Annotated in this window: 216 protein-coding genes, 3 tRNA genes, 3 pseudogenes and 1 CRISPR repeat array (2 of these 223 running past the window's edge); of the genes and pseudogenes, 84 read left to right on the top strand and 138 right to left on the bottom strand. The window is 68.9% G+C overall.

Features of this window, described 5'->3' with window-relative positions; all coding sequences use genetic code 11:
- The 3 genes and pseudogenes from B0A89_RS09770 to B0A89_RS09760 form a co-directional block, all read right to left on the bottom strand.
- Window positions 1–127: pseudogene (locus B0A89_RS09770) on the bottom strand (PTS sugar transporter subunit IIA); its annotated part reaches 242 nt to the left of the window's first position; the annotation flags it as partial.
- Between the two features lie 24 nt (window positions 128–151).
- Window positions 152–1,117, bottom strand: coding sequence for an RNase adapter RapZ (rapZ, locus tag B0A89_RS09765; protein ID WP_085377985.1), 966 nt, complete (start codon window positions 1,115–1,117; stop codon window positions 152–154).
- A 13-nt stretch (window positions 1,118–1,130) separates the two neighbouring features.
- Window positions 1,131–1,544, bottom strand: coding sequence for an HPr kinase/phosphorylase (locus B0A89_RS09760; protein WP_085377984.1), 414 nt, complete (start codon window positions 1,542–1,544; stop codon window positions 1,131–1,133).
- Window positions 1,545–1,679: 135 nt separating this feature from the next.
- Here B0A89_RS09760 and B0A89_RS09755 point away from each other — a divergent pair, with 135 nt between their 5' ends.
- Complete coding sequence (locus B0A89_RS09755) at window positions 1,680–3,275, top strand: phosphoenolpyruvate carboxykinase (protein WP_085377983.1); 1,596 nt, start codon at window positions 1,680–1,682, stop codon at window positions 3,273–3,275.
- Between the two features lie 63 nt (window positions 3,276–3,338).
- Here B0A89_RS09755 and lysM read toward each other — a convergent pair whose 3' ends face one another.
- The 11 genes from lysM to purC all read right to left on the bottom strand — a co-directional run bounded on the left by lysM (window position 3,339) and on the right by purC (window position 14,444).
- The gene (gene lysM, locus B0A89_RS09750) at window positions 3,339–3,887 is read right to left on the bottom strand and encodes a peptidoglycan-binding protein LysM (protein ID WP_085377982.1); all 549 of its coding nucleotides are present in this window, start codon (window positions 3,885–3,887) and stop codon (window positions 3,339–3,341) included.
- Window positions 3,888–3,950: 63 nt separating this feature from the next.
- A complete protein-coding gene (gene rnr, locus B0A89_RS09745) occupies window positions 3,951–6,224 on the bottom strand; it encodes a ribonuclease R (RefSeq protein ID WP_085377981.1) in 2,274 nt (757 codons plus the stop codon).
- Window positions 6,225–6,318: 94 nt separating this feature from the next.
- Window positions 6,319–6,618, bottom strand: a complete 300-nt coding sequence (locus B0A89_RS09740; protein WP_085377980.1) for a formate dehydrogenase subunit delta — start codon at window positions 6,616–6,618, stop codon at window positions 6,319–6,321.
- A gap of 3 nt (window positions 6,619–6,621) precedes the next feature.
- On the bottom strand, window positions 6,622–7,113 hold the full coding sequence (locus B0A89_RS09735) for a formate dehydrogenase accessory sulfurtransferase FdhD (protein WP_276207417.1): 492 nt from the start codon (window positions 7,111–7,113) through the stop codon (window positions 6,622–6,624).
- Complete coding sequence (locus tag B0A89_RS15330; RefSeq protein WP_276207452.1) at window positions 7,038–7,307, bottom strand: hypothetical protein; 270 nt, start codon at window positions 7,305–7,307, stop codon at window positions 7,038–7,040. Before B0A89_RS15330 ends, B0A89_RS09735 begins: the two co-directional genes overlap by 76 nt.
- Window positions 7,308–7,456: 149 nt before the next feature.
- A complete protein-coding gene (gene fdhF, locus B0A89_RS09730) occupies window positions 7,457–10,345 on the bottom strand; it encodes a formate dehydrogenase subunit alpha (RefSeq protein ID WP_085377979.1) in 2,889 nt (962 codons plus the stop codon).
- Window positions 10,342–11,853, bottom strand: coding sequence for an NADH-ubiquinone oxidoreductase-F iron-sulfur binding region domain-containing protein (locus B0A89_RS09725; RefSeq protein WP_085377978.1), 1,512 nt, complete (start codon window positions 11,851–11,853; stop codon window positions 10,342–10,344). Before B0A89_RS09725 ends, fdhF begins: the two co-directional genes overlap by 4 nt.
- A complete protein-coding gene (locus B0A89_RS09720; protein WP_085377977.1) occupies window positions 11,853–12,374 on the bottom strand; it encodes a formate dehydrogenase subunit gamma in 522 nt (173 codons plus the stop codon). The genes B0A89_RS09725 and B0A89_RS09720 overlap by 1 nt, the downstream gene beginning before the upstream one ends.
- Before the next feature lie 96 nt (window positions 12,375–12,470).
- Window positions 12,471–13,337, bottom strand: coding sequence for a LysR family transcriptional regulator (locus tag B0A89_RS09715; protein WP_085377976.1), 867 nt, complete (start codon window positions 13,335–13,337; stop codon window positions 12,471–12,473).
- A 97-nt stretch (window positions 13,338–13,434) separates the two neighbouring features.
- Window positions 13,435–13,674 carry a phosphoribosylformylglycinamidine synthase subunit PurS gene (purS, locus tag B0A89_RS09710; protein WP_085377975.1) on the bottom strand — a complete coding sequence of 80 codons (240 nt, stop codon included), beginning with the start codon at window positions 13,672–13,674 and terminating at the stop codon, window positions 13,435–13,437.
- 11 nt (window positions 13,675–13,685) lie between these two features.
- Window positions 13,686–14,444, bottom strand: coding sequence for a phosphoribosylaminoimidazolesuccinocarboxamide synthase (purC, locus tag B0A89_RS09705; protein ID WP_085377974.1), 759 nt, complete (start codon window positions 14,442–14,444; stop codon window positions 13,686–13,688).
- A gap of 155 nt (window positions 14,445–14,599) precedes the next feature.
- Here purC and B0A89_RS09700 point away from each other — a divergent pair, with 155 nt between their 5' ends.
- Window positions 14,600–14,914, top strand: coding sequence for a DUF1476 domain-containing protein (locus B0A89_RS09700; RefSeq protein ID WP_085377973.1), 315 nt, complete (start codon window positions 14,600–14,602; stop codon window positions 14,912–14,914).
- 96 nt (window positions 14,915–15,010) lie between these two features.
- Here B0A89_RS09700 and B0A89_RS09695 read toward each other — a convergent pair whose 3' ends face one another.
- From B0A89_RS09695 to B0A89_RS09685, 3 genes are read right to left on the bottom strand one after another with little or no spacing between them, the layout of a single operon-like run.
- Window positions 15,011–16,321 carry an MATE family efflux transporter gene (locus tag B0A89_RS09695; RefSeq protein ID WP_240558502.1) on the bottom strand — a complete coding sequence of 437 codons (1,311 nt, stop codon included), beginning with the start codon at window positions 16,319–16,321 and terminating at the stop codon, window positions 15,011–15,013.
- On the bottom strand, window positions 16,318–16,857 hold the full coding sequence (locus B0A89_RS09690) for a PaaI family thioesterase (RefSeq protein ID WP_085378876.1): 540 nt from the start codon (window positions 16,855–16,857) through the stop codon (window positions 16,318–16,320). The genes B0A89_RS09695 and B0A89_RS09690 overlap by 4 nt, the downstream gene beginning before the upstream one ends.
- On the bottom strand, window positions 16,854–17,294 hold the full coding sequence (locus B0A89_RS09685) for a PaaI family thioesterase (protein WP_157115309.1): 441 nt from the start codon (window positions 17,292–17,294) through the stop codon (window positions 16,854–16,856). The genes B0A89_RS09690 and B0A89_RS09685 overlap by 4 nt, the downstream gene beginning before the upstream one ends.
- Before the next feature lie 166 nt (window positions 17,295–17,460).
- Here B0A89_RS09685 and B0A89_RS09680 point away from each other — a divergent pair, with 166 nt between their 5' ends.
- From B0A89_RS09680 to B0A89_RS09660, 5 genes are all read left to right on the top strand, one after another.
- Window positions 17,461–17,907 (top strand): MerR family transcriptional regulator, encoded by a 447-nt coding sequence (locus B0A89_RS09680; RefSeq protein WP_085377970.1) that lies wholly within the window; start codon window positions 17,461–17,463, stop codon window positions 17,905–17,907.
- 275 nt (window positions 17,908–18,182) lie between these two features.
- Entirely contained in the window at window positions 18,183–19,958 is a 1,776-nt protein-coding gene (locus B0A89_RS09675; protein WP_085377969.1) for an acyl-CoA dehydrogenase C-terminal domain-containing protein, read from the top strand.
- A gap of 322 nt (window positions 19,959–20,280) precedes the next feature.
- Complete coding sequence (locus tag B0A89_RS09670; protein ID WP_085377968.1) at window positions 20,281–21,492, top strand: acetyl-CoA C-acetyltransferase; 1,212 nt, start codon at window positions 20,281–20,283, stop codon at window positions 21,490–21,492.
- Entirely contained in the window at window positions 21,492–21,989 is a 498-nt protein-coding gene (locus tag B0A89_RS09665; RefSeq protein ID WP_085377967.1) for a cupin domain-containing protein, read from the top strand. The genes B0A89_RS09670 and B0A89_RS09665 overlap by 1 nt, the downstream gene beginning before the upstream one ends.
- On the top strand, window positions 21,986–24,169 hold the full coding sequence (locus B0A89_RS09660) for a 3-hydroxyacyl-CoA dehydrogenase NAD-binding domain-containing protein (RefSeq protein ID WP_085377966.1): 2,184 nt from the start codon (window positions 21,986–21,988) through the stop codon (window positions 24,167–24,169). The genes B0A89_RS09665 and B0A89_RS09660 overlap by 4 nt, the downstream gene beginning before the upstream one ends.
- Before the next feature lie 470 nt (window positions 24,170–24,639).
- Here the strand turns inward: B0A89_RS09660 and B0A89_RS09655 are convergent, their stop codons facing one another.
- Window positions 24,640–25,638: an adenosine kinase gene (locus B0A89_RS09655; RefSeq protein WP_085377965.1), complete on the bottom strand. Its 999-nt coding sequence runs from the start codon at window positions 25,636–25,638 to the stop codon at window positions 24,640–24,642.
- A gap of 75 nt (window positions 25,639–25,713) precedes the next feature.
- The gene (gene nth / locus B0A89_RS09650; RefSeq protein WP_420814438.1) at window positions 25,714–26,364 is read right to left on the bottom strand and encodes an endonuclease III; all 651 of its coding nucleotides are present in this window, start codon (window positions 26,362–26,364) and stop codon (window positions 25,714–25,716) included.
- 260 nt (window positions 26,365–26,624) lie between these two features.
- On the opposite strand from nth, the gene B0A89_RS09645 reads away from it, so the two are divergent.
- Window positions 26,625–27,284: a YiaD family glycine zipper/OmpA-like lipoprotein gene (locus B0A89_RS09645; protein ID WP_085377964.1), complete on the top strand. Its 660-nt coding sequence runs from the start codon at window positions 26,625–26,627 to the stop codon at window positions 27,282–27,284.
- Window positions 27,285–27,343: 59 nt separating this feature from the next.
- On the opposite strand, the gene B0A89_RS09640 is transcribed toward B0A89_RS09645, so the two are convergent.
- From B0A89_RS09640 to B0A89_RS09620, 5 genes are all read right to left on the bottom strand, one after another.
- Entirely contained in the window at window positions 27,344–27,904 is a 561-nt protein-coding gene (locus B0A89_RS09640) for a F0F1 ATP synthase subunit B (RefSeq protein ID WP_085377963.1), read from the bottom strand.
- The gene (locus B0A89_RS15460) at window positions 27,901–28,854 is read right to left on the bottom strand and encodes a F0F1 ATP synthase subunit B' (RefSeq protein ID WP_420814383.1); all 954 of its coding nucleotides are present in this window, start codon (window positions 28,852–28,854) and stop codon (window positions 27,901–27,903) included. Before B0A89_RS15460 ends, B0A89_RS09640 begins: the two co-directional genes overlap by 4 nt.
- A 74-nt stretch (window positions 28,855–28,928) precedes the next feature.
- On the bottom strand, window positions 28,929–29,171 hold the full coding sequence (locus B0A89_RS09630) for a F0F1 ATP synthase subunit C (RefSeq protein WP_085377962.1): 243 nt from the start codon (window positions 29,169–29,171) through the stop codon (window positions 28,929–28,931).
- Between the two features lie 44 nt (window positions 29,172–29,215).
- Complete coding sequence (locus tag B0A89_RS09625; protein ID WP_085377961.1) at window positions 29,216–29,971, bottom strand: F0F1 ATP synthase subunit A; 756 nt, start codon at window positions 29,969–29,971, stop codon at window positions 29,216–29,218.
- Window positions 29,972–29,973: 2 nt separating this feature from the next.
- On the bottom strand, window positions 29,974–30,354 hold the full coding sequence (locus B0A89_RS09620; RefSeq protein WP_085377960.1) for an AtpZ/AtpI family protein: 381 nt from the start codon (window positions 30,352–30,354) through the stop codon (window positions 29,974–29,976).
- A 162-nt stretch (window positions 30,355–30,516) separates the two neighbouring features.
- On the opposite strand from B0A89_RS09620, the gene B0A89_RS09615 reads away from it, so the two are divergent.
- The gene (locus B0A89_RS09615) at window positions 30,517–30,861 is read left to right on the top strand and encodes an ArsR/SmtB family transcription factor (RefSeq protein WP_085377959.1); all 345 of its coding nucleotides are present in this window, start codon (window positions 30,517–30,519) and stop codon (window positions 30,859–30,861) included.
- 107 nt (window positions 30,862–30,968) lie between these two features.
- Here B0A89_RS09615 and B0A89_RS14670 read toward each other — a convergent pair whose 3' ends face one another.
- The 11 genes from B0A89_RS14670 to B0A89_RS09565 all read right to left on the bottom strand — a co-directional run bounded on the left by B0A89_RS14670 (window position 30,969) and on the right by B0A89_RS09565 (window position 38,557).
- On the bottom strand, window positions 30,969–31,130 hold the full coding sequence (locus tag B0A89_RS14670; RefSeq protein ID WP_157115308.1) for a hypothetical protein: 162 nt from the start codon (window positions 31,128–31,130) through the stop codon (window positions 30,969–30,971).
- 132 nt (window positions 31,131–31,262) lie between these two features.
- On the bottom strand, window positions 31,263–32,042 hold the full coding sequence (locus B0A89_RS09610; protein ID WP_085377958.1) for a succinate dehydrogenase iron-sulfur subunit: 780 nt from the start codon (window positions 32,040–32,042) through the stop codon (window positions 31,263–31,265).
- Window positions 32,043–32,045: 3 nt separating this feature from the next.
- Window positions 32,046–32,843: a hypothetical protein gene (locus tag B0A89_RS09605; RefSeq protein WP_169712155.1), complete on the bottom strand. Its 798-nt coding sequence runs from the start codon at window positions 32,841–32,843 to the stop codon at window positions 32,046–32,048.
- Window positions 32,843–33,160 (bottom strand): hypothetical protein, encoded by a 318-nt coding sequence (locus B0A89_RS09600; protein WP_085377956.1) that lies wholly within the window; start codon window positions 33,158–33,160, stop codon window positions 32,843–32,845. The genes B0A89_RS09605 and B0A89_RS09600 overlap by 1 nt, the downstream gene beginning before the upstream one ends.
- Window positions 33,160–33,552, bottom strand: a complete 393-nt coding sequence (locus B0A89_RS09595) for a hypothetical protein (protein WP_085377955.1) — start codon at window positions 33,550–33,552, stop codon at window positions 33,160–33,162. The genes B0A89_RS09600 and B0A89_RS09595 overlap by 1 nt, the downstream gene beginning before the upstream one ends.
- On the bottom strand, window positions 33,552–35,354 hold the full coding sequence (gene sdhA / locus B0A89_RS09590) for a succinate dehydrogenase flavoprotein subunit (protein WP_085377954.1): 1,803 nt from the start codon (window positions 35,352–35,354) through the stop codon (window positions 33,552–33,554). Before sdhA ends, B0A89_RS09595 begins: the two co-directional genes overlap by 1 nt.
- 13 nt (window positions 35,355–35,367) lie before the next feature.
- Complete coding sequence (locus B0A89_RS09585; protein WP_085377953.1) at window positions 35,368–35,796, bottom strand: succinate dehydrogenase, hydrophobic membrane anchor protein; 429 nt, start codon at window positions 35,794–35,796, stop codon at window positions 35,368–35,370.
- Window positions 35,797–35,808: 12 nt separating this feature from the next.
- Window positions 35,809–36,198, bottom strand: coding sequence for a succinate dehydrogenase, cytochrome b556 subunit (sdhC, locus tag B0A89_RS09580; RefSeq protein ID WP_085377952.1), 390 nt, complete (start codon window positions 36,196–36,198; stop codon window positions 35,809–35,811).
- A 176-nt stretch (window positions 36,199–36,374) separates the two neighbouring features.
- Window positions 36,375–37,409, bottom strand: coding sequence for a MaoC family dehydratase (locus B0A89_RS09575; protein ID WP_085377951.1), 1,035 nt, complete (start codon window positions 37,407–37,409; stop codon window positions 36,375–36,377).
- Entirely contained in the window at window positions 37,406–37,612 is a 207-nt protein-coding gene (locus tag B0A89_RS09570; protein WP_085377950.1) for a DUF1737 domain-containing protein, read from the bottom strand. Before B0A89_RS09570 ends, B0A89_RS09575 begins: the two co-directional genes overlap by 4 nt.
- A 90-nt stretch (window positions 37,613–37,702) precedes the next feature.
- Window positions 37,703–38,557, bottom strand: coding sequence for an HpcH/HpaI aldolase/citrate lyase family protein (locus B0A89_RS09565; RefSeq protein ID WP_085377949.1), 855 nt, complete (start codon window positions 38,555–38,557; stop codon window positions 37,703–37,705).
- A gap of 180 nt (window positions 38,558–38,737) precedes the next feature.
- Between B0A89_RS09565 and B0A89_RS09560 the strand changes: the two genes are divergently transcribed.
- Both B0A89_RS09560 and mdh read left to right on the top strand, forming a co-directional pair.
- Window positions 38,738–39,277 carry a YciE/YciF ferroxidase family protein gene (locus B0A89_RS09560; RefSeq protein WP_085377948.1) on the top strand — a complete coding sequence of 180 codons (540 nt, stop codon included), beginning with the start codon at window positions 38,738–38,740 and terminating at the stop codon, window positions 39,275–39,277.
- Window positions 39,278–39,647: 370 nt separating this feature from the next.
- Entirely contained in the window at window positions 39,648–40,610 is a 963-nt protein-coding gene (mdh, locus tag B0A89_RS09555; protein WP_085377947.1) for a malate dehydrogenase, read from the top strand.
- A gap of 474 nt (window positions 40,611–41,084) precedes the next feature.
- Here the strand turns inward: mdh and B0A89_RS09550 are convergent, their stop codons facing one another.
- The 6 genes from B0A89_RS09550 to B0A89_RS09525 all read right to left on the bottom strand — a co-directional run bounded on the left by B0A89_RS09550 (window position 41,085) and on the right by B0A89_RS09525 (window position 44,432).
- Entirely contained in the window at window positions 41,085–41,861 is a 777-nt protein-coding gene (locus B0A89_RS09550) for a DUF1217 domain-containing protein (protein ID WP_085377946.1), read from the bottom strand.
- Window positions 41,858–42,259, bottom strand: a complete 402-nt coding sequence (gene flbT, locus B0A89_RS09545; RefSeq protein ID WP_085377945.1) for a flagellar biosynthesis repressor FlbT — start codon at window positions 42,257–42,259, stop codon at window positions 41,858–41,860. The genes B0A89_RS09550 and flbT overlap by 4 nt, the downstream gene beginning before the upstream one ends.
- Before the next feature lie 60 nt (window positions 42,260–42,319).
- Window positions 42,320–42,688, bottom strand: coding sequence for a flagellar biosynthesis regulator FlaF (flaF, locus tag B0A89_RS09540; RefSeq protein ID WP_085377944.1), 369 nt, complete (start codon window positions 42,686–42,688; stop codon window positions 42,320–42,322).
- Between the two features lie 78 nt (window positions 42,689–42,766).
- The gene (locus B0A89_RS09535) at window positions 42,767–43,708 is read right to left on the bottom strand and encodes a flagellin N-terminal helical domain-containing protein (RefSeq protein WP_085377943.1); all 942 of its coding nucleotides are present in this window, start codon (window positions 43,706–43,708) and stop codon (window positions 42,767–42,769) included.
- 168 nt (window positions 43,709–43,876) lie between these two features.
- The gene (locus tag B0A89_RS09530; RefSeq protein WP_157115307.1) at window positions 43,877–44,149 is read right to left on the bottom strand and encodes a hypothetical protein; all 273 of its coding nucleotides are present in this window, start codon (window positions 44,147–44,149) and stop codon (window positions 43,877–43,879) included.
- 34 nt (window positions 44,150–44,183) lie between these two features.
- Entirely contained in the window at window positions 44,184–44,432 is a 249-nt protein-coding gene (locus tag B0A89_RS09525) for a rod-binding protein (RefSeq protein WP_085377941.1), read from the bottom strand.
- A gap of 213 nt (window positions 44,433–44,645) precedes the next feature.
- On the opposite strand from B0A89_RS09525, the gene B0A89_RS09520 reads away from it, so the two are divergent.
- The 4 genes from B0A89_RS09520 (at window position 44,646) to B0A89_RS14665 (ending at window position 51,311) form a co-directional block, all read left to right on the top strand.
- Window positions 44,646–45,866 (top strand): flagellar hook-length control protein FliK, encoded by a 1,221-nt coding sequence (locus tag B0A89_RS09520; protein WP_169712154.1) that lies wholly within the window; start codon window positions 44,646–44,648, stop codon window positions 45,864–45,866.
- Between the two features lie 10 nt (window positions 45,867–45,876).
- Window positions 45,877–46,581, top strand: coding sequence for a flagellar hook capping FlgD N-terminal domain-containing protein (locus B0A89_RS09515; RefSeq protein WP_085377939.1), 705 nt, complete (start codon window positions 45,877–45,879; stop codon window positions 46,579–46,581).
- 740 nt (window positions 46,582–47,321) lie between these two features.
- Complete coding sequence (gene carB, locus B0A89_RS09510; protein ID WP_085377938.1) at window positions 47,322–50,657, top strand: carbamoyl-phosphate synthase large subunit; 3,336 nt, start codon at window positions 47,322–47,324, stop codon at window positions 50,655–50,657.
- 261 nt (window positions 50,658–50,918) lie between these two features.
- Complete coding sequence (locus B0A89_RS14665; protein ID WP_157115305.1) at window positions 50,919–51,311, top strand: hypothetical protein; 393 nt, start codon at window positions 50,919–50,921, stop codon at window positions 51,309–51,311.
- 959 nt (window positions 51,312–52,270) lie between these two features.
- Here B0A89_RS14665 and B0A89_RS09505 read toward each other — a convergent pair.
- Window positions 52,271–52,798: a BrnA antitoxin family protein gene (locus B0A89_RS09505; RefSeq protein WP_085377937.1), complete on the bottom strand. Its 528-nt coding sequence runs from the start codon at window positions 52,796–52,798 to the stop codon at window positions 52,271–52,273.
- Window positions 52,799–53,020: 222 nt separating this feature from the next.
- Between B0A89_RS09505 and aroC the strand changes: the two genes are divergently transcribed.
- On the top strand, window positions 53,021–54,148 hold the full coding sequence (gene aroC / locus B0A89_RS09500) for a chorismate synthase (protein ID WP_085377936.1): 1,128 nt from the start codon (window positions 53,021–53,023) through the stop codon (window positions 54,146–54,148).
- Here aroC and B0A89_RS09495 read toward each other — a convergent pair.
- The 5 genes from B0A89_RS09495 to recA form a co-directional block, all read right to left on the bottom strand.
- Window positions 54,119–55,189: an NAD(P)/FAD-dependent oxidoreductase gene (locus B0A89_RS09495; protein WP_085378873.1), complete on the bottom strand. Its 1,071-nt coding sequence runs from the start codon at window positions 55,187–55,189 to the stop codon at window positions 54,119–54,121. The genes aroC and B0A89_RS09495 overlap by 30 nt on opposite strands.
- A gap of 20 nt (window positions 55,190–55,209) precedes the next feature.
- The gene (locus B0A89_RS09490; protein ID WP_085377935.1) at window positions 55,210–56,004 is read right to left on the bottom strand and encodes a class II glutamine amidotransferase; all 795 of its coding nucleotides are present in this window, start codon (window positions 56,002–56,004) and stop codon (window positions 55,210–55,212) included.
- Between the two features lie 129 nt (window positions 56,005–56,133).
- Entirely contained in the window at window positions 56,134–58,791 is a 2,658-nt protein-coding gene (gene alaS, locus B0A89_RS09485) for an alanine--tRNA ligase (RefSeq protein WP_085377934.1), read from the bottom strand.
- An 84-nt stretch (window positions 58,792–58,875) separates the two neighbouring features.
- The gene (locus B0A89_RS09480) at window positions 58,876–60,096 is read right to left on the bottom strand and encodes a serine hydrolase domain-containing protein (protein WP_085377933.1); all 1,221 of its coding nucleotides are present in this window, start codon (window positions 60,094–60,096) and stop codon (window positions 58,876–58,878) included.
- Window positions 60,097–60,193: 97 nt separating this feature from the next.
- A complete protein-coding gene (gene recA, locus B0A89_RS09475) occupies window positions 60,194–61,264 on the bottom strand; it encodes a recombinase RecA (protein WP_085377932.1) in 1,071 nt (356 codons plus the stop codon).
- A 217-nt stretch (window positions 61,265–61,481) separates the two neighbouring features.
- Here recA and B0A89_RS09470 point away from each other — a divergent pair, with 217 nt between their 5' ends.
- From B0A89_RS09470 to B0A89_RS09460, 3 genes are all read left to right on the top strand, one after another.
- A complete protein-coding gene (locus B0A89_RS09470) occupies window positions 61,482–62,642 on the top strand; it encodes an RsmB/NOP family class I SAM-dependent RNA methyltransferase (protein WP_085377931.1) in 1,161 nt (386 codons plus the stop codon).
- Window positions 62,643–62,687: 45 nt separating this feature from the next.
- Entirely contained in the window at window positions 62,688–64,862 is a 2,175-nt protein-coding gene (locus B0A89_RS09465; RefSeq protein ID WP_085377930.1) for an ATP-binding protein, read from the top strand.
- Window positions 64,863–65,089: 227 nt separating this feature from the next.
- A complete protein-coding gene (locus B0A89_RS09460; protein ID WP_085377929.1) occupies window positions 65,090–66,727 on the top strand; it encodes a CHASE domain-containing protein in 1,638 nt (545 codons plus the stop codon).
- On the opposite strand, the gene B0A89_RS09455 is transcribed toward B0A89_RS09460, so the two are convergent.
- The 11 genes from B0A89_RS09455 to B0A89_RS09405 all read right to left on the bottom strand — a co-directional run bounded on the left by B0A89_RS09455 (window position 66,728) and on the right by B0A89_RS09405 (window position 77,274).
- Complete coding sequence (locus tag B0A89_RS09455) at window positions 66,728–67,588, bottom strand: lysozyme family protein (protein WP_085377928.1); 861 nt, start codon at window positions 67,586–67,588, stop codon at window positions 66,728–66,730. It abuts the gene before it with no gap.
- A gap of 61 nt (window positions 67,589–67,649) precedes the next feature.
- Window positions 67,650–68,861: a cysteine desulfurase gene (locus B0A89_RS09450; RefSeq protein ID WP_085377927.1), complete on the bottom strand. Its 1,212-nt coding sequence runs from the start codon at window positions 68,859–68,861 to the stop codon at window positions 67,650–67,652.
- Window positions 68,858–69,436 (bottom strand): Yip1 family protein, encoded by a 579-nt coding sequence (locus B0A89_RS09445; RefSeq protein WP_085377926.1) that lies wholly within the window; start codon window positions 69,434–69,436, stop codon window positions 68,858–68,860. Before B0A89_RS09445 ends, B0A89_RS09450 begins: the two co-directional genes overlap by 4 nt.
- Window positions 69,433–69,942 (bottom strand): hypothetical protein, encoded by a 510-nt coding sequence (locus B0A89_RS09440; RefSeq protein WP_085377925.1) that lies wholly within the window; start codon window positions 69,940–69,942, stop codon window positions 69,433–69,435. Before B0A89_RS09440 ends, B0A89_RS09445 begins: the two co-directional genes overlap by 4 nt.
- A complete protein-coding gene (locus B0A89_RS09435; RefSeq protein ID WP_085377924.1) occupies window positions 69,932–71,266 on the bottom strand; it encodes a SufB/SufD family protein in 1,335 nt (444 codons plus the stop codon). Before B0A89_RS09435 ends, B0A89_RS09440 begins: the two co-directional genes overlap by 11 nt.
- Complete coding sequence (gene sufC, locus B0A89_RS09430) at window positions 71,259–72,020, bottom strand: Fe-S cluster assembly ATPase SufC (protein ID WP_085377923.1); 762 nt, start codon at window positions 72,018–72,020, stop codon at window positions 71,259–71,261. Before sufC ends, B0A89_RS09435 begins: the two co-directional genes overlap by 8 nt.
- Before the next feature lies 1 nt (window position 72,021).
- Window positions 72,022–72,306 carry a hypothetical protein gene (locus B0A89_RS09425; protein WP_085377922.1) on the bottom strand — a complete coding sequence of 95 codons (285 nt, stop codon included), beginning with the start codon at window positions 72,304–72,306 and terminating at the stop codon, window positions 72,022–72,024.
- Between the two features lie 45 nt (window positions 72,307–72,351).
- Window positions 72,352–73,890, bottom strand: a complete 1,539-nt coding sequence (sufB, locus tag B0A89_RS09420; protein ID WP_085377921.1) for a Fe-S cluster assembly protein SufB — start codon at window positions 73,888–73,890, stop codon at window positions 72,352–72,354.
- A gap of 3 nt (window positions 73,891–73,893) precedes the next feature.
- Window positions 73,894–74,940, bottom strand: a complete 1,047-nt coding sequence (locus tag B0A89_RS09415) for a cysteine desulfurase family protein (protein ID WP_085377920.1) — start codon at window positions 74,938–74,940, stop codon at window positions 73,894–73,896.
- A complete protein-coding gene (locus B0A89_RS09410) occupies window positions 74,937–76,220 on the bottom strand; it encodes a bifunctional phosphopantothenoylcysteine decarboxylase/phosphopantothenate synthase (RefSeq protein WP_085377919.1) in 1,284 nt (427 codons plus the stop codon). Before B0A89_RS09410 ends, B0A89_RS09415 begins: the two co-directional genes overlap by 4 nt.
- Window positions 76,221–76,371: 151 nt before the next feature.
- On the bottom strand, window positions 76,372–77,274 hold the full coding sequence (locus B0A89_RS09405; RefSeq protein WP_240558500.1) for a LysR substrate-binding domain-containing protein: 903 nt from the start codon (window positions 77,272–77,274) through the stop codon (window positions 76,372–76,374).
- Window positions 77,275–77,447: 173 nt separating this feature from the next.
- Here B0A89_RS09405 and B0A89_RS09400 point away from each other — a divergent pair, with 173 nt between their 5' ends.
- Window positions 77,448–78,656 carry an acyl-CoA dehydrogenase gene (locus tag B0A89_RS09400; protein WP_085377917.1) on the top strand — a complete coding sequence of 403 codons (1,209 nt, stop codon included), beginning with the start codon at window positions 77,448–77,450 and terminating at the stop codon, window positions 78,654–78,656.
- Complete coding sequence (locus B0A89_RS09395) at window positions 78,653–79,819, top strand: CaiB/BaiF CoA transferase family protein (RefSeq protein ID WP_085377916.1); 1,167 nt, start codon at window positions 78,653–78,655, stop codon at window positions 79,817–79,819. The genes B0A89_RS09400 and B0A89_RS09395 overlap by 4 nt, the downstream gene beginning before the upstream one ends.
- On the opposite strand, the gene B0A89_RS09390 is transcribed toward B0A89_RS09395, so the two are convergent.
- From B0A89_RS09390 to cysQ, 8 genes are all read right to left on the bottom strand, one after another.
- Entirely contained in the window at window positions 79,786–81,165 is a 1,380-nt protein-coding gene (locus B0A89_RS09390; protein WP_085377915.1) for a hypothetical protein, read from the bottom strand. The two genes, B0A89_RS09395 and B0A89_RS09390, sit on opposite strands and share 34 nt — an antisense overlap.
- Window positions 81,166–81,225: 60 nt before the next feature.
- A complete protein-coding gene (locus tag B0A89_RS09385; protein ID WP_085377914.1) occupies window positions 81,226–82,992 on the bottom strand; it encodes a DUF5927 domain-containing protein in 1,767 nt (588 codons plus the stop codon).
- Window positions 82,989–83,990: a glycosyltransferase family 2 protein gene (locus B0A89_RS09380; protein ID WP_240558498.1), complete on the bottom strand. Its 1,002-nt coding sequence runs from the start codon at window positions 83,988–83,990 to the stop codon at window positions 82,989–82,991. The genes B0A89_RS09385 and B0A89_RS09380 overlap by 4 nt, the downstream gene beginning before the upstream one ends.
- 147 nt (window positions 83,991–84,137) lie before the next feature.
- The gene (locus B0A89_RS09375; RefSeq protein ID WP_240558496.1) at window positions 84,138–85,196 is read right to left on the bottom strand and encodes a glycosyltransferase family 2 protein; all 1,059 of its coding nucleotides are present in this window, start codon (window positions 85,194–85,196) and stop codon (window positions 84,138–84,140) included.
- An 18-nt stretch (window positions 85,197–85,214) separates the two neighbouring features.
- Window positions 85,215–86,216 (bottom strand): UDP-glucose 4-epimerase GalE, encoded by a 1,002-nt coding sequence (gene galE / locus B0A89_RS09370; protein ID WP_085377913.1) that lies wholly within the window; start codon window positions 86,214–86,216, stop codon window positions 85,215–85,217.
- A 2-nt stretch (window positions 86,217–86,218) separates the two neighbouring features.
- Complete coding sequence (locus tag B0A89_RS09365; RefSeq protein WP_085377912.1) at window positions 86,219–87,109, bottom strand: UTP--glucose-1-phosphate uridylyltransferase; 891 nt, start codon at window positions 87,107–87,109, stop codon at window positions 86,219–86,221.
- A 139-nt stretch (window positions 87,110–87,248) separates the two neighbouring features.
- A complete protein-coding gene (locus B0A89_RS09360) occupies window positions 87,249–88,049 on the bottom strand; it encodes a 3-deoxy-manno-octulosonate cytidylyltransferase family protein (RefSeq protein WP_085378870.1) in 801 nt (266 codons plus the stop codon).
- Window positions 88,050–88,053: 4 nt separating this feature from the next.
- A complete protein-coding gene (gene cysQ / locus B0A89_RS09355) occupies window positions 88,054–88,854 on the bottom strand; it encodes a 3'(2'),5'-bisphosphate nucleotidase CysQ (protein WP_085377911.1) in 801 nt (266 codons plus the stop codon).
- Window positions 88,855–89,028: 174 nt separating this feature from the next.
- On the opposite strand from cysQ, the gene B0A89_RS09350 reads away from it, so the two are divergent.
- A complete protein-coding gene (locus tag B0A89_RS09350; RefSeq protein WP_085377910.1) occupies window positions 89,029–89,850 on the top strand; it encodes an ABC transporter permease in 822 nt (273 codons plus the stop codon).
- 6 nt (window positions 89,851–89,856) lie between these two features.
- Here B0A89_RS09350 and B0A89_RS09345 read toward each other — a convergent pair whose 3' ends face one another.
- The gene (locus B0A89_RS09345; protein ID WP_240558494.1) at window positions 89,857–90,522 is read right to left on the bottom strand and encodes an alpha-ketoglutarate-dependent dioxygenase AlkB family protein; all 666 of its coding nucleotides are present in this window, start codon (window positions 90,520–90,522) and stop codon (window positions 89,857–89,859) included.
- A gap of 177 nt (window positions 90,523–90,699) precedes the next feature.
- On the opposite strand from B0A89_RS09345, the gene dnaK reads away from it, so the two are divergent.
- The 4 genes from dnaK (at window position 90,700) to B0A89_RS09325 (ending at window position 95,997) form a co-directional block, all read left to right on the top strand.
- The gene (gene dnaK / locus B0A89_RS09340) at window positions 90,700–92,610 is read left to right on the top strand and encodes a molecular chaperone DnaK (protein ID WP_085377908.1); all 1,911 of its coding nucleotides are present in this window, start codon (window positions 90,700–90,702) and stop codon (window positions 92,608–92,610) included.
- Window positions 92,611–92,704: 94 nt separating this feature from the next.
- Window positions 92,705–93,862, top strand: a complete 1,158-nt coding sequence (gene dnaJ, locus B0A89_RS09335) for a molecular chaperone DnaJ (RefSeq protein ID WP_085377907.1) — start codon at window positions 92,705–92,707, stop codon at window positions 93,860–93,862.
- A gap of 57 nt (window positions 93,863–93,919) precedes the next feature.
- Entirely contained in the window at window positions 93,920–94,726 is an 807-nt protein-coding gene (gene radC, locus B0A89_RS09330; RefSeq protein WP_085377906.1) for a RadC family protein, read from the top strand.
- A 257-nt stretch (window positions 94,727–94,983) separates the two neighbouring features.
- Window positions 94,984–95,997 (top strand): NAD(P)H-dependent flavin oxidoreductase, encoded by a 1,014-nt coding sequence (locus tag B0A89_RS09325; protein WP_085377905.1) that lies wholly within the window; start codon window positions 94,984–94,986, stop codon window positions 95,995–95,997.
- Between the two features lie 99 nt (window positions 95,998–96,096).
- On the opposite strand, the gene serB is transcribed toward B0A89_RS09325, so the two are convergent.
- Both serB and B0A89_RS09315 read right to left on the bottom strand, forming a co-directional pair.
- Window positions 96,097–96,975, bottom strand: a complete 879-nt coding sequence (gene serB, locus B0A89_RS09320; protein ID WP_085377904.1) for a phosphoserine phosphatase SerB — start codon at window positions 96,973–96,975, stop codon at window positions 96,097–96,099.
- A gap of 261 nt (window positions 96,976–97,236) precedes the next feature.
- Window positions 97,237–97,313: transfer RNA gene (locus B0A89_RS09315), tRNA-Arg, on the bottom strand.
- A gap of 129 nt (window positions 97,314–97,442) precedes the next feature.
- Here B0A89_RS09315 and B0A89_RS09310 point away from each other — a divergent pair.
- Entirely contained in the window at window positions 97,443–98,465 is a 1,023-nt protein-coding gene (locus B0A89_RS09310) for a LacI family DNA-binding transcriptional regulator (protein WP_085377903.1), read from the top strand.
- Here B0A89_RS09310 and B0A89_RS09305 read toward each other — a convergent pair.
- Complete coding sequence (locus tag B0A89_RS09305) at window positions 98,462–99,154, bottom strand: metal-dependent hydrolase (RefSeq protein WP_085377902.1); 693 nt, start codon at window positions 99,152–99,154, stop codon at window positions 98,462–98,464. The two genes, B0A89_RS09310 and B0A89_RS09305, sit on opposite strands and share 4 nt — an antisense overlap.
- Before the next feature lie 94 nt (window positions 99,155–99,248).
- Here B0A89_RS09305 and gatC point away from each other — a divergent pair, with 94 nt between their 5' ends.
- The 6 genes from gatC to B0A89_RS09275 all read left to right on the top strand — a co-directional run bounded on the left by gatC (window position 99,249) and on the right by B0A89_RS09275 (window position 103,872).
- A complete protein-coding gene (gene gatC / locus B0A89_RS09300) occupies window positions 99,249–99,536 on the top strand; it encodes an Asp-tRNA(Asn)/Glu-tRNA(Gln) amidotransferase subunit GatC (RefSeq protein ID WP_085377901.1) in 288 nt (95 codons plus the stop codon).
- Window positions 99,533–101,011, top strand: coding sequence for an Asp-tRNA(Asn)/Glu-tRNA(Gln) amidotransferase subunit GatA (gene gatA / locus B0A89_RS09295; protein WP_085377900.1), 1,479 nt, complete (start codon window positions 99,533–99,535; stop codon window positions 101,009–101,011). The genes gatC and gatA overlap by 4 nt, the downstream gene beginning before the upstream one ends.
- Window positions 101,012–101,041: 30 nt before the next feature.
- Window positions 101,042–101,671 carry a hypothetical protein gene (locus tag B0A89_RS09290; RefSeq protein WP_085377899.1) on the top strand — a complete coding sequence of 210 codons (630 nt, stop codon included), beginning with the start codon at window positions 101,042–101,044 and terminating at the stop codon, window positions 101,669–101,671.
- Between the two features lie 148 nt (window positions 101,672–101,819).
- Window positions 101,820–102,485: an N-acetylmuramoyl-L-alanine amidase gene (locus B0A89_RS09285; protein WP_085377898.1), complete on the top strand. Its 666-nt coding sequence runs from the start codon at window positions 101,820–101,822 to the stop codon at window positions 102,483–102,485.
- Entirely contained in the window at window positions 102,482–102,811 is a 330-nt protein-coding gene (locus B0A89_RS09280; protein ID WP_085377897.1) for a DUF952 domain-containing protein, read from the top strand. The genes B0A89_RS09285 and B0A89_RS09280 overlap by 4 nt, the downstream gene beginning before the upstream one ends.
- Window positions 102,811–103,872: a quinone-dependent dihydroorotate dehydrogenase gene (locus tag B0A89_RS09275; protein WP_085378869.1), complete on the top strand. Its 1,062-nt coding sequence runs from the start codon at window positions 102,811–102,813 to the stop codon at window positions 103,870–103,872. Before B0A89_RS09280 ends, B0A89_RS09275 begins: the two co-directional genes overlap by 1 nt.
- Here B0A89_RS09275 and cysE read toward each other — a convergent pair.
- The 21 genes from cysE to fabF form a co-directional block, all read right to left on the bottom strand.
- The gene (gene cysE, locus B0A89_RS09270) at window positions 103,869–104,702 is read right to left on the bottom strand and encodes a serine O-acetyltransferase (protein WP_085377896.1); all 834 of its coding nucleotides are present in this window, start codon (window positions 104,700–104,702) and stop codon (window positions 103,869–103,871) included. The genes B0A89_RS09275 and cysE overlap by 4 nt on opposite strands.
- An 87-nt stretch (window positions 104,703–104,789) precedes the next feature.
- Window positions 104,790–105,530 carry a DUF2793 domain-containing protein gene (locus tag B0A89_RS09265; RefSeq protein WP_085377895.1) on the bottom strand — a complete coding sequence of 247 codons (741 nt, stop codon included), beginning with the start codon at window positions 105,528–105,530 and terminating at the stop codon, window positions 104,790–104,792.
- A complete protein-coding gene (locus B0A89_RS09260) occupies window positions 105,523–109,392 on the bottom strand; it encodes a baseplate multidomain protein megatron (RefSeq protein WP_085377894.1) in 3,870 nt (1,289 codons plus the stop codon). Before B0A89_RS09260 ends, B0A89_RS09265 begins: the two co-directional genes overlap by 8 nt.
- Window positions 109,393–109,483: 91 nt before the next feature.
- A complete protein-coding gene (locus B0A89_RS09255; protein WP_085377893.1) occupies window positions 109,484–109,921 on the bottom strand; it encodes a C40 family peptidase in 438 nt (145 codons plus the stop codon).
- Window positions 109,918–110,805, bottom strand: a complete 888-nt coding sequence (locus B0A89_RS09250) for a DUF2163 domain-containing protein (protein WP_085377892.1) — start codon at window positions 110,803–110,805, stop codon at window positions 109,918–109,920. Before B0A89_RS09250 ends, B0A89_RS09255 begins: the two co-directional genes overlap by 4 nt.
- Complete coding sequence (locus B0A89_RS09245; protein ID WP_085377891.1) at window positions 110,802–111,434, bottom strand: DUF2460 domain-containing protein; 633 nt, start codon at window positions 111,432–111,434, stop codon at window positions 110,802–110,804. The genes B0A89_RS09250 and B0A89_RS09245 overlap by 4 nt, the downstream gene beginning before the upstream one ends.
- Window positions 111,434–112,105 (bottom strand): phage tail tape measure protein, encoded by a 672-nt coding sequence (locus tag B0A89_RS09240; RefSeq protein WP_085377890.1) that lies wholly within the window; start codon window positions 112,103–112,105, stop codon window positions 111,434–111,436. The genes B0A89_RS09245 and B0A89_RS09240 overlap by 1 nt, the downstream gene beginning before the upstream one ends.
- The gene (locus tag B0A89_RS09235; protein ID WP_240558691.1) at window positions 112,095–112,337 is read right to left on the bottom strand and encodes a phage tail assembly chaperone; all 243 of its coding nucleotides are present in this window, start codon (window positions 112,335–112,337) and stop codon (window positions 112,095–112,097) included. The genes B0A89_RS09240 and B0A89_RS09235 overlap by 11 nt, the downstream gene beginning before the upstream one ends.
- Before the next feature lie 172 nt (window positions 112,338–112,509).
- A complete protein-coding gene (locus tag B0A89_RS09230) occupies window positions 112,510–112,824 on the bottom strand; it encodes a gene transfer agent family protein (RefSeq protein WP_085377889.1) in 315 nt (104 codons plus the stop codon).
- Complete coding sequence (locus tag B0A89_RS09225; RefSeq protein WP_085377888.1) at window positions 112,824–113,240, bottom strand: phage major tail protein, TP901-1 family; 417 nt, start codon at window positions 113,238–113,240, stop codon at window positions 112,824–112,826. The genes B0A89_RS09230 and B0A89_RS09225 overlap by 1 nt, the downstream gene beginning before the upstream one ends.
- Before the next feature lie 16 nt (window positions 113,241–113,256).
- Entirely contained in the window at window positions 113,257–113,688 is a 432-nt protein-coding gene (locus tag B0A89_RS09220; RefSeq protein ID WP_085377887.1) for a DUF3168 domain-containing protein, read from the bottom strand.
- Complete coding sequence (locus B0A89_RS09215; RefSeq protein ID WP_085377886.1) at window positions 113,685–114,023, bottom strand: head-tail adaptor protein; 339 nt, start codon at window positions 114,021–114,023, stop codon at window positions 113,685–113,687. The genes B0A89_RS09220 and B0A89_RS09215 overlap by 4 nt, the downstream gene beginning before the upstream one ends.
- Complete coding sequence (locus B0A89_RS09210) at window positions 114,020–114,631, bottom strand: head-tail connector protein (protein WP_085377885.1); 612 nt, start codon at window positions 114,629–114,631, stop codon at window positions 114,020–114,022. The genes B0A89_RS09215 and B0A89_RS09210 overlap by 4 nt, the downstream gene beginning before the upstream one ends.
- 137 nt (window positions 114,632–114,768) lie before the next feature.
- Window positions 114,769–115,950 carry a phage major capsid protein gene (locus tag B0A89_RS09205; protein WP_085377884.1) on the bottom strand — a complete coding sequence of 394 codons (1,182 nt, stop codon included), beginning with the start codon at window positions 115,948–115,950 and terminating at the stop codon, window positions 114,769–114,771.
- Window positions 115,951–116,087: 137 nt separating this feature from the next.
- Window positions 116,088–116,639, bottom strand: a complete 552-nt coding sequence (locus B0A89_RS09200; protein ID WP_157115304.1) for an HK97 family phage prohead protease — start codon at window positions 116,637–116,639, stop codon at window positions 116,088–116,090.
- Window positions 116,640–116,642: 3 nt separating this feature from the next.
- Window positions 116,643–116,879 carry a GTA head formation protein, RCAP_rcc01685 family gene (locus B0A89_RS09195; RefSeq protein ID WP_085377883.1) on the bottom strand — a complete coding sequence of 79 codons (237 nt, stop codon included), beginning with the start codon at window positions 116,877–116,879 and terminating at the stop codon, window positions 116,643–116,645.
- A 1-nt stretch (window position 116,880) separates the two neighbouring features.
- A complete protein-coding gene (locus B0A89_RS09190) occupies window positions 116,881–118,146 on the bottom strand; it encodes a phage portal protein (protein ID WP_240558491.1) in 1,266 nt (421 codons plus the stop codon).
- A 118-nt stretch (window positions 118,147–118,264) separates the two neighbouring features.
- The gene (locus B0A89_RS09185) at window positions 118,265–119,629 is read right to left on the bottom strand and encodes a DNA-packaging protein (protein WP_476704025.1); all 1,365 of its coding nucleotides are present in this window, start codon (window positions 119,627–119,629) and stop codon (window positions 118,265–118,267) included.
- Window positions 119,562–119,936, bottom strand: coding sequence for a permease (locus tag B0A89_RS09180; RefSeq protein WP_240558489.1), 375 nt, complete (start codon window positions 119,934–119,936; stop codon window positions 119,562–119,564). The genes B0A89_RS09185 and B0A89_RS09180 overlap by 68 nt, the downstream gene beginning before the upstream one ends.
- A 322-nt stretch (window positions 119,937–120,258) precedes the next feature.
- Entirely contained in the window at window positions 120,259–121,437 is a 1,179-nt protein-coding gene (gene mltG, locus B0A89_RS09175; protein WP_157115303.1) for an endolytic transglycosylase MltG, read from the bottom strand.
- Window positions 121,437–122,699, bottom strand: a complete 1,263-nt coding sequence (gene fabF / locus B0A89_RS09170; protein WP_085377881.1) for a beta-ketoacyl-ACP synthase II — start codon at window positions 122,697–122,699, stop codon at window positions 121,437–121,439. The genes mltG and fabF overlap by 1 nt, the downstream gene beginning before the upstream one ends.
- 201 nt (window positions 122,700–122,900) lie before the next feature.
- Here fabF and B0A89_RS09165 point away from each other — a divergent pair, with 201 nt between their 5' ends.
- From B0A89_RS09165 to B0A89_RS09145, 5 genes are all read left to right on the top strand, one after another.
- A complete protein-coding gene (locus B0A89_RS09165) occupies window positions 122,901–124,100 on the top strand; it encodes a toxic anion resistance protein (protein WP_085377880.1) in 1,200 nt (399 codons plus the stop codon).
- An 88-nt stretch (window positions 124,101–124,188) separates the two neighbouring features.
- Window positions 124,189–125,160, top strand: coding sequence for a DUF2927 domain-containing protein (locus B0A89_RS09160; protein WP_085378863.1), 972 nt, complete (start codon window positions 124,189–124,191; stop codon window positions 125,158–125,160).
- A gap of 62 nt (window positions 125,161–125,222) precedes the next feature.
- Window positions 125,223–126,347, top strand: a complete 1,125-nt coding sequence (locus B0A89_RS09155; protein WP_085377879.1) for an SPFH domain-containing protein — start codon at window positions 125,223–125,225, stop codon at window positions 126,345–126,347.
- A gap of 84 nt (window positions 126,348–126,431) precedes the next feature.
- Window positions 126,432–127,751: a TFIIB-type zinc ribbon-containing protein gene (locus B0A89_RS09150; RefSeq protein ID WP_240558486.1), complete on the top strand. Its 1,320-nt coding sequence runs from the start codon at window positions 126,432–126,434 to the stop codon at window positions 127,749–127,751.
- 530 nt (window positions 127,752–128,281) lie between these two features.
- Complete coding sequence (locus tag B0A89_RS09145; RefSeq protein WP_085377878.1) at window positions 128,282–129,190, top strand: carbohydrate kinase family protein; 909 nt, start codon at window positions 128,282–128,284, stop codon at window positions 129,188–129,190.
- A 25-nt stretch (window positions 129,191–129,215) separates the two neighbouring features.
- On the opposite strand, the gene B0A89_RS09140 is transcribed toward B0A89_RS09145, so the two are convergent.
- On the bottom strand, window positions 129,216–130,031 hold the full coding sequence (locus tag B0A89_RS09140; protein WP_085377877.1) for an EcsC family protein: 816 nt from the start codon (window positions 130,029–130,031) through the stop codon (window positions 129,216–129,218).
- A gap of 140 nt (window positions 130,032–130,171) precedes the next feature.
- Window positions 130,172–130,648, bottom strand: a pseudogene (locus tag B0A89_RS09135) (GNAT family N-acetyltransferase); the annotation flags it as partial.
- A gap of 149 nt (window positions 130,649–130,797) precedes the next feature.
- Here B0A89_RS09135 and B0A89_RS09130 point away from each other — a divergent pair.
- Both B0A89_RS09130 and B0A89_RS09125 read left to right on the top strand, forming a co-directional pair.
- Window positions 130,798–131,394 (top strand): flavin reductase family protein, encoded by a 597-nt coding sequence (locus B0A89_RS09130; protein ID WP_085377875.1) that lies wholly within the window; start codon window positions 130,798–130,800, stop codon window positions 131,392–131,394.
- Window positions 131,391–131,944 (top strand): annotated as a pseudogene (locus B0A89_RS09125) (adenine phosphoribosyltransferase). The gene B0A89_RS09130 and the pseudogene B0A89_RS09125 overlap by 4 nt, the downstream one beginning before the upstream one ends.
- Here B0A89_RS09125 and B0A89_RS09120 read toward each other — a convergent pair.
- The 11 genes from B0A89_RS09120 to coxB all read right to left on the bottom strand — a co-directional run bounded on the left by B0A89_RS09120 (window position 131,941) and on the right by coxB (window position 141,577).
- Window positions 131,941–132,372, bottom strand: a complete 432-nt coding sequence (locus tag B0A89_RS09120) for a PACE efflux transporter (RefSeq protein WP_085377874.1) — start codon at window positions 132,370–132,372, stop codon at window positions 131,941–131,943. The pseudogene B0A89_RS09125 and the gene B0A89_RS09120 overlap by 4 nt on opposite strands.
- Window positions 132,373–132,469: 97 nt before the next feature.
- The gene (locus B0A89_RS09115) at window positions 132,470–133,867 is read right to left on the bottom strand and encodes an FAD-binding oxidoreductase (RefSeq protein WP_085377873.1); all 1,398 of its coding nucleotides are present in this window, start codon (window positions 133,865–133,867) and stop codon (window positions 132,470–132,472) included.
- Between the two features lie 45 nt (window positions 133,868–133,912).
- Entirely contained in the window at window positions 133,913–134,497 is a 585-nt protein-coding gene (locus tag B0A89_RS09110) for a GNAT family N-acetyltransferase (RefSeq protein ID WP_085377872.1), read from the bottom strand.
- Window positions 134,497–135,705: a M16 family metallopeptidase gene (locus tag B0A89_RS09105; RefSeq protein ID WP_085378862.1), complete on the bottom strand. Its 1,209-nt coding sequence runs from the start codon at window positions 135,703–135,705 to the stop codon at window positions 134,497–134,499. The genes B0A89_RS09110 and B0A89_RS09105 overlap by 1 nt, the downstream gene beginning before the upstream one ends.
- Window positions 135,706–135,758: 53 nt before the next feature.
- Complete coding sequence (thrC, locus tag B0A89_RS09100; RefSeq protein WP_085377871.1) at window positions 135,759–137,147, bottom strand: threonine synthase; 1,389 nt, start codon at window positions 137,145–137,147, stop codon at window positions 135,759–135,761.
- Window positions 137,148–137,155: 8 nt separating this feature from the next.
- The gene (locus B0A89_RS09095) at window positions 137,156–137,827 is read right to left on the bottom strand and encodes an SURF1 family protein (RefSeq protein ID WP_157115302.1); all 672 of its coding nucleotides are present in this window, start codon (window positions 137,825–137,827) and stop codon (window positions 137,156–137,158) included.
- Between the two features lie 142 nt (window positions 137,828–137,969).
- Window positions 137,970–138,788 (bottom strand): cytochrome c oxidase subunit 3, encoded by an 819-nt coding sequence (locus tag B0A89_RS09090; RefSeq protein WP_085377870.1) that lies wholly within the window; start codon window positions 138,786–138,788, stop codon window positions 137,970–137,972.
- 29 nt (window positions 138,789–138,817) lie between these two features.
- On the bottom strand, window positions 138,818–139,417 hold the full coding sequence (locus B0A89_RS09085; RefSeq protein ID WP_085377869.1) for a cytochrome c oxidase assembly protein: 600 nt from the start codon (window positions 139,415–139,417) through the stop codon (window positions 138,818–138,820).
- Complete coding sequence (locus B0A89_RS09080; protein WP_085377868.1) at window positions 139,414–139,710, bottom strand: hypothetical protein; 297 nt, start codon at window positions 139,708–139,710, stop codon at window positions 139,414–139,416. The genes B0A89_RS09085 and B0A89_RS09080 overlap by 4 nt, the downstream gene beginning before the upstream one ends.
- Window positions 139,710–140,657 carry a heme o synthase gene (gene cyoE, locus B0A89_RS09075; RefSeq protein WP_085377867.1) on the bottom strand — a complete coding sequence of 316 codons (948 nt, stop codon included), beginning with the start codon at window positions 140,655–140,657 and terminating at the stop codon, window positions 139,710–139,712. The genes B0A89_RS09080 and cyoE overlap by 1 nt, the downstream gene beginning before the upstream one ends.
- Window positions 140,658–140,677: 20 nt before the next feature.
- Window positions 140,678–141,577 carry a cytochrome c oxidase subunit II gene (gene coxB / locus B0A89_RS09070; protein WP_420814379.1) on the bottom strand — a complete coding sequence of 300 codons (900 nt, stop codon included), beginning with the start codon at window positions 141,575–141,577 and terminating at the stop codon, window positions 140,678–140,680.
- A 151-nt stretch (window positions 141,578–141,728) separates the two neighbouring features.
- On the opposite strand from coxB, the gene tldD reads away from it, so the two are divergent.
- From tldD to B0A89_RS15455, 13 genes are all read left to right on the top strand, one after another.
- Window positions 141,729–143,147 (top strand): metalloprotease TldD, encoded by a 1,419-nt coding sequence (gene tldD / locus B0A89_RS09065; RefSeq protein WP_085377866.1) that lies wholly within the window; start codon window positions 141,729–141,731, stop codon window positions 143,145–143,147.
- A gap of 87 nt (window positions 143,148–143,234) precedes the next feature.
- On the top strand, window positions 143,235–144,635 hold the full coding sequence (dprA, locus tag B0A89_RS15390; RefSeq protein WP_338045725.1) for a DNA-processing protein DprA: 1,401 nt from the start codon (window positions 143,235–143,237) through the stop codon (window positions 144,633–144,635).
- 412 nt (window positions 144,636–145,047) lie between these two features.
- Window positions 145,048–145,124: transfer RNA gene (locus B0A89_RS09050), tRNA-Pro, on the top strand.
- A 972-nt stretch (window positions 145,125–146,096) separates the two neighbouring features.
- Complete coding sequence (locus B0A89_RS09045) at window positions 146,097–148,331, top strand: CRISPR-associated endonuclease Cas3'' (protein WP_240558484.1); 2,235 nt, start codon at window positions 146,097–146,099, stop codon at window positions 148,329–148,331.
- A gap of 361 nt (window positions 148,332–148,692) precedes the next feature.
- Window positions 148,693–149,331, top strand: coding sequence for a type I-C CRISPR-associated protein Cas5c (gene cas5c / locus B0A89_RS09040; RefSeq protein ID WP_240558482.1), 639 nt, complete (start codon window positions 148,693–148,695; stop codon window positions 149,329–149,331).
- Entirely contained in the window at window positions 149,328–151,196 is a 1,869-nt protein-coding gene (gene cas8c / locus B0A89_RS09035; RefSeq protein WP_085377863.1) for a type I-C CRISPR-associated protein Cas8c/Csd1, read from the top strand. The genes cas5c and cas8c overlap by 4 nt, the downstream gene beginning before the upstream one ends.
- Window positions 151,193–152,104: a type I-C CRISPR-associated protein Cas7/Csd2 gene (gene cas7c / locus B0A89_RS09030; protein WP_085377862.1), complete on the top strand. Its 912-nt coding sequence runs from the start codon at window positions 151,193–151,195 to the stop codon at window positions 152,102–152,104. The genes cas8c and cas7c overlap by 4 nt, the downstream gene beginning before the upstream one ends.
- Before the next feature lie 263 nt (window positions 152,105–152,367).
- The gene (locus B0A89_RS09025; protein ID WP_085377861.1) at window positions 152,368–152,535 is read left to right on the top strand and encodes a YegP family protein; all 168 of its coding nucleotides are present in this window, start codon (window positions 152,368–152,370) and stop codon (window positions 152,533–152,535) included.
- 106 nt (window positions 152,536–152,641) lie between these two features.
- Window positions 152,642–153,568 (top strand): type I-C CRISPR-associated endonuclease Cas1c, encoded by a 927-nt coding sequence (gene cas1c / locus B0A89_RS09020; RefSeq protein ID WP_085377860.1) that lies wholly within the window; start codon window positions 152,642–152,644, stop codon window positions 153,566–153,568.
- Between the two features lies 1 nt (window position 153,569).
- Window positions 153,570–153,860: a CRISPR-associated endonuclease Cas2 gene (gene cas2, locus B0A89_RS09015; protein WP_085377859.1), complete on the top strand. Its 291-nt coding sequence runs from the start codon at window positions 153,570–153,572 to the stop codon at window positions 153,858–153,860.
- Window positions 153,861–154,042: 182 nt separating this feature from the next.
- Window positions 154,043–154,748: direct repeats of the CRISPR family, unit length 32 nt; unit sequence GTCGCCTCCCGCAGGGGGGCGTGGATCGAAAC.
- Between the two features lie 456 nt (window positions 154,749–155,204).
- On the top strand, window positions 155,205–155,480 hold the full coding sequence (locus B0A89_RS09010; protein WP_085377858.1) for a hypothetical protein: 276 nt from the start codon (window positions 155,205–155,207) through the stop codon (window positions 155,478–155,480).
- Window positions 155,481–155,831: 351 nt separating this feature from the next.
- Window positions 155,832–155,972 (top strand): hypothetical protein, encoded by a 141-nt coding sequence (locus B0A89_RS14660; RefSeq protein ID WP_157115301.1) that lies wholly within the window; start codon window positions 155,832–155,834, stop codon window positions 155,970–155,972.
- 29 nt (window positions 155,973–156,001) lie between these two features.
- Complete coding sequence (locus B0A89_RS15455; protein WP_085377857.1) at window positions 156,002–156,262, top strand: hypothetical protein; 261 nt, start codon at window positions 156,002–156,004, stop codon at window positions 156,260–156,262.
- Between the two features lie 49 nt (window positions 156,263–156,311).
- Here B0A89_RS15455 and B0A89_RS09000 read toward each other — a convergent pair whose 3' ends face one another.
- A complete protein-coding gene (locus tag B0A89_RS09000; protein ID WP_169712153.1) occupies window positions 156,312–158,327 on the bottom strand; it encodes a LysM peptidoglycan-binding domain-containing protein in 2,016 nt (671 codons plus the stop codon).
- 654 nt (window positions 158,328–158,981) lie between these two features.
- Between B0A89_RS09000 and B0A89_RS08995 the strand changes: the two genes are divergently transcribed.
- On the top strand, window positions 158,982–160,607 hold the full coding sequence (locus B0A89_RS08995) for an alpha/beta hydrolase (protein WP_240558480.1): 1,626 nt from the start codon (window positions 158,982–158,984) through the stop codon (window positions 160,605–160,607).
- Window positions 160,604–161,443, top strand: coding sequence for a dienelactone hydrolase family protein (locus B0A89_RS08990; RefSeq protein WP_085377854.1), 840 nt, complete (start codon window positions 160,604–160,606; stop codon window positions 161,441–161,443). Before B0A89_RS08995 ends, B0A89_RS08990 begins: the two co-directional genes overlap by 4 nt.
- A gap of 565 nt (window positions 161,444–162,008) precedes the next feature.
- Here the strand turns inward: B0A89_RS08990 and B0A89_RS08985 are convergent.
- Window positions 162,009–162,791: an IclR family transcriptional regulator gene (locus B0A89_RS08985; protein ID WP_085377853.1), complete on the bottom strand. Its 783-nt coding sequence runs from the start codon at window positions 162,789–162,791 to the stop codon at window positions 162,009–162,011.
- 114 nt (window positions 162,792–162,905) lie between these two features.
- Here B0A89_RS08985 and B0A89_RS08980 point away from each other — a divergent pair, with 114 nt between their 5' ends.
- The 9 genes from B0A89_RS08980 to B0A89_RS08940 all read left to right on the top strand — a co-directional run bounded on the left by B0A89_RS08980 (window position 162,906) and on the right by B0A89_RS08940 (window position 171,388).
- Complete coding sequence (locus B0A89_RS08980; RefSeq protein ID WP_085377852.1) at window positions 162,906–163,649, top strand: SDR family oxidoreductase; 744 nt, start codon at window positions 162,906–162,908, stop codon at window positions 163,647–163,649.
- 31 nt (window positions 163,650–163,680) lie between these two features.
- The gene (locus B0A89_RS08975; protein WP_085377851.1) at window positions 163,681–164,502 is read left to right on the top strand and encodes an amidohydrolase family protein; all 822 of its coding nucleotides are present in this window, start codon (window positions 163,681–163,683) and stop codon (window positions 164,500–164,502) included.
- Window positions 164,499–166,004: a sugar ABC transporter ATP-binding protein gene (locus B0A89_RS08970; RefSeq protein ID WP_085377850.1), complete on the top strand. Its 1,506-nt coding sequence runs from the start codon at window positions 164,499–164,501 to the stop codon at window positions 166,002–166,004. The genes B0A89_RS08975 and B0A89_RS08970 overlap by 4 nt, the downstream gene beginning before the upstream one ends.
- Complete coding sequence (locus B0A89_RS08965; RefSeq protein ID WP_085377849.1) at window positions 166,001–167,002, top strand: ABC transporter permease; 1,002 nt, start codon at window positions 166,001–166,003, stop codon at window positions 167,000–167,002. The genes B0A89_RS08970 and B0A89_RS08965 overlap by 4 nt, the downstream gene beginning before the upstream one ends.
- 34 nt (window positions 167,003–167,036) lie before the next feature.
- Window positions 167,037–167,984 carry an ABC transporter substrate-binding protein gene (locus B0A89_RS08960; RefSeq protein WP_085377848.1) on the top strand — a complete coding sequence of 316 codons (948 nt, stop codon included), beginning with the start codon at window positions 167,037–167,039 and terminating at the stop codon, window positions 167,982–167,984.
- Window positions 167,985–168,053: 69 nt separating this feature from the next.
- Window positions 168,054–168,896 carry a fumarylacetoacetate hydrolase family protein gene (locus B0A89_RS08955; RefSeq protein ID WP_085377847.1) on the top strand — a complete coding sequence of 281 codons (843 nt, stop codon included), beginning with the start codon at window positions 168,054–168,056 and terminating at the stop codon, window positions 168,894–168,896.
- A complete protein-coding gene (locus tag B0A89_RS08950) occupies window positions 168,893–170,164 on the top strand; it encodes an L-fuconate dehydratase (protein ID WP_085377846.1) in 1,272 nt (423 codons plus the stop codon). The genes B0A89_RS08955 and B0A89_RS08950 overlap by 4 nt, the downstream gene beginning before the upstream one ends.
- Window positions 170,164–170,937 carry an L-fucose dehydrogenase gene (locus B0A89_RS08945; protein WP_085377845.1) on the top strand — a complete coding sequence of 258 codons (774 nt, stop codon included), beginning with the start codon at window positions 170,164–170,166 and terminating at the stop codon, window positions 170,935–170,937. The genes B0A89_RS08950 and B0A89_RS08945 overlap by 1 nt, the downstream gene beginning before the upstream one ends.
- A gap of 1 nt (window position 170,938) precedes the next feature.
- Window positions 170,939–171,388 carry an RbsD/FucU family protein gene (locus B0A89_RS08940; protein ID WP_085377844.1) on the top strand — a complete coding sequence of 150 codons (450 nt, stop codon included), beginning with the start codon at window positions 170,939–170,941 and terminating at the stop codon, window positions 171,386–171,388.
- Window positions 171,389–171,770: 382 nt separating this feature from the next.
- On the opposite strand, the gene B0A89_RS08935 is transcribed toward B0A89_RS08940, so the two are convergent.
- Both B0A89_RS08935 and B0A89_RS08930 read right to left on the bottom strand, forming a co-directional pair.
- Window positions 171,771–173,201, bottom strand: a complete 1,431-nt coding sequence (locus B0A89_RS08935) for an ATP-binding protein (protein WP_085377843.1) — start codon at window positions 173,199–173,201, stop codon at window positions 171,771–171,773.
- Window positions 173,198–173,857 (bottom strand): response regulator transcription factor, encoded by a 660-nt coding sequence (locus B0A89_RS08930; protein ID WP_085377842.1) that lies wholly within the window; start codon window positions 173,855–173,857, stop codon window positions 173,198–173,200. Before B0A89_RS08930 ends, B0A89_RS08935 begins: the two co-directional genes overlap by 4 nt.
- 144 nt (window positions 173,858–174,001) lie before the next feature.
- Here B0A89_RS08930 and B0A89_RS08925 point away from each other — a divergent pair, with 144 nt between their 5' ends.
- Genes B0A89_RS08925 through B0A89_RS08910 form a run of 4 tightly spaced genes read left to right on the top strand, consistent with a single transcriptional unit; the run spans window position 174,002 to window position 177,928 of the window.
- Window positions 174,002–174,394 carry a hypothetical protein gene (locus B0A89_RS08925; RefSeq protein WP_085377841.1) on the top strand — a complete coding sequence of 131 codons (393 nt, stop codon included), beginning with the start codon at window positions 174,002–174,004 and terminating at the stop codon, window positions 174,392–174,394.
- An 11-nt stretch (window positions 174,395–174,405) separates the two neighbouring features.
- Window positions 174,406–174,870 (top strand): DUF2271 domain-containing protein, encoded by a 465-nt coding sequence (locus tag B0A89_RS08920; protein WP_085377840.1) that lies wholly within the window; start codon window positions 174,406–174,408, stop codon window positions 174,868–174,870.
- 60 nt (window positions 174,871–174,930) lie between these two features.
- On the top strand, window positions 174,931–177,072 hold the full coding sequence (locus B0A89_RS08915; RefSeq protein WP_085377839.1) for a PepSY domain-containing protein: 2,142 nt from the start codon (window positions 174,931–174,933) through the stop codon (window positions 177,070–177,072).
- A complete protein-coding gene (locus B0A89_RS08910; RefSeq protein WP_085377838.1) occupies window positions 177,053–177,928 on the top strand; it encodes an FAD:protein FMN transferase in 876 nt (291 codons plus the stop codon). Before B0A89_RS08915 ends, B0A89_RS08910 begins: the two co-directional genes overlap by 20 nt.
- Before the next feature lie 204 nt (window positions 177,929–178,132).
- Here B0A89_RS08910 and B0A89_RS08905 read toward each other — a convergent pair whose 3' ends face one another.
- The 6 genes from B0A89_RS08905 to B0A89_RS08880 form a co-directional block, all read right to left on the bottom strand.
- Window positions 178,133–178,993: a shikimate dehydrogenase family protein gene (locus B0A89_RS08905; RefSeq protein WP_085377837.1), complete on the bottom strand. Its 861-nt coding sequence runs from the start codon at window positions 178,991–178,993 to the stop codon at window positions 178,133–178,135.
- Window positions 178,990–179,745 (bottom strand): amino acid ABC transporter ATP-binding protein, encoded by a 756-nt coding sequence (locus tag B0A89_RS08900; RefSeq protein ID WP_157115300.1) that lies wholly within the window; start codon window positions 179,743–179,745, stop codon window positions 178,990–178,992. The genes B0A89_RS08905 and B0A89_RS08900 overlap by 4 nt, the downstream gene beginning before the upstream one ends.
- Window positions 179,746–179,813: 68 nt before the next feature.
- Window positions 179,814–180,623, bottom strand: coding sequence for a transporter substrate-binding domain-containing protein (locus B0A89_RS08895; RefSeq protein ID WP_085377835.1), 810 nt, complete (start codon window positions 180,621–180,623; stop codon window positions 179,814–179,816).
- Window positions 180,624–180,646: 23 nt separating this feature from the next.
- Window positions 180,647–181,474: a transporter substrate-binding domain-containing protein gene (locus tag B0A89_RS08890; RefSeq protein ID WP_085377834.1), complete on the bottom strand. Its 828-nt coding sequence runs from the start codon at window positions 181,472–181,474 to the stop codon at window positions 180,647–180,649.
- A gap of 43 nt (window positions 181,475–181,517) precedes the next feature.
- On the bottom strand, window positions 181,518–182,165 hold the full coding sequence (locus tag B0A89_RS08885; protein WP_085377833.1) for an amino acid ABC transporter permease: 648 nt from the start codon (window positions 182,163–182,165) through the stop codon (window positions 181,518–181,520).
- Between the two features lie 10 nt (window positions 182,166–182,175).
- Window positions 182,176–182,844 (bottom strand): amino acid ABC transporter permease, encoded by a 669-nt coding sequence (locus B0A89_RS08880; protein WP_085377832.1) that lies wholly within the window; start codon window positions 182,842–182,844, stop codon window positions 182,176–182,178.
- A gap of 152 nt (window positions 182,845–182,996) precedes the next feature.
- Between B0A89_RS08880 and B0A89_RS08875 the strand changes: the two genes are divergently transcribed.
- Both B0A89_RS08875 and B0A89_RS08870 read left to right on the top strand, forming a co-directional pair.
- Window positions 182,997–183,920: a LysR family transcriptional regulator gene (locus B0A89_RS08875; protein ID WP_085377831.1), complete on the top strand. Its 924-nt coding sequence runs from the start codon at window positions 182,997–182,999 to the stop codon at window positions 183,918–183,920.
- 94 nt (window positions 183,921–184,014) lie between these two features.
- Window positions 184,015–185,898 (top strand): bifunctional sugar phosphate isomerase/epimerase/4-hydroxyphenylpyruvate dioxygenase family protein, encoded by a 1,884-nt coding sequence (locus tag B0A89_RS08870; RefSeq protein ID WP_085378859.1) that lies wholly within the window; start codon window positions 184,015–184,017, stop codon window positions 185,896–185,898.
- 141 nt (window positions 185,899–186,039) lie between these two features.
- On the opposite strand, the gene B0A89_RS08865 is transcribed toward B0A89_RS08870, so the two are convergent.
- The 4 genes from B0A89_RS08865 to B0A89_RS08850 are packed head-to-tail and all read right to left on the bottom strand — an operon-like array spanning window position 186,040 to window position 189,509.
- The gene (locus B0A89_RS08865) at window positions 186,040–187,149 is read right to left on the bottom strand and encodes an ATP-binding protein (protein WP_085377830.1); all 1,110 of its coding nucleotides are present in this window, start codon (window positions 187,147–187,149) and stop codon (window positions 186,040–186,042) included.
- The gene (locus tag B0A89_RS08860; RefSeq protein ID WP_085377829.1) at window positions 187,146–187,829 is read right to left on the bottom strand and encodes a response regulator transcription factor; all 684 of its coding nucleotides are present in this window, start codon (window positions 187,827–187,829) and stop codon (window positions 187,146–187,148) included. The genes B0A89_RS08865 and B0A89_RS08860 overlap by 4 nt, the downstream gene beginning before the upstream one ends.
- A 7-nt stretch (window positions 187,830–187,836) precedes the next feature.
- On the bottom strand, window positions 187,837–189,201 hold the full coding sequence (locus B0A89_RS08855) for an outer membrane factor lipoprotein domain-containing protein (RefSeq protein ID WP_085377828.1): 1,365 nt from the start codon (window positions 189,199–189,201) through the stop codon (window positions 187,837–187,839).
- Window positions 189,198–189,509, bottom strand: a complete 312-nt coding sequence (locus B0A89_RS08850) for a hypothetical protein (protein ID WP_169712113.1) — start codon at window positions 189,507–189,509, stop codon at window positions 189,198–189,200. The genes B0A89_RS08855 and B0A89_RS08850 overlap by 4 nt, the downstream gene beginning before the upstream one ends.
- Before the next feature lies 1 nt (window position 189,510).
- Here B0A89_RS08850 and B0A89_RS15480 point away from each other — a divergent pair, with 1 nt between their 5' ends.
- Window positions 189,511–190,164 carry a hypothetical protein gene (locus tag B0A89_RS15480; protein WP_240558479.1) on the top strand — a complete coding sequence of 218 codons (654 nt, stop codon included), beginning with the start codon at window positions 189,511–189,513 and terminating at the stop codon, window positions 190,162–190,164.
- Here the strand turns inward: B0A89_RS15480 and B0A89_RS08840 are convergent.
- Window positions 190,113–190,820 (bottom strand): ABC transporter ATP-binding protein, encoded by a 708-nt coding sequence (locus tag B0A89_RS08840; protein WP_085378858.1) that lies wholly within the window; start codon window positions 190,818–190,820, stop codon window positions 190,113–190,115. The two genes, B0A89_RS15480 and B0A89_RS08840, sit on opposite strands and share 52 nt — an antisense overlap.
- Window positions 190,821–190,826: 6 nt before the next feature.
- On the bottom strand, window positions 190,827–191,384 hold the full coding sequence (locus B0A89_RS08835) for an FtsX-like permease family protein (RefSeq protein ID WP_085377825.1): 558 nt from the start codon (window positions 191,382–191,384) through the stop codon (window positions 190,827–190,829).
- Window positions 191,385–191,497: 113 nt separating this feature from the next.
- Here B0A89_RS08835 and B0A89_RS14650 point away from each other — a divergent pair, with 113 nt between their 5' ends.
- A complete protein-coding gene (locus tag B0A89_RS14650) occupies window positions 191,498–191,677 on the top strand; it encodes a hypothetical protein (protein WP_157115298.1) in 180 nt (59 codons plus the stop codon).
- Between the two features lie 66 nt (window positions 191,678–191,743).
- A complete protein-coding gene (locus B0A89_RS14645) occupies window positions 191,744–191,917 on the top strand; it encodes a hypothetical protein (RefSeq protein WP_157115297.1) in 174 nt (57 codons plus the stop codon).
- A 340-nt stretch (window positions 191,918–192,257) separates the two neighbouring features.
- Here the strand turns inward: B0A89_RS14645 and B0A89_RS08830 are convergent, their stop codons facing one another.
- From B0A89_RS08830 to infA, 8 genes are all read right to left on the bottom strand, one after another.
- Complete coding sequence (locus B0A89_RS08830) at window positions 192,258–194,855, bottom strand: penicillin acylase family protein (RefSeq protein WP_085378857.1); 2,598 nt, start codon at window positions 194,853–194,855, stop codon at window positions 192,258–192,260.
- A gap of 42 nt (window positions 194,856–194,897) precedes the next feature.
- Window positions 194,898–195,119, bottom strand: a complete 222-nt coding sequence (locus B0A89_RS08825) for a hypothetical protein (protein ID WP_085377824.1) — start codon at window positions 195,117–195,119, stop codon at window positions 194,898–194,900.
- 11 nt (window positions 195,120–195,130) lie between these two features.
- Window positions 195,131–195,802 carry a hypothetical protein gene (locus B0A89_RS14640; protein ID WP_157115295.1) on the bottom strand — a complete coding sequence of 224 codons (672 nt, stop codon included), beginning with the start codon at window positions 195,800–195,802 and terminating at the stop codon, window positions 195,131–195,133.
- 399 nt (window positions 195,803–196,201) lie between these two features.
- A tRNA-Phe gene (locus B0A89_RS08815) sits at window positions 196,202–196,277 on the bottom strand.
- A 71-nt stretch (window positions 196,278–196,348) separates the two neighbouring features.
- On the bottom strand, window positions 196,349–196,528 hold the full coding sequence (locus B0A89_RS08810; protein WP_085377822.1) for a DNA gyrase inhibitor YacG: 180 nt from the start codon (window positions 196,526–196,528) through the stop codon (window positions 196,349–196,351).
- A complete protein-coding gene (locus B0A89_RS08805) occupies window positions 196,528–197,595 on the bottom strand; it encodes a ribonuclease E/G (protein WP_085377821.1) in 1,068 nt (355 codons plus the stop codon). The genes B0A89_RS08810 and B0A89_RS08805 overlap by 1 nt, the downstream gene beginning before the upstream one ends.
- Window positions 197,592–198,191, bottom strand: a complete 600-nt coding sequence (locus B0A89_RS08800; protein ID WP_085377820.1) for a Maf family protein — start codon at window positions 198,189–198,191, stop codon at window positions 197,592–197,594. Before B0A89_RS08800 ends, B0A89_RS08805 begins: the two co-directional genes overlap by 4 nt.
- A gap of 10 nt (window positions 198,192–198,201) precedes the next feature.
- The gene (gene infA / locus B0A89_RS08795) at window positions 198,202–198,420 is read right to left on the bottom strand and encodes a translation initiation factor IF-1 (protein WP_085377819.1); all 219 of its coding nucleotides are present in this window, start codon (window positions 198,418–198,420) and stop codon (window positions 198,202–198,204) included.
- A 280-nt stretch (window positions 198,421–198,700) separates the two neighbouring features.
- Here infA and B0A89_RS08790 point away from each other — a divergent pair, with 280 nt between their 5' ends.
- Complete coding sequence (locus B0A89_RS08790) at window positions 198,701–201,292, top strand: OmpA family protein (protein WP_085377818.1); 2,592 nt, start codon at window positions 198,701–198,703, stop codon at window positions 201,290–201,292.
- A 280-nt stretch (window positions 201,293–201,572) separates the two neighbouring features.
- Here B0A89_RS08790 and B0A89_RS08785 read toward each other — a convergent pair whose 3' ends face one another.
- Genes B0A89_RS08785 through B0A89_RS08775 form a run of 3 tightly spaced genes read right to left on the bottom strand, consistent with a single transcriptional unit; the run spans window position 201,573 to window position 203,901 of the window.
- Window positions 201,573–201,995, bottom strand: a complete 423-nt coding sequence (locus tag B0A89_RS08785) for a GNAT family N-acetyltransferase (protein ID WP_085377817.1) — start codon at window positions 201,993–201,995, stop codon at window positions 201,573–201,575.
- A complete protein-coding gene (gene dapE / locus B0A89_RS08780) occupies window positions 201,992–203,137 on the bottom strand; it encodes a succinyl-diaminopimelate desuccinylase (RefSeq protein ID WP_085378856.1) in 1,146 nt (381 codons plus the stop codon). Before dapE ends, B0A89_RS08785 begins: the two co-directional genes overlap by 4 nt.
- Window positions 203,138–203,139: 2 nt before the next feature.
- The gene (locus B0A89_RS08775) at window positions 203,140–203,901 is read right to left on the bottom strand and encodes a sulfite exporter TauE/SafE family protein (RefSeq protein ID WP_085378855.1); all 762 of its coding nucleotides are present in this window, start codon (window positions 203,899–203,901) and stop codon (window positions 203,140–203,142) included.
- Between the two features lie 176 nt (window positions 203,902–204,077).
- Here B0A89_RS08775 and B0A89_RS08770 point away from each other — a divergent pair, with 176 nt between their 5' ends.
- Both B0A89_RS08770 and B0A89_RS08765 read left to right on the top strand, forming a co-directional pair.
- Window positions 204,078–205,706, top strand: coding sequence for an acyl-CoA dehydrogenase family protein (locus B0A89_RS08770; RefSeq protein ID WP_085377816.1), 1,629 nt, complete (start codon window positions 204,078–204,080; stop codon window positions 205,704–205,706).
- Window positions 205,707–205,835: 129 nt separating this feature from the next.
- Entirely contained in the window at window positions 205,836–206,261 is a 426-nt protein-coding gene (locus B0A89_RS08765) for an META domain-containing protein (protein WP_169712152.1), read from the top strand.
- A 47-nt stretch (window positions 206,262–206,308) separates the two neighbouring features.
- Here B0A89_RS08765 and recO read toward each other — a convergent pair whose 3' ends face one another.
- Window positions 206,309–207,070, bottom strand: coding sequence for a DNA repair protein RecO (gene recO, locus B0A89_RS08760; protein WP_085377814.1), 762 nt, complete (start codon window positions 207,068–207,070; stop codon window positions 206,309–206,311).
- A gap of 59 nt (window positions 207,071–207,129) precedes the next feature.
- On the opposite strand from recO, the gene B0A89_RS08755 reads away from it, so the two are divergent.
- Window positions 207,130–208,908 carry an adenine deaminase gene (locus B0A89_RS08755; RefSeq protein WP_085377813.1) on the top strand — a complete coding sequence of 593 codons (1,779 nt, stop codon included), beginning with the start codon at window positions 207,130–207,132 and terminating at the stop codon, window positions 208,906–208,908.
- Window positions 208,909–209,031: 123 nt separating this feature from the next.
- Here B0A89_RS08755 and recF read toward each other — a convergent pair whose 3' ends face one another.
- The 6 genes from recF to mutM form a co-directional block, all read right to left on the bottom strand.
- Window positions 209,032–210,114, bottom strand: a complete 1,083-nt coding sequence (gene recF, locus B0A89_RS08750) for a DNA replication/repair protein RecF (RefSeq protein ID WP_085377812.1) — start codon at window positions 210,112–210,114, stop codon at window positions 209,032–209,034.
- A 10-nt stretch (window positions 210,115–210,124) separates the two neighbouring features.
- Complete coding sequence (gene dnaN / locus B0A89_RS08745; protein WP_085377811.1) at window positions 210,125–211,243, bottom strand: DNA polymerase III subunit beta; 1,119 nt, start codon at window positions 211,241–211,243, stop codon at window positions 210,125–210,127.
- Between the two features lie 92 nt (window positions 211,244–211,335).
- Window positions 211,336–212,703 (bottom strand): chromosomal replication initiator protein DnaA, encoded by a 1,368-nt coding sequence (dnaA, locus tag B0A89_RS08740; protein WP_085377810.1) that lies wholly within the window; start codon window positions 212,701–212,703, stop codon window positions 211,336–211,338.
- Window positions 212,704–213,207: 504 nt separating this feature from the next.
- A complete protein-coding gene (rpsT, locus tag B0A89_RS08735; protein ID WP_085377809.1) occupies window positions 213,208–213,477 on the bottom strand; it encodes a 30S ribosomal protein S20 in 270 nt (89 codons plus the stop codon).
- Between the two features lie 171 nt (window positions 213,478–213,648).
- Entirely contained in the window at window positions 213,649–214,425 is a 777-nt protein-coding gene (locus tag B0A89_RS08730) for an enoyl-CoA hydratase (RefSeq protein ID WP_085377808.1), read from the bottom strand.
- Between the two features lie 67 nt (window positions 214,426–214,492).
- The gene (mutM, locus tag B0A89_RS08725) at window positions 214,493–215,338 is read right to left on the bottom strand and encodes a bifunctional DNA-formamidopyrimidine glycosylase/DNA-(apurinic or apyrimidinic site) lyase (protein WP_085377807.1); all 846 of its coding nucleotides are present in this window, start codon (window positions 215,336–215,338) and stop codon (window positions 214,493–214,495) included.
- A gap of 56 nt (window positions 215,339–215,394) precedes the next feature.
- Here mutM and ubiE point away from each other — a divergent pair, with 56 nt between their 5' ends.
- From ubiE to odhB, 7 genes are all read left to right on the top strand, one after another.
- Entirely contained in the window at window positions 215,395–216,147 is a 753-nt protein-coding gene (gene ubiE / locus B0A89_RS08720; RefSeq protein ID WP_085377806.1) for a bifunctional demethylmenaquinone methyltransferase/2-methoxy-6-polyprenyl-1,4-benzoquinol methylase UbiE, read from the top strand.
- An 82-nt stretch (window positions 216,148–216,229) separates the two neighbouring features.
- Window positions 216,230–217,759: a 2-polyprenylphenol 6-hydroxylase gene (gene ubiB, locus B0A89_RS08715; protein WP_085377805.1), complete on the top strand. Its 1,530-nt coding sequence runs from the start codon at window positions 216,230–216,232 to the stop codon at window positions 217,757–217,759.
- Window positions 217,760–218,109: 350 nt separating this feature from the next.
- The gene (gene sucC, locus B0A89_RS08710) at window positions 218,110–219,303 is read left to right on the top strand and encodes an ADP-forming succinate--CoA ligase subunit beta (protein WP_085377804.1); all 1,194 of its coding nucleotides are present in this window, start codon (window positions 218,110–218,112) and stop codon (window positions 219,301–219,303) included.
- Entirely contained in the window at window positions 219,300–219,683 is a 384-nt protein-coding gene (locus B0A89_RS14635; RefSeq protein WP_157115293.1) for a hypothetical protein, read from the top strand. Before sucC ends, B0A89_RS14635 begins: the two co-directional genes overlap by 4 nt.
- Before the next feature lie 2 nt (window positions 219,684–219,685).
- Entirely contained in the window at window positions 219,686–220,570 is an 885-nt protein-coding gene (gene sucD / locus B0A89_RS08705) for a succinate--CoA ligase subunit alpha (protein ID WP_085377803.1), read from the top strand.
- A 110-nt stretch (window positions 220,571–220,680) separates the two neighbouring features.
- Window positions 220,681–223,647, top strand: coding sequence for a 2-oxoglutarate dehydrogenase E1 component (locus B0A89_RS08700; RefSeq protein ID WP_085377802.1), 2,967 nt, complete (start codon window positions 220,681–220,683; stop codon window positions 223,645–223,647).
- A 1-nt stretch (window position 223,648) separates the two neighbouring features.
- Window positions 223,649–224,623, top strand: the 5' portion of a protein-coding gene (odhB, locus tag B0A89_RS08695; RefSeq protein WP_085377801.1) for a 2-oxoglutarate dehydrogenase complex dihydrolipoyllysine-residue succinyltransferase. 702 nt of this gene lie beyond the right edge of the window; only the first 975 of its 1,677 coding nucleotides appear in the window; it begins with the start codon at window positions 223,649–223,651; the stop codon falls past the right edge of the window.

Here is a 224,623-nt window from a genome sequence, read left to right as displayed (position 1 = left end):
CGGCGCGGTCGTGATCTTCCTCGATGGTGACGGCGAGAATGCCCTGCTGCGGACCCACGACGTGTTCAACCGCAGCGAGGTATTCGCGTGCGAGCCCGCCATGTCCGACGATAACGATACCGATCAACTCAGCTCCATCATGAGGGGCACGTCACGCCACCTTTTCGGTCTGCGCCGCGGCCGGGCCCGGCCCGGCCTGTCCCGGCCCTGCGTGATGACGTTCCAGTTCCCTGTGCCGTTTTGACACCTGCCAGCCCTCTTGCGCAAGCGAGTCGGCCATCATTTCCGCCAGCGTGACCGAACGATGCTGCCCGCCGGTGCAGCCGAACCCGATTGCCAGATGGGCCTTGCCCTCATCGACCTGCGCGGGCAGCAGGAACAGGATCAGATCGCGCACCCGCTCGAAGAAGGCGGCAAAGCGGGGGTCTGCGGTCACATGCGCCCGCACGGCCCCATCGCGCCCGTCCAGCGCGCGCAGCCCCGCGACCCAGTGCGGATTGGCCAGAAAGCGGCAGTCGAACATCATGTCCAGCCCCCGCGGCACCCCGCGCTTGTAGCTGAAGCTCTGCACCGATACCGACATCGCCTTGCCTGACCGCAGGTCAAAGACCCGCGCCAGTTCCGCCCGCAGGTCATGAGGGCTGAGATCGGTCGTGTCCACCAGAACCTCGGCCCGCGCCCGGATCGGCACCAGCAGATCACGCTCGGCCCGGATCGCATCGCTGGGCGATCCGTCCTCGGCCAGCGGATGGCGGCGGCGGGTTTCCGCATAGCGGCGCACCAGCGTGTCGGACGCGCAGTCGAGAAACAGCACCTCGGGCGCAAAGCGCGGATCGCGCGTCAGCGCATCGATCAGCTCGATCACATTGGCGGCCGAAAAATCGCGGTTGCGCACGTCCAGCCCCAGGGCCAGGGGCGCCGGCCGCGCGGGCCCGTCCAGCAGGCGCGGGACAAGCGACAGGGGCAGGTTGTCGATCGCCTCGAAGCCCAGATCCTCGAGCACATGAATCGCCGTCGACCGGCCCGCCCCCGACGGGCCGGTGACCAGAACCAGCCGCTGGGCGTCCGGCTCGCGGCAGGGTTCTGGCGCTTGGCTGGCAGAACGGTCGGCGTTCACCCCGGTCCCTCACTCAGGCAGCGCGGCCCGACAGCAGCATCTGGCGCAGCGCCTCACCAAGATGCGGACGCAGCGGCCCCAGCACAAGGGGCACGGGGATGCCATAAAGGACAGTGTTGCGAAACGGCGGCAGGCGGTCAGGCTCTGCCCGGCCCAGATCGACGGCAAGGGCGACGGGCGCGGGCCCGGCGGGATCGGCGCGCAGGATGCCGACGCCCCGCGCCTCGATCAGCCCTACCAGCGGCGGGGGACAGGCGGCGACCAGATGCCCCCCGGCGCGGCGCACGAGAACACGGTCATCGGCAATCAGCCCGGCCCCCAGCGCCATCATGCGCAGCGCCAGCGCCGACTTGCCGGCGCCCGGCGGGCCGAGGATCAGCAAGGCGCGCCCCCCAAGACAGACCGCGCTGGCGTGAAGGCTGCTCACCTGAGGGGCACACAAAGGCGTTTGGTAACGCTAAAGGCCGGTGGTTGCGCTAACCTGTCCTTTTCATCGTCTTTCGTCATCGCGCCGTCATGCGTATAGCACCCCAAGACGACCCGCCCATGATGGAGTTCCGGCATGTCACAGACCCGCGTCAACCCTAATTGCAAGCTTGAGAACCAGGGTATCACGGGGCTGGGCGAGGTCCATTACAACCTGCTGGAACCTGCCCTGATCGAGGCGGCGATCCGGCGCGGCGAAGGGCATCTGGGCAAGGGCGGCGCCTTTCTCGTGACCACCGGCGCCAAGACCGGCCGCTCGCCCAAGGACAAGCACATCGTGCGCACCCCGTCCGTGGATGCGAAGATCTGGTGGGACAACAACGCCGCGATGGAGCCGGAGGCCTTCGACCGCCTGCATGCCGACATGCTGGACCACATGAAGGGCCGCGACTATTTCGTGCAGGATCTGTATGCCGGCGCCGATCCCGACCAGCGCCTTGACGTGCGCGTGGTCAGCGAACTGGCCTGGCACAACCTGTTCATCCGCCACCTGCTGCGCCGCCCCGAGGCGGACGAGCTGGCGGCCTTTACCCCCCAGTGGACGGTCATCAACTGCCCCTCCTTCAAGGCCGATCCCCAGCGCCACGGCTGCCGCACCGACACGGTGATCGCCTTTCACTTCGACAAGAAGCTGATCCTGATCGCCAACACCGAATATTCGGGCGAGAACAAGAAGGGCGTCTTCACCCTGCTGAACTATATCCTGCCCGAACGCGGGGTCATGCCGATGCACTGCTCGGCCAACCATGCGATCGGCAACCCCGATGACGTGGCGGTGTTCTTCGGCCTGTCGGGGACCGGCAAGACCACGCTGTCGCAGGACCCCTCGCGCACGCTGATCGGGGATGACGAACACGGCTGGTCGGACAAGGGCACCTTCAACTTCGAAGGCGGCTGCTATGCCAAGACGATCAACCTGTCGCCCGAGGCAGAGCCCGAGATCTTCGCGACCACCACCCGCTTCGGCACGGTGATCGAGAACATGGTCTATCACCCCGACACGCTTGAGCTGGACTTCACCGACAGCTCGATCACCGAGAACATGCGCTGCGCCTATCCGTTGGAGGCGATCTCGAACGCCTCGCCCACCGGGCTGGCCGGACAGCCGCGCAACGTCATCATGCTGACCTCGGACGCCTATGGCGTCATGCCGCCGATCAGCCGCCTGACGCCGGAACAGGCGATGTATCACTTCCTGTCGGGCTTCACCTCCAAGACGCCGGGAACCGAGGTCGGCGTCACCGAGCCGCAGCCGACCTTCTCGACCTGCTTCGGCGCGCCCTTCATGCCCCGCCGGCCAGAGGAATACGGCAAGCTGCTGGCCGAACGGATCGAGGCATCGGGCGCGACCTGCTGGCTGGTCAACACCGGCTGGACCGGCGGGCCGTTCGGCACGGGCAAGCGCATGCCCATCAAGGCCACCCGCGCGCTGCTGACAGCGGCGCTGGACGGATCGCTGAACGATGTCTCGTTCAGGCGCGACCCGAATTTCGGCTTTGAGGTGCCGGTCTCGGTTCCGGGGGTGGACAGCACGCTGCTCGACCCGCGGCAGACCTGGACGGACGGGGCGGCCTATGACGCGCAGGCCGAAAAGCTCAAGGGCATGTTCCGCGACAACTTCCGCAAGTTCGAAGGCAAGGTGGATCAAGCGGTACGCGACGCGGCGATCTGACCGCTGCCCTGCACGAGAAAAGGCCCGCCCATCCGGCGGGCCTTTGTCGTTCCGGCCCTTCCCTTACTTCACGGGGATGCGCAGGGATTGGCCGGGATAGATCTTGTCGGGGTCCGACAGCATCGGGCGGTTCGCCTCGAAGATCTCGCGGTAACGGTTTGCATCGCCCAGATGGTGCTTGGCGATGGCCGACAGTGTCTCGCCCTTCTGGACGGTATGGAACACGGGCTGCGCAGCAGCGCCGGCGGGCGCGGGCGGCAGGTCGGCCTCGACCTTGGCGATGCCCTTGATGTTGCCGACCGCCAGGATCAGCTTTTCCATCGTCTCGCGGTCGGCGCCCTTGTTCTCGATGCGCACCATGTCGCCCGTCAGATAGAGGCGGACCTTGCTGGCATCCAGGCCGATGGCCTTCACCTCGGCATTCAGGGCGTCCAGCTTGCGCTGGGTGTCGGCGTCATGCGCAGGGGCCTGGGGCGCAGCTTGGGGCGCAGCTTGGGGCGCAGGGGCAGGCGCGGCCCCGGCAGTCGGCGCCGGCTGCATCTTGGGTTCTGCTGCCTCGGCCTCGCCGAACACCGACTTGCCGGCCTCTTTCACGAAATCCCACAAACCCATTGCCTGATCCTTTCGATTGCTTTCCCCTTAGCAACCCCTTGATCGAAAAAGGGTTCCGCCCCCTTATTTGCGGATGCGCCGCAGCTTGCGGGCGCGTGCTTCGCCGGCCTTGGCCGACTGGGCGTCGCGCCGCCGCGGGGCCTTGCCGCGCCGCGGGCGCGCGCCCTGCGCCATGCTGCGCCCGTCCAGCTCGACCAGCTCCAGCACCAGCCCGCCCGTGGTCGGGATCGCCTCGGCCAGGCGCACCGTCACCCGCTGGCCGATGCCAATCGTCGTCCCCGTATCGGCGCCCACCAGCGTCTGGGCATCGCGGTCGAAATGGAAATATTCGCGCCCGATCTCGCGGATCGGCAGCAGCCCGTCCGCGCCCGTCTCGTCCAGCCTGACAAAGGCGCCAAATCGCTGGACGCCCGAGACGCGGCCCGTGAATTCGGACCCGACCCGGTCGGCCAGATAGGCAGCAAGATAACGATCGGTGGTGTCCCGTTCGGCCGCCATGCTGCGCCGTTCGGTGTCGCTGATCTTCTGGGCTGTTTCATCGAGCATCTCGATGTCCTGCGCCGAGAGCCCGTCGGTCTTTCCGGCCTTTCCGCCGCCCCAGCCATGGGCCGCGATCAGCGCCCGGTGCACGATCAGGTCGGAATAGCGGCGGATGGGCGAGGTGAAATGGGCATAGTTCTTCAGCGCCAGACCGAAATGGCCGAAGTTCTGCGCATTGTAATAGGCCTGCGTCATCGAGCGCAGGGTGCTGACGTTGATAAGCTCGTCGAAATCGGTGCCCTGCGCCTGCGCCAGCAGGCGGTTCAGCTGCGCCGGTTGCAGCACCTGCCCCTTGGCCAGGGCAAAGCCCGAGGCCTCGGCCACGTCGCGCAGCGCGTTCAGCTTTTCGGGGCTTGGCTCCTCATGCACGCGGAACAGCAGCGGGCGGCGCAGGCGGATCAGTTCCTCGGCGGCCGCGACATTGGCCAGGACCATGAACTCCTCGATCAGCCGATGCGCGTCGAAGCGGTCGCGGAAGGCGACGGATTTCACCCGCCCCTCGGGGGTCAGCTCGATGCGCCGCTCGGGCAGGTCCAGCTCCAGCGGCTGCCGCCGCGCCCGTGCCGCCCTGAGCAGGTCATAGGCGGCAAACAGTGGGCCGATCACGCTGTCCATCAGCGGCCCGGTCACCTCGTCAGGCGCCCCGTCCTGCGCAGCCTGCGCCTGTTCATAGGACAGCGAGGCGAGGCTGTTCATCATCCCGCGGTGGAAATCATGGCCGATCTTGTTGCCCTGCGCGTCCAGCCGCATCCGCACCGCGATAACCGGGCGGTCCACGCCCTCGTGCAGCGAACACAGATCGCCCGACAGCACGTCGGGCAGCATCGGCACCACGCGGTCGGGGAAATAGGTCGAGTTGCCCCGATGGCGCGCCTCGCGGTCCAGCGCAGACTGGGGGCGGACGTAATGGGCGACATCGGCGATGGCGACCCAGATGACCATGCCGCCGGGATTGCGCGGATCGTCGTCGGGCATCGCCGCCACGGCGTCGTCGTGATCGCGGGCATCGGCCGGGTCGATGGTGACCAGCGGCAGGCGGCGCAGATCCTCGCGCCCATCCATGGGGGCGGGGCGCTGGGCGTCCGCCTCGGCGATCACCGCGTCGGGGAAATCGTCGGGGATGCCGTGCTGGTGGATCGCGATCAGGCTGACCGCGCGCGGGGCCGACGGATCGCCCAGCCGTTCGATGATGCGGGCCTGCGCAAGACCCGGCCGGTTGCGCGAGCCGACCTGCTCGGCCTCGACCAGCTCGCCGTCCTGCGCATCGAGCGTGGCGTCGGCGCGAACCTGCCATTGCCGGTCGGCGCCCTTGTCGATGGGCAGGATGCGCCCGCCCTCGGCCGCCTTGCGGAAGATGCCGACGACACGGTGAACGGCAATCCCGATCCGCCGCATCAGACGCGCCTGATAGTGGTGATCCTCGCCCTCGGCCGGGACGAGGCGAACCAGCACCCGTTCGCCCGGCGCAACGGCCGGATCGGCCTTGCGCGGCGCGAACAGGATGCGCGGCATCGGCGCGGTGCCCTGCCATTCCAGCGGGCGCGCGAACAGATCGCCATCGGCGTCCGGCGGCAGGATCTCGACCACGGTCACGGGCGGCAGCCGCTCGGGGCCCTGATAGCTGCGGCGGCGGCGCTCGACCGCGCCCTCGGCCTCCAGTTCCTTGAGCAGGCGCTTCAGCTCGATCCGGGCGCTGCCCTTGATGTTGAAGGCCTTGGCGATGTCGCGTTTGGCGGTCGCGTCGGGGTTTTCGGCGATCCAGTCGAGGATCTGCTGGCGGGTGGGGAAAGGTGTCATGATCCCAGGCTATCACGCCCGGCGCACGGACGGCAGAGTGAACGGACGACAGGCGCGGCGTCCTTCCCGCGGTGCGCAGCCGCGGCGGCCGGGGTCAGCTTTCCGCCTCGGCCTCGTTCATGTGGGTAAAGGGATCGTTGGGCGCAACCCCTTCGGTCGGCTCGCCCGGCAGGCGGATCAGCGGCGCGGCGGCCCGCAGGACCGGATCGGTGACTATGCCCGCCTGGACGAGCGCCAGATAGTCGATGCGCATCCGATAGCCCCAGAAATCGTTGATGTGCCCTGCCAGCGCCACCTCGGGCGGCTCGCCGGGCTGGCTGCGGAAGAAGGCCGCGATCTGCGCGGCCATGCGCAGCAGCTTTTCGTCCGGGGTGTGTTCCGAGATTTCCGACATGGCTCAGCCCTCGATCCGCTGCGGATGGGTGAAAAGGTCAAAGCCGTCGCCCCGTGCGCGGCCGATCAGGGTGATCCCGGCCGCATCCGCCCAGGCGATCGCCAGCCCCGTCGGCACGCCCGCGCCGATCAGCACCGGCGCACCCAGCCGGGCCGTCTTCTGCACCAGATCGACCGACAGGCGCGAGGTCATGACCACCGCGGCCATGCCGGGATCGGGGGCAGGCACCGAACGGGCCACGGCCCCGGCCAGCTTGTCCAGCGCGTTGTGCCGGCCCACATCCTCGCGCACCAGTGCGCCGGCGGGGGTCCACAGGCCGGCGGCATGGATGGCCGGCGTCTCGCGCCAGCGCAGCTGGCCCTGCGCCAGCGCCGCCATCGCCGCCCCGACATCGCCGGGCGTCAGGCGCAGGCCGGATGTCACCTGCACCACGGGCGGCAGCGCCGCGGCGATGCTGTCCACCCCGCACAGGCCGCAGCCGACCGGCCCCAGCATGCTGCGCCGCCGCTCGGCCAGCGGGGCGGCCAGGCCGGGTCGCAGCCACAGCCGCGCCTCGATCGCGGCAAGGCCGGGCAGCGGGGCCGCGACCGGGACGATCTCGACCGCCGAGACATCGGCGCCCCCCCGATCAGCCCTTCGGTCAGGGCAAAGCCGACGGCGAAATCATCCAGCTCATGCGGGGTCGCCATCAGGACGGCCTGGCTGCTGCCGTCGATGACGATGGCGACCGCCGCCTCCGCCGGGGGGGCGGCTGGCGCGTCGGACCAGCCGCCGCCCTGCCAGCGGCGGACCGCGCCCGCGCCTGCGGCGGACTGCGCGGCGGGCGGGGACGGGCCGCTCACTCGGCCGCGGGCAGGATGCGGCGCGCCAGCTCGGCATGGGCGCGGTACTGCTCCTGCCATTCGCTGGGGCCGTTGGACGGGCTGACCTGCACGGCGGTCACCTTGAATTCGGGGCAGTTGGTCGCCCAGTCGGAATTGTCGGTCGTGACCACGTTGGCCTGCGTATTGGGGTGGTGGAAGGTGGTATAGACCACGCCCGGCGCCACCCGCTCGGTGATCCGCGCGCGCAGCGTCGTGTCCCCTGCCCGGCTGGCCACGCGCACCATGTCGCCCTCGCGCACACCCCGGTTTTCGGCGTCATGGGGATGGATCTCGAGCAGGTCTTCCTCGTGCCACAAGGTGTTGTCGGTGCGGCGGGTCTGCGCGCCGACATTGTATTGCGTCAGCGTCCGCCCCGTCGTCAGCAGCAGCGGATAGCGCCCGCCGGTGCGTTCCTCGGAGGCGACATATTCGGTATGGATGAACCTGCCGCGCCCGCGCACGAAGCCGTCCACATGCATCAGCGGCGTGCCCAGGGGCGCCTGGGCGTTGCAGGGCCACTGCACCGATCCCTCGCGGTCCAGCAGGTCATAGCTGACGCCGGCAAAGCTGGGCGTGGTCATTGCGATCTCGTCCATGATCTGCGCGGGATGGCCGTATTGCCAGCCCGCGCCCATGGCATTGGCCAGCATCACCGTGATCTCCCAGTCGGCATGGCCGTTCAGCGGCGACATGGCGCGGCGCACCATGTTGATCCGCCGCTCGGCATTGGTGAAGGTGCCGTCCTTTTCCAGGAAGGTCGAGCCGGGCAGGAAGACATGGGCGTAGTTCGACGTCTCGTTCAGGAACAGGTCATGGACGATCAGGATGTCGAGGCTCGCCAGCGCCGATTGCACATGGCTGGTGTCGGGGTCGGATTGCAGGACATCCTCGCCCTGGCAATACAGCCCCTTGAAGGTGCCCTGCGTCGCGGCGTCGAACATGTTGGGGATGCGCAGCCCAGGCTCGTCCGACAGGGGCACGCCCCAGACCCGCTCGTAAAGCGCGCGCGTCTGGGTGTCGGTGACGTGGCGATAGCCCGGAAACTCGTGCGGGAACGATCCCATGTCGCATGAGCCCTGGACGTTGTTCTGCCCGCGCAGCGGGTTCACCCCCGTGCCCGGCCTGCCGATATTGCCGGTCAGCATCGCCAGGTTGGCGATCGCCATAACGGTGGTTGACCCTTGGGAATGTTCGGTCACGCCCAGGCCGTAATAGATGCTGGCGCGGGGGGCGCCGGCATAGGCGCGCGCGGCCTGCCGGATCTGCTCGGCCGGAACATGGCTGACGCGCTCGACCTCCTCGGGCGAATGGCGCGGGTCCAGCAGAAAGGCGCGATAGGCCAGGAACTCGTCCCAGTCGCAGCGCGCGCGGATGAAGGCCTCATTCTCCAGCCCCTCGGCCACGATCACATGCGCCATGGCCGTCAGCACCGCGACATTGGTGCCCGGCAGCAACGGCAGGTGCCACGAGCGGTTCAGGTGCACCGTGTCCAGCAGGTCGATGCGGCGGGGATCGACGACGATCAGCCCCGCCCCCTCGCGCAGGCGGCGGCGCAGGCGCGAGCCAAAGACGGGATGCCCGTCGGTCGGGTTGGCGCCGATCACCAGGGCCAGGTCGGTTTCCTCGACGGAATCGAAATCATGCGTGCCCGCCGAGGTGCCGAAGGTCGCCTTCAGCCCATAGCCGGTGGGCGAATGGCAGACGCGCGCGCAGGTATCGGTGTTGTTGTTGCCAAAGACCGCGCGGGCGAGCTTCTGCACCAGATAGGTTTCCTCGTTCGTGCAGCGCGACGAGGTGATGACGCCGACCGATTCGCGCCCGTGGCTGGCCTGCGTCTCGCGCAGGCGGCGTGCGGCAAAGCCGATCGCCTCGTCCCAGCTAACCACGCGCCAGGGGTCGCGGAAATCCTCGCGGATCATCGGGTTCAGGATGCGTTCGGCATGGGTGGCATAGCCCCAGGCAAAGCGGCCCTTGACGCAGGAATGGCCGCGATTGGCCTTGCCGTCCTTGCTGGGCACCATCTTGACGACCGTCTCGCCGCGCATGTGCGCGTCGAAGGAACAGCCCACCCCGCAATAGGCGCAGGTTGTTTTCACGATGCGCTCGGGGGTGCCGATCTCGATCTGGCGGTTTTCCTGCAGTGTCGCGGTCGGGCAGACCTGCACGCAGGCGCCGCAGCTGACGCAGTCGGATGACAGGAAGCTGTCGGATGCGATCCCGGCGCTGACGCGGCTGTCAAAGCCGCGCCCCTCAATCGTCAGGGCAAAGGTGCCCTGCACCTCCTCGCAGGCCCGCACGCAGCGCGAGCAGACGATGCATTTCGCCGGATCAAAGGTGAAATAAGGGTTGGTCTGATCCTTGGGGCGCCATTCCGGGTTCGGCTCGCCATGCTCGCGGCGCAGGAAATGGTTCTTGCCCGGCTCATAGCGGACCTCGCGCAGGCCCACGGCGCCGGCCATGTCCTGCAGCTCGCAATCGCCATTGGCCGCGCAGGTCAGGCAGTCGAGCGGATGGTCACTGATATACAGCTCCATCACGCCGCGGCGGATGCGCGCGACATCCTCGGTCTGGGTGTGGACGATCATCCCTTCGGCCACGGGCGTGGTGCAGGACGCGGGCGTGCCGCGCATCCCGTCGATCTGCATCACGCACAGCCGGCACGAGCCGAAGGCGCTGACATGATCGGTCGCGCACAGCTTGGGAACAGTGATCCCGGCCTCGGCCGCGGCGCGCATGACGCTGGTGCCGGCGGGGACGGTGACGGGGATGCCGTCCACCGTCAGCGTTACCGCCACGTCCGCACGGGATGCGGGCGTGCCCATGTCGCGGGTCCAGTCCTTCGGGGGGATGACGAAGTCCTTCATTCCGCAGCCTCCATCCGGGGTTTGCCGGTGAAATCCTCGGGGAAATGGGTCAGGGCCGACATGACCGGATAGGGCGCAAAGCCGCCCAGCGCGCAGAGGCTGCCCCATTTCATCGTGTTGCACAGATCGGCCAGGATCGGGATGGCATCCCTGTCGCCCGCCGCGATGCGGTCGATGGTTTCGACGCCGCGGGTCGAGCCGATGCGGCAGGGGGTGCATTTGCCGCAGGATTCGATGGCGCAGAACTCCATCGCAAAGCGGGCCAGCGGCAGCATGTCGGCGCTGTCGTCGAACAGGACGATCCCGGCATGGCCGACAAGGCCGCCCTGGCCGGCGAACTCCTCATAGCCGAATGGGGTGTCGAACAGGCTGCGCGGGAAATAGGCGCCCAGCGGGCCGCCCACCTGCACCGCCTTGACGGGGCGGCCGCTGGCCGTGCCGCCGGCGATCTCGTCGACGATCTGCCCCAGCGTCAGGCCGAAGGGCACCTCGCACAGCCCCCCATGCCGGACATTGCCCGCGATCTGGAGCGGCATCGTCCCGCGCGAGCGGCCCATGCCATGCGCGGCATAGGCCGCCGCCCCGTTCGCCATGATCCAGGGCACGGTGGCCAGCGACAGCACGTTGTTGACGACCGTGGGCCTGCCGAACAGCCCTTCGAGCGCCGGGATCGGCGGCTTGGCCCGCACGATGCCGCGCTTGCCCTCAAGGCTGTTGAGCAGGCTGGTTTCCTCGCCGCAGACATAGGCGCCGGCGCCGACCCGCAGTTCCATGTCGAAGGCATGCGCGCTGCCGAGGACCGATCCGCCCAGCACGCCCGCGCCGCGGGCGGCGGTGATGGCGCGCTCCATCGCCCGGATCGCGTGGGGATATTCGCTGCGCACATAGACATAGCCCTGCGCGGCGCCCACGGCGATGGCGGCGATGGCCATGCCCTCGATCAGGGCGAAGGGGTCGCCCTCCATCAGCATGCGGTCGGCAAAGGTGCCGCTGTCGCCCTCGTCGGCATTGCAGACGATGTATTTGCGATCGGCAGGCGCGCGCGCGACGGTCGCCCATTTGAGACCGGTCGGAAAGCCCGCCCCGCCGCGGCCGCGCAGCCCCGCATCGGTGACGGTCTGCACCACGGCCGCCGGATCGGCCAGCGCCGCGCGCAGCCCCGCCAGCCCCCCATGCGCCTGGTAATCGTCCAGCGACAGCGGGTCGATCACGCCCACGCGGGCAAAGGTCAGCCGCGTCTGCGCCCGCATCCAGGGCAGATCATCCACCGGACCGAGCGCGAGCGGATGGCCCTCCGGCGCGGCGAGGATCGAGGGCACATCCGCCGCCGCCACCGGGCCAAAGCCGTGGCGCCTGCCCCCGATCTCGATCTCGAGCAGCGGCTCGAGCCAGATCATCCCGCGCGAGCCGTTGCGGATCGGGCGGATGCCCGCGGCATTGACCGCCGCGGCAACCTCGTCGGCGCCCAGGGCGCGGGCGGCGGCGTCGGCGGGAACCCAGATCCGCATCAGCGCGCCTCGCCCGCCAGGGTGACCAGCCGCTCGGGCGTGGCGCGGCCGACCAGCCGATCCCCCATCTGCGCGGCCGGCGCGCAGGCGCACAGCCCCAGGCAGAACACCGGCTCCAGCGTCAGCCGCCCGTCCGGCGTCGTTGCGTGCCAATCCAGCCCCAACGCCGCCTGCACCCGGGCGGCCAGCGCATCGGCCCCCATCGCCTGGCATGCCTCTGCCCGGCAGATGCGCAGCACATGGCGCCCCGCCGGCGCCTCGCGGAAATCGTGATAGAAGCTGACGACGCCATGCACCTCGGCACGGGCAAGGCCGAGGGCGCGGGCGATCACCGGCTGGGCCGCCTCGGGGATCATGCCCCATTCGGCCTGCACCTCATGCAGGATCGGCAGCAGCGGCCCTTCCTGCCCGGCATGGCGGGCGATGATGTCATCCAGCCGCTCGGCACGGGCCGGATCAAGCGGGGGGACGGGCGGCGCATTCGGGCGCAGCGGCACTGGATCGGGGGGCGCAGGCTTCATGGCTGGGACAAATCCGGGCTGTCTGGCCTTCAGCATTGGCACGGGCGCAATAGCCCGATCAATCCCAAAGCCTCGTCAGTCGATAGGCCCTGTCTATCACGAACGCCGATGCGCCGCCTCGATCAGGGCGGCTATGGGCGGGGGATGCGGCTCGCGCGCGGGGACGACCAGCCCGACCATCGGCCCTTCCAGGCCCGCGATGGGCCGCCAGCCGACCCCGTCGGGCAGCGGCACGCCCTGGGCCAGCGCCTGCGGCAGGATCGCGGCCCATTCGCCCGTCGCCACATGCGACAGGATCGCCAGCATCGAGGTCGATTCCACCCGCGGGGCATGTCCCAGGCCCGCCTCGGCCAGATGGCGCGCGATGATGCGGCGGTTCTGCATGTCGGGGGTCAGCAGGCACAGCGGGCGCGCGCCCGCCTCGGCCCAGGGCACCGGGCCAGAGCCGGACGCGCCGCGATCGACCAGGCAATAGGTTTCGCGGTAGAGCGCCAGCGCCTGCACGCGGCCCAGCGGCTCGGCATCCAGATAGGTTACGCCTGCATCCAGTTCCAGCGCCGCGATCTGGTCGCGGATCTCGTCGGACGAGCGCGACAGGATCGCGACCGAGGTTGCCGGGTGGCGGGCCAGGAACGGCGCGGTCAGTTCGGCGATGCGCGGCATCGCGGTGGGGATCACCCCGATCCGCAGCCGGCCCGTGACGCCCTGCCGCAAGGCGCGCATCTCGGCCTGCATGGCGCGCGCATCGCCCACGATCCGCCGCGCCCAGTCAAGCACCCGTTCACCCTCGGGTGTCAGCCCGCCAAAGCGCGAGCCGCGCCGGACAAGCTGGACGCCCAGCTGATCCTCGAGCGCGCGAAGCGACGAGGACAGCGACGGCTGCGTGATCCCCAGCGCCGCGGCGGCGCGCCCGAAATGCTGCTCTCGCGCCAGGACCATGAAGGCGTTGAGCCGGTCGATCATCGCCCCCGCCCCGCCGGCCCGCCTGTCAGGCAAGGCCCGCCCGTTGCCGCATGCGGGGGCGGCGGCCCGGCCCGGCCGGGGCGGCGGCCCCGCGCGGTCAGAGGATCTCGACCCGCCAGCTTTCGATGACCGTGTTGGCCAGAAGCTGCTCGCACATGCGCCCGACCTCGGCCTCGGCAGCGGCGCGGTCGGCGGCGGCCAGGTCGAGTTCGATCACCTTGCCCTGCCGCACCCCGTTCACCCCCGAAAACCCCAGGCCGCCCAGCGCATGGCGGATCGCCTCGCCCTGGGGGTCGAGAACGCCGTTCTTCAGCATGACGGTGACGCGGGCTTTCATGGATCGGCCTTTCAGTTGATGAGCGTCGGCTTGACGGGCGCGGCCGCAGGCATGACGCCCAGCCGGCGCGCCACCTCGGTATAGGCGTCGGTCAGGTTGCCCAGGTCGCGGCGGAACACGTCCTTGTCCAGCTTCTGCCCGGTCTTGGTGTCCCACAGCCGGCAGCTGTCGGGGCTGATCTCGTCGGCGACCACCAGGCGCATGAAATCCCCGTCCCAGATCCGGCCGATCTCGATCTTGAAATCGACCAGCTTGATCCCGACGCCGTAGAACACGCCCGACAGGAAGTCGTTGACGCGCAGCGCCAGGCTGACGATGTCGTCCATGTCCTGCTGGGACGCCCAGCCGAAGGCGATGATGTATTCCTCGGACACCATCGGATCGCCCAGCTCGTCATTCTTGAAGCTGTATTCGACGATCGGCCGGGGCAGCTGGGTGCCTTCCTCCATCCCCAGGCGCTTGGACAGCGAACCGGCGGCAAAGTTGCGCACGATCACCTCGAGCGGGATGATCTCGACCTGGCGGATCAGCTGCTCGCGCATGTTGATGCGGCGGATGAAATGGGTGGGCACGCCGATATTGCCCAGGCCCTGCATGAAATATTCCGACAGGCGGTTGTTCAGCACGCCCTTGCCCTCGATCACCGCCTTCTTCTGGGCGTTAAAGGCGGTGGCGTCATCCTTGAAATACTGGATCAGGGTGCCCGGCTCGGTTCCCTCGTACAGGATCTTGGCCTTGCCTTCATAGATCTTCTTGCGCCTGGGGGCCATGGTCGCGCCTTTCGTCTGGGCAAGGTCAGGGGAATCGCGTCCCCTTTATCCCCGAACCCGCCAGAGGGGCAATACGGCGCCCGCGCCGACACGGGGCTTGCGGGACGGGTGCGGGGCGGGCATACCACCGCCAACGATCCAAGCCGGAGCCTGTGATGACCACTTTCGACGACCGCGAACGGTCCTACGAGACGAAGTTCGCACATGACGCCGATCTGCGCTTCAAGGCCGAGGCGCGGCGCAACCGCCTGCTGGGCGAATGGGCCGCGGCGCTGCTGGGCAAGACGGGCGACGAGGCGCGCACCTATGCGCTGACCGTCGTGACCTCGGATTTCGAGGAGCCGGGCGAGGACGACGTGTTCCGCAAGATCAGCGGCGATCTGGCCGGCAAGGCCGACGAGGCCACGATCCGCGCCAAGATGGCCGAGCTGCGCGCCGAGGCCCGCCGGCAGGTCGCCGACGAGGGCTGAGGCAGGCCGGCGGCCGGCAGGGTGGGCTGGGCGCACCGGCCCCTGCTGCGCAGGCTGCCCCCCCTTCCCTGCTGGCCTTCTGCCGGGCGGCGCCCGTCAGGCGGCGGCGCGTTCGACGCGGGGATAAAGCGCCGCCATCGCCGCCCCCCGCGCCGCGTTCAGCACCATCAGCGCGGCCCATAGCCCGTCATTGCCGAAAAGCCGAGGCAGCACCGCCAAGGCCCCGGCGTAAAGCGCGACCGACAGGGCCATGGCCCGGCGCATCTCGCGCGTGCGGGTGGCGCCGATGAAGATGCCGTCGAGCATCCAGGCCGCGACCCCGACCAGCGGCGCAAGGACCAGCCAGGGCAGGTGCAGCCGCGCGGCCTGCCGCACGGCCTCGGCGCTGGTCAGCAGGTCGATGATGGCGCCCCCTGCCGCGGCAAAGACGCCCGCCAGCAGCACGGCCCCCGCCGCGCCCCAAAGGCCCGTCAGCACCGCCGCCCGCCGCACGGCGTCTGGCCGCTGCGCGCCCACCGCCTGCCCGACCAGCGATTCGGCGGCAAAGGCAAAGCCGTCCAGCGCATAGGCCGTGATTTGCAGGAACTGCATCAGCACCTGATTGGCGGCCAGCGTCACGTCGCCCTGCCCCGCGCCCAGGAAAACAAAGGTGGTAAAGCTGCCCTGCAGCAGGACCGACCGGATCATGATGTCGGCATTGACCCCCGCCATCCGCCCCAACGCGCCCCGCGCCCACAGCCCGCCCGCCGCCGCCCCCTCGCGCAGCGCGCCGCGCGCGAGCCACAGCGCCAGGGCAAAGCCGCAGGTTTCGGCCGCAAGGGTGGCGGCCGCAACGCCCCGCACGCCCAGCCCCAGGCCCAGCACCAGCCACAGGTCAAGCGCGATGTTCACGACATTGACGAGCAGTTGCACGGCCAGGATGGCGCGGGTGCGCTCGGCCGCGATCATCCATCCGGTCAGGGCATACATTCCGATCGTCAGCGGCGCGCCCCAGATGCGCAGGCCCAGATACTGCCGCGCCAGCGCCTCGACCTCGGCCGATGCGGGGGCAAGGCGGAAGGCCGCCGCAAGCAGCGGCCCCTGCAGGGCGACCAGCACCGCCCCCGCCCCCAGGCCCAGCGCCAGGGCGCGGACAAGATGCGCGCCCGCCTGCGCCTGCTCGCCCGCGCCGCGGCTTTGCGCCACCAGCCCCGATGTGCCCATCCGCAGAAAGCCGAAGATCCAGTAAAGCGCGCTCAGGATCACGGCGCCGACACCGACCGCCCCGATGGGCGCGGCCGCGCCCATCCGGCCGATCACCCCGGTATCGACGGCCCCCAGCAGGGGAATGGTCGCGTTCGACAGCACGATCGGCCCGGCGATCGCCAGCACCCGCCTGCTGGACAGCGCCGGCCCCTTGCCCGTCACCGGGCCGGCCCGGGCATCAGGAAATGGCCCGTCGCCTGCGCGAAGGGCCGGGCGCGGTTGTCCTGCCATGCCTCGACATGGACGCTGGCATAGCGCCGCCCCTGGCGCACCACACTGGCACGGGCATAGGCGTCGCGCGCCAGGCCCGCGCGCAGGAAATCCACGGAAAAGTCGATGGTCTTGGGCAGCCGCGGCAAGGCCGCTGCCCCCTCATCCATCTTGGCCCCCGCCTCGGCCCGTGTCTCTGCCGCGCCGGATGCAGGCAGGGTTTCCATCTGCGCCCACAGCCCCGCCCAGGTCAGTTCGATGATCGCGGTGGTTTCAAGAAAGGCGGCGATCGCGCCCCCATGCAGCGCAGGCAAGGCCGGATTGCCGATCAGGCGGTGGTCATAGCGCATGATCGCCGTCAGCTCGTCGCCCCGCCGGTCAAGGCCGATCCCCAGCCAGGCGGCATAGGGAATGGCAGCGACAAGGCCGGCAAGCGCATCATCGCGCCGCGCCTGGATGCCCTGGGCCGGCGCGTCAGCAGGCGTCATGGCCGCTCCTCGATGGTGAAGGCGCCGGTGGCGATCGCCACGGGCGGCCCGCTCTCCTCGGCGCTGTCGCGGGCCACGGCCCTGACAAAGGCGACCGAGCGGGTGACGTGAAAACATTCCGCCCGTGCCCGGACAGCCTGCCCCGGCACGGCCGAGCGCAGATAGTCGATCCGCAGATCGAGCGTCGCCGTGGTCCGCGATCCCTTGGGATGGACGATCACCGCAGCCCCGCAGCAGGTATCCATCAGCGCCGACACCACGCCGCCATGCAGGACACCGCTGCGTGGATCGCCGACCAGATCGGCCCGCCAGGGCATCTCGATCTCGACCGCGCCGGCGGCGACATCGACCAGCCTCATCCCCAAGGCCCGCGCATGGGGCAGCGCATCCAGCATGTGCCGGACCAGCGCCCGATCCTCGCCCTGCTCGCCGGCCATGCCGTCCTCCATCGCTGGTCTGCCCTGCCTGCGGGCGGCGCCGCACAGCCGCCCTGCCCGATCAGTGCAACGCCCCGCCCGCCCGCGCAAGCGCCCGCGCCTGGCAGTTGAGATCGCCCGCCCCCCTCGTTAGGCTTTGCCTCGGGGCACAAGCAGGAGGACGAGGATGCAGGAGGGTTCCTACATCAGCTTCAAGGCGATGTGCGCCCGCTTTCAGGTCACGCCCCGCACGCTGCGCTATTACGAATACATCGAGCTGCTCAGCCCGCGGCGCGAGGGGCGGGCGCGCTGGTATGGCCCGCGCGAGATTGCCCGCATGACGCTGATCATGCGCGGGCGGCGCTTTGGCTTTTCGCTTGAGGATATCCGCCAGTGGCTGCTGATCTATCAGCAGCAGGGCACCCGCGCCCAGTATGAGGTCTGGGTCGACAACGCCACGCGCCAGCTTGATGTACTGGCCGCCCAGCGCGACGAGATCGAGGCGGCGATGAACGAGCTGAGGGCGTTGCGCGACGAAACGCTGGGGCTGATCGCGGCCATGCCCGGCACCGATGCCCCCGCCACCCCGCAGCCCGCGGCGGGGCCGGACATCCCGCCCGGCCGGGCGCCCTGACAGATCGCCCCGGCCGCTAGCGCCGGGGCGGGCCGGCCGACCAGGGCAGCGGCGGCCTTGCCCTGCCCCATGACGCAGCGTTCCACGTGCCGTGCGCGGGCGGCAGCCTATAATCCCCGTCGATGACCGCAGCAGGCAGGGGGCGAGGCGGGCAGCCAGGGCGGCGCGGATGCTGCGCGCCGGGCCTGACGCGATGCTGCCGCGGCCCCTGCCGGTGACAGCCGGTCCCTCATTTGCGATCCGGCCGCCCGGAAACTTCAGCCGCAAGGACGATCATGACCCAGTATCACGCCCCCACCCGCGACATGCAGTTCCTGCTGCACGATGTGCTGCGCCTTTCGGATGCTGACCTGCCCGGCCATGCCGATCTGGATCGCGCGTTCACACAGGCCATCCTTGACGCCGCCGGGGCGCTGGCGCGCGACGTGCTGGCCCCGCTGAACGCGGTGGGCGACCGCGAGGGCTGCGTGCTGGAAAACGGCATCGTGCGCACCCCTTCGGGATTCTGGGCCGCCTTTCAGGCGATGAAGGATGGCGGCTGGACGGGCCTTGACTGCGATCCCGATTATGGCGGCCAGGGGATGCCCTATGTGCTGGGCCTTGCCACGGGCGAGATGTTCGTGGCCGCCAACATGGCCTTCAACATGTATCAGGGCCTGACCCATGGCGCCTATTCGGCGATCCACGCCCATGGCACCGACGAGCAGAAGCGGACCTATCTGCCCAAGATGGTCGCCTGCGAATGGACCGGCACCATGAACCTGACCGAGCCGCATTGCGGCACCGACCTAGGCATGCTGCGCACCCGCGCCGAGCCGCAGGAGGATGGCAGCTATCTGCTGTCGGGGCAGAAGATCTTCATCTCGGCGGGCGATCACGACCTGTCGGACAACGTCATCCACCTGGTCCTTGCCAAGGCGCCGGGCGGGGGCGAGGGCACGCGCGGCATCAGCCTGTTCATCGTCCCCAAGTTCCTGGTGAACCCCGATGGCAGCCTTGGCGCGCGCAACAGCGTGTCGGTGGGCGCGCTGGAACACAAGATGGGCATCCATGGCAACGCGACCTGCGTGATGAATTTCGACGGGGCGCGCGGCTGGCTGCTGGGCGATCTGCACAAGGGCATGCGCGCCATGTTCACCATGATGAACGAGGCGCGGCTGGGTGTCGGCCTGCAGGGCTATGCGGTGGCCGAGGCGGCCTATCAGAACGCCGTCCTCTATGCGAAAGAGCGCCTGCAGGGCCGCGCCGTGACCGGGGCACAGAACCCTGCCGGCCCGGCCGACCCGCTGATCGTGCATCCCGACATCCGGCGGGCGCTGATGGATCAGAAATCCTTCCTTGAAGGGGCGCGCGCCCTGGCCTTCTGGGCCGCGCATCTGATCGACCGCGCCCGCCATGGCGACGAGGCGGCCGAGGGGCTGGTGTCGCTGCTGACCCCGGTCATCAAGGGCTTCCTGACCGACAAGGGCTTCGAGGGCACCGTGCAGGCCCAGCAGGTGTTCGGCGGCCACGGCTATATCGAGGAATACGGGATGTCGCAGTTTGTCCGCGACGCCCGCATCGCGATGATCTACGAGGGCGCGAACGGCGTGCAGGCGCTTGATCTGGTGGGCCGCAAGCTGGCGCAGGACGGGGGCCGGCATGTCATGGCCTTCTTCGACATGGTCAAGTCGTTCATCAGGGAAAACGAAGGCAATGCCGCGCTGAAGGGCGACTTTCTCGACCCGCTCAAGGCTGCGTCGAAGGATCTGCAGGCGGCGGCGATGTTCTTCATGGAACGGGCCATGAAGAACCCCGACGACGCGCTGGCGGGTTCCTTTGACTTCATGCACCTGTTCGGCCATGCGGCGCTGGGGTTCATGTGGGCGCGGATGGCGGCGGCAGCGCAGGCGGCGCTGGACGGCGGCACGGGCGAGCGCGATTTCCTGGAAACCAAGCTGGCGACGGGGCGTTATTACATGCAGCGGCAGTTGCCGATGACGGGCACGCATCTGGCCCGCATCCGGTCGGGCGCGGACCCGGTGATGGCGCTGGCCGCGGACCGGTTCTGAGGCGAGCCATGCGGCTGACAGGGCCGCGGCGCGGCGCCGCCGTCACCGCTCCGGCGCCTCCGGCGGGGATATTTTCGTGCAGAAGAAATGCCTGGCGCGGTGCGCCGGGCGGCCCCGGACAGGCGCGCGGCCATCGGCATCAATGGCGCCGTCCGGGGCTTTCTCCTGCAGCGGCCATCGGCTTCCCAGCCTGTTCCGCGTGGTCATCATGGACAAGGGGCGGTTACCGAATCGTAAACTGCATCCATTCTTCTGCATGCAAATATCCCGCGGGGGTCCGGGGGCGCGAAGCCCCCGGTGGCCGCGGGACCAAGGAGGACACATGACCGAGGCCTATATCTATGACGCCGCCCGCACGCCGCGCGGCAAGGGGCGCAGTGACGGCAGCCTGCACGAGGTCACCGCGCTGGCGCTGTCCGCGCGGCTGCTGAACGCCCTCAAGGACCGCAACGGGCTGGACGACCATGCGGTCGAGGACGTGATCTGGGGCAATGTCACGCAGGTCATGGAACAGGGCGGCTGCCTGGCCCGCTCGGCGGTGCTGGCATCCGATCTCGACCAGTCGATTCCGGGGCTGTCGATCAACCGCTTTTGCGCCAGCGGCATGGAGGCGGTGAACCTTGCCGCCAGCCAGGTCAGGGCCGGCGCGGGCGCTGCCTATATCGCCGGCGGGGTCGAGATGATGAGCCGCGTTCCCATGGGCAGCGACGGCGCCGCCATCGCTGCCGATCCCAGCCTGGCCATGAAAAGCCATTTCGTCCCGCAGGGCATCAGCGCCGACATCATCGCCACCGAATACGGCTTTACCCGCCAGCAGGCCGACGCGCTGGCCGCCGAATCGCAGCGCCGTGCCGCCGAGGCCTGGGCCGAGGGGCGCTTTGCCCGATCCATCGTCCCGGTGCTGGACCAGAACGGGCTGACGATCCTGGACCGCGACGAACACATGCGCCCCGGCACCACCGCCGAAAGCCTTGCCGCGCTCAAGCCCGCCTTCAAGGACATGGGCGAGGTGATGCCGGGCTTCGACAAGGTGGCGATGCTGAAATACCCGCATCTTGGCCATATCGAGCACATCCACCACGCCGGAAACTCGTCGGGGATCGTGGACGGGGCCGGGGCGGTGCTGATCGGCAGCCGCGAATGGGGCGAGGCGCGCGGCCTTGAACCGCGCGCCCGCATCCGCGCCACCGCCAAGATCGGCACCGATCCGACGATCATGCTGACCGGCCCGGTCCCGGTGACGGAAAAGATCCTGCGCGAAAGCGGCCTCGCGATCGGCGACATCGACCTGTTCGAGGTGAACGAGGCGTTCTCGGCCGTCGTGCTGCGCTTCATGCAGGCCTTCGATGTCTCGCCGCAGATCGTGAACGTCAATGGCGGCGCCATCGCCATGGGCCATCCGCTGGGCGCGACGGGCGCCATCATCATCGGCACGCTGCTGGACGAGCTCGAGCGGCAGGACAAGCAGATCGGCCTTGCCACGCTGTGCGTCGCATCGGGCATGGGCGCGGCGACGATCATCGAGAGGGTGTGATGCCGAAGCTCGATCCGAACGCCGCGCCGGTCAGGACCGGCTCGATCTATCCCGAGCCCTATGCCAGCCAGATGGCCGGGCGCTCGTCCCTGCGGCTGGGCGAGCTGGCGGGGCTGACGCAGTTCGGCGTCAACATCGTCACGCTGCAGCCCGGCGCCCCGGCCAGCCTGCGCCATTGGCATCTGAGCGAGGACGAGTTCGCCATGGTGCTCGAAGGCGATCTGGTCCTGGTCGAGAACGAGGGCGAAACCCCGATGCGCCCCGGCGATTGTGCCGCGTGGAAGGCGGGCGTGCCAAACGGGCATTGTTTCGTCAACCGCTCCGGCCGCCCGGCGCGCTTTCTGATCGTCGGCACGAAGGCGGCGCGCGAGGTTGCGACCTATGCCGACGTGGACATGGTTCTTCATACCGATGACGGCCAGCGCCGCCTGACTTACCGCGACGGGAGCGAATGGACAGGCCCCCGCGATCTTGACCCGAAGGAAGCAGCCCGATGACCGACTTCACCATGCAGAGGGACGCCGAGGGCGTCGCCACGATCACCTGGGATGTGCCGGGCAAGTCGATGAACGTGCTGTCGCTGGACGGCGCGGCCGAACTAGACGGGCTGCTGGACGACGCGCTGGCCGATCCGGCCGTCAAGGCCATCGTCATCACCAGCGGCAAGGCGGATTTCGCCGCCGGGATGGACCTGAACGTGCTGGCCCGGATGAAGGAGGGCGGCGCACAGGCGGTCCTTGACGGGGTGATGTCGCTGCACCGCCTGCTGCGCAAGATCGAACGCGCGGGGATGGACCCCAGGACGCTCAAGGGCGGCAAGCCGATCGCCGCCGCCCTGCCCGGCACGGCGCTGGGCATCGGGCTGGAGCTGCCGCTGGCCTGCCACCGCATCTTTGCGGCCGACAACCCCAAGGCCAGGATCGGCCTGCCCGAGATCATGGTCGGCATCTTTCCGGGCGCGGGCGGCACCACGCGCCTGGTGCGCAAGATGGGCGCGATGGCCGCCGCGCCCCTGCTGCTGGAAGGCAAGCTGAACGAGCCGGCCAAGGCCAAGGCAGCGGGGGTCATCGACGAGGTCGTGGCCGACCCCCTCGCCGCTGCGCGCGAATGGGTGCTGCAGGCGAGCGACGCCGATCTGGTGAAGCCATGGGATGCCAGGGGCTACAAGATGCCGGGCGGCGCGCCCTATCACCCGGCGGGCTTCATGACCTTCGTGGGCGCCAGCGCCATGGTCATGGGCAGGACGATGGGTGTCTATCCCGCCGCCCGTGCCCTGCTGTCGGCAGTCTATGAAGGCGCGCAGGTCGATTTCGACACGGCGCTGCGGATCGAGGCGCGCTGGTTCACGAATGTCCTGATGAATCCGTCCTCGGGCAACATGATCCGGTCGCTGTTCATCAGCAAGGAGGCGCTGGAGAAGGGCGCCAACCGCCCGGACGTGCCGGATGAAAAGGTCCGCAAGGTGGGCATCCTGGGCGCCGGGATGATGGGCGCGGGCATCGCCCATGTGTCGGCCCAGGCAGGCATCGAGGTGGTGCTGATCGATGCGACGCAAGAGGCGGCGGATCGGGGCAAGGCGCATTCGGCCGGGCTGCTGGACAAGGGCATCGCCCGCCGGAAGCTGACCGAGGAGAAGAAGGCCGAGGTTCTGGCCCGCATCCATGCCACCACCGATTATGCCGCGCTGGAGGGCTGCGACCTGATCGTCGAGGCGGTGTTCGAGGATCCCGGCGTCAAGGCCGAGGTGACGGCCAGGGCCGAGGCGGTGATCCCGGCAGAGGCGATCTTTGCCACCAACACCTCGACCCTGCCGATCAGCGATCTGGCACGGGCCAGCGCGCGGCCCGGACAGTTCATCGGCATCCACTTCTTCAGCCCCGTGGACAGGATGAACCTGGTCGAGATCATCCGCGGCAAGCAGACGGGCGAGCGGGCGGTGGCCAAGGCGCTGGATTTCGTGCGCCAGATCCGCAAGACGCCCATCGTCGTCAACGATGCCCGCTTCTTCTACGCCAACCGCTGCATCATCCCCTATATCAACGAAGGCATCCGCATGGTCGGCGAAGGGGTGAACCCGACGCTGATCGAGAATGCGGCCAAGATGATGGGCATGCCGCTTGGCCCGCTGCAGCTGGTGGATGAAACCTCGATCGACCTTGCGGTCAAGATCGCCAAGGCGACGCGCGCCGCGATGGGCGACGCCTATCCCGACACCGCGGTTGACGCGGTGATCTTCGGGCTGGCCGATCAGGGCCGCATGGGGCGCAAGGCCAAGGCGGGCTTTTACGACTATGACGAGGCCGGCAAGCGTGGGGCCCTGTGGTCCGGGATCGGCCAGCAATGGCCGCGCGCAGACGACCAGCCGGAACTGACCGAGGTTCAGCACCGGCTGATGTTCGTGCAGGCGCTCGAGGCGGTGCGCGCGCTGGAACAGGGCGTTCTGACCGACATCCGCGAAGGCGATGTCGGCGCGATCCTCGGCTGGGGCTTTGCGCCCTGGACGGGGGGGCCTTTCGGCTGGCTGGACATGCTGGGCGCCGAACAGGCGGTGCGGATCGCCGAGGGGCTGGCCGCGCGCCATGGCGAGCGTTTTGCCCCGCCCGCGCTGCTGCGCCAGATGGCGGATCGGGGGGACAGCTTCTATGGCCGCTTCGGCGGCGCGCAGAAGGCGGCCTGAGCAGCGCGCGGATCCGAAAGGGCGGAGGGCGGCGACGGGCCGGCCTTCGCCGCGCGGCAGGGGGGCGGACCTCGCCATGCCGCCGGGGAACGGGCGCCGCCGCGTCGTCCGGGGCGGGAACCCGTGGAGGGGGGCGACGGGCCGGCCTCTGCGTCACTGCCGGGGGTTGGGCGCCGCCGTGCCGCCTCAGGACGGGCGTCACCGCATCACCGGCGGCGGGGGGCCGCCGGCGCACTGGCTCAAGTCTGCGGGGCGGGGGCTGGGGCTGCGTTCTGACGGGCCGGCGGCCTGACAGGAACGCATGGCCCGGCCCGCGCCACAGGGACGGACCATCATGCGGCCCCTGCGCGCACCGGCCTGCCCGCGGGCGCGGCCCGCGCGCCGCCGGACGCACCTGCCTGCCCCCGGCGGCGCGATAAGACAGGCTGTCTGCGCCCTGCAATCCTGCCCCCTTGCCGCGGCAGGCCGCCTCAGTCCAGCCCCTCGGCGCGGAACAGCGCCATCACATCCGCCTCTGGCCGGGCGCCGACATGGCCGATCACCTCGGCCGCCGCGATGCAGCCCATCCGCCCCGCCACCGCCAGCGGCCGCCCGGTGACAAGGCCATGGATCAGCCCGGCGGCGAACTGATCGCCCGCGCCCGTGGCATCGACCGGGGTGATGCGCCGCACCGGCACCACCGCCCGTTCCGTCCCCCGGATCAGGATCGCGTCCTCGCCCGACCGGGTGCAGATCACCGTCCCGCACAGGGCAGAGGCGCGTTGCAGCGCCTCTGCCAGGTCCTCGGTCTGGAACAGCGACTGCCATTCATGTTCGTTGCCGATCACGTAATCCATCGGCCCTGACAGCAGGCGCCGGAAATCGCCGCGGTGGCGATCGACGCAGAAGGGATCGGACAGCGCGATGCCCGCCTGCCCCCCCGCCGCGTGACAGGCCTGCGCCGCCTTGAGAAAGGCGGCCTTGCCCTGATCCTTGTCGAACAGATATCCTTCGAGGAACAGCCAGGTGCCGCCTGAAAACAGCGACGGGTCCACCTCCGCCGGGCCAAGCTCGGCCGAGATGCCCAGATAGGTGTTCATCGACCGTTCGCCATCGGGCGTGACATGGATGATCGAGCGCGAGGTCGGCAGGCTGCCCCCCGGCACCGGCGGGTTCACAAAGTCTGTCCCGTCCGCCGCCATGCCCTGTGCATAGCTGCGGCCCAGATCGTCGTCGGCCACCCGGCCGATGAAGGCGGTGGTCAGGCCCAGCCGCCCCAGCCCGGCCAGCGTGTTGGCCACCGATCCGCCGGGCACGAGGCGCGGCCCCTGCCCCGATGCCCCGGCCGCCGCGGTCAGCGCATCCGAGCGTTCGCGGTCGATCAGCTGCATGATCCCCTTGCGCACGCCAAGCCGTTCAAGCGCGTCATCCGTGACGCTGGCGATCACGTCCATGATCGCATTGCCGATGCCGATCACCTGATGGGCCATGCTGTTCCTTTCTCGCGCGGCGCATCATGGCGCCCTGCGGGTTAATTTCCGGTTGATCGCCGGGGGGCAAGCCCTTCACGGGTCCACGGTCTTGGGCTCATGGGGGCAAAGCTCGCGGATCGGGCAGATCGGACAGCGCGGCCGGCGCGCTTGGCAGATGTGGCGGCCATGCAGGATCAGCCAGTTATGCGCCTCCTGCTGGAAAGCGGCGGGGACATTGTCCTCGATGGCGCGCTCGACCTCGGCCTCGTCACGGCCGGGCGCGATGCGCGTCCGGTTGCCGACGCGAAAGATGTGGGTGTCCACTGCCTGGGCGGGGATGCGCCAGACATTGTTCAGCACCACATTCGCCGTCTTGCGCCCCACCCCCGGCAAGGTCATCAGCGCCGCGCGCGAGGATGGCACCGCCCCCCCGAACACATCGATCAGCCGCTGCGACAGCGCCAGCACGTTCCTGGCCTTCTGCCGGTAAAGGCCGATGCTGCGGATATGGGCGGTGATCCCCTCTAGCCCCAGCGCGACCATCGCCGCGGGCGTGGGCGCCGCCGCGAACAGCGCCGGGGTAGCCTTGTTCACGCTGGCATCGGTCGCCTGCGCCGACAGCGCCACCGCCACCAGCAGCGTGAAGGCGTCGCGATACTGCAGTTCCGTCGCGGGATGGGGATTGGCCTCGCGCAGGCGCGAAAAGACGGCAAGCTGCGCGTCAAAGGGCAATGGGGGCGGCAGCCGGGCGGGGCGCCTTGCGGGGCCCTTGGCGGGCAGCGGCCGTGCGGGATCAAGCGGGGCTGGCATGACAGGGTGATGCCGCGCATCGGGCCGCGTCGCAAGCCCGCCAAGGCGATCCCGCGTTTGTGACGAATCGTGCCCCGAGGAGAGGGGCACGCGGGGGAACCGCCCCGTGCCGCTGCCGTTGGTCAGGCAGTGCGGCAGCACCGCCCCAAGGGCGGCGCTGGATTTCGCCATGACAAAAGGAAAGGGACAGTTCCATGAAACGATCCGCCTCACTCGCCGCAGCCCTGGCCGGTATCGCCACGCTCGGCGCCTGCGTCAGCCCGACCGGAGAGCCGGTGCAGCTCAGCCGTGCGCAGCAGGGCGTCATCGGCGGCGCGGCCATCGGCGCGCTGTATGGCGCAACCCGCGACAGCGACGGGCGCGCCAAGGGGCGCGATGCGATCAAGGGCGCGATCGTGGGGGGCGCAGCCGGCGGGCTGATCGGATCGGCGCTGGATGCGCAGGCGCGGGCATTGCAATCGCAGATGACCACGCCCGGCGTGCAGGTCGTCAACACCGGACAGACGCTGAACGTGACGCTGCCCGAAGGTGTCCTGTTCGCCACCGACAGCGCCACCGTATCCGGCCCGGCCCAGAACGACCTTTACGCGCTGGCGCGGAACCTGCAGCAATATCCCGACTCGACCGTCCAGGTGACCGGATACACCGATTCGACCGGCCGGGCCGAATACAACCTCGATCTGTCGCAGCGCAGGGCCCGTTCCGTGGCGGCGATCCTCACGGCAGGCGGCGTCGCGGCCAACCGCGTGGCGACGCTGGGCCGGGGCGAAGCCGAACCCGTCGCATCGAACGATACGCTCGCGGGCCGGGCGCAGAACCGCCGGGTCGAGATCGTGATCCGCCCCAACCGCTAGGCAGGAACGACAAAGCCCCCGGACAGACCGGGGGCCTTTTCATGACGGGCCAGGGCTCGTCAGTTCAGATGGCGGGCAACATCGTCGATGGCGCGGTCGATGCCGGCACTACGCTCCTGCGGGCCAAGCTGCCGGGCCAGCACCTCGGACGCGGCGGCAATGGCCACCTGCACCGCACGGTCGCGGACCACGCGAACAGCCTCGCTCTCGGCCGATGCGATCTGGTCCTGCGCGGCGGCAAGCCGCCGTTCGATGGATTTTTCCAGGTCAAGCTTGGCCTTGTCGGCCTGGGCCATAGCCTCCTTGCGGGCATTTGCCACGATCTCGTCTGCCTGCGTGCGCACCTCGCGCTGGCGGCGTTCATAGCTGGCATAGATGTCCTGCGCCTCGTCGCGCAGGCGGCGCGCCTCGGCCACATCGGCCTTGATGCCCTCGGCGCGCTTGTCCAGCAGCTTGCCGACCGCCGCCGGGACGCGGAAATACAGCAGGATGCCGACGAACAGCAGGAATGCCAGCGTCACGACAAAATCGGTGTTCCGCAGCGAGAAGAACGGACCCGAAGCGGCCAGCGCGGGGGTTGCCCCCAGCATGGCCAGGGCGGCGATCAGACGGGCGATCATTGCACGGCTCCCTTCAGGCGGGCATCGACAGCAGCGTCGATGGCGGCGGCGTCAGGCGTGGCGCCGAAGGCGCGAACCAGCTCGGCCGCGACATCCTGCGCGACGGTACGCGCGTCGGTGACGGCAGATTCGCGAATCTCGCCGATGCGGCGCTCGGATTCGACCGAGCGGGCGGAAATCTCGGCGTCAGCCCGGGCCATCGCGGCTTTCAGGTCGGCGTCGATCTCGGCCTTCTGGGACGCGACGATCTTGTTCGCCTCGGCGCGGGCATCCGCAAGCGCCTTGTCATAGGCCGACTCGGCGTCACGCGCCTTGCGCTTGAAATCCTCGGCGGCGGCCAGATCGGCGGTCATCAGCCCCTGACGATCGCCCAGGATGCGCCCGATCCGCGGGATCGCGACGCGCGACAGGATCAGATAGATCAGCGCCAGCGCGACCAGCAGCCAGAAGATCTGGTTGCCGAAGGTGGAGAAATCGAGCTGCGGCATCCCTGCCGAGGCGGCAGCGTCGTGCCCGCCCGCGCCGACGGCATGAACGGCATCGGTGCCGGGCGCGCTGTGGGCGGCGACGGCGGCGTGGCCATCGGCGGTGGTCATCACCTCGGCCGGGGCGACGGGCGCATGGCCAACGCCGCTCTGCGCAACGGGCGCGGCGTGCTCGGCGCCTGCGGCATGCGGCACGATCATGGAATCAGTGGCATGGGTCTGGGCCGCGGCGCTGTGGCCGGCGTCAGCTCCATGCGGGGCGGCAGGCGTGACGGTCACGGCCGGGGCGCTGACCGGCGCGGGCGCAGATACGGCGGGGGCCGGCGCCACGTTGACGGCCGCGGGGGCCGCATTCGATACAGTCGCCGCCGAAGCCGCGGGCGCGGCGTCGGTGATCGGAACGGTGATCGTCCGGGTAGTCGTTTCGACCGCGGCTGGGGCGGTCTGCTGCAAAAGGCTGAACATGTCCTATCCCTGGCCGAGCGGTTGGCAATCGGGAGGGGGAAGCCCCCTCCCAAAAGCAAGGAGTCGTGCCGGGATCAGGCTGCGAACAGCAGCAGCAGGGCGACCAGGAACGAGAAGATGCCGAGGGCTTCGGCGAAGGCCATGCCGATGAACAGCGTGGCGGTCTGCGACGCGGCGGCCGAAGGGTTGCGCAGCGCGCCCGACAGGTAGTTGCCGGCGACGTTGCCGACGGCCATGGCCGCACCGGCCATGCCGAAGCAGGCGAGGCCCGCGCCGATGTATTTGCCCAGTTCGGCGTAGTTGGCGACGTTTTCCATGGTCTTGCTCCTTGGGGTTGGAAACGTGATGAGGCTGACGGGCCTTAGTGGGCCGGGTGCAGCGCGTCCTTGAGGTACACGCAGGTCAGGATGGTAAAGACATAGGCCTGGATCACCGCGACCAGCAGCTCTAGTCCGTACATCGCGGCGATGGCGATGATCGACACGGGGGCGATGGCGGCGACTGCGGCAAAGGCGGCGAACACCTTCAGCACGGCGTGGCCGGCCATGATGTTGCCCGCCAGTCGGATGCTGTGGGTCAGCGGGCGCACGAAATACGAGATGAGCTCGATCACGGCCAGGATCGGGCGCATGGCCAGCGGCGCGGATTTTACCCAGAAAAGGCCCAGGAATTCGGTCCCGTTCTTGACAAAACCCAGAACGGTGACGCCCACGAACACGCACACGGCCAGCACCGCCGTCACCGCGATATGCGACGTCGTCGAGAACGACTTGGGCAGCAGGCCCAGCAGGTTCGCGAACAGGATGAAGCAGAACAGCGTGAAGACATAGGGGAAATATTTCAGCCCGTCCTTGCCGGTCACGTCCTCGACCATCTTGTGGATCATGCCATAGGTCAGCTCGGCCACCGACTGCACGCGCGAGGGGATCAGCGCACGCCCCGAGGTGCCGGCGACGAACAGAACCCATACGACCGCCACCGCCAGCATCAGCCACAGCGTCACATTGGTGGGCGTGTACCAGTGGATCGGGCCGTCGCCGAACAGCGGCCTGACGATGAACTGGTCCATCGGGTGAAACACCAGGCCCGTGCCTTCGCCATGCGCTTCAGTTGCCACGCTCAGTCCCTTTCGTCCTCGTCCGGCCCGTCGTCCGGCCCCTGCCTGCCCGCATCCGCCGCCGGCGGGGCCTTGCCCATCTCGGCCGCGGTTCTCAGCATTGTCCGCACCCCTGCGGCAAAGCCGAGGAAGATGAAGATGACCAGCATGATGGGCGTGGTGCCCAACAGCCGGTCCAGCCCGTAACCGACGCCAAAGCCGATCGCGAGCCCCGCCACCAGTTCCACGACCATCCGCCATGCCTGGTTGGCGTTGTAGAACTTGTCGGCGCCGGGGGTTGCGGGACGCCTGTCGCGGGCCATCGTGACCAGCCGCGATTCAAGCGCCTGCAAGCGTTCCGCGTCGCGGCTCCTCTGGGCATCGTCGCCCCGGTGATCCGCCATCGACCCGCCCCCTGCAAGTTGCGGTGCTGATAGGCAAGGGTCAGGCCCGAGTCAACCGGCACGCCTGACAGGGCAAGTCATTGAAAAACATGGATCGGCAAGGATGGTTGCAGGCCGGCCGCCGCCAAGGCATCATTCAACCGCACCGTTGAATGTCAGTCGATGTCCGTTTCCCCCGATCTCGATGCGATCTTTGCCGCGCTGGCCGACCCCACGCGGCGGGCGATCCTGTCGATGCTGCTTGAAGATGACATGGCGGTGACCGATGTCGCGGCCCCATTCGGCATCAGCCTCGCGGCGATCTCGCGCCATTTGGCGACGCTGGCGGCCGCGGGGCTGATCCGGCAGGAACGCCGCGGGCGGATCATCTGGTGCAAGCTTGACCCTGCGGGGATGCGCCCGGCGGCTGTCTGGATGTGCGGCCTCGGCCAGTTCGATCCGCTCGACCTTGACGCCTTCGAGCGTTTCCTTGCCCTTGAACTCGACGGCGCGGCAGACGCGCCCTGAGTGGGGCCGCGCCAGGCCCGATATGCTTGCACCCGGAACAGCGAAGCTGCGCCGGGTGCAATGGAGAGGGAAGAGACAGGCGGAACCGCCCGCCCGGCGCGCCGCCTTCAGGCGGCTGTATCGTAGCTGAGATCGACAGCCTTCACGCCGGTCTGCTGGTCGTAATAGTCGAACATCTGGCCAAGCGCCGCCATCGCGTTGCAGTCGGCGCGGCGGGGCGCAGGAGGGGTGACGGTCGGCTGGCGGCTGGTGTCGGGGGTGCGAGTCATTTCGGGTTTTCCAAATCGTGCTGGTTGCGTCACTTCTCCCCGACGCAGCACTTAATGGCTCTTGCAGGAATGGCCAGTGACCTGACGCCGCGTCAAGACGCAGCATCTGTCACCGGCCTCTCCGTGCCCCCCTCAGACCAGGCGATCAACCATCAGGTGCTTGATCTCGGCGATCGCCTTGGCCGGGTTCAGCCCCTTGGGGCAGGTGTTGGTGCAGTTCATGATCGTGTGGCAGCGATAGACCTTGAAGGGGTCTTCAAGCTCGTCCAGCCGCTCGCCCGTGGCCTCGTCGCGGGAATCGGTGATCCAGCGATAGGCGTGCAGCAAAGCCGCCGGCCCCATGAACCTGTCGGCATTCCACCAGTAGGAGGGGCAGGATGTCGAACAGGCCGCGCACAGGATGCATTCGTAAAGCCCGTCCAGCTTCTTGCGATCCTCGATCGACTGGCGCCATTCCTTGCCGGGCGCGGGCGTTTCCGTGATCAGGTAAGGGTGCACGGCTGCATGCTGGGCATAGAAATGCGTCAGGTCCGGGATCAGATCCTTGACCACCGGCATATGCGGCAGCGGATAGATGTTCACGTCGCCCTTCACCTCGTTGATGCCGTAGATGCAGGCGAGATGGTTGCCCCCGTCGATGTTCATCGTGCAGGATCCGCAGATGCCTTCGCGGCAGGACCGGCGGAAGGTCAGCGTCGGGTCGATCTCGTTCTTGATCTTGATCAGCGCGTCCAGCACCATCGGCCCGCATTTGTCCAGGTCGATCCAGTAGGTGTCGAGCCGCGGATTCTCGCCGGTCTCGGGATCCCAGCGATAGATGTTGAACCGCCGCAGGTTGGTCGCGCCCTCGGGCCGGGGCCATGTCTTGCCCACCCGGATGCGGCTGTTCTTGGGAAGGGTCAGCTGGACCATGGCTCAGGCTCCTCTGGCTCGACCGGCAGCAGCGGCGCCGGTCCTGGCGTATTTCTCGTATGGCACATCGACATGCCCCATGGGCGCGTCAATCAGTTCGCGCAGCCCGGCGACGACGGCCAGCCCGGGCGACTGGCGTTCGGCGGCGAACAGCGCCGGATCGCGCTGATCGCGGGCGATCCTGTCCTTCAGCCAGCCCGACTGGCGCGGCAAGGCCCAGGCAAGCCGGCCGCGGCGCAAGCCATGCAGGGCAAAGCCCACATCGCCATGGCCGATATAGTTGAGCATGAAGCCCATGGGCGGGATGGCATCCCCCCGCGCCAGCGCCGTGCCGGTCCCCAGCATGCGCACGCCGCGCGCCTTGGTCAGGCGGCCGTTGAACGGCAGCATTTCCCACCCCTGCGGCTGATCGTCCCCGCCCTCATGGTGCACAAAGCCCAGATAGCCGAAGACATTGCCGTCCCAGCCGATCCGCGAGGCCTCGGCGATCGAGCGTTCGACATAGTCGGGCGGATAGCCGATGTCATCTTCGAGCAGGAACACGATGTCATCGGGGGCAGGCGGGGAAAAGAACTTGCCGGTATCCTTGGTGTCCAGGTCGGTGGTGATCGCCTCGATGGCGGGGTGATCGGCCAGGTCGGCAGGCGCCTCGGCATAGCCGTTGAACAGGATCACCAGCCGGTCCACCTGCGGCAGCAGGGCCTGAACCACCTCGCGCAGCATCGGCTCGCGCGCGGGAAAGGTGGCAAGCTGCGCGCGGATCATGCCGGCGGGCGCATCTGCGGGACGGGGCTGCATCATCACCTCCTCCAGCCGGGCTGCCGCGGCAGGGGTTGCGTCGGCGCCCGCCCAGATCGCTGCCGCACGCAGCGGTCAAAAACCTCGGACGGGTCGCGCCCCATGATATAATCGGCCGAAACCGACATTTCCAGCCGGCCTGCCGGCCGCAGCCCATGGCCGTCCGAGCCGAGCCCCAGAGCGATCTCGCCCTGCGGAGCGGTGGCGGCGTGCGCATCGGCAAGGCAGCTGCGCTCGGCCTGATCGACGGGGACCGGCCCGCAGCCGGACAGCCCCGCCCCCAGGCACAGCGCGGCCGCCAGGGGCGCGCGCCCTCTCATCAGGCCAGGTTGGCGCGGGCGATGCACTGCGAGGTCGCGGGCCGCTTGACGATCGCCGCGACCGCGCCGGCTGCCGCGGGCTTGCCCTGCTGCGCCGAGATGTCGGCCAGTTCGGCCTGCGAGGCGTTCGAGATCACGCAGTCGGTGACAGGGCCGACATTGCGGCCCGGCAGGCGGCGCGCCATCTCGGCGTTGACGACGGTGCGCGCCGTCGCGGTATCGGGCACCTGGACGGTGGCCTTGGGCGTCACCACGACCGCCGCGCCCGGCGTGGGCGGGGTCACGACGATGGGTGCCCTGCCCGGTGCCGGGGTCACGGTGGTCATCGGCGACATGGTGCAGCCGGCCACGGCCGCAGCGGCGGCAAAAGCCGCAATCAGATGGAGACGCATCAGTAAACCCTTGCTTTAGGTGCGATCTTCTTGGGGTCGATCCCGCCATCCTCGAACCGGGTCAAGGGTTCGAGGTGAACGGGCCGATAGGCCAGCCTGACATCATTTCCATCGACCCAGGCAAGGGAATGTTTGCGCCAGTTGGCGTCATCGCGCTCGGGATGATCCTCATGCGCATGGGCGCCGCGCGATTCCTTGCGGGCCTCGGCCGCGACGATGGTCGCCAGGGCATTGGGCATCAGGTTGGTCAGCTCCAGCGTCTCCATCAGGTCGCTGTTCCAGATCAGGCTGCGGTCGGTGACGCGCAGATCGTCCAGCTGGGCGGCGATGGCGCGCATCTTGTCCACGCCCTCGGCCAGCGTCGCGTCGGTGCGGAACACGGCCGCGTCCGCCTGCATGGTGCGCTGCATCCGGTCGCGCAGTTCCGCCGTCGAGGTGCCCCCCTTGGCGTGGCGCAGCGCGTCGAAGCGGTCCAGCGCGCGGTCGATCTCGGCCCGGTTGGTGGGCGGGATCGCCGCATTGCGGTCGATCACCTCGGCCGCGCGATGCGCCGCGGCCCGGCCGAACACCACCAGGTCGATCAGCGAGTTCGACCCCAGCCGGTTCGCCCCATGGACGGATGCGCAGCCCGCCTCGCCCACCGCCATCAGACCGGGGAAGATGCGGTCGGGATCGCCCTGTTCGGGGGCCAGCACCTCGCCCCAATAGTTCGTCGGGATGCCGCCCATGTTGTAATGGACCGTCGGCAGCACCGGGATCGGCTCGCGCGTGACATCGACGCCGGCAAAGATCTTGGCCGATTCGCTGATCCCCGGCAGGCGCTCATGCAGCGTTTCGGGCGGCAGATGCATGAGGTTCAGGAAAATGTGGTCCTTGTGTTCGCCCACGCCCCTGCCCTCGCGGATCTCCAGCGTCATGCAGCGCGAGACCACGTCGCGGCTGGCCAGATCCTTGTAGGTCGGGGCATAGCGTTCCATGAACCGCTCGCCCTCGGCATTGGTCAGATAGCCGCCCTCGCCCCGCGCGCCCTCGGTGATGAGGCAGCCCGAGCCGTAGATGCCGGTCGGGTGGAACTGGACGAACTCCATGTCCTGCAGCGGCAGGCCGGCGCGCGCCACCATCCCGCCGCCGTCGCCGGTGCAGGTATGGGCGCTGGTCGCGCTGAAATAGGCGCGGCCATAGCCGCCCGTGGCCAGCACCACCATCTTGGCGTTGAAGACATGGATCGTGCCGTCATCCAGCTTCCAGCAGACGACGCCGGTGCAGCGCCCGTCAGTGATGACCAGATCGAGCGCGAAATACTCGATGAAGAACTCGGCCTTTTCCTTGAGGCTCTGCCCATACAGCGTGTGCAGGATCGCGTGCCCTGTTCGGTCGGCCGCGGCGCAGGTGCGCTGCACGGGGGGGCCTTCGCCGAACTCGGTCGTGTGGCCGCCGAAGGGGCGCTGATAGATCTTGCCTTCCTCGGTGCGGCTGAAGGGCACGCCGTAATGCTCGAGCTCATAGACGGCGGCCGGGGCGCTGCGGGCGAGGTATTCCATCGCATCCGTGTCGCCCAGCCAGTCCGAACCCTTCACCGTGTCGTAAAGGTGCCATTGCCAGTTGTCCGGCCCCATGTTCGACAGCGAGGCGGCGATGCCGCCCTGCGCCGCGACGGTGTGCGAACGGGTAGGAAACACCTTGGTCACGCAGGCGGTGCGGAACCCCTGCTCGGCCATGCCGAGCGTGGCGCGCAGGCCCGCGCCGCCCGCGCCGACGACGACCACGTCGTAATCATGCGTCTGATACTGATAGGCGGACATGTCCGGCGCCCCCTTACTGAACGACAACGGCGGTGACGGGCGCCAACACCGGCGCCACCGCGGGCGAAAGCGCCATGCGCACCAGCGCATAGACGGCGGCGGCGATCACGGCCCAGCCCAGCAGCTGCGCCGCGATGACGGCGACCTTGCGTTCGGTGTGGCCCAGATAGTCGTCGATCATGATCTGGGTGCCGTTGATATAGTGCAGCAGCCCCACGATCAGGAACAGCGCCGTCACGATGGCCGGATAGGGGCGCGAGAAATAGGCCACGACGCCTTCATGCGGCAGGCCGATGGCATTCGCGATCACGAAGATGAAGGCCGGCGTCAGGATCATCAGGGCGACCGAGCTGACGGTCATCGACCAGTGATGCGCCGTGGCCGAGCCGGGACCGGCGGCGCCGAGGCCCTTGGCGGCCTTGCGGGGGGTCAGGTAACGCATGGCGGATTCCCCTCAGAACACGAACAGCAGCAGCGTCAGCAGCGTCAGCACCACCGAGGCGATGATGATGAACCAGCTTGCCCCCTTGGCCTCGTTGATTTCCAGCAATTGGCGGGCGTCATAGAACAGGTGGCGGATGCCGGCGAGGAAGTGATACCACAGCGACCACATCGACCCCAGCAGCACCAGCGCGCCCAGCCAGGACCGCAGCACCCAGTCGGCGGTCGCAAAAGCCCGCGGGCCTGTCGCCGCGGCGACCAGCCACCACACGACCAGCAGCAGCCCCGCCATCATCGCCTGCCCCGTGATCCGCGTCATGATCGAGGTGATCGCGGGCATCGGAAGGCGATAGACGCTCAGATGCGGGGAAAGCGGGCGATTGCCCCGAGGGATGTCACCCATTGGCGCTCCTTTTCAGAAGGCGGCGCGACCGGGGCGGATGCCTGGCGCGCGGCTGGCTAGTGTTGACGCTTGTCTAGCTGTCCTGTGGCATGAGTCACCCGTCGATGCCAGTCCCCCGCGGCAGAAGGACCGATTTCCCCCGCCCCGTGATCACGCCGCTGCCATGCGTGATCACGCTATAGCGGCACCAGCGCCCAGTAGTCGAGGTCGAGCAGCACATGGGGCGCATGCTTGCCCCCCTCGGCCCGCAGGGTCAGATCGCCGGCGGCGCCCTTGTGGGCGACCAGCCGCAGGCGCAGCGCGCCCACGCCGGGGCTGGCAGTCTCGCATTTGTCCAGCACCTCGCTCCATGCCCGGACGGTATCGCCGGCAAAGCAGGGATTGGCATGCGCCCCCCCGTTCAGGGCCACGATCATCTGCGCATTCGCCAGCCCGTTGAAGGACAGCGCCCGCGCCAGGCTGATGACATGCCCGCCATAGATCAGCCGCCGCCCGTCCTCGCGGAAGGTGGCGTCGAAATGCACCTTGGCCGTGTTCTGCCACAGCCGGGTGGCCAGCATGTGCTCGGCTTCCTCGATGGTCACGGCATCGACATGGTCGATGACCTCGCCGATCGCATAATCGCCCCAGCGATGCGGCTCGCCCGCCAAGGCGAAATCATAGCCGGCAAAGCTCAGCCCCTGCGGGACGACCAGCGCATCGGCCGCCACGGCGGGGGCAAGCTGGGGCACCACCGGGTCGGGCGCGGGCGCGCCCGGATCGCGCTTGCGCACCATCACCCAGCGCACATATTCCAGCACCGGCTCGTCCGACTGGTTCAGCCCGGTGGTGCGGACCCAGACCACCCCCGATGTGCCGTTCGAGTTCTCGCGCAAACCGATCACCCGCGATTCGGCCCGCAGCGTGTCGCCCGGCCAGACCGGGCGCAGCCAGCGTCCCTCGGCATAGCCCAGATTGGCGACGGCGTTCAGGCTGATGTCAGGAACCGACTTGCCGAAGACCACATGAAAGGCCAGCAGATCGTCCAGCGGACTGCCCGCCAGCCCGCAGTCGGCGGCAAAGGCATCCGAGGAATAAAGCGCCCCGCGCGCCGGATAGAGGGCGTGATACAGCGCCCGCTCGCCCGCCGTGACGGTGCGCGGCACGGCATGGCGGATCACCGCGCCGATGCGGTAATCCTCGAAGAAGCGGCCGGGATTGGTCTTGCTCATTGCTCGCCCAGCTTCATGTCGGGCGCATAGGGCGCCTCGATCTGCTTGGTGACGGCCTGCCCGCAGCGCATGACCCCGCGCACCGGATCGAAGGTCATGGTGGGCGCGCCATGCAGCGACCAGCCCTGTGACAGCGCCAGGCTGATCTTGTGGCAGAAGGCGCTGGTGTCATCCTCGGTCAGCAGGCGATAGATCATGCTCATGCGGCAGCCTCCGGCGCCAGGGGGTTGGAACAACGGCCCGGCCGCCGGCGCGCGCGGCCCGTGGCATGGGAAAACGCCCCGCGCCCATGGCTAGCCATGGGCCGGCTGCCCCGAGGCCGCGCCGATCGCATCGGCCAAGGCCAGCATGCGGCGCGCCGTCTCGACATGCAGGTTCTCGACGATGCGGCCATCGACGACGGCGACGGCCCTGCCTTCGGCGATGGCGGCATCAAAGGCCTCGATCTGGCGGCGGGCCAGGTCGATCTCGGCCTGCGACGGGGCAAAGACGGCATTGGCGGTGCCAAGCTGCGCGGGGTGGATCAGCGTCTTGCCGTCAAAGCCCATGTCGCGGCCCTGCTGGCATTCCGCGCGCAGGCCGTCCTCGTCCATATAGGCGTTGAACACGCCGTCCACGATCACCCGCCCATGCGCCCGCGCCGCCAGCAGGCACAGCCCCAGCCCTGCCTGCATGGGCAGGCGGTCGGGGCGGGCGCGGCTGCCCAGTTCCTTGGCCAGATCGTTCGTGCCCATCACCATCCCCTCAAGCCGGGGATGGGCGGCGATGGCGGCGGCGTTCAGCATGCCCGCGGCGGTTTCCATCATCGCCCATAGCGGTCCGTCGGGCACCAGGGCCGCGGCCGCGTCCAGATCGGCGGGGCTGGAAACCTTGGGCACCAGGATCGCATCGGCCGCGCCGGCCAAGGCGGCCGCATCCGCATGCCCCCATTCGGTATCCAGCCCGTTGATGCGCACGATCCGCGCGCGCGTGCCGTAATCCTGCGCCAGCGCCGCCCGCAGCGTCTCGCGCGCGCCCGCCTTTTCGGCGGGCGCGACCGCATCCTCGAGATCGAAGATGATCGCGTCGGCCGCCAGCCCCCGCGCCTTTTCCAGCGCCCGCGCATTCGAGGCGGGAATGTAAAGAACCGAACGATAGGGACGTGTCATGAGCGGCCTTGCCTTGGTGAACGGAACCCTGCGGCCGCAAGCCTGGGCGTTTTGCGCCCGGCCGGCAAGCCCCCGTCGAGGGCGCCGTTTTTTGCGCCGTGCTGCAACCGGCCCAGCCCTCTGCGCGTCTTGTGCGTGGACGGGCGCAATGCTGTGACCCGGAATTCGAAAGGACAGGAAATGGCTACCGAACAAAAGGGTCTTCAGGATCTGCTCAAGCACGGGCTCAAGGACATCTACTATGCCGAGGGCAAGATCCAGAAGTCGCTGCCCAAGATGATCGAGGCGGCCCAGGACGACGAGCTCAAGAGCGGCCTTGAAAAGCACCTCGAGGAGACGGCCGAGCAGATCAGCAAGCTGGAGCAGGTGTTCGAGCTGCTGGGCGAGAAGGCCAAGGGCGAGAAATGCGATGCCATCGAGGGCATCCTGAAGGAAGGCGATTCGCTGCTGTCCGACTTCGGCGGCACCGCGGCGGGCGATGCGGCGATCATCTTTTCCTGCCAAGCGGTCGAGCATTACGAGATCACCCGCTATGGCAGCCTGCGGACCTATGCCGAACTGCTGGGCCATGACGAGGTCGCCTCGCTGCTGGACGAGATCCTCGACCAGGAGGAAGCCGCCGACGACCTGCTGACCGAAGTCGCCGAAGAGCGTGTCAACCCGATGGCCGCCGAGGGCGACAGCAGCGAGGACGACGACAGCGAAGACGAGGAAGCCTGATCCCCTTGCCGCGGCAGGCTTTTCCGCCGCGGCTCCGGGCTGGCCGGGCGCGTTGCCCCTGACGAGATAACGCCGCGGCCCGCCCTTGCGGTGCCGCGGCCGGTCCTGCGCCGCCCCTGATCGGGGCGGCGTTCTTTCATATCGGCCGGGCACCTGCGCCCTGTGCCTGCCGCCGGCCGTTCCCCCCGCCGGCGCGGCGCATGGGTTGCGCCATGATCGGGGGGCGCCCTGCCCTTGGCAGCGGCCCAGCGCAGGGATGGCATCTGCGCGGCGCGCGGGCCGGCGCCGGCGTTCTTGCCCCCGCTCTGCCTTGCGCGGTGGGGGGCAAGGGGCTATCGCGGCGGCGATCAATCAGCCAACGGAGGTTCCCATGGCCCGTCCCAAGATCGCTCTCATCGGTGCCGGCCAGATCGGCGGCACGCTTGCCCATCTTGCCGCGATCAAGGAACTGGGCGATGTCGTCCTGTTCGACATCGCCGAAGGCACGCCCCAGGGCAAGGCGCTGGACATTGCCGAATCCGGCCCGTCCGAGGGCTTTGACGGCTCGTTCAAGGGCACCAACGACTATGCCGACATCGCCGGCGCCGATGTCTGCATCGTCACTGCCGGGGTGCCGCGCAAACCGGGGATGAGCCGGGACGACCTGCTGGGCATCAATCTCAAGGTCATGAAGTCGGTGGGCGAGGGCATCAAGGCCCATGCCCCCAACGCCTTCGTCATCTGCATCACCAACCCGCTCGACGCGATGGTCTGGGCGCTGCGCGAGTTCAGCGGCCTGCCCCATGAAAAGGTCGTCGGCATGGCGGGCGTGCTCGATTCGGCGCGCTTCCGCCATTTCCTCGCGCTCGAATTCGGGGTTTCGATGCGCGATGTGACCGCCTTCGTGCTGGGCGGGCATGGCGATACCATGGTGCCGCTGGTGCGTTATTCGACGGTGGGCGGCATTCCGCTGCCCGACCTGGTCAAGATGGGCTGGACCACGCAGGACAGGCTGGACCAGATCGTCCAGCGCACCCGCGACGGCGGGGCCGAGATCGTCGGCCTGCTCAAGACCGGCTCGGCCTTCTATGCGCCGGCGACCAGCGCCATCGAGATGGCGGAAGCCTATCTCAAGGATCAAAAGCGCGTCCTGCCCTGCGCGGCCTGGGTCAAGGGCGCCTATGGGCTGGACGGGATGTATGTCGGCGTGCCGACCGTGATCGGCGCAAAGGGCATCGAGAAGGTCATCGACATCGCGCTGGACGACGCCGAGCAGGCGATGATGCAGAAGTCGGTGGATGCGGTGAAGGGCCTCGTCGAGGCCTGCAAGGGCATCGACAGCACCCTGGCCTGATCGCGGCCAAACTGCGCGGCGGGCACTCGCCTGCCGCGCATCGGCTTGGCCTGCAAAGCCAGCAGCGGCCAGGACATCATGGGCCGGCCCTGCCCGCAGCGGCGGCGCTGTTCATCGGTGATGCGGTGATGCGGTGATGCGGTGATGCGGTGATGCGGTGATGCGGTGCGGAACAACCGCGGCGCTGTGCGCAAGGCCATGAGGCGTTTCTGCTTCGCCCGCCGCTGCCTATCACTGCAACGGCATCCCGCGCAGAGCCCGTGGCAAGTCATCATCTCGACGATCTCATCCTCGCTCAGGCTGTGTCAGCCGATCCCCGGATGGGAGCGAGGTGGGTAAGGGGACGGCCCTTGCGCCAAGGCCGGCGCATCGACGCGCGATCCGGTCCCTTGGAGGGCAGAGCAGGCCCGGCAGAACCGCACCTCGGACAGTCAGCCGCTTGGCCCCGGATGCGGGATCCGTGCCGCCCAAGGGTCAGTTTCTCAGAAGAATCAGCGCCGCATTATAATTAGACTGGGCGCCGGTCACGGCATCGGCACGGATAAGGAACCGGCTGATCAGCTTTTCGACATTCGCCCCATCCGCGAAAACCGAGGGAGAGTCGGAGCCGAGCAGCTTTCTGGTGCGCAGGGCCATCTCCTCCACCTGACGGTCGATCGGCAGTTTCCCAAAGCTTGTTCCCAACCCCAAGGCCCCCTGCACGACCTTGAGAAGGGGCGTGCTGCCAAGAATGCTGTACCAGCGCGTCTTGTCCGACGCCGACGAACTGCCCAGCGCCGCAAGCTCGCGCTTGGCATTCATGGCAAGGCGCAGATTCCCGTCCTGCGTCCCGACCCTGCTTTCCAGTTCGGCCTCGACATGGCGGCGGGTGACCATGTCCGCCAGATCGGCGGCACGGGTTCCGTTCTTTCCGAAACCGAAGGCCTCGGCAAAGGCGCGGTACCGCTTGTCGCCCAGGCGATTGGCCAGGCTGGATGAATCATTCAGATCGGATTCAAGCACCTTGCGAAGGAAGGCGCGGTTATTCTGGTCCGCCTCAAGCCCGAACGCACTCAGCGCGGTGCGCAGCAGGCGATAATCCGAAATGAGGTCGTCTGCTGTCTCGACCCCGTTGATTTCCTGTCGGAAATGATCGTTGTCGCGCATGATCACGGGATCGCGCGCCACCATCGCCGTCTGCATGCCGCTGGTTCGCGACAAAAGCTTCCAGCCGGCATAACCCCCCTGGCCGATGATCGGTTGAAAGCTCATGCGAGCTGCGCGAACAGGCGCGCTTCTCTGGGCAGAAGGCTGCGCAGCCGGCGCAGGGCCTGATAGATGTTTCCCGACGCGACATCAGCGGTGGCGCCGTCCAGGGCGATGCGGCTGTCGCGGTCGTCGAACACCTGAGACAACTGCTCGATGCCCTTCATCAGGTCGCGCCTGCCCCTTTCAGGCTCGGCATCCCCCGACAAGACCAGTTGCGCGGCATAGCACAGCCGGGACACGGGCGTGCCCACATCATCGGGATGAATGGCATCCCTCAGCCTCAGGATTCTGGCATTAGGTGTCTTGATCGAGATCCTGGACCGGCGATCGCCATTCTCGATAACAGCCCCGTTGATCAGCACGCGCTCGCCCGGTGCGAGCTTGAGGATCAGTCCGCTCATGGTATTGTTCCTTGATCTGGTCGCCCCATGCCCGCCCCGCCAACAGGGCGCATGCCAGGATTAGGTTACGGGTTGGTCGAAAAGCCCGCGCGCAACGGCCCGGTTGATTTCGATCAGGGCGTCGGCAGGACGGCGGCCGGCAAGAACATGCGCCGTCTCCCGCTCGACAAACATCGCCAGCGACAGCAGTTGCGCCCGCAGCCCGGCCGGCAGCCCGTTTTCCGGGCTGGCCAGATCCTCGGCTGCGATCTGCCAGAATTTCCGGTTCTCATGGGCGGCGGCAACAAGCGCCGGAAAACCCGCCGCGCCCACCTCGCCCGCCCTGATCATGCGGGCGGCAAGATTGGACAGGATCGCAGCCTCGGCACGCCGGGGATCGGCCTCGACGGATGTGGTGGCGGCATAGCCGCGCGGCGCGAAAGCGTTCACGAAAGCTCCTGCAGGAAAGAATGTTGCTCAAGTCTCGGCGGGTATCCGGGGCCCCTGAAGGGCCCCGGACCTGCTTCATCAGCCGCGGAACAGCGACAGAAGCTGCTGGGGCGCCGAGTTCGCGATCGACAGCGACTGCGTGCCCAGCTGCTGCTGGACCTGCAGGGCCTGCAGACGCGCGGACACTTCCTCCATGTTGGCATCGACAAGCGAGCCGACACCCGATTGGAGCGAGTCGGCCAGATCGCCCATGAAGTTGCGCTGGATCTCGATCCTGGACTGCGCGGTACCGAACGCAGAGGCGGCATCCACCGCGACCTTGATCAGCGAGTCCATCTTCTTGAGGGCGACGGATGCGCCGGAGTCGTTGGCGCTGTCCCCATCCATGTCCACGCCGCTGTCCGCCTTGGTGACGTCCAGATAGTCGAGATAGGCCAGGCTGGTATCGTCCTTGAAGGCCGCGTCCGCATCGGCCTTCAGCGGATCACCGTTCTTGTCCTTGGTGGACAGGTTGAAGGTCGTCACGTCGATGGTGCTGGCCGAAACTTTCCCGTCCGCAGCCCGGTCAAGCGACGAGGTGACCTTCATCGGGGTGGCTTCGGTGCCGTTGATCAGGTTCTTGCCGTTGAACTGGGCAGCGCCCACCACCGACTTGATCTGGTCCTTCAGCGCGGTGATCTGGGTCTGATACTTGGCCCGATCCTCTTCCGACGTGCCCGCGACCTGCGCCGCGATGACGTTGGTCTTGATCTTGCCGAGCAGGTCAGTCACCGATTCCGCGGCCGAGCGGGCCACGGCGACGGTCGACTGGCCGATCGACAGGGTCTTGTCGATTGCCTTGAACGACGCGACATCGGCCTCCATCGTCTTGGCGACAGCCCAGACAGCGGCGTTGTCCTTGGCCGTCGCCACCGACTTGCCGGTCGAGATCTCGTCCTGGGTCTTGGCCATGGACGAGTTGATGCCCTTCAGGGTCTGCAGCGCGACCATCGCGCCATTGTTGGTCAGAATGCTGGACATTGTGTCCTCCTGCAAAGAAGGGGCTGTTTTTACCCCTGATGAAAGAAAGGCCATTCTGACCGACGGGAAATCCCGGCACCGTTCGATGCATCGCCTGTCTAGCGGGCGACAGCTAACGGATAATGAATCCGGCCGATTCCCTCAAAACCCATATGCACGGGTTTTTAATCAAAAGCGCCGATCCTTGCCGCTCAGTTCGGTCGGAACGCGCTGTCTGCCGCCCCGGTCATAGATGTCCAGCCCGCCGGTGATCTCGGTCAGCGTCGTCAGCCAGGCGCGGGCCGATTCAATGCCCTTGCAGGCCGATTGCGCCAGAATGCGCAGGCGCTCGAGCTGAGCGGCGCAGGCCGAACACTCGGCCTCGCTCAAGGCGCGGCGCCGGGCCGAGGCGCTGAAGCGTTCCAGCACCGCAGCGCAGCGCAGCGGATCCCCGGCGATCATGGCAGCGCAGGCATCTTCAAGCAGGGCGCTGCGATCACGCATTCGCATGCCCCATCCTGGCGGCCAGTCCGAGGTCGAGCCGCTCGGCCAAGGCATCCGCATACTGCTCGGTCAGGAACGAGGCGAACTGCGATTCGCCCGCGCCCCCGCCGAATGCCCCCGCAGAGCCGTCCGGCATCACCAGCTTGAGCATTTCGCCCAGAAACGCCGCCTCAAGCCTTTCGCCACCCTTTGACAAAGGCACATTTCTGGTTCCGATTTCCGGCCGATGGTCGATCTTCATGCTGCCTCCGTCAGATTGAATACAGAAATCCTATGGGGCGGCGGTAAATAATCGGTAACTTATCGAGGCTAGAAAAGGATGAAGGCGATTCCTTCGGACAGGATAATGCAGGTTTCATCCCTATTCTCGACGGCGGTCGGCAACAGCACGGGCAGCGCGCATCAGGCGCCGGCCGGAACGGGGGCCGAGTTTGCAAGGACAATGGCGGGGCGCATGCCCCGCCCCCCGGCCCCCGCGCCCCGCCAGGCGACTGTGCCGCCCCAGCCCCCGAGCAAGGCGCCCGAGCCCGCCTCCCGCCCTTCGGCCAGGGACGTCGTCGCGCCCGACGATGCGGGCGAGCGCGAGGAGAAGCAGGCCGATCGCCGGGATGCCTGCCCTGCGGACAGCCCGCTTGCGCCGCTGCCCTGGCCAGCCCCCTGCCAGGCCGCGCCGGATGCGGCCCGGCCCGCGGGGGCGGCGCAGGATGGCCTGGATGAGCCTGCCCCTGCGCCCGATGGCCGGCCCGCATCGGCCGGGGCGGATGGCGCAACCCCCGATGGCCCATCGGGCGAGGCGATGCTGCCCGAGCAAACAGGCGGTGATGACCCCTTCATGCCCGGAACCGAGGATGCCGCCCCGATGGCGTCCACCCCTGAAGGGGCAGGCGCCGAAACGCCCCCGGCCACCCAGCGCCCCGACTCGCCGCCGCAGCAGGCAGGCACCCTTCTCGGCGAACCGCCGGGAACTGACGGGGAACAAGGGCCTGGCGAAGATGAGGCCGCAAAGGCGCAGCGCCGGCCTGACGATGCGGACGGGGCGCCGGGGCGCGCTGGGCTGGATGAGGGGGCGGGGCCTGCCGAACCCGATGGCGGCACGCAGCCCCGCCCACCGCTGCCCGGTTCAGGCGCGCAGGCCGCCCTCCTGCCCGCCGGACAGCTGGGGGTGACGATCCATGCCGCGGGCGGCGGCGAATTGCCCGCCGCAGGGCCCGCCGCGCCGCAGCACGGCACGCCGCCCGAGGCATCCCCAGCGTCCTTTCAGGCGCAGGCCCCGGCCCCCCATCGGCAGCTGGCCGACGCCATCGTGCGCACGCGGGATGACGGCATCATCGAGATCCGGCTTGATCCCGTCGAGCTTGGCCGCGTGACCGTTCTGCTTGGAACCGATCACCGAAGCGGCCTCGGCATCCTTGCCGAACGGCTTGAAACGCTCGACCTGATCCGCCGTCACAGCGACCAGTTGCTGCAGGATCTGCACGAGAACGGCATGCCCGATGCCCGGCTCGACTTCATGCGGCAGGACAGCCGGTCCGGCGGCGGACAGGCGCGGGACGGGCGCGCCCGTCAGGCCGGGGCGGATGCCGACCTGACGCAGATGCCGGCCATGCCCCCAGCCCCGGCGCCCGTTCCCCCTGTCCCCATCCTTGCGCCCTCCCGAATCGATATCCGCCTTTAGGAAAGCCCCCATGCCCATGATCACCACGGCCCCGACGGGCAGCCCTGCCCCAGTCCAGCCCGCTGCCCCGGGCAGCGCCAGCGCGCCCGCAGCAAGCGCGGCGAACAACGCCGAGGCGTCCGGTTTCACCGGCAGCGACTTTCAGACCTTCCTGAGGATGCTGACCACGCAGATCCAGAACCAGGATCCCCTCAACCCCATCGAAAGCTCCGATTTTGCCGTCCAGCTTGCGACCTTCTCGGGGGTCGAACAGCAGGTGCGCACCAACCAGCTGCTCGAATCGCTCAATGCCCAGCGCGCGGGCGGCCTGGACAGCGCGGCAGGCTGGATCGGCAAGGAGGTCCGCACCACCGCCCCTGTCGCCTATGACGGCCGCCCGATCAGCCTGTCGATCGAGCCTGCAAGCGGCGCCACCTCTGTCCAGCTTGTCACGCTGGACGCCTTGGGAAAGGAGGTCCAGCGGCAGACCCTGCCCGCCCGCGCCGGCGAGGTGGCGTGGGACAGCCGCAACGGGGCCGGAACGGCGCTGCCGAACGGTCTTTACAGCTTCAAGCTGGTCAGCCTGAAGGGCGAGGACATCCTGCATACCGGCGCGGTCGGCGCCTATGCCCGCGTGACCGGGGCCGAACTGACCAGCAAGGGGGTCAGCCTGATCCTGCCGGGCGGCGCCAGCACGCTGGAAAGCGAGGTGACGGCCCTGCGCAGCCCGGCATGACGCGCCGCGGCCTCAGCCCGACCGGCCATGCTGGCGCAGCGCGCGGCATGCTTACGGCACTGGAATCGCCCCGGCATTCCTGCCGGCACGAAATCCGGAAGGCTTGAGGGGGCACAGGGCATCGCCCCCTCGCCGTCAAGGAACGGTCCAGACGCGCCCGGCTGGGGGCGGGATGGGCTGAGCCAGAAAGCAGGCGGATGAGATCGCGCGCCCTCATCGGGCCTGTGGTCAACCCTCGCGCCTGCGCGGGGCACAGGCCGGACAGCCGGCCATATTCGGCCCGCCTGTCCGGCAGACGGCACCGGCCGGGCCGCATCCAGGAGCAAGGATAACCACCACCCTGCGGCGCGCCAGCCGGCAATCCGACGGATGCCGGCCTAAGCGCGGGCGGTGACGGGGATCGGACCGCTCCTCTGCTATCGCCGCCCAAATTGCCACGCCGTCCGGACGGATGAGCGCCAGCAGGCGCCGCCAGGATGTCAGGACGGCACCGCCCTGCTGCCCGTGACGGGGATCGGACCGCCGCCCTGCTATCGCCCGCCAAATGCCCCGCCGTCCGGGCGGATGAGCGCCACCAGGCGCTGCCACGATGGCAGGAGGGCACCGCCCTGCTGCGCCAAGTCTTTCATCGGCTGCTGCCCCGGCCGGCCCCCCTTGATCCGGGCTGCCCTTGCGCAACCCTGCCGGCCCTCTATAACCCCGGACGATTTGCAAGCCGTTGACCGCCGAGGGGACCCACAATGCCGAAAAGAACCGATATCTCCTCGATCCTCATCATCGGCGCCGGACCCATCGTCATCGGGCAGGCCTGCGAGTTCGACTATTCGGGCGCCCAGGCCTGCAAGGCCCTGCGCGAGGAAGGCTACCGCGTCATCCTGGTCAACTCGAACCCCGCCACGATCATGACCGACCCCGGCATGGCCGACGCCACCTATATCGAGCCGATCACCCCCGAGGTCGTGGAAAAGATCATCGCCGCCGAACGTCCCGATGCCCTGCTGCCGACCATGGGCGGTCAGACGGCGCTGAACACCGCGCTGGCGCTGGCTGATATGGGCGTTCTGCACAAATACGGGGTCGAGCTGATCGGCGCCCAGCGCGCGGCCATCGAGATGGCCGAGGACCGCAAGCTGTTCCGCGAGGCGATGGACCGCATCGGCCTCGAAAACCCGCGCGCCACCATCGTCAGCGCGCCCAAGCTGCCCAATGGCCGCTTCGATATCGCAGCCGGGATCGCCGAGGCGATGAAGGCGCTGGAGGGCATCGGCCTGCCCGCCATCATCCGCCCCGCCTTCACGCTGGGCGGCACCGGCGGCGGCGTCGCCTATAACCGCGAGGATTACGAGGCGATCGTGCGCTCGGGCCTCGACGCCAGTCCCGTCGCGCAGGTGCTGATCGACGAAAGCCTGCTTGGCTGGAAGGAATATGAATTCGAGGTCGTGCGCGACAAGGCCGACAACGCCATCATCGTCTGCTCGATCGAGAACGTCGATCCGATGGGCGTGCACACGGGCGATTCGATCACCGTCGCCCCCGCGCTGACCCTGACCGACCGCGAATACCAGCGCATGCGCAACGGCTCGATCGCCGTCCTGCGCGAGATCGGGGTCGAGACCGGCGGCAGCAACGTCCAGTGGGCGGTCAACCCCGCCGATGGCCGCATGGTCGTGATCGAGATGAACCCGCGCGTCAGCCGCTCCTCGGCCCTCGCCTCCAAGGCCACGGGCTTTCCCATCGCCAAGGTCGCCGCAAAGCTGGCCGTCGGCTATACGCTCGACGAGTTGGACAACGACATCACCAAGGTCACGCCTGCCAGCTTCGAGCCGTCGATCGACTATGTCGTGACCAAGATCCCGCGCTTTGCCTTCGAGAAGTTTCCCGGCGCCAAGCCCGAGCTGACCACCGCGATGAAATCGGTGGGCGAGGTCATGGCCATCGGGCGCACCTTCCACGAGAGCCTGCAGAAGGCCCTCGCCAGCATGGAAAATGGTCTCACCGGCCTCGACGAGATCGCGATCCCCGGCGCGGTAGAGGAGGGCAAGCCCGCCTTCATTCGCGCCCTGTCCCAGCAGACCCCCGACCGGATCCGCGTCATTGCCGAATCGATGCGCGCCGGCCTGACGGATGACGAGATCAACCGCGTCACCCGCTTCGACCCCTGGTTTCTGGCCCGCATCCGCGAGATCGTGGATGCCGAGCACCGGGTCCGCCACGAGGGCCTGCCCGACGCCGCCGGCCTGCGCCGCCTGAAGATGCTCGGCTTCACCGATGCCCGCCTCGCCCACCTGACCGGCCGCAGCGAGGCCGACATCCGCCGCACCCGCCGCGGCGCCGGCATCACCCCGGTCTTCAAGCGCATCGACACCTGCGCGGCCGAGTTCGAGGCCCAGACCCCCTACATGTATTCGACCTATGAGGCCCCCGCGATGGGCGATGTCGAATGCGAGGCGCGCCCTTCGGACCGCAAGAAGGTCGTCATCCTCGGCGGCGGCCCCAACCGCATCGGCCAGGGGATCGAGTTCGACTATTGCTGCTGCCACGCCTGCTTTGCGCTGACCGACGCGGGCTATGAGACGATCATGGTCAACTGCAACCCTGAAACGGTCAGCACCGACTACGACACCTCGGACCGCCTTTACTTCGAGCCGCTCACCCTCGAACACGTTCTCGAAATCCTGCGGACCGAGCAGGAGAACGGCACCCTCCACGGCGTCATCGTCCAGTTCGGCGGCCAGACCCCGCTGAAACTCGCCAACGCGCTCGAGGCCGAGGGCATCCCGATTCTCGGCACCACCCCCGACGCCATCGACCTGGCCGAGGACCGCGAGCGCTTCCAGCGCCTGCTGTCCGACCTCGGCCTGAAACAGCCCGTCAACGGCATCGCCCGCTCGCCCGATCAGGCGCGCGCCATCGCGGCCGAGGTCGGCTTCCCCCTCGTCATCCGCCCCTCCTACGTCCTCGGCGGCCGCGCGATGGAGATCGTGCGCGACGACGCCCAACTCGACCGCTACATCACCACCGCCGTGCAGGTCTCGGGCGACAGCCCGGTCCTCCTCGACAGCTACCTCTCCGGCGCGATCGAGGTTGACGTGGACGCCCTCAGCGACGGCGCCGCCGTCCATGTCTGCGGCATCATGGAGCATATCGAGGAAGCCGGCGTCCATTCCGGCGACAGCGCCTGCTCGCTGCCCCCCCACACCTTGGGCGCCGCCACCATCGACGAGCTGAAACGCCAGACCGTCCTCATGGCTCGCGCGCTGAAGGTTGTCGGCCTGATGAACGTCCAGTTCGCGATCAAGGACGGCGAGATCTTCGTGCTCGAGGTGAACCCCCGCGCCAGCCGCACCGTCCCCTTCGTCGCCAAGGCCACCGACAGCGCCATCGCCAGCATCGCCGCGCGCCTGATGGCGGGCGAGCCGCTGTCGGCCTTCCCGATGCGCCCCCCCTACCCCGCCGGCATCGGCCCCGACACGCCCCTGCCCTATGCCGACCCGCTGACGCTGGCCGACCCGATCACCCCGTGGTTCTCGGTCAAGGAGGTCGTGCTGCCCTTCGCCCGCTTCCCCGGCGTCGACACGCTGCTCGGCCCCGAGATGCGCTCAACCGGCGAGGTGATGGGCTGGGACCGCGACTTCGCCAGCGCCTTCTACAAGGCGCAACTCGGCGCCGGCACCCTGCTGCCCGCCGCGGGGCGCGTCTTCGTGTCGGTCCGCGAATCCGACAAGACCCCGGCGATGGCGCAGGCGATGCAGGCCCTGACCGCGATGGGCTTTACCCTGACCGCCACCAGCGGCACCGCCGATTTCCTGCGCGCGGCGGGGGTTGAGGCGCAGCCGGTGAACAAGGTCTATGAGGGCCGCCCGAACATCGTGGACCGCCTCAAGGACGGAGAGATCGCGATGGTCCTGAACACCACCGAGGGCGGCCAGGCGATCAGCGATTCGCGCGAGATCCGGTCCGTCGCGCTGTATGACAAGATCCCGTATTATACGACGGCGGCGGGGGCGATCGCCGCCGTGGCGGCGATTCGGTCACGGGCCGAGGGGGATGTGGGGGTCAGGACGTTGCAGGGGTGAGGCGTTGACGAGCCTCTTGATTGCTGCCTCATTCGAGGCTACTTGAGTTAAGCCCGATGCAAGAGGCATCGGTGGAATGTGTTAAGGACCGCAAGCACAATCTTCGCGATGCGGGCCCAGGTCGGGATCGGCAGGTTTGCCATCGTCTCGTCTCCACAGCACGATGTGGTCATAACGTACCACACCAGGTTTCTCTCGTACGGCCTCGTCGAGGTTGGAGTTAGGTAACATAAGCCCGGACATGCGACGAACGGTGTCATTGTGTCCGGGCTAGACCTCCTCTCCGAGCAAGATGTTGACCCTCAAACCGGCGACTTGGTGAGTCCTTTCCTCGCCAAAGAGCGCAATTACATGCACTTTGACGACAAGTTGAATGCAGCATCGAGGGTTATTAGTGTTAATTTTGAATTAGAGACCAAGCGCCACCAGTTTTATCCGTTCCTGGCCTACAGCGAGGTCAAGCGACGCGTCAAGAAAAACGCAGATGGCGTAGCCTTTACAGAATCGAAGGAAAGACCAATAAAATTTTCCGCGCACAAGGATGCAGCCTATCTCGAGGCGTACGCTTCCTTTTTGTCGCTAGCTTATGAAGTTGAGCTTCGGCGCCGCAACCTGTCGAAGTATGTGCTTGCGTATCGAAAGGGCGGACGCTAAAATATTCATCACGCGAAAGACTTATTCGACGAAATCCGTTTACGTTCCGACTGCAAGTTGCTAGCCGTCGATATTTCGGGTTTTTTCGATAACTTGCTGCATGCGCACCTGAAAAATGAACTATTGCAGTTGCTTGGGAGCACCCAGCTCTTGGGACACCACTGGACAATATTCAGAGCGATGACCCGCTACGCCTCCGTGGACATAGATTCGCTTGACGCTGTTCTTGGCAAAAGACGTCGTCGATGCGGGCGTGTGTGTACTCCAGATGAATACAAGAAGCACGTGCGAAAGACAACGGGCTTGGTGAAGGTGCACGCTGACCCATTCGGGATTCCTCAAGGTACGCCCTTATCCGGAATGTATGCAAATCTATATATGTTGACGTTTGATGAGCGCATGTCCACCTATGCAGAGCGGATAGGCGCTAGTTACAGAAGATATTCGGACGATATTGCCTAGTGTTGCCCCCAGGCGAAAACGTAGACTCGGCTTTAACACATATCTCGGATGCTCTAAGTGCTTACGGTTTAGCCCTCTCCGCGACAAAGACCGTGATATCAGAATTTTCCGGTGGTGTTTGCCTGACTCCGAACAAACCAGCCCAGTATCTAGGGTTCACGTTCGATGGTCGCCATGTTCAGGTGAGGGAATCATCAATGGCGAACTATCGGAAAAAAATGCGCCGCGGAATCCATGCTAAATTGGTTGCCGCAAAATCCAAAGGCATTCCATCAAATCAGGTGTATAGACGCCAGTTACTGAGCCGATATACTCACCTGGGGCGTGGAAGAAACTTCGTTAAGTAGGTTTACAGAGCAGCCAAAATTTTTAACGACGACGCGCTGAAACGACAGATTAAGAGACACCACAAGTGGTTCAAAAGCTGCTGGAACCGAGAAGTCCGACGCGTTTACGGCGGGCTAATCGATGCAACGTAGATTAATTTACTGGCGTCTCTACTCCTCCCTCCCCCGCAACCACGCCATCTTGTCCGCCCGCCGGCTCGCCTTCTCCTCCCCCAGCGGCACCCCCGGCTCGTCGCTCATCAGCTCCGCCCCCTCGTGGCCCAGCACCTCGTACATCTTCTGCGACTCGCCCCAGCCCGGCTTCATCCCGTCCAGACCCTCGCGATCGCGGCGGGCCAGATAGTCCATCGTCTCGCCGCCCTCCAGCAGCCCTGCCAGCCGCGCGTGCATGAAGCCGGCCAGCACCCGGTTCATCCGCGGCCCGTACCCCTCGCCCATCGACTTGAAGAAGCGCAGCACCTCCTCCTCGACCAGGATCGTCACCCGCACCTTCTTGCCCGCCCCCCGCTCGCGGGCCAGCGCGTGCCAGGCCTCCGGCACCCGCCCCTCGGTCAGGATGCGCTGGTGCAGATCCCATTCCAGCCGCCGCATCACGTCGGCCATGTAGTGGTAATTGACCCGCCGCGCCGCCTCGGCCTTCGCCGCCGCGCCGCCGCGCGGATTGCCCGTCTGCGCCATCCCGCCCCCCTTGCAACACCGCCGCCATCCTCGCCCGCCCGCGTTAACGCCCCGTTAACCCCCCGCCCGGCGCCATTCGCATGAACCGTGCATGAACGCCGCACGAACATCCCCCGAACACCGAAGGACAGTCACACCCCTTGTGGGGGGAGTTCCAAATCTGCGCCCCGGCGCTTCCCCTCGCCAGCCCGCGGCCCTATTCATCGCGCAAAAGGGGGGCGCATGAGCTTCAACACCTTCGGCCGCATCTTCACCGTCACCACCTGGGGCGAAAGCCACGGCCCCGCCCTCGGCGCCACCGTCGACGGCTGCCCGCCGGGAATTTCCCTAACGGAATCAGACATTCAGCCCTGGCTCGACCGCCGCCGCCCGGGCCAGAGCAAGCTGACCACCCAGCGGCAGGAACCCGATCAGGTCCGCATCCTGTCCGGCGTGTTCGAGGGCCGCACCACCGGCACCCCGATCCAGCTGATGATCGAGAACACCGATCAGCGCAGCCGCGACTATGGCGACATCGCGGCCGCCTTCCGCCCCGGCCACGCCGACATAACCTATTGGCAGAAATACGCAATCCGAGACTATCGCGGCGGTGGCCGATCCTCCGCCCGCGAAACCGCCGCACGCGTCGCCGCCGGCGGCGTCGCCCGCGCGGTCCTGCGCCAGCTTGCGCAACAGCTGACCATCACGGGTTATATGGTCCAGATGGGCGATCTGGTCGCCGACCGCGCCCGCTTCGACTTTGCGGAAATCGACCGCAACGACCTGTTTTTGCCCGACGCCGCCGCCGTCCCCGAATGGACCGCGTATCTGAACGAGATCCGCAAGGCCCAGGACAGCATCGGCGCCGTGATCGAGGTCACCATCCGCGGCTGCCCCCCCGGCCTCGGCGCCCCTGTCTATGCCAAGCTCGACACCGACCTTGCCGCGGCGATGATGTCGATCAACGCCGTCAAGGGCGTCGAGATCGGCGAGGGCATGACCGCCGCCCGCCTGAAAGGCACTGAAAATGCTGATGAAATCCGCATGGGGCCGGATGGCCCGGTCTTTGGCACGAACCACGCCGGCGGCATCCTTGGCGGGATCACGACCGGGCAGGACATCGTCATGCGCTTCGCCGTCAAGCCGACCAGCTCGATCCTGACCGCGCGCCGCACCATCAACCAGGCCGGCGAGGAGATCGACCTGATCACCAAGGGTCGCCACGACCCCTGCGTGGGCATCCGCGCCGTCCCGGTGGCCGAGGCGATGGCGGCCTGCGTGATCCTCGACCATCTGCTGCTGGACCGCGCGCAGACCGGCGGCGTCCGGGGACGGATCGGCTCAGCGGGCGAAGCGGGCGGGCGAGAGTAGCGCCCCCAGCGCCCGATCCACGCCCCGCCCCAAGGCGATGTCGGCAATGAACCGCGCGGCGGCGGGCGCCGATTGAAAGCCATAGCCGCCCTGCCCCGCGAACCACAGGAATGACGGCTCGGCAGCGTCGCGCCCATAGATGGGGGTTCCGTCCGGGGAAAAGGTGCGCAGGCCGGCCCAGCTGGCAAGCAGCCGTTCGACCTGAAAGCGGCTGAGCGCCTCGTAACGCGCAAGGCCCTCGGCCAGAACCATGTCGTCGGCCCAGGCGTCATGCGGCTCGACCGCATCGGCGTCCGCGGGCGAGACGATCAGCGCGCCCGCGTCAGGCTTGGCATACCATTTCTCGCCTGCACCAATGACCATCGGCCAGGCGGCCGGGTCCAGTCCGCCAGGCGCGGCGATGCGGGCCATCGAACGGCGATGCGGCACCAGCCCTATCGGGGCAAGGCCGGCCATCCGGCCGATGGCATCGGCCCAGGCCCCGGCGGCATTGATGACCATGCGGGCCGCTATCGGCCCCTCGCGCGTAATCGCCTGCCACGCGCTGCCCTGCCGCCGCAGGCCCGTCAGCCCGGCCCGCGTGATGATCGTTGCGCCATGGCTGCGGGCCTTGCGCGCGAACGACTGGACCAGCTGGTCGGTGTCGATGTCCCAGGCATGATCGCCATGCCCGGCCAGCGCGATCCGTCCCGGGTCCAGCGCCGGGAACAGCGCCGCCGCCTCATCGGGCGTGATGTCGCGCAGATGCATCGCCGCCATGTCGGCCGCAAAGGCCGCCTGCTCTCCGGCAGAGGCCACGACCATCATTCCGCGCGCCGAAAGCACCCCTGCATTCTCGAGCGATGCGCGCGAGGCAAGCGACAGCTCGGTGATCGCGGGCGGGCCGTAATATGGCTCATACAGCGCGGCCGAGCGGGCAGAGGCATGATAGGCCAGGCTATCCTCGGCTTCGACAAGGATCACGCTGGCCGAGGGGGCGATCTCGGCCGCAGCCGAAAGACCTGCAACACCCCCGCCGATGATGAGAATGTCACATTCCATGATGCCGCCGGGGTTTTTCATCAGGCCGCGACGCGCGCCGCGGCGGGAACAAAGCGCGTGACGGAGGCCGTCTCGCCCTCGAACACGCAAAAGCTGCCCGGTGCGATTTCCAGCCAGTCCGTCTCATCCGCCTCCAGCGGCTCGGACACGACGGCGCGGCCGCCGCGGCTGGGGGACCAGCGGTGAAACAGCGTGGGCGCCTGATCATCGGACGAATAGCGCAGCGCGTAAAGCCGCCGCCCGTCCGAAAAGGCGCAGGTCAGCCGCACGAAGGGCGCCGTGCCGCGGTCGCGCGCCAGCGCCTCAAAGCGCGCGGTCGCACGCGCCATCGCGCCCATCGGGTCGTTGTCCAGCCCCTCGCCCAGGGCGCACAGGAAAAACGCCTCGCTGTCGGTCGCGCCCTTGCGCTGGGGATAAAGCTCATCCGGGATCAGGGCATCGGCGCAGCGCCGCCAGTCGTTATAGCCGCCGAACTGGCCATTATGCATGAAGCTCCAGCGCCCCACGGTGAAGGGATGGCAGTTGTTGCGGCTGGTCGAGGTGCCGGTCGAGGCGCGGACATGGGCCATGAACAGATGCGACCGGACCGTCGCGGTCAGGCTGTGCAGATTCGGATCGGACCATGCGGGCATGACATCGCGGTACAGTCCGGGCTGTTCGCGGTCACCATACCAGGCGATGCCGAAACCATCGGCATTGACCGGCGTGTGGCAGCGCTTTGCCCCATGGCTTTGCCGGACCAGGGAATGGCCGGGCCGGCTGACAATGTCTTCCAGATAGATCGGCCTGCCGACATAGGCCGCCCAACGGCACATTCACGCCCCCCAGCTTGTTCTTGTCTTTCCCGAAGCCTAGCAGGCGCGAAAAGCCGGTGCATCCGCTTTGCCGGGCCGGTCCGCCGCGCGCCCATCACAAGATCGCGCGGCGTTCGGTCTGCCCAAGGATCAGGCGCCGGACAGCAGCTCCTCGACCGCCTCGATCGCTGCCTCGGCCTTGTCCAGCGACGGCGCGCCGCCCTGCGCGCGGTCGGGCCGCCCCCCGCCGCCCTTGCCGCCAAGCGCGGCAACCGCCGCCTGGACCAGCGCCACCGCCGAAACGCGCGCCGCCAGGTCAGGGGTGACGCTGGCCGCCACCGTGGCCTTGCCGTTATCCTCGGCCATCACCACGACGGCGCCGCTATCAAGGCCCTGCCGCATCTGGTCGGCCAGCGCGCCCAGTTCCTTGCCGGAAACCCCCTCGACGCGCCGGGCGATCAGCTTGATGCCGGCGATCTCCTTGACGGCGGCCTCAGCCGGGCTGGCGCCCATGGCAAGCTGGCGCTTCAGCTGCGCGATCTCGTTCTGCATCGCCTTGCGATCATCGGCCAGCGCCCTGACCCGCCCCACGACCTCGCCCGGCTGCGCCTTGAGCAGACCGGCGATATCGGCAAGCTGCCGCTCCGCCTCGCGCAGATGCGCCAGCGCGGCCTGCCCGGTCAGCGCCTCGACGCGGCGCACCCCCGCGCTTGACGCGCTGTCGCCCAGCAGGACAAAAGCGCCGATGTCGCCGGTGCGGCCGACATGGGTGCCCCCGCACAGCTCCAGCGAATAGGTATCGCGGCCCGCGCCCTTTCCCGACCCCTCGCGCCGGCCCATCGACACGACGCGCACCTCGTCGCCGTATTTCTCGCCGAACAGGGCCTGCGCGCCCATGGCACGGGCGTCATCGGGGGTCATCAGCCGCGTTTCCACGGGCGTGTTCTGCCGGATGACGGCATTCACCTCGGCCTCGACCTGCGCCAGCTCATCGCCCGTCAGCGCCTTGCCGTGGCTGAAGTCAAAGCGCAGCCGGTCTTGTGCATTCAGCGAGCCTTTCTGCGCGACATGCTCGCCCAGCGCATTGCGCAGGGCCTCGTTCAGCAGATGGGTGGCAGAGTGGTTGGCCCGGATCGCGCCGCGGCGGTCATGATCCACCGACAGGCTCGCCCCCTGGCCGCAGGCGATGCGCCCCGTCGTCACCTCGGCGACATGGATGAACAGCGCGCCCGACTTGCGCGTGTCGGTTACCCGCGCGGCACCCGTTTCGGTCGTGATGAGGCCCGTATCCCCCACCTGCCCGCCGCTTTCGGCATAGAAGGGCGACTGGTTGACGACGATCTGGACCTGCTCGCCCTCGGCGGCGGCATCGATTTCGGCGCCGTCCCGGATCAGCGCCTGGATCTGGCCCTCGGCCTCTTCGGTGTCATAGCCAAGGAACTCGGTCGCGCCATGCCGGTCGGCCAGCTCGAACCAGATGGCCGAATCCTTCGTCTCGCCCGACCCGGCCCAGGCGGCGCGGGCCTTGGCCTTCTGTTCGGCCATGGCCGCGTCAAAACCGGCGATCTCGACCCCGCGGCCCTGTTCGCGCAGCGCATCCTGCGTGAGGTCCAGCGGAAAGCCATAGGTGTCATACAGCCGGAAAGCCGTCTCGCCCGGCAGGTCGGCCCCTTCGGGCAGCCGCGCGACCTCATCCGACAGCAGCCGCAGCCCCCGGTCGAGCGTCTGGCGGAAGCGGGTTTCCTCGCCGCGCAGCGTTTCCTCGATCATCGCCTGCGCGCGGGTCAGTTCGGGATAGGCCGCGCCCATCTGGCGGACCAGCGCCGGAACCAGACGGTGCATCAGCGGATCCTGCGCCCCCAGCATGTGCGCATGGCGCATGGCGCGGCGCATGATGCGGCGCAGCACATAGCCGCGGCCCTCGTTGGATGGCATCACCCCGTCGGCGATCAGAAAGCTGGTGGACCGCAGGTGGTCGGCGATGACACGGTGATGGACCTTGCCGGGGCCGTCGGGGTCGCTGCTGGTTGCATGAGCGCTCGCCTCGATCAGCGCGCGCATCAGGTCGGTGTCATAGTTGTCGTGCTTGCCCTGCAGCAGCGCGCCGATCCGTTCCAGCCCCATGCCGGTGTCGATCGAGGGGTTGGGCAACGGTTTCATGCTGCCGTCCTCGAACTGCTCGAACTGCATGAAGACGAGGTTCCAGATCTCGATGAACCGATCCCCGTCCTCGTCGGCCGAACCGGGCGGGCCGCCCCAGATCGACGGGCCGTGGTCATAGAAGATTTCGGTGCAGGGGCCGCAGGGGCCGGTCGGGCCCATCTGCCAGAAATTGTCATTGGTGGGGATGCGGATGATGCGGTCATCGGTCAGCCCCGCGACCTTTTTCCAGATATCCGCCGCCTCGTCATCGGTGTGATAGACGGTGACCAGCAGCTTGTCCTTGGGAATCCCGAAATTGCGGGTCAGCAGTTCCCAGGCATAGGGGATGGCCTGTTCCTTGAAATAGTCGCCAAAGCTGAAATTGCCCAGCATTTCAAAGAAGGTATGGTGCCGCGCCGTGTAGCCCACATTGTCGAGGTCGTTGTGCTTGCCGCCCGCGCGCACGCATTTCTGCGCCGTGGTCGCGCGGGTATAGTCGCGGTGTTCCAGCCCCGTGAACAGGTTCTTGAACTGCACCATCCCCGAATTGGCGAACATCAGCGTGGGATCGTTGCGCGGCACCAGGGGCGAGCTTTCGACCCGGCGATGGCCGTTCCGTTCGTAGAAGTCGAGAAAGGTCGAGCGGATGTCGTTCAGACTGGCCATGGGCGGGTTTCCTGCCGGGATTTGCAGCGGCAATATGTAAGGGTGCCGCCGCCCGCTGTCCAGAACGGGCGGCGGCGCCGGCGGTTACCTGGCCCCGATCGCGTTCACCACGGCGTCGAAAAAGGCCATCGGGTCAACCGGCTCTTTGCCCAGGGGTTCGGGCTGGGCGGCGATCATGGCGATCACGACCTTTTCCTGCGGGTCGATATAGATGTTCTGGCCCTGGATGCCGACCGCGGCAAAGGCCTTGTGAGCGGTCGATTGCGCCGTCCAGGCCGGCCACCACATCAGCCCGTAATCGGCCGTCTTGCCGTCTTTGAGCGTGATCGGCAGGCCCGCCCGCTGCGTCCAGCCATCGGGCAGGACCGGCTTGCCGTCCGCCAGTCCGCCGTCCAGAAAGAACTGGCCGAACCGGGCAAAGTCCCGCAGGGTCGCAGACAGGCCGCTGCCGCCGATCTCGTGCCCCTCCTCGCTGTCCAGCCACCACTTGGCGTCAGCCTCCATCCCGTAGGGCTGCCAGATCTTTTCCGCCAGATAATCCGCCAGCGGCTTGCCGGTCGCCCCCATCACGATCTCGCCCGCGACCTGGGTTTCCCCCGTGGAATAGTTGTGGACCGTCCCCGGCTCGGCGGCGCGGGGCAGCGCGGCCATGACCTTCATCGCCGCGCCGGGCTGCTGGGCGATCTGGGCCTTCAGCAGCGCGCGCCGGTCCGATGCGGGATCGGTATAGGTTTCGTCCCACTTGACGCCCGATGTCATGGACAGGATCTGGCCCACCGTCACGCCCTCATAGGCGCTGCCCTTCAGGTCGGGAACGTAATCGGTGACCAGCGCATCCTCGCCCCGGATGGCGCCGTCGCGGATCGCCGCGCCGATCAGGGTCGAAGTCACCGACTTTGCCAGCGACATCGACATCCAGCGGGTATCCGGGCCGTTGCCGCGCTGATAGATCTCGGTCACCAGCTTGCCGTCCTTGAGCACGATCAGCCCGGTGATGCTGTCCAGGGCGATCACGTCATCAAGGTCATGGGCCTTGCCGTCGATCGTCAGGTCCAGCTTGCCCAGCTTCAGCGGGGATGGCTCGAGCGGCCGGGGATTGGCCGAGGCGGCCACCGTACGGGTCGGAAACAGACGGTCGATATTGCGGAACGTCGCCACCGCATCGTCGGGCAACAGATCGCCGTCATAGATCTGCTCGACCGTGCCGATCTTTTCGGCAGCGTGGCGATAGGGCGCCTCGGCGAAAGAGGCAGGGGCAAGCAGCAATGCGGCGGCGCCAATGGCAAAGGCGGCAGGCAGGGTCATGAGGCTCTCCAGCGTTGACTGGCGCCACCCTGCCTTCCTGCCGCCGGCCGCGCCAGCCCCGATGAAGACCGGCGCCCGAAGGGGGCGCCGGCGGGGATCACGCCTCGGTCACGGCGTCGTCGCCATCGTCGCTGGCGCCGAACTCCAGCCCGTGGCTGGCCCGGATCTTGTCCTCGATCTCGAAGGCCATGTCAGGGTTGTCGCGCAGATACTGCTTGGCGTTCTCGCGCCCCTGGCCGATCCGCTGGTCGCCGCAGGAATACCAGGCGCCCGACTTTTCCACCACGCCGGCCTTGACGCCGAGGTCGATCAACTCGCCCACCTTGGAAATTCCCTCGCCATACATGATGTCGAATTCGACCTGGCGGAAGGGCGGCGCGACCTTGTTCTTGACCACCTTGACCTTGGTGGTGTTGCCCACGACCTCGTCGCGATCCTTGATCGAGCCGGTGCGCCGGATATCCAGCCGCACCGAGGCATAGAACTTGAGCGCGTTGCCGCCCGTGGTGGTTTCGGGGCTGCCGAACATCACACCGATCTTCATGCGGATCTGGTTGATGAAGATGACCATGCAGTTGCTGCGCCCGATGCTGGCGGTCAGCTTGCGCATCGCCTGGCTCATCAGGCGGGCCTGGCTGCCCATCTGCATGTCGCCCATGTCGCCCTCGATCTCGGACTTGGGGGTCAGGGCTGCGACCGAATCGACCACCACCAGGCTGACCGCGCCCGAGCGCACCAGCGTATCGACGATCTCAAGCGCCTGTTCGCCCGTATCGGGCTGCGAGATCAGCAGCTCGTCAAGATTGACGCCCAGCTTGCGGGCATATTGCGGATCAAGCGCATGTTCGGCATCCACGAAGGCGCAGACGCCGCCCTTCTTCTGTTCCTCAGCGACCACATGAAGCGTCAGCGTCGTCTTGCCCGAGCTTTCCGGCCCGAAGATCTCGATGATGCGGCCCTTGGGCAGGCCCCCGATCCCCAGGGCGATGTCGAGCCCCAGGCTGCCGGTCGATGTGGCCTCGATCTCGGCCACGGGATTGTCCGCCCCCAGCTTCATGATCGAGCCCTTGCCGAACTGGCGTTCGATCTGGGCAAGGGCGCTGTCGAGCGCCTTCTGCCGGTCAGCGCTGCGTTTGTCGTCCATCTTCAGGATGCTCGCCCCAGACATTCTTGTCCTATCTCTAATGCAGCGCGGGATGCCGCACAACGCAGTCCGTATGTTCACGGACTGTTCTTACGCGTATCTGGTCACGGGGTGGCCCGATCGCAAGAAGGGCAGCCCCATGATTCGCGATCCTGCGGCAAGCCGGTTAACAATCTGTTGACCGCGCTGGGCGCGCGCGGCACATGCACGCGATGAGCTGTCCCTGCCTGGCCCTGCCCCGATGACCCCGGCCGCGCGCGCCGCGGCGGCGATCGACATTCTCGCCGATATTCTGGCCGGTGAGGCTGCCGAAGCGCGCCTGATCCGCTGGGCGCGGGCAAGCCGCTTTGCCGGCTCGGGCGACCGGGCGGCGGTGCGCGATCTGGTGTTCGACACGCTTCGGCGCCGGCGCAGCCGGGCCGCCCTTGGCGGCGGGGACAATGCCCGCGCCCTGGTCATCGGCGCCCTGCGCGATGACGGGATCGACCCGGATACGCTTTTCACCTCGGATCGGCACGCCCCTGCCGCGCTCAGCCCGGCCGAGCGCGAGGCGGGCCGCGCGCCCAGCCCGGCCGAGGCCGCCGACCTGCCCGACTGGATCGCCGCACGCCTTGCCGCCGATCTTGCGGGCGATTTCCCCGCGATCGCCCAGGCCCTGCGGGACCGCGCGCCCGTATGGCTGCGCGCCAACCTGGCGCGCGGAACGGCCGCCGAGGCCCGCCAGGCGCTTGCCGCAGAGGCCATCCTGACCGAGCCTGACCCGCGCTGCCCCGGCGCCCTGCGCGTGACCCAGGGCGCCCGCCGCATCCATGGCTCGGCCGCCTGGCTTGGCGGCCTGGTCGAGCTTCAGGATCTTTCGCCCCAGATGGCCTGCGCGGCGCTGGATGTGGGGCCGGGGACAACGGTTCTGGATTACTGCGCCGGCGGCGGGGGCAAGGCGCTGGCGCTGGCCGCGCGGGGGGCGCGGGTGACGGCCTGGGACGCAGCCCCGGCCCGGATGCGCGACCTGCCCGCCCGCGCCCAGCGGGCGGGCGTGCGGGTGACGCTCGCCCCGGCGCGGCCGACCGGGCGCTTTGATCTGGTGGTCACGGACGTGCCCTGTTCGGGTTCGGGCACCTGGCGGCGCACGCCCGATGCCAAATGGCGGCTGGGCGAGGACGATCTTGCCCGGCTGGCCGCGCTTCAGGCGGCCATCCTCGACGAGGCGGCGGCGCGGGTGCGGCCGGGCGGCACCCTGGCCTACATGACCTGCTCGCTGCTGCGGGCCGAGAACGAGGACCAGATCGCCGCCTTCCTGGCGCGGCAGGGGCGCTTTGCCCTGGACGGAATGCGGCGGATGACACCCCTGGCGGAAAGCGATGGCTTTTTCGCCGCAAAGCTGGTCGCATTAAACGATGCTTAACGATCCGGGCGCTAGGATCGGCGCCGTGACGAGAACGAGGACCGCATGAAGGCGCTTCCCGCTGGGCGGGCGACCCTGATCTTGCCGCTGCTTATGCTGCCGCTGGTCGTCGGATCATTGTGGCTGGCGGTCTTTCCCCATCATCTCGTGCCCCGAACGGCGATCGTCGCGGGGACGGTCGTGGTGGCCTGGTATGTGCTGGGCGGCTGGATCGCGGGACGGCAGCTGCTTTCGGGCCTCGCCCTCGCGCGGCAGGTCCGGGCCGCGAGCCGGCGGCTGCGCGCCGAAGGGGGCTGCGCCTGGCTGGTCGATCCGGCCGGCACCGTCCGCGCCCAGACCGCCGAGGCGGAAGGACTGCGCGATCTGGCGGGCCAGAACATCGCCGCCCTTGTCGCCCGCTGCAGCGCCGATCCGGCCGGCACGGCCCAGCGGATGGCCGTCAGGGCGGCGCAGGGCCGAACGGCCAGGCTGGACCTGCCCGATGGCAGCCGCGTCACCGCGGGGCTGATGCCCGGCACGGCCCTGCAATGCTGGCGGCTCGAACAGGCGGCGCCGGGAACGGCGCGCGATGCCGCCCCGCCCCCCGTGCCCTCGGGCGGGGCAAGCCTGTCCGACATGCCCTTTGCCATGCTCGACATGGATGGATGCGGGCGCGTGCGCGCCGCCACCCGCGCCGCCGAGGCGCTGCTCGGCCCTGTTCCCCCCGGCATCCTGCTGGGCGAGTTGATCGAGGGACTCGGCCGCCCCCTGGCCGACTGGATCGACGAGGTGCGCGAGGGCCGCAGCAGCGGCCGGGGCGAAGTCATGCGCACCCGCGCCGAGGGGAGGGAACGCGACCTGCAGGTGACGCTTGCCGCCGAGGCCGGATCGGACCGGATCGTCGCCGTCCTGACCGATGCCAGCGCCATCAAGACGCTTGAGGCGCAGTTCGTGCAAAGCCAGAAGATGCAGGCGATCGGCCAGCTTGCGGGCGGTATCGCGCATGATTTCAACAATCTGCTGACCGCCATCAGCGGCCATTGCGACCTGCTGATGGTCAGCCGCGACAAGACCGATCCCGACTATGACGACCTGCACCAGATCTCGCAGAATGCCAACCGGGCCGCGGCGCTCGTGCGCCAGTTGCTGGCCTTTTCGCGCAAGCAGACCCTCAAGCCGGAAATCATCGACCTGCGCGACACGCTGCCGCAACTGGCGCATCTGCTCAACCGGCTGGTGGGTGAACGGATCGTTCTGACGATGACCAACGATCCGGCCCTGCGCCCGATCCGCGCCGATGCGCGCCAGCTTGAACAGGTTCTGATGAACCTTGTCGTCAACGCCCGCGACGCCATGCCCGGCGGGGGCGAAATCATCCTGCGCACCGAAAACCTTCGGCTGGGCTCCGGCCAGTCGATGGAAGGGGCCAGCCTGCCGCAGGGGGATTATGTCCGCATCACCGTCACCGACGAAGGTTGCGGGATCGCGCCCGACGTCATCGACAAGATCTTCGAGCCATTCTTTACCACCAAGCGGGTGGGCGAGGGGACCGGCCTGGGCCTGTCCACCGCCTATGGCATCGTCAAGCAGACCGGCGGCTATATCTTCTGCGACAGCGAACCCGGCCGTGGGACGAGCTTCTCGATCTATTTCCCGGCGCAAAAGCCCGGCCCCGCCCGGCAGGCGCAGCCCGTCGAGGTGCCCGCGGCCGATCTTCCGGGGGCGGGCGAACAGCGCTGTCCGGTGGTCCTGCTGGTCGAGGACGAGGCGCCGGTCCGCGCCTTCGCCCGCCGCGCCCTCGCGCTGCGCGGCTTCAAGGTGATCGAGGCCGAATCGGGCGAAGAGGCGCTGGAGTGCCTGCGCGACGAGACGCTGGCGGTGGACATCTTCGTGACCGACGTGATCATGCCGGGCCTGGACGGACCGGCCTGGGTGCGAGAGGCCCTGGCAAAGCGGCCGGGCACCAAGGTCATCTTCATGTCGGGATATGCGGACACGACCTTTGACGCCGAGAACCCCCTGGTCCCCGGCGCGCTGTTTCTCGCCAAGCCTTTCTCGCTGAGCGATCTGGTAGTCAGCGTCGAAAACCACCTTGCCGGCCGCACCCTTATTTCTGCGCCCAGGGACGATCGGGCCGGCAAGGACGGTACGGCAGAAAGGGACGCGGCACCGGATGGGACGGCGGAAGGGGCGCAGGAAAGCGGCGCGACGGCGCCGGGGCTGGCGACATCGCGCGCCTGAACGCAACCCGGCGGCCGGGCAAGGGCCATGCGCGACGGGCTCGGGCCGGAACGGATCGGCTCACGCCGGCGCAGGACGACTCGCACCCTGCACAAGTGCTTGTGACGCATCAGTTTTAGCTGGACGCAGCAGGATTGCCGGTCTAACAGGAATCGTGCTGATGGATCCGCTTGCCCACCCCGATTTCCTTGCCACCGGCGGCGCCATCCGCGCTGCCTCGATCTGACATGGGGCGATTGTCGCGGCCCTCGCGCGCCCTTGTGATCGCGCTGCTGGCAACGCTGCTTCTGGGCATGGGGCTGACCTTCGGCACCATGCGGCTGGAAAACCGGGCCGAGGCGGTACGCATCGCCCGCCTGGCCGATCTGCTCGCCGGCAACCTGCGCCAGCGCATGATCCAGCACATGACGCTTTTGCGCGCGACGGCCAGCATCCTGATAGCCAAGAGGGGCCAGATCAACCCGGATGAATTCACCGCCTATGTCGAGGGCCTGAACATCGGGAATGGCGCCGCCGGCATCCAGGGGATCGGCTTTGCGCCGCTTATCGCCGCGGCCGACACCCCGAGGATGGCCGAGCAACTTTCCCGCCTGCACGGACGGCACCTCGATATCCTTCCCGTGACCGACCAGCCGATGCGCGTGCCCATCGCACTGCTGGAGCCGCGCGATACCCGCAACCAGGCCGCCTTCGGCTTTGACATGTTTTCCGAACCCGTCCGCCGGGCGGCGATCCTGTCGGCACTGGACAGCAAAGAGCCGCGCGCCACCGGCCCGGTCGAGCTGGTGCAGGAAATCACCGCCGACAAGCAGATGGGCTTTCTGATCTATCTGCATGCCCCGACCGCGCTTGATGGAATGGACGGTCGCGGCGAAGGCTTCGTCTATGCCCCATTCCGTGCGGGCGATCTGATCCAGGCCGTGCTGGCCGAGACGCCGGATCTTCCCCTTACCGTGCGCGGTGTCGATCTGGATGCGCCTGCCCAGCCGCTGTTCGACAGCGCGCCCTCTCCGCCCCCGGCGGCGCTTGCCGCGCGCGCCGTCACCCACCAGATCGAGGTTGCCGGGCGGCACTGGCAGCTGACCATGACCCCGACTGTCGGTCTGGGCGGCCTGCGCGGGCATCTGGCGACCGTGGCGGTCGGCCTTCTGTCCCTGCTGCTGCTGAGCGCGGTGGCCGTGGCGATGACCAGCCTGGGACGCGAGCTTGATGCCGCGCAGCGCAGTGCGGACATGGCCGAGCGGCAGGCCGCCGACCGTGCGCTGCTGCTGCGCGAGATGCAGCACCGCATCAAGAACCACATCGCCCGCATCCATGCCATCGCCCGGCAAAGCATGCGCGGCGCTGCCGATCTGTCCGATTTCGAACGGATCTTCGGGGGCCGCCTTGCAGCGATGGCCAAGGCGCAGGATGCCTTGGGCGCAAGCGGCGGCCAGCAGGCCGATCTGCGCACGCTGCTCAGCGGAGAGCTGTCGCAGGTTCTGGACGGGGCGGCAGTCGAGGCAGCCCTGACCGGCCCCGCTATCCGCCTCAACAGCCGCGAGGCGCAGGCCATCGGCCTTGTCGCGCATGAGCTGGTGACCAATGCGGTAAAATACACGCCGGGACGGGGCGTCGATCTGGCGGCCCATGACCTTGCCGTGGACTGGCGCCTGGGCGAGGAAAAGGGCAAGCCCTGGCTTCATCTCGAATGGAGCGAACCGCGGGCCCTGACCGCCGCGCAGCCCGCCGATTCGCGTCCCCACGGCTTTGGCACGCAGCTGATCGAGGCGCTGATCGAAGGCGATCTAGGGGGCCGCTTCAGCCGCGCCTTCACCGATGCCGGGATGCGCGTCAGGCTGAGCTTTCCGCTGTCCGGGGCCTGATTACAGCGCCTCGGGCGGGGGCGCCGCCCCGCCTGGCGTCTCGACCATTCCGGCCGGCGGGGGCGGCAGCGCAGGATCGCTCATCGCCTCCTTCTGCGCGGCAGGCCGGGCGAACAGCGCACCGCGCGCCCCGCCGATAAGCCGGCCCCTGCCGCTTGCCACCACCGCCAGCGAACCGGGCGAGCCGATGCGCGCCGTTCCCGGCACCGCGCCCAGCAGGGTCAGCCGCTCGCGCGCGCGGGCAACTTTCTCGGGGGCGACCGGTTCGGCCAGTGCAAAGCGGTTGTAGGTTTCCGGGGCGCCGGCCATCCCCTCGAACCCCTGGATGAGAAATGCGGCCCGCAGCTCGTCAAAGCGAAGCAGGTATTTCGATGCATTCGCCTGCGTCCGGGAATGAAAGGCCCCTGCCGCGCGCCGCCAATCGCCCGTCTCGGCGTAGAGATCGCGCACGAAGCGGGCCGCATAGCGGGCATTTTCCAGCGGATCGAACATCTCGACGATCGAGGGAAAGTTCTGCCCGTGCCAGCGATAATTCAGCTGAAAGCAGCCCACGTCGAAATTGGGCCGCCCCTGGTCGATCCGGTCCTGGGCAAAGGCCAGCGCCTCGGCCGGGCCGTCGAACCAGCTGCCCGCGCCCTCGGCATTGATGCTCCACGCCCAAGGGCGGACGAGGCCGTTCCGGCGGCGCCCGGTTTCGGTCAGGGTCAGCGCGGCAAGGATATCGACGGGAATACCCGCCTCTTTCGCCGCGGTCACCGCCGCCCATTCGCAGACGGCCGCTGGCTGGTCGGCCGGGTCCACGGCAGCCCGCGCCGGCAGCGCCGCCGCCAGCATCATCACGATGATCGCAACCAGCCGCATCCTGCCGCCCCCGCACCCATGGGGGCAGCCCTAGCATTGCAGGCTTAAGGCTTGGTTGATGTCAGCCGAAAAGCTCGCGGCAGAATTCAAGGCCGGCCACCAGCGCATCCACCTCGGCGCGGGTGTTGTAGAGCGCAAAGCTTGCCCGCGCCGAGGCGGGCAGGCCATAGCTTTGCATCAGCGGCATCGCGCAATGGGTTCCCGCCCGCACCGCGATCCCCTGCTTGTCGAGGATGGTCGAGATGTCATGGGCATGCGCGCCCTGCATCGCCATGGAAAAGATCGCGCCCTTGCCCGGCGCGTTCCCCTGGATGTCCAGCCAGTCCAGCGCCGACAGGCGCTGCGCCGCATAGGCGCCAAGATCACGCTCATGGGCGGCGATGTTGTCCATGCCGAGTGCCATCAGGTATTCCAGCGCCGCCCCCAGGCCGATCTGGTTGACGATGCCGGGCGTTCCCGCCTCGAACCGCAGGGGCGGGGCGGCATAGCTGACCACCTCGCGCGTGACCTCGTGGATCATGTCGCCGCCGCCGAGGAAGGGCCGCATCTCGGCCTGGCGCGCGCGCGAGATCCAGATCGCGCCCGAGCCCGAGGGACCATACAGCTTGTGCCCGGTGACAGCGTAGAAATCGCATCCCAGCGCCGCGACATTCACGGGCATGTGCACGGCCGCCTGGCTGCCATCGACCAGCACCGGCACATCCGTGCCGCGCGCGATCGTGGCCACATCCACCACCGTTCCGGTGACGTTGGACATGTGGGTGACGGCGATCAGGCGGGTGCGCGGGCCGACGGCCGCCAGCACCTTGTCCGCAGACAGGCTGCCATCCGCTTCGCGTTCGACCCAGCGCAGCACCACCCCCTGCCGTTCGCGCAGGAAATGCCAGGGCACGATGTTGGCGTGGTGTTCCAGCACCGACAGGACGATCTCGTCCCCCGCCTGCAGGCGCGGCGCGGCCCAAGCATAGCTGACCAGGTTGATCCCCTCGGTCGAGCCGGTGGTGAAGATGACCTCGTCCTCGTGCGCGGCGCCCAGAAAGCGGGCGATGATCCCGCGCACCCGTTCATAGTTTGCCGTCGCAAGGTTCGACAGGTGGTGCAGCCCGCGATGGACATTGGCGTATTCGCCCGCATAGGCGCGGCTGATCGCGTCGATCACCACCTGCGGTTTCTGGGCGCTGGCCGCGCTGTCCAGATAGACCAGCGGCCGGTTCCCGACCCTGGTGGAAAGGATCGGGAAATCCGCGCGGACGCGTGCGACATCAAGGCTCATACAGGCAGTTCCGGCAAAAGGCCGAGCATAGCGGCCAGCAATGAAAGAAGAAAGCTCGTCATCATCACCGTTCCGACGATGCCCAGCACGACCAGCAGCGGGTTTCGGAAACCATGGACCGCCATGGTGAAGGCGACGACCAGATAGGCGGCAAGCAGCAGCGTGGCGATGCCGAACAGCGCCCCCAGCGGCGGCAGCAGGATGGACAGGACAAGCTGCGCGGCCTGCAGGGCGATCATCACCGCCTCGATCCAGCCGATGGCGACCAGCGCATCGGCAAGCCGGCCGGTGCCGCCGAAGGCGCGCCCCACCCCCGACAGCAGCACCGCGCCCAGGGCGGCCGAGACGACCTGCACCGCCGCCATGCTGAAGGGGCGATGCACGAGGATGCCCAGCAGGCCGGCCCCCTCGGCCGCGGCGGGAACGAGCCATGCGCCCAGCCAGCTGAGAATGGCGGCCAGCGCGGCGGTAGCGACGATCAGCGCCCAGCCATCGGCCGCCGTCAGGCCGCGGGCGCGCAGCACGCTCCACGCGGCAAAGGGCTGGCGCAGCGTCAGGTTCATCAACGGGATCATGCAGGCCCCCTGCGGACAAAGGCGCGCAGGCCCGCCGCCCAGAAGATCACAAAGGCCGCGCCCGCCGCCGCATGGACCAGAGTCAGGGCCGCGCCGGGACCGATCAGACCCTGCGTCAGCCCGCCCAGCAGCATCACCGGGGCCGCCGCCGCCAGCGCCCAGACCAGGGCGATGCGCGAATGGCGCCCCTCGATCCGCCCGCCCAGGGCGCGGATGGCCAGGGCCGCCAGGGCGGCGACGGCCATCACCACCAGCGGCATGATGAACATCGTCGCCAGCAGCGCCCCGCCCAGCCGCGCCTGCATCGGAACCGACGGGTCAAGCGCCGCCGACCGGGCATGGCCCGGCCACTGGGCCATGAAATAGACCACCATGGTTCCCAGCAGCAGCGCCAGCACCGCAGGCTCGGGCAGGTCAGCAAGGCCGCGCGCTGCATCAAGCGGCCGCGTCCATGCGCGCGCCAGCCGCCCGACCAGCCCGCGAGGGGCCTGACGCTCAGCCGGCATCCCCGGCCCGCTGCGTCAGCCATTGTTCAAGCCGCTCGGTGATCCGGGCGCGCAGGTCCTGATCCTCGATCTCGTCCAGCGCATCGGCCAGGAAGGACAACACCAGCAGCACGACCGCCCGCTCGCGCGGCACCCCGCGCGAGCGCAGGTAGAACAGCGCCGTATCGTCGATGGCGCCGGTGGTCGAGCCGTGGGAACATTTCACGTCGTCGGCATAGATCTCCAGCTCCGGCTTGGCGAGGAACTGGCTTGCCTCATCCAGCAGCAGGGCCTGGCTGATCTGATAGCCGTCCGTCTTCTGCGCCCCCGGCCTGACGAGGATCTTGCCCTGAAAGACCCCGGTCGCCCCGTCCTTCAGCACCTTCTTGAACACCTGCCGGCTTTCCCCGCGCAGGGCGCCATGGGTGATGAACACGGTATCGTCCTGGTGAAAGCCCGTTCCCTGCCCCAGCACGGCGGCCGCGACATGGGCCAGCGCATCGTCGCCGGCCAGATCGACCACGGTTTCCGACCGGATATGCGCCCCGTCCAGATCCAGCGCAAAGCTTTTCAGCGCCGCCCGTTCGGCCACGCGGGCGAACAGATGAACGGTGGATATCCGCGGCGCGCCCGCCCGGTGGGCGGCGATGTGATGGAGCCGCGCGCCGGGGGCAAGGTCGGCCTCGATCACCACATTGCCGCGCGCGCCCATCAGCCCGCTTTCAAGCAGCGTCAGTTCGGCGCCTTTTTCCAGGCGCAGGACATGGTGGCAGACGACATCGGCGGCCGGGTCGCTGCGCCGATAGATGATCTCGACCGGCCGTTCCGCCCTGCCGGTGACGTGGATCACCGCGCCGTCGGTGGCAAGGGCGGTGTTCAGCGCCGCAAAGGGCCGGCTGACCGGCCGCTGCCCCGCCGCCTCGAGCGCGCCATAGGCCGCGCCCAGCCAGCCGCTGCCCGCCTCCGCCTGGGACAGGGGCGCGATCTCGGCCCCGGCCATCGCCGGATCGTCCGAGGCGGCCGCGTCGAAGCGCCCGTCGATGAAGACGAGCCGCAGCCGGTCCATATCGCTGAAAAGGGGCGTGTCGCCGCCCTCATCGACGGGCCGCGCCTGCGGCGCAGGGGCGTTGAAGGGCGCTGGATCGGTGTAACGCCAGTATTCATCCCGCGGCCGCGGCAGGCCCATCGCGCGCAGGCGCGCCAGCGCCTCTGCCCGCGCGGGCGCGGTGACGCCGGCGGGCGTCGCCGGGGACGCCGCCCCAAGCCGCGCGGCCAGCGGATCGGCGGCCGGCATGCGCCCGCCCTCGACGCTCGGCGTCTGGATCGCGCTTGCGCCCTCAGGCATCGGCGGCCTCGCCCAGAATGCCTGCATAGCCGTTGCGCTCGACCTCGAGCGCGAGTTCGGGCCCGCCGCTGCGCACGATGCGGCCATCGGCCATGATATGAACCACATCGGGCCGGATATGATCCAGCAGCCGCTGATAATGGGTGATGACAAGGAACGAACGATCGGGCGAGCGCAGCGCGTTCACCCCTTCGGCGACCAGCCGCATCGCATCCACGTCAAGGCCGCTGTCGGTCTCGTCCAGGATGCACATGCGCGGCTCCAGCATGGCCATCTGCAGGATCTCGTTGCGCTTCTTCTCGCCGCCCGAAAAACCGACATTGACCGGGCGCTTGAGCATGTCGGCATCGATATGCAGCGCCCGCGCCCTTTCCCGCACCACCTTCAGGAAATCGCCCGAGGACAGTTCGGCCTCGCCCCGCGCCTTGCGCTGTGCGTTCACGGCGGTGCGCAGAAAGGTCATGTTGCCCACACCGGGGATTTCCACCGGATACTGGAACGCCAGGAACAGGCCGGCGGCGGCGCGCTCCTCGGGTTCCATCGACAGCAGGTCGCGCCCGTCCAGTGTCGCCGTCCCCTGCGTGACCTCATATCCGTCGCGGCCGGCAAGGATATAGGAGGTCGTGGATTTCCCCGACCCGTTCGGCCCCATGATCGCATGGACCTGACCGGCCGGAACGGTCAGGCTGATGCCGCGCAGGATCTGGCGCGAGCCATCCTCAAGCTGGGCGTGAAGGTTTTTGATTTCCAGCATGTTACTTTTGTCTCGTTTCGGTTGGCGGGGGCGGCGTCAACGCGTCGCTGTCACTGTTGTTGGGGAAGATGCTATCCAGGATGGCTGTCACCAGCGCGTAATAGCCGGTGGCGAAGATCAGGGTCAGCGCAAAGCCCGGCCAGAAGCCCTGATCGCGCACGAACACGGCATTGACAGCGCCAATGATCTGCATCCCCGCGACCACGGCGATCAGGTTGACCCAGACCGGACCGGGCGGGCGCGAGCGCATGAAACGCATCGCAGACATATAGAACCGCATGGCCATGCGATCACCGATCCTGCCGGCCGCCCGGCAGGAAAGCGAGCCGGATCATCCGACGCTTCCTTCCAGCGAAATGGCGACAAGGCTCTGCGCCTCCATTGCGAATTCCATCGGCAGGGCCTGCAGCACCTCGCGGCAAAAGCCGTTGACGACAAGGGCGACGGCCTCCTCCTCGCCCACGCCGCGGGCGCGGCAGTAGAACAGCTGGTCGTCATCGACCTTGCTGGTCGTCGCCTCGTGCTCGACGCGGGACGAGTTGTTCTTGACCTCGATATAGGGGACGGTGTGCGCGCCGCACTTGTCCCCGATCAGCAGGCTGTCGCACTGGGTATAGTTGCGGCTGCCCGTGGCGCGGGGATGCATCGTCACAAGCCCGCGATAGGTGTTCTGCGCCCGCCCCGCCGAGATGCCCTTGGACACGATGCGCGAGCGGGTGTTCTTGCCCAGATGGATCATCTTGGTGCCGGTGTCGGCCTGCTGGGCGTTGTTGGCGATGGCGATGGAATAGAACTCGCCCTGCGATTCATCGCCCCGCAGGATGCAGGACGGGTATTTCCAGGTGATCGCCGATCCGGTTTCCACCTGCGTCCACATCACCTTGGCCCGCGCCTCGCGGCAGTCGGCGCGCTTGGTGACGAAGTTGTAGATGCCGCCGCGGCCTTCCTCGTCGCCCGGATACCAGTTCTGGACGGTGGAATATTTCACCTCGGCATCTTCCAGCACGACGATTTCGACCACGGCTGCGTGCAGCTGGGCCACGTCGCGCTTGGGCGCGGTGCAGCCTTCAAGATAGCTGACATAGCTGCCCTTGTCGGCGATGATCAGCGTGCGTTCGAACTGGCCGGTGTTTTCCGCATTGATGCGGAAATAGGTGGACAGCTCCATCGGGCAGCGCACACCCGGCGGGATATAGACAAAGCTGCCGTCGGAAAACACGGCGCTGTTCAGCGTGGCAAAGAAGTTGTCCGTGGGCGGCACGACGCTGCCCAGATACTTGCGCACCAGATCGGGGTGGCTGCGGATCGCCTCGCTGATCGAGCAGAAGATCACCCCCGCCCTGGCCAGTTCGTCCTTGAAGGTGGTGCCGACGCTGACGCTGTCGAACACCGCGTCCACGGCGACGCGGCGGCCGTCCTCGCGCCCCTGGATGGGCGAGGCGTCCGCGCCCTCGACCCCGGCCAGGATCGCCTGTTCCTTCAGCGGGATGCCCAGCTTGGCATAGGTGGCCAGCAGCTTGGGATCGACCTCGTCCAGCGACTTTGGCTTGACCGCCATGCTTTTGGGGCGGGCGTAGTAATACTGGTCCTGATAATCGATATGGGGATAGTTCAGCATCGCCCAGCGCGGCTCGTCCATGCCCTGCCAGCGGCGGAACGCGGCCAGCCGCCAGTCGGTCATCCAGTCCGGCTCGCCGTTCTTTTCGGAAATCAGCCGGACGATGTCCTCGCTCACCCCCTTGGGGGCGTATTCCATCTCGATCTCGGTGTCCCAGCCGTATTTGTAGGACCCCATGTTCGCCACGGTCTCGACCGTCTCGCGATCCACGCCCTCGCGCACCGCGAGTTCCTGCGTATCCAGGCTGGCCATCGCTCACCTTCCCTGTCTGCCTTGCCAGCGGGCTCGGGCGGTCAGCCAGGCCTCGGCAAAGCGGTCCAATTCCCCGGGCATCGTCGCCCCGCCAAACGAGACGCGGATCGCGCATCCCGCGTCCCCATCCGCATAGCCCATCGCGCGCAGCACCCCGCTGGACCGGACCTTGCCGGAAGAACAGGCCGATCCCGCGGATACCGCAAAACCGGCAAGATCCATCTGCATCACCTGTGTCTCGCCCTTCCAGCCCGGTGTCAGGATGGAAACGGTCTGCGGCAGGCGTCGGGATTCGCGCCCCGGAAACATAGTGATTCCGTCAGCATCTTCCAGCCTTCGGATCAGCCTATCACGCAGATCGGTCAGTTTTTCTGCCATGCCTGCCGCAAGGTCGCGCTGGGCCGCCGCTGCCGCAGCGGCAAAGCCGGCAATGCCGATCAGGTTTTCGGTGCCGGCCCGCCGGCCCGATTCCTGCCCGCCGCCGCGCAGCCGCGCGGCCCGGTCCGCGCCCGCGCGCAGGATAAGCGCGCCGATGCCGCGCGGGCCGCCCAGCTTGTGGGCGCTGACCAGCCCCGCCCCGATCCCCAGCCAGTCAAAGGCGATCGGCACCTTGCCAAGGCCCTGCGTCAGGTCGCTGACCGCCAGCCCCTCGGGCAGCGCCTGGATCACCCCCGTCTCGCTGTTGGCAAGCTGCAGCGCGCAGCCGGCGGGATCGGAAAGGGCAACCTGCCCCATGGCGTCGGCGCTCAGGCTTTCAGCGCACCAGGCGCGCACGCAGTCATGCTCGATGCCGGCGCAGGCAAGGCCCTGCCCCTCAAGGGCCATGACGGCCGCCTCGGTCGCGCCCGAGGTGAACACGATATCGGCCTGCGCCGCGCCCAGCGCCTCGGCCAGCTGCTCGCGGCAGCGTTCCAGCAGCATCTTTGCCGCGCGCCCCTCGGCATGGACTGATGAGGGGTTGCCGATCACGTCCATCGCCGCCGCCATGGCCGCGCGCGCCTCGGGGCGCAGGGGCGCGGTGGCGTTCCAGTCGAGATAGACGCGGCTCACCGTCCCTCCAGTGCGCGGGCGATGCGGGCGGCAAGGCGGCGGGCGACCTCGTCCTTGGGCAGGCGCGGCCAGTGTTCGGCGCCCCGGTCCGTCACCAGGATCACGGCATTCTCGGTCCCGCCCATGATGCCGGTGGCGGGGCGCACGTCATTGGCCACGATCCAGTCGCAGCCCTTGCGCGCCCGCTTTGCCGTGGCATTGGCGACGATGTCGTCGGTTTCGGCGGCAAAGCCGACGACCAGCGCGGGGCGCGGCTGCGCATCGCGGCTGATCCAGGCGAGGATGTCGGGGTTCTGCGTCATTTTCAGCGTCGGCGGCAGCCCGGCGGCGTCCTTCTTGATCTTGCGCTCCGAGGCGTTCACGACCCGCCAGTCGGCAACCGCGGCCGCCATCACGGCGGCATCGGCGGGCAGCGCCGCTTCCACCGCCGCGCGCATCTGCTGGGCGGTCTCGACGGCGACGACGGCGACCCCCTCGGGCGCGGGCACGCTGGCGGGGCCGGTGACAAAGGTCACGCGCGCGCCCAGATCGCGCAGCGCCGCCGCCAGTGCCGCCCCTTGCGCGCCCGACGAGCGGTTGGCGATATAGCGCACCGGGTCGATCGGCTCATGCGTCGGCCCCGAGGTGACGATGACATGCCCTCCGCTCAGCGGGCCGGGCAAGGCGGCGGGTCCGGGCTGCACCGCCGCCTCGGGCGGCAGGCGCAGCACCTGCTCGGTCAGGCGCAGCGGCGGCTCTTCCTCGGCCAGCGCGGCGCGGATGGCGGCCAGGATCGCCTCGGGCTCGGCCATGCGCCCCTCGCCCCATTCGCCGCAGGCCATCGCGCCCTCGTCCGGGCCGACCGTCAGGATCCCGTCGGCGCGCAGCGTGGCAAGGTTGCGGCGGGTGGCGGGATGTTCCCACATCCGCACGTTCATCGCCGGCGCGATCAGCACCCGCTTGTCGGTCGCCAGCAGCAGCGTCGCGGCCAGATCATCGGCCAGCCCCGCCGCCATCCTGGCCATCAGATCCGCCGTCGCCGGTGCCACGACCAGCAGGTCGGCGGCCCGCGACAGCCGGATATGGCCCATCTCGGCCTCGCGCGTCAGATCCCACAGCGCGGTATGGCACGGATTGCCCGACAGCGCCGACAGCGTCAGCGGCGTGACGAACTGCGCGCCGCCTTCGGTCAGAACCGTGGTCACGCCCAGCCCGGCCCGGGTCATCAGCCGCACCAGCTCGGGCGTCTTGAAGGCGGCGATGCCGCCGCCGACGATCAGCAGAACCCGCTTTCCCTGCATCCCTTGCCCCGCCCCTGCTTTCGCCCTTGCCCCGGCCGGCCGGCGCCGGTCCGCGCCCGAGTCCTAGGCGAGCGGCGGCGCCGGGGCAAGGAAAGGCGCAGCCCCCCGCCCCCGTCCGCCTGCGAAGGGGCGCATCCCGCCAAGGCGCCCGCTAGGGCTCGCCACCGCTTGGCGCCAAGGCCGCGCCGGCATCCCCCGGCCCGGCCGCATCCCGCAGAAGCCAGCGTTCCAACCGGGCCAGCGCCGGGGGGCGCGTGCGGGCGGGATGGATCAGCGCATAGGGCGAAGGGCCGGGCAGTGCGGCATTGCCGATGCGCACCAGGCTGCCATCGGCCAGCGCATCGCCGACGAAGATGTCGGGCAGGATCGCCGCCCCCATCCCCGCGCGGGCGGCCGACAGGATCATGCCGAACTGCGCAAGGCGCGGGCCGCGCTGCCAGGCCGGCGCGGGCACCATCCCGGCGGCGGCGAACCAGTCGGCCCACAGCCGCGGCCGGGTGGACTGCTGGATCAGCGGCAGGCCGGCCAGCGCCGCGATATCGCCGCCGGCCGCCAGCGCCGGGGCGGCCACGACGATCAGCCGCTCGTGCGCCAGCGGCACGACCACGGTGCCGGGCCGCGCCAGATCGGCCCGCTGGATCGCCGCGTCAAAGGGGCTTGCATCGAAATCGACCGGGCCCAGTTCGGCCGTCAGGTCGAGCGACACCTCAGGGGCGATCGCGGCAAAGCCCGCCAGCCGAGGGATCAGCCATGCCTGCGCGAAGGTCGGCAGCACCGCCAGCCGCAGCACCGCGCCGCTGCCGCCGAAGGCCATGACCATGCGGGCGGCGGCGTCGATCTGCGCGAGGATGGCTTCTGCGTCGCGCACCATCGCGCGGCCCGCGTCGGTCAGCACCAGCCGCTGGCGCTGGCGCGCGAACAGCGCCACGCCCAGCCGGTCCTCAAGCCCGCGCAGCGAGCGGCTGACCGCGCTGGGCGTCAGCCCCAGCGCGTCCCCCGCCCGCGCGGCCGTGCCCAGACGCGCACAGGCGACCAGCGCCGACAGTTCGGCCACGCTAGGGGTATGGGGATGGCGGTTCACAAGGAAAACTCAACAACTGCGGACAAGATGGCGCTGTTGTGACAGGACCGGGCGGGGTATCACAAGGCCATGCCGCGACCGGGGGTTTTCCACCCCCGGACCCCCGAGGATATTTTTCTGCAAGAGAATGCGAGGAGCCTTCCGCCATGGCCCTGAAACCCAAGGACGCCCCCGACCTGACCGCCTTTGACTGGCAGGACCCTTTCCGCCTTGACGGCCAGCTGTCCGAGGATGAGCGCATGATGCGCGACAGCGCCCGCGCCTATGCGCAGGAAAAGCTGCAGCCCCGCGTCATCGCCGCCTATCGCGAGGAAAAGACCGATCCCGCCATCTTTGCCGAGATGGGCGAGATGGGCCTGCTGGGCGTCACCATCCCCGAGGAATATGGCGGGCTGGGCGCCTCCTATGTCAGCTATGGCCTTGTCGCGCGCGAGGTCGAGCGCGTGGACAGCGGCTATCGCAGCATGATGTCAGTGCAGTCGTCGCTGGTCATGTATCCGATCTATGCCTACGGGTCCGAGGAACAGCGCCGGAAATACCTGCCCAAGCTCGCCACGGGCGAATTCATCGGCTGCTTCGGCCTGACCGAACCGGATGCGGGCTCGGACCCCGGCGGGATGAAGACCACGGCGAAAAAGACTGCGAACGGTTATGTGCTGAACGGGTCCAAGATGTGGATTTCCAACAGCCCGATCGCCGATGTCTTTGTCGTCTGGGCCAAGTCCGAGGCGCATGGCGGCAAGATCCGCGGCTTTGTTCTCGACAAGGGGATGAAGGGCCTGTCCGCCCCCAAGATCGAGGGCAAGCTGTCCCTGCGCGCCTCGATCACCGGCGAGATCGTGATGCAGGATGTCGAGGTCGGCGAGGATGCATTGCTGCCGAACATCGAGGGGCTGAAGGGTCCGTTCGGCTGCCTCAACCGCGCGCGTTACGGCATCAGCTGGGGCGTTCTGGGCGCGGCCGAGTTCTGCTTCCACGCCGCGCGGCAGTACGGGCTTGACCGTCATCAGTTCAAGCGCCCGCTGGCCCAGACCCAGCTGTTCCAGCTGAAACTGGCCAACATGATGACCGAGATCTCGCTGGGCCTGCAGGCATCCTTGCAGGTCGGGCGGCTGATGGACGCCGCGCAGGCCGCGCCCGAGATGATCTCGATCGTCAAGCGCAACAACTGCGGCAAGGCGCTGGACATCGCGCGGATCGCCCGCGACATGCATGGCGGCAACGGCATTTCCGAGGAATTCCAGGTCATGCGCCACGCGGCCAACCTGGAAACCGTGAATACCTATGAGGGCACGCATGACGTTCATGCGCTGATCCTCGGCCGGGCGATCACGGGGCTGCAGGCCTTCGCATGAGCGAGCCTGACCTGCGGGGGGCGCCGCTGAAGGGGCTGCGCGTCATCGAGCTGGCGCGCATCCTCGCCGGGCCGTGGATTGGCCAGACGCTGGCCGATCTGGGCGCCGAGGTCATCAAGATCGAGGCGCCCGAGGGGGACGACACCCGCCGCTGGGGGCCGCCCTTCCTCGACCGGCCCCTGCCGGACGGGGGGACGGAACGGGTCGCGGCCTATTTCCATGCCGCGAACCGGGGCAAGACCTCCGTCACCTGCGATTTCGGCAATGCCGATGATCTGGCGCGGCTGAAGGATCTGATCGCCACCGCCGATGTGGTGGTGGAAAACTTCAAGGTGGGCGGCCTGCGCCGGTTCGGGCTCGACTATGACAGCCTGTCCGCGCTCAACCCGCGGCTGGTCTATGCCTCGGTCACCGGCTTTGGGCAGGACGGGCCGCGCGCCAGCCAGCCGGGCTATGACTTCCTGATCCAGGGCATGTGCGGGATCATGGACCTGACCGGCGCGCCGGAGGCCGAGCCGCAGAAGGTCGGCGTGGCCTGGATCGACATTTTCACCGGGCTTTACGGCGTCATCGGGATTCAGGCGGCGCTGGCGGAACGGGAACGGTCGGGGCTGGGCCAGCATGTCGATCTGTCGCTGCTGGACACGGGTGTTGCGGTGCTGGCCAACCAGGCGATGAACTGCCTGATCGGCGGCACGGTGCCCCGCCGTCTGGGCAACGCGCATCCGAACATCGTGCCCTATCAGATGTTTCCGGCATCGGACGGGCATGTCATCATCGCCTGCGGCAATGACCGGCAGTTCGCCGGGCTGTGCCGGGCCTTGGGCCTTGGGCCGCTGGACGCAGACCCGGCCTTTGCCACCAACCCCGCCCGCGTGAGCAACCGCGAGGCGCTGGTGCCCCGGATCGCGGATGCGACCGCGCAGCGCAGCCGCGCCCAGATCATTGCCGCGCTCGAGGGGGCCGGGGTGCCTGCCGGCCCGATCAACAGCGTCGCCGACGCGCTGGCCGAACCGCAGGTGGCGGCGCGCGGCATGCGGATCGCGCCCGAAGGCATCCCCGGCCTGCGCACGCCGATCAGCTTTTCGCGCAGCGAATTGTCGCTGGGGCGCGCCGCGCCGCTGCTGGGTCAGGGCCTGTCGTCAAAGCCGAAGGCGATGTAATCGCGCAGATAGGCGGCCTTGGCCGCCTTGCGCAGCGCCGGATCGTCAAGCAGCGCCGGGATCGGCCGGGGACGGGGCCCGGCCTGGTCGATCCCGGCGGCGCGGGCCACAAAGCCCAGATCCTCGGCCATGCGCGCCTCGCGCGCGATCATGTCGGGGCTGCCGAAGCGGGCAAACCCGGCCAGCACCTCGGCCTGCGTGGCCCAGCCCGGATGGGTAGGGATGCCTGTCTGCCCGTTCAGGTTGCGGCGCAGAAAATCCAGCCATGCCGCGAACAGCGGCGCCGCCTCGGCATCGGTGAGGCTGCCCAGCGCCTCGTCGGGGGGCAGCGGCACGCGATGGATGGCGCGCAGCGTCTCGCGCAGCTCGCCATTGCCGCCGCTGATCATGGCCTGGAAAGCATCCCATGCGCGCGGCAGGGGATGGCGCAGGACGGTCAGGCTGCGATGGCCGGGATGGCTGCGCCTCCACTGGCGCAGCGCGGCCTGCGTCAGGTCTGACTGCACGGCGCCCAGACCGGCCAGCCAGCGCGCCACATCCTCGCCCGGCCCGCCCCGCACCGGCATGAACAGCAGCCCCCGCCCCGCCTCGCAGGTCAGCCAGGACGGAACGGCGGGGCCGCGGCGCGGCTCGAACCCCGGAATGCGGTGCAGCTGAAAGGGGTCGGTGGCGACGATCTCGGCCTGCATGGCCTCGAAGTCGGTGATCTTGTCGGCCATCTCGCGCGGGTTCTGCGGCACCTGATCCTGCGCCGGCTCGGCCCGCGCGATGTCGGTGCGGCCCAGCCAGTGGACCAGCCCGGTCAGCACATCCGCATCGCGCAGATCGTCATAGTTGAGCCAGAACGCCGTCTGCCCGCGCATCTGCAAGGCGTGCTGGATGCGTTCCAGAAAATGCTGGTTGGCCGCCGTGGCCGCGCGGAAGGCGGCCGCATCGAAGTCGATGCGGGCCGGGATCGGCGTTTCGGCCGCGTTCAGCTTCCACTGGTCGGTGGCATAGGCCAGCTGGGTGGATACCCAGCTGTCCACCGGGTTGCGCGTCAGCACGATCTTGGCGCAGGCCGGATCGTCCATCAGCGGCTCGAACATGCGCGGATCATGGTCGTGGAAATAGCGGAACCCCTTGACCTTGCGCGCCCGCACCATGTGCTGCCACAGCGCCAGCGGGTCGGCGTCGCGGTCGGCAAGGGTCATGTCATAGAGCGACTTCTGGTCGGGCCAGCCGATGAAATAGGGATTATAGGCCTCGCCGAAACAGGCCAGGTCATTGGCGTTCAGCGTCGCCTCCAGCAGGTTCGAGCCGGTGCGCATCCCGGCAAGGACGACAAAGCTGGTGAACTGCGGCATGCGCTCTTCTCGCTGGGTGGATGCAGGCGGCCGGCAGGGTCCACCGCGCCGCGGCCAAGGTCAACCGAAAGACGCCCGCCCGGTGCCCGAGGCGGCCCCCGCCCCGCCGGCCGGCGCGGTCAGACGGTGCAGGCGGCGCGAATCGCCCATGCCGCGCGGCTGAAGGCCCGCATTGCGCAGCCGTGCCAGCAGATCCGTCATCCCTTGCACATCGCGCAGCGCCGGCAGGGCCGGCGGGGGGCCATTCCTGGCGGCGCCCAGAGCCTGGCACAGGGCGCCAAGCGGCTGCTCGGGCGCGGCGAGCGCCTGCGCCAGCGTCCAGCGCCGCACCTGCGCCTTGGCCCAGACGGAATCGAGGATGTCCATGAAGGCGATCTCGGCCCGCTGCATCCGCGCGGCGATGCGGCGCACGTCGTCAAAAGGCATGTCCGCATGCAGCAGCGGCACGATCCAGGCGCCGGTGACGACGAACAGCGCCGCATTGGGATCGGTCGCAAAGAACCAGTTGAGCTGCTGGCCGTCGCGCGGCGACAGCATGAATCCCGGCACGCCGGAGGACGAGCGGATCAGCGAGGCGATGAAGGTCTGCGGGTCGAGATCGCGCAGCCCCGGGCTGGCGGGCAGCGCCCCCGGCCCGACCGGCGCGCCGCCGGCGAACTGCACCTCGTCCGGGGCCAGCAGATGACCGTGCACTTCCTGTCCCGTCGCCCCTGACAGCCATGCGGGAAGGTCCATGAACAGGTCCGAAAGGCCATGGATGACTGCATAGGGCCGCGCCGTCTTGCCGTTTTCAGCATCCTTGCGGGGAAAGCGGCTCTGCATATACAGCCCCGGCCGACCCGACTGGCGCCGCCGGGCCGCCGCATCCAGCAGCTTGCCCAGCGGTTCGGGATCAGGATCGGCCATCGCGTCGGCGCGGCTGGCGCGGGGAAAGGCCGCATACAGCGCACGCGCCCCCGGCCAGATCTTGCGCGCCACGAAGATGCGCGAGCCCGCCAGCATCGCCAGGTGGTCGTCATAGAACACATGGGGCTTGCCCTGGCTGTCGAACTTGGCCAGCGTCAGCGAGCGGCTTTCGATCCGGCTTGAATGGCGGCGGGCCAGCGTCTGGAAATAGCTTTCATCCGGGATCCAGACGCGGCGGAAGTAACGCTCCATCTCGGGCCGGCGCGGATCGTCCAAGATGGCACGCAGGGTCGCGGCCGTCAGGCACCACCATTGCGACCCGATATGGGGCGCCAGATCCGCCGGCAGCCTGCGGCGCACCCCCAGCCGCCGCTGCACCCGGACCAGCCGGTCGAACAGCTTGCGATTGCGCCGGAACGAGATGGGGAAATGCAGGGTGAAGCGTTCCTCGTTCAGCCCGCCGATGGTCCAGCCCACGTCATGGACGTTGACGCTTTCGATGAAATCGGCCTGCGGGTGGCGGGCAAGGAACATCCGCAGCTCGGCCGGCGGGCGCAGCGGCAGGCAGGCGCCCGATACCAGCAGCACATGGGTCAGGCCCGGATGCGCGCGCAGCAGCGCGGCGGCCGCGTCCTGCGTGGCCGCCACCAGGCTGAAGGTGCCCCAGGCGCAGGACCGCCGCGGCGCATGGGTCACGTCCAGACCCGACAGCGCCGCGCGCAGCCGCGCGACATCGTCGGCCGGGGTCTTGGCGTCGATGTGCATTGCCACGCAGGCCCCGCCCTCGGCCCAGATGCGGGCCATCCGCGCGGCCAGCGGCAGGTTGTCATGGCACAGCATCACCACGCCCAGCCGCACCGCGTCCGCGCCATCCCCGCAGGGGACCGCGGGGGGCGGGCCGGACGCGCCCTCGCCTGTCATGCCCAGTTCCCGCGCGAGATGAGCCCCAGCCTTTCCAGCTGGCGCCAGCCGGTATAGCGGCGGGACTGCGGGCACCAGAAATCCACCGCATCCTGAAGCCCGCGGTGATAGGCGCGGTATTCCAGGCTGCCTGCATAGTGCTGGCGGCGCTGCAGCTCTTCGGCCGACTTGGCCGCGAAGGTGGACAGGAACTTGGCATGCAGCAGCACGCCCGAGGCCATCTCTCCGCCGTCCTCGTCATAGACGACGTTCAATGATCGGGGCAGCAGCATGTGGGTGGAACTGGCATAGGCATAGCGCCGCTGCCAGCGCACCAGCGGTATCTTGTTCAGCGCGGGCGCGGCCCCCGGATCGTCGGCAAAGAACATCCGCGCCCGCGGCCCCCCCTGAATCCACAGGTTGCCGAAGCGGTGGTTCTTGCGGATCGCGTAATTGGCCGGGTCGAACCAGCAGGCGATCTCGAACGGGTTCCGGCCCTCGACATAGGGCACGGCGTTCATCGAACCGCGCGGATACATGTCCAGCAGCATCGCCGACATCGACCGATGCCCCGAGGATTCCAGCCAGTCCGTCAGCGCCCGCAGCGGACGGGCCTGGACATGCGGATAGACCAGGAACTCGTCGGGATCGACGGTCAGGCACCAATGGCCGCTGCCATGGCGGCGCAGCAGATGGTTGATCCAGTCCATCCCGAAGCGCGCGGCCTTGTAGCTGGCATCGGTGGACCACAGCGACACGTCAGGCTGGGCCAGAAGATATTCACGGCTGCCATCGGTGCTGGCATTGTCCACAATCAGGAAATGGTCGATCCCCAGATCACGGTAATAATCGAGGAAATAGGGCAGCCGGACCCGTTCGTTCCGCAGTGTCATGAAGCCGAGGATCGCGTTCGGCCCGATGGCCCCCGTGCGGTCGTTCAGCGGGGTCAGGCGGCGGCCGCGGCGGATCGCCCGCGCGATGTAGTATTGCCGCAGCGCCCGCAGCCGCACAGTTGCCAAGGCATGCTGCAGGAAACCGCCCACGTCATTCACCGCAGATAGGATTGTGCCTGAAATCGCCTGGTGTCTTGGCGGCGAATGCCGGCCAAGTCAACGCCGCGGCGGCACAGGGCGCCGCGGGCGGCAAGGACCCGCCGCCCCCGGTGTTCAGCCGTCCCGCCCTGTCCAGCCGCCCGTCGCCATCAGGCCGGCGGCCACCAGCGTTTCCCAGCCGTCCAGCCGGGCCGCCCCTTCGGCCCACAGGTCGGGATTGGCGATCAGCGCATCGTAATAGCCGTCAAAGGCGGCCGGGTCGTTGAAATGCTGGCGGCGGGCGCGTTCCTGGCGTGACCTGGCCACGATGTCGGGCAGCAGCTTGGTATGCAGAAGGCCGCCCGACAGGCGCGGATCGCCCGGCCCGTCCCAGCTGTCGTTCAGCCGGGCGGGCAGCAGGGAGTGGGTCGAGTTCACATAGGCATAGCCCCGGCGCCAGCGCACCAGCGGCAGCTTGTTCAGCGTCGGCGCGCGCCCCGGCCGGGCCGCGAAAAAGGCCCGGTCGCGCACCCCGCCCTGCACCCAGCGGTTGCGCATCGGCTGCTGGATGCGCAGCCGATAGCCGGCAGGGTCGAACCAGCACAGCCGCGCCAGCGCCTCGGCATCGCCGGGCGGCGGGTCGGGGGCAAGCGGGCCGCAGGGGAACAGCTCGACCATCAGCGCGCCCAGCGCGTCAATGCCCCGTCGATCAAGTTCGGCCGTCAGGGCCGACAGCGGCAAGCGGTCGCAATGGGGAAAGACAAACAGCTCGTCCGCGTCGAGCGTCAGGCACCAGCGCCCCGCGCCGTATCGCATCAGCAGCCAGTTGGCCCAGTCGCGTCCGAACCGCGACTGCCGGTAACCGGCGCTGGTGGTCCACAGCGACACGTCCGGCTGGCGCGCCAGCCATTGGGTGCTGCCGTCGTCGCTGGCATTGTCCACGATCAGGAAATGGCGGATGCCCAGCCTGCGGTGATGGTCCAGCCAGTGCGGCAGGCGGGCGGATTCGTTGCGCATGACGGCGAACACCGCCGCATCGCCCCGCCCCATCGCCCCGGTGCGATCAATGACGGCATCCAGCTGGCGGCGGCTGCGGAAGGCGCGCCACAGGATGCGCCGCCGTTTCCAGCGCAGCCGGGCCGCCACCCGCAGACGCGCGGCAAGGCCGATGCCCTCGGCCCCCGCCAGCGTCACCCCCGCGCCGCCGTCATGTCACGAGGCGTAGTGGCCGGTCTGGTGCCAGCGCCAGGCATCCGCGATCATCTGCGGCAGGGTCGAACGCTCGGGCCGCCAGCCCAGCACACGGCCCGCCTTTTCGCTGCCCGACACCAGCTTGATGGCATCGCCCCCCCGGCGCGGCCCTTCCTCGGTCGGAACGGGGCGATTGGTGACGACGCCGGAATGATCCAGCACCTCGCGCACGGAAAACCCGTTGCCGGTGCCAAGGCAGAACACCTCGGTCCCGCCATTCGCCAGACCTGTGCCCGCGCGCAGCCAGTTCAGCCCCAGAACATGCGCATCCACCAGATCCATGACATGGACATAGTCGCGGATGCAGGTGCCGTCCGGGGTCGGATAATCGGTGCCGTGGATCGTCAGGGCGGGGCGCTTGCCGTCGACCGCATCCAGGATCAGCGGGATCAGATGCGTTTCGGGCTGGTGGAATTCGCCCACCTCGCCATCCGGGTCGGCGCCCGCGACATTGAAATAGCGGAAGATGACCGAACGCAGGCCGCTGGCGCTGCCGAAATCCGACAGCATGTCCTCGATCGCACGCTTCGAGGCGCCATAGGCGTTCAGCGGCTGCTGGGGCGTCGTCTCGTCCAGAACCACGCCGTCGTGATCGCCATAGGTCGCGCAGGTCGAGCTGAACACGAAGTCGCGGATACCCGCATCCACCGTCGCCTCGATGAGATTGAGCGAGGCGCAGACATTGCCGCGCCAGTACTTGCCCGGCGCGCGCATCGCCTCGCCCACCTGGCTCAGGGCACCGAAATGCATGACGGCGACGGGCTTGTGGGCCGCGATGACCTGGTCGAGCCGGGCCCGGTCCAGCAGATCGCCCTCCTCGCAGGGGCCGAACTTGACCGCCTCGCGCCAGCCGGTGACAAAGTTGTCATAGGTCACGGGCACATAGCCTGCGGCGGCAAGCGCCTTGCAAGCATGCGATCCGATATAGCCGGCGCCTCCGGTGACAAGAACCTTGGCGGGCATGGTCACTCGGCCGCCTTCAGCATCCCGACGACTTCGCCCAGATATTCGGCGAACTCGGCCTTCAGGTCGTCGCGGGCCAGCCCGAATGCCACGGTCGCCTGCAGGAAGCCGGCCTTGGACCCGCAGTCAAAGCGCTGCCCCCGGAAGCGCAGCCCATAGACGGGGCGGCCTTCCTCGATCTCGTCGGCGATGGCGTCGGTCAGCTGGATTTCCCCGCCCGCGCCCTGCTTGAGCTTGTTGAGGTTTTCCATCACCGTCGGCGCAAGGATATAGCGGCCGATCACCGCCAGGTTCGAGGGCGGGTTTTCCTTGGGCTTTTCGACCATGCCCTTGGCGCGGACGATGGCGCCCATGTCCTCGGCGATGTCGAGCACGCCATAGGATCTGGTCTTTTCCACCGGCACTTCCATGGTGGCGACCATGCTGCCGCCCACTTCCTCATGCGCCTCGATCATCTGCTGCAGGCAGGGCGGCTCGCCGGCGATCACGTCGTCCGTCAGCACGACGGCGAAGGGCTCGTCCCCGATCAGGCGGCGCGCGCACCACACGGCATGGCCCAGGCCCATGGCCTTGTGCTGGCGGATATAGGCGATCGCGCCCGATTCCATGTTGGTGTGGCGCAGCAGTTCCAGCAGGTCGTCCTTGCCGGACTTGCGCAGGGTGTTTTCCAGCTCATGCGCGTGATCGAAGTAATCCTCGAGCGCGCCCTTGCCGCGCGAGGTGACGAAGATGAACTCCTTGATGCCGGCGGCGCGGGCCTCGTCGATCGCATACTGGATCAGCGGGCGGTCAACCAGCGTCATGATCTCTTTCGGGATCGACTTGGTGGCGGGCAGAAACCTGGTCCCCAGCCCCGCTACCGGAAAGATCGCCTTGGTCACCTTGGGCCGCATCCAGAAAACTCCACACTAAGGATAAGTTACAGGCAGGTATCACCCGGCGAGGCTGCACGGCAAGCCGGCCCCAGGGACGATCGCCCCATAACCGCGTCGGATGCACAAAGTTCCACCGACATAGCCGCGGCGGCGGTCTTCAGCCCATCCCCATGGCGGCCATCATCGCCTCGATGCGCGGCACGTCCGAGGGGTTGTTCAGTTCCCAGAAGGCGCGGCCCCGCGCCTCGACCCGGACGCACAGCATCCGGCGGCCGTTTTCGAGAAAGCGCAGCTGCTCGAGCCCCTCGAGCCGTTCGAGCGCCCCTTCGGGCCAGCCGGCATAGGCCTCGAGCGCCTCGGGCCGATAGGCATAGACCCCGACGTGATGAAAGACCGGGCTGGGCGCATCGGGCGCGACATCGCCCGGGACGAAGGGGATCACCTCTTTCGAGAAATACAGCGCCTGCCCGCCCGCGCCGAACACGGCGGTCGTGCCGCCGACCTGGCCGGCGGCACGGTCGGCCAGCAGGTCGGCGCGCATCGCGCCCGTGCAGTTCAGCACCGGCGTCGCCGCGTCGGCATCTGGGGCGGCGCGCAGGCCGGCGATCAGATCCTCGATGAACCAGGGCGGCGTCAGCGGCGCGTCGCCCTGCAGGTTGACGATCATCTCGGGCCGCTCGGGCAGGCCGGCCAGCACCTCGGCGCAGCGCTCGGTGCCGTTGCGGCAATCGGCCGAGGTCATCGTCACCTCGGCGCCGAAGGCGGCGGCATGGTCGGCGATGCGCGCATCATCCGTCGCCACGATGACGCGGCCGGCGCCCTGCACCTGCCGCGCCGCGTCCCAGCTGCGCCGGATCAGGCTGCGCGCCTGCCCGCCCGCCCCGCGCAGTTCCACCAGCGGCTTGCCCGGATAGCGGGTCGAGGCGTGGCGGGCGGGAATGACGATGACCACCGCCATCCGCTCAGCCCCGCGGTTGCAGCAGAACGCCCGGCGCATGGGCGATGAAGAACGGGTTTTCAAACCCCGGCTTGCCGTAGGTCAGCGGGGCATGGTCATCCAGGCGCACCACCTCGCCCCCTGCGCCGCGCAGCACCGCATCCCCCGCGGCGGTATCCCATTCCATCGTCCGCCCGAGGCGGGGGTAAAGATCGGCCTCGCCCGTGGCGACAAGACAGAACTTGAGCGAGGATCCCGCCGATGTCATGTCGCGCACCCCGTAGCGGGCGATATAGTCGTCGGTCGCCTGGTCGCGGTGCGACTTGGACGCCACGACCATCAGCGCCCGGTTGTCGGGGGCAGGATTGACGCCGATGGGGCGCAGCGTGCCCGCCGTCTCGCCGAAGGGGCCTTCCTCCTCGACCGAGCGGCCATCGGGTGTCGTATAGAACAGCCGCCCCCGCGCGGGCGCATAGACGACCCCGCGCAGCGGCACCCCGTTTTCGACATAGGCGATGTTGACGGTGAAATCGCCGCGGCGCTGGACGAATTCCTTGGTGCCATCCAGGGGATCGACGATCAGGAAGGTGGACAGGCGCTGTTCATGCGTGCCGGCCTGTTCCTCGGTCACCAGCGGCATGTCGGGGAAGGCCGCGCGCAGGCCGGCCGCGATCAGGGCATCGGCCGCCTCGTCCGCCTCGGTCACGGGGGATGCGTCGGACTTGGCGCGCACGGCGATCTCGGGGCGCTCGTAGATCTCCATGATGCGGGCGCCCGCCGCCAGCGCAAGGCGGCGCATCAGCGGGACGAGTTGGTCGAATTGCATGCAATAAACCCCTGTGCTGCGCGCGCTGCAGGCCCCGCGCGCGATTGAAACATCGTCCGAAACCCTTATGATATGCGGCGCCCTGATGGGCAAGCGGGGCCGCCCTGCTCCGCCGCCGCGCCGATATCCGCCCGGCCCCGGCCGCCGCCCCTTGGACAGCCCAGGAACAGACAGATGTTCGCGCAGCCCCGCAACAGGACCATGGCCGCCGCCGCCGGATCAAGCCTGGCGCTGATCTATCACCAGGCGGTCCACGACCTGCGGCAGGGCCATTCCAATGCGCTGATGAGCCTGCTGATAACCATGCTGCAATCGGTCGTCATGGTTGCGGGCTTTCTGGCGATCTACTGGATGATGGGCATCAAGCGCTCGCCCATCCGGGGTGATTATGTGCTGTTCATGATGTCGGGGGTGCTGATCTTCATCGCCTTCAGCAAGGCGCTGGGGGCGGTCTCGGCGGCCGGCAAGGCCACCGGCCAGATGATGAAACACGGGCCGCTGAACACCGCCGTTTCCATGGCGGGGGCGGCGGTGGCGGCGCTTTACACCTCGGTCCTGTCCGCGCTGGTGCTGCTGGCGATCTATCACATGGTGGGCAGCCCGCTTGATATCGAGAACTGGCGCGGCGCGCTGGCGATGCTGATCTTCGGGTGGTTCTGGGGCTGCGCCGTCGGGCTTGTCTTCCTGTCGATCAGGACATGGTCGCCCCTTGCCGGGTCGGTCATCACGCAGGTGTTCACGCGGCTGAACATGATCGCATCTGGAAAGATGTTCGCCGCCAACTCGCTGCCCGCCTTCCTGCTGGGCATGTTCGACTGGAATCCGCTGTTCCACATCATCGACCAGGCGCGCGGGTTCATCTTCATCAACTATACGCCGCACAATTCGAACCTGCATTACCCGCTCTATGTCACGCTGGCCGTGCTGATGGTCGGGCTGATGGCCGAGTTCGTGACCCGCAATGCCGCATCGCTCAGCTGGTCGGCGGGCAAGTAAGACCCCTCAGGCCGGCCCGGCGACGCGCAGCGTCAGGTTCACCCGCCCCCCGCCGGGCACCAGCGCCGCGCGGCCGGGGCGGATGCGGTCGATCCCGTGGTGCAGCAGCCGCGCCGCGCCCCCCATCACCACCACGTCGCCCGAATGCAGCCACAGGCTCTGCGTGGTGCCGCCCCGCTCGGGGTTGCCGATGCGCAGCAGCGCGTCATCGCCAAGGCTGATCGAGACGACGGGATGGGACAGGTCGGCCTCGTCCCTGTCCTGGTGCATGCCCATCCGCGCCCCCGCCCGGTACAGATTCACGAGGCAGCTGTCGGGCAGCACCGCAGGCCCGGTCAGCGAACGCCACAGATCCAGCAGCAGCGCCGGGATCGCCGGCCACGGGCGCCCGTCCGGCTGGCAGGGATCATAGCGATAGCCGCGCCGGTCGCTGGCCCAGCCCAGCGCCCCGGCCGAGGTCATCGCCACCGACATCGGGCGGCCCCAGCGCGTCACCGGATGCAAGGGCGGCGCCGCCTGCCAGATCGCCCCGACCGCAGCCATCAGCGCGGCCTGCGCGGCCTCGTCCAGAAGGCCCCGATGCACGAGAAAGCCGCGCACGTCCTCTGCCGCCGCACGCCGGGGGAAAAGGCTGGCGGGCCGGTCCGCCGGGGCTGGGGCATCCTGATTCACGGGGGCGATTTCCTGTCCTGTCGTGTCCGGCGCGCGCTTGCGCGGCCGAAAGCCGCTCCTATATAGCGTTGCGAAGCGCGGGGGGCAGCCCTGCGCCAGATTGAACGAACCGGGATAAGGGCGCGGGGGCCGCGAACGGACCCGCACCCGCTCCATTGCCGCAAGAAAGGTACAGGAATGGCCAAAGTCATCGGGATCGACCTCGGGACCACGAACAGCTGCGTCGCGATCATGGACGGCAGCCAGCCCCGCGTGATCGAGAACGCGGAAGGCGCTCGCACCACGCCCTCGATCGTCGCATTCACCGAAAACGAGCGGCTAGTCGGCCAGCCGGCCAAGCGCCAGGCCGTCACCAACCCCGAAAACACCATCTTCGCCGTCAAGCGCCTGATCGGGCGCCGCGCCACCGATCCCGAGGTGGAGAAGGACAAGAAGCTGGTCCCCTATCGCGTGGTGGACGGCGGCAACGGCGATGCCTGGGTCGAGGCCCGCGGCGACAAGTATTCCCCCTCGCAGATCAGCGCGATGATCCTTCAGAAGATGAAGGAAACCGCCGAATCCTATCTGGGCGAAAAGGTCGAGCAGGCGGTCATCACCGTTCCGGCCTATTTCAATGATGCCCAGCGGCAGGCGACCAAGGACGCGGGCAAGATCGCCGGCCTCGAGGTGCTGCGCATCATCAACGAGCCGACGGCGGCGGCGCTGGCCTATGGCCTCGACAAGAAGGACAGCCGGACGATCGCGGTCTATGACCTGGGCGGCGGCACCTTCGACATCACCATCCTGGAAATCGACGACGGCCTGTTCGAGGTGAAATCGACCAACGGGGACACGTTCCTCGGCGGCGAGGATTTCGACATGCGGATCGTCAACTTCCTGGCCGACGAGTTCAAGAAGGAACACGGCGTCGATCTGACCAAGGACAAGATGGCGCTCCAGCGGCTCAAGGAAGCGGCTGAAAAGGCCAAGATCGAGCTGTCCTCCTCGAGCCAGACCGAGATCAACCAGCCGTTCATCTCGATGGACAAGAACTCGGGCGTGCCGCTGCACATGGTCGTCAAGCTGACCCGCGCCAAGCTGGAAAGCCTGGTCGGCGATCTGGTCAAGAAGACCATGGACCCCTGCAAGGCCGCGCTGAAGGATGCCGGCGTCAGCAAGGACGAGATCGACGAGGTGATCCTGGTCGGCGGCCAGACCCGCATGCCGATGGTCATCGAGGAAGTGACCAAGTTCTTCGGCAAGGAACCCCACAAGGGCGTGAACCCCGACGAGGTGGTGGCGCTGGGCGCGGCCGTTCAGGGCGGCGTGCTGCAGGGCGATGTCAAGGACGTGGTGCTGCTGGATGTCACGCCCCTGTCGCTGGGCATCGAGACGCTGGGCGGCGTGTTCACCCGTCTGATCGACCGCAACACCACCATCCCGACCAAGAAGTCGCAGACCTTCTCGACCGCCGAGGACAACCAGAACGCCGTGACGATCCGGGTGTTCCAGGGCGAGCGAGAGATGGCGGCCGACAACAAGCTGCTGGGCCAGTTCAACCTTGAGGACATCCCGCCCGCCCCTCGCGGCATGCCGCAGATCGAGGTGACCTTCGACATCGACGCCAACGGCATCGTGTCGGTTTCCGCCAAGGACAAGGGCACGGGCAAGTCGCAGAACATCACCATCCAGGCCTCGGGCGGGCTGTCCGACGAGGATATCGAGAAGATGGTCCGCGACGCCGAGGCGAATGCCGAGGCCGACAAGGGCCGGCGCGAGCTGGTCGAGACGCGCAACCAGGCCGAAAGCCTGCTGCATTCGACCCGCAAGTCGCTGGACGAGCATGGCGACAAGGTGGACAGCTCGACCGTTGAAGCCATCGAACTGGCCTCGGGGGCGCTGGAAGAGGCGCTCAAGTCCGATGACGCCGGCAAGATCAAGGGCGGCATCCAGAACCTGATGGACGCCTCGATGAAGCTGGGCGAGGCGATCTACAAGGCCGGCCAGTCGGGGACCGAGGATGGCGCCCGCGATGAAGGCCCGCGCGACGTGGACGACGACATCGTTGACGCCGACTTCGAGGATCTGGGCGAGAACAAGCGCAAGTAAGCGCAGGTGAAAACCGGACCGGCCCTGCGATACCCTCGCGGGCCGGTCTTTTCGTGAAGGGGTGGCGATACGCCGCCGCATGGCACGGACGACGATGGCAAAGCGCGACTATTACGACGTTCTGGGTGTGGGCAGGGGCGCATCCCCCGATGAGATCAAGCGCGCCTATCGCGCCAAGGCGAAGGCGCTGCATCCCGACCTGAACCCCGACAGCAAGGTGTCCGAGGCCGATTTCAAGGCCGTGAACGAGGCCTATGACTGCCTCAAGGATCCTCAGCGCAAGGCGGCCTATGACCGCTTCGGCCATGCTGCCTTCGAAGGCGGGATGGGCGGCTTTGGCGCGGGGCGCGCGGGGCCTCAGGGCGATTTCGGCGCCGCCTTTGCCGATGTGTTCGAGGATCTGTTCGGCGATTTCGTCAATGGCCGCCAGGGCGGCGGGCGCGGGCGCGCCTCTCGGGGGCAGGATCTGCGCTATAACCTGCGGGTGACGCTGGAAGAGGCGTTCAGGGGCGTGGACAAGACCATCACCGTGCCGGGCGCGGTTGCCTGCACGGCCTGCAACGGCACGGGCGCCGAGGGCGCGGTCGAGCCGACCTCCTGCCCCACCTGTTCGGGGATGGGCAAGGTCCGGGCAAGCCAGGGCTTCTTTACCGTCGAGCGGACCTGCCCGACCTGCAACGGCAACGGCCAGATCGTCAAGAATCCCTGCAAGGCCTGCGGCGGCGCGGGCCGCGTCGCCGAGGACCGCACCCTCTCCGTCACCATCCCCGCCGGGGTCGAGACCGGCACCCGCATCCGCCTTGCGGGCGAGGGCGAGGCAGGGATGCGCGGGGGCCCGGCGGGTGATCTGTATATCTTCGTCGAGGTGCGCGAACATCCGATCTTCGTGCGCGACGGCCGGATGCTGGCCTGCCAGGTTCCCGTCGGCATGACCACCGCCGCCCTGGGGGGCGAGGTCGAGGTGCCCACGATCGATGGCGGGCGTAGCCGCGTGAAGGTTCCCGCAGGCAGCCAGACGGGCCGGCAGATGAAGCTGCGCGGCAAGGGCATGCCGCCGCTGCGCCACGGGGCCGGCATGAATGCCGAACCGGGCGACATGGTGATCGAGATCGTGGTCGAAACCCCGGTCAACCTGACCGCGCGGCAAAAGGAGCTGCTGCGCGAATTCGACGCCATCAGCGCCGACAACCACCCCCAGACGGACGGCTTCTTTTCCCGCATCAAGGGCTTCTGGGACGGTCTGGGCGGCTGAGATCGGGGGGCGCGGGCGTTAACGCCCCCTTAACCTGGCGCGTGGCACCTTTGGGGCATGACCGCGAATCGTGCCTTTCAAGAAGCCCCGCCCCAGCTGTTCGGCCTGATCCCGGCCGAGGATGACTGCGTGACGCGTGACGGGCTTGCGGGGGGACGGGGCGCGGTGCCAGGGCGTCCGGCCCGCCTGCCCAGCTATATCGCCGACCATCGCGCGCGGCTGCGCGAACGCTTCATGCAGGGCGGCGCGGCGGCGATGCCCGATTACGAACTGCTGGAACTGATCCTGTTCCGGGCGGTTCCGCGCCAGGACATGAAACCGCTGGCGCGGCGGCTGCTGGAGCGGTTCGGGGATTTCAACCGCGTGCTGTCGGCCGAGCCGGGGCAGCTGCTGCAGGTCGAGGGGGTCGGGCAGGCCGTCGTGGCCGAGCTGAAGATCGTCGAGGCATCGGCGCAGCGGCTTGCCCGGTCCAGGGTCATCAACCGCCCGGTGCTGACCAGCTGGGACGCGCTGCTTGATTACTGCCATACCGCGATGGCCCATGCGCCCATCGAACAGTTCCGGGTTCTGTATCTGGATCGCAAGAACGTCCTGATCGCCGACGAGCAGCAGGCGCGCGGGACGGTGGACCACGTCCCCGTCTATCCGCGCGAGGTGGTGCGGCGCGCCCTTGAACTGAACGCCAGCGCGATGATCCTGGTGCACAACCACCCCTCGGGCGATCCCACCCCCAGCGCATCGGATATAGCGATGACACGCCAGATCATCGCCGCATCCGAAACGATGGGCATCACGGTCCACGACCACATCATCATCGGCAAGAACCGAGAGCTGAGCTTTCGCGGCACCGGGCTGCTGCCCTAGCCGGCCTTGAGCGGCGGCAGCGAGGGGGACAGCGCAGGGGCACTGGACGGCCCGTTGCGGCGGCCCTTATGCTGCGAGGCAAGACGAAACACAGCCCTGAGAGAGGCAGCCAAGCCGCAGCGTGACAGGGCGATCATCGGCAAGGGCCGGATGCCAACAGCCCTGATCTTTCCACCTGCAAGGGCGGGATACTGTCCAAGGAGGAAGACCGTCCTGGCCATCCACATCTTGTCCTTTCACTTCAACGGGGAAAGCCGATGGGATTGATCGCGCGCCTGGGCATGCAGCATCCCGTGATCCAGGCGCCCATGGCGGGAATATCCACCCCCGCACTGGCCGCCGCGGTGTCGGGCGCGGGCGGGCTGGGCAGCCTTGGCCTTGGCGCGATGACCCCGGCCCAGGCCGCCCTGGCCATGGCGCAGACCGCCGCGCTGACCCCCCGCCCCTTCGCCGTCAATCTTTTCTGCCACCAGCCACATGCGCCCGACCCGGCCGCCGAGCGGGCCTGGCTCGACCGGCTGCGCCCGCATTTCACGCGCTTTTCGGCCCAACCGCCGGCGGCGCTGCGCGACATCTATCCGAGCTTCATCGGCAACCGGGCAATGCTTGATGCGGTGATCGCCGCCAGGCCGGCGATGGTCAGCTTTCATTTCGGCCTGCCGGACAGGGCGCAGATCGCGGCCCTGCGCGATGCGGGCGCCGTGCTGGCCGCGACCGCGACCAGCGTTCAGGAGGGGCGCGCCATCGCCGCCGCGGGGCTGGATGCGATCATCGCGCAGGGCTGGCAGGCCGGGGGCCACCGCGGCATCTTTGATCCTGCGGCGCGCGACGAAAGGCTGTCCACGCCCGATCTGCTGGCCGCCCTGCTGCCTGTCGGCCTGCCCGTGATCGCGGCGGGGGGCATCATGGATGCCGCAGGCAGCCGCGCGGCGCTGGATGCGGGGGCCAGTGCGGTGCAATGCGGCACCGCCTTTCTGCTGGCGCCCGAGGCCGCGACGCCGCCCGCCCACCGCGCGGCACTGGCCCAAGGACAGACGGTGATGACGGCGGCGATCTCGGGCCGTCCGGCGCGCTGCTGCGCCAACCTGTTCACGGCGATCGCCGACCGGGGAACGCCCGGCTATCCGAGAACCTATGACGCGGGAAAGGCGCTGAACACCGCCGCGCTGGCGGCGGGGGAAACCGGCTATGGCGCGCATTGGGCGGGCACCGGCTGCGCCAGGGCGATCGCCCGTCCGGCGGCGCAGACGGTGGCGGCGCTGGCGCCCTGAAGGATCAGGGCATCCGGCCCTGACGGGCCGCATCGGGCGAAAGGCGGGCCGCCGCATGGCGCCCGCTGCCTGCAAGCATGACAGGCCCTGCGCCGGCTGTCAGGCCACGAATTCGTCCCGGCCATAGCCCTGCAGATACAGCAGCGCGGTCAGATCGCCATGGTTGATGCGGATGGCGGCCTGCGCGGCGACGGCGGGCTTGGCGTGCAGGGCAACCCCTGCCCCGGCGCGCTGCAGCATTCCCAGATCATTGGCGCCGTCCCCGACCGCGAGGACATCGGCAGGGGCAAGGCCGCGGGCGGCGGTGATTTCCTCAAGCGCCTGAACCTTGGCCTCGCGCCCCAGGATGGGCAGCGCGACACGGCCGCTCAGCAGGCCATCCGCTGTCGTCAGCAGGACATTGGCGCGCTGTTCGTCAAATCCCAGCCGGTCGGCGACGGGGCCGGTAAAGTCGGTGAACCCCCCCGATACCAGCGCCGTCCAGGCCCCGTTCGCCTTCATCGTCGCCACCAGCGTGCGCCCGCCCGCGGCCAGCGTGATGCGGTTTTCCAGCACCTCGGCGATCACGCCATAGGGCAGGCCCTCCAGCAGCGCGACCCGCTCCAGCAGCGCCTCGTGAAAGTTCAGCTCTCCGTTCATTGCCCGGCGGGTGATCGCGGCGACGCGCTGTCCGACGCCGGCCATGTCGGCCAGCTCGTCGATGCATTCCTGCTCGATCATCGTCGAATCCATATCCGCCAGCAGAACCGCCTTGCGGCGGTTGGCGGTCGGCTGGACGGCCAGATCAAAGCCCCGCCGGTCCAGTTCGGCCCAAGCATCGGCCAGATCATGCGGCATCGTCTCGACCGCGAACTCGGCCGCGGTTCCGGGCTCGAGCCACAGCGCCCGGCCGCCGCTCCAGCGGCGTTGCACCGCCATGACGGTGTCATCGTCCAGATCCGCGCGGGCGGGGGCGGCCATCAGGCTGACGGTGAACATGGCGGCTCCTCTCGCGGCGGCATGTGGCGCGAGTAAAGGCAGACCGGCTGCGAAGGCAAGGGCGCGGCGCGCTGTGACGGCCTGCGCAGGTCTGGCCAGCCCCGATCAGAGCGCCCCAGGCCTGCTTTCAGCCATGATCGCCCTTCCCCCGGCGCCCCGCCTGAGCAAGGACAGGGACGGGGCCAGGTCGTCGTCACCACAGGCGCCAGCAGCGGCCCGGGGCGATGCGGCGGCACGGCATTCCGGGCAATCAGATGCTGATGGTGACCCCGGCAGGACTTGAACCTGCAACCTGCCCCTTAGGAGGGGGCTGCTCTATCCAGTTGAGCCACGAGGTCGCCGCGCCCTTGTTGCATCAAAAAGGCGCCGATAGCAAGGTTGCGGGACGATGCGCATTAGACTAACGCGGGCCGATCCCGGCCTGCCCTGTGCGGGCAGAAACCCCGTGATCGTGATTGGGAGCCGTCATGACCGCCAGCCTTCCCCGCCGTTCGCTTACCCTGCGGGATGTCTCGATGGCGTCGGGCGTCAGCGAGATGACGGTCAGCCGGGTGCTGCGCAACCGCGGCGACGTATCACCGGCAACGCGGGAAAAGGTGCTGACGGCGGCTCGTTCGCTGGGCTATGTGCCCAACCGCATCGCGGGCGGGCTGGCCAGCCAGCGCGTCAACCTGGTCGCCGTGGTGATCCCGTCGCTGTCGAACCTGGTCTTTCCCGACGTGCTGGGCGGGATTTCCGCCGAACTGGACGACACCGCGCTTCAGCCCGTCGTGGGCGTCACCCATTACGGCCCCGCGCGCGAGGAGGCCGTTCTGTATGACATGCTCAGTTGGCGGCCCAGCGGGGTGATCCTTGCCGGGCTGGAACATTCACCGGCGTCCCGCTCGATGCTGAAGGCCGCCGGCATCCCCGTGGTCGAGATCATGGACATCGACGGCCCCCCCATCGACGTGACCGTGGGCATCAGCCATGAACGGGCGGGGGCCGAAATGGCGGCGCATATCCTGGCCGCCGGCTATCGCCGCATCGGCTTCATCGGCACGCACATGCCCGAGGATCACCGCGCGCGAAAGCGGCTTGCGGGTTTCGAACGGGTGCTGGCCGAGGCGGGGCATCCTCTGGTGGCGCGCGAATATTACCAGGGCGGCTCATCCCTGGGCAAGGGGCGGGAGCTGACCGGGCGCATCCTCTCGCGCCAGCCCGAGCTGGATTTCCTTTACTATTCCAACGATCTGATCGGCGCGGGCGGGCTGATCTGGGCGCGCGAGCAGGGGATCGACATCCCCGGCCGGCTCGGCCTTGCAGGCTTCAACGGCGTGGATCTGCTGGACGGGCTGCCGATCCGGCTTGCCACCACCGATGCCAGGCGGGTCGAGATCGGGCGGCGCGCCGCGCGGATCGTCGCCGGCAAGGAACCCCGGCCCGAATCGGGGGTGATCGCGCTGGCGCCGACCTTCCTGCCCGGCGACACGATCCGCGCGCCGCGCTAAAGGGTCAGCGTCTCCATCACGGCGGGCCTGCGCACGTCCACGCCGGGCAGCGCGGCCACCAGCGGCTCGGCGGACTGTTCGAGCAGCGGAAAGGTGCCGTAATGGCACGGGATCACGACCTTGAAGTCGAAATACCTGCGCGCCGCCCAAGCCGCGCCAGCCATGTCCATCGTGTAATGTCCGCCGCAGGCCAGGATGCCGATATCGGGGCGGTGATATTCGCCCATCCAGCCCATGTCGGCCATGATGTCGGTATCGCCCGAGACATAGATCGTGCGCCCCTCGCCCGCGATCATGTATCCGGCCTCGTGCCCCGCATAGACCGGCCCGTTTTCCCCTTCCAGGGACGAGGAATGGGCCGCATTCACCATCGTGACCCTTGCCCCGCCCAGATCAACCGTGCCGCCCTTGTTGAAGCCGGTGCCCTCGATCCCTTCGGTCCTTGTCCAGTATCCGATCAGGTCGGCGATGCCGATGATCGGGATGCCGAGTTCCCGTGCGATGGCCAGCGCGTCCCCGGTGTGATCGCCATGCCCGTGGGTGATCAGGACATGGGTCGCGCCCGTGATCGCCTCGTCCCGCCTTTTGTCCGGAAAGCGCGGGTTTCCGGCCAGCCAGGGGTCCAGCAGGATCACCGCATCCTCGATCTCGATCCGAAAGCCGGAATGGCCAAGCCAGGTCAGTTTCATGTCGCACCTCTGGGTTCCTGCCGGGCCAAGGCTAGCGCGGCTTGCCCAAGCCGTCCACGCCCGGTAAATCCGGGGCCGAGCGAAAGGATTTCCCATGGCGATTGACCAATCCGAGGCCCGCAAGGTCGCCCATCTGGCGCGAATCGCGGTCACGGGCGAGGCGCTGCCCGCGCTGGCGGCCGAGCTGAACGGCATCCTTCATTTCATGCAGCAGCTGAACGAAGTCGATGTCGAGGGGATCGAGCCGATGACCGGGGTCGAACCCATGCGCCTCAAGCGCCGCCCCGATGTCGTGACCGACGGTGACATGCAGCCTGCCATTCTCGCCAATGCGCCCGATGCGCGCGAGGGGTTCTTTGCCGTGCCCAAGGTGGTGGAATGAGCCTGAACGAACTGACCATCGCCGAGGCGCGCCGCCGCCTGCGCGCGCGCGAGATCACCGCCGCCGAACTGACCGAGGCCTGTCTGTCGGCGATCGACGCGGCGGGCGCGTTGAACGCCTTTGTCCACCACACGCCCGAGATCGCGCGGGGGCAGGCCGCGGCCGCCGATGATCGGCTGGCCGCAGGCGATGCGCCGGCGATGTGCGGGATTCCGCTGGGGATCAAGGATCTGTTCTGCACCCGCGGCGTGCCGACCCAGGCCGCCAGCCGCATTCTGGAAGGTTTCCGCCCCGAATACGAATCGGCGGTGACGCAGAACCTGTTCGATGCCGGCGCGGTGATGCTTGGCAAGCTGAACATGGACGAATTCGCCATGGGTTCGTCGAACGAGACGAGCGTCTATGGCAATGCCGTGAACCCCTGGAAGGTCGATGGCCGCCCCCTGACGCCCGGCGGCTCGTCCGGCGGATCGGCCGCGGCCGTGGCGGCCGATCTGTGCCTCGGGGCGACCGGGACGGATACGGGCGGCTCCATCCGTCAGCCTGCGGCCTTCACCGGCACGGTCGGGCTCAAGCCCACCTATGGGCGCGTCTCGCGCTGGGGAACGATCGCCTTTGCCTCGTCGCTGGATCAGGCGGGCCCGATGACCCGGACGGTGCGCGACGCGGCGATCATGCTGGGCGCGATGGCATCGGTTGATCCAAGGGATTCCACCAGCGCCGACCGTCCGGTGCCCGACTACGAGGCCGCGCTGACCGGCGACATCCGCGGCAGGCGCATCGGCATCCCCCGCGAATACCGCATGGAGGGCATGCCGGCGGAGATCGACGCGCTGTGGAAACAGGGCGCGTCGATGCTGCGCGATGCGGGGGCCGAGATCGTGGACATCTCGCTGCCGCACACGAAATACGCCCTGCCCGCCTATTACGTCATCGCCCCGGCCGAGGCGTCGTCCAACCTCGCGCGCTATGACGGGGTCCGCTATGGCCGGCGCGCCACCCTGGCGGCGGGCGACGGCATCACCGAGATGTATGAAAAGACCCGCGCCGAAGGCTTCGGCCCCGAGGTGCAGCGGCGGGTGATGATCGGCACCTATGTGCTGTCTACGGGCTTCTATGACGCCTATTACAACCGCGCGCGCAAGGTCCGCGCCCTCATCAAGCGTGACTTCGATCAGGTCTTTGCGCAAGGCATCGACACGATCCTGACGCCCGCCACACCCTCGGCCGCCTTCGGGCTGGGGGCGATGAAGGATGCCGATCCGGTTGCGATGTATCTCAACGACGTGTTCACCGTGACGGTGAACCTTGCCGGGCTGCCGGGCCTGGCTGTTCCGGTCGGGCTGGATGCGCAGGGGTTGCCCCTGGGGCTGCAGCTGATCGGGCGGCCATGGGACGAAGGCAACCTGCTCAACCACGGAACGGTGCTGGAAAAGGCCGCCGGCTTTGTCGCCAAGCCGCAGCGCTGGTGGTAGGTTGGGCCGAACTCGGCAAAGGATGACAAGATGCGTGCACTGATCCTGATCCCGCTTGTCGCGCTCGCCGCCTGTTCGGGCGAGAACCAGGGCTGGAACCCCAATTATCGCGCCGAGGCCACCCCTTATGGCGATTACCTGCGCCAACGCGAGGCTGCCCTGACCGGGTATCGCGCAGAACCCCCGCGGACGATCCCGGTGGCCCGCCCCTTCAAGGCGCCGACCCCGGCCGAGATCGCCGGTCCCTCGCCGGTGCAGGAGCTTGAGCGCGCCTTCCCGGCCGGCCAGGCGCGCAAGGAACCCCTGCGTGGCGCGCCTGCGGTGGACCCGTTGCCCCCCTCGCTCTATCCGCGAGGCACGACCGTCCGGGTCCGCCCGGCCGTGGTCACGGGCACCGTTCGCCAGCGCGCGGCCACCCAGACGCCTGCTGTCCGCACAACGCCGGTAACGGTTACCACCCGCCCCCTGGGCAGCACCGTCAAGCCGCTCTATGCCCGCAGCGTCACGCCCGGCGACAACTGCGCGGCCTATCCCTCTCAGGCAGCAGCCCAGCGGGATTTCGCTGACAAGGGCGGTCCCGGGCGCGATCCGCTCGGCCTTGATCCCGATGGCGACGGGCGCGCCTGCAGCCTGACCGGCCGGCAGGGCGAGCCACTGTGACCGCATGCGCGCGGATCCTCGCGCGCCAGCAGGTCAAGGCCCCCGCCCCCTGGTTCAAGGGACATCAGGGACAGCGCGCGGGGGTTTCCCTTTCCGGGAGCCTTTCCGCACACCGCATCGCCGGCTATCATGGGCGGGTGCTGCAGGCATGAGCGCGCCGACCTATCCCTCGCCCAATCATGGAGAGCGGCGGGGCGTGCAGGCGCCCGATCTGATCGTGATCCATTACACCGGCATGGCCGACTGTGCTGCGGCGCTTGCGCGCCTGTGCGACCCCGCTGCCGAGGTATCGGCGCATTGGCTGATCGACGCCGACGGCACGACGCAGCGCCTGGTGCCCGAGCATCGGCGCGCATGGCATGCCGGGGCCGGGTCATGGCAGGGCCGCGCGGATGTGAATTCCCGTTCCATCGGGATCGAACTGGCCAATCCCGGCGATCGCCCCTTTCCCGAACCACAGATGGCGGCGCTGGAGGAATTGCTGCGCGCGATCATGGCGCGCTGGGCGATACCGCCGCATAGGGTGATCGGCCATTCCGACATGGCCCCCGGCCGCAAGATCGACCCCGGTCCCCGCTTCGACTGGGCGCGGCTTGCCCGCAGGGGCCTCGCGCTCGCGGTGTCGGCTGCGCCCGCATCGCAGCCGCTGGATGCGATGCTGGATGCCATCGGCTATCCTGCGGCCGATCCCGCCACCCGTCTTGCCGCCTTTCGCCTGCGGTTCTGCCCCTGGAACGGCGGGCCGGAAAATGACACCGACCGACAGCTTGCAGCCGGCGCATTGCGCGCCTTGGCGATGGGGGAAACCGGATGATCTACAAGGTTCTGCGCGCCGCCGAGTGGGAGGCGTTCCAGCGTCAGGGCGAGACGGCGGGCGCGCCGGTCGACCTGACGGACGGCTATATCCATTTCTCGACTGCCGATCAGCTGCCCGGAACCCTCGTCCGGCACTTTGCAGGCGAGGCGGACTTGTATCTGATCGCCTGCGACCCGGCGGCCCTTTCACCCGACCTGCGCTGGGAACCGGCGCGGGGGGGCGCGCTGTTCCCCCATCTCTATCGCCCCTTGCGCATGGTGGACGTGGCCTCTGCGGCCCCCGTTGCGCCGGGGTCCACCAACCCCGACGAGGCTGCGCCATGATGCGCCTTCTTGAACAGACCGGCCTTGCGGCGCTCCACCGGCTCGACCCTGAGCGGGCACATGATCTGTCGCTGCGGGCGTTGCAGGCCGGAATCGTGCCCTTGCCGGGCCAGCCCTTCACCACGCCCAGGATCACCGTCCGCCCGGGGGGGCTGGACCTTCCCAATCCCGTGGGCCTGGCCGCAGGCTATGACAAGAATGCCCGCGTGCTGGGTCCATTGATGCGCGCAGGCTTCGGCTTTGTCGAAGTCGGCGCCGCAACGCCCCGTCCGCAGCCCGGCAACCCTAGGCCCCGGCTGTTCCGCCTGACCGAAGACCGGGCGATCATCAACCGCTTCGGTTTCAACAACGAGGGGATCGAGCCGATCGCGGCCCGGCTGGCCGCCCGCATGCCCGGGATTCCGGTCGGACTGAATATCGGCGCGAACAAGGACAGCGCCGACCGCGCCGCGGATTTTGCCCTGGTCGCCCGGCGGGCGGCGCCGCTGGCGGATTTCCTGACCATCAACGTCAGCTCGCCGAACACCGAACGGCTGCGCGAGCTGCAGGGCGCGCGCGCCCTGTCGGCGCTGATCGCGGGCGTCATCGCCGCCCGCGACGACAGCGGCGCCCGCCCGCCCGTCTTCGTCAAGATCGCCCCCGATCTCGACGATGCCGCGCTGGCCGAGCTTGCCGCGGTGCTGCGCGACAGCCAGGCGGCGGGGGTGATCGCCACCAACACCACCCTGGACCGCGCCGGGATCGCCTCGCCGCAGGCAGGTCAGGCGGGCGGGCTGTCGGGCGCGCCGCTGTTTGACCGCTCGACCCGTGTCGTGGCCCGGCTCTACCGCCTGCTCGAAGGTCGGCTGCCGATCATCGGGGTCGGGGGGATCGGATCGGTCGATCAGGCCTGGGCCAAGATCGAGGCGGGCGCGGCCGCGATCCAGCTTTACACAGGTCTGATCTACCAGGGCTTCTCGCTGGCCGAGCGCATCGCCCGCGGCCTCGATGCGCGGCTGATGGTGGCGGGCAAGACGCTGGCGGACCTGACCGGCTCGGACGCCCAGCGCTGGGCGCGCTAGGCCGTCCCGTCCACCCCGAGGATCTGGTTCATCATGTCCGATGGTTTCTCGCAGCCGGCATCGCCCACGATCCGCGCCGGAACGCCCGCGACCGTCTTGCAAGGCGGAATGTCCATCAGCACGACCGAGCCGGCGGCGATCCGGCTGCTGTGGCCCACATGGATATTGCCCAGAACCTTGGCACCCGCGCCGATCATCACCCCGTTGCCGATCTTGGGATGACGGTCGCCATCCTCCTTGCCGGTTCCGCCCAGCGTGACGGAATGCAGCATCGACACATCGTTGCCGACCACGGCCGTTTCGCCGATCACGATGGAATGGGCATGGTCGATCATGACCCCGGTGCCCATGCGGGCGGCCGGGTGGATATCCACGCCGAACACCTCGGAACAGCGCATCTGCACGAAATAGGCCATGTCGCGCCGCCCTTGGTCCCACAGCCAGTGACCGATCCGATAGGCCTGCAACGCCTGATAACCCTTGAAGAACAGCATCGGCTGCATCAGCCGGTGGCAGGCCGGATCACGGGCATAGACCGCCTCGAGGTCGGCCTGCGCCGCCGCCGCCAGCGCAGGCTCGCGCGCATGGGCGTCGTCGGCGATCTCGCGCAGGATCTGCTCGCTCATCTCGCCCGATGCCAGCTTGAGCGAGAAGCGATAGCCGAGCGCCGCGGCAAAGGTCGCATGATGCAGCAGCCCGGCATGGATCAGCGCGCCCAGCAAAGGCTCGGTGCGCACCGCTTCGGCGGCCTCGGATCGGATACGCGCCCACAGCGCAAGCTGCGCCTGCGGATCACGCGCCCCGCCGGGCATCTGACCAAGCTCGTCCATCTCGCCCTCCGGCCGGTTACCCCCCTCAGATAAGGCAGCGATGGGCGAGAGAAAAGGCAGGCGCATCTGATCGCCCGCCCGCAAGGATCAGGTCGCCGCCGGCACGCGCAGTTCAAGCCAGTGCAGGCTCAGCCGCACCTTGCCCCCGCCGGCAAAGCTGCCGCCTGCCGCCGTCAGCCGCAAGGGCATCGCCGCATAGAAGGATGCGGGCGTGCCCAGCAGGCCCATGCCGTAGGAACCCTTATCAAGGCCCAGCCCCTGGCCGAAGCGCTGCTGGGGGCTCGACACGCCGCTCAGGCTGGCATGGCCAAGCTGCCAGCTGGTCGCCGATCCGGGGATCGTCTCGACGACGCGGGCGGTGGCGCCGATCACCATGACATTGGGGGGGATCACCACATCCGTCACCGTGATCGTCCCCGCCTTCACCTCGACCTGGCCCTCGGCCATGCCCGCGATCATGGCCCCGCCGAAAAGGCCCAGTGTCTGGACCCCTCCGACCCAGGCCTTGCCGTCCCACAGCGCATGGCATCCCTGATCGGCAATCCAGGCACGCTGGCCTGCCTGTGCGGCGACAAAGGCCCAGCCGCCATTCGTCCCGATGGCGATCTGCCCGCCCTTGCCGGCCCAGGCGCCCGATCCCGCGGCCGGCACCGCAAAGCACATCCCGTCCGTCACCGCGGTAGGCGGCGCGGCAAGCGAGGCGCTTTGCAGCACCAGATTCACCAACCCGTCCAGGCGCATCAGCGCCTCGTTCACGGTGACGTGCTTTTGCGCCTGTGCCGGCTGCAACAGCGGCAGGCCGCAGCGCTGGGTGACTGGTTCAGACATGGATCACTCTCCTTGCAGACGGGCCAGGCCCGTAAACGTCCGACAGTTGCGCCACCCCGATGACGAAGGGACCGCCCTGCCCCGCCGCGGTCCAGACCGCCTCAGGAACGGTCCAGCGCGGCTCATTGACGACCGTGCGGTACAGCTCGGCAGCCCCTTGCGTGATGGTGACGACATAGCGTTCCGCCGCCTCGCCCAGGGGCACGTCGTAAACGTCCCAGTTGTCGCCCCCCGTCCGGGTGCGGCGGATCCAGCGCGCGTCCCGGCCCGAAAGCGTCAGGTGACAGGGCGACAGCGGCCGCAGGCCGGCGCCGGCGAAACTTCGCGTCAGATGCCGATAGGACGGATCGTCTGCCGTCCGGCTGGCCGGGCCGATCCGCCAGTGCCGGATCTGCCCGCGGGCATCGGGCGGCAGATCGACCTGACGGGGCGCGCCATCCATCAAGACGATGATGCTGCCGGCCGGCCATTCGGCCGGCATCAGCGCATCCGTTCCCGCCTGCCCGCGCAAGCGCCCGGAAATCGCCCACTCGCCAGGCCCGACCAGTTCGGCGTCCAGGAACTGCATCAGTTCCCAGTTCTGCGCCGTGCCATCCCCGATCGCCAGGACATTGGCCCCGGCTAGCAGCGCATTGCGCGTGACCGATCGCAGGTTGCCCCCCTTGACCCGGATGCGCAGCGCCGCGCCCCGGTCCAGCACGCCCGGACGGGCGGCGGCCAGCGGCGCCAGGGTGACCCCCATCACCGCGCGTCGGGGCAGGACGACGTCAGGCGCGTATCCGCCGTCCTCGTCGGTGGAAACCCAGGCCCGCACGGCACCGGGCCATGGCGTTGCCGTGGCGGCCAGCCAGGGCGCGTGCGGGGCCTCGGTCCCGCGCATCAGCGGCAGGTCGAGGAATACGGGCCAGACAGGGCCGGGCGCCACATGCGCCTTGCCGCGCGGCCCCTCGAGGGGCTGCACGGCCGGACGATAGACGCCCGGCTCGACGCGCACCGCATCGACAAGGACGGCGCCCGCCCGTTCCACCCGGTCGATGCGCCAGCGCGTTCCCTCACCCTCGATGGCCAGCACATCGCCCGGCCCAAGATGGGCGCGCGACGGCGGCAGCGCAAAGCGCGCCGTCACCTGCGCAACCTTCGATTCGGCCAGCCAGCGCGCGGCGATGGAATGGCCCTCGGCAAGGGTCAGCGCCATCGGCAGATCGCTGTCGGACACGCTGATGCGCTCGGCGTCCGGCAGGGCCGCCTCGGCGGTGCGGGTGGCGTAATCCGCGCCCGCCTCGACCAGGCTCACCCGCACCCGGCCGACAAGTTCCGCCGCCGGGGCACGCGTGATCTCCAGCCCGGTGGCGTCCTCGGTGACGGCCAGGTCTTCGGCCGGAACCGTCTCGTCCAGCCTTCCGTCGCGCATGGCAAAGCGCAGCGCGCCGTCGCGTTCGACGGCGTCGAAACCATGGGCAAGCATCAGCGGCTGCAGAACCGAACGGCCGCTTTCGGCTCCCCCGACGCAATATCCCCGCACGAGGCCGTGCAGCCCGCCGGCATCGACAGCGCCCAGACCCGAGGCGCGGCAGATATTCGCCACCACGTCCTTCAGCGGCAGCGCCGTGGCCCGCCCGTTCAGCCAGTGGCCCCGTTCCCATGCCGGGCCGTCCGCCCACAGGTCGCTGCGGGCGGGAAAGGCCGGATAGGGCCGCGCATCCCAGCACCAGACATGGGCGCGCGACAGATCGACCATCCGCCCGCCGCCCGCCCGTTCCGGGTTGTTGGCCGGGTCACGCCAATAGGCGGTGACGGCATCGACATAGGCGGCCTGGATCGCATCGTCGCGGCGCCCGTCCGAATACCAGGGCAGCATCGATTCGCTGCTCAGCGCATCGAGGAACTTGTTGGGCTGGTTCGTGGCCTTGTCCAGCGCCGCGCAGCCGTATTCGGTGAACCAGATCGGCTTGGATCCCGGCACCCATGCCGTCGGCTCGGCTGCGCGTGTGCCGTCAGCGCCCCGATTGTAATGCCAGTTCGACCACCAGCCCCGCAGATCCTTGTAGCGCCAGATCCACGGCTCGCCCTGGCCATCGGTGATCGGCGTGCGGATCTGGGCATCGCGGTCCGCGTCGCTGCGGTAATACCACTCATATCCCTCGCCGCCGCAGACATTCGCGCCCAGATAGGCGGGGTTGTGGATGTCGCCCCAATGGGCGTCCAGATGCGCCTCGCCCTCGCGCCAGTCCGACAGCGGCATGTAATTGTCGATGCCGACAAAGTCGATATTGGCATCCCCCCACAGCGGGTCCAGATGGAATACCGCCTCGTCCCCGCCCGGATGGTGGCCGAAATACTCGCTCCAGTCCGCGGCATAGCCCAGCTTGACCGCCGGGCCGAGGATGCCGCGCACATCCGCCGCAAGGGCGCGCAGGGCCGCGACCGCGGGATAGCGCCCGCCCGCGCCCCTGATCTGGGTCAGGCCGATCATCTCGGACCCGATCAGGAAGGCATCGACCCCGCCCGCCAGCGCGCACAGATGCGCATAATGCAGGATGAAGCGGCGATAGGACCATTCGTCAGGCCCCGAATAATGAACCGCGCCCCCCTGCACACGAAAGTCGGCGGGCGCGGCGGTGCCGAAAAAGGCGGCGACCTCGGCATCCGCGGCTGCGGTGCCGTCGGGCGATCCCTTGCGCCCGGCCGCCGCCGAACTCGTGATACGGCCGCGCCAGGGCATGACCGGCTGGTCCCTCGCGCCCGTCCAGGGATCGGGCAGGCCGTTGCTCGCCATCTGCTCCATCAGGATAAAGGGATAGAACACCGCCGCCTTGCCTGATGCGCGGATCGCGCGGATCGCCTGGATGACCGAGCCATCGGCCGGCGTGCCCCCATAGACCGAGCGGCCGTCCTTGCGCACGATCTCGGCCGCCTCGGCACGGGTGATGCCGCCGGCCCGCCAGGGCATTTCCTGCCCGTCGTTCAGCTTCTGCTCGACCTTGGGCCGCACCGTGCAGCGCGCCGCGCGCAAGTCGTCGCCGAACCATGACACGACCAGCGAGACCGACCCGACCTTGGGCAGCTCGCGCCCCAGGGTTGCCAGCGAAACCTGAAAATCCGTTCCGCCCATGGGCGTATTGCGGTTCAGAACGCGCGTTTCGCCCAGCCCCAGGTCGATCGAGACATCGCCGGTCGCCAGCGCATATTCGCCCGTGCCGGGGATCAGCGCGACCGCCTCGACATTCTCGGCCAGCGAGGCTGACCCGGCCAGCCCCCGCGTCACCTCGAAGGACAGCTGCGGCACGCGGTTGCCCCACCGCTCCAGCGCCAGATCCTCAAGCACGACATAGGCGGTGCCGCGATAGGCGGGCGCGGCCTCGCCCTCATGCGCGACGATGACCGGATCGGGCAGCTGCGATTCGCCCCCGCCATAGGCCCGCATGTTCAGCAGCGCCGGGTCGATCTCCTCTCCGTCAGCCCAGACGCGGCCGACCGACAGGATCGGCCCTTCGCACAGCGCGATCGCCAGGCTCAGCCGATAGGTCAGTTCGGTGACGCTGGCGCTCGTGCCCTTGCCGCCCACCTCCTCGGTCCGGCTGATCTCGGTCACGGGCGAGGCCCAGATGACATGTCCCGGCATCCGCATCTGCCCCCACAGGCGCGCAATCGCGGTGCCCTCGCCCGCCGTCTGCAGGCGCAGGCGGTCGATGCGCCCCGTTTCGACGGGCTTTGCGCCCCCGCCCAGCAGCCGCTGATCGATCACCTGCCCGACGGTGGCGCCCACGGCGCGGCCGATGACGGCCCCGGTCAGACCCAGCACCGTCCCGCCAAAGCCCGCGCCCACCGACGCGCCGGCCGCCGCCAGAAGTATGGTCGCCATCGCCTCTCTCCCTTTCATGTTGCAGTGGCCCGCCCGCGGCGGTCCGCCGGGCCGTGGGCGCAGCCCCTGGCGCGCATCGGGCGCCGCCGGGTCAGACCGCGGCAGGCCAGCGGAACCGCGCCGCGACCCGCGCCGCCCAGGGGGCGGAAAGCGGGCTTTCCACGACGCCGTGGCGGTCATAGGCGTGGACAAAGCGCGCCGCCTCGCCCAGCCCGGTGCGCAGCCCCAGATGCTTGGCAACGCCCCCCGCCCGCATGCGGAACAGCAGCACCTCGCCCACGGCCTCGGGCGCATCGGGGTGCACAAGGACAAGGTTGCGCAATGCGGCTGCGTGCAGCAGCTCGTCCCGTCCCGCCTCGCCCCAATCCGCCGTATAGGGGGGCGGGGCCTCTGGCTCGCCCCCGTAAAGCGCGCGCCACACGCCGCGGATCAGCCCCAGGCAGTCGGTCCCCGCCCCTTGCGCCGATCCCTGATGAACATAGGGCGTGCCGATCCAGGACCGGGCGATTTCGGCCGCGCGCAGGTTCATCGCCCGTCCCCATTCGCCTGCGGCGCAATCATCCAGTCTTCGGGGGGCAGATGAGGAAAGCCGCGGAAGTTCAGGAAATTCTGGAACTTCATCCGGCATGAGTCGGCCCGCTTGTCGCATCCTGCGACCAGCCGCACCCCGTCCCCGGCGGCCGGGCGGGCGCCCGGCGCGGTCCACAGGTCCAGCGCGCGCATTCCTGGGGCCGGAACCGCGTCGGTCTTGATCCAGCCGGTCAGGCCGGCGGACGCTCCATCCAGAAACTGCACCTGCCCGTGATCGAACCAGCCCCCCTCGAAGGCAGGCATGCCCTCCAGGGCGATCCGCGCCCCCCCCTCGCCAACCGAGGCGATACGCCCTTCAGCGTGAAAGCCTTCGCGGCCGGTGTCAAACCGGCATCTGCTGTCTCCCAGCAGCGCCGAGCAGCGCCCGTGATAGACCCGCCCCTGCGGGCGGTTCAGCAGCTCTGCCAGGCCGCGCAGCTCGGCGCGATAGGCGCCATGCGCGTGGCTGACCTCGCCCAGCGCCCCGCGGAACACCAGCCGACGCTGCTCGGGTGCGGTCCAGTCCACCTCCCACAGGCGCATCTCGGCGCCGTCCCAGCGCCCTGCGTCTAGATCCGAGGCGGTGATCGCCTCGTCCGACAGGATGCCCTGCGCCTCGGTATTGTCCACCGACAGGCCCAGCCCCTGCACCAGCGCCTGCGCCGTTAGCCCCGCATCGGGGCGGAAGGTCAAACCCTCGAAGGACAGCGCCCCGTCATGGTCGGTAAAGCCCAGTGTCAGGCCGTCGGCGCGCGTGACCGCCCAGGCGCGGGCGATCGTCGTCGTCTCGGCGCGGGCCTGCGCTGCGCCGGCGCCTGCGGGCAAAAGCACGGCCCCGCTCATTGGCGCACCTCGATGACGGGCACATGGGGCACCTCTCCGGCGTTGAAGGATGCGACCGATACGGCGATCCGGTCGGTGTCAAAGCGCACCGGCACGTCGAATTCGAACCCCGCGGTGATCGGCGCATCGGCCATGGGCGCCATATTCAGCGTGATCAGGCCGGTCGCATAATTGACAGTAAAATCGACCGTCTCGAACTGCTCGACATCGCCGATGGCAACCCGCACAGTGCCCGGAACCGGCTTGAGGATCGGCCGCCGATAGCCCTCATCGCCCGAGCGATACAGCTTGGACAGCTGGAACGATACGCTGCGCCCGTCCCCCTGCCCGATCAGCTGGTCAGTGGCGCTGACGCCCCGGCTGGGCAGGGCCGAGCTGTAATCGGCCCAGTCCTTCCATCGGAAGCCGTGCAGCTGCCCGGCCCGCGCCTCGAAAAAGGCGATCAGGGCGGCCATGTCGTCAAGGCTGCGCATCCCCACCCCCGCGTCATAGCGGCGCCGCGAATGGGCCCAGGGGCTGTTGCGTTCCTCAAAGCCGTTGGCCAGCGTGACGATCTCGGTGCGCCGCTCGGGCCCGCCGGCCGAGCCGAAGGACAGGCGCGGCGGAAACTGGATTTCGTGAAAGGCCATCATGCGTTCCTTTCGCCGCGCGCCATCATGCGGCCCAGCGAGGCGGCAATCTGTCCCTGACTGCGGCGAAAGCCCGCGACATCGGGGGTGGATACGTTGAAGGTCACGTTCATCGCCCGCCCGGCCCCGCCGCCTGCGGCAACGCCCAGCCGCCCATCGGCCCCGCGGCGCAGCGGCATGATCGCCTCGGGACCGGCCTCGCCCATCAGGCCGGTCGCCCCGCGCATGGGGAAATGGGTGGGCTGGCTGACAACCCCGCCCCTGGCGAACGGCATGACCCGGCCCTGGCTGAAGGCCGCGCCATCCGCGAAAGGCAGCGCGCCCGAGACAAGGCTGCTGACCCCCTGGGCCAGCGCCCCTGAAACCGCCTGCTGCACAGGTTTCATCGCCACGGCATAGACGGTATCGGCCATGTTGCGGGCAATGCCCTTCAACGCGTCCGACAGCTTCGCCCCGTCAAGGGCCACGCTGTCAAAAGCCCGCCTGAGCCCGCCGCCAAACCCCGCGCTCAGCGTCGTGACCTCGCGCCCGGTGCGGCTCATCGACTGGGCAAGGCGGCTCAGCTCCGCCTCGAAGGCGGCCGTCATCCGTCCCGACTGCTCCAGCCTGCTGCCCAGCCGCTCAAGCCCGTCCTGGTCCGAGCCGCTTGCGAAGCCGTCCCTATCCGCCATCGGCCTGTCTCCTGTCCTGTTGGTTCATGCGCGCAGGCTTGGGGCCTGCCCGCGGATCGCCCGCCCCGCCCGCCGCCGCGCCGTCCGGAAAGCGGGCCATCAGATCGCCAAGGCGCGCGCGCGTCATCGCGGCGGCCCCGAAATCGATCCCCAGCATCAGCGCGAGCTCGGCCGGGGTCAGATCCCAGAACTCGCCCGGCTTCAGCCCCAGGCCGCGCAGGCCTGCCCGCATCAGCCCCGCCCAGTCCAGCCCCGCGGGATAGGCACCAGGCCGGCGGGTGCCCGCGGCGGGGGCACCCGCCCCGGCCATTGCGGCCCTGCGCGCGCTGCCGGCAGGATCGGCGGCGCTGGCGCCTTCCTCCGCCGGGCGACAGGCCTCCCCGCCCGCCGCCCGGCCCCCATCCTCAGCCCGCGCCATGAAAGGCCCGCGCCAGCAGCTCGGCGGCCGCCCGCGCCGCGGCGATCGGCCCGCCGTCGAACTCGGCCGTCATCAGATCGGCCGCCTCACCCTGCCAGCCGCCGCCCCGCAGGCCCGCGACCAGCACCGCCAGCACGTCCCGGCTGGCAAAGCGGCCGCTCTCGAACCGCTCGATCACCCCGATCAGGCTCGGCTCGCCCAGATCGGCCTCCAGCGAGGCCAGCGCGCCGAGGGTCAGCCGGGCGACATGGCGGCGGCCGTCGAGCATGACGGCCACCTCGCCGCGATGGGGGTTGGCCATCAGATCGCCGCCACGAACTGCAGCGCCCCGGCCGAGGCGAGCGTCATCTCATAGGTCGCCTCGCCATTGTAGCTGCCCGAATATTCCAGCCCGGTGATCTGGAACGGCCCCTCGACGGTGCCGAAGTCGGGGATCACCACCTGGCAGCGCGGCACCTCGCCATCAAAGAACACCTGCCGCGCCCGCGCGTCCGTCGCCTCGTCCCGGAACACGCCGGAGCCGGAGATCGAGGCAGAGCGCACCCCCGCGCCCCCCAGCAGCTCGCGCCAGCCGCCCGCGCTGGCGGTCGAGGTCACGTCGATCGTCTCGGCGTTGAAGCCCAGCCGCGTCGCACGCAGCCCGGCGATGGTCTCGAACGTGCCGGTGCCGGTCATGTCCATCTTGATCAGCAGATCGCGTCCATTCTGCACAGCCATGCTGCGTCCCCTTCTTTCAAGCTGCCCTCTGGCCCAGGTCGATGCGCGCGCGGAACGTCAGGTCCACGCGCCGCCCTGCGCCGCCATCCGATCGCCGGGCGCGCGCGCCGACGAACCACAACGCCGCCAGATGGCCGCGCCCCAGGACCGGGGCGGCATCCTCGAGCGCGTCCACCACCGCCGCGGCGGCGGTCTTGACCGGGGCAAAGCCGCCGGTGTCCTCGGATCCCGACAGGACCGAGATGATGAAATCGTGCCGCGCCCCCCCGCCGGTCATGTCGCCGGCGTCCGCGACATCCTCGGGGCCGAGCGCCACATAGGTTCCCGCGGGCGGCTGGGCGGGCATGGCGTCATAGATTGCATCCCCCACCGCCGCCGCCACGCCCGGATCGGTGCGCAGGGTCTGATAGACGGCCGCCTGCAACGCGGCCGAGGCATGAAAGCTCATGAATATCTCTCCTCTCGTGCGATGCAGTCCAGCCACTGCCCGGCCGACCCGGACTCGGCGACCGCCTCGATGCGGAACAGCCGCGCGCCCATGCGGAAGCGCTGTTCCGGCCGGGGCCGGCGCGGATCGCCCTCGCGCGCGCCGCGCACCGTGATGCGCCAGGACACGACGCTTTCGGCGCCCACCTCGGCCTGCCGCTCGGCGCCCGTCCCGGCGCGCATCGCCGCGTAAAGAACCCCCCTGGGGCGCCAGACCATGCGATAGCCGCCCATCCCATCCGCCACCCGTTCCGGGCTTTCCAGAACAAGCGGCACGGCAAGACGCGGCGCGCTCATGGCCGGCCGCCCCGGCCGGCCAGCGTCCGAACCGCCCGCCAGCGCTCGATCAGCGCGCTCACCCCATGGGGCAGGGCGATGTTCTGCCCGCCGTCAAAGCCGCGATCCTCATAGTATCGCGCCGCCAGCATCAGAACCGCCTGCGCCAGATCGCCCGGCACGCTGTCCCATGTCGTTCCGAACCCGGCCTCGAAGCGGACGGTCACCGACCCGCCCATCGGCACCGCGGGCAGGCTGGCGCCGGTGGGGGCCAGGATGGGGCGCTGGCTGTCGGGGACCAGCCGCCAGGCGGCGGGCGGAACGGGCGTCACGGCGCCCCCCCGGTCGGTCATCTCGACCGATTGGACGGACAGCGCAGGGGCAAGCGGCAGGGCCTGCCCGGCGGGGTCGCGCCAATCCTCCAGCCGCAGACGGAACACCCGCGTCAGCAGAACCTTGCCGGTGCGCGCCTCGACCGTGGCAATGGCGGCCCGCAGGAACCCTGCCAGCGCCGCATCCTCGGTCGCATCCGCGACCGGCTCGAACCCCGTGCCCATCCGCAGATAGGCCTTCAGCGCGGCGACGGGCAGCGCCCCTTGCGCCGGCGCCGTTTCCTCGACGAGCAACATTTCCGATACCTCCCGTTCCTGCCGCGGCTGCCGTTCGTGGACAACAGGGCCGTGGCGGCGGCCCTGCGGCCACAGCACGCGCGGACAGTTGGCTCAGCCAGGATGGCCGGCCGCCGCCACGACCCCCTTCGCCACCCTCAGACGGCGAAGTTCAGCAGCTTGTAGGCACGGGGATCGACGACACCGCCGCCGATGCGCTTGGTGGCATAGAACAGCACATGCGGCTTGGCCGAGTAGGGATCGCGCAGGATGCGCAGGTCCGGGCGTTCGGCGATGGTGTAGGCTTGGCGGAAATCACCGAAGGCAACCGCCTTGGCGTTGTTGGCCGGGTTGGGCATGTCCTCGGAAATCAGCACCGGATAGCCCAGAAGGCGCGCCGGCTCGCCCGCCGCCAGCCCGTCCGCCCACAGATAGCGCCCGTCGCCGTCGCGCAGCTTGCGCACCATGCCGGCCACGCGGCTGTTCATCAGGAATGCGGCATTGGCGCGATAGGGGGCGGCCAGCGCATAGACCAGATCGATCAGCGCATTGCCCGGAGCCGTCGCGGCAAAGTCCCCCGCCACGCCGGTCGAGACAAAGCCGACCTGCGCCTCGGTCGCGGTGGCGTTGGCGGCGGTCGGAACCGACAGGATGCCCTTGGGCTTGTCCACGCCGTTGCCGGTGATGAACGCCGCCGCCTCGGCGCGCGCGAACTTCTCGGCGATCCGCTCGGCCAGCCAGCCTTCCAGATCGAACGAGGCGTCGTCCAGCAGCCGCTGCGTGGCCTTGGGCATGGCAGCCAGCTCGTGCAGCGGGATGGCGATCTTCTCGATCTGGGGGCTGTCCGTCTCGACGCTGGCCGCGATCTCGCCGACCCAGCCGCTGCCCAGGTCGGTCTTGTCCATCAGGACTTCATAGCTCGAGGTCTCGACCTGAACGACATTGGCCAGCGCCCGCAGCGACCCGGTGGTGCGCAGCACCGCCTGCACCCCTTCGGAAATCTGCGGCGCGGCCAGATAGCCCCCGTCCGTGGACGAGGCCATGGCCTTTTCCTCCAGCGCCAGCCCCTGCATCCCCGTCTCGTCCCCGCGGCGCAGATAGGCGGCAAAGGCCTTCTGGTGAGGGGCCTCGGCCTCGGCGGCGTGCGACAGCGGCGAGCGGCTGCGGAAGGCGGTCTTGCGGTCCAGCATGGTCATGCGTTTTTCCTGTGCTTGCATCTTGTGTTCGATGGTGTCGCGGAAAGTCCTCAGTTCGCTGACGAACTCGGCCATCGCGCCCCTCACGCCGGCAGGCGTGCCGCCGCCAAAGGCTTCGGCCTCCCCGGCCGTCCTCTCGGTCATCCCCGTCTCTCCTCGTCAGAAATGGCGGGCGCGCGCGGCGCCGCCTGCCGTCCGGCGCCCATGCATGGCGCCGCACCCCGTTGGCCGGCACGGATGGGACGCGGCGCGCCCTGCCCCCCGGCCGACCGTGTCCTGGCTCAGCGCCGCAGCGCCTCGCTCGCCGCGCGCAGCGCGCCGATCAGCGCGGCCATGCTGTCCTCGCCGTCCCGCTCGCCCGACTTGCGCCCGACCTTGGCCTCGCGCAGCATCGGGAAGGTCACCAGCGATACCTCCCACAGCTCCACCTCGGTCAGCACGCGCCGGTTCTGCGCATCGCGCTCGGCCCGGATGGTGCGATAGCCGATCGACAGCCCGTCGATGGCCCCCGCCGCGATCAGCGCCGCCGCCTCGCGCGCCCGCGCGATGTCGGGCAGCAGCCGCCCGCGCACCCACAGGCCGCGCTCGTCCTCGCGCACATCGTCCCAGATGCCGATCGGCTCGCCCGGATCGTGCTGCCACAGCATCCGCACCTTGCCGCCGCCCTGCGCCAGCCGGGCCAGGCTGGCCGCATAGGCACCGGGCGCCACGATGTCGCCGCCCTGGTCGGCCAGCCCGAACAGGCTGGCATAGCCCTCGATCACGCTGCCCTCGGTCAGGGTCGGCGCGCCGGCCGCGAATTTCAGCTCCAGCCCCAGATCATCCATGCGCATGGATCAGTGCCCTCCCTTCGGCGCGAACTGCAAAATCGACTGGACGGCCTGGGTCAGGATCACGGCGACAACGCCATAGACCGTCATCCACAGGCGCCGCTCCAAGCCCTCGATCAGCGCCTCGATCCGTTCGAGCCGCCTGTCCACCTGCCCGAACTGCAGCGCCATGATCCGCTCCTGCGCCTCCAGCTTCTGCTCGTGCCAGATGCCGGGGCGCTCGATGAATTTGGATCCCTCCACGTCAGGCCCCCTTCAGCGGGGGCAGGCCCAGCGCCGCGCGCTTTTCCGCATCCGTCAGAAAGCTCGCCGCGCTGACCCGTGCCCATTGCTGGTCCCGTTCCGCCGCCAGCGCCGGGATCTGGTCCGGGTCGGGCTTGAGGTCCACCTCCTCGCCCAGATGCTCGCTCAGCCACCAGCCCAGGGCCGCCGCCACCCGCGTGACCAGCGGCAAAACCGTCAGCCGGTAAAAGGCCCTGTTGGCCTCGGCATAGTTGGCATAGGTCGCCTCTCCGGGGATGCCGATCAGCATGGGCGGCACGCCGAATGCCATCGCCACCTCGCGCGCCGCGGCCAGCTTGGTTTCGTGGAACTCCATGTCGCTGGGGCTGAACCCCATCGGCTTCCAGTCCAGCCCCCCTTCCAGCAGCATCGGCCGCCCGGCGTTGCGCGCGCCCTGATGATGCGTCTCCATCTCGCTGACCAGCCGGTCATACTGGTCGGGGCTCAGAACGCCCTGCCCGTCGCTGCCGCGATAGACGATCGCGCCCGAGGGCCGCGCCGCGTTGTCCAGCAGCGCCCGCGACCATTGGCTGGCGCTGTTGTGCACCTCGATCGCCGTCGCCGCCGCCTGCATCGGCGACAGCCCGTAATGATCGTCCTGCGGGTGAAAGCTGCGGATATGGCAGATGGGGTCGGGGCTGCCGGTCATGTCAAAGCGGTGCCTGCGCCCGCCCACCGCATAGTCATAGGCGACGGGCCAGCCGTCCGGCCCCGGCACCACGCTCATCCGGTCGGACCGCAGCACATGCAGCTCGGCCGGCAGCCCGCCCTCGTCGGGGGCCACCGCCTCGACATAGCCGTTGCCCGACAGCAGCAGCTGGCCGAACAGCGCCTCCAGCAGCTCGGCCCGCCCCTGCGCCGGATTGGGCCGCCGCATCAGGTCGATGACCGGATGGGCCTCATAGCGCCGCACCGCATCCTGGCAGACTAGCGGCACCGCGGCCGCCGCCTCGGCGACCAGCTTGACCGCGCGGAAACCGACCGGGTTGCCGACAAAGCCGGCCCGCACCAGCACAGCCGGCTCTCGCCCGCCCCACAGGGCCCGGCCGACGGCGCCCTGCGTTACCCCCGCCGCCCCGGCCGTCAGCCTGCCGGCGGCGCTCGCCTTCCATTCGGCCGGCGCGGCGATCCCGGCCGAGGGCGCGACCGGGGCCACCTTCGCCTCGGGCCCGGCAAGCGCCGCCCCATCCTCCTGCGGCCCGCGCCGCCCGAACCACCGCATCGCCATGCGAGCCTCCCATCCAACGAAAAAGGGCCGCCCCAGCGGACGACCCCTGCGGACAACCTCCGCGCGCCCGCCGCACCCCGGCGGGCTTCTTCCTGGCCCAAATACCCATCCTGGGGCGCTACAGCCCCCGCACCTGCGGCCGCCGGTAATGCTGGGCCGGCTCGATCATCAGTTCGTGGATCGCCCAGACCAGCGCATCCACCCGGTCAGGACTGCCGCGCCCCTCGAACCCGCGCACCGTCATGCGGCACATCTGGTCCTCCAGCGCGCCCAGCGCGCCCGATCGCAGATGCCGCACCCGCCCCTGTTCATACAGCGCCGCCACCGGCTCGGCCCGCAGGCCCTTGCCCCGCCCCGCCCGCAGCGCGCGGAACGGGACCAGCGGGTCGATCTGCCGGATCACGCTTTCCACCAGATCGCCCCCCTGGTTGACCTCGGCGACCAGCCGCTCGGCGCCATGGCGCTCCATCGCGGCGATGGCGGCGCGCGCCCAGTCGGCCGGCCCGCCGCGCAGGCTGGCATCCTCCAGCACCACGGCCCGCCAGTCCTGCGGCGGCCCCTCGCAGCAAACGCCGGCGACAATGATGCCGCATTCGTCGCTGGCCGCCCCCGCCGTCACCGCCGGATCGACCGCGACCACGATCCGGTCCAGCCTCGGGGCCGCTTCGATGCGGCAGCCCTCCAGCATCGCCGTGGACCACAGCGCCCCCTCGACATCGTCCAGCAGGATGCCCTCCAGCTCCTGCCGGCCCAGGCGGGTGCCGGCATAGCGCGCCTCGACCTCGGCCAGAAAGCTCTGCGCCAGATAGGCGCGGTTCGCATCGGTCGGCGCATGCGTCACCACCGTCGAGGGGTTGCGCAAGATCGCCTTCAGCACCCCGACATTGCGCGGCGTCGTCGTGACGACCTGCTGGGGATGATCGCCCAGACGCAGCGCAAATTGCAGCATGTCCCAGGTGTCGTCGGCCTTCTTCCACTTGGCCAGCTCGTCCGCCCAGGCGGCATCGAACTGCGGCCCGCGCAGGGCCTCCGGCTCATGCGCCGAATAGACGGTCGCGGTCGCGCCATTGGGCCAGACCAGCCGGCGCCGCCCTGCTTCCCACACCGGGCGGCGGTCGGGCGGGCAGCAGGCCAGGATGCCGCTGTCGCCCATCACCATCACCTCGCGGCCCTGATCGAAGGTCTCGGCCACCAGCGCCACGCGGCGCGCGCGCCCGGGCGCGTCCGGGGTCGCGCCCTCGACCTGCGCGCGCACCCATTCGGCCCCGGCGCGGGTCTTGCCCGCCCCGCGCCCGCCCATGATGACCCAGGACTTCCAGTCGCCCTCGGGGGGCAACTGGTGCGGCAGGGCCCAGAACTCGAACAGCCATGGCAGGCTGGCCAGCGCATTGTCCGACAGCCCGCCGATGAAGGCATCAACCTCCTCCGGCCCGGCGCAGGCAAGCCAGGCGGCGCCCGATTTCGTCCCGTGCCGCGTCGAGATCGAGCGTTCCGGGCCCGACCCTGCCGGCGATGTCCTTGCGAAGCTTGTCAACGCGGTTCCTCTCCTCCAGCACCAGCGCCGTGGCGACGCGCAGATCGCGCACCGCCTTGCCGGTCTTCTCGGCCTGCTCGACATTGCCGCTGCGCAAGTCGATCCGCAGCCTGTGCAGCTCTTCGGCGACCTCGCGGAAGATTTCCCCCGCGACATCGATGGCTTGGTCTGCGCTCAGAAAATCGTCGCCCTCGCCCCCGGCGACAAAGGGGCCGTCCCCGCAGCCGTGACGCTCCGGTTCAAAACCTGTGTCCATGTAGTGATGCCCTGCCCCTCGGTGCCTGTCCGCACGAGCGGGAAACGAAAAAGCGGCCCGCGGGCTTTCGCCCCGGCCGCTTGCCCACCTCTCCCAGCATGTCGAATATGTATCCCGGACCGTTCGCAAAGTCAATCCGGAACGGCGCGCACCCCTTGCATCTTGGAAAGATCGTCCATCTTTATCATAGACTTACGACCCGCAACACCGGACCGGCCGCCCGGCAACACCCCCCGCTTGCCCTGCCGCCGGTGCCGCAACCGGGCGGATGAAAGCGCGCGATCCGGGGCAGGCACCCGGACCGCTGCCGACAATGATTCCCTCAGTCCCCCTGCACCGGGGTTTCGGCATCCTCGCCGCGCTGGCGCTCGATCTCGCGCCAGCGGGCGACATTGGCCTCGTGTTCGGCAAGCGTTGCCGCAAAGGCGTGCCCGCCCGATCCGTCGGCCACGAAATACAGGTAAGGGCTTTCCGCAGGCTTCAGCGCAGCCTGGATGGCGGCCTTGCCAGGGTTGGCGATGGGGGTCGGGGGCAGGCCCGGCACCAGATAGGTGTTATAGGGCGTGCGCCGGGCCAGTTCCGAACGGCGCAGGCCGCGGTCCAGGATCTCCTTCCCGCCGGTCACGCCATAGATGACCGTGGGATCGGTTTGCAGGCGCATCCCTTCGCGCAGCCGGTTGACGAACACCGCCGCCACGGTCGGCCGCTCGGCCGCGATGCCGGTTTCCTTTTCCACGATCGAGGCCATGATCAGGGCCTCCTCGGGCGTGCGATAGGGCAGGCCGAATGGCCGCGCCTCCCATGCCGCCGACAGGATCGCGGTCTGCGCGTCGCGCATCCGCTCGACCAATGCGCGCCGCTGGGCGCCGCGTTCCACCTCATAGGTGTCAGGGGCCAGCGATCCTTCGGGCGGCACCGGGCCGGGATTGCCTTCTAGGAACGCCGCCTGCCTGATCCCCTCGACCACCTGCCAGGCGGTCGTGCCCTCGGCCACCACGACGCGCAGCCGCGTGCCGGGCTTGGCCTGGGCCTGGGCGATCGCCTCGGGCGGCTGCTCGCCGGCCGGGTTGTATTTCACCCGGTCCTCATAGCGCCCGCTCTGCGCATCGAGATCGCGCAGCACGACCGCGTTCTCCCGCACCCCGATCCGAAAGACGACCTCGGTCCCGCAGGTGGACGGCCCGCCCGCGGTGATCGTGTCAACGATGTCCTTCATGCTGGCATGGGGCGGCACCAGATAGCTGCCGTATTTCAGCGCGCCCGCCTTGCCGGCGTAATCGGCGCCCGTGCGCAGGATATAGGGCGAACGGATCACCCCCTGCGCCAGCAACTGATCGCTCACCTCGGCCAGCCGGGCGTTCTGCGGCACCTCGACGCACTGGGCCACGGCGCTCGGCCCCGGCGCGGCATACTGGTTGCGCCCCCAGGCGACCGCCACCGCCACCGCCACCAGGATGACGACCAGCAGCGTCAGCGCGTTCGAGGCGATGGCCCGCCACATCAGTCGCGGACCCTGCCGATGACGAGGCTGGCATTGGTGCCGCCGAAACCAAAGCTGTTGGACAGCGCCACGTCGATCCGCCGCCGCACCGCGGCATTGGCGGCCAAGTCGATCGGCGTCTCACGCGCCGGATTGTCCAGGTTGATCGTCGGCGGGGCGATCTGGTCGCGGATCGCCAGGATGCAGAAGATCGCCTCGACCGCCCCCGCCGCGCCCAGCAGGTGCCCGATCGAGGATTTGGTGGAGGACATGGTGACGCCCCGCGCGTGATCGCCCAGCAGCCGTTCCACCGCGCCCAGCTCGATCACGTCGGCCATGGTGCTGGTGCCGTGGGCGTTGACATAATCCAGCGCCTCGGCACCCAGCCCCGCCCGCCTCAGCGCGGCGGTCATGGACCGAAAGCCCCCGTCGCCATCCTCGGAAGGCGCGGTGATGTGATAGGCATCGCCCGACAGCCCGTAACCCAGCACCTCGGCATAGATCCGGGCGCCGCGGGCCTTGGCATGCTCGTATTCCTCCAGCACGACGACACCCGCGCCCTCGCCCATGACAAAGCCGTCGCGGTCCGCGTCCCAGGGGCGCGACGCCGCCTTGGGATCGTCCTCGCGCCTGGTGGACAGCGCCTTGCAGGCATTGAAGCCGGCGATGCCGATCTCGCTGATCGGGGCCTCGGCCCCGCCGGCAACCATCACATCCGCATCGTCCAGCGCGATCAGCCGCGCCGCGTCGCCGATGGCGTGGGCGCCGGTCGAACAGGCGGTGACGACCGCATGGTTCGGCCCCTTGAAGCCGAAGCGGATCGAGACCTGCCCGGAGACGAGATTGATGAGCGCGCCGGGAATGAAGAAGGGCGAGACGCGTTTTGGCCCGCGTTCGCGGATCAGCACGGCCGTCTCGGCGATCGAGGTCAGCCCGCCGATGCCGCTGCCGATCATCACGCCGGTGCGCTCGCGCTCGGCCTCGGATGCAGGGCGCCAGCCGGAATCCTCCACCGCCTGCTGGGCTGCGGCCATCCCGTAAAGGATGAAGTCGTCCACCTTGCGGCGGTCCTTCGGCTCCATCCAGTCGTCGGGGTTGAAGCTGCCGTCCGAGCCGTCGCCGGACGGGATCTCGCAGGCATATTTCGTCACCACGTCCTTGGGATCGAAGCGGGTGATCGGACCCGCGCCCGACTGCCCCGACAGCAGCCGCGACCAGGTCTGTTCGACCCCGCAAGCCAGCGGCGTGACCATTCCAAGCCCGGTGACGACGACCCTGCGCATGGCGTTCCTTCCCAATGGTCCAACTGCCGCTCAATACACAGCCGTCCGTTGCGGCGCAACGCGCCAGCATCAGGCCCGCGGCCTTGACGGCGGGAACTTTCCGTGCCCCATCCTGTTGATCGCGCAACCGATCCGCCCTGCCTGCGTGCTGTCGCAGGCGCTGGCGGGCGATCACCCGCACCCGATTGGGGAAACCGTTCGATGAGCACCCAGACCCAGGCCCGCGCCCAGGCCGCGCTGCCCGAACTTCAATCCGTGACGGCGATCGTCCTGCCCGAACCGGCGGCCGAGGTGGCGCGGCTGGACGATGCGCCCGCCGCGGTGGCCGCGGAGATCCGCCGCCGGATGGACGAGATCGACCTGCGCGACACCGCATCCATCGTCCATTTCGGATCGCGCGCCCAGGCGGGGCTGCAGGAAATCAGCCAGGCGATGCTGGCCGATGTCAAGAACAAGGATGTCGGCCCGGCGGGCGATTCCCTGCGCGACATCGTCTCGACCATCCGCGGGTTTTCCATCGACGAGCTGGACGTGCGGCGCGAACGGTCCTGGTGGGAACGCCTGACGGGCCGGGCCGCGCCCTTTGCCCGCTTCGTGGCCGGCTATGAACAGGTGCAGGGCCAGATCGACCGCATCACCAGCGATCTTGAGCGTCACCAGCACACGCTGCTCAAGGACATCAAGGCGCTGGACGTGCTGTATGAACGCACGCTGGCCTTCTATGACGAACTGGCGCTCTACATCGCGGCCGGAGAGGAAAAGCTGCGCGAGCTGGACAGCCGGACCATTCCCGCCAAGGAAGCCGCGCTGCAGGCGGCGGCGCCCGACGGCAATGTGATCGAGGCGCAGGAACTGCGCGATCTGCGCGCCATGCGCGACGATCTCGAACGGCGGGTGCATGACCTGAAACTGACGCGGCAGGTCACGATGCAGTCGCTGCCCTCGATCCGGCTGGTGCAGGAAAACGACAAGTCGCTGGTCACCAAGATCAGCTCGACCCTGGTCAACACGGTGCCGCTGTGGGAAACCCAGCTGGCCCAGGCGGTGACGATCCAGCGCGGCGCGCAGGCGGCCGGTGCCGTCAGGCAGGCCACCGACCTGACCAACGACCTGCTGACCGCCAATGCCCGCAACCTGCGCGAGGCGAACACCCGCATCCGCACGGAAATGGAACGGGGCGTGTTCGACATCGAATCGGTGCGCACCGCCAATGCCGAACTGATCGCCACGATCGAGGATTCGCTGCGCATCGCCGATGAGGGAAAGGCCCGCCGCGCCGCCGCCGAGATGGACCTGCAGAAGATGGAGGCAGAGCTGCGCCAGACCCTTGCCGCGCCGCGTGCCGCCAGTTCCAGCCCGGCCGCCGGGCCGTCGGGCGCCATGCCCGCCGGGCGCCCGTGATCCGGGCGCAACAGGCCATCCTGCCGTGACATCGCCTGTCCCGGGCCGCGCGCCCGTCCTGCCGGGGCGTCCGCTTGTCGCCGCGCTGATGCTGGCGCTGGCCGCCTGTGCCGCGCCCGCCCTGCCCGCGCCGCCCCTCGTGCCGGTGCCTGCGCCGCTGGCGCGTCCCGTGCCCGCCTCGGCCCGCCCGCCCCATCTTTCGCAGGCCGAATTGCGCCGCCGCCGCGCCATGGCCATCGGCGACAGCGCCCCCGCCGCGCGGCCCAGCGATGCCAGCCGCACGATGGGCCAGTATCTGAAGGGTATTCAGGATACCCTGCTGGCCCGCGGCCTGTTGCGCACCGATGACGGCACGGCCATCCCGACCACGGCGGCCCGGCTGGTCGATGATTTCGTGCAGATCGCCTTGCGCGACGAATACCAGATGACGCAGGGCCGCCTCGTGCCGCGCGTTCATTCCGCGCCGCTGCGCCGCTGGGGCGTGCCCGTCGGCATCAGCATCGTCTTTGGCGATTCCGTTCCCGAGGCGCAGCGCGGGCGCGACCGGGCCGCCATCGCCGATTACGCGGCGCGCCTTGGCCGCATCACCGGCCATCCGCTGCGGCTCAAGGACGAGGGGGGCAATCTCGTCGTGCTGGTCCTGAACGAGGATGAGCGGCGCGCCATCGGCCCGCGCCTGGCCGGGCTGGTGCCGGGCATCCCCGGCCCCGACATGCGCGCGATCGAGAATCTGGCGCCGCAGAACTACTGCACCGTCTTTGCCTATTCGTCCGGGACCGGCGCCAGCTATACCAACGCCGTCGCCGTGATCCGGGCCGAACTGCCCCAGCCCCTGCGCACCAGCTGCTTTCACGAGGAACTGGCCCAGGCGCTGGGCCTGGCCAATGACAGCCCCGATGCGCGCCCCTCGATCTTCAACGACGACGAGGAATTCGCGCTGCTGACGCGCCATGACGAGTTACTGCTGAAGATGCTGTATGACCCGCGCCTGCGCCCCGGCATGACCGAGGCCGAGGCCCTGCCCATCGTGCAGGCGATCGCGGCGGAACTGGCGCGCTGAGTGCGGCGGAACGCCCGCGCGTTCCCGCGCGTTCCCGCCCCGACCTCAAGCGGAGGAAACCCATGGTTTTCGACTTTCTGACCGGCGAATTCATCGACGTGATCGAATGGGTGGACGACACCCGCGACACGATGGTGTGGCGCTATGAAGCCCGCGGGCGGGCGATCAAATACGGCGCCAAGCTGACCGTGCGCGAGGGGCAGGCCGCCGTGTTCATCCATGAGGGGCAGCTGGCGGATGTGTTCGGCCCTGGCCTTTACATGCTGGAAACCAACAACCTGCCGATCCTGACGCGGCTCCAGCACTGGGATCATGGCTTCCGCAGCCCGTTCAAGTCGGAAATCTATTTCGTCAACACGACCCGGTTCAACGACCTGAAATGGGGCACGCGCAACCCGATCATGGCGCGCGATCCCGAATTCGGCCCGGTGCGGCTGCGCGCCTTCGGCACCTATTCGATGCGCGTGACCGACCCGGCCGCCTTCATGCGTGAAATCGTGGGGACCGACGGCGAATTCACCGCCGACGAGATCAGCTATCAGCTGCGCAACGTCATCGTCGAGGCGTTCTCGCGCCTTCTGGCTTCCTCCGGCATCCCGGTCCTCGACATGGCGGCGAATACCCAGCAGCTGGGGCAGATGGTCGCCAAGGCGATCCAGCCGACCGTGGCCCAGTATGGCCTGACCCTGCCAGAATTTTATATCGAGAACATATCGTTGCCCGACGAGGTGGAGCGCATGCTCGACAAGCGCACCTCGATGGGGATCGTCGGCGATCTCGGCCGGTTCGGCCAATATGCCCAGACCGAAGCGATGCTGAACGCATCCACCCAGAACGGGGGGATGGGGGCGGGCCTTGGGGCCGGCCTGGGCGCCGCGCTGGGCATGGGCATGCGCGGCCCCTGGGGGCAGATGGCCGCCCAGCAGCAGCCCCCCGCCCTCCAGCCGCAGCCGGGCATGATCGCCGGTCCCTCGGCGCCGTCCGAAACCGTCTGGCACATCGCGCTCGACGGGGCCGCCAGCGGCCCATACAGCAAGGCCGACCTGGGACGGCTGATGAACGAGGGCCGCTTCAGCCGCGACACGCTGGTCTGGACGCCCGGACAGGACGGCTGGAAAGAGGCTGACGAGGTGCCTGCCCTGGGCCAGCTGTTCACCATGCTGCCCCCGCCCCTGCCGCAGAAATAAAACTGCGCGACCAGCGGCGGGAGAGATCCCGCGGGTCCGGGGGGCTGGCCCCCGGACCGCCCGCGCCATCAGCGGAAAGGCCCCATGCCGACGCCCCAGATTGAACATCGCTATCCGTGCGAGAACTGCGGCGCGAGCCTGCAATTCAGCCCTGGCCAGAACGCCCTGACCTGCCCCTATTGCGGACATGTCCAGACCATTTCGCCGGGCGCAGGCCGCGCCCCTGCGCGGCAGGCGGCGGGCGGGGCCGAGGGGCAGGACGCGCTGCTGCGCGATCCGCGCACCGGCCGCGCGATTCAGTGGGACGCCGGCCACAAGGCGCCGGATCTGGCGGAAATCCCGCTGGCGCAGGGTTTGCAGATCGACCGCGGATCGGACCTTGCGCAGACGGTGCGCACTATGTCCTGCCCCAACTGCGGTGCCCGGATCGAGATCGACGGCAGCAATCATGCCGGCCTTTGCCCCTTCTGCGCCACGCCGGTCGTCACCGACACGGGAACGGCCCGCCTGCTCAAGCCGCAAGGGGTGCTGCCCTTCCTGCTGACCGAGGATCAGGCCCGCGCCGCGCTGGACGACTGGCTCAAGGGGTTGTGGTTCGCCCCGAGCGGCCTGACGCAATATGCGCGCCGCGGGCGGCGGATGCAGGGCGTCTATTCACCCTTCTGGACTTTCGATGCCCAGACCCGCAGCCGCTATCAGGGCCTGCGGGGCGATCACTATTTCGAGACGGTCCATGTCACGCAGGAGGTGAACGGCCGCCTGCAGCAGGTTCCCCAGCAGGTCATGCGCACGCGCTGGACCCGCGTCGCCGGCCAGGTGGCGCGCGGCTTCAATGATGTGCTGGTGCTGGCCTCATCCTCGCTGCCGCGGCGGTTCACCGATGCGCTGGCGCCGTGGGATCTGTCGCATATGGTCAGCTATGATCCGCAATATCTGGCCGGCTTTCAGGCCGAAAGCTATACGGTGCCGCTGGCCGAAGGCCATGCCATCGCCCGGCAGGAAATGGGCGGCGTGATCGGCATGGACGTGCGGCGCGACATGGGCGGCGATGTCCAGCAGATCGAGGCGCTGGATACCGAGTTTTCCGCCGAGACGTTCAAGCATGTCCTGCTGCCGATCTGGCTTGCGGCCTATAAATACAACGGGCAGAGCTATCGCTTCGTCGTCAATGGCCAGTCCGGCCGGGTGCAGGGTGATCGCCCCTGGTCGGCATGGAAGATTGCCCTGGCCGTCATCCTGGGGCTTGCCGCGCTGGCGGCGCTGATATGGGCGGCCGAGCGCGGGGGTTATGTCCAGATCGGCGGCGTCTCGGGCGGATATGTCACCATGCCGGACGGGCCGGGCGCCTTCGGCCTGCCGGGCGGCTTGTCCGGTTCTGGCGGCTATGTGATCCGCGGCTACTGACAGGGCGGGGTTGGCCGGCCCTCCTTGGGCGGGGCCGGCTGAGCACTGGCCGGGCGCGGCTCACCACAGGGCGCTGCGCTGGCGCCCCAGGGCCGGATGGCCGCCTGTTCGCACTCCTTCCCGCAGGGCGCGGCACACGGCACCCGGACACCGCTTTCTGCCGCCTGCCCCGTGCACAGGGCCACGGCCAGCCACGCCCCAATGGGGCGCATCGCTCGCGCCCACCGGCCCCAACGCCCAGCCCCGGCATCGCCGCTGCGCCGCCAAGGCGCGATCGGCGGCGACGGCCCGGCCGGCTCGTCGTTGCGTCGGCGCACAGCTCCCCTGCCTGCACAGGCCCTTCAACGTAGCGGCCGGGCACGGCGCAATCCTCAGGCCCCCTTCCCTTGCGCGCGGCCTTTGCAGGGCAGGCCATGCGGCCCCTGTCTGCAAAAATCCCGCGCCCATGGGCGGGCAGGCGCGGGGGCGCGCCCCCTTTTCCGACGCCGCGCCTGCGCCTATAGGGCGCAGCGGCAAGGAAAGGCTGCGCAATGATCCTCTGTTCGGGCGAATCGCTGATCGACATGGTTCCCCAGCCGGACGGGACGCTGCGCCCCCTGCCCGGCGGCGCCGTCTATAACACCGCGGTGGCGCTGGGGCGGCTGGGGGCGCCGACGGCCTATCTGTGGCCGATCTCGCGCGACGGCTTTGGCGAGGCGCTGCTGGGCCCGCTGGCCAAGGCGGGGGTGGACACGGCTCGCTGCCCGCGCACCGACCGCCTGACGACGCTGGCCGTCGTCAGCCTTGCAGGGGGCGATGCGCGCTATTCCTTTTATGACGAGGGTTCGGCCGGCCGGATGTTTGCCGATGCCGACCTGCCTGCCCTGCCCCCTGGCCTGGCGGCGCTGTTCATCGGCGGGATCAGCCTTGTCCCCGACCCTTGCGGCGCGACGATCGAGACGCTGGCGGCGCGCGCGGCCCAGGCAGGGGTGCCGGTCATGCTGGACCCGAACATCCGCCCGTTCTTTGTCGGGGACGAGAACGCCTATCGCGCCCGGCTCGACCGGCTGTTCGGCCTTGCCTCGATCGTCAAGCTGTCGGGCGACGATCTTGACTGGCTCTGGCCGGGGGACAGTGCCGAGGGTGCTGCCCGGCGGCTCATGGCGCGAGGTGTGCGGCTGGTGCTGACCACCAGCGGCGCGCAGGGCGCCGCCGCCCATACCGCCGCTTTGCGCCTTGCCGCGCCCGCGATGCGGGTTCAGGTCGCCGACACGATCGGGGCGGGCGATACCTTCAACGCCGGGATGCTGGACGCGCTGCACCGCGCCGGGGCGCTGGGCCGGCTGGACCGGCTGGACGAGCCGGCCCTGTCCGCGGCGCTGGCCCATGCGGCGCGCGCAGCCGCCCTGACCGTCTCGCGCCCCGGCGCCGATCCGCCCTGGGCGCACGAGCTGGCCTGACGCCCGCCCGGCGCCGGCTGCTTGCTCAGCCCCGGCCCGCGCGGCGCGCCGCCCTTGCGGCCGACAGGGTTTCGATGCGCAGGCGCAGCGCCTCGGTCAGCGCCTCGCGCGGCAGGCCGGTTTCACGCGCAAGGCGCAGCAGCCCGAAATGGACCCGCGCGATTTCCTGATAATAGCGCGCAAAGGTATAGTTGATCGACGCCCCCGCCACGGCGCCGAATACCGGCGTCGCCTGCGCCGCCAGCTTCTGGCCCAGCACGCCCGCAAAGCGCGGCGCGATGCGCGCGATCAGCGTCTGCACGCTTTGCCCCGTGATCGACAGCCGCGCCGCGACCAGGCCCAGATCGGCCCCGTCGTCATCCGACATCGGCCCGGCCGCGGCAAAGACGCGCAGCGCCTCGATCCGCGTTTCCTCGGCGCTCGCGTCAAAGCCGTATTCCTCGGCGATCCCCAGGATCGAGCGCAGCAGCATCGTCACCGACAGGGGCAGCTCGACCATCGCGGCCGGCAATCCGCCCACGCCCCCCGCCGCCCCCGTCACCGCCGAGGCAAGCCGGTTGAACCAGTCGCCCCGGTCGCGCACCACCCGGCGCGAGCGGCTGGCGGCGCGGAACGCCCGGTCCAGCGCCGTCATCGCCAGATCGTCCAGGCGGCTGCGCACGAAGGCCGGCAACCGTTCGATCAGCCCCTGCGCGCTGCCGCCGACCGCTGCCAGCAGATCCATGCCCAGCCCCCCGGCGGCGACATAGCGCCGGGCCAGGCGGTCCACCTCGGCATGGACGGAAGGATCGTCGATGGGGGGCAGGATCGCCTGCCGGGGGGTGATGGAATGTGCTGTCATCGGGTCTGTCCTTGGCGTTCGGCATGGTCGCGGGGCGCGCGCCGGGGTGCTGCGGGCGCATCGACCTGGGTGCAGGCCGGTTGCAGCGCCGGCAGCTGCCCGATCTCGGCCAGCCCGGCCAGCACCGCGGCGCCGGTTTCGCGCTCGACCCGGCCCCGCAGGTCAACCCATGCGCCGGGGCGAAGTTCCAGCCCCAGAACCCGGTCGGGATTGGTGGGGGGCGGCATCTCCACCCCCTCCAGCCGGGCAAAGCCGAAGCGGGAATAATAGGGCGCATCGCCCACCAGCATGACCCGCGCCCATCCCATCGCGCGGGCGCGCGCCAGGCTCTCGCGCATCAGCAGGCCGCCCAGCCCCTCGCCCTGGGCGGTGGGATGGACAGCCACCGGCCCCAGCAGCAGCACCGGCCGCGCCGCCACGCGCACCGGCCAATAGCGAATCGCCCCGGCCAGCGTGCCACCGTCCCCGCGCAGGATCAGGCACAGATCGCGGACGGGCGGCACCCCATCGCGCAGGCGATAAGATGACAGCGCGGTGCGGCCCGGCGCAAAGCACAGGTCGAGCAACGCCTCGACAGCGGGCGTGTCGGCATCGGTTTCGGGGCACAGGTCATACATAGGGGGCGCGCATCATGCAGGCAGTCGGCGCGCGCTTAGCATCCGGGGGGCCGGGTTGAACGACAAATCCGCATGCGCGCGAGCGGTTGCGGCGGGCGCGCCGCGCAGGCAGGATGCCCGCGAACCAGTCAGGACCGAGGCCCGCGCATATGTTCTATCGTCCTGAATCGGGCCATGGCCTGCCCCACAACCCCTGGAATGCCATCGTCGCGCCGCGCCCGATCGGCTGGCTCTCGACCAGGGGGCGGCTGGGCGACAACCTGGCGCCCTATTCCTTCTTCAACGCCACCGCCTATGTGCCGCCGCAGGTGATGTTCGCCTCGACCGGGCAGAAACCCGACCGCCCCGGCACCAAGGACACCGTGGCGCAGATCGCGGAAAGCCGGGTGTTCTGCGTCAACATCGCCGACGGCGCCCTGCGCGACGCGATGAACGCCTCGACCTCGGCCCAGCCGGCGGGGGTCAGCGAATTCGCCCTGGCCGGCGTCACCCCCGCGCCCTGCGAGACGATCGACTGCCCCCGCGTGGCCGAGGCTGCGGCCTCGATCGAATGCCGGGCAACCCGCATCATCCGCCAGGCGGGCGAGGCAAACCACATCGTGCTGGGCGTCGTCACCGGCATCCATATCCGCCCCGACTGCCTTGAGGCCGGCCGCTTCCGCCCGCCCTCGGGCTGGCTGGCGCGGCTCGGCTACAAGGATTACTGCATCGTCACCGACCTGTTCGAGATGGACCGCCCCGCATGAAGCCCCACAGCGCCCAGCCCCGCAAGGATCTGCGCGACTATATCCGCAGCATCGTGGATTTCCCCCATGAGGGGATCGTCTTCCGCGACGTGACCACCCTGTTCGCGGATGCGCGCGGCTTTCGCATGGCGGTCGATCAGCTGCTCTCGCCCTATGCCGGGGTGGATATCGACAAGGTCGTGGGGCTCGAGGCGCGCGGCTTCATCCTGGGGGGGCGGTTGCGCACCAGCTGTCCACCGGATTCGTGCCGATTCGCAAGAAGGGCAAGCTGCCCGGCGCGGTCATCAGCCAGGCCTATCAGCTCGAATACGGCGAGGCGGTGATGGAGATTCACGATGACGCCCTCTCGGCGGGCGACCGGGTGCTGATCGTCGATGACCTGCTGGCGACGGGCGGCACGGCGCGCGCCGCGATCGACCTGTGCCGGCGGCTGGGGGCCGAGGTGGTCGGCGCGGCCTTCGTGATCGACCTGCCTGAACTGGGCGGGCGCCGCGTGGTCGAGGATGCGGGGGTCGAGGTTCACGCCCTGACCCAGTTCGACGGCCACTAGGCGGCGCGTGCCCGCGCCTCGGGGCTGGGAAAGACCCGGTCATAGGCCCAGTTGAAGCCGTAGCCATAGACGATATAAAAGGCCGCAACCGACAGGTCGAACAGCAGCGCCTGCCACAGCGAGGCGTCCAGCATCCAGGCCACAAAGGGCAGCAGGATGACCAGCAGCCCGCCCTCGAACAGGACGGCATGCAGTGCGCGGACGGGGTGGGATTTCAGCGTGGTGCCAGCCAGCCGCAGCATCGCCCGGTCAAAGAGCAGGTTATAGGCATAGTTCCACCCCGTCGCCACCAGCGACGAGACCACCCCGACGACGCCCAGCGCATGCGGGTCAAAGCCGACAACCAGCCACCCGCCCCCGACCAGGAAGATCAGGCCGATCAGTTCGAACAGGATGACGTGGCGGATGCGGTCGGCGGTGCTGCGCATGGGATGGGCCCCCTTGATGCGGGCCGTCCCGGATGCCGCCCATGACGGGGAAAGGTCGTCCTTTCGCGCGTCCCTATAGCCGCCGCTCCGGCCCCGATCAAGCCAGCACCGCGCCGGGGTTCATGATGCCCGAGGGGTCCAGCGCCGCCTTGATCGCCCGCATCGCCGCCAGCCGCGCCGGATCGCCCCAACGCGCCAGATCGGCGGCCTTGAGCCGCCCGACCCCGTGTTCGGCCGAAAACGACCCGCCGCGGTCCACGACCATCTGATGCACGGCTTCCTGCACCCGCGGGCGCAGCGCGTCATAATCCTCGCGCCGCCGGCCGGCCGCGGGAAAGACGTTGTAGTGAAGGTTGCCGTCGCCCAGATGGCCAAAGCAGTTCACGCGCATGTCGCCCATCCCCGCCAGCATCGCGCCCGCATCCTCGATGAAGCGCGGGATTTCCGACAAGGGCAGGCTGATGTCATGCGAGGACACCACGCCGATGCGGCGGTTCGCCTCGGGCAGATGCTCGCGCAGCGACCAGAATTCGCCCGCCTGCGCGCCCGACTGCGCCACCGCCCCGTCCGTGACAAGGCCCGTTCCCATCGCCTGTTCCAGCAGGCCCGTCAGTGCCTCGTCCGGCCCCAGCCCCTCGGGCAGCGACAGTTCGAGCAGCACCGACCAGGGCGCGCCGGGCAGCGGCTGGCGGATGGCCGGCAGCGTTTCGGCCAGGAAATCCAGCCCGACACCCGAGATCAGCTCGAATGTCGTGACGCAGCCCGCAAACCGCCCCTGCGCCAGCGCCAGCAGCGCCAGCGCCTCGGCCGGGCCGGGCACGGCCAGCATCGCCGTGGCGATCCCCGCAGGCAGCGGCGCCATGCGCAGACTGGCGGCGGTGATGATGCCCAGCGTCCCCTCGCCCCCGATCAGCAGATCGCGCAGGGAATAGCCGGTGTTGTCCTTGCGCAGCCGCCTCAGCTCGCGCAGGATCGAGCCATCCGGCAGCACCGCCTCGATCCCCAGGCACAGCGCACGGGCATTGCCCCAGCGCAGCACCGCCGTCCCACCGGCATTGGCCGCCAGCACCCCGCCGATCTGGGCCGTCCCCTGGCTGGCGATGGACAGGGGAAACATCCGCCCCGCCTGTTGCGCGGCATCCTGGGCAGCCGCCAGGGTGCAGCCTGCCTCGGCAACCAGAACGTCTTCCTCGGGCCAGACGGCCCGCACCGCGGCCATGCGTTCCAGCGACAGGACCAGCGGCGCGGGGCCGGCCGGCATCACCGATCCGCCGACCAGCCCCGTGCCGCCGCCCCGCGGCACGATCGCCACCCGCGCGGCCGCGCAGGCCCGGACGATGGCCGCAACCTCATCAACCGACCGAGGCGCCGCGACCAGCCCCGCCTGCCCGCGATAGCGGCCGCGCGGCTCGTCCAGATAGCGGTCCTCGGGCGGGCGCAGCACCCCTGCGGGCAAGCAGGCGGCAAGACGTTCATCGGCGGCTACAAGGCTCATCTTCGGTCCAGAAATATCCCGGGGTCCGGGGCAGCGCCCCGGCCCTTACCCCACATCGGTCCGCCCGCGCCGGTCAGGGCGCAGGCTGGAATACAGCACATGATTGCGCCAGCGGCCGTTGATCTGCAGATAGCCCTCTGCCACGCCCTCATAGTTGAAGCCCGCGCTTTCCAGCACCCCCCGGCTCGCCGCGTTCTCGGGCAGGCAGGCCGCCTCGAGCCGCGACAGGTCCATCGGGCCGAAGGCATGGGCAACGACCGCGGCCAGCGCCTCGCGCATATAGCCCTGGCGTGCAAAGGGCACGCCTACCCAATAGCCCAGCGTCCCTGTCTGCGCGGGCCCCCGGCGGATCGTGTCCAGCGTCACCGCGCCGACCAGCACGCCATCGCGGCGGATCATGAACAGCGGCAAGGCCGTGCCCGCCCGGCTGGCGCGCGCCGCCCAATAGACGCGGTTGGCAAAGGCGCGGCGGCTGAGATGATCGGCGTGCCAGACCGGCTCCCACGGGGTCAGAAAGGCCCTGCTCTGCTCGCGCAGGCCCGTCCAAGCCTTGAAATCGCCATGCGCCGGCAGGCGCAGCACCATGCGTTCCGTTTCAAGCCGCGGCGGGGCGCTGCGGCGCAGGAACATCAGGCGGCAAGCCTCTGGGCCAGGACATCGCGGGCCGGGGCGCGGCGGACCGGGCCGTAAAGGGCCAGCGCCGGGCGGGCGGCGGCGATGATGCGGGCAGCATGGGCGCGCACCTCGGCGGCCGACACCGCCTCGATGCGCTCGGCGACCTCGGCGGCATCGGGAACGCGCCCCCAGATCGCCAGCGCCCGTGCCATCCGTTCGGCCTGCGCCGAGGGGCTTTCCAGCCCCATCAGCAACCCCGCCCTGAGCTGCGCCTTGGCCCGCGCGATCTCCGGCTCGGACAGGTCCTCGGCAGAGCGGCGGATCTCGTCGATGGTCAGATGCGCCAGATCGGCGACCTGATCGCCCGATGTGCCGGCATAGATCGTGACCATGCCGGTGTCGTCATGAAAGCCCGACTGGGCAAAGATAGAATAGCACAGGCCCCGTTCCTCGCGGATCTTCTGGAAAAGGCGCGAGGACATCCCGCCCCCCAGGGCCGAGGTCCAGATCTGCGCGGCGTAGAAATCGGGGTCCATGTAGCCCGGCCCCTCGAAGCCCAGGGCGAAATGCGCCTGCTCGAGCCGCTTGACGCGGCGCGCCTCGGTCCCCTGCCAGCGCGCGGGCTCGCGCGGGGCCGAGGCCAGGGGGGACAGATGGCCGAACAGCTGTTCGGCCTGGCGCACCAGCGCGTCGTGATCGACGGCCCCGGCAGCAGCCACGATCATCCGGCCCGGCCCGTAATGCTCGGCCACAAAGGCGGCCAGGTCGGCGCGCGAGAAGCTTTCCACCCGCTCGGCCGGGCCGAGGATGGTGCGCCCCATCGCCTGGTCGGGATAGGCGGCCTCTTGCAGCCAGTCGAAGATCACGTCATCGGGCGTGTCCAGCGCCTGCCCGATCTCGGACAGGATGACGCCGCGCTCAACCTCGATCTCGCGCCCGTCGAAGGACGGGTTCAGCACGATATCGGCCAGCACGTCCAGCGCCAGCGGCACATCGGCGGCCAGCACGCGGGCATAATAGGCGGTCGTGTCGCGCGAGGTATAGGCGTTGATATAGCCGCCCACATCCTCGATCACCTCGGCGATCTGCAGGGCCGACCGGCGGGCCGTCCCCTTGAAAGCCATGTGTTCGAGGAAATGGGCGATACCGTTCTGCTCGGCCCGCTCGTCGCGGCCCCCCGCCCCGACCCAGATGCCGACCGAGGCCGAATGAAGCCCCGCCATCAGGCGCGAGGCGATGCGCAGGCCGTTGGGCAGGGTGGTGATCTGGATGTCGCTCAAGCCATTCTCCGTTCAAGGATCAGGGACTTAAGCGCCTCGCTGTCATTTTCAACCCGCGTGACCCGTTCGGGCAGGCCGGCCATCCGCGCCATATGCGCCGGCAGCGCGGGGCGCAGGCCGATGGCCTGTTCCACCGCATCGGGAAACTTGGCCGGATGGGCGGTGGCGAGCGTGATCATCGGCACCCCCTGCCGGCGGTGTTCGTCCGCGACCTTTACCCCGACGGCGGTATGGGGGCAGACGACCTGCCCCGTCTCGGCGCGGACACGGGCGATGGTCGACAGGGTCTCGGCCTCGGAGGCGCGGCCCGAGTCGTAGAGCTCGCGCAGATGCTCCATCGCGCCCTGGCTGATGGCAAAGCCACCCGCCCGCAGATCCTCCATCAGCTGCGCAACCGCCGCCCCGTCCCCGTCATAGGCCAGAAACAGCGCCCGTTCGAAATTGGAACTGACCTGGATATCCATCGAGGGCGAAACCGACGGCTCGACCCGGCCCACCTGATAACGGCCGGTCCGCATGGCGCGGTCGAGGATGTCGTTCTGGTTCGTCGCGATCACCAGCCGGTCGACCGGCAGCCCCATCGCCCGCGCGATCGTCCCGGCAAAGATGTCGCCGAAATTGCCGGTCGGCACGGTGAAGCTGACGGGGCGGTGCGGCGCGCCCAGGCTGACGGCGCCGGTGATGTAATAGACGACCTGCGCCAGCACCCGGGCCCAGTTGATGCTGTTGACCCCCGCCAGCCCGACCCCGTCGCGGAAGGGATGGTCGTTGAACAGATCCTTGAGCCGCGCCTGCGCGTCATCGAAAGTGCCGTCAATGGCCAGCGCATGCACATTGGCATCGTCCGGCGTCGTCATCTGCCGGCGCTGCACCTCGCTGACGCGGCCATGGGGATAGAGGATGAACACATCCACGTTGGGCAGGCCGCGGAACGCCTCGATCGCGGCCGAGCCGGTGTCGCCCGAGGTCGCGCCGACGATGGTGATGCGCCGCCCCTCGCGCGCCAGGGCGATCTGGAACAGCTGGCCGATCAGCTGCATCGCGAAATCCTTGAAGGCCAGCGTCGGGCCATGGAACAGTTCCAGCAGGTGATGGCCGGGCGCCAGCTGCACCAGCGGCGCGCGGGCGGCATGGCCAAAGCCCTGATAGGCGCGGCGGATGGCATCGTGAAGCTCGGTTTCGGAAAAGCTTTCCGCGACGAAGGGCCGGATGATGCGGAAGGCCGCCTCCTCGTAGGACTGCCCCTCCAGCGCGGCGATGGCGGCGGCGTCCATCTGCGGCACGGCTTCGGGCACATAAAGGCCCCCGTCGCGCGCAAGGCCGGTCATCATCGCCTCGGCAAAGGGCAGAACGGGCGCCTGCCCGCGGGTCGAGATATAGCGCATCGGTCGTCCTATCTGGTCATGCGCCGGATACGCCAGACCAGCCCGATTGTCATCCCGAGACAGATCACCGCAAAGGAAAACCACTGGATCGCATAGGACAGGTGGTTGTTGGGGATGTCGGTGATGTCCAGCGGGATCGGCATCACCCCCTGGGCATCGCCCCGAACGGCCGAGGCCACGATCAGCACCGGCTGGGCATGCAGGAAGGCCGCCATGCGCGGCACCTCGCGCGCGAACCAGATGCCTGCGGCCAGATCGGGCTCGGGCGTGGCGCTGCCCTTTTCGTCGGGCCAGTGCAGGTTGCCGGCCACGGTCAGCGCGACCGGCGGGCGCGGCTTGCGCCGGTCATCCTGGGGGACAAAGCCCCGGTCCACCATGATCCGCCGTCCGTCATCGGTCTGAAAGGCAGAGATCACGTTGTAGCCGCCGCCGAAATCATGAGTCCCCGACAGGACGAGGATCTCCTCTCCGGTCGTGGTGCCGGTCGCATAGACGGGGCGGTATTTCATCGACGGGTCGACCGCCGCGGGCAGCGCCACCGGCTGTTGCTCGATCCCGCGCTGGATGGCGTCAAGCTGGGCGGTCTTTTCCGCCATGCGCCGCAGTTGCCAGAACCCCAGCGAAGCGAGCAGCGCCGCCAGCATCAGCCCCAGGACAAGCGGCGGCAACCAGCGGCGCATCAGCGAAAGGCGCCCCGCGCCTGCCCGGCCCGGCGCATGGGGCGGCGCGCCCGCGCGCCCGCGGGGCCAGCGCCCCGCAAAGGCGGAAAGGCGCAGGGGGTTGCCCTGCGCCCGGCCGGCGGTGCCATGGGTGGGCGGTTGATCACCGGCCCCAGATATAGATCGCGAAGAACAGGAACAGCCACACCACGTCCACGAAGTGCCAGTACCAGGCGGCTGCCTCGAATCCGATATGGTGCTTGGCATCCATGTTCCCGCGGGCAAAGCGGATCGCGCAGATGGCCAGGAAGATCGTCCCGACGATCACGTGAAAGCCGTGGAACCCGGTCGCCATGAAGAACACGCCGCCATAGACGGTGTCGGCCAGGCCGAACTGGGCATGGCTGTATTCCAGCGCCTGCAGGCCGGTGAAGAACATCCCCAGGATCACCGCGACGACGGTGCCGCGCAGCGCGGTCTTGCGATCGTTGTCATGGACCAGCGCATGGTGCGCCCAGGTCACCGCGACGCCCGACAGCAGCAGGATCAGCGTGTTGATCAGCGGCAGATGCCACGGATCGAAGGTCTCGATGCCCTGCGGCGGCCAGATGCCGTCCTTGATCGGGCTCAGCTCGCCCATGGGATAGAGCGCGTTCTTGAAGAAGGCCCAGAACCAGGCGGCGAAGAACATCACCTCGGAGATGATGAACAGGATCACGCCATAGCGCAGGCCGATCTGCACCACCGGGGTATGATCGCCGGTGTTGCCCTCATGCGCGACATCGGCCCACCAGCCATACATGGTGTACAGCACCAGCAGCAGGCCGATGGCGAACTGCGTCCAGGCGGGCAGGCCCGCATGGCTCATCCCCTTCATCCAGAACACGGCGCCGGTCAGCATCACGAAGGCGCCGATGGCACTGATGAAGGGCCAGATCGAGGGCGGCAGGATGTGATAATCGTGGTTCTTGGTGTGGGCCATGACGGCGGCTCTCCCCGAAGGTCGTCGGTTCAGTTTGTTGCGGTTCTGGCGGACGGGCCGGCATCGGCGCTGGCCGATCTGCGCCCGTCCAGCCTGAAGAAGGTATAGCTGAGCGTGATGTCGCGGATGCCCGCGGCGTCACGGTCGTTCACCATATCCGGGCTGACGAAGAAGGTCAGCGGCATCTCGACCCGCTCGCCCGGCTTCAGCGTCTGCTCGGTAAAGCAGAAGCACTGGATCTTGTCGAAGAAATAGCCGGCGGCGTCGGGGCTGACATTGTAGCTCGCCTGCCCGGTGAGGGTCTGGTCGGAATTGTTCACCGCCTCGTAAAAGGCCATCGCGGTTTCCCCGATGCGCACGCGCATCTCGCGCTGCATCGGGCGGAACGTCCAGCCCAGCCCCGGCATCACGTTGGCGTCGAACCGCACCCGCACGGTCTGGTCCAGCACCCGGTCAGGCCCGCGCGTCGCAACCTGCGTCGTTCCGGCAAAGCCGGTGACGCGGCAGAACCATGAATAGAACGGCACGGCCGCCCAGGCCAGCGCGCCCATCGTCACCACCACGGCCAGCAGCGTGGTGACGAGGCGCCGGTTGCCGCGCGCGCCCGGCCTTGCCCGCGGATCGGTCATGGCGTCCCCCTGCTGGCAGGGGCGCTTTGCGCATTGGGCAGCGCGGCGCCCGGCGTGCCCGGCACGGCCACGGGATTGGCGGCAGGCCGGCCGGCATTCGCCGGGGCGGCCGGATCGACGGGCAGCGCAGCCCTGCGCGGGCTGTTGTCATAGGCATGCATCAGATCGCCCTGCCGGATCTTGGAAATCGACAGGCCGAAGACCAGCGCCACAAAGGCCGCCAGCACCAGCGCCAGCCCCACATTGCGCCCCCGCCGGCGCTGGTGCAGCTCTGTCTCGGCGCGCAGCGGCATCACCAGCCCCCCGCGCCGAAGGGCATCAGCGACTGGACCAGCAGGGCCGCGAAATGCGCGAACAGATAGATCAGCGACAGACGGAAGAACGACTTTTCCGCCCGATAGGCGTCGGCGCGCGCCTCATCCTCATCCCGGCGCAGGATGACCCAGCCGCCGCGGATGAACAGCGCGTTCAGCACCACCGCCACCGCCATGTAGAGCGGACCGCCGATCGTAGTCAGCCCCAGCCACAGCGCAAAGCCCGCCAGCACGATCGAATAGGCAAAGATGTGCCGGCGGGTCGCCTGCCGCCCATGGGTGACCGTCAGCATCGGCACGCCGGCGTTGTGATAGTCTTCCTTCATGAACAGCGCGAGCGCCCAGAAATGCGGCGGGGTCCAGAAAAAGACGAGCGCGAACATCAGCAGCGATTCGATCGACACGCCGCCCGTGGCGCAGGCCCAGCCGATCATCGGCGGAAACGCCCCGGCCGCGCCGCCGATGACGATGTTCTGCGGCGTCGTGCGCTTGAGCCACATCGTGTAGATGACGGCATAGAAGAAGATGGTGAAGGCCAGGAAGGCCGCGGAAAACCAGTTGGCCGCCAGCCCCAGCATCAGCACCGACAGGCCCGACAGGAACAGCCCCAGCCCCAGCGCATCCTGCGCCGAAACCCGGCCGGCGGGGATCGGCCGGCGGCGGGTCCGCGTCATCACCGCATCGATGTCGGCATCATACCACATGTTCAGCGCGCCCGAGGCCCCGCCCCCCAGCGCGATGAACAGCACCGCGCAGAAGGCGACCACCGGATCGACCCGGACCGGCGCGGTGAACAGCCCCACGAAGGCCGTGAACACGACCAGCGACATCACCCGCGGCTTGAGCAGGGCGACATAGTCGCCGAACTGCGGCTCGGCCGCGCCGATCCCGGCGGGATGGCTGTCATATGATCGGATGTCGGTCACGGCGCCCCTTCGGTCCCCGATCAGTTCGCCGCCAGGCGGACGGGCTGCGCGGGCAGCACGTCCGAGGCATCGGCGGCAAGCGTGGTCTTGGCCTGCGCCATCCAGGCGTCGTATTTTTCCTGGCTGACGGCCTTGACGACGATGGGCATGTAGGCGTGGTTGATGCCGCACAGCTCCGAGCACTGGCCGAAATAGACGCCTTCGCGATCGGCCTGGAACCATGCCTGCGCGATCCGGCCGGGCACGCCGTCCTGCTTGATGGCGAAGGAGGGCATCGCCCAGGAGTGGATCACGTCGGCCGAGGTCACCTGCAGCAGCACCTTCTTGCCCACCGGGATCACGACGGGGTTGTCCGTCGCCAGCAGGTATTCGTCGGGCGCATAGCCGGCATTGGCCAGCTGGTCGCGTTCCAGCAGCAGCGCATCGAAGGCCACTCCGTCATTGGGGTATTCATAGGACCAGTACCACTGGTGCCCCGTCGCCTTGATGACCAGGTCGGGGTCGCTGGGCATTTCCTGCGACCGGAACAGCGCCGGCAGCGAGAAGATCCCGATGGTCAGCAGGATCAGCACCGGACCCAGCGTCCACAGCACCTCGACCGGGGTGTTGTGGGTGAAGCGCGCGGGCACCGGATTGGCGCGGCGGTTGAACCGGACGATGCACCACAGCAGCAGCAGGCAGACGAAGGCCGTGATGCAGGCGATGATGATCAGCACGAAATGGTCCAGCCACTGCTGGTCATGCGCCGTCGGCGCCGAGGCCGGCTGAAAGTTCATGCCGCCCGCCGCGGGCTTGCCGATCACCGGCAGGTTGCCCAGCACATCCTGCGCGGCGGCCGCGCCGGTCATGGCGAGGCTGCCCCCGACCAGACCCGCCGCCATCAGCGCCGCCGACACGCGGCCCCTTGCCCAGTTTGCCATCGATCGATTCCCGTTCATTGTCCCTGTGCGAGGGCATCCTGCCGGCAAAGGCGGCCATTCCCTCGGGCAGCTCGTCACAACCACATCTGCGCGCACCCGGCAAGCCTCGCTATCGACTCGGGGCAAGAAAAGCCTTAACCCGGATTGACCCATGATTGAACGATTTTCACCATTCGAGGAACTGGTCGATCCAGATCAGGCGCTGGCCATCCTGCGCGACGCTGTCGCAGGCGCGGATGATGGCGAGCTTTTCCTGGAACGCGCCCGCAGCGAGACGCTGGTCTACGACGATGGCCGGCTGCGCAATGCGGGCTATGACGCCACGCAGGGATTCGGCCTGCGCGCCGTGCGGGGGGCCGTCACCGGCTTTGCCCATTCGACCGAGATCACGCCCCAGGCGCTGCGCGAGGCCGCCGGGATGGCCCGGCTTGCCGTGGGCAGCGGCGGGGGCGTCATGGCCCCCTCGCCGGCCGGCCCCGGCCCGCGCCTTTATCCCGGCGCCGACCCGGCCGAGGGCATCGCCTTTGCCGACCGCGTTGCCCAGCTGCGCCAGATTGATGCCTTCGCCCGCGATCTCGACCCCCGCGTGGTGCAGGTCACGGCCTCGATCGCCAGCGCCCTGCAGGAGGTGGTGATCCTGCGTCCCGACGGGACCATCGTCACCGACATCCGCCCGATGGCGCGGCTGAACGTCTCGGTCATCGTCGAATCGAACGCCCGGCGGGAAACCGGCTCGGCCGGGGGCGGGGGGCGGTCGGGGCTGGCCCCCTTGCTGCAACCCGATCACTGGCAGGGGCTGGTGCGCGAGGCGCTGCGCATCGCGCAGGTCAACCTGCGATCCGTTGCCGCCCCGGCCGGGGTGATGGACGTGGTGCTGGGGCCGGGATGGCCGGGCATCCTGCTGCACGAGGCGGTCGGCCACGGGCTCGAGGGGGATTTCAACCGCAAGGGCGCCTCGGCCTTTTCGGGGCTGATGGGCCGGCGCGTCGCGGCGCCCGGCGTCAGCGTCGTGGACGACGGCACCCTGCCCGGCCGCCGCGGCTCGATCACCGTCGATGACGAAGGCACGCCCTCGGCCCGCAACGTGCTGATCGAGGACGGCATCCTGGTCGGCTATCTGCAGGATCGCCAGAACGCCCGGCTGATGGGCGTGGCCCCCACCGGAAACGGGCGGCGCGAAAGCCATGCCCATGCGCCGATGCCGCGCATGACCAACACCATGATGAACCCCGGCAGCGACGATCCTGCCGCCATCCTTGCGGGGCTGAGGGACGGCATCTATGCGGTCGGTTTCGGCGGCGGGCAGGTGGACATCACCAACGGCAAGTTCGTCTTTTCCTGCACCGAGGCTTACCGCGTCCGCAACGGCGCGATCGAAGAGCCGATTCGCGGCGCCACGCTGATCGGCGACGGGGCCACCGCGCTGCAGCATGTCCGCGCCGTCGGAAACGACCTTGCGCTGGATCCGGGCATCGGCAACTGCGGCAAGCAGGGCCAGTGGGTTCCGGTGGGCGTGGGCCAGCCGACGCTGATGATCGGCGGGCTGACGGTGGGCGGCTCGGCCGCCTGAGCCTTTTCCGGCGGCGGAAACGGTTTGTTAACCTTTCCCGTGCGATGACCCCCTTGGATGAGGCGTCGAGCAGGCAGGGGAAAACGCGTGTTTTCTTTCGATTTCCCCCCACAGGCCCCCACCGCGAAGGAAGACGACCTGTCCGTCCTTCGCCTCATCCGCTCTCGCCGGGTCGGGCCGGCGACCTTCCATCGGCTGATCGCCGATCACGGCAGCGCGGCGGCGGCCCTGGACGCCCTGCCCGCCATCGCCGCCGCCGCGGGGATCGAGAGCTATGCCCCCTGCCCCGAAGGCGTGGCCGCGGCCGAGCTTTCGGCAGGCGCCCGCGCCGGGGCGCGGCTGGTCCGCTTTGATTCGCCTGACTATCCGGTGCTGCTGTCCCATATTCCCGACGCGCCCCCGGTGCTGTGGGTGCGGGGCGACATCGGGGTTGCGGCGCGGCCCGCGGTCGCCGTCATCGGCTCGCGCAATGCCTCGTCGCTGGGGCTGCGGATGGCGCGGGGCCTTGCCCGCGCCCTGGCCGAAGCGGGGGTGACGGTCGCAGCGGGGCTGGCGCGCGGCATCGACACCGCTGCCCATGAGGCAAGCTGCGAGGCCGGGACCATCGCCGTGATGGCGGGCGGCATCGATGTGATCTATCCATCCGAAAACCGCGACCTAGCAGGCCGCATCGCCCGGGCAGGCTGCCTTCTGGCCGAGCAGCCGCCGGGGCTTGACCCGGTGGCGCGCCACTTTCCGGCCCGCAACCGCATCGTGTCGGGGCTGTGCGCGGGCGTCGTGGTGGTCGAGGCGGCGCACCGCTCGGGTACGCTGATCACCGCGCGCTATGCCGCCGAACAGGGGCGCGAGGTGATGGCAGTTCCCGGTCATCCCATCGACGCCCGCGCCTCGGGCTGCAACGCCCTGATCCGCGACGGCGCGATCCTGGTCCGCAGCGCCGAGGACGTGCTGGCCGCAATCGGCCTGGTGGACGCGGCAGGCACCCGCCCCGGCCCGCCGGGGCGCGGGCGCGTCGGCGAGGACAGGGACAGGGACAGGGACAGGGACAGGGACAGGGACAGGGACGCGGATCAGGCAGGCGGCGCCGCGGCAAGGGGTTCAAGCGCCGGGCGCCAGGGCGCCGGTCCGGGCGCAGCCGCGGCCACGGCGCTGCGCGGGGGGCCGGCCGGCGCGCAGTCGGGCGCAGGGCTGGCCCGCCGGCCCATCCCGCCCGGGGATAACGCACGCCCTTCGCCTGTCGCCGCGCCCGCCGCCCGCCGCCCCGGCGCGCCGGCGCAGCCTGTCGCCTGCGCGCCTCCAGCCTGCTCGGCTGGTTTGCCGCTTGAAGGCCGCCTCCTCGCTCTTCTTGGCCCCTCACCGACCGAGGAAAACCAGCTCATCCGCGATCTGGGCGTCTCGGCCGCGATGATTGCCCCTGTCCTTCTGAACCTTGAACTGGATGGGCGCATCATCCGCATGCCCGGCGGCCGGATCGCCCTATGCGTCTGAAGGCCCCGCGCCGGACAGACGCGGCACGGGCAGATTCGTCGGGCAGTTCCCCGCGGGATCATTCTGATCGCCGCATGAAAGCGGAGTGGACAGACCTGCGCGTGCCCTGCCAACAGACGGCTCTGGCGCAATCGGACCGGACCTGCCGCGTTCCTGCAAGGACGCCGCGCTCCATCCAGCGGGCCGCACGCCTCGGGCCTTGTGCCCCCGGGTAGCCGGACCAGGCCTGACCCGGCAGCGGCAGCGGCAGCGGTAGCGGTAGCGGTAGCGGTAGCGGTAGCGGCAAAGGCAAAGGCAAAGGCAGGACCTGCCGCAGCCCCGGCCCAAGCCCCGGCCCAGGCCCAGGCCCAAGCTTGCTGCCGCATGAAGCCCTTGCATTCCCCGACGCCACCCGCTACCTGCCCCGCACGGTCGGAGCGTAGCGCAGCCTGGTAGCGCACCTGCTTCGGGAGCAGGGGGTCGGAGGTTCGAATCCTCTCGCTCCGACCATTTTCCCGATTGTCGATTTCAGGTAATTTGTTTTTTTTGTCGTTGAAGTTGTCCCTTGAGGGGCGCTGGTTGGACAAGTTAGGTAAAAGGCGAGGCTCCTCATCCCTCGGACGCAATGGTCCCAAAGCTTACGTGCCGCACCTGCTGAGTTCCGGTGTAGCCCTTTCAGGCAGCGATGCGGACTTGGAGTTCAGCGGCTTTACGTTCGAAGACGCGCGCCATGGGCCGCTAGGCCACCAGTTTCACGCAGTTCAGCTTCGTTTCGACGCGGCTTCGGACGTGGTTTCCGCTCTGTCCTCGCTAGAGGAACAACCTAGTTATTTCGACCGTCGCAGTGCTTAGGTCCGTGCGACCGCGCGGGCGATCGCTGCCTTCCAGCGTTCGGCGTTCTTGCGTAGCAGGACGACAGGTTGTGTCGAAGGCCGCTTCTGCGCGTCCGACAACACGTCCGAGTCGAGCACAATTATGAAAGGTCTGCTCCTTTCCCAGGAGCCGGGGCGCGCTTGATGGACAGATCATCGCCGATGAGCCCGTGATCTGCGAACCGTGCCCGCAGTTTCTGTCCGAAGCCGCCGGTGTGCTTGGCGACGTATGATCCGATCAGGATCGAAGGAACCTCGGCCTCCACGCTGCGACGTTGCTGTTGGCCTTCTGGCGGAGGTGATCATGAACCTCAGCCGACAGGTTGCGAATCGTTATGTTGCCCATCGTCATCCTTTCAGATTGACGGTTCAGATACCGTGCAGCGGGTTATCAACGCTGCGTTTCGTCCTCGATAAGTCGACGGCCGCACTGTGCCTTGTCAAATACGGCTTCGCTCTCGGAATTCAATCTGACCGCGCGGCGAGCGGGTCTTGCCTTCCAGCGCGTCATTGCGAAGGCGCTTTGCGAACTGATGTGCGTCTGTAGGCTGGGGATATACAGTAAACCGAGATAAATAAGCTGGGATCCTGACGTGCGGAAAGTTGAGACGTGTCCGGAGTGACCAAGCATTATTACGCCCATTCCGGCCGTTCTGCCGACAGATCGGACTGGCAGGAACTGCCGGACCATCTGGAGGCAACGGCTGCCTTGTCGGCAGAGCGTGCGCAGTTTATCGGCCTGGGCGCTGCGGCGGCGCTGGCTGGCCGCTTCCATGATTTCGGCAAATACGATCCTCGCTTCGACCGCGTGCTGAACGGTGAAAACGTCCGCGTCGAGCATTCGACCGCGGGCGGGGCATTCCTGCTGGCCCATGCGCCGCCCGCGATGCGCCTGGTGGCCGAGGTGCTGGCCTATGCGATCCTTGGCCACCATGCCGGGCTGCCTGACCGTCTCGGGGCCGAGGGCAGCCTTGCGCGCCGGCTGGAGCAGTTCGTCGATCGGGTTCCTGCCGGGATTTCCGAGGCCACCACCGTCGATCTGACCCCGGCCGGGCACGAGTTGCGCGCGCTAATGCGGCCAGGAACGGCAGGGTTCGATCTGTCGGTCGCGGCGCGGATGATCTTTTCCTGCCTCGTCGATGCCGATTTCCGCGACACGGAACGCTTCTATGCGCGCCTCGACGGTCTGGTCCACGACCGCGATTGGCCGACGCTGGCGGCGCGGCTGCCCGACTGGCGCGCCCGGTTCGACGCGCATATGGCCGGTTTCGCCGCAGACAGCGACCTCAACCGCTTGCGGGCCGACATCCTGGGCCACGTGCGCGGCGCGGCCGGGATGGCGCCGGGGCTGTTCACGCTGACCGTGCCGACCGGCGGCGGCAAGACGCTGGCCTCGCTGGGCTTTGCGCTGGACCATGCCGCGCGGCATGGGCACCGGCGGATCATCTATGCCATCCCCTATACCTCGATCATCGACCAGACGGCAAAGATCTTTGGCGACCTGCTGGGCGACGGGGTGCTGGAACACCACTCGGCCATCGAGGAGGAGCGCCTCGAGAAGGGGGACCGCGAGAAGCGGCATCTCGCGATGGAGGACTGGGCTGCGCCGCTGGTCGTCACCACGAACGTCCAGTTCTTCGAGAGCCTGTTCGCCGCCCGCCCCGCACGCTGCCGCAAGCTGCACAACATCGCGGGCTCGGTGATCGTGCTGGACGAGGCGCAGACCCTGCCGCGCGAGCTGCTCCTGCCGGTGCTGCGGATGCTCGACACGCTTTGCGCGCACTACCGCTGTTCGGTGGTGCTGTGCACGGCGACACAGCCCGCCTTCGACAGCCGCCAGCTTGGCCCCGGCGGGCTGGCGCTGCAGGGGCGCGAACTGGCGCCCGACCCTGACGCGCTGGCCGCGCGGCTGCGCCGGGCGCGGATCGTGCAGGGCGGCGAGATGGACGACGACGCGCTGCTGGCCGGGCTGGCGGCGACGCCGCAGGGCTTTGTCATCGTGAACAGCCGCGCCCATGCGCTGGACCTTTACCGCGCCGCCCGCAGGTCGGGGCTGGAGGGGGTGATCCACCTGACCACCCGGCAATACCCGGCGCACCGGCGGGCGATTATCGCCGAGATCACCCGGCGGCTGGCGGACGGGTCCCCCTGCCGCCTGATCGCGACCAGCCTGATCGAGGCGGGCGTGGACCTGGATTTCCCGAAAGGCTGGCGGGCCGAGGCCGGGCTGGATTCGATCGTGCAGGCCGCCGGCCGGGTGAACCGCAACGGAAAGCGGCCGGTCGAGGACAGCACGCTGACCGTGTTCCGCGCCCCGGACCGGCCGATCCCGCGCGAGATCGACACGCTGTCCAAGGTCGTGCGGCGGATCGCCGCGCGCCATGCCGATTTGCTGGACCCGGCCGCGATCCGCGACTGGTTCGAGGAGGTCTATTGGGGAGCCGGTCCCGACAGGCTGGGCCAGCCGATGGTGGCCAGCATGATCGCCACGCCGTCCGACACCAATTTCCGGTTCCGCAGCACGGCCGAGGCGTTCCGCATAATCGAAACGACGATGTTGCCGGTCATCGTGCCGGGCGATGACGAGGCGCGTGCGTGGGTGGAGAAGCTTGGGTTCGAAGCCGTCCGCTCGGGTCAGATCGCCCGTGCCTTGCAGCCCTATGTCGTGCAGGTGCCCGCGACGGCCCGTGCCCTGCTGGTCGGCAATGGCCATGCGTCGTTCCACGCGCCCGCCCTGCGCGGCGACCAGTTCTGCGTGCTGGACGATCTGCCCCTGTATCACGCCGACAGCGGGCTGTGGTGGGAAGATGCGGAGTATCTCGCCAACGAGGCGTGCCTGATCTGAGAGCGGCGTCCCGCGCGGGCGGGGCGCCTTTAGCCCTCAGGACTTACACCGAAATGTTTCAATCCACGCGGCTGGCCGCGACTCGATTCTGAGCCGTGACTATGGAGGCTCTTCAAGCACGCGAGCCACCAAGCACCCTGCAATGAGGGCAAATACCTTCCGCCGCGTTACCTGCATCATCTCACCTCCTTACCTGCCATAGGCTTGCTTACACTGAAATGAACTTTCAAGATCGTTGGGAGGCCATGAATATCTTGCGGAAGCGAAGCTCTCGCTTAAAGTGGAAGTGCGGAGGGATCGGATGGCATACGGGATCAGGCTGCACGTGTGGGGCACGCACGCCTTGTTCACCCGGCCCGAGATGAAAGTCGAGCGCGTCTCCTATGACGTCATGACCCCCTCGGCCGCGCGCGGCATTCTCGAGGCGATCCACTGGAAGCCGGCGATCCGCTGGGCGATCGACCGCATCCATGTGCTGCACCCGATCCGCTTTCAGTCGATCCGCCGCAACGAAGTCGGCAGCAAGGCCTCGGCCACCCTCGCCAGGCGGGCGATGCACCGCGGCGACCTGGGGGGTGTGCAGTTACTGGTGGACGAGGACCGCCAGCAGCGCGCCTCGAGCGTGCTGGTCGCGCCGTCCTATGTCATCGAGGCGCATTTCGATCTGACGCCCCGCGCCGGGGCCGAGGACAACGAGGGCAAGCACCTTGACCTGTTCAACCGGCGCGCCGCTCGGGGGCAGTGTTTTCACCAGCCCTGCCTGGGCACGCGCGAGTTCGCGGCGCATTTCGCCCTGATCCCGCCGGGCGCGCCGTTGCCCGAACGCGATCCCGACACCCTGACCGTCGAGCACGGCTTCGGCACGCCCCGCGACCTCGGCTTCGTGCTGTGGGACATCGACCATGCCGCGCCGGGGCGCCCGTCGCTGTTCTTCCGCGCCACGCTGCGCGATGGCGTGCTGGACGTGCCCGCCCCCGGCAGCCCGGATATCCGCGGATGAGCCTGCTCGCCTCGCTGGTCCGCGCCTATGACCGCCTGCCCGACGCGCCGCCCTATGGCTATTCGGCCGAGAAGATCGGCTTTTGCGTGCTGCTGAACCCGGACGGGTCGGTGGCCGGGGTGGCGGACCTGCGCGGGGATGACAAGAAGCGCAGCCCGCGGGTGCTGCTGGTGCCGCAGCCGCCGATCAGGACCAGTGGCAAAAAGGCCTGCTTTCTCTGGGACAAGACTGCCTATTGCCTTGGGGTGACGGCCGGAAACGCGTCCCGCGCGCAAGAGGAACACGCCCTTTTCGTGGCAGACCACGAAAGATGGCTGGCCGATGCCGACGATGCCGGCCTGCGTGCCTTCCTTGCTTTCCTGCGGACGTGGACGCCCGACCGGTTCGGACCGCCGGACTGGGATCAGGATCTGGTCGATCAGAATGCGGTGTTCGCGCTGGCCGGGCAGCATCGCGCGGGCTTCATCCACGACAGGCAGGCGGCAAAGGCGATCTGGCAGCGGATCGGAGGCGAAAGGCAGGGTCGTCAGGGCGCCTGCCTCGTCAGCGGAGACATGGCGCCGATTGCCGATCTGCACCCCAAGATCAAGGGGGTCTGGGGCGCGCAGTCCGCGGGGGCCAGCCTCGTGTCCTTCAACGCCGAGGCCTATGAGTCCTACGGTCACGAAAGCGGCGACAATGCCCCCGTCTCGCAGGCCGCAGCCTTCGCCTATACCACGGTGCTCAACCGCTATCTGACGACGGGCAGCGGCCACCGCGTTCAGATCGGGGACGCCTCGACGGTCTTCTGGGCGGATTGCAGCGACGCCGAGGTGGCGGAGGAGGCAGAGTTCTGGGGTGGCGCCATGTTCGGCGAGCCGAGCAAGGCCGGCACCGCCGAGGACATGGCCGAGCGAAAGATCCAGGACAAACTGCGCGCCATCGCCGCGGGCCGGCCCTTGCGCGAGGTCGCGCCCCAGCTTGCGGAAGGCGTGCGCTTCTTCATCGCCGGCCTGGCACCCAACGCGGCCCGCGTGTCGCTGCGCTTCTACTGGGAGGGCAGCTTCGGGACACTCGCGCAGCATTACGCCGCATATTCGCAGGACGTGGCGATTGAACCGGCGCCGCAGCGGCGGCCGGTCTCGATCCGCGCCGCCACGCTGCGGACCGCGCCGGCCGAGCTTCACAACGGGACCGTCCGTTACGACGGCGAGCGGGTGTCCCGCCTGCTTGCGGGCGAGCTGCTGCGCGCCATCATCACGGGTGGACGGTTTCCAAGGGCGCTTCTGGCCCTGCTGGTGCTGCGCATCCGCAGCGACCAGGTGCTGGACCCGATCCGACTTGCGCTCATCAAGGGGCTGATCGTCCGTGACATGCGCCTGGACGGCCGCCTGCCGCGCCGCGCCGACGGCACCGAACAGGGGGATTATCTCATGTGCGCCGATCCAGACGATCCGAATGTGGCCCGCCGACTGGGCCGGTTGTTCGCCCTGTTCGAAAAGGCGCAGATGGCGGCGCTGGGGGACGGCATCAATTCCACCGTCAAGGACAAGTTCCTGGGCGCGGCCGCGGCGACACCGGGAAGGGTGTTCCCGGCGCTGTGTATCGCCGCAGAAAACCATCATCTCAAGCGGTTGCGCAACGGTCATTCCGACGCCCGCTGGATCAAGGACGCGGACCATGCACGCCGGGTCGCGGCCGGTCTGGGCCGCGAGATCGGCGCGTTGTGGGCCAGTTTCGCCGAGGGCCTGCCCGCCCAGCATTCGGCCGAGGATCAGGGGCTGTTCCTGATCGGATACTATCAGGAACGCTATGCGCGCCGCGATGCGGCCGAACCTGGACACGGGTCCGACCCCGACACCACACTTCAGGAGCAAGACGAATGACCCAGATCACCGGCCGCCACGACTTCGTCTTCCTGTTCGACGTTACCAACGGCAATCCGAACGGCGATCCCGACAACGGCAACATGCCCCGCATCGACACCGAGACCCAGAAGGGCCTGATCACGGATGTCGCGCTGAAACGGAAGGTGCGCAACTATGTCGAAATGCGCCACGCGGGCGCGCCGCCGTTCCGGATCTACATGCGCGACAAGGCCGTCCTGAACACCACCCACGGCGAGGCCTATTCCGCCCTGGGGATGAAGTCCGATCCCAAGAAGCTGCCCAGGGAGGAGGAAGGGCGCCGGATCACCCGCTGGATGTGCGACAATTTCTATGACATCCGCACCTTTGGCGCGGTGATGACGACCGAGGTCAACGCCGGTCAGGTCCGCGGCCCGGTTCAGCTGTCTTTTGGGGAATCGGTCGAGCCGATCCTGCCGCAGGAGGTGACGATCACGCGATCCTCGGTCACGAACGAACGCGACGCCGCCAAGGAGCGGACGATGGGCCGCAAATACATCGTCCCCTATGGGCTTTATCGCTGCCACGGCTTCGTGTCGGCCAGCCTTGCCGGAGACTCGACCCGAGGCACCGGCTTCTCGCAACCAGACCTCGACCTGCTGTTCGAGGCGCTGGCGAACATGTTCGAACATGACCGCTCGGCCGCGCGGGGCGAGATGACGACCCGCCGTCTGATCGTCTTCCGCCACGCCAACGTGCTGGGGAACGCGCCCGCGCATGCGCTGTTCGAGCGGGTGCGCATCGGCCGCAACGTCGATGGCGAGTTCAGGCCGCTGGACGACCGCGGGCTGGGGAACCTGCCGCCGGCCCGCAAATACGGGGACTATATGATCCAGATCGACCGCGACGGCCTGCCCGAGGGCGTCGAGATCCTCGACCTGGTCTAAGCATCAGTCGCGCGGAACGTCGACGTACCCCACGGAAATGGATAGTCGACACGAGGCAAACGGCGAAGATCTTCTTAGTATGTGCACCATCTACGGCGCCGTAGTAGGTGGAGTGGGCGGAACTAAAAAAACCGGACACGCTGCAACGTGTCCGGCTTCCGCAGACCAAGGCGGACTTGGTCTACCTGCTCGCGCGAGTATGAGCATAACCACGTCCGCCTCCCTGATCAACGCGGATACATGCCGCCACAAGGAGACTGACAATGTTCGAAATCCACAAAAGCGCGCAAGGTTACTGGTGGCGCCTGAAAGGGCGCAACGGCGAGGTACTCTGCCATTCAGAAGTTTACACCGCCAAGCAGAGCGCGCTGGATACGATTGCGACCGTGAGGCAGATCGCGCCGACCGCGCCAATCCGCGACCTGTCATAAGAGTGCGGAGGAAACGCTAGGCGGCGTCTCGTGTTTCCTCTCGTCGTCACCAACGAATGCTGGCACTGGCCAGTCCGAAAAGGCGACGTGGATCGAAACTTAGTCTTTGAAGCGTCGTGGCAAAAGCCCCGCACGGCAGGCGGTTCGCGCAGAATCGCCTGCCCTGATCGGCGCCTGCGCCGAGCGCGGCATCACCATCGTGCTGCTGGACCGCGCCGGCCGCTTTCAGGCGCGCGTCGAGGGACCCGTGTCCGGCAACGTCCTGCTGCGCCGCGCCCAGTATCGACTGTCCGATGCGCCCGAGGACGTCGTCCGCTCGCTGGTCATGGGCAAGATCGCCAACCAGCGCGCCGTGATCCGCCGGACCCTGCGCGACTATGGCACCGAGATGGACGAGGCCATGCGCAGCGCGCTTGACGCCGCAAGCGACCGCATGGCGATGATCCTGCGCCGGGTGCAGCTGTCCGACCGCAGCGTTGACCTGATGCGCGGTTCCGAGGGAGAGGCCGCGACGCTGTATTTCGGCGTGTTCGACCGCCTGGTCCGCTCGCCCGACCCCGAGCTGCGGTGGACCGCACGCTCGCGCCGCCCGCCGCTCGACCCGCTGAATGCGCTGCTGTCGTTCCTCTATACGCTGCTGACCCATGACTGCCGGTCCGCCTGCGAAGCGGTCGGCCTTGATCCGGCAGTCGGCTTCCTGCATCGCGACCGGCCCGGCCGCCCCAGCCTCGCACTCGACCTGATGGAGGAGCTGCGCGCGCCCCTCGCCGACCGGCTGGCGCTGTCGCTGGTCAACCGCCGCCAGCTGCGCGCCGCCGATTTCCGGCGCATGGACGGCGGCGCCGTCCTGCTGACCGACGAGGCCCGCCGCACCGTCCTGACCGCCTGGCAAGAGCGCAAGAAGGAGGAGCGTCTGCACCCGTTCCTGCAGGAAAAGGCGCCCTTCGGCCTGGTCCCCTATCTGCAGGGGCAACTGCTGTCGCGCCATCTGCGCGGTGACCTCGACGCCTATCCTCCCTGGTTCTGGAGCTGAGATGCTGGTCCTTGTGACCTACGATGTGCAGACGCTGGACCCCGCTGGCCGCAAGCGCCTGCGCCAGGTGGCCCGCGCCTGCGAGGACTATGGCCAGCGCGTGCAGTTCTCGGTGTTCGAGATCGAGGTTGATCCGGCCCAGTGGGCACGGCTCAAGGCCCGGCTGGAGTCGATCATCCGGGTGGATGTGGACAGTCTGCGCTATTATTATCTGGGTGCGAACTGGACCCGGCGGGTCGAGCACGTCGGCGCCAAGCCTGCGAAGGACTTAGGCGGGCCGCTGATCCTGTAGCCTTTGCGAACCCAAAGCGTGTCGCCTTCCATGCGGGGGTTCGCAAGCACGGATTTCGACTGGAGTAGCGCAACAAATGCCCAAGGTGAGCAGCTGGTCTGACTATGTCAGTCGTTGGAGCGGCAGGATTCGCATCTAGGAGAGTATTATCCCGTGCCCATCAGGGTGATAGGGGTGGGGGAGTCGCCTCCCGCAGGGGGGCGTGGATCGAAACAACCCCGACGCGGGCATCAAGGTCACTGTCGCCAGGTCGCCTCCCGCAGGGGGGCGTGGATCGAAACGCCCGTCGAAGATCCGCGAAATCGTCGGCCAGCGTCGCCTCCCGCAGGGGGGCGTGGATCGAAACATCGACCGGCAGCGGGTCGTGCAGATCGGGGCTCCACGTCGCCTCCCGCAGGGGGGCGTGGATCGAAACCGCGCACACCACCGCTCCAGATCGGGCCGTCCTTGTCGCCTCCCGCAGGGGGGCGTGGATCGAAACATTATTCCGCCCGGCCCGGACTGCCGCGCCGATGTGTCGCCTCCCGCAGGGGGGCGTGGATCGAAACGCGTCCGGGTCTCGGATGATCTCCATCAGCCGCGGGACGTGTCGCCTCCCGCAGGGGGGCGTGGATCGAAACGCGTCACTGGCCTTGTAGCGCCCCGGCGCCCCGGTCGCCTCCCGCAGGGGGGCGTGGATCGAAACTTGCCTCTCAGATAAAGGGCAGAGGCGCTCTTGCCGGTCGCCTCCCGCAGGGGGGCGTGGATCGAAACTCTTGATCGGCGGGGGCGCAAGGCTCTCGCCATCCGTCGCCTCCCGCAGGGGGGCGTGGATCGAAACGGTCCACCAGGAGGCCGATGAGGAAGGGAACAAGTGGTCGCCTCCCGCAGGGGGGCGTGGATCGAAACCATCTGAGCCAGAAAGGCTTGCCAAGCTAGTTGAGGCGTCGCCTCCCGCAGGGGGCGTGGATCGAAACGGCGCGCCGATAGCCCAACCGCGACAGGTCATGACGTCGCCTCCCGCAGGGGGGCGTGGATCGAAACTTGGGATCGTCGGGCTCCAAGCCCTGCTCCCTAAGGTCGCCTCCCGCAGGGGGGTGGATCGAAACGTGGTGGTAATGCGCCCCATTTTAGCGGGCCGCAACCCTAGTACTCCGGCTGACCTGTCACCGGTCTCTCGTCCAGCGGCCACTTGAGCCCGGTCGTCGCCGACGCTGCGGATTGAGCAATCTGCCGGAGCGCGGAGCTTCCATCTGGCGCAGCGGGGCGGGCGATTGCGGGGTTCAGGTTTGCGGCGAGGCCGACCGGGTCTAGTGAGCTAAGGCCGAGTGGGGCCTTTCGGGGCTCTGTTGCACAAGCGTCGAGATGCTCGTCAAGGCCGCATGCCACAATATCGTCACTCGCGGCATTCATCTGATCGCGCTGGTGGGTCGCTGCTTTTCGATCGGCAAGGTGGTGTGCGCCCGGTCGACGTTGGCAAAGCCCCACATTTGCCTGCGGAAAACGACCCCGCCCGGCATGACGCGGTGCCTAGTACATCGCGCCGGTCTGCGGGCGGATATCCTCGCCGATGGCACAATCCGCTGCGGGCACCAGGGCGTTCGGCCGATCGGACTGACCGTGCAGGCTTGTCGCTTGTAAATTGTCAACATCGGCTTGCATTGGGCTGCTGGGCCCGGCTTCCCGCTCAATCCCAGGAGATCGGCCTGAAAGCGCAAGTCCGCCTGGCGCCCTCTCGTCTCACTGCAGCCGAGTCTGACCGACAACGAAGATTGGAAAACAGGCCAGCTTCGACTGCAACGGCGGATGCAAGTCGTCGATTCAAAAGACAGAGAAAGGACAAACTGAGCTGGAACCGAGACCGATTGTCGATTCCAGTGGTGTTTGTCTTTTTGGTGCTGCAGTTGTCCTAGATGGATCTGCAGGTCCGCCAGGGTTTCAGCCTTTAGCAGTGGCGCTCTCTCAGGCCGGACGAGGGTGGTGTCCCGCCGTATGGAGCTGACGCCCGACGGCTATGCTTGCGGCCCGGCGATCATTGAGCGCTACCACTGGGGCGTGCGCATCGCGGGGTGCCATGACCCGACCTTCCAAGTGGCCCACGGCATTGATGCAGCCGATGCCCAGCAAAATTAACACCGGGCGGCGGCGGGCCAGCGTTTAGCGTGGGCTTCGACATCGGCCACGAGGTGTTCAGGATGAAGGCCGATGGCGACTGCCTCGACCTGCGCCGGGCAGACCGGCTGACCTGCCAAAGAACTTTCATCCAACGGCAACTTGAGCCGGCTCTTCCCCTGCACGCGGTAACCGATGCCAAAAGGCACCTGCTGCGGTTCTGGATGACGGCAGGCCAGGTCAGCGACGACACCGATGCCGCGGCCGGCATCTGGCGACACGGCCATCACAGGCCGATTTGCCCAGACTGACGGGCGCCCCTGCCTGGGTCGCCCGCCAGCCAATGGCATCAGCGCAAGTTCACTTCGGCACGTAGATCGAATCCCCGCGATAGATGCGGTTGGGGTTCACCACATGACCCTTGTTCGCCTTCAACAGAGCTTCAAAATCCCAGCCGTTCTTCTTGGCGATGTTCCACAGGCTGTCGTCGTCCTGGACCTTGTACAGGCGGAACATGCCTTTCTCGACAGAGGGGTTGATCCGCCCGACCTTGTCCATCGCGCCCATCTCCATCGGATAGGTACGGACCAGGTCGGTCCGGACCCAGCCGACAAGTTCCTTGTCGTCCTGCGACAGGCCGACCACCTTCTGCCATTCCTGGCCCTTGGCGTCGAAGCGTGTCTCACCCCAGGTTCCCAGGAACGCGGTACCCTGATACGCGCCGATCTTTTCGCCGTTCGGGGCGCTGCGGACGTTGATCCCTTCCATCGGCTGAACGACCAGCCGGGTCTTGAGCTTCTGCGGAGCAGGCGCCGTCGGCTTGCGCGGACCAGCGAAGTCGTCCATCCCCGTTGCCCGCGCCAGCGTCGCCTCGGCGGCGATGACCTTGTCCGCCCCGAACTTGAACGGCAGCTGAACGTGATAGCCGTCCCGGTCGATGCGCGATTGGTCATGCTTCATCGGCCGACCGACGGCCGCCTCGGCCGCGTCGACCGAGCCGAGCACAAGCAACGGCATAACCGCAGCGGCCTGGCCGCGACTGATATCATCGATCTTCCAGACGTCGCGGGTCATGTCGCGCCGACCCTGAATGGTGCCGTCCTGGAACGGCATCATCTGCCGCGGTCCCAGGTCGGGCGACAGGTCGGTCAGCCGCACATCCACGGGCGTTCCCGGCTTGGCTTGTGCCGTCGCCAGGACCTGCGGGGTCAGTTTGGTGCCGGGTGCCAGCGAGATCTGGCTGGACATGGTCACCACGCGCGATCCCCGGTCGTCGATCACGTCCAGGCTGGGCTGACCCATCCAGTTGGAGGGCAGCTTGGCCTTGCCGGCCAGCGGCTTTTCCTTGTTGGAATCGATCCGGCTGATGTCCATTCGGTCGATGATCTGCGGCGGGATATCGCCCTGTTGGTAATAATAGGTACGGCGCGCGGTGAAATTCAGGTCCTTGCGACCTTCCAGAGCGCCGTCCTGCTTGACTTCGACGCCCAGCGGCTTGGCCTTCCACAGACCCAGCTTGCCTTCAGCAGCAACCCGGCTGGGCGCGGAGGATGCGAAGGACTGCGAGAAGAGGTTTTTTTCAAGGAAGCGCAGGTCGGCTTCGGTGACGCCGGCGGCGTGCATCAGCTCGGGGTTGACCCCACCCGCAAGGCCCAGCGGATTGGCCATCGGCAGCACGCCGCCTTCCATCACCCCGGCGACTGCCAATCCGACGGGGTTGCCGGCCAGCGCGCGGCGCAGGTAGTCGTCGGCGAGATCAGCGGTCTGCACGCGCTCCAGGATCACCGCGGCCCGAGCCGCGTCGGCCTTGCTGCGAAAGCTGTATTCCATTGCGTGGGACAGCTGCGCGCCGCTTTCCCGCTTGAGCTTGCCCTCGGCCTCGCCCCCCGGCAACTGCTTGATGTGCCCGGTTTCGGCCTTGCCGCCAAGCTCGGCACCGGCGCCGACCATGGTCATCTTGTCAAAGCGCACGATATAGATCGCCGCTTTTCCAGTGCCTTTCTGGCTGACCCGGATCGTATGGCTGGTCTGATCCTTGAGGTTCACCGCAAGGCTGCCGTCAAGACCCGGCAGATCCTTGATCTTTGGAATCTTCTGCAGCAGTTTTTTCACTAGGCCGCTTCCGACCGACAGGGTCAGCTCGCCCTTGATTTCCTGAAGATCGCGACGGAACACACTGTCCTGGTTGTCATGCAGCCGACCGACCTGCTGCTTCCAGTCCTGCGGCTGACTGATCGAATCGACCAGCCTGACCAAAGAAGGCGCCAGGCCCCGCAGCTGATCGTTGATCACGCGGCGGGCCGTGTCCACCAGCCCTGACCTGCCGGCATCGGCACGCGGCGGGCTTGGACTGACAGTCGGGTTCACGGTCGGCATGGGTGTCTCCTGATGGCAAGGCGCAGCAACGATTTGCGCAGGCTTGTTATGGTTTCGTGACGCGCCGGGCGCCGAAGGCTCAATATTTGTTAAGAGGGCATGGGCGGCCGAGGGGCCTGACCCTCTCTGCTCAGCGGATCTACCTTGCCAGACAGATCTCAGTCGCCCACTGTCGTACTGATCGAAAACCTTGGCAGTCCCGGCATGATCGCCTGTTTGGCTGAAAGCCGCCTCTGTGTCCAAAAGGGCGGCCTGAGCTACTCGCCCTGCATGGCCAAGTTCCGGGATAAGTGAACTGCTCTCTGCTGCTGACCGATTACGTCTTTGGACGAAGTTCCGCGACCGACCGCTGCTGAAGATGACGCCGCCGCCAGCCAGACTCGCGCCATGACCCTGCAGGCTCTCAAAACGCCTTGCCCGTTGGGTTTGAACAAGGCCCCCGGCTCGAGGCGTTAGTCCCCTTGGTCGGTCAGCTTGCCCCAGGGCACCAATGCTGGACAAGTGCATCGCAACAAAGGTCTGGCCTTCCTGTCTTCACGCGGCCGAAGCAAAAGCGGATCAGATTGCGGCCGGAGCGAGGGGCCGCAATAACGGTCGCCCAGCCTCGCGCCGGGATCGGAGGGTGCGATGAGACTTGTGCGCAGACTTGGCCTGATGACCCTGCCGCTGTGCCTCGGCGGAGTGTGCCTGGCCGCCTCGCTGACGCCCAGCCTGATCCCGCGGGGCTGGCTGACGCAGGGCATCCTCAGCGGGGTGGTCATGGCGATCGGCTATCTGATCGGCCGAGCCGGGGTCGCGCTGTGGCGCGGGCTCGGACTGCCCGAGCCGTCGGGGCGAGCGGCGCGGATCGGGCGGCTGGCCGCCGGCCTGCCGGTGGCGGTCCTTCTGGCGGTTTGCCTTGGCTTTGCCAGGCACTGGCAGAACGGAATCCGCGTCCGGATGGGGATGGGCCCGGCCGAGGGCGGGCACACGCCGCAGATGATCGTTGTGGCTTTGGTGGTGTTCCTGCTGCTGCTGGCGCTTGGGCACGCGGTGCAATGGCTGTTCGACCTCGCCCGGCGCAAGCTCTATCGCGTCATGCCGCCGCGGGCCGCCAATGTGGCGGGGCTGGTGCTGACCGGGCTGGCGCTGGTCGTGGTCACGCGCGACGGGGTGCTGGACCATGTGATCGCGGCGCTCGACCGATCCTATACCGTGGCGCAGAACCTCTTCGCCGATGCCCCGCCGCGCCCGGCCATCATACGGACCGGGGGCGACGGCTCGCTGATCGACTGGGAGGCGCTGGGCCAGCCGGGGCGCGATTTCGTCACGGGCGGCCCCCATGCGGCGGCGATCGCCGCGTTTCGCGGGGCCCCGGCGCGCGATCCGATCCGGGTCTATGTCGGCCTCGCGCAGGCCGAAACGGCCGAAGACCGCGCCCGGCTGGCCGTGGACGAGCTGATCCGTCAGGGCGGCTTTGATCGCGAGGTGCTGGTGGTCGCGCTGCCGACCGGGACCGGCTGGCTCGACCCCGGCAGCTTCGACGTGCTGGAATACATGCACGGCGGCGACGTGGCGAGCGTCGCGGTGCAGTATTCCTATCTGCAATCCCCCCTCGCCCTGATCCTGGAAACCGAGGCGGGGCTGGACCAGGCGCGTGAACTGATCCGGGCGGTGCGCGCGCACTGGACCACCCTGCCCCGCGACTCGCGTCCCCGGCTGTATATCCACGGGCTCAGCCTGGGGGCGTGGGCGTCGATGTACGCAACCGACCTCTTCGCACTGCTCGACGATCCCATCGACGGGGCGCTGTGGGTCGGGCCGCCATTCCCGTCCGCCTTCTGGCGCGAGGCGGTCGCCGCTCGCAACCCCGACAGCCGCTATGTCGAACCCAAGGTCAAGAGCAGGCGTCTGATCCGCTTTGCGACCCGTCTGGATCACGGCGGCGGCCCCGAGGGATGGGGCACCATCAGGCTGATGTTCCTGCAGTATCCCAGCGACCCCATCGTGTTCTATGACCCGCGGTCGCTGTGGCGGGCGCCTGCCTGGATGCGCGAGCCGCCGGCGGCGGATGTCTCGCCCGATCTGCGGTTCATCCCGATCGTGACGCAGTTCCAGCTGGCGCTGGACATGGCGCTGGCGACCTCGGCGCCTGCGGGCTTTGGCCATTCCTATTGGGCACCCGACTATATCGGGCCGTGGCGCGCCGTCACCGCCCCCGCGGGGTGGAGCGAGGCGGACTCGGCCCGCCTGAGGACGCGTTGCGACAACGGCTTTCAGCGCGGCTGCGACAACGGATGAGACGGGCAGCCGTCCGCGGGCTTGCGATCGTGGCGCTGACGGCGGCGCTGCTGGGCGGCAACACCTGGCGAAACTGGGCGCGCATGACGCTGGGGCAGGACACACCGCAGGCCCGTGCCGCGCTTCTGGCCCCGGCCTGGCGCATCGTCCCGGCGGAGGCAGCGCAGGGCGCGGTGCTGCTGTCGGGATGCGACGGGGTGCAAGACAACATGGCCCGATGGGCCGAGGTCCTTTACGCGCGAACCGGACGGTCGGCGATGATCCTGGACAGCCACGGCTCGCGCGGTCTCGACCGACTGGAGAGCTGGCGGCTGGTCTGCGCCGGTCAGCTGCTGCCGGGCGCGGAACGGGCGGGCGATCTGGCCGTCGCCCTGGCGCAAAGCCCCGACGGCGGGCAGACGATCCTTGGTGCCTCGCACGGGGGCTGGACTGCGCTGGAATTCCTGCGCCTTGCCCGGTCGGGCCTGGTTCCGCCCGGCCTAGCAGCTTGGCCGGCGCCGCCAGGCCGCCTGCTGGCCCGGGTCGGACAAGTGGTGCTGCTGTATCCGTATTGCGGCTTTCTCAACCGCGCGGGGACGGGGGACTGGACGGGGATGCCGCCGATCCTGCTGATCGCGGCCGAGCGCGACAGCATCGTCAGCACTCCGGACTGCCTTGCGCTGGCCGACCGACTGCGCGCCTCGGGCGCCCGGATCGAGGTGGTTGTGATGGCCGGGGCCGACCACGGGTTCGACCAGAAGGACAAGGCCGCCCTGTCCGCCCTGACCTATGACCCCGCAGCGACCGGGGCCGCCGAAGCGGCAGTGGCGGCGTTCCTGACAAAGCCACCGGAATAGCCGAAAGATCCAAATCCCACCGCGGACCGCCACGGGCGGCCAGTCCCGCCAAACATATGGCATCGCCCCAAGGGCGGAATGGCCGAGCGCCAATCCGGTGCCAGAGTGGTAAGGCTTCCGCGACAAGAGCCCCAAATGACGATCACCGATCTTCCGCCGCCTGCCGGGGCTTCGCGATTGCGGGCCCTGACCGGACTTGGCCCGAGGGACAGGACGGGCACCAAGCCGTGGCCCGACCAGCCGGGCTGCCAAAGACAAGGCCGTCGAGCCGGTGGACGGCGTTGTTCGCGAGTGTCTTCGCAGCGCGGTTGTCCTCGGCGCCGGTAAGGCGTCAGGTGCCGCCTGACCAATCGCCCATCAGCAGCGTGGCGCAACCAGAACCATGCGCAATTCGCGCATTGTCACAGCATGAAGCCTGCAATCCCCCTTTTGAAACTTGGGCGGCGAACGTGATCCTGGCGCCTCTGTGGTGCAGCTGCCCTATGATGCCTCCTAGTCCTGCGAAAGGATCACAGGGTCAGATCGGGATCAAACATCTTGGATGACCGATTGACAGGTCCCGCGATCAATTCCCCAGATTCAGAGCTGACACCACGATCTTGAGCCCGGTTGTCGCTGTCGCGATCGCGACTTCGCTGGGGGTGTCGGGATGCGTGACACACGGACAGGTCAATACCGCGACCGCGGAGCCGTCGGCGCCCAGCACAGGCAGGCTGATATCCGTGATCCCGACCACCTGCGCCGAGGGCGCCACGCGCAGACCGGCTGTCCGGATGCGCTCCATTTCCGGCTCGGCCTCGCCGATCCGAGCGAGAAGCCCGCTGCAACCCCAGGATTTCAAAGTCGCGGCCCGAGTTTCGGGATGCTGGAAAGCCAGGAGCGTCAGGCCCGATCCGGTTTCCAGCAGGTCGAGACGTGCACCGACCCTGGCGCGGAACTCCCAATGGGCCAGGGGTCCGGCCTGGGCGACGACCAGACCCGCTCCTTCCTCCGGAACGACAAGATGGCATGACTGACGCTGGTCCAGGGCGAACCGGTCCATGAGCGGCTGCGCCTCGACCGCCAGACGCCGCAGCGCGGGATGCCGCGATCCCAGGGCGAACAGCTTCATCGACAAGGCATAGCGATCGCCCCCGTCCAGCCGCGCGATGTATCGCCGCGCAGCCAGCCGTTCCAGCACCCGATAGATCTGCGAGGGACCGAAACCAAGGGCCTTGCCGATCTCGGCCCGGGTCAACCCGTCCGGACGGCTGGCCAGAAGCTCCAGAATGTCTAGGCCGCGATCGAGTGCCGGGGCCCTGTAGCGATCGTTCGAAACATGCATCTGGTTGTCTTCGTTCGGATCCATGCCTCACCCCCCGGTCGGGTCAAAGGGTACCCTGGCCCGGATTCAGGCTTGTCACAACCTTTCGTATATGAACATACTATTCATATACGCGCGCCGGCGTTGGGGGGAGACAAGATGCGGTTGCAGGGCAAACGGATTCTGATCACCGCGGCGGGCCAGGGCATCGGCCGGGCCAGCGCGCTGGCCTGTGCGGCCGAGGGCGCCCAGGTGCTGGCAACCGACCGCGATGCTGGCCTGCTGGCGGACCTGGCCGGACCGGGTCTGCGCACCGCGGCGCTGGACGTGACCGACCCCGACGCGATCGCGCGCGTGGGGGCCGAAGCGGGGGCGCTGGACGGGCTGTTCAACTGCGCCGGGTTCGTCCACCACGGCACCCTTCTCGACATCTCGGACGAGGACTGGGCCTTCAGCTTCGATCTGAACGTGACCGCGATGATGCGCCTGACGCGCGCCGTGCTGCCGGGGATGCTGGAGGTCGCGCGGCGGACGGGCAGCGCCTCGATCCTCAACATGGCCTCGATGGCATCCTCGATCAAAGGCTTTCCGAACCGCACCCTCTATGGGGCCAGCAAGGCGGCCGTGATCGGGCTGACCAAGGGGATCGCCGCAGACTTTGTCCGGCAGGGCATCCGCTGCAACGCGCTGTGTCCGGGGACGGTGGACACGCCCAGCCTGCGCGGCCGCATCGCCGCCGCCGCCGACCCGGTGCAGGCCGAAAAGGATTTCATCGCCCGCCAGCCGGTCGGGCGCCTCGCCACGGTGGACGACATGACGCCGATGGTCGTCTACCTGCTGTCTGACGAAAGCCGCTTCGTCACCGGCCAGACCATGCTGGTGGACGGGGGCGTGACCATCTGAGACGGTCTGGAACGTGTCGGGGAGGACGCGTGTGACGAGGATCGATGCGCATTGCCATGTCTGGCGGCTGGACCGCGGGGATTATGGCTGGCTTGAAGGGACCGGCGGGCCGCTGGCGCCTCTCCGCCGGGATTTCTCGGCTGCCGATCACCCCGGCCGGGCGGCGCTGATCCTGGTGCAGGCCGCGCCGACCGCGGCCGAGACCGACCACCTGCTGACGATCGCCCGAACCGACCCGCGCGTGCTGGGGGTGGTCGGCTGGGTCGACCTCGCCGCGCCGGACGCGGCCGAGGCCTTGGCCGCCCGCGCCGCCGATCCGCTATGCGTGGGCATTCGTCCGATGCTTCAGGATATCGACGACACCGACTGGCTGGCGGGCATGACCGGCGCGCTGGGCGAGGCGGCACGTCTCGGCCTGACCTTCGACGCGCTGGTGACGACGCGCCATCTGCCGATGCTGGCCCGCGTTGCCGCGGCGCAACCAGGCCTGCCCGTCGTCATCGACCATGCAGCCAAGCCCGGCACGGCAGACCGCCCCGGCTGGGCCGAGGGGGTGGCGGCGCTGGCCGCCCTGCCCCATGTCCACTGCAAGCTGTCGGGCCTTTTGACTGAACTGCCGCCGGCGGCGATGGACGATCCGCTGCCCACGCTGCGGCCCATCATGCGGCATCTTCTCGACACCTTCGGCCCCGAGCGGCTGATCTGGGGCAGCGACTGGCCGGTCCTGACCCTCGCCGCACCCTATGCGCGCTGGGAGGAACTGACCGAGGCGCTGCTGGCGGACCTGACCGGGGCCGAGCGGGCGGCGATCATGGGCGGCAACGCCGCCCGCTTCTACGGGGTGGCGCGATGAGCGATCTGGTCCGGATGGAGGGGATCGACAAACGCTTCCCCGGCGTGCACGCCCTGCGCGGCGTCAATTTCGACCTGCGCGCGGGCGAGGTTCACGCCCTGATGGGCGAGAACGGCGCCGGCAAGTCCACGCTGATGAAGATCCTGTCGGGCGTCTATCAGCCGAGCGGCGGGCGCATCCTCGTTGACGGGGCCGAGGCGACGTTGCCGGGGCCGAAGGCGGCGCAGGATCTTGGGATCTGCATCATCCATCAGGAACTGGCCCTGATGCGCGATCTGACCGCCGCCCAGAACATCTGGATCGGGCGCGAGCCGCGCCTGTCGCTGGGCCGGATCGACGAGGCGCGGCTGAATGCGGACGCCGCCGCGATCTTTGCCGACATGCGCAGCGCGATCGACCCACGCGCCGAGGTCGGCACGCTCAGCATCGCGCGCCAGCAGATGGTCGAGATCGCGAAGGCCCTGTCCTACCGCTCGCGCGTGCTGATCATGGACGAGCCGACCGCCGCCCTGACCGACGCCGAGATCGGCGAGCTGTTCGCCATCATCCGCAAGCTGCGGGCCGAGGGTGTGGGCATCGTCTACATCAGCCACAAGATGGACGAGATCAAGCGCATCGCCGACCGCATCACGGTGATGCGCGACGGCGCCTGTGTCGGCACGGTCGATGCGGCGGACACGCCGATGTCCACCATCATCTCGATGATGGTCGGGCGCGAGATTGCGGACGAGACCGTCTCCATCCCCGACCTGTCGGCCGCGCCGATCGCGCTGGAGGTGCGGGGCCTGACGCGCGGGCGCGCGGTCCGCGATGTCAGCTTCCAGCTGCGCCGGGGCGAGATCCTGGGCTTTGCCGGCCTCATGGGCGCGGGCCGGACCGAGACCGCGCGCGCCATCTTTGGCGCCGAGCCGGCTGAGTCGGGTGAGATCGCGGTCGGCGGGCGCAGCGCGACCATCCGGTCCCCGGCCGACGCGGTGGCGGCCGGCATCGGCTATCTGTCCGAGGATCGCAAGCACTACGGTCTGGCCCTTGGCCTCGACGTGCGCGACAACATCGCGCTGGCCAGCCTGCCGCGGTTCACCGACGCGATGGGCCACGTGCGCGACGGGCGGCTTGGCCAGATCGCCCGCGACTTCATCGCGCGCCTCGGCATCCGCACCTTGGGCGAGCGGCAGGAGGTGCGCCTGCTGTCGGGCGGCAACCAGCAGAAGGTCGTCATCGCCAAATGGCTGCTGCGCGATTGCGACATCCTGATCTTTGACGAGCCGACGCGCGGCATCGACATCGGCGCCAAGTCGGAAATCTATCAGCTGCTGGGCGATCTGGCGGCCGCCGGCAAGGCGATCATCGTCATCTCGAGCGAGCTGCCCGAATTGCTGCGCCTGTCTCACCGCATCGCGGTGATGTGCGAGGGGCGGCTGACCGGCATCCTGCCCGGCGGCGCCAGCCAGGAACATATCATGGCGCTGGCCACCCAGCGCGAGGGGGTATCCGTCCAATGACCGCAGTCACCGCCCGTCCCGCCCATGCCCACCGAAACCGCGCCGGCAGCGCGCAGCAAAAGCTGCTGGCCTTTGCCAGCCTGATCGTGCTGGTGGTCGGCTTCTCGCTGGCCAGCGCCAACTTCCTGACCGTGTCCAACATCATGGCGATCCTGCAGGCGACGGCGGTGAACGGAGTGCTGGCGGTCGCCGTCACGCTGATCATCATCACCGGCGGGATCGACCTGTCGATCGGCACGCTGATGACATTCTGCGCGGTCATCGCGGGCGTGGTGCTGACCTGGGGCGGGATGCCTTTGCCGCTGGGCCTTCTGGCGGCTGTCGGGACGGGCGCGCTGTGCGGCCTGATTTCGGGGGTGTTCGTGGCGCGGATGAAGATCCCGCCCTTCATCGCCACGCTGGGCATGATGCTGATCCTCAAGGGCCTGTCGCTGATCGTGACCGGGACCAAGCCGATCTACTTCAACGCAACGCCCGGCTTCACGACCATCGCGCAAGGCTCGCTGATCGGGCGGCTGGTGCCGGCCTTCCCGGTGCCCAACGGGGTGCTGATCCTGTTCGTTGTCGCCGCCCTGGTCGCCTGGGTGCTGGGGCGCACGGTGCTGGGCCGCTACACCTTCGCGCTCGGCTCGAACGAGGAGGCCGTGCGCCTGTCGGGCGTGAATACGGACGGCTGGAAGATGGCGATCTATGCCCTGTCGGGCGCGATCTGCGGCATCGCCGGCATCCTGATCGCCAGCCGCCTGAACTCGGCCCAGCCCGCGCTTGGTCAGGGCTATGAGCTGGAGGCGATCGCGGCCGTCGTGATCGGGGGCACCAGCCTGTCGGGCGGGCGCGGCACAATCCTGGGCACGCTGATCGGGGCGCTGATCATGTCGGTGCTGACCAACGGGCTGCGGGTCATGTCGGTCGCGCCCGAATGGCAGACCGTCGTCACCGGCGCGATCATCATCGTCGCCGTCTATGCCGACCAGCTGCGCCGCCGTTCGGCCGGCTGAGCGGAACGTCAATCACCAAGGGGAGGAATACCGGATGTTCACCAGAAGACTGATCCTCGGCACCGCCGCCGCCCTTGCGCTGGCCGGAACCGTTACCAGCGCATCGGCGCAGGACAAGATGCTGATCCCGCTGATCTCCAAGGGGTTCCAGCACCAGTTCTGGCAGGCGGTCAAGACCGGCGCCGACAAGGCCGGGGCCGAACTGGGCGTAATCGTCACCTTTGAGGGGCCCGACAACGAGACGCAGGTCGACAAGCAGATGGACATGCTGTCGGCCGCGCTGGCCAACAACCCGGCCGCCATCGGATTTGCCGCCCTCGACAGCCAGGCCGCAATCCCGCTGCTGCAGCAGGCCAAGGACCGCAAGATCCCTGTGGTCGCCTTTGACTCGGGTGTGGACAGCGACATCCCTGTCGCCACGGCCGCGACCGACAACCTTGCCGCCGCCGCGCTGGCCGCCGACAAGATGGCCGCACTGATCGGCGATGCGGGCGAGGTCGCGGTGGTCGCGCATGACCAGACCTCGAGCACCGGGGTGAACCGGCGCGACGGCTTCGTCAACCGGATGAAGGAAGCCCATCCCAATGTTCAGGTCGTCGCGGTCGAATACGGCGGCGGCGACCATCTGAAGTCCACCGAGGTGACCAAGGCCCTGCTGGCCGCGCATCCGAACCTCAAGGGCATCTTCGGCACCAACGAGGGTTCGGCCATCGGCGTGGTGAACGGCGTGCGCGAGCTGGGCGCCAAGGGCGTGACCATCGTCGGCTATGACAGCGGCAAGGCACAGACCGACGCGATCCGCGAAGGGCTGATGGCAGGCGCCATCACCCAGAACCCGATCGGCATCGGCTATGAGACGGTCAAGGCCGCCGTCGCCGCCGCCAAGGGCGAGGCGGTGCCGGCCCAGATCGACACCGGCTTTTACTGGTATGACAAGACCAACATCGACTCGCCCGAGATCGCGGCCGTCCTCTACGACTGACGCGACCTGCAGGGGGCGAGGTGCGCTGCGCCCCGGCCCCGTCACATCTTCCGCCATGACGAGGACCTGATGAAGCTGCTGCGCTTTGGCCCCAAGGGGCAGGAAAAACCCGGACTGCTGGACCAGGGGGGGACGCTGCGCGACCTGTCGGGCCATGTCGAGGACATCGCCGGCGACGCGCTGACGCCCGAGGGCCTCGCCCGGCTCGCGGCCCTGGACGCAGCCGGCCTGCCGGCGGTCGAGGGTGCGCCGCGCCTCGGCCCATGCGTGGGGCGGACGGGCAAGTTCATCTGCATCGGCCTGAACTATGCCGACCACGCGGCCGAGACGGGCGCCGCCGTCCCGTCCGAGCCGATCGTCTTCAACAAGTGGACCAGCGCCATCTGCGGTCCGAACGACGATGTCGAGATCCCGCGCGGATCGACCAAGACCGACTGGGAGGTCGAGCTGGGCGTCGTCATCGGCAAGGCCGGGCGCTATATCGAGCAGGCGGATGCCCTGTCCCATGTCGCCGGTTACTGCGTCATCAACGACGTCAGCGAGCGCGAATGGCAGATCGAGCGCGGCGGCAGCTGGGACAAGGGCAAGGGCCACGACACCTTCGGCCCGATCGGCCCTTGGCTGGTCACCCCCGACGAGGCGGGCGATGTCGGCAACCTCAGGATGTGGCTGGAGGTTGACGGCCGCCGATTCCAGGACGGCAGCACGTCCACGATGATCTTCGGCGTGGCCGAGTTGATCGCCTATGTCTCGCGCTTCCTGTCGTTGCAGCCCGGCGATGTCATCTCGACCGGCACCCCGCCGGGCGTGGGCATGGGCCAGAAGCCGCCCGTCTACCTCAAGGGGGGCGAGGTCATGCGCCTGGGAATCGAGGGCCTGGGCGAGCAGCAGCAGAAGGTGGTGCGGGCATGAAGATTACCGGCCTTTCCACCATCGACGTGCGTTTCCCGACCAGCCGCTCGCTGGACGGCTCGGACGCGATGAATCCCGATCCGGACTATTCCGCCGCCTATGTCATTCTGGAGACGGACGGGGCGCATCAGGGCCACGGGCTGACCTTCACCATCGGCCGCGGGAACGAGATCTGCGTGGCGGCGATCGAGGCGCTGCGCCCGCTGGTCGTCGGCCTCGAGCTGGACTGGATCGCGGCCGACATGGGCCGCTTCTGGCGGCACGTCACCAGCGACAGCCAGCTGCGCTGGATCGGGCCGGACAAGGGCGCCATCCATCTGGCCACCGGGGCGGTCGTGAACGCCGCCTGGGATCTGTGGGCCAAGGCCGAGGGCAAGCCGGTCTGGCAGCTTGTTGCCGACATGACCCCCGAAGAGCTGGTCCGCTGCATCGACTTTCGCTACCTGACAGACTGCATCACCCCCGAATGGGCGCTCGAGTTCCTCACGAGGCAGGCCGAGGGCAAGGCGGACCGCGTCGCCACGCTGCGCCGCGAGGGATATCCCTGTTACACGACCTCGGCCGGCTGGCTCGGCTATGACGACGACAAGCTGCGCCGCCTGTGCCGCGAGGCTGTGGACGCGGGTTTCAACTACATCAAGATGAAGGTCGGCCGCGACCTCGATGACGACATCCGCCGCCTGACCATCGCCCGCGAGACGGTCGGCCCCGACGTCAACCTGATGATCGACGCCAACCAGGTCTGGGAGGTGGAGGAGGCCATCGAATGGGTCAGGCGCCTGGCCTTCGTGAACCCCTGGTTCATCGAGGAGCCGACCAGCCCGGACGATGTCGAAGGCCACCGCAAGATCCGCGAGGGCGTCGCCCCGGTGCAGGTCGCGACCGGCGAGATGTGCCAGAACCGGATCATGTTCAAGCAGTTCATCATGCAGGGCGCGATCGACGTGGTGCAGATCGACAGCTGCCGCCTGGGCGGGCTGAACGAGGTGCTGGCCGTCATGCTGATGGCCGCGAAATACGGTCTGAAGGTCTGCCCGCATGCCGGGGGTGTGGGCCTGTGCGAATACGTCCAGCACATGTCGATGATCGACTATCTGTGCATCGCCGGCACCCGCGAGGGCCGCGTGATCGAGTTTGTCGATCACCTGCACGAACATTTCATCGATCCGGTCCGCATCGAGAACGCCGCCTACATGCCCCCCGCGATTCCCGGCTTCTCGATCGAGATGAAGCCAGGCAGCCTCGCCAGATACCGGTTCACCGCCTGATGGACCTGCACCTGACGGGCAAGGTGGTGGTGGTGACGGGCGGCGGCTCGGGCATCGGGGCCGGCATCACCGAGGTGCTGGCCGAGGAGGGCGCCCGCCCCGTGGTGATCGCTCGCCGCCCGCCGGACGCGGATTGGCTGGCCCGCCACGGCGCGGATTTCGTGCAGGCCGAGCTGTCGGATGACGAGGCCTGCCGCGCCGCCATCGATGCCGTGCGCCAGCGGCATGGAACCGTGCATGCGCTGGTCAACAATGCCGGCGCCAATGACGGGGTTGGCCTGACGGCCGGCCCCCAGGCCTTCCGCGCCAGCCTGGATCAGAACCTTGTGCATTATTACACGATGGTGCAGCTGCTGGCGGACGATCTGCGCGCCGCCCGAGGGGCTGTGGTCAACATCACCTCCAAGACTGCGGTGACGGGTCAGGGCGGCACCTCCGCCTATGTCGCGGCCAAGGCCGCGCAGTTGGGCCTGACCCGCGAATGGGCGGTCGAGTTCCTCGATGATGGTGTGCGGGTGAACGCCATCGTCGTGGCAGAGGTCATGACCCCCCTCTACAGCCGCTGGCTGGACACTCTGCCTGACCCGGACGAGGCTCTGCGCCGCATCACCGCCCGCATCCCGCTGGGCCGGCGCATGACCACTGCGCGCGAGATCGCGGATATCTGCGCGTTTCTGCTGTCGGACCGCGCCAGCCACATCACCGGGCAGTGGCTGTTCCCCGACGGCGGCTATACCCATCTTGACCGGGCCATCGGCCGCGAGGAGGGCTGAGATGCTCAAAGGGATCGACCCGCTGATCGGCCCGGATCTGCTGCGCGCGCTGGCCCTGATGGGGCACGGCGACGCCATCGCCATCGTGGACGCCAACTTTCCTGCCGAATCCACGGCCCGGCGGACCCCGATGGGAACTGCGCTGCGCATGGACTGCGACTGCACGCGCGCGGTCCGGGCGGTGCTGTCGCTGCTGCCGATCGACAGCTTCGGGGCCGACCCGGTGCGGACCATGCAGATGGTGGACGACGCGTCCGCCATCCCCCCTGCCGTGGCCGAAACCGAACCGTTGTTCGCCGCCCAAGGCTTTGCCAGCACCTCGCTCGAACGGTTCGCATTCTACAGCGCCGCGCAGGCCGCCTTCATCATTCTGCGCACTGCCGAGACGCGGCCCTACGGGAATTTCCTGATCCGCAAAGGGGTCGTGGCCTTGCCCTGCCCGGCAGGTTAGCAGGCGTTTGATCGCACGATCTGATGTGATCCTTCCGCAGGAATCGAGCAGGCGTATAAGGCGATCTTCTTGAAGCATGGCGAGGAAGGGAGGCTTGTCGCCGAGATCTGTCGCAAGACGCGGATCGAGCCTCGACTTTCCGCCGATCCCTTGGACAGTCCGCGGCCTGATTTCCGGGGCCACGCGGCGCAGATTTCAAGCCCCTCTTTGCCGGACAAGCCGACCAAGCGTGAGCGGCCAGCCAGGGCATCGCCCCGACATGACCGGCAGATGACGGCTCTGGGGGCCGTTCAGCCCATCCCAGGCAACCGCGGGCGGGCGCTGGCTTCGCTCCGGGGCTGAACGGATCGCAGCACACAAACGGCCTCAGTTCGAGCAGCAATCAGTCTTGATCCTCGGCCTTCAGAGCAATTTCGGACACGATCCCTCCAGCACTGCCCGGCCGGGGAGAGGTCATCCTCAGCTCGGTTCCGAGCACTTGCGCGACCGCCGCGACGATCGTCAGGCCCAGCCCCGACCCGAACGCGCGGCTGCCGGCGCGTTCAAAGCGTGTAGTCAGGCGGGCCAAGGTCTCTGGCGGCAGCAGAGGGCAATCATTGGCCACCCGCAGCACCGCCCGCGCGGTCAGGGCAACCTCGACCGCAGTGCCCGGCGTGCCGTGGCGCAGCGCGTTCTCGATCAGGTTGCGGGCGAGAACGCCGAAAACATCCGGGTCAAGGTGCGACATCACCGGCGCATCGGGCAGGCTCGCCAGGATCCGGCCCGGCGGCAGGTCGCGCCCCAGATCGGCCAGCACGGCGGCCAGCACCGGCGCAAGATCCGACGGCGCATCGGCCAGCACGCCCCCGCCTTCGACCCGCGCCAGCTGCAGCAGCTTTTCGGCCAGCCGCGCCATGCGCTTCAGTTCGGCCTCGACGGTCAGGGCGCGGTCGCGCAGCGGCCCCTGGGGCGCCTCGCGCACCAGACGCTGGGTCTGGGCCAGCGTCGCGGCGATGGGGGTGCGCAGCTCATGCGCGGCATTGGCCGAAAAGCCGCGCTCGGCCTCGAGCGCGCGGGACATCCGGCCGAACAGGCGGTTGGCGGCCTCGCGGATCGGCACCAGCTCGGCCGGCAGCGCCCCCGCGGGGATCGGGGACAGATCCTGCGCGCCGCGCCGGCCCAGTTCGGCCGAGAGCCGGTCGACCGGGCGCAGGCTGCGCCGCAGGATCAAGCGGATGCCGGCCAGCGCCAGCGGAATCGCCAGCGCCAGCGGCAGCAGCATCGCGCCCAGCGTCGCCCGCAGCGCCTCGCGGCGCACCGACAGCGGCTCGACGGCCTGGATGGTATAGCCGCCCCCTTCGGTGCTGCGGGTGTACAGGCGGCTGTCACGGCTGACCGACATGCCTTGCGAAGCGGTCGGATCGAAATCCGCGGGGTCGGCGTCGTGCGAGCGGATCAGCATGCGCCCGCGCCGGTCCCGCAGGACATAGCTGAGCGCTTCGGGATGCGGCGCGGCCTGCGGCAGGCGGCGCACGGTGCGGGGGGCGTCGTGGTCGTCTTCGTCGTGGTCCTCGTCGTCATCATGGCGCTCGCCCTCGTCCGCGCGGGGGCGCCGGTCGGCGTGGCCCAGCCGCGTCGCCTCGATCTCCATGATCGCCAGCGGCAGGATGCGCTCGGCGGTTTCCTGCAGGGCGGCGTCGAAGATGCGGTCGATGCGGTGGCGGATCACCAGCCCCGCCCCGGCGACGGCCGCCAGCCAGGCCGCCAGCAGCCCCAGCGCCAGGCGCCAGGCCAGCTGCCGCCGCAGGCTGGGCGGTGCGGCCGGCGCCGTCATGGCCGGCCCAGGCGATAGCCCATGCCGCGGATCGTCTCGACCGCGGCGGCGCCCAGCTTCTTGCGCAGGCGGCTGACATAGACCTCGATCGTGTTGCTTTCGACCTCGGCGTCCAGGGAATAGAGCCGCTCTTCCAGTGCCGATTTGGACAGGATCGCGCCGGGGCGGGACAGCAGCGCCTCGAAGATCGCCCATTCGCGGGCCGACAGATCGATGCGGCCCTCGGGGCCGGTGATCGCATGGTCCGACAAATCGATCGCCAGATCGCCCAGTTCGATCAGCGGATTGGGGTTGCCGGCATAGCGCCGCGCGCCCGCGCCGATGCGGGCGGACAACTCGGCCAGATCGAACGGCTTGATGATATAGTCGTCGGCCCCGGCGTTCAGCCCCTCGATCCGTTCGGTGATCCGGTCACGGGCGGTCAGGATGATGACCGGCGTTGCCGATCCCTGCGCCCGCATCCGGCGCAGAAAGCCCAATCCGCCGCCATCGGGCAGCATCAGGTCCAGCAGGATCAGGTCATAGGGCGTGACGCGCGCCGCATCCTCGGCATCGGCCAGGGTCTGCACCCAGTCGGGGCCATGCCCGTCGGCGGCGATCTGGTCGCGCACGGCGGAGCCCAGCCCCGGGTCATCCTCGATCAGCAGGATCCGCATGGGTCGCCCTTTCTGCGTGCCGTTCACCGATGCGTGCGCAAGCTGACACCGGCCTGAACGCCGGTCCAGCCCGCGTTCAGGATCGCGTCAGCCTGCAAGGGCAGGACCAGGGCATCGAGGCCAAGCACCCTGAAAGGACGCCCCATGCCCACCCTGCCCCGCCGCGCCATCCTGGCCGCCGTGATCGCCGCCCTGGCCGCCCCCGCCCTTGCGGCGCTGCCGGGCGAGGCGGCGCTCGAGCCCCGCACCGACACGGCCGCCGCCGCCGCTGCCGCCGCTGCCGCCGCTGCCGATGTCGGGCCTGTCCGCCTGGCCGACAATGACCAAGACGACGAGGGCGGCCGCCGGATGGGTCACCGGCGCGGCGCCCATGGCGACGATCACCCCGCGCGCCAAGGCGCCCATGAGCGTGAGCATGAGGAGGATGACGATGACGAGGACGAGGACGAAGGCGCCCGCCGGGCCGCCCCGCGCCGCGTCGGCCCGCCGCCCGCCCAGAACCCCCTGATCGGCGCCCCGCGCGCCACCGTGAACTGAAGGAGGCGGGGATGCAGTCCACGACCGCACTGACCTCGCTGACCCTTGCCGCGCTGGCGATGCCAGGGCTGGCCGAGGCGCGCCCGGTGACGCTGACCGCGCAGCTGACCGATTACGGCGGCGAGGGTGCCTATCTGGCCGCCTATGTCACCGACGCGCAGGGCGCCTATCAGGGAACCCTGTGGCTGGCCGGGCCCGAGGCGAAATGGTGGTCGCATCTGGGCGACTGGTATCGCGCCAGCGGCGGGGCGGTGCCGGACGGCGTGACCGGGGCCTCGGTCGGATCGGGGCGGAACCTGACCGTCACGGTCGATCTGGCCGATGCGCTGATCGATGCGGGCTATCAGATCCGCCTCGACAGCGCGGTCGAGGACATGGGCGAGTTCGCCGCCGACGCCGTGGTGCCGCTGACCTCGGCCAGCGCCGGCAAGGCCGTCGCCGGGAACGGCTTCGTGCGCTCGCTCAGCTGGCGCTGACCCCCTTTTGCCGCGGCGAGCGGATCGCCGCGGCCGTCCTGATTAGAACGGATCCGTCCCATGCTGCGCCGCTTTCATTCGCTGCCCGCCCTGGCGGCGGGCCTGTTCCTCAGCCTGATCGCCGCCTCGGGCGCGGTGCTGTCGGTCCAGCCTGCGCTGGACCACGCCGCCGCCGCCCGGGCCGAGGCGAGCATCGGCGCGGTCGCCGCCCGGATCAAGGCCGCCCAGCCGGGCCTGCGGCGGCTGACCCGCAGCCCCGACGGGCTGCTGACGGCGCAGGTGCGGGGCGGCGCGGGGCCGCAGATGCTGACCGTCGATCCCGTGACCGGCGCGGCGCAGCCCATTGCGGGCGAAAGCCCCGCGATGCGCTGGATCAAGGGCTTCCACCGCTCGCTGAGGCTGGGCGAAGGGGGGCGGCTGGCGGTCGGCCTGATGGCGGCCGTGATGGCGCTGCTGGCGGGCTCGGGGCTGTGGCTGCTCGCCCGGGCGCTGGGCGGATGGCGCCGCCTTGGCGGGCCGGTGCGGGCGGCGGGCGCCCGCGGCTGGCACGCGCGGATCGGGCGGGCGGCGATGGCCGGGCTGGGGCTGTCGGCGCTGACCGGGGCGTGGATGTCGGCGGCGACGTTGGGCCTTGTGCCGGACGGCACGGCGCCGACGCTCGCGCCCCTGACCGCCGCAGGCCCCGCCCAGGCGCTTGACGCGATGCCCGCGCTGGACCTGCCGCTGGCCGCGCTGCGCGAGCTGCGCCTGCCCGCCCGGCCGGGCGAGCCGCTGGTGCTGGACGCCGCAGGCCGCGTGACCCAGATCGATCCCGCAAGCGGCATGGTGCTGGCCGCGGCCACCCATGGCGCAGGGGCGCGGCTGTGGGACTGGGCCTACCTGCTGCACACCGGCCACGGGGCCTGGTGGCTGGGGCTGCTGCTGGGCGTCGCGGCGGCGGCGGTGCCGGCTCTGGCGGGAACGGGCCTGATGGTCTGGGCCGCCCGCCGCCGCATGCGCGTGCCCGGCAACGTGCCGATGGCCGAGGCCGATCTGGTCATCCTTGTCGGGACCGAGGGCGGGACCACCCGCGGCTTTGCCGCCGCCCTGCAACGCGCCGCGACGGGCGCCGGGCAGCGGGTGCATCTGGGCGACATGAATGACGCGGGGCCGATGCCGCGCGCCAGGGCGCTGGTGCTGATGGCCGCGACCTGGGGGGACGGGGCCGCACCGGCATCGGCTGCGCGGTTCCTCGACCGGCTAGCGGGGCTGGCGCCGATCCCGGTGGCGGTGCTGGGCTTTGGCGACCGCATGTTTCCCGCCTTTTGCGGCTATGCCGCGCGGGTTCAGACGGCGATGGCCGCGGCGGGCTTTGCGCAGCTGATCCCACCCGGCACCGTCGACCGCCAGTCGCCGGCCGACTTCGCCGCCTGGGCGCGCGCGTTCGGCCGGGCGCTGGGGCTGGACATCGCGCCCGAGCATCGCCCGGCCCTGCCGCGCCGTCACGCGCTGAGGGTCGTATCGCGGCGCGATTATGGGCAGGCGGTCGCGGCGCCCTCGGTCATCCTGCGGCTGTCGGTGCGGCCCTGGTGGCTGGGCGGGCCGCGCTTCCAGCCGGGCGATCTGCTGGGTGTCATGGCCCCCGGCGCAACGGCCCCGCGCTTTTATTCGCTGGCCTCCGCTTCGGCCGACGGATTTGCCGAGATCGCCGTGCGCCGCTTGCCGGGCGGGGCCTGCTCGCCCTGGCTTCACGGATTGCATCCGGGGGCGCGGTTGCGCGCCTTCGTCCGCCGCAACCCCGCCTTCCGGGCCGGGGACCGGCCGACCGTCATGATCGCCACCGGCTGCGGCGTCGCGCCCATGGCCGGGCTGCTGCGCCGCGCCGCGCCCGGTGTGGACCGGAGCCTTTATCTCGGCCTGCGCGACCTTGATTCGGATTTCCTCTATGCCCCCGAACTGACCCGCTGGCGGCGGGACGGCCGCCTGACCCGGCTGATCCCGGCCGTCAGCCGGGGCGCCGCGCCGCGCCATGTCCAGGACCGCCTGCGCGAGGATGCCGCCGCCCTGCGCCGCCAGATCGCGGCGGGCGCGCGCGTGCTGGTCTGCGGCAGCCTCGCCATGGGCCGCGCCGTGGCGGCCGAGATGGACGCGCTGCTGGCCCCCGCCGGGCTGAGCGTCGCACGGCTGAAGCAGGAGGGGCGCTATGTCGAGGACATCTACTGAGCTGACCACCCTGTCCGCCCCCGCCATGGGCAGCCGCTGGACCGCCCGTCTGGCCGCCCCGCCCGAGGGGCTGGCGGCGGCGCTGGCCGCCGCGGTCGAGCGGATCGAGGCGGCGGCCTCGCTGTGGCGGCCGGACAGCGCCCTGTGCCGCCTTAACGCCGCGCCGGTGGGGGTGTGGGTCGGCCTGCCGCCGGCGCTGCTGGATCTGCTGGCGCTGGCGCTGCGTCTGGGGGGCCGCACGGGCGGGCTGTTCGACATCGCCATGGGCGGGTTGACGGCGGCCTGGGGCTTTGGCGCCGCGCAGGGGCGCATGGACCCTGCCGCCATGTCCGCCCCCCCGCGTGCGCCCGGCGCGACCGCCGCCGCGCTGGAGCTGGACATGCCCAACCGGCGCGCCCGCAAGCATGCGCCGCTGACCCTGACGCTGGACGGCATCGCCAAGGGTCACGCGGTGGACGCGATGGCCGAGATTGCCCTCGCGCAGGGCGTGACGCGCGCGCTGTTCGGGCTGGACGGCGAGCTGCGCGCCCTCGGCCCCCGCCCGGATGGCCGGCCCTGGGGCATCGCTGTCGAAGCCCCCGACCCTGACCGCCGCGCCGCCGCCGCGGTGATCGAGATCGCGGATAGCGCGCTGGCAAGCTCGGGCGACTATCGCCACTTTGTCCGCGTCGGCGGCCGGCGCGTGGGCCATACGATGAACCCGCGCACCGGCCTGCCCGCCCATGGCGCGCCGGCGGTCACGGTGCTGGCCCCGACCTGCGCCGAGGCCGATGCCTGGGCCACCGCGCTGCTGATCCTGCCGCCCGAGGCCGGCCGCGCGCTGGCAGCATCCAACCAGATCCCCGCGCATTGGTGAAAGATGAATGCCGATGCGCGCCGATGATGAAGGTCAGGATGGCGACGCGCGGCGCTGATCCGAATGTTCGGATGGGCCGCCGTCTTCTGGTCGGCAGCCCTTGTGCAGGGGGTCGCGGCGGGCAGCACCTTCTGCATCATCGGGCCCAGAGGGATGCGCCGCCAGCACGCCCCCGTTACGGATGGGGCGCGCCGGGGCAGCCCGTCACCATCGGATCTGCGCCAGGCCGCGCAGTTCCCCGGCCGTCGCGGCGGGATAGCCGAAGAATTCCAGATAGGCCGGGATCATCTCGAACAGCATGTCGGTGCCGACCTGATAGCGGCATCCGCGCGCCGCCGCGGCCTGCAGGAAGGCGGTCATCTCGGTCTTCATCACGACCTCGCCCACGAAGGCCGAGGGGTCGATGCGGGACACATCCATCGGCATCGGATCGCCCGCCTGCATCCCGAGGGGCGTGGCGTTGACGACGATGTCGTGCCCGGCCGGGTCGGCGTTCCCCGCCACCAGGACCAGCCTTGGATAGTGCTGCGCCAGCCGCCCGGCCAGCGCGGTCATGCCGGCCGTGTTCGGATCGCACAGCGCCAGCCGCGCAACCCCGGCCCGCGCCAGCGAGGCGGCGATGGCCGAGCCGACCCCGCCGCAGCCGACCACCAGCGCGCTGCGGCCCTCGACCGGCTGGCCCTTGCGGATCACGCCGCGGACAAAGCCCTCGCCGTCGAACTGATCGCCCATCAGGCGGCCGTCCGGCTGAACCCGGACCGCGTTGCAGGCACCGGCGATCGCCGCTGTCGGCGTCACCTGATCCAGCAGCTCCATGACGGCGACCTTGTGCGGCATCGTGATCAACGCGCCGCGGATGTTCGACAGCCGGAACAGCGGCGGCGCCAAGGCCGCGAAATCCTCGGCGCGCACGCCCATCGGAACCACGACCGCGTCGATGCCGCGGGCCGCGAACCAGGGGTTGTAGATCATCGGCGCCTTGAAGCTTTCCGTCGGAAAGCCGATATGCGCGATCAGTGTCGTACGCCCCGAGATCGGCGGCACGGGCAGGCCCTGCGGCGTCATGCGTGATGTGCCAGGATCTCGCCCAGGAAGGCGCGGGTGCGCTCATGGGCGGGGCTGCGGAAGAAGGCCTCGGGCTCGTTCTCCTCGATGATCTGGCCCTCGGCCATGAAGATCACCCGGTCGGCGACCTGACGGGCAAAGCCCATCTCATGGGTCACGCAGATCATCGTCATGCCGCCCTGGGCCAGGCTGACCATGGTGTCCAGCACCTCCTTGACCATCTCGGGGTCAAGGGCGCTGGTCGGCTCGTCGAACAGCATCGCCACCGGCTCCATGCACAGGGCGCGGGCGATGGCCACGCGCTGCTGCTGGCCGCCCGACAGCTGGGCGGGGTATTTCTCGGCCTGGTTGCCGATCCGCACGCGGTCAAGATACTTGCGCGCCGTCGCCTCGGCATCGGCCCGGCTGACGCCGCGCACCCGCATGGGCGCCAGCGTGCAGTTGTCCAGCACGGTCATGTGCGGGAACAGGTTGAACTGCTGGAACACCATGCCCACCTCGCGCCGCACCGTGTCGATGGCGGCGGGGTTGTCGGTCAGCACCGTCCCGTCCACCACGATGCGCCCCGAATGGATCGGCTCAAGGTGGTTGATGCAGCGGATCAGCGTCGATTTCCCCGACCCGGACGGGCCGCACAGCACGATCTTCTCGCCGCGCCTGACCTGGAGGTTCACATCCCGCAGCGCGTGATAGGCGCCATAATACTTCTCGACATGTTTCATGCGGATCAGGATGTCGTCAGTGCCGGTCATCGGGGCCTCTCTGGCAGGCGCAAGCGGGGGAAAAGCCCCGGCGCGCAGCGGCGCCGAGGCGGCGGGCATCACTGGACGGTGTAGGGGATGCCGTCCATCGAGGCCGGCATCTCGGGCGGGGTCAGCATCATCCGCTTCTGATAGACGTCCTTGTAGGCATCCGACGCCATGTAGCCGTCGAGGAAGCTGTTGAGCGCCTCGTTCCAGTCCTTCTCGCCCAAACGGCTGGCCGCACCGTTATACAGAACGTTCAGCTTCATCTTGTTCTCATAGACGCCCGGCTTGGCCGCCTCGAGCCGCTGGATATAGATCTGGTTGCCGCCGACGGCCTGCACCTGCCCCGACAGCAGCGCCTGGATGGTCGCCGCGTCGTCGTCGAAGCGCATGATGTCGGCCTTGGGCGCCTGTTCGGTCAGCGCCTTGTCCTGGGCGGCCGAGCGCGGCACGCCGACCCTGACCCCGGCCAGATCCTCGGCCGTGTCGGCCTTCATGTCCTTGGGGGCGACAACGGCAAGCTGGTTGCCGGCATAGGGCTTGGAATACTGGATCGACTTGGCCCGTTCGGCGGTCATGCCCATGGTGGCGAACAGCACGTCCACCTTGTCGGTGGTCAGCGCCGGGATACGGTTGGCGACGGCCAGCGGCACGAATTCGGCCTTGAGGCCCAGCGACTGGGCGAAGGCGCGGCCCATGTCGGCGTCAAAGCCGTCGGCCTCGCCCGAGGCGTTGAGGCAGCCCCAGGGGCAGTTGTCGCCCTGGATGCCGATGCGCACGGTGCCCGAGGCCTTGGCCTCCTCGACGGTGCGCGCCTCGGCGGCGCCCGCCAGCGGCAGCGCCAGGGCGGCGGCGGCAAGCGCCATGCGGATGGTGATGGTCATGGGGTCATCCCTGTCTTGCGGGTTCAGTTGATGGTGAAGCTGACGCCGTCGATCTGCCGGGGCAACTCGACGACCGGCACCTTGAGCCATTCGTCATGCGCCTTGCGGTCGGCCTCGCTGCCCACGAAGGTCGCCAGATAGTCGTTCGCCGCGGCGTTCCAATCCTTTTCCCCAAGCCGGGTGCCGATGCCCTGATAGAGCTGGCCGATCTGGAACTTGTTCTCGAACGCGCCCGGACGGGCCGCCTCGAGCCGCTGCAGGTAGAACTGGTTCGAGCCGAGCGCCTCGACCTGCCCCGACAGCAGCGCCTGGATGTTCGCCGCATCGTCGTCAAAGCGGCGGATGTCGGCGCCGGGGGCATCCTTGGTCAGGATCGTGTCCATCGGCGCCGAGCGCGGCACGCCCACCGACTTGCCCGCCAGCGCGGTCAGATCGGGCAGAGCCTTGTCCTTGGCGGCGGTCACGAACAGCGTGTTGGCGGCATAGGGCCGGCTGAACTGGACCGACTTCGCGCGCTCTGCCGTGATCCCCAGCGAGGCGATGATGACGTCGATCTTGTCGGCGGTCAGGGCCGGGATGCGGTTCGCGACGGCCAGCGGCACGAATTCGACCTTCAGCCCCAGATGGTCGGCGAGGCCGCGCCCGACGGCGGCGTCAAAGCCCTGCGCCTGTCCGGTGCTGTCAAGGCAGCCCCAGGGGCAGTTGTCGGCCTGGATGCCGACCCGCAGGGTGCCCGATGCCTTCGCCTCCTCCAGCGACCGGGCCTCGGCGGCGTCGGGGGCGGCTGCCGCGGCGGCGGCGACGGCCAGCGTCAGGACGGCCAGGGTGCGGGCGGCCAGGGTCTGGATCATACGGGACACGCGGTTCCTCCTTGCGCGGTGTTGGGGTGCTGGCTCAGCGCGTCTGTCCGATGGCAAGGCGGCGTTCCATCGCCTTGCCCCACAGCGACAGCGGCCAGCACAGCATGAAATACATCAGCCCCACCAGCCCGAAGACCAGCAGCGGCTTGAACGTCTGGTTCGACACGATCTGCCCGGCGCGGGCCAGTTCGATGAACCCCACGATCGCGGCCAGCGAGGTGCCCTTGATCAGCTGGACGAGAAAGCCGATCGTCGCCGGCAGCGACAGGCGCAGCGCCTGCGGCACGACCACGTCCATCATCCGCGCGCGGTAGCGCAGGCCCAGCGCATGGGCGGCCTCGGACTGGCCCTTGGGGACCGACTGGATCGCGCCGCGCCAGATCTCGCCCAGAAAGGCCGAGGCATGCGCCGTCAGCGCGGCGGCCACCGCGACCCAGGCCGGCGGATTGAGGCCCAGCAGCGGCAGGCCGAAATAGACGACGAACAGCTGCATCAGCAGCGGCGTGCCCTGGAACACGGCGATCCACGCGCGGGCCAGGGCCGACAGCCAGCGGATGGGCGACACGCGGGCCAGCGCCACCAGAAAGCCGAACAGGATGCCCCCGGCAAAGCCCATCGCCGTCAGCGCCAGCGTCCAGAGCAGCCCCTTGCCCATGAAGGCCAGTTCCTGAGGTCCGATCATGATCCGCCCCTTATCGCGTCGGATAGGCAAAGACGCGGCGCGACAGCGCCGCGAACAGCGTCATCATCAGCCACGACACCGCCAGATAGATCAGCGTGATCGTGAAATAGACCTCGAAGGTGCGGAAGGTGTCGCCATCGATGCGCTGGGCGACCGAGGTCAGCTCATAGGCCGAGATCGAGGTCGCTATCGAGGTTGTCAGCGTCAGCATCACGAACTGGCTGACCAGCGAGGGATAGACCGAGCGCAGCGCCGGCTTGAGGATAATGCGCCGGAACACGTCGCCCGGCTGCAGCCCCAGCGCCAGCCCGGCCTCGGTCTGGCCCGGCGGGATCGCCTCGACCCCGCCGCGGATGATCTCGATCGCATAGGCCCCGCCGTTCAGCCCCAGGGCCAGGATCGCCGTCACCGTCGGGCTGAGCCGGATGCCGGCCAAGGGCAGCGCGAAGAAGATGAAGAATATCTGCACCAGGAACGGCGTGTTGCGGATCAGCTCGACAAAGGCGCGCACCACGATCCGGCCGACCCGGCTGCGCGATCGCAGAACGGCGACGCCGGCCACGCCGATCACCATGGCCAGCACCATCCCCGCGATCGCCAGGCCGATCGTCGCCAGCGTGCCGCGCGCCAGTTCGGGCCAGCGTTCAAGCACCACCCCGAAATCGAGATTGACCGCCATCGGCGTCCGTCCTCCCCCTGCCCGGCCCCCTTGACGGGTGCCGGTCTTCCTCCGGCTGCCACATGACGCGGCGGCAGGGTAAACGTCAAAGACCATTTCGGCGGTCTGCGGAACATCTTGTTAAAAGTCCGGGGCTGGCGCAGGCTCGGCTCATGCAGGAACTGACGCTCCGCCAGGTCGAGGTGATCCGTGCCGTCATGATGGCCGGAACCATCCAGGGTGCGGCGACCCTGCTGGGCGTCTCGGCCCCCGGAATCTCGCGCCTGGTGCGCCATGCCGAGGATGCGCTGGGGCTCAAGCTTTTCGTCCGCAAGGGCGGGCTGTTCCTGCCCGCCCCCGAGGCGACGCGGGTGTTCGAGATGATCCACCTCGTCCATCGCCAGATGCAGAACCTGAACGCCGCGGTCGGCTCGCTGAAGAAGGGGCAGGACGCGCGGCTGGGCTTTGCCTCGGCGCCCTCGATCGCGCAGTTCATCGCGGCGCGCGCCGTGCGGCAGATCCGCCAGCGCTTTCCCGACCTCTACATGGATCTCAACATCCTCAAGATCGAGGAAACGCCCGATTATCTGCTGCTCGAACGGGGCGAATTCGTCATCATGTCCACGGCCATCGAAAACGCGGCGTTGCAGAACACCGCCCTGGTGCGCGGGCGGCTGGTGGCGATATTGCCCGAACATCACCCGCTGGCCGAACGCAGGGCGATCTCGGTCCATGACTTGGCGCGCGAGCCGCTGGTCGGCATCGACCCGGACGATCCCTATGGCGCCGCCCTGGCCGCGCCGTTCCGCAATGCCGGGATCGCGCCGCGCCATACCATGCGCGGGCGCTTTGCGCAGACCGTCGTCAGCCTTGTCCGCCATGGCCTCGGGGTTGCTGTCATCGACGAATTCTCTGTGGCCGAGATCTACATGCCCGGCATCATCCGCCGCCCCTTGGTCGAGGAAGCGGGGCTGACCGTCTATGCCGTGCGCAAGAGCGGGCGCGAGCTGTCCGGCTTTGCCGAATACGCCGTCAGCCGCTTCCGGCGCGAGCTGCAGGCCGCCGTGGCGGCCCCCATTCCGGGCACATCATCGTAACCTGATGTTCACGGGATCGATGATTTGATCGTTGCAGGTCATCGCCGCCGCGCCCAAGCTGATGGCCGAAAGCCGGGCCGCACGGGATGAACCGATGAAGACTTCGATTGCCACCGTCTCGATTTCGGGCACGCTGCGCGAAAAGCTGCCGGCGATCGCCGCCGCGGGCTTTGACGGGATCGAGATCTTCGAGCAGGACTTCATCACCTCGGACCTGTCCCCGCGCGAGGTGGGGCAGATGGTGCGCGACCACGGGCTCATCATCTCGCTGTTCCAGCCCTTCCGCGATTTCGAGACCCTGCCCGAGCCGCTGCGCAGCCGGGCCCTGGCACGGGCCGAGCGCAAGTTCGACCTGATGGCGGAGCTGGGCGCGCCGCTGATGCTGGTATGTTCTTCGGTCCACCCGGCGGCGCTGGGGGGCATCGACCGCGCCGCCGACGACCTGCGCGCCCTGGGCGATCTGGCCGCCTCGCGCGGCCTGCGCCTGGGCTATGAGGCGCTGGCCTGGGGGCGGCACGTATCCGATCACCGCGACGCCTGGGAAATCGTGCGCCGCGCCGATCACCCCGCGGTCGGGCTGATCCTCGACAGCTTCCACACGCTGGGCCGGGGGATCGAGACCGACTCGATCCGCTCGATCCCCGGCGACCGCATCTTCTTCGTCCAGCTGGCCGACGCGCCCGCGATCCCGATGGACCTGCTGTACTGGTCGCGTCATTTCCGCAACATGCCGGGCGAGGGCGATCTGGACGTGACGCGCTTTCTGCGCTCGGTGCTGGCCACGGGCTATGACGGGACGCTCAGCCTCGAGATCTTCAACGACCAGTTCCGGCAGGGGCTGCCCATGGGGGTGGCACGGGACGGATACCGCTCGCTGGTGGCCGCGCTGGACGCCGTGCGCCGGGCCGAGCCGACGCTGGCCGTCGACTTGCCCGCCTTTCCGCCCCCCGCGGCGGCAGACGGGGTCGAGTTCGTGGAATTCGCCACCGCGCCCGACGAGGCTGCCGCGCTGGCCGCGGCGCTGGCCCAGGCGGGGTTCACCCGCGCCGGCCATCATGTGTCCAAGCCGGTCGATCTGTGGCGCCAGGGCGGCATCAACATCCTGGTCAACACCTCGGCCGAGGGCTTTGCCCATGCGGCCTATCTGTCGCACGGCACCACGGTGGCCGAGATCGCGATCAGGGTGCCCGATGCCGCCGCCTGTTTCACCCGCGCCCGTGCCCTGGGGGCACAGGTGCACGAGGCCGCGGTTGAGGCGACCGAGCTGACCATCCCCGCGATCCGCGGCGTGGGCGGCAGCATGCTGCGCCTGCTGGACGCGGGCGAGAACCTGGGCCGCATCTGGGATATCGACTTCGACGCCGGGCCTGGGGCCTTTGCCGGCGCCGGCCTGACCCGGATCGACCATATCGCGCAGACGATGGGCCCGGACGAGATTCTCAGCTGGTCGCTGTTCTATGGCACGCTGCTGGATGCTGCGCCGGCGCCCCTGGTGGATGTCGCCGACCCGGACGGGCTGGTAAAAAGCCGCGCGATCCGCAGCGGCGGCCTGCGGGTGACGCTGAACGGCACCTCGGCCCACCGCACCCTTGCCGGACGCTTTCACCAGGACAGCTTCGGCGCGGCCGTGCAGCACCTGGCCTTTGCCACCGACGACATCTTTGCCAGCGCCGCGCGGCTGGCCGATCTGGGCTTTGATGCGCTGCCGATGGGCGACAACTATTACGACGACCTGCTGGCCCGCCATGGCCTCGACCCGACATTCGCCGCCCGGCTGAAGGCGGCGCATGTCCTTTATGACCGCGACGAGGCGGGGGGCGAGTTCTTCCAGCTTTACGGCAATGCCCGGCCCGACGGGCTGTTCTTCGAGGTCTGCGAGCGCCGCGGCGGCTATGACGGTTACGGCGCGCCCAATGCCCCGTTCCGCATCGCCGCCCAGAAACGCCGCCTGCGGCCCTATGGCATGCCCGCGCGCTAGCGACGTGCCGCCTGGGAGAGCGCCTTGATGCGCCGGCCGGACGACCCATCGCCGCGGGGAAGGCCGAGCTTGATCGGGGCGGCGCAGGCCTGGGCAGGAAGGGCGCCCCCAAAGCCCGCCGCCATCAGCCCTGAGCAATGGCTAGGCCCCGCGATCTCGCCTTCCCGCGGCCGATCCCGGAAGCTCTAGCGCGAACACCGCCCCGCCCCCCTCGCGCGCGGCATAGCTGACATCGCCGCCATGCGCATTGGCCAGGCTGCGCACCACCGCCAGCCCCAGGCCGCTGCCGCCGCTGTGCTTGCCGCGCGAATCCTCGGCCCGCCAGAACCGATCGAACACCCGCCGCGCCTGCGCTTGGGCCAGGCCGGGGCCGCGATCCATGACGCGCAGGATCGCCGCGCCGTCCTCGGTTGCGGTTTCGACCCGTATCCCCGCGCCGCCATAGCGGCGGGCATTGTCCAGCAGGGCATACAGGATCTGCCGCAAGCGGACCGGGTCCGCCTGCGTCATCGCGGGCCGCAGGTCGGTCTCGACCCCCTCGTCAAGGCATGTGTCGCGGACCAGATCGGCCAGATCCAGCGGCTCGCGGTTGAGGGTGAAGCGCCCGGCATCGGCCAGGGTAAGCAGGCTCAGATCGTCGATGATCCGGTGCAGCTGGGTGGTCTGGATCAGCAGCGCGCGCACCCCTTCGGGGTCCAGCGGAAAGATGCCGTCCGCCATGCCGTTCAGCCGCCCGATCAGCACCGTCAGCGGTGTGCGCAATTCATGCGCGATGGCGGCATTCGTTTCGCGCAGTTCGCGCTCGGCACGGGCGATCTCATCGGCCATGGCGTTGAAATTGCGCTGAAAGCCGTCGATCTCGGCCACGCCCGAGGGCCGCGCGGCCGCCCGCGAAGCCGTGTTGCCGGCGGACAGCGCCTCCAGCGCGCCGGCCACCGCGTCGAGCGGGCGCATCAGCCGGCGGCTGTGGATCATGCCGACCAGCCCGCCCGCCAGCGTTCCCAGCAGGATCGCCACCGGCATCACCGCCCGCACCTGCCAGCTTGTGTAAAAATCGTTCAGCGCGTTCGCCATCGCCACGCTGATCGGCCCGTCGCCGCGGTATTCGGCCAGCAGCGCGGGCGGCAGGCCGGCCTCGAACCGGTGATAGTTCCACCAGTCGCCGGCCATCACCACGGCGAACATCGCGCCCACCGCCACCAGCACCGACAGGCCAGCAACGCGGAACAGATAGCTCGACAGCCGCTTCACGGATCGAGCCGGTAGCCGAAGCCGCGCAGGTTCACCACCCGCGGCCCCGCCCCCACCGCCGCCAGCTTGGCCCGCAGGTGCGAGATGTGGCTGTCCACCGTCCGCTCCAGCGCGTCGCTGTCATCCATGGCGGCATCGAGCAGCTCGCCCCGGCTGAAGGCGCGGCCGGGCTGGCCCATCAGCACCGACATCAGGCGATATTCGCTTTCGGTCAGCGCCGCATCGACACCCTCCGCCGTCACGCGCCGGGCAAGCGGGTCCAGCAGCAGGTTCCCGACCCGCATGCCCGCCTCGGCCGCGGGGCGCATGCGGCGCAGGACGGCGGCCACGCGGGCGACGATTTCCTTGGGATTGAAGGGCTTGGTCACATAATCATCGGCGCCGATGCGCAGGGCCGACAGCTTGTCCACATCCTCGGCCAGCGCGCTGACCACGATCACCGGCAGGCTGTCGTTCCTGGCCCGCAGCGCCGACAGCACCTGAAAGCCGTCGCGCCGCGGGATGTTCATGTCAAGCAGCATCAGGTCGGGGCGCAAGGTCTGCGTCAGGGCCAGGGCCTGTTCGCCGTCGCGGGCGGACAGGGTGCGATAGCCTGCCGCCTCGAGATAGCGCGACAAGATCAGCGCGATCTCGGCCTCGTCCTCGACGATCAGGATCAGGGCATGGGGGTTGGCGTCCATCTCTCTCTCATATGGCCGGTGCCGTGGGCGCGCCAGCCGCGGCGGCGCATCCGGCGACCGGGGGCGGCAGGGCATCGTTCAGCGCGGCGGCGGCGCGGAAGGCCTCGGCGCGGGCGCGGTCTATGTCGCGCTGCGCGGTGGCGACGGCGCGCTCGGCCTCGGCCAGCTCCAGCGCGTCGGCCTCGCCCGCTACCTGCCGCGCGCGGACGCGGGCTAGATCGGCACTGGCATTCTTCCAGCCCGACAGCGCGGCATCCAGCCCCGCCTCGGCGGTCTGGCGGGCCGTCACGGCCTCAAGCGCGGCGATCTCGGACTGGTTACGGGCGCGCAGCCAGTCGATCTCAGCCTGCGCCACCGACAGCCGGGCCTTGTCCAGGTTGCGCCGCGCCGCGCCGTTGTCGAGGATCGCGCCTTCGAGCCGGACAGCGTTTGTCACCGCCGCCCCGTTGCCCGCGACCAGCCCCGCCAGCGTCCTGGCCGTCGCCGCGATCGAGGAGGTCACGACCAGCCGCGGCCGGGATGCGGCCAGCGCCTCGGCGCGGGACGCATCGGCGCGGGACGCATCGGCGGCGTGAAACCGCAGCCAGGCCGCGTAGACGCCGGGCACCGCCTGCGTAGCGGCCAGATCGGTGCGCGCCGGCACCTTGGGGCGCGCCGCCCCCTTCAGCGCGATGGCGGGGGGGATCGTCCGCACCCCCAGCGCGCGCAGCCGCGCCTCGGCCAGCGCCGTCCGGCCCGATGCACCGGCGGCATCGGCGCGGGCGCGCACCAGGGCCTGTTCGCGCGCGGCGATGTCGGTGCCGGTGATCTCGCCCGCCGCTCGGCGCAGCCGCAGGAGCGACAGGGATCTTTCCTCGGCGGCAATGTCGCCGGATGCGCGCGCCGCCTCGGTGCGCGCCTCGGCCAGCGCGACCCAACCCTGCGTCACCTCGCGCGCCAGCGTCCGCCGCGCGATCAGCAGGTCAAGCCCGCTGGCGGAATGTTCCAGCATCGCCGCCCGCAGCGCCGCCTCGAACTTGCCCGCGAGGTCAGGCTCGAACCGAAGCGAGGCGTTGAGCGCCAGCGATGTCCGCTCGGCCGAGCCATCGGCCGAATGGCCAAGGCCGCGATCCGCCCGGGCCTGATCCAGGGCCAGATCGGCGGCCCGGAACCGCGCGCGGGCCGATGCCGCGTCAAGCCCGGCGGCATCGGCCTCGGCCAGCATCCGCCGCAGCCCCCCGTCGCCGAAATCCATCGTCCAGACGGGCGCCGAGGCGAGCTGAAAATCGGCAAGGCGCTGCGCCGTCACCGGCTTGCCGTCCAGTTCGGGCAGCGCGGCGCAGGCCGAGCACAGCAGGGCGGCGGACAGGGTCAGGGCAGGAAACAGTTTCATCGTGCGATCCTTGCAATCAGGCGTTGTCCCAGAACCAGACGGTCGACCTGGTCCCTGGGGCCGTCCAGCCGGACGGAGATTTCAAGCGTGCGCGCCTCGTCCCCGCGCGCGGCCGACTGGCCGGCGGCGGCAAGGCTGCCGAACACCGGCGCCACGCGGCTGACGGTGCCGGCGATGCGGCTGCCGTCGTCACGCTCGCGGATGATCTCGGCCCTCTGGCCGGGATGGACGAGGCCGACGAACTGCTCGTCCAGTTGCGCCTTCAGCACGCGCGGGCCGTCGGGGGACAACAGGAACATCTCGGTCACGGTGCTGGTCGAGGTGCCGTCGCCGGGCCGCGCGCTGCGGCGCACGATCACCCCGTCCACCGGCGCGGACGATGCGGGCATCGATCTCGGCCTCCTGCACCTTCAGGCGTTCCTCGGCCAGCGCAAGGCTCTGGGCGGCGATGGTGACCTCCATGGCGGCGATCGCGGCGGCGCGCCTGGCCTCGTCGATCTGCCGCCTGGGCAGGGCATCGGCGCGGGCCAGAGGCGCAAGGCGGGATCGGTCGTCGGCGGCATTGCCGGCCCGCAGCTTTGCCAGGTCCAGTTGCGTGCGGGCCTGCCCGACCTCGGCGCGCGCGATGTCCAACTGCACCTGCGCCGCCTTGTCATTGAGCCGTGCCAGCTCCTGCCCGGCGGTGACGTGATCGCCCTCCTCGACCAGCACCGCCTCGATCAGCCCCTCGCGCTGCGCCGCCAGCCGCATCAGGCCGTCCGAGGGCTCGACCACGCCGCGCGCGACCGCGATCCACTGGCCTGCCGGCTGTTCGAGCGGCGCCGCCCCGCCATCCTGCGCACGGGCCGGGCGGGGCGAGAAGAAGATGCCCAGCAGAAAGATCACGAACAGGCACAGGGCAAAGGCGTATTTCATCGGGCAACCTCGGTTTCGATGCGGTCGATCCGGCCGGCCCGCATGTGATAGATCCGGTCGGCAAAGGGGCTGAGCCTGTCGTCATGGGTCACGCAGATCACGGTGACGCCATGTTCGCTGGCAAGGCGGCGCAGGTGGCGGCTGACCATCTCGCCATTCTCGGTGTCGAGCGCGCTTGTCGGCTCGTCGGCAAAGATCAGTCGCGGCTGCTTGGCCAGGGCGCAGGCGATCGCCACGCGCTGCTTTTCGCCGCCTGACAGCGCATCGGGGCGCAGCGCGGCACGGGGCCCCAGGCCCACATCCGCCAGCGCGGCCATCGCCCGCTCGCGCGCCTGCCGCGCGGGGATGCCCATATGGCCCAGCACCAGTTCGATCTGCTCATGCGCCCTGAGGGCCGGAAACAGGATCGAACCCTGGAAGATGAAGCCCATATGCTTGAGCCGAAAGGCATCGCGCGCGGCGGGTTTCATCGCCCAGAGCCGTGCGCCCAGCGCATCGACCGTGCCCGCATGGGGCGCGGTCAGCCCCGCGAGGATCGCCAGCAGCGTGGACTTGCCGCAGCCGGACGGCCCCTTGACCAGCGACAGCGCGCCGCGCGGCAGTGCGATGTCAAGGCCATGCAGGATCTGCACGGCCTTGCCGCCCTTGCCGAAGGCTTTGGACAGGCCCGTGCCCGACAGGACCGTAAGGGTCGGATCATGCATCATGGATCACCGCAGCAGCGAGGCCGGATCGGCGCGACGCAGCCGGCGCAGCGCGAACAGGTTCGATACGACCACCGTCAGCGCCAGCCCGGCCCCCACGGCACCCGCCAGCGGCAAGGGCATTTCCGAGGCAACGCCCCGCAGATGCAGGAACCACAGCACCGCGGCCGAGGCGGCGGCGGTCAGCGCCAAGGCGGCGGCGCAGACATAAAGGCCCTGCTTCATCACCACCCGCTGCACCGAGCGAAAGCCGATGCCATAGGCCCGCAGCGCCGCATATTCGCGCATCGCCCCCGCGACAGCGGCGCCCAGCGTCTGGCTGACCACCATCAGCGTGATGACCAGCGCGATGGCCGAGGAAGCGAGAAACAGCGTCCCCGCCCCCGATTCCAGCGCCCAGTAGCGCACGGTCGAGGCAGACAGCTCGCCGGGCGGCCAGACCCGGTATTCGGGAATGGGCACCACATCGGTCAGCCGCCGCGCCACCGCCTCGGGGTCGGCGCCGGGGCGCAGCCTGACGAGGTAGAAGGCCGGGGCGCCGCCCCCCGCCCATGCCGTCGGCAAGATCGCGCGCCGTCAGGTCCGAGGCCAGCAGCTGCACGCCGAACAGCGCCTTGACGCCATCCAGCAGCCCGACCACGCGAACCGGGCTGCGGTTGACCTTGATCCGCCCGCCGATGCCCACGCCCAGTCTTCGCGCATCGGTCCTGTCCAGCGCCACGGTGCCCGGCTCGGCCAGCCTGCGGCGCAGATCGGGGCTGACGGCGCGCGACAGCACCATGCCCCCGTCGCCGGTGCCAAGGGCCAGGACCGTGCCGAACTCGCCGGTTTCCTCGGTCTCGCCGATGGTCACATAGGCGGGCGCGCCATAGGGCTCGATCGTGGCGATGTCTGGGTCAAGCCACAGACGGCCGACCGCCAGCATGGACAGGCCCCGGCTCTGGTCCAGGGCCTTGGCGTCGGCCGGCCCGACCCACAGATCGGCGGCGCTGAGCCGCACCGGCGCGGCCGACAGCGAGAACGCCCCCATCGCCAGCGCCGCCTGCGCGACCATCATCAGGCCGGAGATGCCGACGGCGATCACCACCGGCAGATAGCGCCGCCAGCCATGCAGCACGGATTTGAGGGCAAGGTTGATCATGCCCTGCCCTCTCGCAGCCGATTGTCGAGAGAGCGTGGAGAGACTGTGGCCCAGGCGTGGCCGCCGTCTGGCGGCCCGGCGCCCTGCATGCGGCGATCTTGCCGCGCGGGCCGCCGCCCTGCACATCTCTGCGGGGCCCCAGGACGGGCCGCGGGGCATTGCCCGTCGCGGCGCGCAAGGCGCCCCGCACCGGCGCCAGAGGGCTCAGCGATCGGGCAACTCCGCCTCGCCTGCCGGGCGCCGCGGGTCCGGGGGGCGGCGGGCCGCCCCTCGAGCTGCCGCGTGGCGCAGCCCCGTCAGTTGCCGGGGGTCAGGGAGATGACCTTTTCGGCCGCTGCCTCGACGGCCTGCCGCGAATAGACCAGCGGGGCATAATCGCCCGCGGCCCACAGCGGCGCCAGATCGCGGTAATGCGCGCTCATCGGATCGCCCGACTGGCCGGGCGTGTTGATGAAGCGGCTTGCGTCCCAGTTGCCGACATCCAGCACCATGCGGAACGAAGCGCCCGAGGTGACCTCGAACTTGTCGTTATAGCTGGCGGCCCGCGGGCTGAAGGCCGATCCACCCATCGACAAAGGCCCGACGTTCAACTGGCTGGCAAGACCGGGCCGGGCCAGCGACGCGACCGAACTGGTGAACTTGCCCTTGTGCAGATCGCCCCAGCGCCAGGCCTTCTGGTCCGGCCCCAGCGCCTCTGTCACCTCGGCGACGGCGCCTGCCAGGGCCTTGGCGAGGATCTCGTCCCGCGCCTTGGCGGGGTCGGCCCCCAGGCGGCCATCGGGCGCGTCGAGCAGGTCGACGATCGAGGTGATCGCCCCGCGGCCCAGCAGCTTGGCCATGTCATCGCCGACCAGGCGCGGCCCGGCGGTCTTGACCAGATGCTTGCTGAGCAGCACCTCGGCGACCGCGGCGGCGGCGCTGTCGGCAGCCGTCACCCCGTCCCATCCCTGGATCAGGGCCAGCGCGTCGCGATCGGCCTGCGCCGCATCATCGGGCAGGGTCAGGCCCTTGAACAGGGCGACCATGCGGCGCTGGACCATGCTGTGATCATCGTTCTGCAGCGCCATCGAATCCGCCAGCGACACCTTGTCATCCTTGGACAGCACCTCGGTGATGCGGTCGAAGCGGGCCGGGTCGGACCATTCGAAGCCGACCTTGTTCTCCTTGTAGGGATAGCCCTCGGGCAGGTTCATCTGGTTGGCGGTGGCAAAGAACCCCTCGGGCGGGTTGTAGACCGAGGGCAGCTTCTTGCGGTCGAGGAACTCCCATTCATAGCGCCCGTCGCCGGGCACCGGCAGCAGCCCGTCCCAGTTCTGGCGCAACGGCGACATGGCGCCGACGATCCAGCCGATATTACCCTCGGTATCGGCATAGACCTGGTTCTCGGACGGCGCCGAGAAGCGCTCCATCGCGGTCGAGAACTCTTCCCAGTTCCTGGCGCCCATGTAGTCGACCGACCCGAAATAGGCCGAGGTGCCCGGCTCGAACCACACGCTGCGGAAGGCATAGGCGCGGTGGTTGGCCTCGTCGACCTTCAGGACCGGACCGTGGCGGGTGAACTTCATCGTCACCTTCTCGGGCTGGCCGTCGCGGACGGCGACGGTGTCCTCGATCACCTCCATGTCGGCCCAGCCGTCCTTGTAGCGGTACTGGTTGGGGTTCTCGGGGTTCAGCTCATAGACATACAGGTCTTCCTGATCGACGGCGAAGATCGTCAGGCCAAAGCCGATCTTGCCGTTGTGCCCGATCGAGATGCCGGGCAGCGCCGGCTCGCCCGCGCCGATCACCGACATGCCGGGCCCGTTCAGGTGCACGACATAGCGCAGCGAGGGCACGCCATGCGCCCGGTGCGGGTCATTGGCAAGCATGGGCCGCCCGGTTTCGGTGCGGCTGCCGGCGATGGTCCAGTTGTTCGACCCGATTTCCTGCACGTTGGCCGAGGTGACGCGCAGGAACGACGCCGGGTCGGCATCGGACCGCTTGTCGCCCGAGGACTGGTTGTTCTCGTGCGTCGGCGCAGGCCCGGCCGGCGCTGCGGCGGCGGGGGCGGCATCTGCCGCCGGGGCTGCCGCCCCTGCGGCCTGGGCCGGCGCAGCGGCGGGTGCCGATCCCCCGGCGGGCTTGGCCGCCGCATCAGGGGCCGGCGCGTCAGCCTTGGCGGCATCTCCTTCGGCCTTGGCCGCCTCGAACTTCACGTTCTGGGTCGCCAGTTCATAATCCTTCAGCACGTCCTCGGGGATGGTGCAGGGGTCGAGCCCCTCGGGGATGGACGGCGTCCATTCGGGTTCGAGCTTCTGGCGCAGCCGGTCGGCCTCAAGCCCCTTGGCGCAGGTCATCCGCGCCCGCGCCACCTCGGAACTGGCGTTGCGCGTCAGGCCGTGGCTGCGGATGCGCACCACGTCCTCGGGCGACCACAGCTCGGGCCTTGATCCGGTCAGCTCGAACTCGACGGGCAGCGGCTGGCGCGCGTCCAGCACCTGCTGGACATAGGCGTTGATGCCGGCGACGAAGGCCTCGGCATAGGTCTTGCCGTTCGGGCCATAGGCGGCCCATTCCTTTTCGATGTCGCCGCGATAAAGGAACATCCGCGCCGCGCGGTCCTGCGCGACGAAGGACTGGCCAAAGCTTTCCGACAGCCGCCCCAGGCCGCGCTTGCGCCACAGGTCGATCTGCCACAGCCGGTCGCGCGCCGCGTTGAAGCCCTGAAGGAACAGGGCGTCGCGGTCGGTGCCGGCATAGATATGCGGCACGCCCCACTGGTCCACGATGATCTCGGCCGGCTGTTCCAGCCCGGCCACGCTGGCCTGCTCGCGCCGCACCGACGAGGGCAGTTCGGCACAAGCGGGCCAACCGGCCAGGATCAGTCCCAACCCGAACAGGCCGGGTGTCAGCATCGTCTTCATGGGGATCTCTTCTTGCTGTGGTGAAAGGGAATGTCAGCCCGGCCCGGCGGGGATGGGCGGGGCAAGATCGTCGATTGCCTCACCCGGCCGGGCGCTGCCGCGCCGGATGCCGCCGCCGGCCTTGCCCGGGTCCGCAGGCGCCGCATCGGCGGCAGGGCCGGACCGGACCGGGCTGAGCCCCGGAAAGCCTAAGGCCGCCAGTGCAAAACCGGCCGGGCTGCCGCCCAGCAGCATCACGATCAGCAGTGACGTCATGACAGTGGCAATCATTCGCAGGCTCGGCCTGCATGGGCGTTTTGACGGGGATTGCCTGCTGCGGCCTCTCCGCCAGCCAGGGGGGCGGCGGGGGCCAAGCGGATCAGGCACATCACATGGCGCAGCGCGACATCGCCGACGATCAGCCGCGTCGGCAGGCCCAGGTCCGTGCCGGCGATCGGCTTGCCGGCCCTGCCCATTGCCACGGCAAGGCGTCGCTGGGCCTTCGTCAGCGCATCCCTGTCTGGAAACCGTGGGCAATGCGCCGGCCTGTGCGGGCGATTGCCGCCGTAACCCCGGCCTCGCAGTCGGCAGGGCGATCCAGCTGAGCGCGAGTGACGGGCACGATCTGATCTATCAGGATGCGATGGAATGAAGCCTGCCGCCGCGGCTTTCCTCGTCCTGTCGGCCAGATCCATCGGCAATGGGTGGATTTGCCCGGCGGGCGCATCGGCGCGGATGATGCCCTGCATGAATTGGCAATGCCGCCGGCTGGGAAAATGGCCGCTCAGCGGGGCCAGCTCGCGCAGATCGCCGCGCAGCCCCGAGGCTTTGATCAGGTTGAAGCTGCTGGACCGTGGCCGGACCCATTCCTCGCCGAGGCGGGCGATGGTCGGCGGCCCCTGCAGGCGGCGGAACAACCCGGACAGGTCAGGAGACGGGGAGACTTGCTTCACGATCATGAATCGCAGTCCATGATAATGACCGCATGTTTGTCAAAGCGATTTCACGAACGACTGCCCTTACCTGACCTATCTGAAGGAAAGCTGCCACGACCGCCTGAACCTGCACCAGGGCCATGGAATCCTGAAGCTTCTCGAGACTCTGTTCGGGCGGGCACAGGAGATCGGCTGAACGACCTGACCCCGCGCAAGGCATCAAGCCCGCGCCAAGGCCGCTACTGGCCGCAGCAGGCTGGCGATGATCCGCAAGTCTGCGGCCCAAGCAAAACCCAGCAAGCGCAAGCACGGAACGCGCCGGGATCACGATTGGAAAGTGGTAAACCGCGCTGGAAACCCTGAGGAGGCAGCGTGTGGTCAGCGGGGACAGACCCGGCAACCATTGACCTCAACAAGAAATCATGGTGCCCGGAGGCGGATTCGAACCACCGACACGCGGATTTTCAATCCGCTGCTCTACCAACTGAGCTATCCGGGCGCCGGCGGGGTGGTGCCCCGCAGGTGGGGCGTTCCTAGACAAGGCGCGCGGCGCTGTCCAGAGGCAAAACGTCATTCCCCGCGCTCGCGCAGGCCTTCACCCTGGCTGTCGGAGGAAAGGCCGCAGGCCGGCTCGCCGGGAATGGCATAATCGCCGCGCAGCCAGCGGGCGAGATCGAGATCCGCGCAGCGCCGCGAACAGAAGGGGCGGTATTTCGTATCGGGCGGGCGCGCACAGACCGGGCAGCGCATCAGTCAGTTCCCGCCGCGGCGGCGACGGCGGCCAGGGGCACGCGGTCGCGCTTGCGGTTCAGCTCGAACAGCCCCATCGCCGTCCACCCGATCAGCACCGTCTCGGTTCCCTCGGCCTTGAAAGCGGCGCGCAGCACCTGTTCGATGGTGCCGCGCTCGCGCTTGGGGCTGGGGGCAAAGTCGATGACCACCTGCCCGCCCAGGCCGCGCAGCCGCAGCTGGCGCGGCAAATCGCGCGCCAACGCGATATTGGCCTTGAGCGCGGCGGCCGGCGTCATGTCGCGCCCGGTATTCACGTCCACCGCAACCAGCGCGCGCGTCGCCTCGATCACCGCAAAGCCGCCGCCCGGCAGGTCCAGCTCCTCGTCCAGCAGGGCGTCGATCGCGGCGGCCACGCCATGCGCCTCGAAGCTGTCATCACCCTGATCGATCGAATCAGGGGGCGGGTCGGCCCAGTCCGTCCAGGCCGCCCGCCAGGGAAGATCGGCATCGACCAGCAGCTCGGGACGGCCGGCGGCATCCGCCATCACCTCGGCGGCCAAGGCGGCAAGGCCGGCGGCCTCTTCGGCGATCTCTGCCTCATCGGCGCCGGCCGCCGCGCTGCGCATCACCAGGCCGAGCATGGGGGGATCGCCGGCCTGCGACAGCGCGGCCTGGCCCAGCTCGGCCAAGCGGGTGCGGCGGGCCTCGTCCCGAATGCGGCGCGACACGTTCACGCCGGGCGCGCCCGGCGTCGCCAGCGCGGTCTGACCGCGAAAGATCACGCGCTGGGTCACCGGAATCGCCTTGCCATCCTCGGGAACGCCCGTGACCTGAACGATCAGCGCCTGCCCCTCGGATAGCCCCTTTGCATCGCGCAGGAAGCCGCGCTCGCCATCGGGCAGGCGGACAAAGACGCCGCCCTGTCCCTTGACCAGCCGATCCACCACCGCCCGGCAGATCGCGCCCGGCGGCAGCGGCGTCAGCGCCGACAGGTCGAACAGCAGATCCTCAAGCCGCCCGTCCACCATCAGCGCGGCAGCCTCCTCGCCCCAGTGGCGGCCCAGAACGACCTGGCGACCCTTCATGCGCGCTCATCCCCATGGGGCGTGATGCCGGCCCAGGCCAGCAGCGTTGCGGTTTCAGCCAGGGGCAGGCCGACGACGGCGCTGAACGATCCCTGGATCCAGGGGGCAAAGGCGCCGGCCCGGCCCTGGATGCCATAGCCGCCAGCCTTGCCGCGCCATTCGCCCGAGGCGACATAGGCGGCAATTTCGGCGGGCGGCAAAGGGCGGAAACGGATTGTCGTATCCACCAGCCGATGACGCGCCTGCCCGCCCGCCAGGACGGTGACGGCGGTCAGCACGTGATGGCGGCGGCCCGAGAGCAGGCGCAGAAAGGCGCCCGCCTCAACCTCATGCGCGGGCTTGCCCAGGATGCGCCGCCCCGCGACGACCGTGGTATCGGCCGCCAGCACGACGGCGGGCCCGCCCCCATCAGGAACGGCCGCGCCAACCGCGGCGGCCTTTTGCGCGGCCATGCGCGCGACGTAATCGCGCGGCGGCTCGTCGCGGCGGGGGGTTTCGTCGATATCGGCGGGAACGACCGCATCAGGCACGATGCCGATGCGGGCCAGCAGTTCCAGCCGTCGCGGGCTGGCAGAGGCCAGCACCAGCCGCGGCATCCTGCCTTCGTCACTTGAAGCGGTAATTGATCCGCCCCTTGCTGAGGTCATAGGTGTTCATTTCCACCTGGACCTTGTCGCCGGCCAGAACCCGGATGCGGTTCTTGCGCATCTTTCCTGCCATATGCGCGATGATCTCATGGCCGTTCTCGAGCTCGACCTTGAACGTCGCGTTGGGCAGGAGTTCCTTCACGACGCCGGGGAATTCGAGCATCTCTTCCTTGGCCATGATCTCTCCTGTAGGGCGTCCGCGGGACGGCGGACCGATGCGATATGCCGCCAAACCCCGCGTTTTTCAAGAGGCACGGCGCGATGCGGCAGGCGGCGCGGCACGGCGGGCGGGGACGGGGCGCGATGCTGCTCACGAAAAAATCACGCAGCTTTTGATCGGATCACGCGATTGTCCAAGGAACGACAGGCGGGCAGTGTGGTTTGCTGTGCAACGCCCCGCCATGGCGGGCTGTTCGCGCCCCTGGGCGCAAGCCCGCCCCCAAGGATCAGGAACCGCCATGCGCCGCATCTTTCGCGACACCACCGCCCTTACCGTCGCCCTCAGCCTTGTCTTGCCCTCGATCAGCCTGGCGCAGCCGGTCACCGCGCAGGCCGCCGCCCCGGCGGGCGATGGCCCCGCACGGCTGATCCTTGCCCAGGCCGGCGGCAATCCCGTCGTTGTCGTCCCCGCAGATGAGGGCAAGGGCAGGGGCAAGGCCGAACCCGAGGCGCGGCAGAAGGCACGGGAAAAGGCCGAGCAGAAGGCCGGAAAGGCCCAGCCCGGCGCGGCCGCCGACCCCAAGGATGGCGGCGCGGAAAAACGGGCCGAACAGCAGAAGGCCGAGCGGGCGCGCAAAGCCGAATCGCAGGACAGCAAGGCCGAGGCGAAGCGCAAGGCACCAGCCGAACCGGGCCGTGATGCCGCGCCAAAGGCGGCCGCCACCCTGCCTGCAGCAGAAGCCGGGCGCACCCCCGGCGCCGACAGGAAGCTGCAATCGGGCGGGGACGAGCCGCGCAAGGCTGACAAGGCGGACAAGGCGGACAAGGCTGACAAGGCGGATCACGACAAAGGCGATCCGGCGCGCAAGGATGCCGAGACCAGGGCCAAAGCAGCCGCACAGCAGGACCGCGACAAGGCGGACCAGCCCGCCGCCGCCCGCAGCGTGGAAAAACAGCCGAAGCGGCAGGACGGTGAAAAGCGGGATGCCGAACGGCGCGGCCCTGCCCCGGTCGTCGTCACGCCGGGCAAGGGCGCCGCAGCGGACCGCGCCCCGGCAGAGGCAGGAAAGGCCGACGACATCGCCCGCGCCCTGGCCGAACGGCAGGGCAAGGGCGCAGGCGCGGCCGATGGCGAGGGAAAAACCGGCCCGGTGATCGTCCCGGCGCAGGCGGACAAGGCCAGCCAGAAAGCCCCCGGCAAGGCGCAGGCCGAAGGCAAATCGCCCGAGGACATCGCCCGCGCCCTGGCCGAGCGGCAGGGCAAGGGCGCAGGCGCGGCCGATGGCGAGGGGAAAACCGGCCCGGCGATCGTCCCGACGCAGGCAGACAAGGCCCCCGGCAGGGCGCAGGCCGAGGGCAAGTCGCCCGACGAGATCGCCCGCGCCCTGGCCGAACGGCAAGGTCGGGCGGCGCCTGTCGTGATCCCGTCAGGGCCGCAGAATCCCGGCCGGAATGATGCAGGGCCGGATGGGAAAGGGCCGGCGGCCGATCCCGGCAAGGGCAATTCCAGGCAGGCAGACCAGGGGCAGGCCGGCGCCCCGGTGATCGTTCCGGGCAATCCGGGCAATCCGGGCCGCCAGGACGCGGCTCAGGCCGCGCTTGCCGAGGCGCAGGCCGCTGCAAGGGCCATTCCCGAGGCACGCGCGCGCAAGACCGATGCCGCGCTCGAGGCGGCTGCGGCGGCGGCCGTGCCCGCGGCGGCGGCCCTTGTCGGGGGGGCTGCCCCGGTCGTGGTCGGGGACAAGACGCAGGTCACGCGCGAGAACAGCCGCGATGCGACCGAGGACTTTGCAACGGACCTGAACGGCCGCGCGCGCCGCGCGCTTGATGATGCGGCCGCCGCGGCGGCGGCAGGCAAGGGCCGGGTCGTGACCGGCGGGGGCGATCGCTACCGGGACGGCTCGGACCCGGTGGTCGTCGGCGGCCGCGATGACCGCGGCTGGGACAGCGACGGCCGCAGGAACGACCGGAACGACCGGAACGACCGGAACGACGACGGGAACGATCTTGAAGACGCGCTCAAGGGCATCGTGCTGCCGGCGCTGGCGGGGATGGTCGTCGGGAAGGTGCTGTCCAACAACCGCGCGGTCGCGCTCAACACGGGCGACCGGGTCGTGGTGACGCGCCGCGATGGCAGCCAGGAGCTGATCAAGGACGACAACGCCCTGCTGATGCGCCCCGGCTCGACTGTCCAGAACGAGCAGTTCGCCGATGGATCGTCGCGCACCGTCGTCACCCGCGAGGATGGCAGCCAGGTCGTGACCATCCGCGATGCCGACCTGCGCGTGCTGCGCCGCACCGTGATCCGCCCCGACGGCACCACCACGGCGCTGATCGACGAGACCGCGGCGGTCAGGCCCGTTGACGTGGCGACCCTGCCCGCGCCCGCCCAGCCCGCGGCGGTCCCGCCCGGCCAGCCGGTTTCGGACCTGGCCCTGCGCGAGGCGCTGCGCCGGGAAACCGCGGTCGGGCGCACCTTCACGCTGAGCCAGATCCGCAATATCCCCGAGGTTCGCGCCCTTGTCGCGCCCGTGGACATCCAGTCGATCACCTTCGACACCGGATCGGCCGCGATCAAGGCCGACCAGGCCCAGTCGCTAGCCTCGCTGGGCCGGGTCATCACCGACAGCATCCGGGAAAACCCTGCCGAAATCTACCTGATCGAAGGGCATACCGATACGGCCGGCGGCGATGCGACCAACCTTGCCCTGTCGGACAGGCGCGCCGAATCGGTGGCGCTGGCGCTGACCGAATTCTTCCAGGTTCCGCCTGAGAACATGGTCGTGCAGGGTTATGGCGAGGCCTTCCCCAAGATCGCACGCGAAGGGGATGTCCGCGCCAACCGTCGCGCCACCGTCCGCCGCATCACCGATCTGCTGGCGCGGAACTGAAGACAGGCCCGAGGGCTGCGCGCCGTCGCAGCCCTCGGGTTCCGGGCGCGCCTCGGGGGCGCGGCCTCGACTGGAACAGGCGCCGCCCTGCCCCTTGCTGCGAATACAGGGCCAAAGCCGCGGCCTGTCCACAGGTGCCTTGTCAGCGGCATGGCGCCTCCAGGGCAAGGCGCCGCCCGCGTGCCAGGCCATGGCACCTCCGCCGCTCCGCCCCTTTTGGCCCGCGCCCGGTCTGCGGCGCTCTCTCCATGCCCGGCCCAAGGCCCGGCATCGGCACCGATCAGGCCTGCAGATCCAGCGTCATGTCGCGGTGAGGGATGCCGGCATCGTCATATTCAGGCCCATAGGCCGCAAAGCCCAGCCGCTCGTAGAAGCCGATGGCATGGGTCTGCGCGCCAAGGCCGGCCATGCGCACGCCGCGGGCACGCAGCTCGTCCAGCGCGGCCCGCATCAGCGCCGCCCCTGCCCCCGTCCCGCGCGCCGCGCGGAGCACCGCAACGCGCCCGATCTTGGCCTTGTCGCCGTCGATCAGCAGACGGGCAGTGCCGATCGGCCGGCCATCCGCGGCGGTCGCCAGCAGATGAACGGCGTCGGCATCGTGTTCGTCCCCTTCAAGTTCGGCCGGAACCTTCTGTTCCTCGACAAAGACCTTGATGCGGATCGCCATGCAGGCATCCAGGTCGTCGGTGACGGTGATCTTCATGCGAAATACCGTGTCAGGATGGCCTGGTAGATGTCCTTGAGCTGGCGGACCTGATCGGCCGGCACGCGCTCGTCCACCTGATGCATGAAGGCGCCGACCAGCCCGAATTCCAGCACCGGGCAGTGATCCTTGATGAACCGCGCATCCGACGTGCCGCCCGAGGTGGACAGCACCGGCCGCATGCCCGTGCTTTCCGCCACGACGCCCTGCACCATGTCCACGAACGGCCCCGGCGCGGTCAGGAAGCTTTCGCCGGACACGAACACCTCGACGTTCATGCGCACGCCGGTTTCCGCCTCGACCGCCGCGGCGCGCTCGCGCAGCATGGCGGTCAGGCTGTCGCCCGAATGGCTGTCGTTGAAGCGGATGTTGACCACCGCCGTCGCCTTTTCCGGGATCACGTTGGACGCCGGGTTGCCGCAGTCGATGGTGGTGACCTGCAAGCCCGACGGGTCGAAATGCCCCGTCCCCTCGTCCAGCGGCTGCGCCGTCAGCCCCGCCAGCAGCCGCACCAGCGCATGCAGCGGGTTGTTGGCCCGGTGCGGATAGGCGGCATGGCCCTGTTTTCCGATGGCGGTGAAGGTCGCCGTCAGGCTGCCGCGGCGGCCGATCTTGATCATCTCGCCCATCACTTCGGGGTTGGACGGCTCGCCGACGATGCAGGCATCCATGCGCTCGCCCGTCTCGCGCATCCAGTCCATCAGGGCGATGGTGCCGTCGCGCGAGACGCCCTCCTCGTCGCCCGTGATCGTCAGGATCACGGCACCCTCGGGCGGCGGCGTCCGGGTCACGAAGTCGATGGCCGCGGCGACGAAGGCCGCGACGCCCGATTTCATGTCGGTGGCCCCCCGGCCCCAGATCATGCCGTCAACCAGCGCCCCCGAAAACGGCGGATGCGTCCAGCTTGCCGGATCGCCCGGCGGCACGACATCGGTATGCCCGTTGAAGCCGAAGCTGCGCGCCGCGCCCCGCTCGCCCCAGCGGGCGAACAGATTGGGCGTGCCAGCCCTGTCCACGCGGACCGTGTGAAAGCCCGCATCCCGCAGCAATCCGTCAAGCAGCGTCAGGGCGCCGCCTTCCTGGGGGGTGACCGAAGGGCAGCGGATCAGGCGGGCGGTAAGGTCGGCGGCATCTGTCGTCATCATCATCCCATCATCAAGGACCGGCGCACGAGGTTCAGCCCCGTCAGCACCAGAAGAACCAGCGTCCAGCGCCGGAATTGCGCCACGTCCAGGCGGTCCTGCACGGCAAAGCCCATCTGCATGCCCGCAAAGGCCGGCACGATCATCAGCGCCGACAGCGGCAGCGTCTGGGCGTTCAGCACGCCCGAACGCAGATGCGCCAGCGTCAGCGCCGCCGCCCCCAGCAGGAACACGACCCCCTGCACGCGGATCTGTTCCTGCTTGGGCGCCCGGATGGCCAGCAGATAGACGATCAGCGGCGGCCCCCATATGCCCGAAATGCCGCCGTAAAGCCCGCCGATGATGCCGCTGGAGATCTCGGCGGCACGGCGGTGGCGCGGGGCCAGCCCCACATGCCCACCGGCCAGCTGCCACAGCGCAAAGACGGTGATGGGCAGGCCCAGCGCCAGATACATCAGCCAGGGCGGCAGGATGCGCGCGAAGGGGGCCGAGACGAAGATGAAGACCGCGACCATGGCGATGTGCCATTTATAGCGGCGGGCCGAATCCAGCGCCGCGGGCAGCCCCTGCCGCCCGGCCTGCTGTATATTGGTCGCCAGCGTCGGCAGGATCAGCAGCGCCAGCGCCATATGGGCCGGCAGGAACGATCCGAAGGCCGACATCATGATCATCGGCATGGCAAAGCCGATCGCGCCCTTCACGAACCCGGAAAAAAGCGTGACGGCAGCCGCCATCATGACTGTCTGGGGATCAAGGCCGAACATCCGCGCCAGCCTAGCCGCTGCGCCGGCAAGGGCAAGGCCCGCCGGCATCCGGCCCGCCCGTCCGGGTGGCTGCGCAACTATCCTGCGCAGGCGGATGCGATTACTGCATGTTCGTTGCGCTGCGCCTGCGAAGGCCTTACAAGGATGGGTGACACCTGCGACAGGATCATTCCGCGATGTTCGATGCCCCTGCCCTGCTGACCGCCGCCGCCGCCCGCGCGGTTCTGCCCGAACTGGACACCTTGCTGGACCGCGCCGCCGAGGCGCTGCGATCGCGCGTCGGCGGCAGCAGGATCGATGCCGCCGCGCTCGAATGCGAACAGCACGCGGCCCATGCGCTGTCCTGGCTGGCGACCTATGTCGAATCGCTGCGCCAGCTTGCGGCCTGGGCCGATCGCCTGGGGGACGCCTTCGGCGAGATGGAAGGGCTGATCCTGACCATCGGCTTTGGCGAATACCTGACGCAGATCGCCGGCGGCATCCCGATGGCGCAGGCCGAATTCGCCCGCCTGTCCGATCTGGGGATCGACTGGCAGCCCACGGACGCCGCCCGCGCGGCGCTGGGCGGCAACAGCCCGGCCGCGCGCCGGCATCTGGTCCGGCTCATGCAGGATAATCAGGGCCGCGCGACCTTCGGCAATGCGGGGCTGGACGCGGATCTGGACATGATCCGCGATCAGTTCCGCCGCTATGCCGACGACAAGGTGATCCCCCATGCCCATGGCTGGCACCTGCGGGATGTGCTGATCCCCCAAGAGATCATCGGCGAGCTGGCCGAATTGGGCGTGTTCGGCCTCACCATCCCCGAGGAGTATGGCGGGCTGGGCCTGACCAAGGCCTCGATGGTCGTGGTCAGCGAGGAGCTGTCGCGCGGCTATATCGGGGTCGGCAGCCTTGCCACGCGCAGCGAGATCGCCGCCGAACTGATCCTGTGCGGCGGCACCGAGGAGCAGAAGGCGAAATGGCTGCCGGCGCTGGCCTCGGGCGAGATCCTGCCGACTGCCGTGTTCACCGAGCCCAACACCGGCTCGGACCTGGGATCGCTGCGCACCCGCGCGGTGCGCACCCCGGACGGGTGGGAAATCACCGGCAACAAGACCTGGATCACCCATGCCGCCCGCACCCATGTGATGACGCTGCTGGCGCGCACCGACCCGGACAGCACCGACTGGCGCGGCCTGTCGATGTTCCTGGCCGAAAAGACCCCCGGCACCGACGACAATCCCTTTCCCACCCCCGGCATGACGGGCGGAGAGATCGAGGTGCTGGGCTATCGCGGCATGAAGGAATACGAGCTTGGCTTTGACGGCTTCAGGGTCGGGGCCGACAACCTGCTGGGCGGGCAGCCGGGACAGGGCTTCAAGCAGCTGATGCAGACCTTTGAATCCGCCCGCATCCAGACCGCCGCCCGCGCCGTCGGCGTGGCGCAGTCGGCGCTGGAGATGGGGATGCAGTATGCCCAGGATCGCAGGCAGTTCGGCAAGGCGCTGATCGAGTTTCCGCGGGTGGCCGACAAGCTGGCGCTGATGGCCGTGGAGATCATGATCGCCCGGCAGCTGACCTATCATTCCGCCTGGGCCAAGGACCATGACAGGCGCTGCGATCTTGAGGCGGGGATGGCCAAGCTGCTGGGGGCCCGCGTGGCCTGGGCCGCGGCCGACAACGCGGTGCAGATCCATGGCGGCAACGGATTTGCCTTGGAATACCCGATCAGCCGGGTGCTGTGCGATGCCCGCATCCTCAACATCTTCGAGGGGGCTGCCGAAATTCAGGCGCAGGTGATCGCGCGCCGCCTGCTCGGATGATCGCGGCGTTGCCCCAAAGGCACGGCCCTGTGGCAGGAAAGCCGCCTCGCGCTGGCGTGCATGGACTTCGCGCCGCGCAGATGTCATCGGCGGCGGGAAAGTTTCGAGATGTTCGTGGGGAATGTTGTCATGATCTCTGTCGTCCGCGCCGCTGCCGCCGCGGCCACCCTTGCCGCCCTCGCCTCATGCGGTCCCCAGCAGCCCGCACCGGGGGACGAGGGAAAGGGCTTTGAAGGGGGCATCCCCTTCGGCACCTATACCGTCGTCGGCTTTGGCAAAGAGGCCGTTCCGACCCGCGATGCGACCATCCGCCTGACCAAGAACGCCTTTTCGGGCAACGGCCCGTGCAACACCTATACCGGGGTGAATGCCGCCACGCTGCCCGCCTTCCAGGTGTCCAACATGACCTGGACCGACAATCCCTGCGGGCACAAGGGCTTTGAGGGGCGCTTCCTGAACGCCATCACCCAGGCGAATGAAATCGAATGGGCAGGCGGCGTGCTGAAGGTCAAGAGCCCGCTGGGCTGGATCACCGCCGAGCGCACCGGCGACTGATCGCACGGCCGCGCGGCAGGGGACAGGCCGCCGCCGCGCGGCCCCTTTCACGGCGGACCGCCGGACCGGGGCCCTGCCCCGGACCCCGGGATATTTCCGTGCAGAAGACGCTTGCCAAGCCGCGCCGCCAGCCGCGAGCGCGCCGCCGGCACCGGGCGGCCGACATGGCTTTCGGCCACGCGGCCCAGGAAATGGCCGCTGAGCGCCAGCGCCTCGGCCATGCCCCCCGCCGGGCCGTTCAGCGGCGCAGGCAGCGGGATCAGCCGGGCAGCCCAAGCCCCCGCGCCCTCGGCCGTCACGGCATGGCCGGTCCGGGGCGAGACATAGGCCAGCCCCGCGCGCGCGCCCGTCACCGCGCAGCGGTCCAGCGACAGGCCGAAGCCAAGCTCGTCGAGCAGCAGCAGCTCCCAGCGAAGATAGTCGTCCGCCCAGCCGGCGCCCGCATCCATCGCGTCAAGCAGCGCCTCGGTCGCGTCGCTCAGCCGCGGATGCGGGTCGCGGTCGGGCAGCGCCCAGGCGATCAGCGCCGTCACCGCGTTCAGGCCCGCCAGCGCCAGCCCGTCCGCCATCAGGCCCGGCCGGGCGCGCACCGGCTCGATCGTCAGGCCGCCCAGCTGGTCGTCCAGCCGCGCCCGCCATCGCACCGCAAGACGGCTGCCCGGCTGGGACATCGCCGCGCGCCTGGGCGATGCCCCGCCCGGCACGATGCCGCGGATCAGCCCCGCATCGCGTGTCAGCACGGTCAGGATGACCGCATGTTCGCCATGCCTGCGCCGCGCGATCACGCTCGCCTCGCCCGCCCATTCCATCCCGCTTCCTTTCCCGCCCAGCCTGCCGCAAGCTGCGGGGATTGAACAGGGAGTGGCCGATGGCAAGGGAATGGGGCGCGGTGCAGGGACAGCTGGTCGAGGTCGCCGCGGGGCGGGCCGCGGCCGAGATGGTGATCCGCGGCGGCATCTGGGTCAATGTCCATACGGGCGAGCTGCTGCCCGGCCACGACATCGCCATTGCCGGGGGGCGCATCGCCTGCGTGATCCCGGATGCCGGTGCCAATATCGGCCCTGATACCCAGGTGATCGAGGCGGCCGGCCGTTTCATGGTGCCGGGGCTGATCGACGCGCATATGCATGTGGAATCGGGGATGCTGACCCCGGCCGGCTTTGCCGCCGCCGTCATCCCGCACGGCACGACCACGATCATGCACGACCCCCACGAGATCGCCAACGTGCTGGGGCCGGATGGGGTGCGGCTGATGCGCGACGAAAGCCTGATCCAGCCGATCACCATGCTCACGCAGATGCCCAGCTGCGCGCCCTCGGCGCCAGGGCTGGAAACCACCGGCCATCCGATCACCGCCGGCGAGGTCGCGCAGGCCATGGGCTGGGACGGGATCATCGGCCTGGGCGAGATGATGAACTTTCCCGCCGTCGCCGCGGGCGATCCGGCCATGCTGGCCGAAATCGCGGCAACCCGCGCGGCCGGCAAGACGGTCGGCGGGCACTATGCCAGCCCGGATCTGGGCCGCCCCTTTGCGGCCTATGTCGCAGGCGGCGCCGCGGATGATCATGAAACGGTGGCCGAACACCAGGCCATCGCCCGTGTGCGGCAGGGGATGGCGGCAATGCTGCGCTACGGCTCTGCCTGGCATGATGTTGCGGCGCAGATCACCGCTGTCACCGAGCGGGGGCTGGACCCGTCGGGGTTCATCCTGTGCACCGATGACAGCCATGCCGGAACGCTGGTCCATGACGGGCACATGGACCGCGTGGTGCGCCATGCCATCGCCTGCGGCTGCGCGCCGCTGACGGCGATCCGCATGGCGACGCTGAACACCGCGCGGCATTTCGGGCTGGAACGCGAGCTCGGCTCGATCACGCCGGGGCGGCGGGCCGATGTCATCCTGACCTCGGACCTGAGCGCGCTGCCGGTCGAGGTGGTGGTCGCGCAGGGGCGTGTCGTGGCGGAAAACGGGCGCCTGCTGGTGGACTGCCCCCGGATCGACTGGCCGCACAGCGCCCGCCGGTCGGTTCATCTGGGGCGCCGGCTGGCAGCCGCCGATTTCCGGGTGCCCGCGTCGGGCGCGCGGGCCGAGGTCAGGGTGATCGGCGTGGTCGAGAACCAGGCCCCCACACAGGCGCTGCGCGCCACGCTGCCAATCGAGGATGGCGAGGTCGTGCCGGGGGGCGAGATCGCCCGCATCGCCCTGGTCGAGCGGCACCGCGGCACAGGCGGGGTGGTGAACGGCTTTGTGTCGGGTTTCGGCTATCGGGGGCGGATGGCCGTTGCCTCGACCATCGCGCATGACAGCCACCACATGATCGTCGTGGGCAGCTGCGCCGAGAACATGGCGATGGCCGCGAACCGGCTGGCCGATTTGCAGGGCGGCATCACGGTGTTCCGGGATGGGGCCGAGCTTGCCCATGTCGCGCTGCCCATTGCCGGGCTGATGTCGGATGCCCCCGCAGCCGAGGTCGCCGCCGCGGCCGAGGCGGTCAACGCGGCGATCCGCAGCTGCGGCTGCACCATGAACAACGCGATCATGCAGCATGTCCTGCTGGCGCTGGTGGTGATCCCGGAGCTGCGGATCTCGGATCTGGGGCTGGTCGATGTCACGCGGTTCGCATTGACCGAGGTCGTCATGGCGTGACCGCCGGACCGGGCCCTGCCCCGGACCTGGGATACTTGAGTGCAGAAGAACCCCTGGCCTGAGGCGACCCTTTGCACTGAGCGCCCGGAACGGGCGGGTGAAGGCCGCCCGCGCGGGGATGGATCAGGGATCCTCCTCGGCCGCGCGAGAGACGGCGCCCTCGCGCGTGACCGACAGATAGCGCGCGCGCGGGCCGAAGGCGTCGAAAAGCTCGCGTCCGGTCCCGGTCAGGAAGGCCTGCGCGGGCAGCGCCGTGATCTCGTCATAAAGCGCCGCGCGCCGGTGCGCGTCCAGATGGGCCGCGACCTCATCCAGCAGCAGGATCGGCCGCTCGGCCGCCAGGGCGCGCGCATTGGCAAGGATCAGCGACAACAGCAGCGCCTTCTGCTCACCCGTGGAGGACAGCGCCGCCGGCATGTCCTGCGGCCCCCACCAGGCGCCCAGATCGGCGCGGTGCGGGCCGGTCAGCGTGCGACCCGCCGCCATGTCGCGGGAACGGGTGCCTGCCAGGCGGTCGGCGATGCTGTCCGCATCGGGATCATCCGAAGAGCCCTCGCCCGGCAGCAGCGCCAGACGCGCGGCGGGAAAGCCGGTCCGCGCGCCGGCCTGGGCGGCGGCGATGCGGTCCAGCGCCTGCGCGCGGTTGGCGGTCAGCGCCGCGCCCGCATCCGCCATCCGCCGTTCCAGCGCGCGATACCACCGCTCGTCCCGGATCTCGTCGCGCAGCAGGCGGTTGCGCTCGCGCATCGCCTTGTCATAGGCCAGCGCCGCCTCGGCATGATCGGGCGCAAAGCTGAGCGTCAGGCGGTCGAGAAAGCGCCGGCGCGCCTCGGGCGCATCGGTCCACAGCCGGTCCATCGCCGGCGTCAGCCAGATCAGCCGCGCCAGCCGGCCCAGCGCCACCTGGGGAACCGGCTTGTCGTCGATCAGGACGGCACGCGCTTCGCCGGGACCGGCACCGGTTTCGACCTGCCGATCGCCCAGCAGGGCGCGGATGCGCCAGCCCGCCTCCACCCCCTGCCGCGCCTGATCGGCCGGGACGGCCCCGCGCAGCCCGCGGCCCGGCGACAGCATCGACAGTGCCTCGAGGATATTGGTCTTGCCCGCGCCGTTCGGCCCGAACAGCGCCAGCGGCCGGTCGTCGATGTCCAGCGCCAGCCGCGGCCAGGACCGGAACTGCGCAAGGCTCAGCCGGGAAAGGGTCAAGCCGCGCGGCTCATACCCGCATCGGCATGACGACATAGACGGCTGATTCGTCGCCCCCCTCGCGGATCAGCGCGGCGTCCCCTGCGCCGTTGAACAGGATCACCGCGTTCTCGCGGTCGATCTGGGCGGCGATTTCCTGCAGGTATTTGGCGTTGAAGCCGATCTCCAGCGGCTCGTCGGCATAGGCCACGGCCAGTTCCTCGTCGGCCGCGCCCGCGTCGGCGGCGTTGACCGACAGCACCAGCCGATCCTCATCCAGCGCCAGCTTGACCGCGCGCGAGCGTTCGCTGCTGACCGTCGCCACCCGGTCCACCGCGCGGGCGAAATCGGCGGCGTCAACCTCGAGCCGGCGGCTGTTGGCCTTGGGGATCACGCGGGTATAGTCGGGAAAGGTGCCGTCGATCACCTTGGAGGTGAGGGTGATCGTGGGCGTGGCAAAGCGGATCTTGGTCTCGCCCACCGAAACCGCGATCTCGGCCTCGTCGTCGTCGAGCAGCTTCTTCAGCTCGGCCACCGTCTTGCGGGGCACGATCACGCCGGGCATCCCCGCCGCGCCCTCGGGCAGTTCGGCGTCGATCCGGGCCAGCCGGTGCCCGTCGGTCGCCACGCAGCGCAGCGTCGCCGCCCCGCCCTCTTCGGCGACGTGCATATAGACGCCGTTGAGGTAATAGCGCGTTTCCTCGGTCGAGATCGCAAAGCGCGACTTGTCGAACAGCCGCCGCAGCACCGTGGCCTTGGCAGCAAAGTTCGCCGCATATTCGGTCGAGGCCATCGCCGGAAAATCCTCGCGCGGCAGGGTGGCGAGGCTGAAATTGGTGCGCCCCGCCTGCACCGTCAGGCGGTTGGCCGCGCTGTCGGCGGCGATGTTGACCAGAGCGCCGTCCGGCAGCTTGCGCGCGATCTCGTTCAGCAGCGCCGCGCTGACGGTGGTCGCGCCGGGCCGCTCCACCGTCGCCGGGGCCTGGTCCACCACCTCGGTGTCCAGGTCCGTGGCGCGAAAGCTGACGCGGTCGCCCTCGGCCTCGATCAGCACGTTGGCGAGGATGGGAATGGTATTGCGCCGTTCGACGACCGACTGGGCCTGCGCCACCGCCTTGACCAGCACCGCCTTTTCGATCGAGAACTTCATCTTGCCCTGCCTTCCGGATGTCGTCGCGCCGTCGCCGGCGGCGGCATGTTCAGTTTCGCCACTCTCTGTCAAGGGTCAAGCGGGCGCGCGCCCTATGCCTCGAGCGCCCGGCGCAGCAGCTGGACATCCTCGGCCAGGCTGTTGTCGGCCGCGCACAGCTCCTCGATCTTGCGCACGCCATGCATGATCGTGGTGTGATCGCGCCCGCCAAAGCGGCGGCCGATCTCGGGCAGGCTGCGACTGGTCATCTGCTTGGCCAGATACATGGCGATCTGCCGCGGCCGGGCCAGCGTGCGGACCCGTTTTGGCCCGACCAGGTCGGACAGGCGGATATTGTAATGTTCGGCCACCTTGCGCTGGATTTCCTCGACCGAAACCTTGCGGTCCGAGGCGCGCAGGATGTCGGTCAGGCATTCCTGCGTCATGTCCAGGTCGATTTCCCGGCCCATCAGGCTGGCAAAGGCGAACAGGCGCTGCAGCGCGCCTTCCAGCACGCGCACATTCGAGGTGATGCGGTGGGCCAGGAATTCCAGAACGCCCTGCCCCATCTGCAAGCCGGGATAGGTGGCGCGGAACAGGTCGGTCTTGGATTGCAGGATCGACAGGCGCAGTTCGTAATCGGTGGGATGCAGGTCCACGATCAGGCCGCAGGACAGGCGCGACTTGATCCGGTCCTCGAGATCCTTGATCTCGCCCGGCGCGCGGTCGGCGGAAATCACGATCTGCTTGCCCTGATCGACCAGCGCGTTGAATGTGTGAAAGAATTCCTCCTGCGTGGAATCCTTGCCGGCGATGAATTGCACGTCATCGACCATCAGCAGATCGACGGTGCGGAACAGTTCCTTGAAATCCATGACCGTGCGTTCGCGCAGCGCCTGGACGAAGCGGTACATGAACTGTTCGGCCGACAGGTAGAGAACACGCGCATCGGGGTCGCGGCTGCGGCGTTCCGAGGCAATGGCGTGCATCAGGTGGGTCTTGCCCAGGCCCACCCCGCCATAGAGGAACAGGGGGTTGAAGGTCACGAAACCGCCCTCGGCCACGCGGCGGGCGGCGGCATGGGCCAGCTCGTTCGGCTTGCCCACGATGAAATTGTCAAAGGTGAAGCGGGTGTCGATGGGGGCGGACAGCTCGTCCTCGCGCGGGGCGGGCCGGGGCCGAGCGGGGGCGGCGGGGCGCGCGCCCGCGGCCGCAGGCCCGGCAGGGGCCGCAGCCGCGGGGGCGGCCGCGACGGTAAAGGTCACGCGCTCGACGGCCGCGCCCTGCGCGGTCAGCGCGTCGATGATCGGGCGTGCATAATGGCGGGACACCCAGTCGGACAGGAACCGCGTCGGGCAGGCGATGTCGGCTGCGCCGCCCTCGATGGCGCGCAGGCTCAGGGGCGCCAGCCAGGTGACGTAGTTGTTGGCACCGACCAGAGACTCGAGTTCCGGCCGCGCCTGCGCCCACAGCTTGTCCATTCCGTCCGTTCCTTTGTCCCCAGTCCCCGCCGGGAACGCCGGCAGGCCATTGCGTTCCGCGGCCCGCGACAAGGGAACGGCAACAGGACGACCAGCCGCGCAATACGGGGCCGCGGGCCTGACCGGCCCCATCGCTCTGTTCCGGGTCGCCTGCATCCGGTGGCAGCCGGAGCGGGCTTGCGTCGGTTGCCCGTGCCCGGCCAAGCCAGGCGCCGGTTGCCAGGCGCATCGTCCGGCGAGGCGTAAAAGCGCCTGTCCTGGACCGTCTTCCCATGTCGCGAGGTGAATCGCTTGGATCAAGCTATCGCCAACAGCAAAGACCCTGCAACTGAACTATCAACTTGACAGGCTGTTTGCGCCGCGAATCTGGCCCATGGCAGACGCCGTTGATTTTTCATTGAAAATACAGCTACTTGCCATAACATGCGCAGGCATGCGCGAAAACGAACAGGCGCCGCCCCGGCCAGCGGGGGGCGCCTGTTGCGGCAGATCGAGGGCCGGCGATCAGCTGGCCGAAAGGGCCTTAACCCGCGAGGCCAGGCGCGACATCTTGCGCGATGCCGTGTTCTTGTGGACGACACCCTTGGTGACGCCGCGCATCAGTTCGGGCTGCGCCACGCGCAGCGCCTCGGCCGCAACCGCCGCATCGCCGCCGGCGATCGCTTCCTCGACCTTGCGCAGGAAGGTGCGGATGCGCGAACGGCGCGCCTTGTTGACTTCGGTGCGGCGTTCGGTCTGGCGGGCGCGTTTCTTGGACTGGGGCGTATTGGCCATGGGTCAGGGGTCTCTGTCAGGTCGGTTGCGTTATGTCATTTGCGCAAAAGACCCAAATCCGCCGCCCCCGATGGGGACGGTCCCGATTCTCGCCTAAGCGGGCCCACGCGCATGTAAGCGTCGGCTTATAACGGCATCCGTCCGCGGGGGAAAGCCCAAATCGCCTGCCGCTCAGCGGTCGCGGAACTGCGCCTCGCGCTTTTCGGCAAAGGCGCTCATGCCTTCCTTCTGATCCTCGGTGGCGAACAGGGCATGGAAGGCGCGGCGTTCGAACAAAAGCCCCTCGCGCAGCGTCGTCTCGTAACTGCGGTTCACCGCCTCCTTGGCGACCATGGCGGCGATCGCCGATTTGGCGGCAATCTTGCGCGCCGCGCCCATCGCCTCGTCCAGCAGCTTGTCGAGGGGCACCACGCGGCTGACCAGACCCGAGCGTTCCGCCTCGGCCGCGTCCATGAAGCGGCCGGTGAGGTTCATGTCCATCGCCTTGGACTTGCCCACCAGGCGCGTCAGGCGCTGCGTGCCGCCGATGCCGGCGATGACGCCCAGGTTGATCTCGGGCTGGCCGAACTTGGCATTCTCGGCGCAGATGATGAAATCGCACATCATCGCCAGCTCGCATCCCCCGCCCAGCGCATAGCCCGCCACGGCGGCGATGATCGGCTTGCGGCAGCGGTTGATCTGGTCGATCTGCGGGCCGAACAGATCGCCCGTCAGCACGTCCACATAGGATTTCGCCGCCATCTCGCGGATGTCGGCGCCCGCGGCAAAGGCCTTTTCGCTGCCGGTCAGGACCAGGCAGCGCACCGCCGGGTCGGCATCCGCGGCGCTGACGGCTGCGGCAAGCTCTCCGATCAGCTCGCCGCTCAGGGCGTTCAGCGCCTCGGGTCGGTTCAGCCGGATCAGTGCGACGTGATCGGCGATCTCGACCAGGATGGTCTTGTAGGCCATGGCAGCTCTCCCTGTGTTGCCCTGGCTGCCCTGCTAGCAAAAGCGTGATCGCGATGCCAGCGGGCCATCAGTGCTGGCAGGCGGGGCAATACCATGACGAGCGGCCGGACTGGACGATCCGCCGCACCGTGCCGGCGCATCCTGCCCGCAGGCAGGGCTGGCCCTCGCGCCCGTAGACGCGGAAGCTGTGCTGGAAATAGCCAAGCTCGCCGCTGGCCTGGCGATGATCGCGCAAGGACGATCCGCCCGCGGCGATCGCCTCCTCCAGCACCGCCAGGATCGCGGCGTGCAGCGCGCCCGTCCGGGCGGCCCCGATGCGCCCGGCCGCGCGGGCCGGATGGATGGCGGCGCGGAACAGCGCCTCGCACACATAGATGTTGCCAAGGCCCGCCACGATCCGCTGGTCCAGCAGCGCCGCCTTGACCGGCATCTTCCTGCCCGCCAGCCCTGCGGCCAGCACCGCCGGCGTGAAATCCTGCGACAGCGGCTCGGGGCCGAGCGCGGCCAGCAGGGGATGGGGCGCGCCCTCGCGCACCAGATCGACCGCGCCGAACCGGCGGGCGTCGTTCAGCGTGATGGTGGCGCCATCCTCGGTTTCAAGCACCAGGTGATCGTGCCGGGGCAGGATCGAGGGATCATGGTGAAAGCGGCCCAGCCCCTCGCCCTCGATCCTGATGCGCCCGGACATGCCCAGATGGATCAACAGGCTGGGGCCGCGGTCCAGGTCGGCCAGGATATACTTGGACCGCCGCCGCAGCTCCGTGACCCGCGCCCCGGTCAGAACCTGCACCAGATCGACCGGCATCGGCCAGCGCAGGTCGGGGCGGCGCTGGTCCACCCGCAGGATGCGCCGCCCCGCCAGATGCGGCGCAAGACCGCGGCGAACCGTTTCGACCTCTGGCAGTTCTGGCATTTCCCGCCCATCCGCTGCATGGTGCCGGCCTGACAGGCGGGCGACGGACGAGAGCTATGACCGACAGCGCATCGAGGCAAACCCATTTCGGCTTTCAGAGCGTCGCTGAAGAGGACAAGGCCGGCCTCGTGCACGGGGTGTTCTCGAGCGTCGCCTCGAAATACGACGTGATGAACGACCTGATGAGCGTCGGCATCCATCGCCTGTGGAAAACCGCGATGATGGACTGGCTGGCCCCGCGGGACGGCCAGCGCCTGCTGGATGTGGCGGGCGGAACCGGGGACATCGCCTTCCGTTTCCTGGACCGGGCGCCGGGGGCGAGCGTCACCGTCTGCGACATGACCGAATCGATGCTGGTCGAAGGGCGCAAGCGGGCCGAGGCGGGCCGCCTCGCGGACCGCCTGTCCTGGGTCACGGGCGATGCGATGGCCCTGCCCTTCGCGGATGCCAGCTTTGACCGCTACACGATCAGCTTCGGCATCCGCAACGTCACCCGCATCCCCGACGCGCTGGCCGAGGCGTTCCGCGTCCTGCGCCCCGGCGGCCGGCTGATGGTGCTGGAGTTCAGCCAGCTGCCGGTGCCCGCCCTGCAATGGGCCTATGACCGCTATTCCTTCAACGTGATCCCGCCGCTGGGACAGCTGGTCGCCAGCGACCGCGATTCCTATCAGTATCTGGTGGAATCGATCCGCCGCTTCCCCGATCAGGAAAGCTTTGCCGCCATGATCGGCGATGCCGGCTTCGAACGGGTGCAATATCGCAACCTTTCGATGGGCATCGCCGCGCTGCATTCTGGGTGGAAGCTGTGAGCACGGGACCTGCCATGCGGGGGCGCCGGACCGGACGGTCCGATCGCGGCGCCCTGCCCCTTGCCGCGCGGACCTCGGGCTGATGCGCGGGCCTCACAACATCTGGCGGCTGATCCGCACGGGCGCGACCTTTCAGCGGACCGGGGCGATGGGGGCGGCGCTTGACGCCATGAAGGCCCCGCGCCGCGTGCGCGCGGCCGCGCGCATCATGGGATTGCCCTTCGCATGGCTCGGCTATCGGGGCGATCCGGCCCTGCCGCCCATCACGCGGGCGATCACCGCGCTGGGCCCGGCCTACATCAAGTTCGGCCAGATCATGTCCACGCGCCCCGATGTCGTCGGGGACGAGATGGCGCAGCAGCTGCGGATGCTGCAGGACCGCCTGCCCCCCTTTCCCACCGCCGTTGCCCGGCAGGTCATCCAGGCCGATCTGGGCGCGCCGGTCGAGGTGCTGTTTTCGGCCTTTTCCGAACCTGTCGCCGCCGCCTCGATCGCCCAGGTGCACGAGGCGGTGCGCGCCGACACCGGCGCGCGCGTGGCCGTCAAGGTGCTGCGCCCCGGCATCGAGACTGCCTTCCGCCGCGACATCGACGCCTTCCACCTGGCCGCCGGCCTGATCGAGCGCCTGTCGCCGGCCAGCCGGCGATTGCGCCCGCGCGATGTGGTCGGCCATTTCCAGTCGGTCGTGCTGGGCGAGCTTGACCTGCGGCTCGAGGCCGCCTCGGCCTCGGAATTCGCCGAGAACACGCGCGAGGATGCAGGGCTGTCGGTTCCCCTGCCGCACTGGCCGCTCAGCGCGCGGCGGGTGATGACCAGCGACTGGGCCGAGGGCATCCCGATGGCCGATGTGGCCGCGATCCGCGCCGCCGGCCACGATACCCATGCGCTGGCCGAGCGGCTGATCCAGCTGTTCCTGAACCATGCGCTGCGCGACGGCTTCTTTCACGCCGACATGCATCACGGCAACCTGCGCATCAGCCCCAGTGGCGACATCATCGCCCTGGATTTCGGCATCATGGGTGAGATCGACGAATTCACCCGCCGGATCTATTCGGAAATCCTCTACGGCTTCATCCAGCGCGATTACCGGCGCGTGGCGCGCGTCCATTTCGAGGCGGGCTATGTTCCCGCCGACCGCGACATGGCGCAGTTCGCCCGTGCCCTGCGCGCGGTGGGCGAGCCGATCTTCGACGCCGACGCCTCGCGCATCTCGATGGCCAACCTGCTGGCCCATCTGTTCGAGGTGACCGAGCGTTTCGGCATGCCCACGCGGACCGAGCTGATCTTGCTGCAACGCACCATGGTCGTGGTCGAAGGGGTCGCCCGCACGCTCGATCCGCAGATCAACATGTGGGCAGCCGCGCGCCCGGTGGTCGAGCGCTATATCCGCGACAATCTCGGCCCGCCTGCGGCGCTGCGCGACGGGCTGCGGGTGCTGCAGGCGCTGGGCCGGCATGGGCCGCAATTGCCCGCCATCGTCGATCGCCAGGTCGAGCGGCTGGCAAATCCCGCCCCCGCGCTGGTCGTCATCGACCCCGGCGGCCCGCGCCGGATGCTGTGGGCCGCCGCCCTGCTGGCGAGCGGGGCAGTGCTGGGGGCCTTGCTGGCCTGACACCCCCCTGGGCCTTGCCGGGGAACCGCGCGAGAGGCCAAGCCCAACTGCTGACGGCCCCGCCCCCCGCCCCCCGCCCCCCGCCCCCCGCCCCCCGCCCGTGCGGTGGTCAATGCCGCTGTCCGGTCAAGGCGTTCTGCCCGGCAGCCGAGACTCGTTTGCCCATCGCGGCACGCGTTGGCACGGGCATTGCATCACGCAGGCGGCGCCTGTGATCACAGCCTTCCGGAACGTGATCACACAGGCGCGGTATTCCGCTTGCGGACGGTCGTTTGCAACCTTCTTCATTGGTCAAGGGGGGCGCTTGGGATAAGGAACCGCGCAATGCTTCAGTTGCGGGAACAGCGTTCATGAACATTCACGAATACCAGGCCAAGGCACTGCTCAAGGAATACGGCGCTCCGGTGTCCGAGGGCCGTCCGGTCCTGAACGCCGCCGAGGCCGAGGCCCTGGCCCGCGAACTGCCCGGCCCGCTTTGGGTCGTCAAATCCCAGATCCACGCCGGCGGGCGTGGCAAGGGCCGGTTCAAGGAAGCCGAAGCCGGCGAAAAGGGCGGCGTGCGCCTGGCCAAGTCGGTCGAGGAAGTCGTGGCCAACGTGAACCAGATGCTCGGCAAGACGCTGGTCACGCACCAGACCGGCCCGGCCGGCAAGCAGGTGGGCCGCATCTACCTGGAAGACGGCAGCGACATCGCCCGCGAGCTGTATCTCGCGCTGCTGGTGGACCGCGGATCGTCGCGGATCAGCTTCGTCGCCTCGACCGAGGGCGGCATGGACATCGAGGAAGTCGCCCATGCGACCCCCGAAAAGATCGTCAGCTTCACCGTCGATCCGGCCTCGGGCCTGTCCGACTGGCATGGCCGCCGCGTCGCCTTTGCGCTGGGCCTGACGGGCGATCAGGTCAAGCAGTGCGTCGCGCTGGTCAAGATCCTCTACAAGGCCTTCGTCGAGAAGGACATGGAGATGCTGGAGATCAACCCCCTGATCGTGACCGAGCAGGGCCAGCTGAAGGTGCTGGACGCCAAGGTCGGCTTCGACAACAACGCGCTGTATCGCCAGAAGGATATCATGGCGCTGCGCGACGAGACCGAGGAAGACCCCAAGGAGCTTGAGGCGTCCAAGTACGACCTGAACTACATCGCGCTGGACGGCGAGATCGGCTGCATGGTCAACGGCGCGGGTCTTGCGATGGCCACCATGGACATCATCAAGCTGTATGGCGCGGAACCGGCGAACTTCCTGGATGTCGGCGGCGGCGCGACCAAGGAAAAGGTCACCGAGGCGTTCAAGATCATCACCAGCGATCCGAACGTCAAAGGCATCCTGGTCAACATCTTCGGCGGCATCATGCGTTGCGACATCATCGCCGAGGGCATCATCGCCGCGGTGAAGGAAGTGGGGCTGAAGGTTCCGCTGGTCGTCCGGCTGGAAGGCACGAATGTCGAGCTGGGCAAGAAGATCATCAGCGAAAGCGGTCTGGACGTGATCGCGGCGGACGACCTGCGCGATGGGGCCGAAAAGATCGTGAAGGCGGTTAAACAATGACGAGCAAACGTCTTAAACCCACATTCGCCGAGCTTGAAACGCCCTTCTCTTGCGGATGGACAAAGTCCCCGCACGATGACGTTGGCTGGGAAACAAGAGAGTTTTCGACGCTCGAAGATGCGGAGGCGCTCTACCAAAAAAAAGAGGGGACGAGCGAACTGTATGCCTATCTAGGCGAAATCGGGATTTGGGAAAGCACGGGCGGAAAACTCGAACTCGATTGGCTCACCTTCCGCACGAACAATCCGGAGTGGTTGGAGAAAAGTAAAGAGCGCGCCGACGCGCGTAAAAAAGATGATTGCAAATGGGGGCGCCCGCTTTCCAAAGAGGACGCTGGTTATCTGCCCTACAAAAGTCTTGCCCAGCTAAGGAACCTGTGAATATGGCCATTCTCGTCGACAAGAACACCAAGGTCATCTGCCAGGGCATCACCGGCTCTCAGGGCACCTTCCACACCGAACAGGCGATCGCCTATGGCACGCAGATGGTCGGCGGCGTCACGCCCGGCAAGGGCGGCACGACGCACCTGAACCTGCCCGTCTTCGACTCGGTTCACGAGGCGGTCGAGCGCACCGGCGCCAACGCCAGCGTCATCTACGTCCCGCCGCCCTTCGCGGCCGATTCGATCCTCGAGGCGATCGACGCCGAAATCCCGCTGATCGTCTGCATCACCGAAGGCATCCCGGTGCTGGACATGATGAAGGTGAAACGCGCCCTGCAGGGGTCGAAATCGCGCCTGATCGGGCCGAACTGCCCGGGCATCATGACGCCCGACGAATGCAAGATCGGGATCATGCCGGGGTCCATCTTCAAGCGCGGGCGGGTGGGCGTCGTCTCGCGCTCGGGCACGCTGACCTATGAGGCGGTCAAGCAGACCTCGGATGTCGGCCTCGGCCAGTCCTCGGCCGTCGGCATCGGGGGCGATCCGATCAAGGGGATGGAACATATCGACGTGCTGGAAATGTTCCTGGCCGACGATGAAACCGACGCGATCATCATGATCGGCGAGATCGGCGGCGCGGCCGAGGAAGACGCGGCGCAGTTCCTTGCCGACGAGAAGAAGAAGGGCCGCTGGAAGCCGACCGCCGGCTTCATCGCCGGCCGCACCGCCCCCCCCGGCCGCCGCATGGGCCATGCCGGGGCGATCGTGTCGGGCGGCAAGGGCGATGCGGAAAGCAAGATCGCCGCGATGAAAGAGGCCGGCATCGTGGTCGCCGACAGCCCTGCGGGCCTGGGCGAGGCGGTGCAGAAGGCGATGGGCCGCTGACCCCCATTGGATGACCGCCCGCCCCTGCCTAGGTAGGGGCGGACGACGACCCCGCAGGTGCCGGCAAAGGCCGGCGCCCTTTCACAAGACCCAGCCGGTCAGGTGCCCCCATGAACGACCAATCCCCCAACGCCGCCTTCCGTGACAGCTCGTTCCTGCAAGGGGCGAACGCCGCCTATGTCGAACAGCTTTACGGCCAGTGGGCCAATGATCCCGCCGCGGTCGATCAGGCGTGGGATGACTATTTCCGCAGCCTCGGCGATGCCCCCCAGACCGTCACGCGCGAGGCGCGGGGCGCCAGCTGGGCGCGGGCCGACTGGCCGCCCCAGCCCGGCGACGAGAACACCGCCGCCCTGACCGGCGAATGGCCCATGGCGCGCGAGGCCGAGGCCAAGGCGGCGATCAGGAAGATCACTGAAAAGGCCGATGAAAAGGGCGTCACCCTGTCCGACGAGCAGATGCGCCAGGCGGTGCTGGACAGCGTGCGCGCGATCATGCTGATCCGCGCCTTCCGCATCCGCGGGCATCTGTTCGCCGATCTCGACCCGCTGGGCATGCGCGAGATGCCCCCCCTGGGCGAGCTTGACCCCGCCACCTACGGCTTCACCGCGTCCGATATGGACCGGCCGATCTTCATCGACAACGTGCTGGGCCTGCAGGTCGCCTCGATCCGCCAGATCACCGAGCTGATGAAGCGCACCTATTGCGGCACCTTCGCGTTGCAGTTCATGCACATCTCGGACCCCGAACAGGCCGCCTGGCTGAAGGAGCGGATCGAGGGCTACGGCAAGGAGATCGCCTTTACCCAGGAGGGCCGCAAGGCCATCCTGAACAAGCTGGTCGAGGCAGAGGGCTTTGAAAAGTTCCTGCATGTCAAGTACATGGGCACCAAGCGTTTCGGCCTTGACGGGGCCGAGGCGCTGATCCCGGCGATGGAGCAGATCATCAAGCGCGGCGGTGCGCTGGGCGCGCATGAGATCGCCATCGGCATGCCCCATCGCGGCCGCCTGTCGGTGCTGGCCAATGTGCTGTCCAAGCCGTTCCGCGCCATCTTCCACGAATTCCAGGGCGGCAGCTACAAGCCCGATGACGTGGACGGCTCGGGCGACGTGAAATATCACCTCGGCGCCTCGGCCGACCGGCAGTTCGACGACAACATGGTGCACCTTTCGCTGACGGCGAACCCCAGCCATCTGGAGGCGGTGAACCCCGTGGTGCTGGGCAAGGTGCGTGCCAAGCAGGACCAGTATGGCGACAATGTCGACCGGACCAGCGTCATCCCGGTGCTGCTGCACGGCGACGCGGCCTTTGCCGGACAGGGCGTCGTGGCCGAATGCCTGCAGCTGTCTGGCATCCGCGGCCACCGCACGGGCGGGTGCATCCACATCATCGTCAACAACCAGATCGGCTTCACCACCGCGCCGTCCTTCAGCCGCACCTCGCCTTATCCGACCGACATCGCGCTGATGGTCGAGGCGCCGATCTTCCACGTGAACGGCGACGATCCCGAGGCGGTGGTTCACGCCGCCAAGGTTGCGACCGAATTCCGGCAGAAGTTCCACAAGGACGTGGTCATCGACATCTTCTGCTATCGCCGCTTCGGTCACAACGAAGGCGACGAGCCGATGTTCACCAACCCGGCGATGTACACCAACATCAAGGCCCACAAGACGACCTTGCAGCTGTACACCGAGCGGCTGGTCAAGGACGGCCTGATCCCCGAGGGCGAGATCGAGGACATGAAGGCCGCCTTCCAGGCCCATCTCAACGAAGAGTTCGAGGTCGGCAAGAACTTCAAGCCGAACAAGGCCGACTGGCTGGACGGCAAATGGGCCGGTCTGGCGCCCGAGGGCGCCGAATATACCCCCGGCAATACCGGCATCGCCCCCGAGACGCTGGACCAGATCGGGCAATCGCTGATCCGCGCCCCCGAGGGCTTTGCCCTGCACAAGACGGTGGGCCGTCTGCTGGAGGCCAAGCGCCAGATGTTCGAGACGGGCCGCGGCTTTGACTGGGCCACGGGCGAGGCGCTGGCCTTCGGCAGCCTGCTGCTGGAAGGGCATCCGGTGCGGCTGGCGGGGCAGGATTCGACGCGCGGCACCTTCAGCCAGCGCCATTCGGCCTTCATCGACCAGACAAGCGAGCGGCGCTATTACCCGCTGAACAACCTGCGCGAAGGGCAGGCCCGCTACGAGGTCATCGATTCGATGCTGTCGGAATATGCGGTCCTCGGCTTCGAATACGGCTATTCGCTGGCCGAGCCGAACGCCCTTACCCTGTGGGAGGCGCAGTTCGGCGATTTTGCCAACGGCGCGCAGATCATGTTCGACCAGTTCATCTCGTCGGGCGAAAAGAAATGGCTGCGCATGTCGGGCCTGGTGGTGCTGATGCCCCATGGCTACGAAGGCCAGGGGCCGGAACATTCCTCGGCCCGGCTGGAGCGCTGGTTGCAGATGTGCGCCGAGGACAACTGGATCGTCGCCAACCTGACGACCCCGGCCAACTATTTCCACATCCTGCGCCGGCAGATCCACCGCAGCTTCCGCAAGCCGCTGATGCTGATGACGCCGAAATCGCTGCTGCGCCATCCGCAGGCTGTCAGCAGCGCCGAGGACTTCACCACCGGCTCGACCTTCCACCGGGTGCTGCAGGATGACGCGCAGCGCGGCAATGTCGATTTCCAGCTGGCCCCCGACGACGCGATCCGGCGGGTCGTGGTCTGTTCGGGCAAGGTCTATTACGACCTGCTGGCGGCGCGGAACGCGGCCGGGGCGCAGGATGTCTATATCCTGCGGCTGGAACAGTTCTATCCCTTCCCGGCGCAGTCGCTGGCCAAGGAGCTGGGGCGGTTCCGTCAGGCCGAGATCGTCTGGTGCCAGGAGGAACCCAAAAACCAGGGCGGTTGGTCCTTTGTCGAGCCGAACCTGGAATGGGTGCTGAACCGCGTCGGCGCCGATCACCCCCGCGCCCGTTATGTCGGCCGCGCCGCGCAGGCTTCGGTCGCCACGGGCCTGGCCAGTCGCCACAAGGTCGAGCAGGAACAGCTCGTCGCCGAAGCCATCACGCTGGAGAGCTGAGATGACCACCGAAGTCCGCGTGCCCGCTTTGGGCGAAAGCGTCAGCGAAGCCACTGTCGCGACCTGGTTCAAGAAGCCGGGCGACAGCGTCGCCATGGACGAGATGCTGTGCGAGCTGGAAACCGACAAGGTGACGGTCGAGGTGCCCTCGCCCGCCGCCGGCGTGCTGTCCGAGATCGTCGCGCCCGAAGGCGGCACGGTCGGCCCGAACGCATTGCTTGCGCAGATCACCGAAGGCGGCGCGGCCCAGGCGCCCGCCCCCGCGGCGCAGGGCGCCGCCGAGCAGACCACCGGCCAGCGCGCCGCAGCCAAGGAGACGCCGAAGATGGCCGGACAATCCGTTGACGTGATGGTGCCCACCCTGGGCGAAAGCGTGACCGAGGCAACGGTCGCCACCTGGTTCAAGAAGGTCGGCGACACCGTCCAGCAGGACGAGATGCTGTGCGAGCTGGAAACCGACAAGGTTTCGGTCGAGGTTCCGGCCCCTGCCTCGGGCGTGCTGGCCGAGATCCTGGCCGAGGAAGGCGCCACGGTTGACGCCAGGGCACGGCTGGCCGTCATCAGCGAGGGCGCCTCTGGCGCCGCCCCGTCGCATGCGGGCGCGGGCCAGTCGGGCGCCGGCCCGTCGGGCGCGGGCGCGTCCTATGAGCGCGGCGCGCAGGGCGGCAACCCCGTCGGCCCCGCCGCGGGCGGCGAGGATGGCGTGACGGCCGGGCAGGTCGGCTCGCCCGGCGCCGGTCCCGAACAGATGACGCCGCGCAAGGGTGCGGGCCGCAGCGACATCGAGGATGCGCCCTCGGCCAAAAAGGCGATGGCCGAGGCCGGCGTCAGCCGCGACCAGGTGCAGCCCTCGGGCCGCGACGGGCGCGTGATGAAGGAAGACGTGTCCCGCGCGGCCTCGGGCCAGGCAGCGCCCCAGCATTCCGCGGCGCCCCAGCCCGCCCCTGCCCCCCGCCAGGCGCAGGCCGCGCAGGCC

It is taken from the genome of Paracoccus contaminans, from assembly GCF_002105555.1.
GTDB classification, from domain to species: Bacteria; Pseudomonadota; Alphaproteobacteria; order Rhodobacterales; family Rhodobacteraceae; genus Paracoccus; species Paracoccus contaminans.
Note: the sequence above shows the minus strand (reverse complement) of the source record. Positions and strands in the feature narration are given on the sequence as shown.

Coding starts and splice junctions, on each gene's coding strand:
- B0A89_RS09755 (WP_085377983.1), top strand. CDS start 1,680: ATGTCACAGACCCGCGTCAACCCTAATTGCAAGCTTGAGAACCAGGGT.
- lysM (WP_085377982.1), bottom strand. CDS start 3,887: ATGGGTTTGTGGGATTTCGTGAAAGAGGCCGGCAAGTCGGTGTTCGGC.
- rnr (WP_085377981.1), bottom strand. CDS start 6,224: ATGACACCTTTCCCCACCCGCCAGCAGATCCTCGACTGGATCGCCGAA.
- B0A89_RS09740 (WP_085377980.1), bottom strand. CDS start 6,618: ATGTCGGAAATCTCGGAACACACCCCGGACGAAAAGCTGCTGCGCATG.
- B0A89_RS09735 (WP_276207417.1), bottom strand. CDS start 7,113: ATGCTGGGGCCGGTCGGCTGCGGCCTGTGCGGGGTGGACAGCATCGCC.
- B0A89_RS15330 (WP_276207452.1), bottom strand. CDS start 7,307: ATGGCGACCCCGCATGAGCTGGATGATTTCGCCGTCGGCTTTGCCCTG.
- fdhF (WP_085377979.1), bottom strand. CDS start 10,345: ATGAAGGACTTCGTCATCCCCCCGAAGGACTGGACCCGCGACATGGGC.
- B0A89_RS09725 (WP_085377978.1), bottom strand. CDS start 11,853: ATGCGGATCTGGGTTCCCGCCGACGCCGCCGCCCGCGCCCTGGGCGCC.
- B0A89_RS09720 (WP_085377977.1), bottom strand. CDS start 12,374: ATGAAGCCTGCGCCCCCCGATCCAGTGCCGCTGCGCCCGAATGCGCCG.
- B0A89_RS09715 (WP_085377976.1), bottom strand. CDS start 13,337: ATGATCGACCGGCTCAACGCCTTCATGGTCCTGGCGCGAGAGCAGCAT.
- purS (WP_085377975.1), bottom strand. CDS start 13,674: ATGAAAGCCCGCGTCACCGTCATGCTGAAGAACGGCGTTCTCGACCCC.
- purC (WP_085377974.1), bottom strand. CDS start 14,444: ATGGCCCCCAGGCGCAAGAAGATCTATGAAGGCAAGGCCAAGATCCTG.
- B0A89_RS09700 (WP_085377973.1), top strand. CDS start 14,600: ATGACCACTTTCGACGACCGCGAACGGTCCTACGAGACGAAGTTCGCA.
- B0A89_RS09690 (WP_085378876.1), bottom strand. CDS start 16,857: ATGACGCCTGCTGACGCGCCGGCCCAGGGCATCCAGGCGCGGCGCGAT.
- B0A89_RS09685 (WP_157115309.1), bottom strand. CDS start 17,294: ATGGCCGGCGAGCAGGGCGAGGATCGGGCGCTGGTCCGGCACATGCTG.
- B0A89_RS09680 (WP_085377970.1), top strand. CDS start 17,461: ATGCAGGAGGGTTCCTACATCAGCTTCAAGGCGATGTGCGCCCGCTTT.
- B0A89_RS09675 (WP_085377969.1), top strand. CDS start 18,183: ATGACCCAGTATCACGCCCCCACCCGCGACATGCAGTTCCTGCTGCAC.
- B0A89_RS09670 (WP_085377968.1), top strand. CDS start 20,281: ATGACCGAGGCCTATATCTATGACGCCGCCCGCACGCCGCGCGGCAAG.
- B0A89_RS09665 (WP_085377967.1), top strand. CDS start 21,492: ATGCCGAAGCTCGATCCGAACGCCGCGCCGGTCAGGACCGGCTCGATC.
- B0A89_RS09660 (WP_085377966.1), top strand. CDS start 21,986: ATGACCGACTTCACCATGCAGAGGGACGCCGAGGGCGTCGCCACGATC.
- B0A89_RS09655 (WP_085377965.1), bottom strand. CDS start 25,638: ATGGCCCATCAGGTGATCGGCATCGGCAATGCGATCATGGACGTGATC.
- B0A89_RS09645 (WP_085377964.1), top strand. CDS start 26,625: ATGAAACGATCCGCCTCACTCGCCGCAGCCCTGGCCGGTATCGCCACG.
- B0A89_RS09640 (WP_085377963.1), bottom strand. CDS start 27,904: ATGATCGCCCGTCTGATCGCCGCCCTGGCCATGCTGGGGGCAACCCCC.
- B0A89_RS15460 (WP_420814383.1), bottom strand. CDS start 28,854: ATGTTCAGCCTTTTGCAGCAGACCGCCCCAGCCGCGGTCGAAACGACT.
- B0A89_RS09630 (WP_085377962.1), bottom strand. CDS start 29,171: ATGGAAAACGTCGCCAACTACGCCGAACTGGGCAAATACATCGGCGCG.
- B0A89_RS09620 (WP_085377960.1), bottom strand. CDS start 30,354: ATGGCGGATCACCGGGGCGACGATGCCCAGAGGAGCCGCGACGCGGAA.
- B0A89_RS09615 (WP_085377959.1), top strand. CDS start 30,517: ATGTCCGTTTCCCCCGATCTCGATGCGATCTTTGCCGCGCTGGCCGAC.
- B0A89_RS14670 (WP_157115308.1), bottom strand. CDS start 31,130: ATGACTCGCACCCCCGACACCAGCCGCCAGCCGACCGTCACCCCTCCT.
- B0A89_RS09610 (WP_085377958.1), bottom strand. CDS start 32,042: ATGGTCCAGCTGACCCTTCCCAAGAACAGCCGCATCCGGGTGGGCAAG.
- B0A89_RS09605 (WP_169712155.1), bottom strand. CDS start 32,843: ATGATGCAGCCCCGTCCCGCAGATGCGCCCGCCGGCATGATCCGCGCG.
- B0A89_RS09600 (WP_085377956.1), bottom strand. CDS start 33,160: ATGAGAGGGCGCGCGCCCCTGGCGGCCGCGCTGTGCCTGGGGGCGGGG.
- B0A89_RS09595 (WP_085377955.1), bottom strand. CDS start 33,552: ATGCGTCTCCATCTGATTGCGGCTTTTGCCGCCGCTGCGGCCGTGGCC.
- sdhA (WP_085377954.1), bottom strand. CDS start 35,354: ATGTCCGCCTATCAGTATCAGACGCATGATTACGACGTGGTCGTCGTC.
- B0A89_RS09585 (WP_085377953.1), bottom strand. CDS start 35,796: ATGCGTTACCTGACCCCCCGCAAGGCCGCCAAGGGCCTCGGCGCCGCC.
- sdhC (WP_085377952.1), bottom strand. CDS start 36,198: ATGGGTGACATCCCTCGGGGCAATCGCCCGCTTTCCCCGCATCTGAGC.
- B0A89_RS09575 (WP_085377951.1), bottom strand. CDS start 37,409: ATGAGCAAGACCAATCCCGGCCGCTTCTTCGAGGATTACCGCATCGGC.
- B0A89_RS09570 (WP_085377950.1), bottom strand. CDS start 37,612: ATGAGCATGATCTATCGCCTGCTGACCGAGGATGACACCAGCGCCTTC.
- B0A89_RS09565 (WP_085377949.1), bottom strand. CDS start 38,557: ATGACACGTCCCTATCGTTCGGTTCTTTACATTCCCGCCTCGAATGCG.
- B0A89_RS09560 (WP_085377948.1), top strand. CDS start 38,738: ATGGCTACCGAACAAAAGGGTCTTCAGGATCTGCTCAAGCACGGGCTC.
- mdh (WP_085377947.1), top strand. CDS start 39,648: ATGGCCCGTCCCAAGATCGCTCTCATCGGTGCCGGCCAGATCGGCGGC.
- B0A89_RS09550 (WP_085377946.1), bottom strand. CDS start 41,861: ATGAGCTTTCAACCGATCATCGGCCAGGGGGGTTATGCCGGCTGGAAG.
- flbT (WP_085377945.1), bottom strand. CDS start 42,259: ATGAGCGGACTGATCCTCAAGCTCGCACCGGGCGAGCGCGTGCTGATC.
- B0A89_RS09535 (WP_085377943.1), bottom strand. CDS start 43,708: ATGTCCAGCATTCTGACCAACAATGGCGCGATGGTCGCGCTGCAGACC.
- B0A89_RS09530 (WP_157115307.1), bottom strand. CDS start 44,149: ATGATCGCCGGGGATCCGCTGCGCTGCGCTGCGGTGCTGGAACGCTTC.
- B0A89_RS09525 (WP_085377941.1), bottom strand. CDS start 44,432: ATGAAGATCGACCATCGGCCGGAAATCGGAACCAGAAATGTGCCTTTG.
- B0A89_RS09520 (WP_169712154.1), top strand. CDS start 44,646: ATGCCCCGCCCCCCGGCCCCCGCGCCCCGCCAGGCGACTGTGCCGCCC.
- B0A89_RS09515 (WP_085377939.1), top strand. CDS start 45,877: ATGCCCATGATCACCACGGCCCCGACGGGCAGCCCTGCCCCAGTCCAG.
- carB (WP_085377938.1), top strand. CDS start 47,322: ATGCCGAAAAGAACCGATATCTCCTCGATCCTCATCATCGGCGCCGGA.
- B0A89_RS09505 (WP_085377937.1), bottom strand. CDS start 52,798: ATGGCGCAGACGGGCAATCCGCGCGGCGGCGCGGCGGCGAAGGCCGAG.
- aroC (WP_085377936.1), top strand. CDS start 53,021: ATGAGCTTCAACACCTTCGGCCGCATCTTCACCGTCACCACCTGGGGC.
- B0A89_RS09495 (WP_085378873.1), bottom strand. CDS start 55,189: ATGGAATGTGACATTCTCATCATCGGCGGGGGTGTTGCAGGTCTTTCG.
- B0A89_RS09490 (WP_085377935.1), bottom strand. CDS start 56,004: ATGTGCCGTTGGGCGGCCTATGTCGGCAGGCCGATCTATCTGGAAGAC.
- alaS (WP_085377934.1), bottom strand. CDS start 58,791: ATGGCCAGTCTGAACGACATCCGCTCGACCTTTCTCGACTTCTACGAA.
- B0A89_RS09480 (WP_085377933.1), bottom strand. CDS start 60,096: ATGACCCTGCCTGCCGCCTTTGCCATTGGCGCCGCCGCATTGCTGCTT.
- recA (WP_085377932.1), bottom strand. CDS start 61,264: ATGTCTGGGGCGAGCATCCTGAAGATGGACGACAAACGCAGCGCTGAC.
- B0A89_RS09470 (WP_085377931.1), top strand. CDS start 61,482: ATGACCCCGGCCGCGCGCGCCGCGGCGGCGATCGACATTCTCGCCGAT.
- B0A89_RS09465 (WP_085377930.1), top strand. CDS start 62,688: ATGAAGGCGCTTCCCGCTGGGCGGGCGACCCTGATCTTGCCGCTGCTT.
- B0A89_RS09460 (WP_085377929.1), top strand. CDS start 65,090: ATGGGGCGATTGTCGCGGCCCTCGCGCGCCCTTGTGATCGCGCTGCTG.
- B0A89_RS09455 (WP_085377928.1), bottom strand. CDS start 67,588: ATGCGGCTGGTTGCGATCATCGTGATGATGCTGGCGGCGGCGCTGCCG.
- B0A89_RS09450 (WP_085377927.1), bottom strand. CDS start 68,861: ATGAGCCTTGATGTCGCACGCGTCCGCGCGGATTTCCCGATCCTTTCC.
- B0A89_RS09445 (WP_085377926.1), bottom strand. CDS start 69,436: ATGATCCCGTTGATGAACCTGACGCTGCGCCAGCCCTTTGCCGCGTGG.
- B0A89_RS09440 (WP_085377925.1), bottom strand. CDS start 69,942: ATGCCGGCTGAGCGTCAGGCCCCTCGCGGGCTGGTCGGGCGGCTGGCG.
- B0A89_RS09435 (WP_085377924.1), bottom strand. CDS start 71,266: ATGCCTGAGGGCGCAAGCGCGATCCAGACGCCGAGCGTCGAGGGCGGG.
- sufC (WP_085377923.1), bottom strand. CDS start 72,020: ATGCTGGAAATCAAAAACCTTCACGCCCAGCTTGAGGATGGCTCGCGC.
- B0A89_RS09425 (WP_085377922.1), bottom strand. CDS start 72,306: ATGGCCATGCGGTTCTATATGTCTGCGATGCGTTTCATGCGCTCGCGC.
- sufB (WP_085377921.1), bottom strand. CDS start 73,890: ATGGCCAGCCTGGATACGCAGGAACTCGCGGTGCGCGAGGGCGTGGAT.
- B0A89_RS09410 (WP_085377919.1), bottom strand. CDS start 76,220: ATGCAGGGAAAGCGGGTTCTGCTGATCGTCGGCGGCGGCATCGCCGCC.
- B0A89_RS09400 (WP_085377917.1), top strand. CDS start 77,448: ATGGCCCTGAAACCCAAGGACGCCCCCGACCTGACCGCCTTTGACTGG.
- B0A89_RS09395 (WP_085377916.1), top strand. CDS start 78,653: ATGAGCGAGCCTGACCTGCGGGGGGCGCCGCTGAAGGGGCTGCGCGTC.
- B0A89_RS09390 (WP_085377915.1), bottom strand. CDS start 81,165: ATGCCGCAGTTCACCAGCTTTGTCGTCCTTGCCGGGATGCGCACCGGC.
- B0A89_RS09385 (WP_085377914.1), bottom strand. CDS start 82,992: ATGACAGGCGAGGGCGCGTCCGGCCCGCCCCCCGCGGTCCCCTGCGGG.
- galE (WP_085377913.1), bottom strand. CDS start 86,216: ATGCCCGCCAAGGTTCTTGTCACCGGAGGCGCCGGCTATATCGGATCG.
- B0A89_RS09365 (WP_085377912.1), bottom strand. CDS start 87,109: ATGCGGCCCAAGGTGACCAAGGCGATCTTTCCGGTAGCGGGGCTGGGG.
- B0A89_RS09360 (WP_085378870.1), bottom strand. CDS start 88,049: ATGGCGGTGGTCATCGTCATTCCCGCCCGCCACGCCTCGACCCGCTAT.
- cysQ (WP_085377911.1), bottom strand. CDS start 88,854: ATGCAATTCGACCAACTCGTCCCGCTGATGCGCCGCCTTGCGCTGGCG.
- B0A89_RS09350 (WP_085377910.1), top strand. CDS start 89,029: ATGTTCGCGCAGCCCCGCAACAGGACCATGGCCGCCGCCGCCGGATCA.
- dnaK (WP_085377908.1), top strand. CDS start 90,700: ATGGCCAAAGTCATCGGGATCGACCTCGGGACCACGAACAGCTGCGTC.
- dnaJ (WP_085377907.1), top strand. CDS start 92,705: ATGGCAAAGCGCGACTATTACGACGTTCTGGGTGTGGGCAGGGGCGCA.
- radC (WP_085377906.1), top strand. CDS start 93,920: ATGACCGCGAATCGTGCCTTTCAAGAAGCCCCGCCCCAGCTGTTCGGC.
- B0A89_RS09325 (WP_085377905.1), top strand. CDS start 94,984: ATGGGATTGATCGCGCGCCTGGGCATGCAGCATCCCGTGATCCAGGCG.
- serB (WP_085377904.1), bottom strand. CDS start 96,975: ATGTTCACCGTCAGCCTGATGGCCGCCCCCGCCCGCGCGGATCTGGAC.
- B0A89_RS09310 (WP_085377903.1), top strand. CDS start 97,443: ATGACCGCCAGCCTTCCCCGCCGTTCGCTTACCCTGCGGGATGTCTCG.
- B0A89_RS09305 (WP_085377902.1), bottom strand. CDS start 99,154: ATGAAACTGACCTGGCTTGGCCATTCCGGCTTTCGGATCGAGATCGAG.
- gatC (WP_085377901.1), top strand. CDS start 99,249: ATGGCGATTGACCAATCCGAGGCCCGCAAGGTCGCCCATCTGGCGCGA.
- gatA (WP_085377900.1), top strand. CDS start 99,533: ATGAGCCTGAACGAACTGACCATCGCCGAGGCGCGCCGCCGCCTGCGC.
- B0A89_RS09290 (WP_085377899.1), top strand. CDS start 101,042: ATGCGTGCACTGATCCTGATCCCGCTTGTCGCGCTCGCCGCCTGTTCG.
- B0A89_RS09285 (WP_085377898.1), top strand. CDS start 101,820: ATGAGCGCGCCGACCTATCCCTCGCCCAATCATGGAGAGCGGCGGGGC.
- B0A89_RS09280 (WP_085377897.1), top strand. CDS start 102,482: ATGATCTACAAGGTTCTGCGCGCCGCCGAGTGGGAGGCGTTCCAGCGT.
- B0A89_RS09275 (WP_085378869.1), top strand. CDS start 102,811: ATGCGCCTTCTTGAACAGACCGGCCTTGCGGCGCTCCACCGGCTCGAC.
- cysE (WP_085377896.1), bottom strand. CDS start 104,702: ATGGACGAGCTTGGTCAGATGCCCGGCGGGGCGCGTGATCCGCAGGCG.
- B0A89_RS09265 (WP_085377895.1), bottom strand. CDS start 105,530: ATGTCTGAACCAGTCACCCAGCGCTGCGGCCTGCCGCTGTTGCAGCCG.
- B0A89_RS09260 (WP_085377894.1), bottom strand. CDS start 109,392: ATGGCGACCATACTTCTGGCGGCGGCCGGCGCGTCGGTGGGCGCGGGC.
- B0A89_RS09255 (WP_085377893.1), bottom strand. CDS start 109,921: ATGAACCTGCGCGCGGCCGAAATCGCCCGGTCCTGGATCGGCACGCCC.
- B0A89_RS09250 (WP_085377892.1), bottom strand. CDS start 110,805: ATGAGCGGGGCCGTGCTTTTGCCCGCAGGCGCCGGCGCAGCGCAGGCC.
- B0A89_RS09245 (WP_085377891.1), bottom strand. CDS start 111,434: ATGGCCTTTCACGAAATCCAGTTTCCGCCGCGCCTGTCCTTCGGCTCG.
- B0A89_RS09240 (WP_085377890.1), bottom strand. CDS start 112,105: ATGGCGGATAGGGACGGCTTCGCAAGCGGCTCGGACCAGGACGGGCTT.
- B0A89_RS09235 (WP_240558691.1), bottom strand. CDS start 112,337: ATGCGGGCAGGCCTGCGCGGCCTGGGGCTGAAGCCGGGCGAGTTCTGG.
- B0A89_RS09230 (WP_085377889.1), bottom strand. CDS start 112,824: ATGGCCAACCCCCATCGCGGCGAGGTGGCCGTCATGCTCGACGGCCGC.
- B0A89_RS09225 (WP_085377888.1), bottom strand. CDS start 113,240: ATGGCTGTGCAGAATGGACGCGATCTGCTGATCAAGATGGACATGACC.
- B0A89_RS09220 (WP_085377887.1), bottom strand. CDS start 113,688: ATGAGCTTTCATGCCTCGGCCGCGTTGCAGGCGGCCGTCTATCAGACC.
- B0A89_RS09215 (WP_085377886.1), bottom strand. CDS start 114,023: ATGAGCGCGCCGCGTCTTGCCGTGCCGCTTGTTCTGGAAAGCCCGGAA.
- B0A89_RS09210 (WP_085377885.1), bottom strand. CDS start 114,631: ATGTTGCTCGTCGAGGAAACGGCGCCGGCGCAAGGGGCGCTGCCCGTC.
- B0A89_RS09205 (WP_085377884.1), bottom strand. CDS start 115,950: ATGACCGAGAGGACGGCCGGGGAGGCCGAAGCCTTTGGCGGCGGCACG.
- B0A89_RS09200 (WP_157115304.1), bottom strand. CDS start 116,639: ATGCGCATGGATGATCTGGGGCTGGAGCTGAAATTCGCGGCCGGCGCG.
- B0A89_RS09190 (WP_240558491.1), bottom strand. CDS start 118,146: ATGGCGATGCGGTGGTTCGGGCGGCGCGGGCCGCAGGAGGATGGGGCG.
- B0A89_RS09180 (WP_240558489.1), bottom strand. CDS start 119,936: ATGGACACAGGTTTTGAACCGGAGCGTCACGGCTGCGGGGACGGCCCC.
- mltG (WP_157115303.1), bottom strand. CDS start 121,437: ATGTGGCGGGCCATCGCCTCGAACGCGCTGACGCTGCTGGTCGTCATC.
- fabF (WP_085377881.1), bottom strand. CDS start 122,699: ATGCGCAGGGTCGTCGTCACCGGGCTTGGAATGGTCACGCCGCTGGCT.
- B0A89_RS09165 (WP_085377880.1), top strand. CDS start 122,901: ATGAGCACCCAGACCCAGGCCCGCGCCCAGGCCGCGCTGCCCGAACTT.
- B0A89_RS09160 (WP_085378863.1), top strand. CDS start 124,189: ATGCTGGCGCTGGCCGCCTGTGCCGCGCCCGCCCTGCCCGCGCCGCCC.
- B0A89_RS09155 (WP_085377879.1), top strand. CDS start 125,223: ATGGTTTTCGACTTTCTGACCGGCGAATTCATCGACGTGATCGAATGG.
- B0A89_RS09150 (WP_240558486.1), top strand. CDS start 126,432: ATGCCGACGCCCCAGATTGAACATCGCTATCCGTGCGAGAACTGCGGC.
- B0A89_RS09145 (WP_085377878.1), top strand. CDS start 128,282: ATGATCCTCTGTTCGGGCGAATCGCTGATCGACATGGTTCCCCAGCCG.
- B0A89_RS09140 (WP_085377877.1), bottom strand. CDS start 130,031: ATGACAGCACATTCCATCACCCCCCGGCAGGCGATCCTGCCCCCCATC.
- B0A89_RS09130 (WP_085377875.1), top strand. CDS start 130,798: ATGTTCTATCGTCCTGAATCGGGCCATGGCCTGCCCCACAACCCCTGG.
- B0A89_RS09120 (WP_085377874.1), bottom strand. CDS start 132,372: ATGCGCAGCACCGCCGACCGCATCCGCCACGTCATCCTGTTCGAACTG.
- B0A89_RS09115 (WP_085377873.1), bottom strand. CDS start 133,867: ATGAGCCTTGTAGCCGCCGATGAACGTCTTGCCGCCTGCTTGCCCGCA.
- B0A89_RS09110 (WP_085377872.1), bottom strand. CDS start 134,497: ATGTTCCTGCGCCGCAGCGCCCCGCCGCGGCTTGAAACGGAACGCATG.
- B0A89_RS09105 (WP_085378862.1), bottom strand. CDS start 135,705: ATGGCGGGGCTTCATTCGGCCTCGGTCGGCATCTGGGTCGGGGCGGGG.
- thrC (WP_085377871.1), bottom strand. CDS start 137,147: ATGCGCTATATCTCGACCCGCGGGCAGGCGCCCGTTCTGCCCTTTGCC.
- B0A89_RS09095 (WP_157115302.1), bottom strand. CDS start 137,827: ATGCGCCGCTGGTTGCCGCCGCTTGTCCTGGGGCTGATGCTGGCGGCG.
- B0A89_RS09090 (WP_085377870.1), bottom strand. CDS start 138,788: ATGGCCCACACCAAGAACCACGATTATCACATCCTGCCGCCCTCGATC.
- B0A89_RS09085 (WP_085377869.1), bottom strand. CDS start 139,417: ATGACCGATCCGCGGGCAAGGCCGGGCGCGCGCGGCAACCGGCGCCTC.
- B0A89_RS09080 (WP_085377868.1), bottom strand. CDS start 139,710: ATGCCGCTGCGCGCCGAGACAGAGCTGCACCAGCGCCGGCGGGGGCGC.
- coxB (WP_420814379.1), bottom strand. CDS start 141,577: ATGGCAAACTGGGCAAGGGGCCGCGTGTCGGCGGCGCTGATGGCGGCG.
- tldD (WP_085377866.1), top strand. CDS start 141,729: ATGATTGAACGATTTTCACCATTCGAGGAACTGGTCGATCCAGATCAG.
- cas5c (WP_240558482.1), top strand. CDS start 148,693: ATGAAAGTCGAGCGCGTCTCCTATGACGTCATGACCCCCTCGGCCGCG.
- cas8c (WP_085377863.1), top strand. CDS start 149,328: ATGAGCCTGCTCGCCTCGCTGGTCCGCGCCTATGACCGCCTGCCCGAC.
- cas7c (WP_085377862.1), top strand. CDS start 151,193: ATGACCCAGATCACCGGCCGCCACGACTTCGTCTTCCTGTTCGACGTT.
- B0A89_RS09025 (WP_085377861.1), top strand. CDS start 152,368: ATGTTCGAAATCCACAAAAGCGCGCAAGGTTACTGGTGGCGCCTGAAA.
- cas2 (WP_085377859.1), top strand. CDS start 153,570: ATGCTGGTCCTTGTGACCTACGATGTGCAGACGCTGGACCCCGCTGGC.
- B0A89_RS09010 (WP_085377858.1), top strand. CDS start 155,205: ATGCTCGTCAAGGCCGCATGCCACAATATCGTCACTCGCGGCATTCAT.
- B0A89_RS14660 (WP_157115301.1), top strand. CDS start 155,832: ATGGAGCTGACGCCCGACGGCTATGCTTGCGGCCCGGCGATCATTGAG.
- B0A89_RS09000 (WP_169712153.1), bottom strand. CDS start 158,327: ATGCCGACCGTGAACCCGACTGTCAGTCCAAGCCCGCCGCGTGCCGAT.
- B0A89_RS08995 (WP_240558480.1), top strand. CDS start 158,982: ATGACCCTGCCGCTGTGCCTCGGCGGAGTGTGCCTGGCCGCCTCGCTG.
- B0A89_RS08990 (WP_085377854.1), top strand. CDS start 160,604: ATGAGACGGGCAGCCGTCCGCGGGCTTGCGATCGTGGCGCTGACGGCG.
- B0A89_RS08985 (WP_085377853.1), bottom strand. CDS start 162,791: ATGGATCCGAACGAAGACAACCAGATGCATGTTTCGAACGATCGCTAC.
- B0A89_RS08980 (WP_085377852.1), top strand. CDS start 162,906: ATGCGGTTGCAGGGCAAACGGATTCTGATCACCGCGGCGGGCCAGGGC.
- B0A89_RS08970 (WP_085377850.1), top strand. CDS start 164,499: ATGAGCGATCTGGTCCGGATGGAGGGGATCGACAAACGCTTCCCCGGC.
- B0A89_RS08965 (WP_085377849.1), top strand. CDS start 166,001: ATGACCGCAGTCACCGCCCGTCCCGCCCATGCCCACCGAAACCGCGCC.
- B0A89_RS08960 (WP_085377848.1), top strand. CDS start 167,037: ATGTTCACCAGAAGACTGATCCTCGGCACCGCCGCCGCCCTTGCGCTG.
- B0A89_RS08955 (WP_085377847.1), top strand. CDS start 168,054: ATGAAGCTGCTGCGCTTTGGCCCCAAGGGGCAGGAAAAACCCGGACTG.
- B0A89_RS08950 (WP_085377846.1), top strand. CDS start 168,893: ATGAAGATTACCGGCCTTTCCACCATCGACGTGCGTTTCCCGACCAGC.
- B0A89_RS08945 (WP_085377845.1), top strand. CDS start 170,164: ATGGACCTGCACCTGACGGGCAAGGTGGTGGTGGTGACGGGCGGCGGC.
- B0A89_RS08940 (WP_085377844.1), top strand. CDS start 170,939: ATGCTCAAAGGGATCGACCCGCTGATCGGCCCGGATCTGCTGCGCGCG.
- B0A89_RS08935 (WP_085377843.1), bottom strand. CDS start 173,201: ATGACGGCGCCGGCCGCACCGCCCAGCCTGCGGCGGCAGCTGGCCTGG.
- B0A89_RS08930 (WP_085377842.1), bottom strand. CDS start 173,857: ATGCGGATCCTGCTGATCGAGGATGACCCGGGGCTGGGCTCCGCCGTG.
- B0A89_RS08925 (WP_085377841.1), top strand. CDS start 174,002: ATGCCCACCCTGCCCCGCCGCGCCATCCTGGCCGCCGTGATCGCCGCC.
- B0A89_RS08920 (WP_085377840.1), top strand. CDS start 174,406: ATGCAGTCCACGACCGCACTGACCTCGCTGACCCTTGCCGCGCTGGCG.
- B0A89_RS08915 (WP_085377839.1), top strand. CDS start 174,931: ATGCTGCGCCGCTTTCATTCGCTGCCCGCCCTGGCGGCGGGCCTGTTC.
- B0A89_RS08910 (WP_085377838.1), top strand. CDS start 177,053: ATGTCGAGGACATCTACTGAGCTGACCACCCTGTCCGCCCCCGCCATG.
- B0A89_RS08905 (WP_085377837.1), bottom strand. CDS start 178,993: ATGACGCCGCAGGGCCTGCCCGTGCCGCCGATCTCGGGGCGTACGACA.
- B0A89_RS08900 (WP_157115300.1), bottom strand. CDS start 179,745: ATGACCGGCACTGACGACATCCTGATCCGCATGAAACATGTCGAGAAG.
- B0A89_RS08895 (WP_085377835.1), bottom strand. CDS start 180,623: ATGACCATCACCATCCGCATGGCGCTTGCCGCCGCCGCCCTGGCGCTG.
- B0A89_RS08890 (WP_085377834.1), bottom strand. CDS start 181,474: ATGATCCAGACCCTGGCCGCCCGCACCCTGGCCGTCCTGACGCTGGCC.
- B0A89_RS08885 (WP_085377833.1), bottom strand. CDS start 182,165: ATGATCGGACCTCAGGAACTGGCCTTCATGGGCAAGGGGCTGCTCTGG.
- B0A89_RS08880 (WP_085377832.1), bottom strand. CDS start 182,844: ATGGCGGTCAATCTCGATTTCGGGGTGGTGCTTGAACGCTGGCCCGAA.
- B0A89_RS08875 (WP_085377831.1), top strand. CDS start 182,997: ATGCAGGAACTGACGCTCCGCCAGGTCGAGGTGATCCGTGCCGTCATG.
- B0A89_RS08870 (WP_085378859.1), top strand. CDS start 184,015: ATGAAGACTTCGATTGCCACCGTCTCGATTTCGGGCACGCTGCGCGAA.
- B0A89_RS08860 (WP_085377829.1), bottom strand. CDS start 187,829: ATGGACGCCAACCCCCATGCCCTGATCCTGATCGTCGAGGACGAGGCC.
- B0A89_RS08855 (WP_085377828.1), bottom strand. CDS start 189,201: ATGAAACTGTTTCCTGCCCTGACCCTGTCCGCCGCCCTGCTGTGCTCG.
- B0A89_RS08840 (WP_085378858.1), bottom strand. CDS start 190,820: ATGCATGATCCGACCCTTACGGTCCTGTCGGGCACGGGCCTGTCCAAA.
- B0A89_RS14650 (WP_157115298.1), top strand. CDS start 191,498: ATGCCCACGCCCAGTCTTCGCGCATCGGTCCTGTCCAGCGCCACGGTG.
- B0A89_RS14645 (WP_157115297.1), top strand. CDS start 191,744: ATGGACAGGCCCCGGCTCTGGTCCAGGGCCTTGGCGTCGGCCGGCCCG.
- B0A89_RS08830 (WP_085378857.1), bottom strand. CDS start 194,855: ATGCTGACACCCGGCCTGTTCGGGTTGGGACTGATCCTGGCCGGTTGG.
- B0A89_RS08825 (WP_085377824.1), bottom strand. CDS start 195,119: ATGACGTCACTGCTGATCGTGATGCTGCTGGGCGGCAGCCCGGCCGGT.
- B0A89_RS14640 (WP_157115295.1), bottom strand. CDS start 195,802: ATGATCGTGAAGCAAGTCTCCCCGTCTCCTGACCTGTCCGGGTTGTTC.
- B0A89_RS08810 (WP_085377822.1), bottom strand. CDS start 196,528: ATGCGCTGCCCGGTCTGTGCGCGCCCGCCCGATACGAAATACCGCCCC.
- B0A89_RS08805 (WP_085377821.1), bottom strand. CDS start 197,595: ATGAAGGGTCGCCAGGTCGTTCTGGGCCGCCACTGGGGCGAGGAGGCT.
- B0A89_RS08800 (WP_085377820.1), bottom strand. CDS start 198,191: ATGCCGCGGCTGGTGCTGGCCTCTGCCAGCCCGCGACGGCTGGAACTG.
- infA (WP_085377819.1), bottom strand. CDS start 198,420: ATGGCCAAGGAAGAGATGCTCGAATTCCCCGGCGTCGTGAAGGAACTC.
- B0A89_RS08790 (WP_085377818.1), top strand. CDS start 198,701: ATGCGCCGCATCTTTCGCGACACCACCGCCCTTACCGTCGCCCTCAGC.
- B0A89_RS08785 (WP_085377817.1), bottom strand. CDS start 201,995: ATGAAGATCACCGTCACCGACGACCTGGATGCCTGCATGGCGATCCGC.
- dapE (WP_085378856.1), bottom strand. CDS start 203,137: ATGACGACAGATGCCGCCGACCTTACCGCCCGCCTGATCCGCTGCCCT.
- B0A89_RS08775 (WP_085378855.1), bottom strand. CDS start 203,901: ATGTTCGGCCTTGATCCCCAGACAGTCATGATGGCGGCTGCCGTCACG.
- B0A89_RS08770 (WP_085377816.1), top strand. CDS start 204,078: ATGTTCGATGCCCCTGCCCTGCTGACCGCCGCCGCCGCCCGCGCGGTT.
- B0A89_RS08765 (WP_169712152.1), top strand. CDS start 205,836: ATGATCTCTGTCGTCCGCGCCGCTGCCGCCGCGGCCACCCTTGCCGCC.
- recO (WP_085377814.1), bottom strand. CDS start 207,070: ATGGAATGGGCGGGCGAGGCGAGCGTGATCGCGCGGCGCAGGCATGGC.
- B0A89_RS08755 (WP_085377813.1), top strand. CDS start 207,130: ATGGCAAGGGAATGGGGCGCGGTGCAGGGACAGCTGGTCGAGGTCGCC.
- dnaN (WP_085377811.1), bottom strand. CDS start 211,243: ATGAAGTTCTCGATCGAAAAGGCGGTGCTGGTCAAGGCGGTGGCGCAG.
- dnaA (WP_085377810.1), bottom strand. CDS start 212,703: ATGGACAAGCTGTGGGCGCAGGCGCGGCCGGAACTCGAGTCTCTGGTC.
- rpsT (WP_085377809.1), bottom strand. CDS start 213,477: ATGGCCAATACGCCCCAGTCCAAGAAACGCGCCCGCCAGACCGAACGC.
- B0A89_RS08730 (WP_085377808.1), bottom strand. CDS start 214,425: ATGGCCTACAAGACCATCCTGGTCGAGATCGCCGATCACGTCGCACTG.
- mutM (WP_085377807.1), bottom strand. CDS start 215,338: ATGCCAGAACTGCCAGAGGTCGAAACGGTTCGCCGCGGTCTTGCGCCG.
- ubiE (WP_085377806.1), top strand. CDS start 215,395: ATGACCGACAGCGCATCGAGGCAAACCCATTTCGGCTTTCAGAGCGTC.
- ubiB (WP_085377805.1), top strand. CDS start 216,230: ATGCGCGGGCCTCACAACATCTGGCGGCTGATCCGCACGGGCGCGACC.
- sucC (WP_085377804.1), top strand. CDS start 218,110: ATGAACATTCACGAATACCAGGCCAAGGCACTGCTCAAGGAATACGGC.
- B0A89_RS14635 (WP_157115293.1), top strand. CDS start 219,300: ATGACGAGCAAACGTCTTAAACCCACATTCGCCGAGCTTGAAACGCCC.
- sucD (WP_085377803.1), top strand. CDS start 219,686: ATGGCCATTCTCGTCGACAAGAACACCAAGGTCATCTGCCAGGGCATC.
- B0A89_RS08700 (WP_085377802.1), top strand. CDS start 220,681: ATGAACGACCAATCCCCCAACGCCGCCTTCCGTGACAGCTCGTTCCTG.